This window comes from Methanococcus aeolicus Nankai-3 (assembly GCF_000017185.1).
Taxonomy (GTDB): Archaea; AGJL01; Methanococci; order Methanococcales; family Methanococcaceae; genus Methanofervidicoccus; species Methanofervidicoccus aeolicus.
Window position 1 is genome coordinate 807402 of the sequence record NC_009635.1, and the last position, 230686, is coordinate 1038087.

A 230686-nucleotide genomic window follows, 5' to 3' on the forward strand; every position below is an offset into this window, starting at 1 on the left:
TATATACAACAATAGGCTCACCAACATCTACTTCAACACCTGCATCTCTTCCAATTTTGGTATTGGTAATAACTTCAATGTGCAATTCTCCCATACCACTGATTAAGTGTTCTCCTGTTTCTTCGTTAATTTCCACTCTTACTGTGTTGTCTTCTTTTGCTATTTGTCTTAACACATCAATTAATTTCGGAAGATCTTTTGTGTTTTTAGCTTCTATTGCCACAGTAATAACTGGCTCACTCACATGGGTAATGGATTCAAATGAAGGGTCAAGTATTGTGTTAGGACTACATACTGTTTCTCCCGCACTTGCTTCTTTTAATCCTGTTAAAGCACAAATATTTCCAGCTGAAACGCTTGGAACTTGCACTCTTTCAGCACCCATAAATACAGCAACTTGCTGTGCTCTTGCCTTAGCCTTTATACTCACTAATCTTAATTCATCCCCTTGTTTAATCCTACCACTGAATAACCTACAAGCAGATATTGCACCAGCGTGCTTATCCATGATAATTTTAGTAACTACTCCTGCCATTGGTCCATTAGGATCACAGTTAACCATAGCTTTACCAATTTCTGACTCTAAATCTCCTTTCCAAATGTTTGGAATTCTGTATTTTTGAGCTTCAACTGGGTTTGGTAAATGTGTAACAACCATGTCCAAAAGAACGGCATGAAGTGGAGCTTTTTCAGCAAGTTCTTTTTGATTTTCTGCTTCACAATAGTCGATAATGTCTTTAAAGGTAATTTTTGTTTTTTGCATGTATGGAACTGATATAGCCCAGTTGTGGTATGCTGAACCAAATGCTACACTTCCATCCATAACATTTACAACCCATTTTCCTTTAAATTCCTCAGGAGACATTTTTTCAATTAATTTATTTACATCAGCAATGATTTTCATAAATCTATTTTGGAGCTCCTCAGGAGTTAATTTTAATTCATTTAATAACCTATCTACTTTGTTAATAAATAAAATAGGTTTAACTTTTTCTTTTAATGCCTGTCTCAATACTGTTTCTGTTTGAGGCATAATACCTTCAACAGCACAAACTACAACAACAGCACCATCAATTGCCCTCATTGCTCTTGTAACATCCCCTCCAAAATCAACATGTCCAGGAGTATCGATTAAATTAATTAAATGAGGTTTTCCTTGACATTCATGCACCATTGAAACATTTGCCGCATAAATTGTAATTCCTCTTTCTGCTTCTTCTTCATCAAAATCTAATGCAAGCTGGTCTCCTGCAAGGTCTTTTGATATCATTCCAGCTCCTGCTAAAAGGTTATCTGATAAAGTTGTTTTCCCATGGTCAATGTGGGCACAAATTCCAATATTTCTAATTTGGTCGTGGGTCTCCATCAAGCTCACAACCTGTTCAACCATTTTTGCTCTTCTTCCCATTGGTTTCTCCTCTAATATGATTATTAATAATGGATATATGTTATGTATATATAATATTCTATTTCCACAATATGATATATAATAAAATAAAGTTCATAAAATATGTATTATTATGTAAAATATGAGTAATAATAGACAATAATGTATTTGAATACTATTATTACAATCATATATATATTTTACTAAGATTATCTTGCAGACTGTGCAACTCTTTCTTTTTCTTCTTTTTTCCTTACAGCGAAACTTCTTTGCATATCTGCTTTTGAAGCAAACATAATTTCGTCAGCTAAACACTGTGCAGCTGATTTTTTATTTTTGTGAGCTGAATTTAATGTTCCTATTGCGATGTTTCTTAAAGCTGTATCCAATCTTCTTGATGGCGATACATCCACAGATTGAAGGAATGCAATTCCCCCGTAGGAGATTCTTGTGGTTTCTTCTCTTGGTCCGCCATTTTCTAATGCTTCAACCAATACTTTAACAGGGTTTTCGTTTGTTCTTTTTTCAATTATTTCAAAAGCTTCTTCAACGATACTTAATGTTACTTGTTTTTGACCGGTGTTTTGTTCTGCCCTCATTAAATTATTTACTAATCTTTCTACAATGTTCATTTTTGCTTTTTCGAACATTCTACCTGAGTTTCTTCCTGATGTATGAGGTACAAAAATTGGTTCAAGGTTAATGTAATGTCTTAAACTTGGGTCTTTAACAACAATTTCTGTGGTGTCCCATTTATTAAACAATTTTATTTCCAATGTCTCACCTAATTTTAATTTTAAATAATTTTTCTTTTATGATATTTGTGGGTATATTGAGTTAATTATCTTCTTACTTTTTCTTGTCTTCCTCTAACAAGCTCTCTCATTGAGTTTTTACCTACCATAACAACTCTAAATCTAACTCCTGGGATATCCCCTTTAGCTTGCCCACTTGGACCACCAATTCCTTCAATAACTACCTCATCGTGTTCGTCTATGAAGTTAATAGCATGGTTTCCTGGTGCAAATGCTGTAACAACTCTACCATTTTTAATTAATTGAACTTTAACACATTTTCTAATAGCTGAGTTTGGCTGTTTTGCTTCCAATCCTACTTTCTCAACTACAATTCCTCTTCCCATAGGAGCTCCTCCCAATGGGTCGGATTTTTCTTTTAATTTCAATGCTTTATTTACATATTTATAATGGTGCCATCTGCTTTCTTTTCTTTTTAATACAATTTTTCTTCCAGCAAACTCTCCCTTTGGGGACTTACTTCCTGACACGGTAATCACCTAATATTATTACTTTTTATTCTTTTATTATTAATATAATATTTTAATTATTCAGTTTTTTCAATGATTTCCTTAGGTTCATTGGATTGTTTTTCAGCTGGTTTGTCTGTTGATTGTTTTTCAGCTGGTTTGTCTGTTTTTGGTTTATTGGAGTTGAATTTTTTAGGAGGTCTTGAATCTGAAATTACTTTAATATTTGTTGCATCGGTTAATCTTTTAATTATATCAACAGTTCTATTAATGTTCTTTCCTCTATCTCCCACAATTGATTTCCTTAATTTAGGATGCACTCTAACATATACAACCAAATCATCATTGTATTTTTTAACCCATACATCATCTAATTTTAATGGAGCCAATAAATTCCTTACAAATTGTTTTAAATCTGTGGAATACTCAACAACATCTATTCTTTTTCCGAACTTTTCAGTGGCATTCCTAACATTTTCTCCACCTTTTCCAATTGCAGCCCCTATGTCTCCCTCCTTAACAATGAATATAATTCTTTCATCATCGGAGATGCAATCCATTACCTCGGCATTAGTTATTTTTTCAAATAGTGCCATCTTCATAATGCCGTCCTTATCAAATTTAACCTTCATAGCATCACCATATATAAAATATAAATTTTTTTAATTATTCTTCATCGTCTTCTTCGTCTTCTTCGTTTATTATGTTCAAAATTGTTGAGTTTCCTGGATCCATAACAATAAGTGCAGAAACAGGGAATGGCTTACCACATATTGCCCCTAATTCTAATGATATTGACTCATGTGTATAAACCGGTATATCTGATAATTTAGCATAATAATTAATATCTTCGTTAACATCTTTTATGCAGTTTTCTGCTACTATTATAAGTTTTCCTTCGCCATGTTTTATGTTTTTTAGGACTTTTTTTGTCCCCAATACTACGCTACCGGTATCTACTGCTACCCTTATAGACCTATTTATATCCATTGTTATACCTCTTTCTCATTTATTTCTCCAGAGGGTTTCCCGTGTTTATGGAATGAAATAATATAAAATTATTATAAAATTATAAATATCTTCATTCCTTAGAGAATTCCCAAACTGTGTTTTTAATATTTTATGTTTATAACTCAATTACATAGTTAAAAGGTATTTTTATACTTTATGTATATTATTATATTTAAATTTAAAAATAATTATTAATTATTATAAAACAAAGTTTGAATATTGATATTATAATAAATATTTTAGCTTTTAATCATAACATATTTATGAAAAAGACCAATAATTTACTATAATAAAATAAATTAATAAAAAATATAGTAGTAGATTAATGACAATAATAAATTAATAACAAATATAAAAATTATATATTTCATTAATTATTAATTTTCCTCTTTTTCAACCGTTATCATCAAATCTTTTCCTTCTTCATAATCTCTATCTATATATACATCCACACAGCCAGTTCCCATGGATATAGGTTTTCCAACAATGATATTTTCCACAACTCCGCTTAATTTATCGGAATGTCCTTTTTCAGCCGCAGAATATAAATGTTTTACAGTTTCTTCAAATGCAGCTCTTGCAAGAACTGAGGCTTTTTCACCACTTAATCCATGCCTACCTATTGATTTAACAGATCCGTCAGCAGTCATGATATCTGCTATCACCATTAAATGCCTTATATCAACATTAAGACCTTGCTGGTTTAAAACACCACTTATTTCATTTATAATGGCATTTCTAGCTGCTTCTATGCCCAATACATCTTGAATCTCCACGATATTATTTGAAGTAGTTCTTACCATATCTACTCCATCAATCTCAAATACGGCACTTAAATTTGAACCTTCACTGTGTAGAATATATTCTCCCATTGTATCATCTTTTTTAACGATAACCCGAGGTATATTTGGAACTCCCTTTAAATGAATGGATTTAACTTTTGGAATTCTTTTTCTAAGTGCTTTTAATGATGGTGTTTTTATTATTAATCGAAGAATATTGCCTTCCTGTTCTATTTTTAATTTCATCTTCTTTTTAATAGCTTCCATCACATCATCAGCAGTTATATTTCGTTGCTTCATTGATTCTGGATTTAATACTACATTTATAGCTAGTTTAACCATGTCTATATGTATATCTTGTGCGATATTCTGAACAGTTATGCTTTCAATGTTTTTTGCTACTTCTTCTGCCTTACTTTTATCAAATGCATAGTCTTCTGTTAAATATACCGTCATCGTAGGAGTAGATGGCTCTTTTCTAGCATCTACAATCTCAATCATCCTTGGAAGACCCAGCGTAACATTTAACTCCGCAACACCCGCATAGTGAAATGTTCGCATTGTCATCTGTGTCCCGGGCTCCCCGAGGGATTGGGCTGCCACAACTCCAACTGATTCATTAGGTTCAACAAGTGTTCTTTCATATGATTTAACAGTTTCAGAAATTATATCTCGTATTATATTTTCATCTTCTATTTTTTCACTTATTATTTTATTTATTAATTCTTTTTTTAACAATAATGGCAATATTGTATTTTCTAATTTCTGTTCCAGCATGGTTTTTTCCATTTATTCCACCATTTTAAGGGTATATCTTAAATGTTTAAATTTAAAAAAATAATATTAAATAATATAGATGAAATAATTAAATATGCATATATGTATATGGTGTGTTTGGGAGCTCCACACAACAATTATATGTAAATCCCATATTTTATTTATTCATTCTATTTTATTCATATTTTGACTTAACTTTTGTAAATATTTTGTCTAAATCCACAGATTTTCCATGGTCGGCCTTTGCAGGGTCTACTCCATCATCCCCGTAGGTAAATTGAACAATCATCCCTTTTGAATCTCTTACAGATGTATCATATTCTACTTTTAGGTCTTGAAGAGCATTTACCAATCTTCTTTGCATGTATCCAGATTGTGCCGTCCTAACAGCCTGGTCCACTAATCCTTCTCTTCCCCCCATGGCGTGGAAGAAGTATTCTGTGGGCGTCATACCTGTTTTATAGCAACTCCTAACGAAACCGTGGGATTCTGCGGATAAACTTCCTTTTTCGAAGTGAGGTAGCGTTCTATCTCTGTATCCCCTAAATATTCTTCCTCCCCTAACTGCCTGCTGACCAACACAACCGGCCATCATTGTAATATTCAACAATGAACCTCTTGCACCGGTCCTTGCCATTACTGCTGCATGGTTTGTTTTACTTAAATTTCGTTCAGCAACCTTACCTGCATCATCCCTAGCCTTACCCAATACCTGCATAATATATGCTTCCCTTGATTCTTCTGGGCTTCTTCCAGGCAGTAATTCAAGTGTTCCGTTTTCATATTCTTTAATTATTTCTTCAACTTCTTTTTCTGCTTTATCCAAAGTCGCCTTTATTTCCTCAACAGACTCTTCTGAAATATCTTCATCGTCAATACCAGTTGTAAAACCTTTTATCATCATGGATTTTATGGACATTTTTGTTGAAGTATCAAGGAATATTCTTGCTTGTTCTGAACCAAATTCTTTAACTAGGGTATTTAATATAATTCCTGCCTCAGAACCATATCCATTTTTATCAATAACTCCTTTCAGGAGCTCCCCATTTATTATTACCACATAGGAATCATGAGGGCAGTCTTCTTTTTCACAAATTTCACATTTTTTACAAGTTTTTGCCCTATATTTTAGAGTTAATTCCTTAGGAAGTGTTTTAGAAAATAGTGTTCTTCCGCTGTATAATTCTACTCCATCTTCAATTTTATCAGGAGCTCCCAAATCCATTTCAAGATTGGCACTTCTTAACAATATTGAAGCTTCATCTTTTGTAAAGTAGGAACTTGTTAACACATATGCCCCGGATATGAAATCGTGAATTGCCCCAATAATTGGACCACCATATCTGGGAGAAACAATATGATTTTCTACAAGCATTATTGCCTCAGCCTCTGCTCTAGCCTCTTCTGATTGAGGAACATGTATGTTCATTTCATCTCCATCGAAGTCAGCATTGTAAGGCGGACATACACAAAGATTGTGTCTAAATGTCCTATACGGCAAAACTTTTACCCGGTGTGCCATAATTGACATTCTGTGTAATGAAGGTTGCCTGTTATATAATACAATATCTCCATCAATTAAATGTCTCTCGACAATCATTCCTTCTTCCACTTTTTCCGACCAAAGTTCTTTAACTTTATCAGTTATTTTTATTTTATATTCTTCTTCCTTTCCATCTCTTGTCTTTACTTTTTTGATAAGATAGTTAACACCAGGGTGATTATCTGCACCATTTGCTATGAGCTCCCTTATTTTATCAATATTGTATTTTGTGACCTTCTCAGGAATGGTTAATTCTTTTGCTATTTGCTTTGGAATACCTACTTCATTTATACTTAATCTTGGGTCGGGCGAAATAACGGTCCTTGCTGAGAAATTTACCCTTTTACCTGCAAGATTATGCCTAAATCTACCTTCTTTACCTTTTAACCTTTGAGCAATAGTTCTGAGCGGTCTTCCACTTCTATGTCGTGCGGGAGGTGTTCCAGGTGCTTCATTATCAAAGTAGGTATTTATGTGGTATTGTAATAAATCCCAAAGGTCTTCAATAATTAAGTTAGGAGCTCCTCCCTCAATATTTTCGTCTAACCTCTGGTTAATTCTGATAATATCAACTAATTTATGGGTTAAATCGTCCTCACTTCGTTCCCCACTTTCAAGCGTAATAGAAGGCCTAACTGTAACTGGTGGCACAGGTAGGCTTGTTAAAATCATCCATTCAGGTCTTGCTACTTCTGGATTAACACCTATTAACATACAATCTTCATCAGGTATTTTTTCTAGAATTTCTCTAACTTCTGAAGACATCAGTTGTTTTTGGGTTTTTCCTTCTATCTGCAAATAAGCCGTTGGTTTAGAATATTTTATATCATATTTAGTTTCGCCACAGTACGGGCAGATATCTTTTCCGGCCCCTTCTTTTAACACATCGTCAGCCAATTGCCATTTATCTCCGCCTTCTTCTTCTAAAGTTTCCATTTTTTTAAGGTATTCCATTCTTCTGGTTTCACTTAAAGCCACCTTTCCACAGTGCGGACATACAGCCTTTAGTATTTTGTATATGTCTTTTGCATACCCGATATGGACAGCAGGTTTTGATAACTCAATATGTCCAAAATGACCAGGGCATGTTCCTACCCTTCCCCCGCAGGTTTTACATACAAGACCCGGATCTATTACTCCCAATCTAGTATCCATTAAACCTCCATCTATGGGGTATCCATCATCATCATAAGTATCAGCAGTTACAATTTTCGCTACTGAAATTTTTCGGATATATTCTGGAGATAATAAACCAAATACTATTCCCCCGATTTCTTTTGGAATGTCATATCTATCCATTAAATCACCTTATATTATGGCATAATTATTAAATGTCCTAAATATCTCTAATATACTGATATAGTATGTTCAGAAACTCCTTTGGTTTAGCAATTTTAATTGCTTAACTTTACACCATAATGGATTATTATTTAATAATTTCGTTGTTGTTTATATGATATATGAAGTCTTTTTAGACATTCGAGAACAGACTTGAACATACTATGATTAAAGATTAATAATAATTAAAAAATACACGAAATATAGTTAATCTTCAATAACTGTCCTTTATCCGTCCAAATCATTGAATAAAATCTCTTCGAGATTTTATACAAAAGCATAGCTTTTGTAAACAAAATCCTTTTAGGATTTTGTACAAAATCGAAGATTTTGTAAATAAATTTCTTCATTATTGATAAATATGGAGAGATTTTAGCTTTTAATCTAGAACAGTTTGGTGAAAAATACCGAAGATTGACCATACATAATAAATATTAAGAATATAATTAAAAATATAATTATACTCTATCTTTTAATTCAAGCTTTGGATTTATTCCCATACTTCTAAGCTCATCCAATAATAACTTAAAGGCATAAGGCAACCTTACAGAAGGTATTTTTCTATTATTTTGAACATCCTCTGTTTCGCCACATGCTTGACATCTTTTCATTCCTCTTTTGTGGTCATATATGGCAACTTCACCACAGTTGGAACAAATATGGCATTCATAAGGGTCGGATTCATCAAATAATCGTTCCTTCAATAATAATGCCGTTCCATGCCCGATAAGAACATCCCTTTCCATTTCTCCAAATCTTAAACCTCCTTCTCTTGCCCTACCTTCTGTTGGCTGTCTTGTTAATACCTGTATTGGACCCCTACTTCTTGCATGCATTTTTCCTGCCACAAGATGATGTAATTTCTGGTAGTATGCTATTCCAACAAATATTTCGCATTCAAGTTTTTTTCCAGTTTTTCCATCAAACATTACTTCTTTACCATTGTGTTTGTATCCGCACTTTTCCATGGAGCTCCTTAATTCCCATTCTGGGTCTCCACTAAATATAGTTCCATCTATTCTTTTACAGTTCATAGAACCGACTTTTCCCCCAATCATTTCCAATACCTGACCAATAGTCATCCTTGATGGAATTGCATGGGGATTAATTATTAAATCTGGAACTACTCCATTTTCAGTAAATGGCATGTCTTCTTGGGGAACTATAAGACCTAAAACCCCTTTCTGACCGTGCCTTGAAGCAAATTTATCTCCCAATTCTGGTATTCTTAAATCTCTTACTCTAATTTTTGCCAATCTATTTCCTTCTTTGGTTTCAGACAATATTACGGCATCTACAATGCCCCCTTCTCCATGTCTAATGGTAATAGAGGTATCTCTTCTTTGAGATTTAGACCTTAAAGATATATCTTGCTCCTCCAAAAATCTTGGTGGGGAGGTTTTTCCAATTATTACATCTCCAGATTTTACCTCTGATTCTACCTCTACAATACCATCGTCCCCTAAATTTCTATATGCCTCTTCTGCCCTGTATCCTCTAACCCCTTGCTCAGGGATTTCAAACCTATCTACCTGTCCCCCAGGATGTCTTTTTTCAAAACCTTCATAGCTTCTGAAAAAGCTACTTCTCGCAAGTCCTCTTTCGATTGATGCCTTATTTATGATAAAAGCATCCTCCATGTTGTATCCTTCATAACTCATTACAGCTACAACAAAATTTTGACCTGCTGGTCTTCTGTCAAATCCAAGTATTTCTTGGTGTTTAGTTCTAACAATAGGAACCTGAGGATAATGTAATAAATGTGCCTTTGTATCCATTCTTAATTTCATATTTGCCAATGGCATTCCAAGGGATTGCTTACCCATGGCCGCCGCCATTGTAATCCTTGGAGCAGAGTTATGCTCAGGATATGGGGCAACACCTGCACCTATTCCAAGTATTGATAATGGGTCAATTTCAAGATGAGTGTGATTTTTAGTTAAATCTTTTTCATAGTTTGCAATATATGCATTCTCCTCTTCCTCGGCATCTAAATATTCAATAACCCCCATTTTAACCAATCCTGAAAAATTAAGTTCGCCCTGCTCTACTTTTTTAATGAGTTCTTCGTTTAATTTAGACACTCCATTTTCTACAACAATTAATGGCCTAACGGCCCTACCTGCATCCGTTGAAATGTGTATATCGGAGCTCTCTTCATTGTAAGATATTGAAGTAAAAGGAGATATTTGGCCATTTCGCCTATTATCCCTTAAATATTTTATAAGTTCATCGGGAGACTCCACTGAACCGATTAATTTTCCATTAACATATAAATTTGCATATTTTTCCAAGGTTTTCACCTTTTTAACCTAATAAATTTTATTGAATATGACAATTAATATAATAGTAATAATTATCATTAAATATAATTAAAAATTTAAATATATATTATTTAAAATATAGATTAATAACTATCCTTAGCCGATTTTACATATCCTGATTCTTTTAATAAATCAATTATTTTATCATCTTGTTCCTGTGTAGTGATTTCACACATTACTGCTATGTTTTTAACCAAACCACAGTTTGGACCCTCAGGAGTTTCTGATGGACAAATTTTTCCCCACTGTGTAGCATGTAAATCCCTTGCTTCAAAGTGTGGCTGTGACCTAGATAAAGGAGATACCAATCTTCTAAGTTGCGAAACTGTTGCCAAATAACTTGTTCTATCAAGTAATTGACTAACTCCAGTTCTACCGCCAACCCAGTTTCCTGTTGCCATAGCATGTCTTATTCTTTCAGTTAAAACATCACTTCTAACTGCGGCTTGAATTGATGGAGATTTATTTCTTATTGCCTGTCTCTCTAATTGGTATTTCATATCTTTGTTCAATTGGTTAAATGAATACCTAAAAAGGTCTTCCATAAGGTCCCCTGCTAATTTTAATCTTTTATTTGCATAGTGGTCCTTATCATCTTCAACCCTCAATCCCAAATATAATTCTATGGCATTTTTGGCCATTCTACCTAAATAAATACATTTTTCAAACAAATTTTCCTTTTTAACGCCCATATGTGGCAATAAATAGTTACAAAGTATAGTTTCAGCTCTTTTAAGCCTATATTCTTTTGGCTGACCTGGGGCCACTCTTTTTCCGATATATTCCAGAGCATCTTCTCGGGTTATTACTTGATGTTCCTCTCTTGTTTCTAGTATGTTTGCTATCAACTGCATACTAACAGCAGGGTCTTCCGAAATTATTTTAAATACTGCACTATCATTTTCAGCACCTAATGCTTTTAACAATATCACAAGTGGAATATTTCCAGACATTCCTGGGAAGGACACATTTAATCTTCCATCGTCGTGTTTTTCCACAGCACATAATGCCCTAAATCCATGTCTTGTTGAAAATACTTTTGCAATATAAACTGGTTTTCCTGTTTTTTCTACTTTCTCACACAATATTCTATTTGGAATTAAATCCTCCTGTGCTACAACTGCCTTTTCTGAACCATTAACAATAAAATAGCCCATAGGGTCTCTTGCGTCTTCCCCCATTTTTACCAATTCATCTTCGGACTTACCATTTAAATGACATATAATGGAACCAAGCATGACAGGGAGCTCCCCAATATAGGCCTCAACAGTTTCTCCCTCTTCTACTTCATATTTATTACCTTCTTCATCTTCACCTCCGCCCATTATAGGAGTAATTTCCAAATATAAGGGGGCCGAGTAGGATAAATTTCTAATTCTTGCCTCAACTGGATAAATTTCCTTAACAGAGCCGTCTGCTTCTTTATTTATCGGTTTTCCTACTCTAACTTTTCCAAATTTTACTTTGAATCCTCCTTTTACTTCTGCCTCAATAGGAGCTGCTTCGTCGATAACTTTTTGGATGCTATTTTCCACAAATTTATTATATGAGTTAATATGGTGTTCAACCAAACTATTTTCTTTAAAAAATTCGTCAACAATTATACGGGATTCCATGATTTTCCCCCTTATTTAAAATTATTATAAATATAAATATAAATATGCTTATTAGTATGCTAAATATATAGAACGATAATTAATAATTCAATACAAGAAATAATATAAATATATTAATATATATTGAGAATTAAAATTCTATTGAACAAAAACTATTCTAGTTTTTGTAGCTCTCCACTTCGCTTCGATAATTCTAAAAAAATACTCACTTTTTCCTTCGAAAATGGAAAAATACTTAAATTGTCTTTTTGACTACTAACCTATAATATGTAGCATGTCCCGAGGTTGGGCTATCTCTTGATATTTTAACTACATCGCCAGGTTTTGCCCCAATTTCTTCAATAACGGGGTCAATATCAAATATTTTTGGTAGCTGTTGTATCTTTATATCGTATTTCGCTAATAACTTTTGAACTTCTTCCTTTGAAATAACTTCATGCTTAGGAACCATTTGATTTAATGCTATCTTCACAGTATGCCACCTTAAAGATATATTGTATAATTGAATTGATTAAAATAGAATATAAATAAATGAAATAATAAATAACATAGTAAATATACCATATATATATAAAAATGTTATGCATCATGTAAAATAATTACTACTACTATATATTTTTTTCGATTGTAATGGGGAAATAAATAAATAGGATAAATAATATACAACCAAATATTAGCATATCTATTAATATTATTATTGTATCCTTATCAACATTACATACAAGATATATTATTAATTAAATTGGATTATCTTTTTGTTGTCCTAGTGTTAGTGGAGAGTTATTAAAAGTTGTTCGGAACTCTTTGTAGTGGCATATCCCATAATTTGGGAGATTATGCGCCAGATCATTATATGGTTATTATGGACCATCGGGTAAAAACCTTGATTTTCACCATATTTGAAATTTGACTTTCCGAACACACCATATAGGATACATATACAATATACAATACAATTTATGCGAGAGAGGAAATTATGAAAACCATAGCAGAAATTAATGAAAAAATAAAGAATAATGATGCAGTAGTTGTCAATGCAGAGGAAATGATTAAAATCGTAGAAGACATTGGTTCAAAAAATGCATCAAAAGAGGTAGATATAGTTACAACCGGAACTTTTGGTGCAATGTGTTCTAGTGGAATATTTTTAAACTTTGGACATTCTGACCCACCAATAAAAATGATAAAAACATACTTAAACGGAGTGGAGGCATATTCGGGAGTTGCAGCAGTAGATGCATATTTAGGAGCAACCCAGCCCAATTCTGATGATGATATTGATATAAACTATGGTGGGGCCCATGTAATTGAGGACTTAGTAGCTAAAAAAGAAATAACATTAAAAGCTGAAGGTTATACTACCGATTGCTATCCGAGAAAAAAAGTATCCACCACCATAACAATCGATGATTTGAATCAGGCAATAATGATTAATCCAAGAAACTGTTATCAATCATATGTGGCCGCAACAAACAGTCTGGATGAAAAATTATATACCTACATGGGAACATTACTTCCAGAATTAGGTAATATAAACTATTCTGGAGCTGGACAACTTAATCCACTACAAAATGACTATAACAATACCACCAAATCATACAATACAATCGGCATCGGAACAAAAATATTTTTGGGTGGTGCAGAGGGTTATATCATTGGAGAAGGAACCCAGCACAGCCCAGATACTAAATTTGGAACTATAATGATAAAGGGAGACCTTAAAGAAATGGATAAAAAATACATAAGGGCATCTACAATTCCAAAATATGGCCCATCATTATTTGTAGGAATGGGTGTTCCAATACCTGTATTAAATGAAGAGGTTGCAAAATCTTGTGCCATTAGAGATGAGGATATTGAAATACCAATTTTAGATTATGGAGTTCAAAGAAGAGACCGACCTGTAATAGGTAAAACAAATTACAAGGAATTACGAACTGGTGAAATAACCACCAAATTAAATATCGATGGAGAAATAATTGAAGAAACCATAAAAACAGCATCAGTTTCAAGCTATAAAAAATCAAGGGAAATCGCCGAAGAACTAAAAAAATGGATATTAAAAGGAGATTTCTTATTAACGGAACGGGTAAATCCATTAAGTTATGCCGCCCCTAAACCTATGAAAGCCCAGGCCAAACTTGTTGGAGATATTATAAGCAAACCACCAATTTTAGCAAATCAAAATATATCAATTAATGAAGCTTCAAAAATATTAATTGAAAATGGCATTAATCATCTCCCAATAGTGGATGAAAATAAAAATTTAGTGGGAATAATAACTTCATGGGACATAGCCCGAGCAGTTGCCCAAAATAAAAACTCTATATTGGAGATAATGACTGCCACCGTAATTAGTTCCACAGTTGATGAGCCCATTGATGTATTGGCAAGAAAAATGAGCATATACAATATTTCAGGAGCTCCAATATTGGACAAAAATAAAAAAGTAGTTGGAATGATTACTGCGGAAGACCTTTCAAAATTAGTAGGAATTAGAGCTAAATTATAGTTAATCTTCAATAACTGTCCCTTATCATTTCCAATTTAATGGATTTCTTTGGGTTTAGTAGTTTATTGGGACAGTTTAGTTTAACTACAAAATGATTTAGTGAAATTGTCCGAAGATTAACTATTTAAAATCTTTTGTAGATTTTACAGTCGCATAGCTGTTATGAAAGAAAATTTAGAGATTTAAGAGGTTAAAATATGAAAAAAAGAATATACTACTGGGTGGAAGAGAAATACACCAACCAACCCATCATTTCAGAAGTAATATTGGAAACAAAAGTAATGATGAATATATTAACCGCAAGAATAGAACCAAATGAAAGTTTTTTAATGCTTGAATTAAATGGAAACAGCGAAGACATTAAAGCAGCCATTCAAAGATTATTGAATTATGGAGAAATAGAAGATGTATCCAAATCCATAAAACAAAATGAAGATAAATGTATTGACTGTGGTGCCTGTGTTGTTCATTGTCCAGTTAAAGCCATAAGTGTAGAAGAATATAAAATAATATTTGATTATGACGAATGTATTGGATGTAAAAACTGTGTAAAAGTATGCCCCACTAATGCGGTTGAAGTATTGGACGAATAATAAATTAATAAATTAATTTTTTTATATTTTAAACATTTATTTTTTTTAGATGTTATTTTTTTATTTATATTATTTATATTATGATGATGGCTGATATTATGAAATGTAGTTTATGCAAAACCAACCCAAAAATATATTACCAAAGACATTCAGGATTAAATTTCTGTAAAGAATGCTTTATAAAATATATTTTAAAAAGAGCAAGAAAAACAATAGGTCGAAAAAACATAACTAAGGATATGACTATTATCGTTGGATTAAGCGGTGGAAAAGATAGTTTAGTTATGGCCCATGTTTTGAAGGAGCTCTATAAACCAATACCAAACACAAGAATAATAGGTGTTATGGTTGATGAAGGAATTGAAGGATATCGAAAAGAAGGAATAACTCATGCAATAGAATTTTGTGAAGAATATAATATGGAATATAAAATAGCAACATTCAAAGAAACCGTAGGCTATAATTTAGATGAAATTGTAAAGATAGCAAAAGAAAAAAATGTAAACCTAAATCCATGCACATTTTGCGGAGTAATTAGGCGAAAAATATTAAATAAGGTATCTTTAAATGAAAATGCCGATTATCTTGCAATTGGGCATAATTTAGATGATATAGCACAAGCCGTAATGATGAATTACATTAAGGGGGACATCAATAAATTAGCAATATTAGGAAAAGATGCAGGGAGCTCCCTATTTGTAAAAAGAATGAAACCATTACAAGACATTCCAGAGCATGAAGTATTGCTATTTGCAGATTTAATTGGTTTGAATTATCACAAAGACCCATGTCCATATTCCTCTATATCATATCGGGCGGAAGTATCTGATATAGTTGAAAATCTTGAAAAAAAACACCCTGGAACATCATATTCAATTGTTTCAGGATTTAAAAAACTCATTGAACATATTCCAGTTGAAAAAAATATGAGTATTTGTAAATATTGTGGTGAAGCTGGGAGCTCCGAAATATGTAAATCATGTGCCCTTTTGGAAAATTTAGGAATAAGAGTTTAATTTAATTCTTATTTTATTGTATTTTTATATTATTCATTATTTTCTACTTCTTCTTTTATCTCTTCTTTTTTTGCATTTCTTTCCAATCTTTCCTCAATATATCTAATTTCTCGAATATCTGCATTGGTTATTGGATGAATAGGAACTGCAAAACATTTTATTTCTTTACTTATCGATATTTCATATGTGCCGATTTCTTTTGCCTTATTTATTATTTCCTGTTTATCAAATCCTATAAGTGGCCTAAGTATTGGGAGCTCCACACCTTCACTAATCACAGCAAGATTTTTTAAAGTTTGAGATGCAACCTGTCCCAAATTATCTCCATTCACTATGGCATGACAATTATTTTCTTTTGCATATTTTTCTGCGATTTTTAACATTGTTTTTTTACAGAACACACAGGCATATTTTTCTCGATTTATTTTCTTTAAATTGCTAACTATATTTTTTAATTCCTCTTTATAATCTACAACAATCAATTCAGAATTACAATCATAATCATTTAATACGCCACATAATTTTTTAGTTTTTTCGAGTCCTTCTTCGGATAATTTCATATGTAAAAATACAGCATTGCAGCCCCTTTTAATAATATAATAGGATGCTACGGAACTATCTATCCCATCAGACAATAAAACCAACACTTTTCCCTGTGTTCCAACAGGTATTCCACCAATTCCCCTAATTTTTTTTGTAAATATCATTGCATTATCCATTAACTCAATATTTAACAATATATCTGGATTTTTTAAATCTACTTTTAAATTTATAGGGCTGTCTTCATATCGTAATGCTATGGAGCTCCCAATATGGGCACTTAATTCCATTGAATTCATTTTAAATTTTTTCTTAACTCTCTGGGTTTTTACGGCAAATGTAATAATATCTTTTGTTTTGTTTGTTTCAGTATTAATTTCTTTATCAAATACTTCTATTGCCAATTTTTCAATTTCATTTATATCTAAATTACATTCCAAAATTGGACTGTATGATACAATACCAGATATTTTGCCCAATAATTCTAGAGATTTATCTAAATTATCCTTATTTATGGTCAATAATAATCTTGTATGTAATATATCGACCTCCGAATAAATATTATATTTTTTAAGTGTATTTTTAATATTTTCTTTAAGGGTTTGTTCAAATCTTTTTCTTGTCCCTCTTGCCTTTGTTCCAATCTCGCCATATCTTACTATTACTTTAATAATATTATTATTATCAATATCTTCATTATTATTATTCAATTTTTCACCTGATATATTTTATATATTATATAGGAGTATAGTTATATATAATATATATAAATATAATATATTATCCATATAGCCTGTGAAAATATAAACGAAACCTTTATAAATAAGTGAAAGAATGATTAATATAAAAGAATTGAAAAAACATTGTGACCCATCATATCTAACAATTAGAAATGATAAAATAATAATCAATAATAAAAGATTAGCGAGACTATCAAAGGACAAAATAGAACAAATTGAACAAGAATTCAACATTCCAATAATTTATTCTAGGAAATATGAAGAGATATCTCAAAGAATAGGCAGATATATTTCAAAACACCAAATAATTAGCCCAAAAGACCATATCATAGTTGGTTTAAGTGGTGGAAAAGATAGTTTAGCATTATTGCACTTATTAGAGCCATATAGGCGAAAATATGGGATAAAAATATATGCTATAACAGTGGATTTGAATATTGAAAATAATAGGCCATGGAGTGAAACAAATAAAAACATGGACAAAGTAATAAACCATTGTAAAAATCTGAATATCCCCCACAAAATAATAGGTTATGACCAAGATGTAGTTCAAATGTCTAAAATATTATCGGAGAATACAAAGGGAATAGAATATTCCCCATGTTTTTCATGCTCTGTGGTTAGGCGACATGTATTAACTAACTTTGCCAGAGAGCTCTTTGAAAAAGAAATCCAAAAAGATGAAAAAATAGACGAGAACAAAATAAAAATATGTTTTGGCCATACCTTGGAGGATAATTCAGATACAATATTGGCGAATATCTTAAAGGGGGATGTTATACGAACCCTTGAACCATTGAAACGATTCCACAATTCTGAATTTGACTATGGTAAATTCAAAGTTAAATTGCAGGATTGCATATTAATAAGACCTCTATTGAGTGTATCTGAAAAAGATATACTAAAGGCGCTTAATGAATGTGATTTAGATTATTACCATGACAAGAATGAATGTCCATATAGTAGGGAAAATGGAGACGGCATTAGGAAAAAATGTCATGAAGTTCTTGGAGCCCTTGAAAAAGATGTAAAAAATATAAGGGAGATGGTAATTTCTTCCGCATTAAGCACTATTGAACACTATAAAAAGGAAAAATAAAAATAAGTAATAATTAATATAAAATAAGGTGAAAAAATGGATATATCAAAGATAGATTTAAAAGCAGATGAAAAAGCAGTAACCAAATCAATTTTTAAAGCCACATATGAAATGTGGATGGACAATCTTGAAGTAGATGTTGTAATAGTTGGAGGAGGACCTAGTGGATTAACAGCAGGTAGATACTTAGCAGATGCAGGAGTAAAAGTTTTAATTTTAGAAAGACATCTTTCCTTCGGAGGAGGAACCTGGGGAGGAGGTATGGGTTGCCCATACATCACAGTTCAAAGCCCAGCCGATGAAATATTAAGTGAAGTAGGAATAAAGTTAGAAGAAGGAGAAGATGGATTATTTGTTGCTGATTCCGTAGAAGTTCCGGCAAAACTGGGAACAGGAGCAATTGATGCAGGAGCAAAAGTTTTAACAGGAATTGTAGTTGAGGATGTAATATTAAAAGAAGGGAAAGTTTCAGGTGTGGTAATAAACTCCTATGCCATAAATAAAGCTGGACTTCACATCGACCCATTAACAATAAATGCAAAATATGTTATTGATGCTACTGGACATGACGCATCAGTTGCCTGCACCCTTGCTAGAAAAAACGAAGATTTAGGACTCGTAATTCCAGGAGAGAAATCACTTTGGGCTGACGAGGGTGAAAATGGATTATTGAAATATACAAAAGAATTATTCCCGGGATTATTTGTCTGCGGAATGGCATCAAATGCAACCCATGGCGGATATAGAATGGGAGCTGTATTCGGAGGAATGTATATTTCTGGAAAAATAGTAGCTGACATGATTTTAGAAAAATTGAAAAATGAATAAATTTATTTGCAAATATAAATTATAAATTATTTTTTTATCTCTTTAATTTTTTATATTGTTATATTATTTCATTTTTAATCTGGTATAATCTGATATTATGGACAATTTACAAATTAGAAAAATAAATAAAAAAGAAGATTTAATAAGAGTTTCGGAAATAGAAAAAAATTCTTTTGAATATAGTTATCCATTCTCGTTATTATATTCTTTATATAATTCATTCCCAAATGGATTTATGGTGGCCGAAAATAAAAAAAATAGTTATATCGTTGGATATATCATTGCTACAATAGAGTGGGGAAATGGTCATATAGTATCTATTGCTACGGATTCCAAATATCGGAACAGAGGCGTTGGAGGAATTTTATTGGGTAGTATAGAAAATTATTTATTTAAAAAATATAATGTAAAAAATATAATTCTTGAAGTGAGATTTGACAATACAAATGCACGAAAATTTTATTATAAACGGGGATATTTCGATAAAAGGTTAGTAAAAGATTATTATGATGATGGTTCTGATGCCATATTAATGGTAAAGAAAAATCCAAATATTGTAAATAATGACCCCATAATTGTAAATATGTGGTAATATGAAGAATAATAATAAAAATAACAATAAAATAAAAATAACAATTTACTCTCCTAATTATTATACATATGGGGCCATGGTAATAGGCGGAGCTCTCCAAAAATCCAACACAAAATATAATATAAAATTAATCAAAAATATTGATGATAATAATTTAAAATTACTTTTAAAGTCTGATTTTGTTCTTTTAAGTTTATATTCTACTTCTCAAATTATTGATGAAAATTTAAAAAATATTGTTAATTTTATAAAACGAAAATCAAAAAACACAAAGATATTTGTTGGAGGTCCTGTGTCGGCATATCCTGAAATTATATTGGGGGAGCTCCCTGTTGATGGCGTAATAATTGGGGAAGGAGAATTGATAACACCAAATATAATTGAAGGTAGTAAAGAAGGTCTTGCATATCGAGACATAAATAATAATGAAATTATAATAAATACTCCCAAATTAAAAAAATTGGAAACATTGCATGCCGATTTACTTATACCAAATAATATAGCAAATCAAAGCATAAGGGGGGCAAATGTTTATATTGAAACCCATAGGGGTTGCATAGGAAATTGCACATTTTGTCAAGTGCCTAAATTTTTTGGAAAAGAAATAAGAAGCAAACCATTAGATGAAGTGCTAAATGAAGTAAAACAGTTCAAAAAAAGAGGGGTTAAAAGAATAGCAATAAGTGGGGGGACTGGAAGCCTATATAACTTTAAAAAAGAAGTAAATAAATCTATGTTTATTGAATTATTAGAAGAAGTTTCAAATATAATTGGAGCTAAAAATTTATCTGTTCCAGATATGAGGGTGGATTATGTTGATGAAGATACTTTAAATGCCATTAAAAAATATACTATCGGTTGGGTTTTTTTTGGGCTAGAAAGTGGTAGCGACAATATCTTAAAAAGTATGAAAAAAGGAGTAAGCGTAAAAAAGAATTTAAATTCCATAGAGTTAGCAAAACAGTGCAGCGTTAAAGTAGGTGGTAGTTTTATTGTGGGAGCTCCCAACGAAAAAGAAATTGACCACCTACTTACAAAGGATTTTATTGTTGATGCCGAGCTTGATGATATATTTGTATCCATGGCAGAGCCTATCCCAAAAACAGAGTTATGCAACTTGGTATTGGACACAGATATTAAAAATAATCCGTCGTTTAAACCCCACAACGGACAGTACAAAAAATTAAATTTAACAGAGGGTGAAGCCCGATGTTTTGATTTAATGCTACATTCTGAAAACTGGAAATCTAATCCAAACATGATAACAAAACAACTATATTCTATATTATTAAATGAATCTAAAAAAGATGGAAAAAATATAAGAAACATTACAGAGCTAATATTTAAATATGATAAATATTTAATATAATAAGCTTTATTATTTTTTAGTATTATATTATTTATTTTAAAATATATTTTTCTATTTTTTTATGATAATTTAACTATAATGAATAATAATAAAATAAGTAAATAATTATGTAAAAAATAATTTATAAAAATTTACAAATTTTGGTGAGACAATGAAAAAAAGAGTAGAAGCGAACCCATTTAGAAAAATACCTACAATATTATATGCGGATGAACTATTAGACAAAGCACATAATAGAGCTGAAAAAGTTGCAGGTGAGTTAAGAAAAACCACAAGAGGAGAAAGTTTATATAAATCGAGAATAATCGAAGAGCAAAAAATAAGAGCTACTACGGCCGTTATATCCGACTATTTATCAACCGTTGTAAAAAAAACTCCTTCCGTGGATAATTTAGACCCATTTTATAGGGAAATTCTTGAAATATTAATCGATACAGATGATTTTAAAAAATCTTTGGGGGCCCTAAACTGGGCATCAGATTTCTCCAAAAAATTAGGTTCTATGTATGGTAGAAGGGTACATAAAGCAGGGTCTGCAAGACATACTTCAATAATTAGAAAACAATTTAACGGTAGAATATCTTCTGTTGTAAAGCAAATTTATCCAAATTTAGCATGTATTGCAGTTGCAAGAGAAAAATTAAAGAATCTACCAACTGTTAAAGATATGCCTACGGTAGTTATAGCAGGATACCCCAATGTAGGAAAATCCACATTATTAAGAAAATTAACAAATGCAGAGCCTGAAATAAATGCATATCCATTCACAACAAAAGGATTAAATGTTGGTTATTCGGATTATGGAATACAATTTGTAGATACTCCCGGAGTATTGGATAGACCAATTTATGAGAGAAATGATATAGAGCTACATGCAGTTGTGGCTTTGAACTATCTCGCAGATTTAATTGTTTTTGTGATGGACCCAACAGAATATTGTGGTTATACCATTGAAGAGCAAATCAATTTAACAAACGAAATTGAAAAAACCTTCAAAGTGCCAATAATAATCATAATAAATAAAATAGATATTGAAGGATATGAAGAAAATCTTAAAATAGCAGAACGGGAATTAAGTAGTAAATTCGATATAATACGAGCATCAACTGAAAACGATATAAATATTGATGTAATTAAAAAAGAAATTATGAATAAAATAGATTTATAATTATTCATTATATTATTTAGTATATCCGGTGTATTATTTTTTATATTTTATTATATATTTATCTTTTTTATCGTTATCCTTTTAACTATGTCAGTTATGAACATCCAAACTATGGCATATGCCCAAATGAATACTGCCAACTTCCAACCTATTGGAGTCATAAATATACCATAAACAGCAATAATGGTTGCTATTATTTCTGTCCCAAATGTTCCGGCAAGTAATAATTTGTTTGGATATGGTTTTTTCCAGAAATGGTCTTTTATCCTTGTTACATACAGCGTTGAATGACCTGCAATTATAAGTTTTAAAAATATAAATGTCTGTATCTCGGGTCTGCTTAATGCCAATATAATATCTGCCACATAAAATATTAAAAATGAACTCACAACACCGGCAAAACCCAATACTGTCGATATTAGAAGTATTTTTTTCATATTCCAATTTACTGGTTCTTTCTGTTCTATGACATTATCATGGGCTATTGCCAGTATAGGTATATCATTTAAAATTGCAAGCAATACTATCATTAGGGCAGTTATGGGGTAGAAATTAAATATAATTATTGAAAATACCATAAAGAACAAAATTCTAATGGTTTCCGTTATTCTGTAAATAACATAACTTTCCATTCTTTGAAATATCCTTCTTGCTTCACGGATGGCATCTGTAACAACCAATATTCCAGGAGATAACAATACAATATCAGCGGCAGCTCTTGCGGCGTCTGTGCTTCCTGACACAGCCATACCACAGTTTGCCTTTTTAAGTGCGGGTGCATCATTTATGCCATCTCCTGTCATACCAACAAAATGCCCATTTTTTTGGAGAGTATCCACTATATTATATTTATGCTCTGGAAATACCCCCGAAAATCCATCTGCGTCATCTACAAGCTTTTTAATCTCAGATTCTTTTTTTATCTTTAAAAGCTTATTCATTGATATAATATTATCCCCTATTCCGAGCATTCTTGCTATATTTTTGGCTATGGCTATATGGTCTCCGGTTATCATTTTTATATGGATACCAAGATTTTTTATATTCCTAATAGCAAGTGATACATCTTCTCTTGGCGGGTCATATAATGGAATAATCCCAATAAAGTCCCATTCTTTACCTGTATTTACTGCTACACCCAATGCCCTGTATCCAGATTCTGCAAGTTTATCAACCGTGTCAAAAACTTTTTTCTTTAAATTTTCTTCCAAATTACATAATTCTGCGATTACTTGGGGAGCTCCTTTTGTAGTTCTAAATTTTAAATTGGTTTCAGTGTCGTCCATTACTTCTATTTCGGATTCTGCTCTCTTTATAATTGGATCAAATGGAATATAATTTAATAATTTATATTTTTTTAATTTTTCCTTTAAATTCAATTTTTTTAATTCCTCAAAGATTGCCAAATCAATAGCGTCCGCATCTTCTTCTTTTGATGCTAAGGAAGCATAAAATATTACATCTTCTTTTTTAAAATTATTAAATGGAATTAATTCACCACAGACAAGCTGATTTTTTGTTAAAGTTCCTGTTTTATCGGAGCATAACACATCAACACTCGCAAGCTCTTCAATTGCTACTAATTTTGTTACAACTACCTGTTTTTTTGCTAAATTTAGGGCCCCAATAGCCATAGTAATAGATAAAACAGCAGGCATTGCCACAGGAATTGCTGCCACAGCTAAGACCAGTGCAAATCTTAAAGTTTCAATCAAACTTTCATGCCGATATACTGAAACAATGAATATGACTGAAATCAATGTCACTGCAAGAATTATCAAATAATTTCCAACTGCCATAATCATTTTCTGGAATGAACTTACAGTTTTTGCACCCTCAACTAATTTTACAGTTTTTCCAAAATATGTGTTTATCCCAGTATTCTTAACAACTCCCATTACTTCTCCTTTTTTTACAATCGAACCGGAATAAACAATGTCACCAATTTTTCTTTCATTTGGAAGAGATTCGCCTGTTAATGCAGATTCATCCACTGTAATACATCCTTCCTTAATTATTACCATGTCAGCAGGCATGACATCTCCAATTTTCACTCGTATTATGTCGCCTGGAACAAGTTCCTTTGCTGAAATGATTTTCCAGGAATTGGCCCTAAGAACTTTTGCCTTTAATACCATTTTCTGTTTCAAAACATCTATAACATTTTGTGCCTTATGTTCTTCCCAGAATCCAATAATTCCATTTACTAAAAGAAGTGCCATTATTATTCCAAATTCAGCCCAATCTTTAACAATTGCTGATAAAATTGCTGCTACTTCAATCATCCATGGAATTGGCCCCCAAAAATAAGATAAAAATTTTAATATTGGGTTTATTTTTTTTCCTAAAATTTTATTATATCCATATTGTTTTAATCTATTTTTAGCTTCCTCATCGGATAAACCTATTTCCTTTGAAGTATTTAATGAATTCAACAACTCATTTATATCCTTCTTTTCCTCCATTTTCCCGCCTCACAAATTAAATAAATTTAATTGTTGTTTGTTTTTAATGTTTTATATAATATAACATTAAAAAGTTTATTATAATTTATAAATAATGGTGTGTTCGAAAAGTCAAAATCCGAGGAATTTATTTTGATAAATCAGAAAACTAGCTGATTTAACCGATATTTAATATTATATATATTTGCAGTATTTTTATGTAAAAAGTTCTTGAATATTCCATAATTAAATATTAAAAAATTAAATCATGATTTATATTCTAAAAAAGTTTTTAATTCTTTTTAATATTAAAAATTAATATAAATATATGGATTAAGTTTTATAAAAAAAATAAAAAATAAAGAATTTAATTTAGTTAGATTATTTAATTGGAACAAACATTGAACCTCTTGTAGCTCCCATACCTGGGCTACCGTGTTGAACAACTTTTCTTGATGGAGCAAATTCTCCCAAGAATCTTCCAATTGCTTCTTCAACTAATTTTACTTCGATAAATTCTTTACCATTGTAGATTCCAAAAGGAAGTCCTATCATTTCAGGAGTAATTACGAAATCTCTGCAATGTGTTCTGATTGTTCTTGGGTCTTTACCCCTATTTGCCAATCTTCTTGCTTTTTTGATTTTCATTACTAATTTCCTTTGTTTAGGGGTAATTCCTTTTTTCATGCTTCTTCTCTGTCTAGCTGGAACTATTTCCATGAACTTTTTAATAGGCATTTCTTGGAGCTCCCCTAATGTGAATCCTTTATATTTGAATTCCACTCTTCTTCTTGGTCCTACTTGTTTTCTATTTTGTTTTCTCTTACTTCTAGCAGAACCTTTTCCAGAAAACTTTTTTTGTTTTGCCATGGTTTCACCATAATTATATCAATGTTTTATGCATATTTAAATTAACTTAAATAATTAACTTAATTATCTTTTCCCGGTTCTTCTTGCAGCTATGTGCCCAACTTTTCTACCTGGTGAGGTATGTCTTGATATTGTTGTTGGTTTTCCTGCATGTTGCGTATTTCCCCCTCCAAATGGGTGATCTACGGCGTTCATTGCAACACCTCTAACTCTTGGCCACAACACAGCTTTTGCTTTCATAGCATGGTATTTTTTACCTGCTTTTGTGATAGGTTTTTCTTTTCTACCTCCACCAGCAACTACTCCAATTGTAGCCCTACACATAGGGTTCAATGTTTTCATGTGTCCGGACGGTAATTTAATTATTGTTTTACTTACATCATGAGTTATAACATGAGCATAACAACCACCAGACCTTACTAACTTCCCGCCGTCTCCAGGGATTGTTTCAATATTATATACTGGAATACCTTCTGGAACTTCCCCTAATGGTAAAACATTTCCAGGTTTTATTTCAGCACTTATTCCACATTCGATTGTATCTTTAATCTTCATACCTTCTGGAATTAAAATTAATCTTTCTTCTCCATTGTCATATCTTACTCTTGCAATTGGGGAGCTCCTTCCAGGGTCGTGGAGTATGTCGATTATTGTTCCAATAATTTTATCCTTTCTTTCGGATTCATCGAATTTCCTATATTTTACCGCTCCCTTTCTTTTATGGGTTGGTGAGGTATATCTAGGAGTTCCTTTACCTCTATTTTGGGATTGTAATCGCTTACCCATTATATCACCTAATTAAGTGTATTAATGTGTTTTATGGTATATTTTTTATCTGGTTATTATAATCCATAAATCCAAATATATTAAATATATATTTAATATATTCCTAAATTAGCAGCTACTTCTCCTGCATCGTATTCATCTTTTAACTTGATGTATGCCTTTTTCTTACCTTTTGGAGTAATTAATGTGTTTAAGTCTTTAACTTCTACATCAAATAACTCTTTAACGGCATTTTTTACATCAGTTTTTGTAGCCTTTTTATCAATATAAAATACCAATTTATTTTCCTCTTCAATGAGTTTCATTGTTTTCTCACTGATAATTGGCATTTTAATAACATCGAAAGCATCCACGCCATTCACCTCAATGGATATACTTATATTATTATCGTAGTAATTTTTTGACTATATAATTAAAATCTTTTGTTTATTTCTTCAACAGCTGATTCAGTCCAAAGTGTTAATCTTCCAGAATCTGCACCAGGTGCTATATGCATTACCCCTAAATCATTGGCAGATATTACATCTACTCCAGGAAGATTTTTCGAAGCTTTAACTGCATCACATGCACCACTTACAACAACCAAAACACTTTTTGGTTTTCTGTATTTTCTTCCTCTTAATTTACCAATTCCAGACCTAATTTTTATTCCGTCTTTTGCTCTTTGAACATCCCCATCTAAACCTAAGTTTTTGAATGTCTCCAATACTTCTTTTGTTTTTTTGAGGGATTCGAAATCATCAGATACAATTAATGGAACTGATGGAACAGTCTCAACAACATGTCCTCTGTTTTTTACCATTTCAATGTTGGCTGATGCCGCTATTGCACTAGCTAATGCTTTTAATCTTTCTTTTTTGTTTACTCTTTCATGAAGAATCTTTTCAACTTTTGGAGGGTGACATCTTCTTCCACCAACTGCTTGTGGAACAAAAGCTCCCGCTCCTTGTCCTGTTCTTTGAACTCTTGCTCTACCATGTCCTTTACCGATTGATTTCGCAGAAGTCCTTTTACCTGCCATTAGGTCTACTCCTTTTGGCTGTAATCTTGCAGTAAATGATGATAAGAATGCCCTCTTAATTAAATCAGGTCTGTATTCTGTTTCAAATACCGCAGATAATTCGGTTTCTCCTTTTTCGGAACCGTCCATGTTATAAACTTTAACTTTCATTATAACACCCATCCGTGTTTATTGTGTATTTAACTACATCTATATTATATTGTTATATTTCATTATTGGGCATAAATAATCCAAATATGCCATTTATTTACAATAATTCATATTTGTGATATATGGGTAACATATGATTTATAATCCCATGATATCATAAATTCTTGATTAGTTTCCTTGTTTAGATTCTGTGCTCACATATGTAAGTTCTGGCAATCCAAATTTGTCTTCAGGGTTTCTTATTGCTTCCCTTAATACAACCATTCTTTTTGCAGGTCCTTGAACTGAACCTTTAACTAAAACATAGTTGTTTTTAACAACTCCGTAATTTAAAAATCCTCCTTTTGGAACAATTTCTGAACCATTTTCTCCGATTTTTAATATTCTTTTGTTGTATTCTGTTCTTTGGTGGAATCCTACTTGTCCAGCCATTGGCACAGTCCACATGATTCTTTTTGGTGTCCATGGTCCAATAGAACCTGTATGTCTTCCAACCCCTTTGTTTTGGTGTTTTCCAAACTGAATTTTAATTCCCCATCTTTTAACAGGTCCTTGGAATCCTTTACCTTTTGTGATAGCTACTGTATCAATGAACTCTCCGCCGGTGAAAACATCATTTATTGATAATTTTTTACCAATAATATCCTTAGCATAAGCTATTATATCGGAAATATTCTTTCCACCGATTTTTATTTCAATGATTTCTGGCTTTTTCTTTGGTAAATTTGTATCTTTTGGATTTGTATGAACAATTGCCCTAACTTCTACAATTTTATCAGCTACTTCGTCCAATTTTTCAGTATTTGCTTTTGGTTCCTTAGGTAAATTGATTTTCCTACCTAATTCTTTATCAAATGAATCAGCCCAAACTTCCGTTAATGCCTTTAAACCTTTTGTATCTTTTCCATAAGCTCTGATACCTGCTATTGTGATATCAGGTGCTTCCATCACGGTAACAGGAGTAAATACATCCTGATCAGCATTTGGACTTTTAGGATTATTTTCTTTGTATAAAGCATGAGTTGTTCCTGCCTTATATACTGGGAATGCCAATAATTTAACAGTTTCTCTTTCTGGCCATGACCTAATTTTTGGAACAGGTCTTTTTGCTCTTTTTCTTGGACTAAATGCCAAAGAACCTCTACGAGGTCTGTTTCTTTTCATACCCATGGTATTACCTCCTGAAATGATTTATTGGTTGTAATTTGATATATAATTCCCACGGCCATAACTATAAAATAGGCACGGCCGCAGGTATCAATATACAGATAGTTGTTTAATTTTTATAAATAATTAATTTCAGTAATTGAAATTAAAATATATTAAAAAAAATAAACCTGTCGATAGCATTCGCTTTTTCAGGTTTCGACATAATGCCTTATCATAGTTATGTATTGTAGTATATATACTTAACCATCTCATAATTATTATAGTATATAGTATTTAAATAATATTGCGATAACAATTTTAATAATAACTTAAACAAACAACAAAACAGAAGGGAGCTCCATGGAAAATCAAAATCAAAATTTATTAAAATACTTTGAAGAAAAAGATAAATATAGAGAAAACTCTTTAAAATTATCTCGTGAAATTGTAAGAGAATGCGGAATAACAATAAGACACATACATAAAAAAGATAATAATATATCATTTGACAATTTGATAAATAAATTGGATAAATTAGCCGAATTGGTAAAAAATAACAGCGATTTAAACAAATATATAAATACACCACAACAAGAATTTGTTGAGGCCATTGTATTTTATAATATAACCTATAAAAATAATATATTAAGTTATTCGGATTTTAAAGATACAACTAAAAACATAAATATAAACATAAAGCCAGAAAATTATCTATTGGGTTTATGTGATGTCATTGGAGAATTAAGACGAATGATATTGGAAAATATTAAAAATGACAATATTAAAAATGCTGAAAAATATTATAAATTTATGGAAGAATTATATGATTTTATAATGTTATTTGATTGCTATAATATTGTAGATGGTTTAAGAAGAAAACAGGATGTATCTCGAAGCCTGTTGGAGAAAACTAATGGCGATTTGGTTTATTTTATTGAAAATATAAAATTAAGAGAGATATTAAAAAACAGACAATAAGATAAATAATAAAAAGTGATACAATGAAAAAGGAGCTCCTAACAATATACTTAAAAGGAATATGTATGGGCATTGCAGATATAATTCCAGGAGTTTCTGGTGGCACCATTGCATTAATTACGGGCATATATGATAGATTAATTACGGGAATAAGCAATATTAATATTAAATTCATACCACATATATTAAAAAAAGAATATGGCGAAGCAAAAAAACATATTGATAAAATAGATTTTAAATTATTTATTCCATTGGTTTTAGGTATTGGCACTTCTTTTATGATTATGTCTAATTTAATTCATTATCTATTAGAAAATTATGTTGCCATTACCTATTCATTCTTTTTTGGATTAATATTGGCATCTGCCTTAATATTATTTAAAGAGGTAAAAAAATTATCCATTAAAATTATTCCAATATTTATTGTTGGTTTTTTGTTTGCTTTCTCTGTTGTGGGTTCTGAATATATTCAATTGGGGCATTCTCTACCTATTTTATTTGCTTCCGGAGCTCTGGCAATTTGTGCCATGATATTGCCGGGAATTTCGGGGGCATTTATATTATTATTTTTAAATCAATATAGTTATATAATATCATTAATTAATGGATTGCAAATTACGGAGCTCCTTGTTTTTGGTGCCGGCGGTATTGCGGGATTATTTTCATTTTCTAGATTTTTGTCCTACATATTACATAACCACAGAAGTGCCACAATGTTATTTTTAACGGGTTTAATGCTGGGGGCCCTTAGATTTCCATATCAAAATATAGTTGAAAATATCAATACTGCAAATCCGTTATTCCTTGGAATTTCCTTAATTTGCGGATTTTTAATAGTAATGATTATGGAGGGAGGATTTAATAAAAATAAAATATAAATATAAATATATAATTTTTTATTAAAAAATTATATTAAAATATATATAAATTAATAGATATATTTTCTTAAAAAAATAAAATGGACTGAGCGGGATTTGAACCCGCGGCTTCCGCATAGCCAATGCGGCACTCTCCCAAGCTGAGCTATCAGCCCAATATAATATATACAATATATAGAGTTAAAAAGTAAAAAGTAATATATATAGTTTATGGTGTGGAGCTCCAATACCAACACCAAAATTATAGTTAATCTTCAAAAACTGTCCCTAATCCGTCCCAACGCATTTTATAATATTGTTTTATTTTTGCTAATTTTATGGTTATTTTGCATTTTAATATGAGAGGGGGTTTAGTGAAATTGTCCGAAGATTGACTATATTATAATTATTATTCCATTATCATTTTTTTACCATTATAATCAACTACAACAGTATTTTTAACCACTTTACCATTTACCTCTACTTCGTCCTCTATTTTTCCAATTATTGAAGCAGAAATATTATACTTTTCAGATATTTTTATAATTTCTTCGGCATCTTTTTCATCTACAACAACACAGAACCCAATTCCCATATTAAATGTTTTAAACATTTCCTCGTCTTTCACATTTCCAATATTTTGTATTTCTTTAAATATAGGCAATGGTTCAGGCAAATTATCAATCAAATAAACTATATTTTTGTTTAATCTTATTATTTTTCTAAATCCGCCTCCGGTAATATGTGCCAATCCTTTAACGAAAACCTCGGAATTAATCATTTCCATTACTGGTTTTACATATATTCTTGTAGGAGTTAGGAGCTCCTCGGCAACAGTTTTTCCATATGACAATTTATCATTTATACCCAAACCAGCAATATCGAATAAAACTTTTCTTGCAAGGGATAATCCATTACTGTGTATTCCCGCACTACTAAGCCCAACTATCACATCTCCCTTTTTAATATCTTTACCCAATATCAATTTACCTTTTTCAGCAATGGCAAGAACTGTTCCAGCTATATCAACACCTTTTACCATATCGGGAAGTGAGGCAGTTTCTCCACCAATTATATTTATATTTGATTCTTTTAATCCTTCATTTAATCCTTTTCCAATTTGTTTTGCCATGTCCTCTGTAATGTCCTCAACAGCCATATAATCCACAAGAGCAACAGGCTCGGCCCCAATACAAATAGCATCATTCACATTCATAGCTATCATATCAATAGGCACAGTATCAAATTTATCTGCCATTTCTGCCACTATCATTTTACTACCTACTCCATCGGTACATAGCACAAGATAATAATTCCCAAATTCAATTGCACCAGCATAATGTCCTGCCAATTCCTCGGCCGGTTTTATGTCGTCTGTTCTTTTAAATTTTATTTGTGATACCAATGCCTTTATTATTTTATCTTCTTTGTAAATATCTACTCCTGCATCCTTATATGTTATCATTTTCTCACCAAAATTGTATTTTATAGTAATAGTTCTATTATGCCAAGTGTTCGTTGATTGACTATAATTGCTTAATAATTCTATTTTACTATTAATTTATATTTATTTATTGTTATTGTTGTTTTTATTATTTTTTTTATATTTTTAATTTTTATCAATATTTGCCAAATTTTTCTGCAACTGTTTATTACTTAATAAAACGCTGTCTTTTAAATCCACTCCAATAAATTCTGCAACAGGGTCACATTTTGCCTTTAAAATATAGTATAATTTCTTATGATTTAAATTATATTCTGTCAAACTCTCAAAATTCCCCATTCCCTTAGCAATTATTAAATCAGCTTGTTCAAACTCTTTTAAAAACTCTTCTGAGCATTCTTCTAATATTATACCTATTATATCACTACCTGTGGTAATTACCTTCGCAAATTCATTTATCTTTAAATTTTCAGCATCTTCCATTGTGGCATCATTTAATATCGGTTTTCCTTTTACAGCTACTACAATATCATTTATATCATTTACATATTTTTTTATCATTTTAATCAGTAATATATCAAAAACAATTTCTCCTGCATTATCGCAAATATATAAAACCTTTTTAGCAGATTTTAAATCTTCCAATAATTCTTTTGAACAATCTATTTTTAACTCGCTATTTAATGTATGTTCTATCATTGGAACAATATCTTCACTTATGCTAAATGGTCCAAAATCAATAGAATTTCCTGCGATAGTTGCCAAAACACATTTTTTTAATCTATCTAATTCATTGTCGCTATTTTTTATTTTATTTTCAACATCTTCTATGTAGTTTTGTGCTGTATCATTTGCCGTTTCTTTTAATCTCTTATATGGGTCTTCACAATTACTTATTTTTTTAAAGTGCCTATGAATAACAGTGCCCATCCAAGCTGGAACTGCATTATTATGATATTCTTCATTTATTACAGGCATGCAACCTTTTACTAACCTAAATTGCTCTATCTCGTCATCTGTTACTTCAATTGAAATATCTACAATTTGCCTAATTATACAAGTTGCACATTCTGGTTTAATTTTCAAAAAATCACCTAATTTAGTGTTGTGTGTATTCAAAGCTCATTCATAATACGAAATTATAGTAAGTTCAATAACTGTCCCTTATCCGTCCCATATTATTTAACTAATTTCTTTATTTATTGATATTTCGTAGAGATTAGCTTTAATATGATCTCTAAATTTTCCTCTGAAAAATTTATACGACCTTAAAAATTCCTCCGGAATTTTGGGTCGTAAAAACTCCTTCGGAGTTTTGAGATCGTAAAAATCGCTTTGCGATTTTGAGATGGTTTAATGAAAAAGACCGAAGATTGACCATATAGAAAAAGTATAATAATTATAATATTTATGGAGCTCCGAAAAATTATGATAATTAAAGAATATACTGTATAAATTATATGCATGCGTAATTATCTTAATATTGTCAATGACATAATTCTTCCAACATATATCATGATTAAACAGCCCATTACATTAATAAATATGTTGGTTAAAAATTTAATATGTTCATTATTTTCTATTAAAGAAAATGTCTCATAACTAAATGTAGAAAATGTAGTTAATGCTCCACAAAAACCAGTTATTATTAATAACCTATATTCTGGCGAGATATCAATTACTGTGGAAGAATACATTACAAAACCTACGATAAAGCTTCCAATTAAATTTACAATAAATGTTCCAGTTGGTATCCCGAATTTAGCAGGAATTATGCCACTTATGACATATCTGAGTATTGCACCAATAAATCCACCGATACCAATTATAAGGAGCTCCTTCAAATTTACACCATTAAGTATATATATAAAATAATAATATGTTATTGATAGTCATTATTAAAACGACTAAAACAAGATAATAATACGATAATATAAATGATAATGATTATTTATGGGCTCGTGGTTTAGTCTGGATATGATACTGGACTTCGGATCCAGTGATCGGGGGTTCGAATCCCTCCGAGCTCGTTTTATTTTTTTTATTAATTAAATTAATTTCATAGTTAGATAGGGTTTTTATTATTAATAATGGACATAATTAATTTATCTAAATTAATTAAATAATCTTCATAATTTCCTTCATTAATTATCACATAATCAGACATAGCTATAACTTTACCTATGGAGAAATCCAATTCCCTGTAATCTCTCTCTATGAATTTATCCCATTCAGCCGTATCGTCTTCCCTATTTCTTGAAATTAATCTTTTAAATCGGGTCTTTGGCGAAGAATGAATTGATACAATAATCAAATCATAAAATTTTTTAAAATACTCTACTTCATACAGGCTTCTTATGCCCTCTATAATAATAAAATCATTGGAGTTTTTATTATATTGTTCTTTAATATATTCAATACATGGAACGGCAATTGCCTCATTTCCATATTTTTCCCTTAATCCTATTGCAGTATTTCCCACATTAGTCGGATTTAACTCCAATCCCTTTTTTTTAGTTTCATGTCGTACAATATCGCCCATGGATATTATTGGAATATTATGTTTTTTTGCTATTTCAAATATGGCATTTTTTCCCGAACCAGGCATTCCTGTAATTCCTATTAACTTCATATTATTACCTAATCTACTGTTGATAGTGCATTCATTGTAATTTCTGATGATTTGTTTATTGTATCCATATTTATATCCCTTACATTAATTGCCGATTTAAGCATATAATATCCAACAAGTGTAGCTCCCACAATGACTGCAAATGTCAATAAACCAAACTCCAAACTAATTTGAGCTTTTTTTGAAATTATTTTCTTTATCATAAATCTCCCACCATAATCATATATGAATTATAATTTATCATAAAATAATAGATATATTCGGAGCTCCCTGAAATAATAAAATATCAATTTAACATAATATTTATTATTTGGATTATATATATTATATATTCTTAATTATTACTATTATTACCATTGTTTATTATTAATATTATTTATTGTTAATTATAAAATAATAATAGTTATTATAAATTAATCAGCATTATAGAAAAGCCTCAAAGTTATTAAAATAATTACTCCAATTTTAATTATAGTTAATATTCAATAACTGTCCCTTATCTGCCCTAAATCATTATCATTATCTATTTTAGTAATAATAATTAGCTTCATTAATATACTTAACTGAAATTGTCCGAAGATTGACTATAAGCATTCTTTTATCTACTTTATAAATATATAGATTAACAAAGTAATTCGTCGATTTACTACGAACCATAAATTTGGTGATATATTGATTATTGTGAGAAAATTAAAAAGGAAAAAACAAAAACAAGAAATTGAGATAATGGATTTATCGAATAAAATAAAATATTATGCTATTATGAGACAGGTTGGGCAAAATTTATCCCTCCACAAATGTAAAGAAGAAAACAAAAACAACATAAACCCAATTCAACCTTCAAAAGTGTTAGCCGTTTTGAGAAGCAAAAAAATATATTTAAATAATGACCCCGAATCCCTAACACTTGAAGACTTTTTTAAAAAAAATAATATTTCATATAAACTTATAGAGCTATGCCCATTTTGCTTAATAAAAAATCAATATACGGAACTAAATAATGAATATTATAAATTCCACAATCATAAAATATGTAAAGACTGTGCCATTGATGAGGTAAAATTAGAGGTAGATATTGGCGAAGAATTTATTGAAAAATTATTAAATAAATTTAAAGATGTAAATAAAGTAATAGATATATTTAATATAAAAAATCCGATAAATCACCCAGAATTAACTAAATATGATACCATAACAGGAGGTAAAGAGGACAGAATTAAAAATTATAAAATAGATGAATTAAATATACCAGATGAATTAAAAGAAATTATACGAAAGAAAAAAATCAGGGAGCTCCTACCGGTTCAAACTCTTGCCGTAAATGGCGGACTATTGGATGGAAAAGATTTAGTAATTACTTCGGCAACCTCCTCGGGAAAAACTCTTATAGGGGAGCTCGCAGGAATTAAAAATTTAAAGGAAAATAAAGGAAAATTTTTATTTTTGGTGCCATTGGTGGCTTTGGCAAATCAAAAATATTTGGAATTCTATGAAAAATATAAAAATATATTTTCTGTTAGTTTAAGAGTTGGAATGGGGCGACTATCAGAACATAAACAGGACGAAATTAGCACAGACCCCAATGCAGATATTATTATTGGAACTTATGAAGGTATTGATTATTTGCTTCGTTCTGGAAAATTAAATGATATTGGAACTGTGGTAATTGATGAAGTTCATTCACTAAATATGGAAGAAAGAGGAGCAAGAATTGATGGACTTATTGGTAGATTAAGATATTTAAAAAATATCAATAATAAAAATAGAGATAATAAAAATAATATACAACTAATATATTTATCTGCCACAATAGGAAATTCAAAAGAATTGGCGAATTTTTTAAATGCAAATTTAATAATATATAAGGGAAGACCCGTTCCACTTGAAAGACATTTAATTTTTGCCAAAAATGATTACAATAAAATTAATTTTATAAATGAAGTTGTTAAAAAAGAATTTAACAAAAAATCAAAACAAGGATTTAAAGGACAAAGTTTAATATTTACATACTCACGAAAAAGAGCCGAATATTTGGCAAATTTATTAAATACAAGAGGAATAAAATCAGATTATTATCATGCAGGTATGGAATATAAAAGAAGAAGAGAAGTAGAAAGAAAATTTATGAGTCAAAAAATAATGTGTGTAATTACCACTTCGGCACTTGCCGCAGGTGTAGATTTCCCGGCATCAACGGTAATTCTTGAAAGTTTGGCCATGGGTGGGGATTGGCTAAATCCATCAGAATTTCAACAGATGTGCGGTAGGGCAGGAAGAAAAGGTATGCATAATTTAGGAAAAGTTTATATGATGGTAGAATTGGGTAAAAAATATCATGCCAAAATGGGAAATACTGAGGACGAAATAGCCTTTAAATTATTGAGCTCTGAACCAGAAGATGTTATCGTAGAATACAACGAAGATGAGGAATTAGAACAAATATTAGCAAGTATTTCATTTATTGATAAATACCACAAACCAGCAGAATATACAAAATTAAAAAACATGAAATTAATGGGCAAAAATCATGATCTAAATTATATTGTTGAAACATTGAATAATTATAATATGGTGGAGCTCCACAACAGACACAATAAAAATAAAACAATGAGCACCACAAAATATGGATATAGCACAGCAATATCATTTTTATATCCCAAGGATGCCGAAAAAATCAGGAAAAACCTACGAAAGCCTATTATGGATTTAGTAGGATATATAAATCCATTTGAGAATTTATATATTCCTCCACATATTAAAAATAAAATTTCAAAGGTAATAAATACAAATATACCATCTAAATTTATAGATGGTTATGAAATTATAAAGGAAAATGTTTCAAAAATAACAGACAAAGAATTAAGGGAGAATATATTAATTTGGATAATTGAATTTGATGGCATGATTGAAGAAGATATTATATTATATTTCTCGAAATATATATTAAATCTCAGAGCAAACAAAAAAACACCCGCACAGATTTCAAAAATATTGTATGATAATTACAACATTCAAACTTATTCAGGAGATATATACTCATACCTTGAAAATAGCATTAAGGTATTGGATGCCGTTGAAAGAATTGGAAACATATATAATAAAAAAATAGGGGCTGAGGCAAAAATTTTTAAAGAAAATATTTCAAATCCATATAAAAAGAAAAAGAAAAATGATTAAAACCAAATAATATATATCTTATCTTGTTTTATTTAAGAAGTAATCCAATATTGCTAAACCGCCACCATAACATACAGGTTCTGGATGCAGTGATATATAGAATTGATATTGTGAATCCTTATAATCAAATAATGCCTCATGTTTCCTATATTCAATTTCATTTTTTGGGATATACCAGGTGTATTCATTATTTGTGATTTTTTTAATAGTGCCGTTTGGATAAATTAATTTATCGGTTAATATTATTGTGTAATTATGATTAAGAATTACATATGTAGAATCATTACTTAATGCCCATGCAGGTGGAAGAAATAAGGTCATATTATCAAACCCGCATTTTGACATTATAGTTTCGGCATCATGGAGTTTTTTTGAAGATTCACTTTTTGAACAATTGAATTCATGATATGTATGTTTATAACCATGAAGTTCAATTTTATACCCTCTTTGTTCTAATTGGTGCAAATAATCAACAAATTCTTTATTTTTCCTTAAGTCCCATTTTCCACCACTATATGGGTTTTCAAGATCTGGAATTACAAATAAAATTGTATTGTTGCTACAATTGTATTTGTCGATTATTGATGTAATTTTTTTTAATTTATTAAAATATGCTGGACTTACATCATGAACTAAAATAATTGGTTTTTTAATAGATTTATTTGATATATCGCTTAATGGGTTAGATTTATGGTTGTTATTTATCTCAAAGATAGATATTAGTAATATTAATATAATTGTTAAAAAAACAAAAGAATATAATATTTTTTTATTCATTACTTCCCCCCCATATTTTATATATATCTTTAAAAAAGTTAAAATATATATTACTTATTACAAATAAATTATACATTCCAATTAATAAATATATACCCCTATAAAAAAATGCGCCAGCTGGGATTCGAACCCAGCTTATTGGCTTGGAAGGCCAAAGTGATACCAGACTACACCACTGGCGCAATGTTAACCTATGAAATAATATATAATAAATAACAAATAACAGACATTTAATTGTCTTAATCATAATCGTATAAAAAATGCGCCAGCTGGGATTCGAACCCAGCTTATTGGCTTGGAAGGCCAAAGTGATACCAGACTACACCACTGGCGCATGATATAATATTAAATATATTAAAGTGCGGTCTCCGGGATTCGAACCCGGGTGTCGGCCGTGGCAGGGCCGTATGATACCAGGCTACATCAAAACCGCTTATTATCATTTAACAATCCTTAATTAATTCAATCAATCAATACAAAGGAACTTCTAATATATATACTTTTCGGTTTTATTGTTTATTTCTTTAATCCATTCTATATTATCTCTTAAAATACATCTCGCAACAGATACAAAATCACAATATTTTAACATATTTTTTGCATCATTAATGGAATTTACTGAATTATTTCCAATTATTATCTTATCTTTAAAATTATTCCTTAAATCCATTAAATAATCTAAATCAGCACAATTTTTATTTGGATAAAAACAGTCAATATGCAACCCATCAAAATAATCTTTCACATTGTTTAAATTATTTATCAATTCATTTGAAGAAATAAAATTTGCCCTAATTTTTAAAAAAATTGGAGTGGAGCTCCCATGTAATTGCCCATTTAATTGCCCACTTAATTCATTGTTTATTTTATTTATTATTTTTAAATTATTTTTCAATATTCTATTATTTTCTTTTTTTAGGAGCTCCTGCCCAATTCCTAAATCTGTAATTTCTTTTTGTCTGCAATGACAATTTAATTCAAAAATATCGGAATGTTGCAATATGGTTTTTATTTTATCTATGGATTTATTTATATCCTTAAATCTAACATTCACAGAAACGGGAGCTCCGCTTTCTTTTGCATCCATTATATTTTGTTGTATTATGTTATCGAACTCATCTAAATTGTATAAAAACTCTTTTCTTCCCCGATTTACAATTTTCTCACTGGCAATTTGACTATCTTTGTCCAAATCATATGCCCCAATACAAACTATAGCAAATAGATTTTTGTATTTTTTACAAAATTTTCCATCTGTAATTCCTGCCATTGGGGCAAGGACTATTTTTTTATTTTTACTTATTTTATTCTTTAAATTCAACAAATTATTATTTTTATTATTTTTATTATACATTTTATCAAAATTGTATGGGTGGCGTATATAATAATATAATAATATTATTTGCAATCCATATTTACTCCTAATGTCCGTTGATTTACTATATTGCCTACGGCATATTCTTCATAATTTAATGTATATACCTGAGTAGCCGTTTTTTTGTCCCTTATTAATTCCAATCCAATATCTGCCATATTTGAAGCATCTTCGGCAGTTTTACCAATTCCAATTCCTGCTTTTAAATCAATTCCTGTTGAATTTTTAATATTTTCAAACATCTCTAAAAAATCTTCTTCTGTCATTCCATTACATGGGGCCATAAAATTATCTCCGCCAATAAAGAATCCCATTGCATTATATTTTTTTAGTTCTTTAATCAGTGCTAAATGAACTTCATTAACACTAACATATGTGTCATAAGCATTTTCTAAATCTGTTAGCGTTCCAGTGATGTCATTTATATCAACATGGGCAAGTGTCACAGTATTTTCTATTGAATTATCCAATTCTTCAATATCTAATATTTCAGTCCTATATTTATCTTGGGCACTTCCTTTATTTTGAATTTTTGCAGTTGCAATTTTCTGTGCTTCATAAGGAGTTTCCGCAACCCCAGATGCCATACTAACAGTAAAAGGATATCTATTTTTAATACTATCTTGTATTCTCTTATGTGTCTCCGTGTCAATACCATTGGTAATAGCCATAAGATTGTCAAATCTAGTATAAAATACCAATCCTTTATGAGCTCCAAACTGTAAATTTAAATCACTATATAGTCGTGATTGCAATGCCTGCAAATCACTTTCCCTTCTGGGATTTGGAGTAACTGTCCAAGGTCCATAATTATCTATTTGTATAATCGTTATCTGAATCATGATATCATCATTGTTATTTTAGCAATTGACTTAATCCCATAAATAATAATATATTATAAAAATAATAATTATGGGGCATATATTTAATACTTATTAATTATCCTATATAATATAGATTATATTTTATATTATTTGTTTTTATTTTATTAATGTTGGTATAAAATATATTAATAAAGAATATTATCCACATTCGGGACCATACATTAAAATCTCCGTCCATATCTCGTTTTATATATTTAAGCATATCGTCTTAGATATATTATATAAACAAACGGTGAAATATCATGCATGCCCTAAAATATAGTTAATCTTCAATAACTGTCCTTTATCCACCTTAAATAGTCCGAAGATTGACTATAAATTTTGCAAGGTTTATTTTATCTTCAATTGTTTTCATTATTGTATTTGTATATGCCACAGCAGTATTGGAATCACAGCTATTTACTTTTAATTCAAAATCTTTATTTTTATCAATATTGTCTAAAATCATGGTATTTATATTAATACCTAAATCATTGTAGAATTTACAGACGCCCTCTGCACTTACAGGATATCCTTTTGCCTTCATTAATATTCCAGCTGGACCACTGACAGCACCCTCTCCAATAATGGGAGATACGGCAACTACTGGTTTATTACTTTCAATTATTGTATCTTTAATATCTTTAATACTTAATATGGGAGCTATTGAAGTTATGGGATTCGATGGACCAATTATAATAATATCACTATTTTTAATACATTCTATCGTTTTGCTTGGAGCTCCCGCATAATTAGAATTTTCATAAAAAATATCAACTACGGTAGCATTTCCCCTTCTATTAATCCAAAAGTCATGAAAATCAATAAGATATTTATTATTGTTTTCATTGATTAATATTTTGGTTCTAACGATATCATCGGTCATTGGAAATATATTTGCCTTTATTCCAAATAATTCTTTTTCCATTTTTATTATTTTAGATAATGGATAACCTTTATTTATATAATGCGTTTTATGCATCTTTAAAGCCCTATCTTTATCCCCTATTCTAAGATTTTCCCCAAATGTATTGTTTTCTTTATTTTCAAACTCTTTAATTGTATTATGGGCGATAAATGTATCTCCCTTAACACCATACCAGGTGTCCTCATTTATTTGATTGGATAGCGTATATAATACAGTATCTACATCAGGAGATAAATATAAATCACCTACCATAGTATCTTCGCCAGTATTTACTATTACAGAAATATCTTCTTCTGGCAAAATTTCTTTTAATCCTTGTATTAATTTGGGAGCTCCTGTTCCTCCTGATAAAATACAAACCTTCATAATAACCCCTTATCTATTATCTATAATATTTTTTATATTTTCTCTACCGTTATATTTTTTACATATTTCACTTAATTTTTCGGCATTTTTAAAATAAATATTGTTATTATTCATCTCATCAATAGCATATTTTAAATCATTTAAATTTCTATGGGATAGTTGGATACCACATTTTAACTCCTGTATTTTTTTAGTATTATTTTCCTGTTCTGGATGGTCTAAATCAGGAATTGTAATCATCGGCTTCCCAAAACTAATGGCCTCCATAAGGGTAGAATGTCCGCCATGGCAAACCACAAAAGAACAATTTTTCATTAATAATCCTATGTCCTTGGCCACAGGTATTACTTCAACAGTTTTTGATTTTTTATTATTTATTTTTTTTGCAACTTCATGACTTCCACAAACCATTTTTATTTTTAAATTTTTTTCTTCTGCCAATTTATTTAATTCTTCCAATATTCCAAATCTATATTCAAATCCACCAATGATACTTAATATATAATCGCCCCTGTTTACAACATAATCTTTTAAGTCATATCGTATCAATGGCCCCAGATACATTGAATTTCCTATGTTTTTTAAATTATATTGGCATATTGTATTTGGTGCAGGTAAGTCTGGTATAATAACATTTTTCGCAGATTTGTTAATTGCATTTAATATTTTCATAACTGGATAAACCACTATTTTCTCCTTTTTATGGGTTCCCGTATAATTTTGATTTGTCATTATATAATATGGTATTTTTAATAGTTTTGAAGCTACTATGGTACTATATTTACAGTCCGATATTACTATATCTGGATTATATTTTTTTATTATATTTTTTTCTATTAATATTGCTTTTGCTGGGTTGTATTCGTTATTAAATATGCTTCTTTTAATATCAAATTTTCCATTTTTTCCGGTTAGTTTTATTTCTGGGCATGTTTCAAAAACTTTGTAATTATATTTTTCTATAAATTCCTTACTTTTCCCATATGCAATATATGCCACATCATGCTCCTTAGATATCTCTTGACCCATAGCAATGCATCTTGTTGTATGCCCCAATCCTTCCCCACATACAGAAATTAGTATTTTCATAATTTCACCAATAGATAAATTATGCCCAAATATAGTATGTTCAAAAAGTCCATTCTTTAAATATCCAGAAATACATGGAATTTCGACCACAAAATATAAAGAATATTTATTGTATATTTGTTTTACTGTAAAAAGTTCTTTAACATACTAGAACATATAAAATTTATACATATTTATTTCTCAACATATGCTCTCAAAAACCTATGTGGAATATCATATTTATCTACGGGGATTTTTTTGGACCATAATTGTGTTTTTGCCTCATTTAGAGACTGTTCAACATCGTTATTTGTTAAATATAATTCTTTTGCCTTTTTAAGCACAATTATATTTGTAGACACAATTATACTATTATTAACACTATCATTATTATATTCGATTATATATTTTTTATCATTTCCCATAATTGCAGGAGCTCCCAAATATTTTGACAGTAATAATGCAGACGGATTATTTTTATCTACGATAACACCATAATGTGAGTTTTTGATATTGACTGGAATATAACCAAATTTCTCAATATCATTACCATAGCAATTCGTAATATTGTCAATGTTTGGTTTTTTTATAACGATTATTTTTTTTGGGACTTCCACCACATTATTTCTACTGTATGTTCCAATTAATCGGTTGTTTTTGTATATATGCACAGTATCTTTATTATAATACCTAACAACTTCATTTGGATTAAACACCATTACGCCCACATAAACTGGAATATATTGATTTGAAACTTTTACAACATTAGAAAAATTATGGGCATTTACTAAAACCATTGTTTTATTAGTATTTAATTGTTTTATTACTTTCTCGTTTGTTTCTACCCTATCCATGCCCCAAATTCTAACTACGGTTCCATATTTTTCCAAATCTTTTTCTATATCATAAGAAATAGCTTTATTCCCTCCTACAATTACTATTTTTTTAGGATTTATTGCCGATATAATTTGTTCTACTTCTGGATTTAATTTATCACCATTGGTTTGAAGTATTACTCCATCATTTTCATAGGCATAATTTATGGCCGATAGGCAATCTACCCAATTATCATTTGTGATAACCACAACATCTACTAAGGAAGGTTTTTCTTCCCCTATTGTGATTGCATTTGTCCCATTAATTAAAATTATTAAAAATGATAATATAATATATTTGATTTTTTTCATTATAACCACCCATTTAATTCGTCAGATATTATTAGCTTATTTATCCTTCCGATTTTTACCTTTCTAATTATCCCTCTCTCCACCAAATCCGACACTATCCTTGAAACCTTTGGTTTAGTTAATCCCGTTATCTCCACAATTTCCTTTTGTGTGATTTCTTCCTTACTTTTTATTAAGTTAATTATCATTTTTTCATCCTCTGTCAAGATATTCATAAACATCTGTTCTTTTGTTTTTTCGTAATTATCTAACAGATTTTTAAATTCAATTATTTCTTTTTCTTTTTTCCTAAGCTCTGACCGATATTTTAGTAATTCTTTATTTAGCCCATCAATTTGCTGTTTATATTCTTGCTCTTTCTGTAATTCCTGTTCCTGTTTTTTTTGCAATTTTTGTTCCTGTTCCTGTTCCATTGCATTGATTGCTTTATTCAATTCCTCTATTTTTAGAGTTAATTCACTTATTTTTGAATTTAAGGTTTTATTGGTCGTTTCAATCTTTTCTATGTATGCGTCTTTATTTTTCAATTTATTTTTTAAATCATTATTTGATTTCTCCAAACTGGTTTTTAATTCAGATATTAATACATTTAATTTATTATTTTCATTTTTTAAATTATTTAACTCCTTATTTAATTCAGATATTGATTCATCTTTGAGATTTAATTCATGTGTTGCAATGTTTAATTTATTTTCCAAATCTTTTTCCAGTTCTTTCAGTTTATTATTTGATTTAATTTGTTCGTCATTATATTTTTCTTTAATAATATTTATTTCATCCAATAATTTTTCTTTTTCTTTTAATATTTCCTTTATTGTGTTATTTTTCCGCCTATTTTTATTTTTTTCATAATATATTCCATAAAATGAACCCAGTGTAATCAATATGAGCACACCACATAACATATAATATATGGTATCTAATCTTCCATTTTGAGTTTCTACTATGTTGCTGTTATTTGTATTTGGAGCCAGTATAGCATAGGATACAGTTGAAGTAAAAAACTTATCGGAGCTCCTAAGCTGTTTATTCCATTTTACAAATATCCTTTTTCCATCTGTGTCAATTGTATAATCTTGTGGAGTGATACTTAATAGACCCTCAGCAGGAGACACCACCGAAGCACCCATTGGAAGCTTTATAATCATTGTAAAATCAGAATCCACAGCAGGAACACTAAATGAAAGTAATTTCTTATTTTCTTTATCCCAAACCAAGTCCCCAGTAAACGAAATAATTAGATTTCCTTTTTCACCTTTTTTTATGGGATTTTTAAATTTAATTATTACTTCTGTGGAGCTCCCTGATAATATGCTTGAATAGGTATCCAATTCACTACTTGACTTAACATTTAAATTATTTATTTTATGTGGTATTATGTAGGTAATTTCTTTGATTTCTTCCGTATTATTATTATATATCTCTAAATTTATTGTTGTATTTATTTTATTGTTTGAATCAATATCACAAACTACGACATAATTTTCAAATTTTATGGCACTGGCCGAATTAAATATGCCCAGTGATAGCAACAATAATAATGAAAATAATATTTTAAATTTTTCAAATTTTTTAAACCTGCTCACCATTTTATCACGGATTATATATCCTATACCCTACACATTTTAAAACTGGATGTTTATATAATCAAAATAATATTTAAATATAGCCAATCTTCGAACTTTTTCACACATAGAATACACAGATAAAACTGTGTTATTCAAATACATATAATGTTAAACCTATAATTATTTAATTATTTTGGACTATCATAGGATAGTTTTTGAAGATTGACTAAATATAGTTAATGTGTATGTTAAAGAACATAAATATTTAAAAAAATAAAGAAAATAAAAAAAATCGTAATATATTATTTTATAATTTTGTATTATGCTACATTATGTATTATGTGGTGTATTCTGAGTTTATTTTAACATATTCATGCCCCAAATCACAACCAAACGCCGTATTTTCATAATCTCCCATTTTTAAATCAACTATTATTTTTATTTCCTTACTTTTCATAATATTTTCAGCCACCATTAATTCTTCCGTTCCTTCGTCTGCAATGGGAGCTCCACTATTTACAAGCATAACTTCATTATTGGAATCACCAATTATTATATCTATTTTGTCCATATCAATATCTATCCCACTATATCCCACAGATGCCGCAATTCTTCCCCAATTTGGGTCTTCTCCATATAGTGCAGTTTTTACCAGAAGAGAGCGAACAACTGATTTTGATGCTTTTACTGCATCTTCTTTTGAAGGAGCTCCCTTTACCATTACTTCCATTAATTTTGTAGCCCCTTCCCCATCCTTTACCATTAATTTTGCCATCTCAACACATACAAATTGTAGAGCTTCATCAAATAATTCTTTACATTCATTATTATTACTATAATTTACACCGCTTTCGCCGTTTGCCATTACAAAAACAGTATCATTTGTAGAAGTGTCCCCATCTACAACAGCATTATTAAATGATTCATTTACGGCATTTTGAAGGGATTTTGTTAAATCTTTGTTGGATATATTTATGTCCGTAGTTATAAAACATAACATTGTAGCATGTAGCATATCGGGAGCTATCATTCCTGCACCTTTTGCCACAGCTCCAATTCTCACAGGAGTTCCATTTACTTCAAATTCTACGGCAACAGTTTTTGGAAAGGCATCTGTTGTCATTATGGATTTGGCAATGTTATCATTGTTATTTTCTTTTTTTAGTAATTCATTTGTTTTATGTATTCTATCTTTTATAATGTCCATTGGCATTTTTCTACCAATTACTCCCGTAGATGCAACCAAAACACTATTTTCTGGAATATTTAATAAATTTGCAGTTTCTTTTATCATCTCTTTTGAATCATAATATCCGTTTTTTGTAAAACAATTAGCGTTCCCACTATTTACCACAATTGCCCTTATTTTGCTTCTGTTATTTTCTAAAATTTCCTTTGATAATATTACCGGATGAGCCACAACTTTATTTGTTGTGAAAGTTGCAGAAGTTTCGCATTCTTTTTCTGAATATATGATTCCTACACCATATTTTCCTTCTTTAAGTCCATTAGCGTTAAATCCTTTTGGAGCAACTACTCCATTATCTATTATTTTAAATTTAAGGTCAGATTTCATTTTTTCACCAAATGCAACACATATTATAAGATAAAATAAAATATTCCATCAATATTATCTAATTAAATAATATAAAACTGTTGGCAATACTAAAACACACATCATATAGGACATATTTACTTTTGTTTTTACACATAAAATCCCTAAAAACACCGACACCATATAGACAATTAAATAATATATTAAATAGTTGGAAAAATACCCCAATACAAATATAACTGCACTACAAAATATCAATAAATAAAATGAAATTTTTCCATAATCTACCTTATTCATATATCTTAAAAAATATTTTGCCACAAAACATAGGGCAAAAAATCCAAAACCTGCTATAATTAACATATATATTGCAATATCATAATTTAAATTAATATTTAAATCTTTCATAGCAATTGCCGTTCCACTTCTCCCAGTTCCAATCAATAATAATGCCAAAACTGAAAAAACTTCATTTGATAAGGTTATAGAGCCCTGAGATACTAAAAAATTTTTAATGTCATTTTCTTTTATAATTTTACTTAAAAAGAAATTTATCTGGGCTCCCCCAATAGCCGGTAAAAAAATCCTAAAAAATCCCCCGACCGTTCCAGCAATGGCAGATTTTAAATGAGATAAATCAAATTCTGGAAACGATATAATCTGGTGAGTTAATTTACTAGTTTTTAAGTTTTCGATTAATAATGGAATGGCAAACATTCCAGTAAATAAGGGTGTTAAAATATTTTCTATTGGTGGGCCATTATATAATACAACAAAACCAAGAATGCCAGAAAGCACCATTATAATTATACTCCATATTTTATTACTTGAAAAAATAACCGTAATAATTATCAACAACAATAAAACAAAAGGAATAAATGGTTTAAATAATGCATACAATCCATTTAAATCAAAATTTAATAATAATATCAGAAATAAAAAACATAGTGAGAAAATTATTCCAATAAATCCTCCCATCCCGCACAAAATTATGCCTTCATATCCTTCCCCATTTTTTGTTAAATTATGTAGAGGTATGACGGATACAGCGGTCTCATCGTCGGGAGCTCCGATGAATGCAGAGGGAATATAATTTATAAAATAATGGGTTATAACCATACCGATTAAAAAAGAAGTAAAGCTATTTGTTGGAATAATTGGCAAAAATACAAAAGAAATAGGTAGAATCGTGTTTGGGTGAATTCCGGGAAGTAAACCCGTAAATATTCCGCAAATGCCACCCATAAATAAAAAAGGTATATCTGTTAAATTATTCATTTTTTTATCCTGTTTATTTAGTTTTATTCAATAATATATAACAATATACAAATAATATATAACTACTAAATAACTACCGATAATTAATAATAAATAATTAATTTTTTGAGCACCATTTACATATATTATAACCTAAATCAATTGCATCCTGTTCACAATAAAAATATTTTCTATTTCCATCTTTTATTTTCTTCCCATATGGGCAATTTGGATTTATATGATATAATTTACTACTTTTTGAAGCCCAAATATTTGTCGGATTTGGTGATAAATATATATCTTTTTCATAATTTTCCTTTTTAATTAATTTAAAATCCCCTATATCTTTTAAAACTATGGCGTATATCCCATTATACACACTAATTGTCCCAATAACTTCAATTTTATCCCCTTCTTTTATTGTTGGTGTTGTGCTTTTAATATAGTTTGTTAAGTCGTTATTCACATCATCAAATGCCACTATTCTTAAATCCCCGCCCGTATTATCTCTTATTTTAATATATTTTATTTTTTGAATATGATTATATTCGTCTTTATATACCCCCATAGATTGAATTATTCCATCTATTACTACGAAATCTCCTTCCTTAATTTTTGCAATATCTTTATTTCCTGGTTCTATGTTGTACATATATAATATCCCTGTCCCTAAAACCATACAAATAAACGATATAATCATGATTGTTTTATCATTTATTTTCATAATTTAGCATATATTCTTTATTATATTTATGGATTATTATATGACCATATTAATTTTCCTAATATCGATGAACACATCAAATTTTTTAAAAAGAAAATTATATATACTATATTTATACTATTAAGTAATATAAATTATGAATTAGATATTAAAAAATCCAATAGGTGAAAATGTGAAAAAAATAACTCCGCTAACTGTGGGTCTTATTACCGGATTTTCTGCGGCGATATTACAGGCATTTTTTAAAATAACTGCCCCGCCTGCATACGGGATATGTATTGCCTGCCATACCCGAGATTTGGTAAATTGGATGGTGAATAAAACTGGAATATTGGGAGATACCACATTATTTGTAGCTCCTGTTTTTAAAGATGCTGCCACCGGACTTGTGGCTTCAGAATTTGCTCCTGTTTTAACTGTTGTAGGTATTTTTGTTGGTGCTTTAATTGCTTCAAATGCACACAAAGAGTTTAAATTTAAACAAACTCACAACCCATTGTTAGGTTTTGTTATTGGTATTTTAGTAGTGATATTCGCATTGTTAATGGGTGGTTGTCCAGTTAGGGAATCTCTTAGGGCTGCATACTTTGATATTATAGCCATTATAAGTTTAATCGCCATGTTTATTGGTATTGTAGTAGCTAGTGAAGTATATTTAAAAAAGAAAATTTAGAGTAATAAAATAAATAATAATAATAATAATAATAATTGAAAATAAAAAAAATACTGTGTGGTGGTATTATGTATATTCACGCAATTGGAACTTTATTGTTTGGTATTGTTTTGGGATATTTATTCCAACGGTCAAGAATGTGTTTCGCAGGTGGAATGAGAGATTTTTATCTTGTAAAAGATAGTTATTTATTAAAAGGTCTATTTGGAACAATAGCCGGGGCATTTATTGGATATGCCATATTTAGTGCTATGGGACTTATTAGTGCATTTCCATGGGCATTATCAAAAGGATTATTAGTTCCAATCCCAGGAGACCCAATTGGTGCAAGTGGTAGTGTCATGGGGCATATAATATTGGCATGTATCGGGGGCTTTGGAGTAGGATTTTTATCCATAATTCAAGGTGGCTGTCCTTTAAGAAACTATGTAATGGCAGCAGAAGGGAACAAAACAGCAATTACCTATGTATTGGGTTTAGCAGTTGGTGCAGTAATATTCCATTTATGGGTGGCTCCATTTGTTAAATCATTAGGTTTATAGCCCATATTTATTTATACTATTTTTTTAATTTATTTTTATAACCATTATAATATTTTATTTTTTAGATATTTAATTATAATAAATAATAATTTACAAAAACATGATATACCATGAGTTGAAAATATGGCGTTTAAAACTTTGAAAAAAATAATCTCCAATAACATTAAAGATAAAAATATAAAAGCTCCGAAAAATAAAAACGAAAAAAAAGGAATAATAATATTTAGTAATGTTAAGGAAACCATGAAATCAGAACAGATATTAAAAAAATCCAGATTTAATATTAAAGTTGTAGCTCCCCCAATGGAAATAAGAGAAGGTTGTGATTTAGCCATTGAATATGACTTAATAGATGAATTTGGAATCCAAAATACCCTTGAAAAAAATAAAATTGCACCTACTAAATATATTTCGGCTGAAAATTACTCTCAAAAGCCATTGGAATTGGTAAAAATTAAAAAAATAGACAACTATACTATGGTTAGATGCGGAAATATGAAAATAACCATTGATGAAAAAGGAGATATAGTAAATGTATCAGGGGGAGGATGTCCCGATGTTCCATATTTAACACTTAATTTAAAAGGTAAAAATATTAATAATTTAAAAATAGAAGACAACCCAAAAAATTTAGGTTATTCATTATGTGCATATACATTAAATAAAGCATTTGTGAAAGCCCAAGAGTTGGCGAGGCAATAACATGATAATAGCAGGAACTATGCCAATTAAAGGAATGGATTTAATCAAAGGAGCTCCCAAATTATGCAACAATAAAATAATTATAAATAATAAAGAATTTCCAGTATCTATGGGGACGGGGGCTTTAATAGGAGCATCTTTAAAAACTATGGAATATTTTGGAGTAGAAAATAATATAACAGCAATTACGGCAGGAGACATCGGAGAAGGAGATGGTAGTTTAAAAATATATGACGAATTAAGAGAAATAAATGACGATTTGGCAATAATCCACTACATAAAACCAAAAATAACAAAAATAAAAGAAGTTGATTTTTCCGGTAAAGTAATAGGTGATGCTGGTGGAATGTATGTGGGAAAAGCGGGGGAAATAGGGGATAAATTTTATATGTTTTTTCCAGATGTCGGAGAGCTTTCTTTTTTGGCTGACGAAGAGGCATCCCATCCTGCCTATGTGAGAGGATTTATATCAGAAATTGACGATAAAGAAGTGCCCGAACTTATAAAAAGAGCACATAATCAAAAGATGCCAAAGCACATGGTAGTTAAAGGAAAAACCGACTATATCGTTGAAGATGGCAATATTGTCGATACCGTGGGAGCTCCCTTAATTGAGGCCATGGAATGCATAGGTGGAACAGGCGATAGTTTAACAGGAATTGTATCTTCTTTAATAGCCGTAGGATATAAACCTACAAAGGCGTCATTAATAGGATGCACCATAAACAGAAAATTAGGACAGAAAATAAATGCAAAACCAAATACACAAATTTCCGAAATAATAAATGCAATTCCAGAAGTTTTAAAGGAAATGGACATATAAATTATTAAAATAATTTTTTAATTTTTTATGGGGCTCCGAAAACCATATAGAACCATACAACTAAATTATTAGATTATGGAAAACTTTATATACTAAAATACCTTATCTCATTGTGCATCAAACAAACAGTTGATTAGGGCGGTGGCTTAGACTGGTTATAGTGCTCGGCTGATAACCGAGTGGTCCGGGGTTCGAATCCCCGCCGCCCTACTATTTTTTTAAGTAGATATATTTGTATATGCATATATATTTATTTTATTATATTATTATTTTTAGGTTCCGAACATCACAAAGTGATGTTTGGATTTTGGATAGCACCCTTTTTTAAAGGGTGCGTTCTGAATCCCCGCCGCCCTACTATTTTTTTAAGTAGATATATTTGTATATGCATATATATTTATTTTATTATATTATTATTTTTAGGTTCCGAACATCACAAAGTGATGTTTGGATTTTGGATAGCACCCTTTTTTAAAGGGTGCGTTCTGAATCCCCGCCGCCCTACTATTTTTTTAAGTAGATATATTTGTATATTTATATTTATTTTATGGGAGCTCCACCACCAAATTATTTTTTATGTTAATTTCTTTCTCTGACATTATGGGTATATTTTTTGAACATACTAAACTTTAAATAACTTAACATACTAGGTTTCTGCGAGGTATGTCGTCGATGACATGCCTCAGCGAATGATGACAGTTACCCCCGCGGACTGAAACAATATTTATTTTTGTTTCAGGATGACGACATCAGCACTATCTGACGCAGCTACCAAAACAAAACGATGAATATTATTTTTTTAATTTTATAATTTTATGTGTGATATTATGCTATATATTGTTGGAATAGGTCCGGGAAATAAAGAATATTTTACGGAACAGGCTGAATCTGTTTTAAATTCCGTTGATTCAATTGTATGCTATAAAGGATATGAAAAATTTATAAAAAGATTTAATAAACCAATTTACACATCAGGAATGAAAAAAGAAATAGATAGAGTGGATTATGCACTAAAAGAAGCAAAAAATAAAAATATAGCATTGGTATCAAGTGGAGATGCCACAATATATGGAATGGCTTCACTATCCTATGAATTAAATAATAAAAATAACTATAATGTTGATATAGAGGTAATAAGTGGCTTAACTTCTGCAAGTTTATGCTCTGCAATATTGGGAGCTCCATTAAATCATGACTTCGCCGTTATTAGTTTAAGTGATTTATTAACTCCATTAGACATCATATTAAAAAGAGTTAATAGTTTATTAATGGGAGATTTTGTTATTGCCATATATAATCCACTTAGTAAATCCAGAAAAGAGCCATTTTTAAAGTGCTTTGAAATAATACAAAATCATTCCAAACAAAATAATTTAAATTTGGTTGTAGGAATTGTAAAAAATGCAGGAAGAGATAACGAAGAATATAAAATGACCACAATAAACGATTTAATGGATAATTTAGAGGAATACATGAAATATATTGATATGAATACAACCATAATAGTTGGGAGCTCCAACACAAAAATAATAAACAATAAAATGATTACTCCAAGAGGGTATTTAAATAAATATTTAAAATAATTGGGAGCTCCTTTAATATATAAATATATATTTTTTATTATTATTCTACGGTTATTTCATATCTTACTGTTTTAACCATGCTATCGCTTTCCCATAGGTTATAGTTAAATATTATTGTGGCGTGTCCTTTTTTCAGACCTACGACATTCCAATGATGGGTGCCCCCGCTTCCAACTTTGCCATTATTCGTAGTACTGTAATTATTTGCCGTAATATTAATTATTTCATTATTATCTATGACATAGTCCCACATATACCTGTTGTAGGATTTTCTTCAAGGAATATGGTAAACGATTTAGAAACTTTTATATTTTTATTGTGTGTTGTTTCGTCAATATTATATTCAGTTAAATATATAAATATAGCAATCAAAGCAGGAGCTCCTATCTTCATAATACTGCCAAAAAAGATATTTATATTTTTATTATTTTTAAACTATAAATTTAACATTATTTTTTATCAATTTTATAGTTTAAAATATCTTTTCCAAAATCAAATTTTATTTTTGTACTAATAGCATGTTTTGGACAAACCGAGGAACATGTGCTACACAATATACATTCTGTTGATAATATCCGTTTATTTTCATTTTTATAGTCTAATAATTTTATATCCATTGGGCAATTTTTTTCACATAATCCGCAATCTACACATTTATCTTTATCTATTGACATTTTAATTAAAGAAAATCTTCCTAATATGTTCTGTATCGGCGGAATAGGACATAAATATTTACAAAATGCCCTATTGTCATTAAATGCAAAAGCCAAAATAATTCCCGATAAATAATATAACAATAGCCCCACAACAAACCACAATATTTCTCGTTCTGGATAATTGTATATTGTATATCCTCTGTTCCAGAAATAAAGCACAATACCAAAAGATAGAAATAATACAATATATTTAACAATTCCTAAATTTTTTATTCTTCCTCTTGATTTTTTGTATGGCAATAATTCAAATATCATAACTATCCAACAAGCCCAACCGCAAAATCCCCGTCCAAATATTATTGGACCAAATATTTTTGCAATTAAATAATGAATTGTAGAGCCTGCAAAAATCCCTCCGAATAGATAAAAGAAAAATCCTTCCATTTGCATATTTTCTGTTCTTATAAATCCAACATAAACCAGTAAATAAATACCTATTAAAAATAATATTATTCTTCTTATTGTAGGGATTAATTTTCTGGGAGCTCCGTTTATAAGGAATAGTCCTAATGCAATACTACTGCCAATATATACAAAATTAAATATTAAAAATATGTTTTTTGTTTTAAAATAAGTAAATAATGCATAACCCATAAATACCGCAAATAGGGTTAAAGAACGACCCATATCATTTAATGATAAATTCCATTTATTAGATTTATTATTATCATCATCCATTTTTCCCCCATGATCCTTAATCTTTTATATATTAATGACGAATAGATACATACTATAATATAAAATATTTATTATATATGGTTGGTGATTTTATGAAAATGGTTAAAATATGTTCTCCTGCAACTTCTGCAAATTTAGGTCCTGGTTATGATGTTTTTGGATTAGCACTAAATAATCCTTATGACACAATTACGGTGAGTATAGTAGAAGAAAAAGGAGGAAATGAAACCCTCTCAAATGAAAAAATAACCATATCAATGGAAGGAGAGAAATGCGAAGAGATACCTACGGCAGTAGATGAAAATACTGCGGGAGTTGTAGCAAAAAAAATGATGGAAGATTTCAATATAGATAAAAATATACAAATCCACATAGAAAAAGGAATAAAGCCCGGAAGTGGTTTAGGTAGTAGCTCGGCATCTTGTGCAGGAGTTGCCGTTGCAATAAATGAACTATTTGGTTTGGAGCTCCCAAAATTAGAGTTGGTAAAATATGCATCATTGGGAGAAGCTGTTGCCGCAGGAGCTCCACATGCTGACAATGTTGCACCTGCAATATATGGCGGTTTTACAATGGTGGTAAATCAAGACCCCTTGGAAATAATACATATTCCAGTAGAATTTGAAGTATTGGTGGCACTACCAAATATACAAATATCTACAAAAGAGGCAAGGGAATTAGTTCCAAAAGAAATTCCAATAAAAGATATGGTAAATAATGTAGGAAAAGCCTGTGGAATGATTTATTCATTACATGATAACAATGTAGAATTATTTGGAAAATATATGATGCAGGATGCCGTAGTTGAACCATGTAGGGCTACGCTAATTGATAATTATTCAGAAGTCAAGGAAAAAGTAAAAGATTTAGTATATGGAATTACCATAAGTGGCTCAGGTCCTGCAATAATCTCATTACCTAAAAAAGAATGCGTATTAGAAGTTAAAAAAATATTTAAAGAAACTTGGGATTGTCCAATATACTATACTACGCTGGGGGCTGGGGCATATGTAGTAAAGGAAGAAGAATAACAGACATATAGTTAATATTATTCTTTTATTATATGATTATATTATATTTTTACAACATTCCTAAATATTTGTGGATTTGTGATGTGCATATTACGCTATCACCCAAATGATTACCACAAACCTCCATTATTTTTAAAAGATTTTGCTGAGATGGTGATTTTATATCTTTAAATGGGCTAACTGGTTGAATACATAAAATAATATCGTCCCCAATATCTGATAAATCCTTTGCCACTTGTTCAACTGTTTCAGGTGTTGTATTTTCCATAATTACAACCTTACCATATACATCAGAACCCAAATTATATAATTTTTCAATTGATTTTAATTCATTGTTGTATAATTCATCGTATTTTTTACTGTTAAAATTATTAAAATCAAAATGCTCCTTTAATTTTATGTCTATCGAAGAATAATCAAAATAATTAATTTTATCTGGAAACATTCCGTTGCTTTCTAAATGTGTTTTATGGCCTAAATCATTTAATATATCGGAGTATTCTTTAATTTTATCTGCATATAATAATGGCTCACCACCAGTAAATGAAATAGCAAATAAATCAGGCGTCTTTATTTTATTAATTATTTCAATTAAATTGTTGTTTTCTGCCGTATTTATATATTCTTTAAATATTCCACTCCCGGATACTTCTTCAACTCTGCACGGCATATCATTTTTTGTATATTCATCACAGTAAATACAGTTAAGAGGACAGCCTTTAAATCGAATAAATATATATCTTCGCCCAATAAATTTTCCTTCGCCCATAATCGACGAAAAGACTTCACTAATCAAAATAATCACCGTTTTTATTTTATATTAAAATCATTTTACCGTTATACCATTAATATTTTATTTTTTATGTATTATATCTTATTTACAATATAATTCTTATAATAGATATATTTATATACTATGAAATCAATCTATAATTAACCATAAAATGGTGAATACATACTAAATAAATTATACTACCTTAGGTGAAATAAATATGTTTAATGATAGTCCAAAAAATGTTCCTGTTGAAGAAGGAAAAGAATACGATGTAACAATAGAAGATGTAGGAAGAGGGGGAGACGGAATAGCAAGACTCGAAGGATTTGTTATATTCGTACCTGAAACAGAAAAAGGGGAAACACTTACAATTAGAATCACATCCGTAAAACAAAAATTTGCTTTCGGAGAAAGATTATAATTTAAGTGTATTTTTATTTTTCTTTTTTTTTAGCAAAAATTAATCCATATATATAGATATTTCGTTAATTATTTTAATATAATCCCACATATTTAGTCCAACCATAGAATTATATAGTTTTTTTAAATAACATTATATATGAAAATAATTAAGGCTCGTTATTCAATAAATACGAATGAACGGCCTAACAAAATAAAATATAAGGTGTATATATGAACCTAATGGACGAGACGGTGGAAATATCATCGGAATTAATTAAAATAAATTCAGTAAATCCAGAATTTGGCGGAGTAGGGGAAGAAAAAAAGTCAAAATTCGTATTGGATAAACTAAATGAATATATAAAAAAATATAATATTAAAAATTATTCAATAAAACAATATAATATAAAGGACGATAAAGACATAATACGACCAAATATTGTGGCAAAATTTGATTTTGGAAAAGAAGAGACACTCCATATAATTTCTCATTTAGATATTGTGCCAGAGGGAGATTTAAATTTATGGAGTAATCCACCATATAAGCCAGTAATTAAAGATGGGAAAATTTACGGCAGGGGCAGTGAGGACAACCATAAAGGAATAGTTTCTTCATTATTATTAATGAATATGATTTTTCAAAACTCCAATTTCAACAACAAAAAATTATTTAATCCAAAATATAATTTAAGCCTAATATTTGTATCTGATGAAGAATGTGGAAGCAAATACGGAATACAGCACATACTAAAACGAAAACAAGAGATATTTAAAAAAAATGATTTATTTATTGTTCCAGATTTCGGAGCTCCCGATGGAAATCTTATCGAAATTGCAGAAAAAAATATATTATGGATTAAATTTAAAATCAAAGGAAAACAATGTCATGGAAGCACCCCAAATAATGGGGTTAATGCCGATGTATTGGCCTTTAATTTTGCAAATAATCTTTATAATTATTTATATTCAAAATATAATAAAAAAGACGAATTATTTAATCCTGCCTACTCTACATTCGAACCTACAATATTATCAAATAACATTGAGAATACAAATACAATTCCTGGATTGGTGGAATTAAATTTTGATTGCAGAATATTGCCAGATTACGATATCAACAAAGTCTTAAAAGATATAGATAATTTCATAGATAATTTCATAAATAAAATCCCCGAATATTTAATATTTTACGATAAAGAGGAATTAAAAAATATTACCATTGATTATGAGATATTAAATAAAGAACAATCTCAAAAAACTCCAAAAAACTCCAAATTAGTATTGGAACTGAAAAATGCCATTAAAAAAGTATTGAATAAAGAACCCATATTATGCGGAATGGGCGGAGGAACTGTTGGGGCATTTTTAAGGGCGGAAGGATACAATACAGTAGTTTGGGGAATTGGAGAAGAGACGGCACATCAGCCCAATGAACATATAAAACTTAATGATTTAATAAAAATGGCTAAAATATATTATGAAATTATGGAGGGATTTAAATGAAAATTTATTTCGCAACTGGAAATCAGCACAAAATTAAAGAAGCAAATATTATACTACAAGATTTAAAAAATAAAAATATATCTATCGAACAGATAACGATGCCATATCCTGAAATTCAAGGGACATTGGAAGAAGTTTCGATATTTGGAGCAAAATATATTTATGATACCATAAAAAAACCGATAATTGTAGAGGATAGTGGATTTTTTGTAGATTCACTTAATGGTTTTCCTTCAACATATTCAAAATTTGTGCAAGAAACCATTGGAAATAAAGGAATTTTAAAGCTATTGGAAGATAAAAATAACGAAAAAAATGAAAACAATAGAAGTGCATATTTTAAAACAGTTATTGGATATTGTGATGAAAATGGAATTAAATTATTCCGGGGAATTGTAAAAGGAAAGGTATCTAATGAAATAAAAAGTAAAGGTTATGGATTTGCATATGATAGTATTTTTATCCCCGATGGAGAAAATAGAACATTTGCAGAAATGAAAACAGAGGAAAAAAGCAATATTTCCCATAGAAAAAAAGCATTTGAGGAATTTAAAAAATTTTTAAATGATGTATTTTGAAACTAATTATTTATACTATTTAATATATTAATTTTTTTCCATTTCCAACCGTTATTGGTATAATTTATTTCAAATATATCTCCTTCATTAATTTTATAGCTCCGATAATATTTTAAATCTTTATTATCTAAATAACATAATAATATCCTTATTGCTGTTTTATGGGAAACTGCAATAATTTCTATATTGTTTCCATTTTCAGCATCTTTTTTAAATTTATTGTATATTTTATCCAAAAATTTTACCATATTTTTTGCAACATTTTGGGGAGCTCCTGCTTTTGGCGGAGTATTTTTTGAAGGATTTTCTTCCCATTTTTTATATAATTCTTTATATTTTTCTTTAATATCTTTTCTATTCATTTTTTCCCACTCTCCAAAATCCATTTCAGCTAGTAAATCACATTGATATAGTGGAATATCATTTTCTTTGTTGGAACATATTACCTCTTTAATAATTTCTGCGGTGTGCCTTGCTCGTTTTAATTGACTTGAATATATTTCTTTAATTGGTTTGTCAATAAAAAATTTTGCCATTTGTTTTGTTTGGCTAATTCCTTTTTCAGTTAAATTTGCATCGGTTACGCCAACAAAAATATCATTTCCTGCATCTGTCTCCCCATGCCTCATTAAATAAATTTTAATATTATTTGATATTTCCATAATATCACCGGTGTTTTTATTTTTAGGTGATATTAGTCTAAAAATCTGTGATTTTTAGCATATAATATCGCCCCTTATATTTTGTATATATGTCATATTCTATATTTGATATTCCATATATTATTATCTTTACTTAAAATATGTGTAAATTATAATATACACAATAATAAAATAAAAAAACAGAATAAAATAAAAAATAACAACATAAACAAAAAGAGGGAATTAGTATGAAATCATCATTTAAAATATATGCCATAGGAAACATTAATCAAATTAAAGATAAAACTATATTAAATATATTCAAAGAATATTCTGATGGATTAGCAGGGTTAAAAGAAAAAACTAAAATTTCTTTGCTTTTATGGTTCGATAAAAGTGATACCCCAGAAAAACGAAAAATATTAAAAGTTCATCCGAGAGGAGACACAAAAAAACCAATTCGGGGAGTTTTTTCGACAAGGTCCCCATTTAGACCAAATCCAATAGCTGTATATGAGACAGATATTTTAAAAATAGAGGAAAATAAAATATACATTGATAAAATTGATGCCTTTGAAAATACGCCGATAATAGATATTAAAATAGGTATGGAACAATGAATAATAAAATGATATATCTTTATTTTATATTTCCGCGCACACCACAACAAAGCTTCCATCGTCGTTATTTTTAAGTTTAACTTTCTCATAAATAATATTTTTATAGTTTAGTTTATTTAGCATGTTTAAAACATCATTTAATGAATAAAATTTAGCATTTTTATAAAATTTACTATTGTCTTTTTTGGATTCGTAAAATCTTCCAAATAAACTATCTTTATCAATAAAACCAATAATAAGCCTACCATTTGGCTTCAAAACTCTTTTTATTTCCCCAAGTGCTTTAATGGGATTATTTAAAAAACATATCGTTGTGGTCATTAATATATAATCAAAAAAATTATTGTCAAAAGGGAGCTCCTCGGCAACACCAATATATATTTTTATACCCCTATACTTTGCAATATCTGCCATTGATTTTGAAGGCTCTAACCCATATTTAATACCAAATACTCCTGCAAATCTCCCGGTTCCCACTCCGATTTCTAAACCTATTTCTTTTTCATTTTCTTTTTCCGATTTTGGAATGTATTTTTTTATTGCCTTAACTTCTAATTTATATATCTCTTTATTTTCGTCATACCAGCTATCATATTCTTTGGCATAGTTATCGAATGAAGAAGAATTTAATAAATAATTATTGTTTTGTTCCCCCATAATCCACCAGTTATTTAATCATAAAATAAGATATTAATAGTTATGTTTCTTATATATTCATTATATAATACCATATAAAATGGTGGTATTTTGATTAATGAAATTATTAGAGAATCAAAAGATAAAAACGGCATATTAATAGATGTGGAAATATCCTCCAATGCAAAGAAAAATGAAATAGGCGAAATTAATGAGTGGAGGAAAAGGCTAATTATTAAAATAAAAGCTCTTCCCGTTGATGGGAAGGCGAATAAAGAAATTGCAAAATTTTTCAAAAAAACCTTTGGAAAAGATATAATAATAGTTTCAGGTTTGACCTCCTCTCAAAAAACCATTTGTGTTATTGGTGCTACCAAAGACGAAATAATAGATAAAATATTAAAAAATAATATTTAGTGAATAATTATAAATAAATATAAATAAATATAAATAGGTATTATTAATAGATATTAATAGATATTTAATATAATAATAAATTAAAATTATCCGTGGTAAAATGTACGACTCAATAAATTATAATGTAGAAACATACAGAGTTTGCTCTCCCGAAGAAACTTGGAACAAGATAAAATCATTAACAAAAAATATAAATATTGAAATTTTAGAAAGAATTGACAATTTAGATAGAATTGGAATTCCAGTTTATTCTGCAAAAAGAATTGTAAAAAGCCCCGAAAATGAAAATGATACAAAAGAAAAAATAGTAAAATATCATTATGGTAAAGGAGCTACGGACATTCAAGCAAAGGTTTCGGCAATAATGGAGGCAATTGAAAGATATTCCATGGGATGCCTTAATGAACCCGCTACCAAAAATCCAGAAAATCCAATAGATTTAAAGGAGTTGGTGCTATCCAAAGAATCATATAAAAATATAAATCAAATAAATAATAATATAAATAATATTGAATGGACAGCCTGCCATGACATAATTAACGATGAAATTATCGATATTCCTGTAAATGCCGTATGCCACCCCACAGAGGGAAAGCTTTTTAAAAGTAATACTAATGGAATAGCATCAGGAAACACAAAAGATGAAGCGATTTTCCACGGCACCCTTGAATTAATAGAAAGAGATTCTTGGAGTATAGCCGAAATATACAATAAAACCCACACAAAAATAAACACAGATGGGGCAAAAAATCCAATAATACACGAATTAATGGATAAATTTAAAGATGCCAATATAAATGTAGTTTTAAAGGATTTAACTAGTGATATTGGTATCCCCACAGTTGCCGCCGTATCTGATGAACCTGTTTTAAAAGACCCTGCTTTATTGTGTATTGGAGTAGGTTGCCACATTAATCCAGAAATAGCAGTAATTAGGGCACTTACAGAAGTAATTCAAAGTAGGGCCACCCAAATACAAAATAAGAGAGACGATACAATTAGAGGAGATATTGTACGAAAGGTCCAATATGATAGACTGATAAAAGTCCATAGAAAATGGTATGGGCATAAAGATGAGATAAATATAGAGGAGCTCCCAAATAATGCAAAATTAAATTTAAAAAAGGACCTAAATGTCATTAAAAATAAATTAATTGATACGGGATTCGATAAATTAATTGTTGCTGATTTGAAAAAACCAGAAGTTGGAATTGATGTTGTTAGAATAATAATTCCTAAAATAGAAGTTTATTGTATGGATAGAGATAGAATTTCACCTTGGATAAGAGAAAGAATGAAAAATATTAAAAATTAAAAATTTACAAAATCTAATATTTTGAATTCAAAATCTTCGATTTTGTACAAAATCCTAAAAGGATTTTGAATTCAAAAGCTCTGCTTTTGTTCAATATCCGAAGGATATTGAGATTTTCCACCCTGTGAAAAAAATAAGAATAAAAATAAAATTATAAAATATTAATACGATATATTAACATCTTACTTTAAATGTCCATGTTGTATTATTATTTTCCTCATCATATTCTACTTTTTCAAATGATGCTTTACAATTCCTAATGTCATTAATTACATAAGCATATATTATACAGGGGGCTACTGTAATAGGTATATTTTCCTTATTTAACTCCAAAACACTTTCTCTCAATACTGGATTTATTACTTCCAAAACCGCCAATCCATCATTTTCCGAATAAATTAAATCATCACAAAGTCCCAAATCTTCGATGAATGCTTTTTTTAATGACTCTTCGGATAAATTATTTTTATCGACTATGTTTTGAGAATGAAGATATTCTACAACATATTTTGCCGATAATCTAGAAATTGACCTAGAACTTGGTCCAACTACTTGAAATACTGCTTTATTTACCACATATATCATTCCATTTAATAACGCCCTAGATTTTATAATATCACCACTCATTTGCCATTTATTATCGATACTAGATATAATTATTTTATAATATATATGCTTTATTATATTTTTTAATAATGGCATTTAATAGATTAATAATATCAATTATATATTGTGATGCATATATTTGATAAATTAATATATTTTAAAAATAATAATAAAAAATATGTAAATATTTATATATTACCATATAGTGTATAACCTAGATTATATTCTAGAACTTTTTGCACTAATGGGTATGTAAAATATATATTAGTTTAAATTTCCATTAAAATACTTTAAGATTTTTTTAACCCGTAATGAACATACATTCCGAACAGACTATAAATACTCACAAATTTTTTCAAAAATTAAATTAGTTGGGTCCTCTAATTTTGGCATTTTATTTTTCTTACCAATATTGTCAATTACATATTTTACTATTTTATCTATTGATTTCGTATGTATCATGAGATTTTTTTTCATAAGGTATGTATCTACGCCCAAAATATTTTGAGGGTAGCATGAAACCGTAGGAATCCCCATAACTGCGGATTCCCTATTCATAGTTCCTCCTGCTCCAATCATAGCATCGGCATGATATATTAGAGATATTGCATCAATACTATGGGGCACTACGGCATTTAGTGATTTATATTTTTCTTTCTGGGCATCTGTTCGCGAGAATGCTACAATATTACAATCTATTTTTTTATTTAATTTTTCAATGATTTTTGGAATAATATCTCCATTTCCATTGCAGTATGAAGAATTAGGGCAAGACCTCATTATAATTATTGGCATTTCAGGATTTAGGTTTAATTCATTAACGATATTTTTATTAATTGGAATTATTCCATTTAATCGGGAGTTAATATTTGCAACTTCACATGTTCCATTAAAAGAAATAAAATCCCTTCCCCCCTGTTTCCTTAACATTGTTTTATTTATTCCTTCTGGAACTATTAAATCATTTACCAATGGCATAGTTAATCTATTTTGGGCTTCGGCATACTCATTATCTACTGTAAAAATTGATGGAATGCCAAGTCCAAAGGCTACCCGAGGGAGCTCCACAGAATGTTTTGCAATTGCAACTTTTGGTTTGTTGTCTTTTATTACTTTTGTTAAGCCAATAATTCGTTCTGTGGAATTTATAAGTTTTTCTTCCGTAGTTCCTCCGTGTTTCCCTATTAAAATTGGTTTTGATGTGTAATTATATAAATTAACAATATTTTCTAAATTTTTAAAATCTCTTAGCGTAATAATATATTCAATACCTTCCTTCTCAAATTTATTTATTAATTGTGAAAAGTAATGAACATGAGGGGCATTAGTAAAGTCAATCCATGCATCCATTTAACCACCGATAATTAATAACTGTAAAAATAATAAATTAATAATAAATTAATAAAATATTTAACTCATATTTATTATATATTCGAAAACTATAATCAATCTTCGGTCTTTTTCACTAATCCCTATTAAAAGCTAAAATCTCTACCATATTACAATAAATGAAGAAATTTGTTTACAAAAGCTATGCTTTTGTACAAAATCCTAAAAGGATTTTGTTTAATAATAAGCCGGATAAGGGATAGTTATTGAAGATTAACTATATTTGCAGTGATGATATTTCCACATACCAAATTTTACATAATATACAATAAACTAAATATTTTTGGCTTACTAGAACTACTTTTTGAACACAAAATATGGGAGCTCCGAAGTCATCTTCACCACAATAAATAATATATAAATAATAATAAACACTATATATATTTAGTTATTCTTATTATTCATATTATATTGTAATCATCATTTATTATAAAAAAGAAGGAGAGATATTAATGTTGATTAATATTCTTACTGCTATTATTATTACCAGTATTATTACCAGTATTATTCTCATTGGTACTATCATTTATTATAAAAAAAAGAAGGAGAGATATTAATATGTTTGTTAGAGAAATTGAATTAAAGGGCCACATTATAGACAATAGAATACTACCAAAAGCATTTGATACGATATTAGAGCTTGATGGGGATTATACCGTATTGGAATTTGATATCGGTAAAAGAAAAACCGATATATCATATGCAAAAATGCAAGTTATAGGTAAAAATCAAGAGCACCTGGATAAAATATTGGAGGAGCTCCAAAACATAGGGGCAGAAATTCCGGAAATCGAAGAGGTAAAAGTAAAACCAGCAGAAAAAGACGGAGTATTGCCAAAAGGATTTTACTCAACAACCAATCATCCCACACATATAAAATATAATGGGGAATGGATAGAAGTTAAAAAACCTAAAATGGACGGCATAATTATAGTTTGCCCTGAAACTAAAACAGCCGAAACTAAGGTAATGAGAGATATTAAAAAAGATGATTTAATTGTTGTTGGACATCATGGCATAAGAGTGATACCTCCAGAAAGACCACGGGCAAAAGGAGAATTATTTGAGTTTATGAATTCTGATGTATCGGCTGAAAAACCAAAACAGGCAATTGTGGAAAATATTGCAAAAGAGATGTATCAAATAAGAGAAGAATACAGAAAAACAGGCGAAGGAGGAATAGCAATTGTCGGAGGTCCTGCCATCATACACACAGGAGGAGGAAAAGCAATTGCAAAGCTTATTAAAATGGGATATATTCAAGCACTACTTGCAGGAAATGCCCTTGCTACCCACGATATAGAAAGTGTTCTTTATGGAACTTCGCTTGGCGTAAATATAAAAACAGGAAAACCAGTTTTAGGAGGGCATAAGCACCACTTATATGCCATTAATGAAATAACCAAAGCAGGAGGTATAAAAGAAGCCGTAGAGCAAGGCATACTTAAAGAAGGAATTATGTATGAATGTGTAAAAAATAATGTTCCATTTGTTCTTGCTGGAAGTATTAGGGACGACGGACCACTTCCAGATGTAATTCCAAATATAATTGAGGCCCAAAATAAAATGAGAGAGGCAATATTGGATAAAAAAATGACCATAATGATGGCTACACTATTACATTCAATAGCCACAGGAAATTTAATGCCCTCTTATGTAAAAACCGTTTGTATTGACATTAATTCCGATGCAGTAACAAAATTAATGGATAGAGGAACTTCCCAAGTAATCGGAGTTGTTACAGATATTGGAGCATTTATATCTTTGCTTGTTGATGAATTGGAAAGAATGGAAAATGAAAATACAAAATAAAATAGTAATAATAATATAACAATATCAATAATTGAATAAAAAAATATATAGTGATAAAATGGACGAATTAAATAATTCAAAAATACTATTAAAAAAGGCAGTTGGTACCATATCTAAAATAGAAAAATCCAAACCTATAACTACTGCCACTCCACAATTAATTAATGAAAAATCCTGGAAAGATGCTGAACCAGGAGTTATAAACAGTGGAGAACTTAAAAAAATGATGTATTCTGCAATTGAAGCAGATGATTATTTGGGTAAAACTGCCCCAACCCATAAATTAAATAAGGAACAGGCCGAAGAATTCTGTAAAATATTATTCCAGACTAAAAAACATATTGATAAAATATTAAAAGAATTTGGTTTTGAAATAACTGAGGGAGCTCCCAAGCTAAACGAAAATTCATTGTATATTGTAGGAAATAAAAAAACACTGAAAAATTTAAAGAATATCGAGCCAAATTTAAATATAATATCCACAGAAGGAGTTTTGGAACCAGAGGATATGAAAATTATAAATCCAAAAATTAATGATAAAGCCCTAATTGGAATTGAAAAAAAATGCAATATTGTTAAAAATCAAATTAATGACCTAATAAATAAAGTAAATCCTTCAACTGTTGTTGTTGTAGTGGATAAAAATAATAATGCCGACGAATTAATATATAATAGTGCAAAAAAACATTGGAATGCTATTAAAATAGATATTGAAACTATTTTGGATTAACTATATATATTATACAAATAAATATATAATTTACACAATATATCAATGATATAATATTAAATATAGGGTGGATATATGTCAATTAAAATTAGCGAGATGCTTGGAAAAAAAATATATACTACAAAAGGATTGTATGTTGGAGAAGTTTATGATGCTATGATAAATCTTGAAAAATCTTCAATTGGAGGTATTGTGGTTTCTGATGTGAGTAGAGGATGTATGGGTGATACAATTAGCGAACCTACACGAAAAATAATATTGCCTTATGGAATTGTATATTCAATTGGGAATATTGTATTAATAAAACCACCTACTACGAGAGGAGAGGCTAAAAGCCCAATTATGTAAAAATTATGGGAGTTATTATTGGAGCTCCCTGAATACATCACATATATTTATTTTATGAATGTTTTATATTCTAAATATAATTTTTATTTTGCATAATTTGTATGGATTTTTTTTATTATATTGATAGTTTTTTATTTTATAATTTAATATTAGAGTGAATGAAAAATGTTAAAAATAGGCATAATAGGGTGCGGAACAATAGCTACGATGATAGCAAAAGCCATTAACTACAAAAAAATCAACGGGACTATTGTAGCACTATATGACAAACATAACGATAAATCACAAGATTTAAATAAATTAACTAATGCCAAAATATGCGATAGTATAGATAAGCTTGTAAAAGAAGAATTAGATATAGTAATAGAATGTGCATCAATTAAATCAGTAGAAGAAGTTGCCACCAAATCATTAAATCATAAAAAAAATGTAGTTATTATGAGTGTTGGAGCTTTGGCAGATAAAAATTTATTTTCAAAATTATATAAAATTGCCAACGATAACGAAAAAAAGATATTTGTTCCGTCAGGAGCTATTGCAGGAGTTGATGCTATTAAAACCGCATCAATAGGACGAATAGATGAAGTGAGCTTAATCACTACAAAGCCAGTTTATGGATTGGAAGATGCCTTAAAAAATAAAGGTATAGATACTACAAATATATCAGAACCTACGGTTGTTTTTGAAGGAACTGTGTTTGATGCCATTAAAGAATTCCCTCAAAACATAAATGTATCCGTAGTGTTATCCATTGCCTCAAAAATTCCTGCAAAGGTTAAAATTGTAGCTGACCCGTCGGCAACATCAAATAAACACGAAATAATTGTAAAAGGTTCAATAGGCACAATTAAAACGGTGGTGGAAAATAATCCCTGTAAAGACAACCCCAAAACTTCGGCGTTAGCTGCCTATTCTGTTATTAGATTGTTAAAAGATTTGTCTGAACCAATAATTGTTGGAACATAAAATTTTCCAAAACACATAAAAAAATACATAAAATTATATATTATTTATTTCTATTTTTATTTACAATTAATTATTAGCTGTTAATTATTAGCGAATTTATTTTTATTTGATTTATATATTATATTACTAATATTTACTACCCTCATAATCTGGTGAAATTATGGATACATATGGCTCAACCAACGATATAATTAAAAATTCAATTAAAGACTTAAATCTACCTGAAAAAATTAAAATATTTGATACTACCCTAAGGGATGGAGAACAAACCCCAGGAGTATCTCTAACACCTGATGAAAAGGTAGAAATTGCCATTAATCTAAATAATCTTGGAGTAGATATAATAGAGGCAGGATTTCCAATATCTTCCCCTGGGGAGCAGGAGGCAATTAAAAAAATAACTTCCTTAAATCTAAATGCTGAAATTTGCGGACTTGCAAGAGCTGTTAAAAAAGATATTGATATAGCAGTAGATTGTGGCGTGGATAGCATACATACATTTATAGCAACATCCCCACTACATAGAAAATATAAATTAAAAATGGATAAGGAACAAATAATAAATAAAGCAGTTGAATCAATTGAATATATAAAAGAAAGAGGGCTAAAAGTAGAATTCTCAGCCGAGGACGCCACACGAACAGAATTAGATTATTTGATTGAAGTTTATAAAAATGCCGTAGATGCAGGAGCAGATAGAATAAATGTTCCAGATACCGTTGGAGTAATGATTCCAAGGGCTATGACATATTTAATAAGCGAAATAAAAAAAGAAATAAATGTTCCAATTGCCGTTCATTGCCATAATGATTTTGGGCTTTCTGTGGCTAACTCAGTAGGGGCAGTCGAAGGAGGGGCAGAGCAAATTCACTGCACAATAAACGGATTAGGTGAAAGAGCTGGAAACGCATCTCTTGAAGAAGCCGTAATGTCTTTAAAAATGATTTATGGAATAGAAAGTAATATTAAAACTGAAAAATTAACAGAAATATCTAATTTAGTATCAAATCTTACAGGAATAAAAAACCAACCAAATAAGGCAATAGTTGGAGAAAATTCATTTGCTCATGAAAGTGGAATTCATGCCCATGGAGTTTTAGCTCATGCCCTAACCTACGAACCTATTGACCCAGAAATAGTAGGGCAAAAAAGAAAAATCATACTTGGAAAACATACTGGAACTCATGCAATATTATCCAAGTTAAAGGAACTTAATTATATTGTGGGAGAAAATATTACGGAAGAACAATTTAATGAAATCTCCAAAAGAATAAAAGATGCAGGAGATAAAGGAAAAATGATAACTGACTTAGATGTTGTTGCAATAGTGGATGATATTACAGATAGAACCGCAGAATCAGAAAGAGCTGTTAATTTAGAACAAATAGCCGTAATGACTGGAAATAAAATAATACCTACTGCAAGTGTCTCTTTAATCATGAATAATGAGAGATATACAACTTCAAAAGTAGGAGTTGGACCTGTTGATGCAGCTTTAAAAGCCATTTGTTCCATCACTGGCGAAAAAATAAAAATAAAAGAATATCATATAAATGCCATTACAGGGGGAACTGATGCATTGGCAGAAGTTATTGTTATATTAGAAGGGCAGGGCAGGGAAATTACTGCAAAGGCTGCAAATGAAGACATAGTTAGGGCATCAGTTGAGGCTATTATTAACGGAATAAATAAAATAATGAAATAAATTATATAATATTTGGGAGCTCCCAAAAATGGGAGCTCCTTTATATATTAAATATTAATAATAAAAATATTAAAAATGAAAAAGGCGATAAAATGAAAATAGCAATACCTATGGAAAGCGATAAAATATGTTCCCATTTTGGGAAAAGTCCTTATTTCTTAATTGCTGAGATAGATGATGACAAAAAAGAGATAGTAAATACCCAAATTATAGATAATGTTCCCTGTGATGGTCAAGGTCATGGTAAAGCTATTAATATATTATTAAATGAAAAGCCCGATGCTATATTGTATATAAACATGGGTAATAACAGTATAGAAAATTTATCTAAAAAAAGTATTGAATTATATAAATGTGAAACCGAAGAGATAGATAAAAATATAAAATTATATTTGGAAGGAAAATTAGAAAAAATACAAAATTAAAATAAAATTTAAAAAATAATTACTCTATTTCTATTTTTGGCTTATATCCTACGGTACCCCAGGAATCTGTGGTATTTGTTAGTATTCCTATTATGGAATAATTTCCTGCTTCTGTGCCATTAACATATATATATTGTTCCGGGTCTCCGTAATATATGGTTCCTATCATTGTTTTTGGTTTTAATTCATTATATATAATGTCAGTAGTAGTTTCAGCCCCTACTGTGGCGGTAATATCATTTACATCTTTTAAAAATATCCAATCAATAGAAATTGTTGCATTACTGTTTGTAAATGTATTTATTGAAATTGGATAGTTATTGTCATTATCTCCATTATTAAATGTATTGGTATATTCCATATCCAATGTATCATTTAGTATTGTAAAGGTTAAATTCTGTTCTGAAATCCTTTTTAAACCATATGTGTGGAATTCATTTAGATAATTGTATCCATTGGGAACATAACTCCCACCGCTTCCATTTCTCATATATAGCCAACTGTCACTCCAATTATAACAATCCCAACCAACCCCATTATAGTCAGATTTTGGTTCAAAAAATCCAACTGCCTGAGCATGAACCGGCGTAAAGTTCCCTTTAAACATTAACTCATATCCTGTCCCATATGTTTTATTAGTCCATACACTTGAACCGAGCCCTTGAACGATTAATTTACTATTGTCAATATAATATCCACCGCTAACATTCCAGGTATTGCCATCTATTCTGGTGTTATCGAATGTATCAAATAATATAAATGTATCTTTTGGATTTTGTCTATCTATTTTTGTAGTTGAATTATATATTATTTTTATATTGGGGTTACCATTTGAACCAAATAATTCGTTTCTACTACAATTGACCCATATTATCGATGTATTAGTAGTTCCCTGCTTCCATGTCTGAACCCAGTAAGGGAGTACAATATTATTTTTTCCCTTATTTTTTCCGATTATTCTTATTTCATTTGGCGAATCTGAATTATTCATGTGGCCATAATTAAAATTACTATTATTCAATATTATGTAAAATGTATGATATTCATTATTTGGCATATTATTTACAGTTATTTCTTTTTCATTATTCCATTCATAGTAAAAATTGTTTTTATAAACATAAGGGTCTGGAATTTTGGACAATATAATATCTTTATTTAATTCTATATTTTTATTTGATGATATTGTTATGCCATTTACTTCTTTTGTGTAATCTAAATTAACATCACATTTTACATTAACAATAAGTGGGTCATTAGTGTGCGATATACTAACATTTCCAACCGATATTGTAATATTTTTATCATTTAATTTAGATAATGAATTATTCAATTTTTTTGAAATATTTTTTTCAATGGAGCTCCGAGCCTCCTCCGCACTGTTATAAAATTCACCATTATTCATTATGCCATATGATATATTTACAAATACATCATTTACTATTTTCTCCAAATTTCTATTTGTTGCTGTTTCTATATTGTCCGAATATAATGCAATTTTCTTAATTTCTATTGTGTTTTCGACATCCTCGGTCTTCATATTTATTGTTTGATAAAATACCGTAGAGGTCAAAAACACCAATAAAACCAGCGTTATTGAAGTTTGTGATAAATACATATAATTCATCCCCCGATATATAATTTAACTTTTGATGAAGTAGTATTTTTTGAATAATATACTGGCATCCTTATATTTGTATTATATTTACTTATTGCATCGGAATAATCAATATATCGCTTATTTGAGATATTTATATCATTTTCATCTCCATAAATTACATACCAACCTTCACTTCTATTTAATGTCACAGTGGCAATGATATAATAAGAGGAGCTCCCATTAAAATTTTTACTTAATATTGTGTTATTATCAATTTGTAGTTTATAATTATTTAGTCGTATTGATTCATTTAATAATTGTATTGATTTATTTTTCAGGGCTCCATTTTCCTCATCAAAATAATATAAAAGAACGGCATCTTGCAATACTCCACTACTTGCAAGGAGCTCCATCGTAGAAATTCCTTTATCAAATTGATATTCATTCTGGACTGCACCCATATATACATCATTATGTTCTGTTAATGATACCGTCCAATACCCCATACCAATCATAAGTATTATTGTTCCAATTAATACATCACTATCAAATATCATTGTATCACCACCATTGAAATATTCCTTGGTGAAAATGTAATAGTTTGAAATTGACCTCCATTGCCATTTCCTAAATTAAATTCTACGGGATAATTAGAATGAATTATTCTTATTTCATTTAATCCGTCTTTTAATTCATTATTTATATCCTCATACGAAACCCATGTAGTTTGCATATTTTTACTAAATATTTTACCATTTACCGAAAATACAACATCATAGGCATTATTATATACTTCGGGTTCATGGCCAACATATTGTCTAACAAATACCCAGTCTATATCAATATATCCGTTTTTATCACTTTCAGGTGGTTCATATCCTCCAGTTGATGTATCATACTTTCTAGCCACAAATGAAATTGGCATATCAACATCGGATATATATACTGTTCTTTGATAAATATTATCCTCATCGTCATTAATAATTAAATTTACACTATTTGATCCATTCCTCTGAATTTCATAAGTTTCCCAATTATTATAAAGATTCATCGGAAGTATGCTATAATCCACATTATTGTCATTATCTTTCGAAGATTCAAATCTTAAAAATTCTCCGCCCCAATGATAATTTGAAATTATTTGTCTGTCAAATATGGTAGTTCCATTGTAAAATCCTATCCATTCCTCATATTTTTTATAAAATTTTACGCGAGATTTCATTGCATAATTACTATTATATTTAGTGTTTGAATAGATTTGTATCAAATTATCTGTTCCATTATATGCACTATAATTTAATCTTGTATAATTATATCCTATACCATTTGCATAATTATCTCCATCAAATAAATTCCATGTTCCAAAATCGTTTTCTTCATCAAAATTGGTATTCCACAATGTATTATCAATGTCCAAATTTCCATCGCCATTAATATCTTCTGAAAAATTATCAAATAATTCAAAAACATTTTTTCCATTACTTTTAGATGTTGCCATTGGATTCCCATATAACATATATATTGTAGTATACTCATTTGGAGCTAAATTCATTTTAACCCATGCTATGGTATGTGTCGTATTTATTGTCTGTGGCTCAATCCAATAATTTAATTCATTATCGTTTTTATCCAGAAATCGAATATCTTCACATAGGTTATTCATTTCTCCATCTATTATATATGATTTAGAATCAAATACTATCTTTACAGCATAATCTGTTAAATATGAATTAACATTATTATGTACGGACATTGGAGAAGCATACTTCCAGTTGGAATAAGTCCCAAATCTATTTGTAATATCAATTAAAACACGGGCACGGAAATTCTTTTCTACCTCATCCATGTGAAAATAAATTATATCCCCATTAGAACCATATGCTTTATAACCAATTGGATTTGGTGAATTATTATCCAAAGTAATTAATGGAATATATACAACATCATTAAATACGGTGAAATCATTGCCCAAATTAACATTGAGATTTTTTAGTGAGTTATTAGTTTTTGTTCTATTTGCCACATTTGTATATATTGTAATATTTGATGTGTCAAATGTCGCATTAAAGGCATAATTATTAGTTGTTATTAACTCAATGGTTGCGTTTGCTAATTTTTCATCATACTGGTTGGAATATATTCTAAAATACATTTTTTCCCGATCTTCTGAAAAATTACTATATATATCAAAAGTTTTGATATTATTGTTTTTTAATTTATTTACTATATTATTGATAAAATTATCTCGTTCATAAAAATCCCCTGGAAACGAATATTTTTTTAAATAATAATCCTTCAATAGTGGTGATTTATGTGCTGTATCTATGTCTTTTTTAGATTCAAGAAATGTTAAAAAGTTATGAGTATATGCCATACTACCCACATAAAAAACTGCTAAAAATATAAAGGCCACCATAATTGCTTCATATGTAAAAATATATCCTTTTTTTGATTTAATTTTTGTTATCATAATTTCACCAATTTAGGAGCTCAACATAATCCCCCTAAATTTATTTATTAAATTATCAATATTGCATCAGTTGATAGTTAATGAGGTGTTTTTAACCACATAAAAATCCCCATAGCTTATATTTATGACATTATTTGGCATATTTTTACCGCTGTTCTTTACATCATCCCCTGAAATATTGACCCCGTTGTTTGTGGGATTAAATGTTATATTTTTTTTGCTATTTACTACGATGCTTTTATTTCCAAAATAAATAGTATAATTGTTAACACCTATGGGTTTTAATTCTATTGTTACTATCATATCTTTTGAATAACTAATTAAAGCATAATTTTCAAAACTATCGGCAATTGAATAAACTCTATCAGCTATTTCGGCCTCTTTAAAACTTTCAGTTGTATTGAATACATTATGATATACTAGCGTAGATACCAGCAATAAAAACATAATTGCAAGAATTGCATCTATTGAAATTTGGGCTTTTTTGGAATTTAGATTTTTTAACATAAACATATATATCCCTGTAATTTTATAATAAAACTGTATTATTAAACTTATAAATATATTCCCCCAATAAATTAATTAATAAATTATTTTTTATTAATTTTTTTAATAGATATATTTATATAATTATTTAATAAATAAAAAGATATAACAATGATAATAAACATATTAATAAATCTAATGCAAAAAAATAAATATGGTGAAAATATGGAGCTCCAAGTAAGTGGAACAGTTTGTCCAATACCAGTATTAAAAACAAAAAAAGCACTTGATTCGATGTCAGAAGGAGAAGAATTAATTGTAATCGGAGACTATAAACCAGCTCTTGAAAACATTACAAGATTTGCAGAAGAACATGGTCATACAGTTGTATCTGCCGAAGAAACTGAAAATGGATTTAAAATAATAATAAAAAAGTAAAAAATAATAATATAAAAATAAGGTGATATTTTGAAATTCACTGTAATAATTACATTGGCACCATATGGACAGGAGAAAGCATATTCTGCCCTTAGATTTGCACTTACCTCAATATTGGAAGGTATAGATATAAATATATTTCTTCTCGAAGATGGAATTTATGTTGCAAAAACTAACCAAAATCCAGCAGGAGCTCCCAATTATTTAGAATATTTACAAAATTGCATTGAAGCGGGAGCAGTTGTAAAAGTATGTGGTCCATGCTGTAAAGCCAGAGGATTAGAAGAAAAAGATTTAATTGATGGAGTTAAATTAGCTACAATGCACGATTTAGTGGCATTTACAAAAGAAAGCGATAAAGTAATTACATTTTAAAAAATATTAAAAATTGTAAAAATCAAAGATTTTTACTATTATTTCTTTTTTTGTTATTTATTCTATTTTTATTATCGAACAGCAAAAAATAGACATTTTAAATATTCTAAATTTTTATTTGCCATTGTAATTATATGATCAGGAGATTGTGTCCTATAATCTCCAATTTGCATAATTTCTTTTTTTGCCCTAAGGGAGGACGAAACCACCATATTTTTAAAAGATTCTCTATCGATATGATGGGAACAGGAACAGGATATAAATAATCTTTTTGATAATTTTAATCCTATCGTATTCATTGTGCTGTATGCTTTTAAAGCTGTTTTTATATCTTTTTTAGATTTTGTGAATGTTGGAGGATCTAAAATTACAACATCAAATTTTTCATTGTTGCCAATCATATCTCTCATTACATCAAAGGCATTTCCATTTATAAACTCATAATTTTGTATGTTGTTGAGCTCCATATTTTCCCCTGCTACTTCAATTGCCTTATCGGAAATATCTACACCTACAACGCTTGCCCCTTTTATACCACAATGGACTGAAAAACCACCAGTATAACAACAAATATCTAAAACTTTATCTCCTTTTTTAATATATTTTTCTAAATTTATTCTGTTTTCTCTTTGGTCTAAGAAAAAACCTGTTTTATGCCCCTTTAAATTTACCTTAAATTTTGCATTTCCTTCATTTATTATTGTTTCAATGTTGGATTTATCCCCATATATTTTTGAATTAATTTCTTTACTTCCTTTTTTTGCACTTTGGACATGTAGCGTATTAATATTAGCTATCTCATTTAGGCACTCAAAAATAATGGGAGCATAATTTTCCATAACTGTTGAGGATAATTGCATAGAAGCTAAATCGTTATATTTATCCAATATAATTGAAGGCATTAAATCAGCTTCGGCATATATCATTCTATATGTATCTTTATAATTTAATATGGTTTTACGGTAATTATTGGCTTCTTTTATACGATTATAAAAGAAATCTTTGTCTATTTCCTCATCATTTAGAGTTAGTATTTTAATTGTAGGAGCTCCCGGATTATATAATGCCTTTGCTACAAAATTATTATTATAATTAATTGTTATTATTTGTTCTTTTTCTGGAAAATCCTCTTTATTTATTACAGCATTTTTATAAATAATCCGTGAAAAATTCTTAATTGAAGTATATGCCCTTTTATCTATTTCTATTTTTATCAAAAAATCACCATATTATAATATATAAATTATTGCCCCAAAAATTTAGAGCAACTTCTTTCTATAAATTCATTACAAATTTTTTCGGGAGCTCCATCGCCGATTAATTTATTTTCATCAATTAATATTGCCCTATGACTTATTTCTTTTATAAGTTCTATATGGTGGCTTATTACAACTATGGTAGTTCCAAATTTATTATTTATTTTCTTTAAGTAATTAGAAACCTCCCGCAATGTAATCGGGTCTAAATCTCCAAATGGTTCATCAAGTAATAATATTTTTGGCTTTGATATAATTTGTAAAGCTAATGCCACCCTTACCCGTTCTCCTCCGCTTAATTCCATTGGTGTCTTTTTTAATATTTCTTCATCTAAATCAAGAGCACTTAAAACTTCTTTGGGATGGAAATCATCGACAACAGCAGGGAATAATAGTTTTACAATATCCTCTGATATTCCTAATTTTTCAAGTTTATTTTTCATCTCTGCTTCTGGTAAATCTATAAGCTGATAAATAGCATCTACTGTTTTAGGAGATATATTTAACTCCGCAGATTTTAATTTTGCATTTGATATGGCACCTTCTCCCTTAATTCCTTGCCTGTATTTTAACAGCTGTTCTACTGTTAAGTAATGGGTTAATGAGAATTCTTGGTGCATAATTCCTATTTTTCTTCTTAATTGCACTCTCTCCCAACCATAATCCGTTAAATCAACGCCATCAATGGTAATTGTTCCATTATCGGGGACTTCCAAACCTGCCAGTAATCTTAACAATACAGATTTACCTGTTCCACTTGGACCAATAATTGATAAGATTTCTTGTTCTTTTACGCTAAATGATATATCCTTTAAATTTAGTGTTTCTCCCCCATTAACTACAAAATATCTTTTTGATATGTTATTTACTTCTATTTCGTTGTTATCTTTGGGTGCTCCCATATTTTGCTCTGGTTCAGGCATATCTTTTAAAAACTCATTTATTATTTGGTTGGGAGCTCCCTCCATTTTCACCCTACCATTTTCTAATAATATACATCTATCACATAGATATTCATGTATTTCTGGAAGATGGGAAGTAATAATAATTGTAATATTTAATTTATCATTGATATTTTTTAAAACTTCTAATAAAGCCTGTTTTGAAGCAGGGCATGACATTGTAGCAGGTTCATCAAGTAATAAAACCCCCTCTCCTTTTTCGTATATTTTTGCTATTTGTCTTCCCATTATAAGCCGTTGCTTTTCTCCTCCACTTAATATATTTGAATAGGCATTTTTTTTATGCTCCAATCCAACAAGTTTTAATATTTCTGTTGCAGTTTTTTCGTATTCTTCCCACTCCTCTTCCATAGGGAGCTCCTCATTATATGAGTTAGTTCTTATGGCATATAATTTCCTAATTATATTGTATATGGCAGGTTCGGCCCATAGTGCAAAATTCCTTTGTATGTGTATTGCAGTAATCTCTCGTAAATTTTCTTTTTTACCGCATATTTCAATTTCCCCTTCGTATTCTTTGTCTGTTCCTCTCAATATTTTAATTATTGTAGATTTTCCAGCCCCTGATTTTCCAATTATTCCAACAATTTCTCCTTTTTTAGCTTCAAAACTTATGTTATCGAGCACCTTTTTTTTACCATAATATTTAGATAAATTATTTACTTTAACTGTCATAATCGCACCTTAATTACATATTTAGAAAATATTATTATATATTTAGATAATAATGATAAATGATAATGGTTATAATAATAATGATAATCTTTTTATATATAATTTATAGTCTGTTTGGAGAGTAGGTTCATTAATTAGTCAATATATATCCAAGTATATTAATAAATATTTAATATATACATATCGGTGCAAAAAGTTCTCGAATAGACTATATGGTGTATAGTGAAAATATATAGGGGAGCTCCCAAAAAGCATAACCCATTGTGTGATAAAATGGATAAATTAAACAATTTAAAAACTACATTAAAAGAGTTAGGTATAGAATCTGCAAAAACGATTGAAGAAACCGTAGATTTACAATATCATTATTTAGAAAATCTGCAAAAATCATTAAATAATGACGAATTATTTTTAAAATTAGTAATAATTAATGCCCTTACGAGCTATCAACTTTCAACAACTGGCGAAAACTGGTGGAAGGAATTTTCAGAATATAACTGGGACAATACCATTAAAAATAAAGAGAAAGATAATGGCGATTTATTTGAAAATTATATATTATTTTTAAGTAATTCAAATGGAAATAGACGCATTAACAATGTAAAAATAAAAAGAATTAATAAAATAAAACCATTTTTAAATAATTTACCCATTGCAGATTTGGAAAATTATTATTTAAATATGAATTCATTCAGGGATAATCTGGCAAAGCAATTAAACACAAAAAAGGATTCAAAAACCGTAGTATTTGCTATTAAAATGTTTGGATATGCTTCAAGGATAGTTTTTAAAAGATTTATTCCTTATCCTTTTGAGATTGAGATACCAAAAGACAGCAGGATAGAAAAATACACCAAAAAATTTACAGAACAAAATCCAATTGAATTTTGGAACAATATTTCAAAAGAAACGGAAATTCCTCCTCTTCATATAGATTCTATATTGTGGTCAGCTTTGGGAAATTCAAAAACTGTAAAAATTCGTTTAAAATCGTTGGAAAATAAAGAAATAAGTAAAAAAATAGATAATTTAATAAATATTCAATAATTTATTTATTCATTAATTTCTCAAAGCATTCCATGCATACAACCTTTCCGTCGATTAATCTCCCCTTAATTTCCATAAAATACTCCCCACACTCATCACATTTAAGTGAAGGATATATTTTAGCTTTTTCAGGTTCTGGAATATCCACTTCCTCAATATTTAGGAGCTCCCCATCAAATAAGTTTAATATTTTTTCAGCGCATTTGCCTTTTAATTCATCCATAAGCTTTATTCTTTCTTTGTCTGAAACCTTGCTTAATTTATCCCACATATTATTCATTTCATTAGTTATTTCATCTTTAAATGAAACTCTAATACCTTTTTTATGCTCTCTTGAATAAAATACATAAACGGGCTTTCCATAGTCTTTAAATATTAAATTTCCCTTCCCAAAGGTGCATCCAAGTAAATATTGAATTGCATCAACACTACATGAATTATTATATACAATAGCTACAAGCTCCTCGTCCTCCGATTTTTTATAGTGATTTTGAACATATTTTGCCACCCTATACCCCATAGCTAAACCAGGGCAAAAATGACCATGAAATTCTATTGTATTCTTTAAATCCTCTTTCATATATTCACCATTTTCTTTTTGTTTAGTAAATCGATAGATAGGTTGTTATATACCCCATAATCTCATATTGCCCTTATTTATATGAATTATTATTCTAAAACATTAACAACATCCCCTACCACAATAATTCCAGGCGGTGCAATGTTGTTTTCCTTTGCAATATTTACAATATTTCCAAGATTTCCTTTTATAATTTTCTGGTCTGGTCGTGTTCCATTCATTATTATGGCAACAGGCGTATCAACGGTTCTATTTTGATTTTTTAGGAGCTCCATTACATGATTTTCTAAATTAGTTATTCCCATAAGAATTACAATTGTGTTGGCATTTAACTCACTTAATTTAACCTGTTTTTCGTTTTCCTTTTTATCCTCTGCTTCATGTCCTGTTACAACAGTAAATGAAGTGGCAACTTTTCTATGTGTAAGTGGTATGTCTGAAACCTCCGGAACAGCTATTGAAGAGGTAATTCCAGGAACCATTTCATAATCTATATTGTGTTTTTTTAATTCCAATACCTCTTCACCGCCTCTACCAAATATAAAGGAATCACCGCCTTTTAACCTAACAACAATTTTATTGTTGGCAATGGCATCTTTTGCCTTTTCAACCAATATATTGTTTATTTCTTCTTGTTTGTGGGAGTGTTTTCCCTTTCTTTTTCCAACATAAATTAATTCTGCATCTTCTTTACTGTATTTTAATAAATTTTTACCAACTAAATCATCATATATTATTATATCTGCTTTCTTTATTAAATCCAGTCCTTTTACAGTAATTAGCCCTTCATCTCCGGGACCTGCGCCTACTAAAAATACATTCATTATATCACCAGTCAAATAATAGTAATAATAATATTAATAATAACATATACAATTTATAATATAATCCATATAATATATTATATAAACTACTACATTAAAACCACTGCCAAATTATATTATATATAATATCATATAGTTATCATACAACATACGGTATCATATATTATTACACACCATTAATTATTTAATATTATTATATCTTTTTTATATTTACGGCGAAAACATGATAATAAAAGGAATCGAAAATGCAAAAATTACACAAAACATATTTAATCTAAATTTACCATTTCAAATATTAAATGCCGATTGTATTGCATCAAAAAAACATATAATTCATGCTATTAATCAGGCGACTTCAAAATCCCCGATTACAAATAATATTTGGATGGAAATATTAGTTAGAGCTTCTGCACAACGCCAAATATCCAACGCCATTAAAACCATCGGAACAAAAGGCGAAAATGCCAATATTTGTGTAGTTTGCGATAGTGAGGAAACATTTAATAAAATATTAGAAGTCGTGGGAGGCATACCCAATGATAATATATTGGAGCTCCTAGATTCAAAAATAAATAATATAAAAAAAATATATCACATAAAAGAAAACGAAAACGACAAAGAATATATAATTAAAAGAGTTTGCGAAAAAATAAGTATTATTGAAGTGTCATAATCAAAAATAAAAAAATAAAAAATAGGGCGAAAAAATGATTATTAAAAATATCAATAATTTAACAGAATCTGACCAAAACATAATATTTAACAGAAATAAAACAAATATAGAGGAAGTTTATCCAATCGTTAAAGAAATATTGGACAATGTGAAAAATAACGGAGATAGTGCTTTAAAATACTACACTGAAAAGTTTGATAAAGCAAATATTGATAATTTTAGAATAAGTAACGAGGAAATCGAAGAGGCATACAATTCAATAGATTATAAGATAATAGAGGCATTAGAAAAAGCAAACGAAAGAATAATAGAATTCCACAAAATTCAATTAGATAACTTAAAAGAATGGGATATTGAAAACAACGGCATAAAAACGGGGCAAATAATAAGGCCAATAGAAAAAGCTGGTTGTTATGTCCCAGGAGGTAGGGCTTTTTATCCTTCTACGGTTTTAATGACCGTAACACCTGCAAAAGTGGCAGGAGTGGAGAAAGTAGTTGTAGTCTCACCACCAGATGGAACAAAGGGAGCTCCTGCTACATTGGTGGCATCAGATATAGCCAAAGCTGACGAAATATATAAAGTTGGAGGGGCCCATGCAATAGGAGCTTTGGCTTATGGAACAGAAACAATACCAAAAGTAGATATTATCGTTGGTCCAGGAAATGTATTTGTAACTACGGCCAAAATGATGGTTTATGGAAATACTTCAATAGATTTTCCAGCAGGACCTTCTGAGGTTTTAATTTTATGCGATAATACGGCAAATAGTAAATTTGTGGCTTTGGATTTCATAGCTCAGGCGGAACATGACCCCAACGCATCATGCATAATTACCACCACATCTAAGGAACATGCTGAAAAAATTAAAAATAACATTGTAGAAATCATAAATAATAAAGCTACAAAAAGAACGGAAATAATAAATAAAGCACTAAATAATTGTGCAATAATCTATGGAAGTATGGAAGATTGTATAAACCTATCAAATGAATATGCACCAGAACATTTGGAAATAATTACGGAAAATCCAAGGGAAACACTAAAATATATTAAAAATGCGGGAAGCATCTTTTTGGGAAGTTATGCTCCTGTTCCTGTTGGAGATTATGCAAGTGGAACAAATCATGTTTTACCAACTAGTGGTTGTGCTAAAATGTATTCTGGTTTAAGTGTAGATACATTTATAAAAAAGCCAACGGTGCAAGAATTTACAAAAGAAGGACTAAAAAATATATCCGATATAGCCATAACCATAGCAGAGGCAGAAGGGCTTTACAATCATGCTGAATCCATTAAAAAGAGATTAATTTAATAATTTATTAATAATTTATTATTTTTTCTTTTTTTATATTCTAAATATTTTAAATATTAATATTTATTTAATAATTTCTCAAAACTCCGAAGGAGTTTTTACGATATGCAATAATCAGAGATTATTGAATCCCAGGGGGACCTCAAAATTCCAGAGGAATTTTTACAATAGGACGAATAAGGACGGTTATTGAACTTACTATATTTTAAAAGCGGTGAGTAAATGGCAATATTGTTTAAAGAAGTATGTGATATATTTTATAAAATAGAAAGCACAACAAAAAGATTGGAAAAAATGGAGTATTTTATAGAATTAATTAAAATGGTGGAAAATAAAAAAGCTCCACAAGATTTAAAAAAAATATGTCAAATTGCAGTTGGGAGAGTGTTTGCAGAGCATGAAAATAAAGAATTAGGAATTGGACCCAACATATTAATCGATGCCATAATATCCACGGGAATAAATAAAAAAACGATACAAAACACCATAAACCAGACAGGAGATATAGGAACGGCCCTAGAACAGTTGGGGCATAATATAAAACAGACCTCTTTATTTCAAACACCCCCTACGCTGGAAGAAGTATATACTACATTGAAAAAATTATCGACTATCGAAGGCGGACAATCTCAAAAAAAGAAAATAAGGCATATTTCAAGTATTCTTATAAAATCGTCCCCAATAGAACAAAGATATTTGGCAAGATTAATTTTAGAGGATATGAGAATAGGAATGAGTATTCCAACAATATTGGGGGCTTTTTCAAAATATTACAACCAACCCAAAGAAAATTTGGAAAAAATATATGCCGTAGTTAATGATATTGGGCTATTGGCGGAAAAATTGGCACAACGATGCGATATTTATAATGATGAAGAACTACAATTAAAAATATTTAGGCCAATTAAACCGATGTTAGCTCAACTCATTGGCTCCATAAATGATGCAATTATTGAAATGGGAGCTCCCCAATTTGAAACCAAATACGATGGTGCAAGAGTTCAAATTCATAAAAAAGATAATATAGTAAAAATATACAGCAGGAAATTAGAAGACATAACAAACTCCATACCCGAAATAGTAGAAGAAGTAAAAAATATTGAAGCTCAAAACCTAATTATTGAAGGAGAATGTGTAGCAATGGATAAAAACGGGAGACCTAGACCCTTCCAAGACATACTGCGGAGATTTAGAAGAAAATATAATATAGATTCCATACAAAGTGAAATAAATTTAAAGGTTTATGTATTTGATATTCTTTATTATAACAATAAATCATTGATAGAGTTACCATTAATCGAAAGAAGAAGCATATTAGAGAAAATACTAACCAACAAACATAATAAATTAAATATATCCCACAAACTAACCACCGACAACGAACAGAAAGCCAGAGAATTCTATGAATGGAGTTTAAGCATAGGGCATGAAGGCGTAATGATTAAAAACCCAAATGCAATATATACTCCCGGAAGCAGAGTAAGAACTATGTATAAATTTAAACCAACTTTGGAAAGTTTAGATGTGGTAATTACAAAGGCCAAAATGGGAATGGGAAAAAGAAAAGAATGGTATGGTTCCTTTGAAATTGCCGTAAAAGATTATGAAAATAATTTATACACCATTGGGCATGTTGGAAGTGGATTAACCGAGGAGGAGCTCCACAACCTGACAGAGCAAATAAAAAATATAACAATTGAAGTAATTAATGACGAGGCCATTGTAGAGCCTAAAATAGTTTTAGAAATATCCTATGAGGAAATTCAAGAATCGGATAAATACAAATGTGGTTATGCTCTTAGATTTCCACGAGTGGCAAGAATTAGGACAGATAAATCCATTGAGGACATAAATTCCATTGAGGATATTGAAAGAATATTTGATATTCAAAAAGGAAAAGGAAATTTATAATTAATCTTCAATAATTATATTAGATAAATTCATGAAAAAGACCGAAGATTGACTAAATAATTTTTGGGAGCTCCCATCATATATTTTATTATTTCATTTGCTCCAATATTATGGCAGGACATACTTTTTTTATACCCTCAATTCTTCCAATTTTATTAAATATTATTTCGGACAATTCTCTTCCATCCTTTGCCCATATTTCAGTCATTATCATATGGTCTCCTGTGGTAGTATATACTTTTTTAACTTCTTCATATTTACATAATTCATTTGCCACATGTAAAAAATCCTCGGGAATAGTGTCGAAACCAGTTAATGCAACTACACCATATCCAATTTTATTTGGTTCAACTATCACATTATATCCTTTGATAATTCCACAAGATTCCATTTTTTTTATTCTTTTTCTTATGGAGCTCTCACTAGTATTCAATTCTTTGGCTATTTCCGTAAATGGCTTTCTACCTTCTTCCATTAATATTTTTAATATTTTTGTATCTTTTTCGTCCATAATATCACAATTATTCGTAAATTATATATATGTTATTCGTAGGTATTATAATATCTAATATATAATATATAAATATGGGTGTTAAAATGACAATAGAAGTAATTGTGGATAGGGATAAATGCACAGGTTGCGGTAAATGCTATGCCGTATGCCCAAAAGCTGGAAAAATATTTAAAAAAGACAAAAACGGTAAATATTATGCCTATGACACAAAATTTTGTTTTAAATGCTATGCATGTACTGGAAGATGTCCAGTAAATGCTATAATTGTTAGAAGTAAAGAAGAAGAAAAAAATGAAAATAAAAACAAAGAAAAAATAAAACTATAATTTAGTATTATTTTCTAAGGTTTTTAATAATTCAATTGTATTAAACGAATTGTTAAATGCAAAATCAATAAAATCTTCAACAGAATTAAATAAATTATTATTATCTTTTATTATTTCATTGATTTTATTATATTGTTCTTCTTTTATCATTATATTTCGATATGAAGGATTATTATCCATAATTTCATTTAATATTTTTTTATCTTCCTCAGATTCTTCTATTGTTTTTGATATTATTATTTCTCTATCCAATGAAGAATTTATATTTATTTCACTGGTTATAGAGTCTATTTCATACAATTTATTAATTTTAAGTTGTTCTTCATTTAAAACATCTTTGTAATATATTGGATTTATATATTCATATTCGTTGTTTGTATTATGTGGCATCACATTTTGAGACTCCCTAAAATATACCACTGGTGCTATATATTTTATGTCCATTTTATTCCTCAATAGCCATTCTACAATATATTTTGAGTGCAAATAAATTTGTTCTAAAAAATGAGGCAAATCTGTTTTATTTTTATTTTTTATTTCAAATATGCACAATATACCATCAACTACCCCTACACCATCAAATTCACATTTTATATTGTGCCCTTTTTTATTTACTTCCATAATTACAAAATTTTTATGTAATTTATGCCCCCTCCATATTTTAGATAGATTATTTATCATAGGTTCTTCATAAAGATGCCTTGTATTTATTGGATAATCTCTTAATAATATTATTCTTTTATCATTGCTTGCAAAATCGATTAATCTAACCCCTTTCAAGGGGGGAACTGGAATTTTATTATTTTTGGAATTATTATTCAGTTTAGCATGTTCTTTATGGGGTTTAATTTTATCTTTAAGCTCCTCCAAAGCCCCCACATATTTAAAGGATTCATTGCATACACAACCACTAAGTAATATTTCAAAAGATTCAATTATTTCGTCAATAGAATCAATTTTATAAAATACAGAGTTTTTGGATTTTAAATTATTAAATTCATTATTATCAATATATTTATTTTCTATGTATATATACTCCTTACTTTCTTCATTAATTTTAACAATTAATCCATCATTAGCCTTATATAATATAATTTTATTTTTATTTAACAAATACAATAATATATTTGAAAATAAATTAATTATTTCATTATCATTTACATTCATATATCCTCACCATATGCCCCATATTTAAAAATTTATTATATATTTTAAGTATTATATTTTTTATATACTTATAAAAATCTTTTTAATTTATTTTATTTATACCGATATAATTTGGAGATAATATGAAGTATGAAGTCGTAATAACCTCAAAAAATAGTAAAACTAATGAAAATAACGGAGCTCCCATAGGAGTATATTATAAAAATGATAAAACCGTAGTTGCTCATCTTTATGAAGGTTCTCACACCTACGAAAATTTAAAAAATAACGATTATTTTGTAATAAATATAACTGCCCCATATGAAATAGCAAAATTTGTTTTAGACGATGGAATTAAAGAAGATTATGGACATATAAAAGGAGCTCCCTATTTATTAAATAGCCATAAAATACAGCTTGTAAAAATAGAAAATTACAAAATTACAAAATTAAATGATAAATATGGGGACTCCCATCTTATGATAATTAACGGAAATATTGAATTAGAAAAAGAACTAAATCCTCCAAAAATTGGGCCATACAATCGTGCCAATGGATTAATTGTAGAAATGGCAGTATTATATTCTCGATTAAATATCGTAGATAATGAAACAAAATTAAAACTTAAAAATGAAATGAATTATTATTTTAAAACCATTAAAAAAGTAGGCAGTGAAAAACATATTGAATTAGCCGAAAAAATGTTAAAAGAATAAAAGATAATATGGCATATATATTATTCCCCCAATAATCCACAAACTTTACAGAAATTTTTTAATATTTCTGCCCCATTTTCCGTATGAGATACTTCTGGATGGAATTGAACCCCATAAATTGGTTTTTCTTTGTGTTTCATTGCCTCAACTTCGCAAATATTAGAATAAGCCAATATTTCAAAATTAAGGGGAGCTCCTACAACTTCATCTTTATGAGACGCCCAAGCTGTAAATTCTTTTGGAACATTTTTAAATAAATCATTTTCTTCTTTTACAAATATTTTGGAATGGGCATATTCCTCAGATTCTGCCCTACCTATTTCTCCGCCGTATGCTTTTGCTATTATCTGATGTCCCAAACATATCCCCAATATTGGGAGTTTTGAGTTTAAAGCTATGTCCAAACAATTACTTGCTTTTTCGATATCTGGACCCCCGCTTAATATAATTCCTTTTATTTCTTTATTTTCTTCAATTTCCGCCAATGGTGTGCTGTTTGGAATTATTTTTGAAGGTATTTTTAAATATCTTAAACTTCTGTGAATTCTATGGACATATTGACCGCCATTGTTAAGAATTACAATCATATAATCACCAACTTATATTTGTATTATATTCTGCATATATTCTTATATATTCCTTTTATTTTGTAATTATTTCTATTTTATCTTCTCCAATATAAATTGTGTGCTCTGCCTGACTTACCATTCCGCCACCTCTGTCAATAAGTGTAGGATAACCATAAATACAGCCTGAATTCATAAGGGTTCTAAGTGCCATGGTATGTTTTGGAATTTTTGAAAACCATCTTTCTGCAAATGGCAAATATGCATGATTTTTTTCAATAATTCCCAACAATTTTCGAGCAGATGGAAGCCTAACAGGTCGCGGAGCTATGTATTTGTATATATATTTTTCTTTTCCATCTATTACCTGACCATGCCCATCTGTGGCAAATGGCTCGATTGCTACAATATCCCCAACATCAATTGTATATTTTGTATTTTCTGGCACATTTGGAACGCATATTCCAGAATGTAAATCATATTGCCCCATAACATGCCCTGAAAGGTTGGATATTGGTTTATACCCATAGCTGTTAATTACTTCTTTTATTATTTTTCCCATTTCCCCCACATTCATCGGTGGTTCTACCTCATTTATTACAGTTTTTAAGGCATCTTCCGACGCCTTTACTAAATCCTTGTATGAGTTGGATAAATCAACAGTTTTAGCACCATCTGCAATATATCCATCTACATGAACTCCAACATCAAGCTTTATGATGTCATTTTCAGAAAATACGGATTTATCCCCATAATATGGAGTATAATGTGCTGCAATATCGTTTATAGAAATATTGCATGGAAATGCTATTTCTCCACCTAATTCCTTTGTTCTATTTTCAACATGCTCCGCAACATCATATAATTTGGCATCTTTTTTTATTAATTTAATACCTTCCTCCATAACGATTTTATGAATTTCTCCAGCTTTTTTTAATTTATTATATATTTCTTCATTGGTCATTTTATCATCATTAAAATTAATTGGAGCTCCAAGGAGCTCCTATATTTTTATTTATTATTTTAATTAGTTCTTTTAATAACAATTGTTAGTATATCTTCATCTTCCAACACATGATTAAGTCCCACTCTTTGCCCGGGGTGTTTTGCCGATTTTCCCCAAATTTGAGCATATCTGAAATTCTTTACAAAATCCCGATGCAATCTATTACATACATCTTCTACGGTGGAGTTCTTTAAAACTATTAACGGGTCTTTCATATCAGCCTTTCCACCTTGGGGCCTCAAATAAAGCTTCATAAATCCAAGAGTATTAAAAATCTGGTCTTTTAATTCTTCAATATTAATATTTTTATAACCTGATACTAAAATATGTGCCCTATCTTTTAAAACTTCTTCAATTTTTTCTATATGTTCGGGCTCTGCCAAATCTATTTTATTTACTATCACAAGTGATGGAATATATTCTCTATTTCCACTAACTACATCAATAAACTGGTCTGCTGTGATGTCATCCCTTATTACAAGGTCTGCATTGTGTATTTTGTGTTCGTTAAGTATGGCTTTAATTGTATCTTCGTCTATTTTGGTAAGTGGAATTGTTGTATTGATATTAACTCCGCCCCTGTCCTTTTTTACAATTTTTACATCGGGTGGATTTTGGTCTAATCTTATACCTACATTATATAATTCTCTCTCGATTACCGGAATATGTTCCGGAGAAAATACATCAACAACAATCATGGCCAAATCTACGCTCCTAATTGCTGCTAAAACCTCGCTACCTCTTCCCCTACCAAAAGATGCCCCCGTAATAATTCCCGGTGCATCCAATACTTGAATTTTTGCCCCTTTATATTCCAATAATCCCGGGATAATTGTAAGTGTGGTAAAGGCATAAGCTCCAACTTCTGAATTAGCATTTGTAATGGTATTTAACAGCGTAGATTTTCCCACAGATGGAAATCCAACAAATGCCACTGTGGCATCTCCTGTTTTTCTCACAGCATAAGAGGGCCCGGAGCTCCCTGATTTTGGAGCACTTTGAGCATCTCTTAATTTTGCAAGTTTCGCCTTCAATATCCCAACATGCTTTTGAGTTGCCTTGTTATATTGTGTTTTCTTTAATTCTTCCTCTATATGCCTAATATCTTCCTGAATTCCCATTTAATTTCACCAAATAAATAATTATGTAAATTTTGTATGATTATAATATATAATAATATATACGCACAATATAAAAATTAGATTTATCGGAGTGAGCGAAGCGAACGAAGAGCTACAAAAACCGTTAGGTTTTTGTTCAAATAATGCAATTATATTATGATTAAAAATTGAAAAAAAAGAAATTTTATGAAATTTATATATTATTATATCATTATATGCCACATTATATAAATTATATAATAAATTATTTAGCCATTTCATCCATAGTATCTATTATATCTCCAACTTTTGGATTTACTATAAAATAATGATTCCAAGTTCCTTCCTTCCGCGCCTTAATTATACCCGACTTTTTCAAAATGTTTAAGTGATGAGATATTGTTGGTTGCGGTTTTTTTAACTCATCTATAATGTTACACACACACATACTCTCGTTTTCACTTAATAATTTTAAAATCATTAATCTAGTTGGGTCTGAGAATGCCTTGAACATTTCTGCCATATTTTCGAATTTTGTTTCATTTGCAATCATTTTTATCTCCTTAATTTATTTAATTATTTAATAGTTGTCACAATATGTTATATATTGTCTGAGCTTTTGGAATTCATACCTATATATTATGTTATATTTATAATTAATGTATATCTTAATTAGTATATATAATTATCATCATGCATAATTATTTAACTTTATCAATATCTGCAATGGATATTGATATGTTTTTGGGAGCTCCCGTATCTTTTAAAGATTCGACCACTCCTTTTAGAACATTTTTAATTATGTTGGCCACAAATGGATTCATCGGTATAGTTTTTCCATTGACATTTAATTTAACTCCGCTTTGCATAACACAGGCATTCCATTTTATATTATTTTTAATTACTTCCTCTACAAATAATTTACAGTTAAATCCACAGTGCCCACAATTTAAATTATATGATGGAATAATGCTTTTTTCGGCCACCAATTGCATAATTTCGTCAATATCATATTGATAATCATTTATAGCAAGAATTGTATGGGAATCCACCAATTCTAAACCTTCATCATCTTTTATCATGGCTATTTTTGGGATATTTAGTTCCTTTAATTGTTCTTTAAATCCTTCAATTATAACATATTCGTATTCTAACTCCAATTTAGATAATATCTCGTGAAGACTCATTCCATTATAATAAAATGCAGTTTTATCATCTGTCGATAGAACGGAAACTTCGGCATATTCTTTAAATAAATAAGAATCGGTATCTTTTTTATCTATTTCGGCATTTTCAAAACTATGTTTTATTGTGGCCACCTTAACATTTTTATCCATTAATTTTTTTAGTATTTCGCGGATAATGGTAGTTTTTCCAGATTTTTTAAAACCGATTACACCAATAGCTCTCATAACATCACAGTTTAAATTATAATATAATAATTTGTAGTATTTACAAACCACATTTTAAAAATATTTATTTAATAAAAAAATATAGTATGGTATGTTCAGGGACTTTTACAATGGGATAGAACCCACAATAAATATCCTTTAAATTACATTGAAATTACTATTATTTTTGGATATTTAAAAAACACATATTTTTAGAACATACTATAATTACATAATATTCATTTAATTATTTTAATATATAAAGTTTTTTAATTATATGAAAATAAATGCAAATGCACACATACATAAATAGATGAATACATACATACATTTCACATAAGTGGCTAAATATATAGATATAAATGTAGGTTCGTAGGTATTAATATATGGCAATAGCAAAAAACTAAAAAGGTGTGATTATGATATATATTGTAGGAGTTGGCCCAGGAAGCGAGGATTACCTAACATTAAAGGCGATAAAAACAGTGAAAAATGCTGACATAATTGCTGGAAGCAAAAGGTTATTAAATTTATTTGATATAGCAGATAGTTCAAAATTCGTTTTAACAGTAAATTTAAAAGAAGAATTAAAAGAACTACTTGATAAAAAGGAAAATTATTCTAATATTGTAATATTATCGTCAGGAGACCCCTGTTTTAGTGGATTATTAAAAACTGCACTAAATTATGTGGATAAAAAAGATATAGAGGTAATTTCAGGAATATCCTCAATACAAATTGCAGCATCAAAAATAAAAATATCATGGGAAGATTACACCATATTAACACTTCACGGTAAAGAGGAAAATAGGGAAAATCTGTTAAATCTAATAAAAAATAATAAAAAAGTAATATTTTTACCAAGTAATGTTAAAAAAGATATAAAATATTTATTGGATAATGGAGTAAATCCAAATAAAAAAATATGGATTTGTGAAAGTTTGACCTATCCTAACGAAAAAATAATATATGATAGTTTTGATAATATATTGAATGGTAAAAATGACATATCTTATTTCTCAGTATGCATAGTTGATTAAAAATTTATATCCTGTCATTTTTATTAGAAAAATCCCCTTCTTAATTAATAATAACCATAGTATAACTCAGGTGAAAATATTGAATCCCTGGAAAGTAATATTATATATAATAATTATTGGAGCAATTTCATATACTATGTTTAATCATGGTATGGATAGCCCACAAGAAATTGTTGAAAATAGTCCATATCCTGAATTTATGTTTGTAGATAGTAATGCCACATCAATTGTTATTAGCCACAATTCCGGGAAACATTTTTCCCCATATATATTCTATGGCATAGATGGGATATATTCCAACATACATTCTCCAAATGAAATTGCAATAAAAACCCCGTTCTGGTTTTTAGCATATCTTACACCATATCAGATGAATATGACTACGGGAAATGGATGCATATATATAAATTCGGGATATGTAGGAAAACCAGATACAAAATGGGTAGAATATATGTCCGATAGTAATGCCATTGCATATACTAATGATAGGGTGATATGTATGAGTTCAGAAGGAAAATATACAAAAATGGACATAATATTTCAAAATTACGGCGATATAAATATTGATGCCAATACATTAAATCTTAAAGATGTTAAAGTAATACAATCCAATATTGAAAATAAAGGAGATGTTGCAATTGTGCATTTAACATTAGATGCCCCATTGGAAAAATTTATTTCTAAAAATTAGGCGTGTTTGCATATCAACCATATTAATTATTTATATTTATAATTCGGGTGAAAAAATGGATATTATGCAGTTTGTTCCCGATTTAGGAACTGGTGCAATAGCTGGTGTAGTTATTGGTTGGGGACTAAAAAAAGCCATAAAATTAGTAATAGCCCTTATAAGTCTATATTTTTTAAGTTTGGCATATCTTGCTAACTTGGGTGTCATATCTATTAACAAAGATGCATTACTTGGCATGGTGGGCAATATGGGGAGCTCCGTAATAACTTATGGTAATCAAATGGTAGGTTTGATTCATTCATTATCACTTGGAGCCGGATTTGCTGGTGGACTTGCAATAGGCTTTAAAAAAGGATAATTATTTTTTATTTTTATAATATATTTTATAATATATTAAATATCAAATTTAAATTCCAATTTTAATATTTTTTTATTTTTAGTATGTTAAATATGTCGGTGAATAAACAATGAATGTTAGATTAAGAGATTTTGTAGAAACAGAAATCGGATTTTTTGCAGTGAATACCTATGAGCATCCCAAAGATAGGATATTTGCTTTTTTAAGATATTTAAATTTAAATGCCGTGGATAATGCAATGGAGATAATAAATAAATATGATTTAAATAGGCAGGACATACGAAATAACCAATATATAAAAATAACAGACACCTCAAAAACGCACGATATTTTAAAAGACAATTTTCCAGAATATTTATTTCACGATAAAACAAAAGATATAACACTTCATGCGATTCCAAAAAGCAAAATAATAAAAATACGGACCCCCCAAAATAGACTAAAAGAAATAATCAATAATCCAACAAATGAATTTGAAATAAAATGTAAAAAGATTGCCGAAATTCTAAATAAAAATGGATTGGATTATGGATGTATGGGAGTCTCTGGTTCAACAGTTATAAAATTGAACAATATTAATTCAGATATTGATTTTGTGATATATGGAATGGAAAATCATAAAAAAGCGAGAGGAATTTTAAAATCTATTTTCGATGAGAAACTTAACAAATATTGTGCAAATAATGATAAGGATAACAATAGTGGTAGTAGGAGTAGTAGTGGTAGTAGTAGTATTAAATATAATATTAAACCGCTTTCAGATGAATTTTGGAAAAAGGCATACAATAAAAGGATAAAAGATGGTACCCTATCTTATGAAGAATTTGTATGGCATGAAAAAAGAAAATACAATAGGGGAGCAATAAATGGAACAATGTTTGATTTACTTGCCACGCGGGAATGGAATGAGATTAATATTAATTATGGAGATTATATTTATAAAAATATGGGATTTATTGAGATAGAAGGCACAATAACCAATGATAAATATATGTTGGACAATCCTGCAATATATAATATTGAAAATGTAAAAATAACCAATTTGGAATTAAATAAAAAAATAAATAAAAAAATAAATCCAAATAGCATAAAAGAAATAGCTTCTTTTACCCACACCTACGCAGGTCAGGCATTTGAGGGGGAAACCGTAGTAGTAAGGGGAAAATTGGAAACCGTCAGTAGCAAAAACGAAAATTATAATAGAATTGTTGTAGGGACATCAAGAGAGGCGCTTAACGAATATATTAAATTACTTTAATATGGTTAAATTTTTAGGAGCTCCTTACATTCGATATATCAACTATATTATGTAAAAAGTTCTCGAACACATCATAATTTTTTTAGATTGGACAAACATACAAATTAATATATAAAGTGCCATATTATTAACATATTAAACCAATTAGAGGTAAAAATTAGGTTTTTACCGCCCCTTCGGAATTTGACTTTTAAAATCTCAAAAAATCCATTCAAGATTTTTATATGGGGTCATGGGCAGTAGCAAAATCTAATTTTATAATTCCACTAAAAACATACCATATATAAAAAACGGTGAAATAATGTTTGAAATAAAACACAGAGATGCCATGGGCAGAATCGGAAAATTAAAAATAAATGGAAAAATAATAGAAACTCCAACAATTATGCCTGTTGTTCATCCAAATCCAAAAAAACAGACTGTTTCAATAGAAAAAATTGAAAAATTAGCATCCGTAATTATAACCAATTCATATATTATTAATACCAATCCAGAATTAAAAAAAATAGCAGAAGAAAAAGGAATTCATAATTTAATAGGATTTGATAAGGTAATAGTTACAGATAGTGGTTCATTCCAATTAAGTGTATATGGAGAAATTACCGTTGAACCAGAAGAAATAATTGAATTTCAAGAAAAAATCGGCGTAGATGTTGGAACAATATTGGACATTCCAACAGCACCATATGTACAGAGAGAACAGGCCGAAGAAGAATTAAAAGAAACTCTTAGAAGAGCAGAATTATCTGTAAAGTTAAGAGATGAAAAAAATTATAAATTATTATTAAATGGAACTATTCAAGGTTCTACCTACATGGATTTAAGGCAGGAAAGTGCTAAAAAAATGAAGGAATTGGATTTTGATATATATCCAATTGGGGCTGTTGTTCCATTAATGGAAAATTATGATTATGCTCAAGTTATTGAAATAATATTAAATTCTAAAAAGGAGCTCCCTACAAATAAACCTGTGCATTTGTTTGGTTGCGGACATCCTATGATGTTTGCCCTATCTGTGGCATTAGGATGCGATTTATTTGACAGTGCTGCTTATGCATTATATGCAAAAGATGGACGATATTTAACAGAATCAGGCACCCTTCATTTAGAGGATTTAAAAGATTTAGAAAAATTCCCATGTTCATGTCCTGTATGTATTGAATATACTCCAAAGGAATTGGCAAAAATGGAAAAACGCAAAAGAACTGAATTATTAGCCGAACACAATTTATACATTACATTTGAGGAAATTAACAGAATTAAACAGGCAATTAAAGACGGTAATTTATGGGAGCTTGTAGAGGAAAGATGTAGGGCACATCCAAAATTATTGGAGGCATATAGAAAAGCATTAGAATATAATGAATTTATCGAAGAATTCGACCCCATTACAAAAAAATCTGCCTTCTTTTACGGAGGATATGAAAGTTTATATCGTCCAGAAATTATAAGGCATAAAAAACGATTAGAAAGAATAAAATCAGACAATATATATATTACAACAATATCGAACGATATTAATAGACCATACAGCGAAAATACAAATATGATGGATAGCGATGCACTGGTCCTTATTAAAGATGATTTATTTGGATTAGTGCCTTTATCAATTGATACAGTTTATCCACTGTCCCAATGCGATAATCCAAAGTTATATTGTTATGAAAAAATACATAACAATGAGTTTGTTGAGGAATTTAAACAAAATAACAAAGATAAAATAATGGATATAACTTCATATAATTACTATATAAATCATTATACTTCCAACGCCAACAAAAATAAAGTAGGTAGTGACGCCATCAGAATAAACAATATGATTCAATATCAATATGGATTTAAATTAAATGATGAGGAATTAAAAAAATTAATAATAAAAAGAAGTAAAAAAACAAATAGAATTAGAAATGTCCTTATACCAACAGATGGAAACAACAAAGAAGTATTATTTACACTTCGTTCAAATGATAATTTATTAATTCCTGCAAAAGAGGGGGCAAAATTAATTCATGAAAAATTACCATTTCCAAAATATAGGGTTGTAATTGATAGCGAAGTTGAGGAATTTGCAAGAGATGGAAAATCCGTATTTTCTAAATTTGTAATAAACTGCGATAAGGAATTAAGGCCTTATGAGGAAGTAATTATTGTAAATGAAAATGATGAATTACTTGCCTATGGAACAACATTATTAAATGGTAAAGAATTAGGGGAATTTAATTATGGTGCTGCTGTTAGTGTAAGAAGTGGATTTAAATGATGCAACCGTATATAATATATATCATATAAATCTAATATTACATATTTAATTTTTGTTAATTTTTTGAACTATTGATGCATATTGGCGGGAGATTATGAATCTACTAAAAAATAAAAAAGGTCAAACATCCCTTGAATTTTCAATGGTATTGCTTGTCATAGTATTACTTTCAGTGGTATCCATATATAACTTTTTAAATGATAATTTTGACGAAGAAGATAAAACAATAAATAAAATAGAAGTTGGAGTGACGAAAGCCGTTAGTTTTGTAAATTCAAGAGTTAATGGCACATATGTAAAATATCCAATATCCTATTTAGGTATGTCATATAATGAAAATAAAACCAACATTAGCATATATATAAGAAATGGTAGTTCCGTAAATCTATATACTAAAAATTTTATAAATTCCACAATATATAATGACCAAAATATAAATTATTCAAAATATAAAATAAATATATATTATGTAGATTAATTTTTAAGATTATTTAAATTAGGGGATAATATGGCGTGTATCGACAATTACAGTTATAATATAATATTAAAAGGCTCGTTTAAAGAATGTGCAAAATATATTAAAGATAACTATAAAAGTATCAGGGAGCTCCAAGCAGGCGATGAAGTGATAGAAGGAGTAATGCTAATAGGAAAGCCACCAATACCTGTGGCGTATGAAGAAGACTACATAATATTCCCATATACAAAACCTTGTCATGGTAGCTATGTTTTAAAGGTGCCGTTGGAGGAATATATTGAAAGCGAAACAAAAAATAAAAAAAATAAAAAAGAAGAAGAAAATTCCGATAGCAAAAATAAAAGTATGATATCTAAATTAAAATTTTGGTAGGTGGTATTTTGAGAGTTATGATATTATTGGGCTGTCCTGAGCCCCCCGTATTAATTCCTTCCTGTATTTCCCTTATTAATATGTTAAAAGAGAAAGGTTGCGAAGTTGTAATTTCCGCAAATCCTGCGGCTTTAAAATTGATTGAATCGGCTGATCCTGAAAAATATTATTTAAAGGATGTAGGGGCCCAAAGCATAGATGGAGGATTAAAAAATAAGTTTCCAGTAGATTTAATAATTGGAATGGCACATAATGATGCTGCTGTTAATTATATAATCACATATAAATCAGTATATGATGCAAAAACTGTTGCAATGGTATTTGGAAAAAATATTAACAATGAATTAATAGAGGATTTAATGGATGAAGAAATACCATGTCAAACTGCCAAAGCATTCCACAACCCAACCCCAGTAATTGTAAAATTAAAAAAGATTGTTGAGGAATATGTTTAATGAAAATATAAACATAGAAGAGATAAATCCATTATTTAATGAAATAAAAAAATTATATCGTCAATATTTTGAATATTCCATTAAAAGAAAATGGTTAGAAGTTCCAGCAGATATACAATATAGAGAAATTGGATATGGATATTTAAAAAAAGTAGATGATAGAAATATTGTTTTTAATAATGAAATGGACTATAAAAAATGGGTTTTAAAAAAATCCCCATTTCATTTATATAAATCTTTAACATACACGGAGCTCCCTGAAAAAAAAGGAGGGGCGTCTCAAAAAAGATTGATAAAAAGAGAAATAGCCTTTGATATTGATGTCCATATGACAAAACGATGCACCCACAAAGATGAAGGTTGGATATGTGAGCACTGTTTAGAGGAGGCAAAAAACCAAACCCATATATTAATTGACGAGTTTTTAATACCTGATTTTGGTTTGTCTCCAAAAGATTTAAGAATTGTTTTCTCTGGAAATAGGGGGTACCATATATATCTTAATCCAACAGATGAAGAAATAAAAAACACAATAGAGCATTGGAGTAGATATCAAAGAAGATATTTTATAGAATATATACTCGGAAAAAATTTAAATTTAAATATCGTAGGTAGTGGTTGGAGAAGAAGAATATTAAAACAATTTAAAGAGAAAACCCCCAAATTGGGAACAAAACAATTTGAAAAAAATCCTAATTGGAAGGCCATTATTGATAAAAAAAGTAATGCCAATAAAATAATGGATAGGATAAATTATACTAAAAATAGGTTGGAATTAGATGAAAAAGTAATGGAAGATGATATTAGATTATTGAGAACTATTGGGTCATTGCATGGTTATACTGGTTTTATGGTTAAAGAAATAAAATATCATTCTTTGGAAGTTTTTAATCCATTAAATCATGCGGTTTTTTCTAAATTCCATAAAAAATATGAAAAATATTATGTCGTAAAAATAAATCAAAAATTAGACGATTTAACCATAAATGGGGAAACCTACAACCATAAAAATACAGAAATACCGCCAAGTTATTTATTATTTTTATTTGGGCATAATATAGATATGGAAGTTAAAAATATACAATAAATATAATGTGATAAAATGATATTTATAACGGGAACTGACACAGGAGTAGGAAAAACCTTTGTTTCTAAAATAATCGGAAAACACTTAAAATACAAAGAAAATATAAACACAGGATATTTAAAACCAATAGAATCGGGAGGTATCGAGGATACGGCAACCTTAAAAGAGGCTTTAAATTTAGATGAGAATTTAAATATATTAAATCCAGTGAATTTAAAAAACCCATTATCTCCGAATATTGCCGCTGAAATAGAAAATAAACCAATAGATTTAGTAGAAATAAAAAAATCTTTTGATTTATTAAAAAATAAATATGATTTTTTGATTATTGAAGGTGCTGGGGGGGTGGCAGTTCCAATAAAATACAATAGCTTTTTGATGTCTGATTTGATTGTTTATTTGGGAGCTCCTGCCATAATAGTATCAAGACCTGATTTAGGGACTATAAACCATACCCTTTTAACAATTGAACATTTAAGAAATAAAGGAATATTGGTAAAAGGAGTTATAATAAACTGTATTAATGAGCTGGATACTGTTTTACATTACGAAAAAACTTTTGAAACGATAAATAGATGCGGAAATGTGGAAATTATTGGAATTGTTAAAAATGAAAATGAATATAACATTAATTTTGATAAAATAATTGGATAGAATTTTTTTAGGGAATGTCCTCAATATGTTTGTTATTAGAGCAATAAAAAATATCCTGCAATAATAATAGATGATACCAACGACAATATAAAACCTACTTTTATCATATCCTTTTCACTTAAATGCCCCTCTGCAAAAACTATGGCATTTGGAGGAGTTCCTACTGGGAGCATATATGCACAGGATACGGCAATACCCACAGGTAATGCAATTAATTCTGGACTTATATTCAGTTCCATTGCGGCGGCTACTAAAACAGGCATTAAAACGCTTGCAACTCCCGTATTGCTCATAACATTAGTTAATAGCATGGAAAATACAATTATTCCAAATATAAACATTGAAAGTGGAATGGCATTCATAAAACTTATTAAAATATTTGCAATAAATTCTCCCGTTCCAGTTGTGGATATTATACTACTTAAAGATAGAGCTCCTCCAAAAAGCATCAACACACCCCAATCAGTAGAGTCATCCAAATCCTTCCAATCAATTAGTTTTAAGGAAAACAATAGAATTATACCAATTACGGCAATTATGGAATCCATATAGCTACCTACGCCAATTAAATTTGCAATTTTTCCGCTAATCATCCATAATATGGCAATTGATAAAAATACAATAAATGTTAAAATTGTTTTATTTGTATATTTAAAATCATTATTTAACTTAATCTTATGATTCTTTACATTTGGCTTAAAGTAAAGATATAATATGGCATAAATTACAGGCATTAGGATTAAGCTCACCGGAAATCCCACCTTAAACCACTCCGAAAAACCCATATTTAAAGAACTGCTTGTTATGGCATTGGGGGGGCTACCAATTATGGTTGCAATCCCTCCAATGTTTGCAGAGTATGCAACACCCAAAAGAAGAAATGAATAAATGTTTTTAATCTTGTTTCGTTCATCTTTATCTTTATCATTTAAATCCATACCTTCATAAGATAGTAAACCAAGTGCGAGAGGCAGTATTATCAATGTTGCCGAAGTGTTGCTTATCCACATTGAGAGAACATAGGCCGTTAGCATAATTAAAAAGCTTGCGATTTTAAAATCTCCATTTCCCAATTTAACAATCTTGTAGGCAATTATTTTGTCTATATCGTGCTTTTTTAATGAAGATGCCAAGGCAAATCCTCCCAAAAATAAAAATATAATAGGATGTGCAAATGATTTGAAGGCATCTTTTACATCAAAGATTCCAAAAATAACTGCAAATACTGGAATAAATAATGCCGATACGGACAGTGGAAACGCCTCGGATATCCACAGAATAGATATAAACAATAATATGGATAATCCCTTTTTTACTCCTTCATCTGCGGGGAAGAACATCAATATTAACATCATAAGTAATAAACTGAAAAATAAAACTATGATATTATCTATTTTCTTTAACACTCTGCACCCCTTGTATCAATTATGGTAATTTATGGCGTATAGAATTATAAATCCCCTAAAACTATTTTTGCATACTTCAACATATGATTTATATCTTCCTTATTATTGTATTTAAAAAGTATTTGTTTAGATTTGGCTTCATTATATATTATACTAAAATTTGTTTTTCTAAATTCAATATACTTTTTAAAATAATTTTTAATTAAATAATCTCCTTTTTAGAATAATTGCATCAAAACCACACATTTCGTGGCAACAATAACAATTTATACATTTTTTGGCATCAACTTTAAAATTAGATATTGTTATGGCATTTACCGGGCATACCATTTCACAAATTTTGCATTTTCTACATCTTCTTTTATGTATTTTTGGTTTTTGAACCATAATTGAAAATATTAATTTTATAACTTTTGGTGGCAATATTGACATCATAAAATAAGTATCTGGCTTTTTGAATTTCATTTTAGGTATTTCGTTTATATCTATTGGATTGTCGTTATTGCTGTCGTTGTCATTATTATCCACACATAATATGTTTAATTTAGCACCATTTTTTAAAATATTATTTGTAATTATGTCATTTTCATTATATCCCATATATTGAGAAGCCAATATATCAACTGCAATGGCACTATTTGAGGCAATTACTATCTTTGAGTTTATACTTTTACCGTTGCTTGGTCCATTTCCTTCCATTCCATTAATGCCGTCCATTATAGATATTGTTTTTTTATTTTTTGTTATGACATTGTGGAGCTCCCCGACAAATTTTGCAAAATCATTTTCTTTACTATATATTCCATGTAATTTTGGTTTCATTCCCCCCGGGATACAACCATATAAATTTTTAACTGCTCCTGTGTATTTCATAAGTATATGTGTTTTTAATTTTGGTAAATTTATTATTAAATCACTATCTACTAATGATTTTGGGAGGTGCAATTCATTTCCCATAACTTCTATTTCAACTGTTTCATCACCTTCAAAAGGTAGCCATTTTATATTATGTTTTTCGCAAATTTCTTTTATCCTCGATACTTCAAATGAGTTTTTTGTATTATATCCCGAAGAATCTCCCACAATTATTTTATTTTTATCCACTTCATTATTTAAAAGATATAATATAACCCATTCCAAAAATAGCGGATGTGTAGTTGCATTTCGTTCTGGTGGATAAGGCCCCAACACATTTGGTTTTATTAATATTTTATTATATTCCTTTAAATTTAAATTATTAAAAACTTTATCCAATATTTTATTTTTATTATTTAGTGAACCATAATTTTCTATTTTTGAATAATAAACTTCCATTCTATCCCCGTAAAAAATATTTGTAGTACATTCAAGAACTATTTACGCCTAAATATATGGTATGTTCCAATATTTTTTTTATTATCATTATTATTGCAAATACCATATAGGTACAATAGGATATAAAAGAACATATATTTTGAATACGCCATATTATAGATTTTTATATATTATAGATTTTTATATATTATAGATTTTTATATATTATAGATTATATTATTGAATATTAATTTAATACATTTATCTTTATTTTATTTATTATTTTATCATTTTTTATATTATACCGTGTGATATTATGAAAATCATGAATGGAGTTAATTCTATCGAGGAAATATTAAATAAAATAACAAATGCGAAAAAAGGAAAATCTGGCATAAAACGAATAGATACAATAATACAGAAAATGGATGACCAAAAATACGAATATTAGTATATAGACTTAATAAACAGCTCGAAATAGTAAAAAAATACAATCCATCAGTTAGGCCTGCGATAGATCCGTATGTTTCTTCCGAATTAGGAGTATATAGCGGACTTAACAATATCGAAGACTATGGGGCCCTTATGAATTATCCGGATTGTTGTGTTAAATCATTTGAAACTGCGAGATTTGGAATAGATGCTGAACATCTAAAAGAGGCCGAATTGATAAAAAAAGAAATAAAAAACGAAGTTATAAACGGTAAAATTAATGTAAAGGATAAATGTGCAATAATAATGCCATCAGGATTTATACCATGTAGTTTAAACTGTAAAAATGCCATTGAAAGAAATTTGATTAATATTGTTTCTTATGATGAACAGATCAATATAATTGAATTGGAAAATAAGTTAAGCCAGGAGCTCCCCCACTATCATGGAGCATATGGTGAATATTATGAAAAAATTATATTATTATAAGTAATAATTATTATTATTATTACTATATCTATATCTATTATTTACCGTTTAAAAAATGGTTTAAAATCAATTGCATCTTTTTTACAGCTTGAAACACATTCAAAACATCTTATACATTCCGTTTGGTCTATGTTTTTGGTTAGATTTATCTGAACTGGACATTTTCTTTCGCATAATTTACAATTAACACATTTATTATTTAATTTTAGTTTAAATAATGGTTTTATAGAAAATATCCCAAGTAATGCCCCTATTGGACAGAGATATCTGCAAAATGCCATTGGATATATAAATCCAAGTAATATAACTCCAATAAGGATAATAAACGAAAGCAATGTCCCAGATAAATTTGTTAGAGCTCCGATAGGACATACCGAACAATAAGTATATGTTGCCAAATAGTATGTCAATATGATGAATAATATTAAAATTACATACTTTAAATATATTAATTTATTATGGATATTTTTGGGAACTTCGGGAAGTTTTTTTAACCTGGATAATTTAACTCTCAATTTATAAGTTAAATCAAAAATAAAACCCAATGGACACATCCAACCGCAGAATAGTCTCCCAAAAATTAGTGTAAGTAATGATATTACTATCACCACTGGAACGAAATAAATACTTCCCAGTAATATGAATTGTTCAATGTATCCAAAAATGCACAGACAAAAGAAGCTTGAAAGAAAGACCGATAAAATTACAAATTTTATAAAAAATGCCGACTGAACTATTTTTCTAATAGTTTGTAGTTTATCCATAATATCACTTGAAAAATTCATCTATTTTATCATTGTCAATGTAAAATTTAAATTCCTTTGATTTATATATTCTTTTAGCCCTAGCTTCTTCCAATATTAAATCACTTTCTACCAAATCAGCTTCTTCCAATTTTTTTAAATGGGTATATATCACTGGTCTTGATAGATTTAGTGTTTTTGCCATTTCATAAATATTCATGGGGTTTTTATTCAAAAGATGAATTATTTTAATTCTTGTAATATTAGATAATGCATCTCCCATTTTAACAGTTTTTTCCAAATTCATAAAATCACTAAATTCCTCACTAAATTTCATCCCATTTTTTCTTCAACTCCTTAACTGTTTCCTTTATTTCCACAGTATCCTTTTCTATTTTTGCCAATTCTATATCACTACTTGGTTTTTTAAATATCAAATACGCCAACATTATTATAATAATTACCAAAAGTATTATTACGATATCCCATTCATATCCGAAGAAATGTCCTGTTGCAGTTTGCATAATATCTCCTCCCATGTTATTACTTCCAACACCATAAGGCATAATATCTCCACCTCAATTAAAAACTAAAATTGATATATTAATTAAAAGTTAAATAAATTTCTTAAATTTATTTCTGTGAGTAAGAATCTTATTATTTTATCAATTATGGATTCGGAAGTATTTAAATTATCACTATTGGCGGAGACATTTGTGCTATTTATACTAACAATTCCTTCATCAATCATGCAGTTAATTATTGCCTCTTTAAGGTCTGTTGGAGATAATCCATAAACTTCTTTAATTTCGCCTAATGTGGTATTTTCACTTAATTCATTAATTAATTTTTCTTTTAATTCGTTATTTTTGTAAATTGAATTTTGAACCTCACTATTATTTAAAACCACAGTTCCTTTATCAATTAAGCATTTAAGTATTGCCTCTTTGGACTTTGATGGAGATATACCATAAGTTTTTTTAATGATATCAAATGTGGTATCATCATCTACGGATACCCCCAAATTTCTCTTTAAATCCTCTGGGTTTATATTATACATTTCGCAAATTTGTTTTATGGTGTAGCTCTTTAACCCACTTCCAGATATGTTTATATATTTATCGATTATTTCTTCTGTAATTTGTATATCGCCAGTTAATGTGTTTTCACTATTGATAACTTCGTTTATTTTTAATTTTAAAGAATTAATTAAACAATCCTGACTTATATTATATTCTTCGCATACCTGTTTTAGGGTATAATTTTTCAGCTCACTACTTGGTGTTGGAACATATTTATCAATAACATCCTCGGACATCACTCCTTCACTTGTTGTTAATGTTGGCGGTATGTTTGACGGAGCTCCGCTCATAGTAGGAGCTGGTTCACTGTGGTCACAAATACCATTATTGTTTGTGTCAATGTATTTCCCACACTCTCCTGGAAATGTGCATGATGAATCGGTAATTCCATAAGGGCAGTCATCCCATGCGTAAATTGTACTTAAAGACGACAATATCAAAAACACACTAAAAAAAATAAAAAATAGTTTTTTCATAATCTCACCTGTTAGGGCCTCCTCCCCTCTCCATTGAGCTGCTTAGTATTTGTTCATATTCTTCACTGCTTATGTATTGTGGGGTGTAATTTGCTCCGTAACTATCTAACATTCTAACAAAAGCTCTCATATGGTTTCTTGAACCTTTCATTAGATTCTCATAAACCAATTTTATGTCTTCGTTATCGGTTTTGCTTATCCAATTTTCTAAATCGGCAATATCTAAATCCTCAATAGTTGCCCCAACTATCAACGCATCAACAGCTGACTGACTACCCTTTTCAACTAAATTATTATATAATTCCTCAAATTTTGGATTTGAGAACTTTCCAACTTCTTCACTTTCAACTGGGTCTGGGATATTGTATTTTTCTAATAGATATTTTACTGAATCAGTATGGGTTTGTTCGCTATTAGCAATATTTTTGAATATCTGTAATTTCCACTTATCATATAATGTTAAATAAACATCTCTTGCCAATTTCTCTTCTTCTCTCATTTCAATTAATCCTTCCTTTTCTTCTTCACTTATTGACTGTTGCGGGAGTGCATCAATATTCTCACACATTAAGCTAACATTTACATCCCCATTATTATTTACAATTCCTCCTTGTCCCATGCCCATTTGATTTTGATGGTAATCAACTTGATTATTATTTTGTATTTGATTATCTGGCATCTGAGTATCTGTATTTTGAGATATGCATCCTGCCAAAAGAACTGCGGAAGCAACTAATGATATAACTATTAATTTTAAGATATATTTCATAATATCACCATTAAAATTTAAAAAATAAAAAAGAAATCCGTCAGTGTTGTGCAGTTGTCATGCCCCCGTCCTTCATGTTTTGATGATTGATGTGTGGAGCTCCTGCATTTCCTACTGTGGTATTTTCATATTGATGGTTCATAGGTGCGTTGGTGTTTGCAGGAGTTCCTGCATTTCCAATATTTTGGTGGCTCATAGGAGCTCCCATGTTGCCCATATTATTCATGTTTGCATTCCCCATCATTTTACCATGGCCGCCAGCATGTAATTGCAACCTAATCGTTGCCATCTGTTCTCCTTCTAACTGTAAAACTATTCTGTATGCATCTTGGTATTTATTTTGATTCATTAATTCATTAACTTCATTTAATTTTTCTTCTAATTCAGTGGTGTTTATTCCCTGTTCTTTTAACATTTCAATTTTCATTTCCATGTGTCTTATTCTATTTTGTATTGTCAATTTTACTCTGTCTTCTGGAATGTTCTGAACAGCCACATTAAGCCCCTTATTTCTCAATCTATTTACCACTGCTGAATGATTGTAAGAGTAAACTGGATTTTCGATTACTTCCACTTTGTTAGTTCTTAAATGTAATCTTTCAGGTTCTACTGATAAGTTTGTGCCGTTTGATAATAATACCAAATAATGACCGTCTCTTACTCTTGCCATTGTTTCGTTCAGTGATATATCATCCATTCCATGAGCAACGCAGATTGTTGCATTCCCATAGGCATGAGCAAACTCATTTTGGAATCTCATCGTAATATTTGCGTTTGTGTCGTATCTTGTTTGACCGCCTATTCTTTCAACTGTTAAACTCGCATTTTCCAATGCGACAATATAATCATCAACAACTGCTAAATTTCCACCGATTACTACTACTTTGTCGGGATTAAGTGATTTTATTTCGTCAATTACGCTTTCGTTGTATATTCCCCATGTTGTAGTAACTACTGTTGCATTTAATACATTTGCAACTCCCAAAGCTGCTGTTTGGTCTGCATAATTATCACTTACCAATACGACATCTGTTGCATATACTGCTGATGCCGATAGTGCTATTAGCGATAAAAGCACCATTAATTTTTTTAGCATATTCATCACCTCATAGATTGTAACATTAACATATAATATATTATTGGATATAATTGTTATTATATATACAGTTCTAAGCTCCATGTCTGTACCCTAAACCATAATCTGTGAGCTATCCACAACATCCATCTTCTCAGGTGTCATTACCACAATAACATGATTCAATTGTGCATTTTAAATAATGCTTCCTTGGTCATTAGTGGGATATGCAAAAACTAAGGTAATAACTCCTCATTGCGTCACCATATTGTCACCAATTTACACAACTGATAGTAAAAATAAAAATAATTTAAAATTAATTATTCATTGTCATTATCCTTCCCATCATGCTCCATGCCCTCGCGCTCATTGTGCATTTCATTGTGTATCTCTTGATGGTTATCTTCAGTATCGTTAATTTCTGAGTGTATTTCGGTGTGTATCTCTTGATGCATTTCCTGGTTATCATGGTTTCTATCCATGATTTCATCGCCAATCTCTTTGTGTATCTCTTGATGGTTATCTTCGGTGTCATTGAGCTCATTGTGTGTTTCCTTATGCATTTCATGGTGGTCATCGTCCATCTCGTGAGCTCTAACAACCATTGCCATCTGTTCTCCTTGAAGTTCTACCATTAATTTATAGGCCTCTTCGTATTTGTCCCCATCCATTGCTTCTTCAGTTTCATTCAATATGCTTTCTAACTCTTCTAACTTATCTTCCAGTTCTGATGCATCTATTCCTTGACTTTTCAATAGATCGATTTTCATTTTAAGTGCGGTGATTTTATTTTCCATCATAACTTCTATTTTGTCTTGTGGAACAGCATTAATTTTTACATTAGCTCCTTTCATTTTAAATTTTTCTGCTACTAATGAACCGTTATATAGTGGACTGTCCATCACTTCAACTTCCTCAATTTCAAGGTCTAAATCTTCAGGATCTACCGTTAAATTAACCCCATTTGTAAGTAATACCAAGAGTGGTTTATCCATTCCTTGAAATGTTCCATTCAATGCTATATCGTCTCCATGGTAAACATATACGGTAGTTCCATTTCCAAACATATGCTTAAATTTCAATACAAGGTTTGCATTGGTTTCGTATCTATTTTCCCCAGCAATTCTCTCAACTTCAATTCCTATATTTTCTAATTCTTTTGTGTAGTTTTCAACAACTGCCATCGGACCCCCTACAACAATAACATCATTAGGATTCAATGATCTTATTTCATCTAAAACGCTTTCGTTGAAAATGCCCCACGGTGTCTTTATTACCGTTGCATTAACTGCCTTAGCTACACCTTCCACAGCCACATAATCTGCATGATTGTCACTTACTAAAATAACATCCGTCGCAGATACCATTGGCACTACAATCAGAGTTAGCAATAATATCAGTTTTTTTAGCATATATTTCACCAAGCTTCTTTTACATTCTATTTCTTTAGATTTCCATATATTTAATTCTTTGTTTTATAATTCGTTTATATGTAGTATTTTTACTACACATTACTATATTATGAAACAGGTATATATAGATTATTGAGTTATGTAAAAAATATACACAATTATAAAAATATAATTGTAAAAATAAAGATATGGGCAATCGTAGGACGCACCATATAAATGACTATTGTCAAATGGGCAGAAATTGTAGTTATTTGCAACCATACAGTTAATATTATTTCATATTGTTCCATATGTTTTGACTAAATATGTCCAATATACGATTGACTAAATTAAAATAAAAAATTAATTAAATGTTTTTATTCAATAATTCCTTTACAAGTTCTTTCTTTTTAATGGCGTCATCGCATGATTTTTTAACCTTTTCCTTCATAATCTCAAATTCTTCTGTGCTTGGTTTCATTTTTTCGACTACTTTTTTAACTGGGGTGTATGCAGCCTCCCTAAATTCTGGAATAAGCGGTATTTTTTTACCATCCTCAATTACGAAACTAATATTTCCTTCTTTTACTTCCCCGATTATTTTTGCCCCTGTTTTTTCCATAATTATATCTGCATGTTCCTTTGGTGCAATAATTAATAAACTATCAATAGAAACGCCCAATGGGTCAATATTCAATTTATTCAGCATATCCAAAACCTTTGGATTTATTAAATTATATATTTTATCCTTATCTACTTCCAATGAAACGGTTGCAGTTTTTGAAATTTCGTAGGCATCCCCCCTAAGCCCCCCGTTTGTCACATCAGTCATTACATGGATATATTTTAATAAATTGTTATCAATTAGACTTTTACATGCCTTTAAGAAATCCACATTGAGTGTTTCATAAATTACATCAAACATTCCATAATATAATGCCGTTGTGGATATTGTTCCTCCACCACTTCCTTCGGTCATTAAAATTACATCTCCAACTTCTGCTCTAACTCGCGAGGTTGGTAGATTATCATTTATAACACCGATTGCACCAACTGCACTCACCATTCTATCTCCCAATACCATATCTCCCCCAACTCTTAGTGTACTTCCTGCAACCAATGGAACACCTATTGCCTCAGATACTGCACAAATACCGCCTGTAAAATCAAATATCTTTGACACATCCCCATCATCTGCCAAATGGATATCACTTATAAGTGCAACAGGGTCTGCACCCATTACAAAAACATCTCTAAGGCATGCCCTACAAACATGAAAACCTGCTAAAAAAGGAAAATCGCTTAATCGTGAGTGAGTCCCATCAATTGCCACAACGGTATATTTTGAATCTGCCCTTACAACTCCTCCGTCGTCTTGTTCCCTACTATCTACTATTGTATTTTGGTTTGTGCTCTCTATTATTCTGGCTATTTGCTTGTGTATGAAAAAATCCCCTTCTCCTCGGCTACCTCCGCCCATTTCCCCCATTTTTACATCGGATTCAATGCAATCCAATAAATATTTTAATTTACTATCTTTAATAGATTTATATGAATTTATAGTTTTTACTTCCGATATAACTGCATTTACAAATTCTTTTGCAATATCTTCGCTTATATCTGTTTTTATCTCAGTGATTCTTTTGAATCCATCTTCGATTATTTTATTTTCGGGAATTTTATTATTTAGGCATCTTTTTACATAGCCTTCTATATCCATAATTACACCAAATTGATTAATATATTAATTATTTATATGGTTATATAATTATATATTCATTTATAAAAATAGAATAATGATAAAAATAAAAATATGATATATTGGGAGCTCCTGCTAAAAATCCCAATTATAGTCAATCTTCGGTCGTTTTCATAAATATACCCTAATTAAAAAGGGCAAAATCCGTATTATATTACTAAAAAACGAAGTAAATATGCGTCCTAATTTCTCAAAACTCCGAAGGAATTTTTACGGCAGTATAAATTTTCCATTGGAAAATTTAGAGACTGTAAATCGTTTCCAAAGGAAACGATTGAAATAGGACGAATAAGGACAGTTATTGAAGATTAACTATAAAAGGACATTATAAAAATTGATTTAAACCTATATATTTATTGACTTAATTTTAAAATTGCTTCGGCTATGTCTCCATTACATTCTTCCAATACTTTTTTAGCCTCTTCTTCGGAAACTTCGCACTGATTTACCACCATTTCGATATCTTCCTTAGTAATATCCAATTTAACTTCCTCGTCTTTTATTTGTTCTTTCTGCTCAGCTTTTATGTCGTCTTTTTTGATATTTTTAGCTCTTCCTGTTATGGTATATGTTTTATTTCCCATTACATCCATTACTTGAACTTTTGGTTTTTCAAATACCATTATTTTATCTTCTAATTCCATGGTTATTTTTAATACCTTAATATCTTTGGAATCCATTCCCATATCGCTCATCATTTTTTGCATTTGTCTCATCATTTTTGGATTCATTCTTCCCGGAAACATATTTTCACCTTTTTATTATTTACATAATTTATAGTATGTTCGGGAACAACTTACACTCATTATATTTGCTCCCCTATTTTGTATTTTGTTAGTTAATATAATAAAATACCATAGAATATTTAGAGAATAGACTTGAACATACTAATACCGTAATGAGATATATTATAATTATAATGATTTTAATATAATATGATACATATTATATCAAATATATTAAATTGTATGTATAACATATATGATATATTATATTGAATGATTATTAATTTAATACATACCTATTTATCTTTTATATATTTTATTAATGTCCAAATGTTTATAATATTTTAATATTTATAATAATAAGTTTATTAATGTGATAATTATGCTCCAAAATGTTAATGACAAAACATTAATTAAAAAATCAATATTGGGAATTAAAAAATTAGCAGATGAATTAAACAAAGATGTAAAAATAATGCATGTATGCGGTTCTCATGAACATACAATATGCAAATATGGAATAAGAGATGTATTGCCAAATAATATAACTGTTATACCGGGTCCGGGCTGTCCTGTATGTGTTACAACCCAAAAAGAAATTGATAAGGCCATATATTTAGCAGAAAAAGGATATACTGTTGCCACACTCGGGGACATGTATAGAGTTCCAGGAAGTGAAAAATCATTGATGCAACTTCAATCAGAGGGGGCCGATGTAAAAATAGTATATGGTATAGGGGATGCCGTTAAATTTGCAAAGGAAAATCCAGATAAAAAGGTTGTATTTGTGGCAATAGGATTTGAAACCACTGCACCAACTACGGCTTCGGAGCTCCTTAGTTTAAATAATTACAACAATAATGAAGACAATATAAAAAATAATAAAACCATAGATAATTTCCATATATTGAACTGCCATAGGCAAACTCCACCAGTTATGGACTTCTTATTAAGAGAGGGAACTGTAAATATGGACGGATTTATATGTCCCGGGCATGTTTCAGTTATTACTGGATTAAAACCATATTATGCACCTTGTGAAAAATATAAAGCTCCAATGGTGGTTGCAGGATTTGAACCAATTGATGTTTTAATGTCTATATTTTTAATATTAAAACAGATGATAAATGAGGAGGCAAAAGTAGAAAATGCCTATAAAAGAGGGGTTAGGGAGGAAGGAAATATTGTAGCTCAAAAAATTATAAATAAAGTATTCGAACCTTGCGATGTAGCTTGGAGGGGTTTTCCAGTAATTACCGATGGAGGATTAAAATTAAGAGAAGAATATGAAAAATATGATATACACAATATAGAGGAGCTCCCTGTAATTGAAGAAAAAATAAACAAAGCCTGTATATGTAGTAAAATATTGAGGGGAGAAAAATTACCAACTGACTGTAAATTGTTCGGAGCTCCCTGCAATCCAATGAATCCAATAGGTAGTTGTATGGTTTCAGACGAGGGAACATGCAGAATATTTTATAAATACCATAATAAATTATAATTAATATTGTGATATTTTGTGGTGTGATATTTATGGGATATCTGGGTTTAACCGCACAGGAAGCCGAAGAAAGATTAAAGAAATATGGCTACAATGAATTAGAGGTAAAAAAGAAAATAACATGGTTTAATATATTAGTTAGACAATTTGTTAGTAATTTTTTAGTGTGGGTTCTTATTGTAGCTATGGCCATATCGGCTTATATCGGCGAGATGCTTAATTTTTGGATGATATTATTTTTAATAATTTTTGTTATTATGATGGGATTTGTTCAAGAATATAAGGCTGAAAAGGCCATGGAATCTTTAAAAAAATTCATTCAATATAAAACCCAAGTTATAAGGGACGGTTGGGCATGTGAGATATTTAGTAAAGAAGTAGTTCCGGGGGATATTTTAGTTTTAAAAATGGGCGATAAAATTCCTGCTGATGCAAAAATTATAACAACTTCAGGAGAATTTAAAGTTGATGAGTCAATTTTAACTGGCGAAAGTAATGTTGTAAAAAAATCTAAGGAGGATTTAATTTTTGCTGGAACTCAGGTCGTGCATGGAGCATGTAAATCCACCGTAATTAATACGGGCATGAAAACAGAACTTGGAAAAATTGCGGAGATGGTTGAAAAAGAAGAAGAAAAAACCCCACTTCAAATAAAAATACATAATTTAGGAAAAACTTTATCATTTGTTGCCCTATTGGCCTGTATTCTCATTTTTAGTTTTGGTATTTTTATGGGAGCTCCCATTTATAGTATGTTAATGGTTGCATTGGCTCTTGCAGTGGCTGCTGTTCCTGAGGGACTTCCCCTTGCCCTTACTCTTACATTATCTCTTGGTATGCATAATATGGCAAAGCATAATGCAGTTGTAAGAAAGATGCTTGCAGTTGAAACCCTTGGTTCAGTTACTGTGATTTGCACAGATAAAACAGGAACATTAACAAAAAATGAAATGACTGTTGAGAAAATTTATGTAAATGGCGAATTTTATGACATTGGGACAATTGACAGCGAATCAAAAGAATATATTTTAAAAGAAGGTAAAAAAATAGAGCCCGATGAAGAAAAAAATCTAATTTTATTATTAAAGGCTGTTTCGTTATGCAATAATGCCCAAATAACCAGTCCAATATCTCCTGAAACCATCGAAACTGATATGTTGGGAGACCCTACGGAAGTGGCACTTGCCGTTGTAGGAACAAAAATAGGGTTGTGGAAGCATAATTTAGATGCAGAATATCTGAAAATACATGAAATACCATTTACATCTAAAAGAAAATTAATGACAACCGTTCATCGCATAAATGATAATGAATCAATAGTATTCACAAAGGGAGCTCCCGAAGTAATATTAAATACCTGTAAATTTATTGAAAAAAATAATGAAATTGAAGAGATTGATGGGAGTACTATTGAAGAGATATTAATGACAAACAGCGATTTGGCAGGTTCTTCTTATCGAGTTATTGGAGTAGCATATAAAAAAATTTCTAATTATGATATAGATAATTTAAATGACAATATTATAGAGAAAGATTTAACTTTTTTAGGACTCATAGGAATGATAGACCCCCCCAAAAAAGGAGTATATGAAGCAGTTAAATCATGCAAAAAAGCAGGCATAGAAATTATAATGATAACCGGCGATGGTGAAGAAACTGCAAAAGCAATAGGGGAAAAAATTGGCATATATACTAAAGATGAAGATGAAAATAAAATAAATGATTCAGATATAGTAAAAAATATAATTAAAAAGGGAACTATTGTAGGAACTGAATTGGATAGTTTAAGCGAAGATGAATTTGACATTATTGTTGATGCTGTTAGCATATATGCAAGAGTTGTGCCCGAACAGAAGCTTAAAATTGTAAAGTCATTGAAAAAGAAAGGACATATCGTAGCTATGACCGGCGATGGTGTTAATGATGCTCCTGCTTTAAAGATAGCGGATATAGGCATAGCAATGGGCAAAAAGGGAACAGATGTTGCAAAAGAATCAAGTGATATGATACTTCAAGATGATAATTTTGCCACGATAGTGGAGGCCATTAAGATAGGTAGAAATATTTATGAAAATATAGAAAAATTCACCTGTTATTTAGTATCCCATAATTTTATGCAGGTTATCCTTATAGCCATTGGAATATTTATATTTGGATTTGATTATCTGCCGTTATTGCCATTACATATTTTATTTATAAATGCAGTTGGTGAAGAACTACCTGCCATATCACTTGGAATGAGCCCCGTTAGAAAAGAAATTATGGATAAACCCCCAAGAAAGACACAAAACATACTTAATAAAATGAATTTATATTTAGTTTCCAGTTTAGCCATATTTATGACGGTTGTAGTTTTTGGAGTATTTATTTTCTCCAATCCATTGGAAAATATAGAATATGCAAGAACCATGGCATTTAGTGTAGTGGTTGGAATGATAATATTTAACACATTTAACTTTATATCGCTCGATAAATCCATATTTAAAATAGATTATCCATTAAATAAAATGCTAATTATAGCCATATCATTTATCGCAATAATAACAATAGGTATCTTAAATATTTCTTATTTAAAAGAAATTTTTAAATTTGCATCACTCAATTTAAAAGATTGGATTATATGCATAATAGCATCATTTTCAACAGTTATATTTATGGAATTCATTAAAATACATAACAAATTTAAAAATAGCAATAAATAATGATAGAAGATAAATAATAAATTAAAAGAAAAATTATCTTTGGTGTTCCAACTTAGAATTCAATTTATAAATATCCGATGAATCATTTTTATCTTCATCGATTACTTTAACATCTTTTAAACTTTTCAAACCTTGTTTTTCAGCTGTTTTTTCTATCCCTAATTTATTATTGGTATCCACCATAATCACATAGGCATTTAGTGTAGGGATATTAGACATATAACATGCCACCGACCTATGATGTCCATCAATTAATATATATTTATCTTTTGTTGCCTTTGTTTTAATGACAATTATTGGTTCTGCAAGCCCCATCTTCAACTCATACTCTCGCCCACATAATTCATCAGCATATATCTTTGACTGTGTTGGTTTAAGTTTATCTATTGGTATTATTCCCTCATCCACCCTAATTTTATAACCTAAATTTTCGTAGGTTTTTACTATTTTATTTAATTTTAAAGGGGTGGTTTTCTCGATTTGAGACCTAATTACATCTGTATTAGTGATTATCCCTACCAATTCATTATTATCATTCACAACAGGGAGCTTTGAAAAACCCGTCCTAAACATTATCCTACCAACATCTCGAACTGGTGCATCAGGTCTTGTAATAATCATTTTTTCTCTTTTAGTCATTAGATTTTCTATTTTTTCAGATTTTTCTACATCAAATATATCATGAACTGAAATAATTCCAATCAATTTATTATCTTCGATTACCGGAAAAGTATCATGTGTAGTTTTTTTTATTAAGTCTATTACTTCCCCTGCTGTGTTATTAGGTGTAACAACATCTACGGTTTTTGTCATATATTCTTTTACCTTCACCATGGAGCTCCCCTTAATGATTTATTTGATATATTTTTTATTTTTTATTTTATGGTTTTTTCATATAATATTTCCTTAGTTTTCTTATTTCTAATTTTCAAAATCCTATGAAATGGGATATGTCTTGTTATAGGTCCCTCTTCGTAAATTATGAAAGAATCATTTATTAACATATTCTCCATAGATATAGATTTAGTTAAAGAAATTGATTTGTCTCCCTTTTCTTTATCTCCTGCCCTATGCAGATAGGTTATTTCATAATCCTTTGCGTCATAATCAGGATGCCATAATATTTTATTTATTAGCTCTTTAAGCATAATATCATCCACCTTAACCCCCTAATGCATATGTGTTTATTCCTCATATTTTTTAGTGGAATCCGTCTCATCAATACCCATGGCCTCCAATATTCTTGTTTTAATTGCTTCTTCAACCAAATTTTTAAGTGATTTTTTATCTGAGACTGATTCAAATATTCCGAGGTCTATACTTGTAGCAGCTGATGATTGATGCCCTCCCCCACCAAATGCTGTCCTCATTATTTCACCGATATCTATTCTTAAATCTTTGGTTCTTGCACTAATATGTATCTTATTTTCAGATATTCCAAATACATAAGTTGTAGTTATGCCTTCCATTTTAAGCAAAAAATCCGCAGCTTTTGGTAAAGCATCACGGTTTTTAATATGTCCCACATAAGACAAAGCTATATTATTTTTAATTATATTCCTATTAGTTATTGCTCTTGCAAGAGCCTCCATACTTTCTGTATCCATGTCGGGGTTCTCAATTAAGTCTAGCGTTTTCGGGTCCATCAAATCTTGTAAATATCCCGCAGCATCAAAATCTTTTTTAGATGTTTTTCTTTTAAAATAGTTAGTATCTGTACATATTGCATAATATAATGCAGTTGCCAATTTCTGTTTTGGCACTATGTTCAAATGACTTAAATATTCTGTTAAAATAGTAGCAGTTGCGCCAATATCTGGCCTTATGTCCATATAATTTGCAGTTAAATCTCCATTATTGTGGTGGTCCAATAAAATATCAATTTTATAAGTTGTATCAATAGGTATTATTTTCGAAGAAGATGTATCTACAACGGCAACACCTTCGTAATTACTTATATCAATATTGTCAATAGGCGTTAATTTTACACCCAACAAATTAACCATTGCCTTATTTTCATCAAAACCTATTTTTCCACCATAGGCTATATCTGAACTCACACCCCATTTCATCATTATTGTTTTTAAAGCCATTGCACTAGCTATTGAATCTGGGTCTGGGTTGTTGTGCATAATTATTAAACAGGGGGCTAACTTATTATCATCGGATTTACTGGCATCAATTCCATTGATGACATTATTATCCTTAGAACCAGTACTGTACTTTTCCCCCTTACTTTTGGAGGGGACGATATTGGAAGTTTTAGAATTATATCTCTTTTTAATGTCTTTAACAATTTCTTCTAAATCTATTAATTTTCTTCTTAATTTTGATTTTTCAATTTCCAATAATATCTCATGAGCCGCACAATCCACAGGGTAAATTATTTTATGGACTTCAATACCACTGTATAAATCAGGATATTGCACAATATTTCTGACTATCAAATATGCCTTTGGATTTAGCTTAGAAACTAATTTCGCGATTTTTTTATTTGTTTCTCTTTCATTTGTTAATACTATAACAGTGTCGGCATCTTTAATACCTGCCTTATTTAATATGGTTTCGTCGGTAGCATCGCCCACAATAAAATTAAATTCAGCCTCTTCAACAGATTCAAATACAACTGCATTACTGTCAATTACTGAAATTTTATCTATGGCTTTAGTATTATTCACTACTTTACGACCAAATGTCCCATATCCTATAACAATTATCATAAGTTCCCTCATAGGAATTATTAATATTTATAAATAATTAAGGTATATAGTATGTTCAGAAAGTTTGTTATCTATTAGTTAAAAAGATTAAGATGCATTACAGTATATTCGGAAAGAAGGTTATTTAACTGTCCCAGCATATATAAAATATGTCTGTATTATGGTAAAATATAGTTAATCTTCAATGGCCGTCCTTATCTGTCCCAAACTATTTATTAATCTAATTCAATAACCTAATAATTTGAGTTTATTGTATATCGCCTGAAAAAGACCGAAGATTTACTATAATAATATTTAAATTTATTATATAAACCAGTTATACAAAAAGTTCCCGAACGAACCATATATAATATCAACTTAATATCCATACACAGTAGGATTTGTTAATATAATAAGTTCTTGAACATATATATTATTAACATATATGTATATTATTAATATTGACATCATATTTGAAATATAAATATAAGGAAATTGAATTAAAAATTAATTAAATTCCCCAGAATGGATTGTTCTCTAACTTTCTTTTTAATTCCACATATCTTTCAAATGCCTCTCTTTCGTCCCCCCTTAACTCGCCCATATAATTATGAGATAATATTCTTACCTCTGGTTCAGGGAGCTCCACATACATAATATCATCTTCCCCGATATGTCTCCCAAGAATTACAGTTCCATCAATAGAAATTGGAACCTCCATTCCAACTTTTGCCTCTTTTATATTTTCCTGTTTTTTATCTTTAATTTCTTTAACAGTCCCTAATCTTTTACCCTGTTCATCTACAACAGAACAGCCAACTCTCAGCGTTCCATATACTACCTCCACGCCACAAATGGCGGGTTTTGTTTTATTAAAAATACATCCGGGAATTATTCTCAATATGGCGGGTTTTGTTAATCTATTAAACTCATCTGATTTTAATAATTCTTTCATTTCTTTTGTCCATTCTTCATAATCTTCAACAAGTTTATAAATAATGTCTCCTTCGAATGTTTTTATCTCATATTTTTCTACTTCACTTTTTGCATCTGCCAATAGTTTTGAGTTAAATAATATAATTGCCCCATTTAATGGATTAGTTTGAGCATAAGATGAAGCTTCGATTACATCTTTTTTTGAAACATCTCCAACTTCTGCCTTTTTGATTTTTGCACCTACCTTTCTTAATTCTGTTGCAAGTGCCTCCAATGAACCAAGAGTATCTGCCTTTATAATTATACCTTCTTCGTCTAGTTGTATGGCTGTTTCCTCTATCTCTTCCACAATTTCGGCTTTTGCCTGTTCCACCATATTTTTTGGCACAATTCTTAAAGGGCTACCTGCTATAATATTGTCTAAATCAGGGGCAGATATTTTAAGACCAGTTGCAGCACTAATTTCATTCATTGTTTTAAATTTATCCCTCGGGTCCCTCATTTCATCTAGTGCCTTTGGCTTTAAAAGAGCCTTTATTCTAGAAACCACAATTCCGTCGGGATTTCCTATTACAATGTAGTCCCCCCTTTTTGCCACGCCATCATAAATTATGGCATCCATGGTTTTTCCAAGCCCTCTTTCTTCTTTAACTTCAAGAACTGTTCCTTTGGCATATCCTTCTACATTTAATTTTAAATTTTGTTCCATAAATCTTTGAGCAAGACCGGAAATCATAACAAGTAAATCAGGGATTCCCTCCCCCGTCATTGCAGATATTGGCACAATATTTATGGTTTTTGAAACATCTTTTACTCTGGAAAAAAGGTCGGCTTCAAATCCCCTTTCTGCCAGAGGTGCTATCACATTTTCATACAACTTAATTTCAAATTCTGTTAAAGCATTTGGGTGCTGTTTCTGTTCGTTAAAGTTTGTAATGAATGCCCCATCTACGGAGCTCCACCCCGGCAACCTATCAATTTTATTTGCTGCAACTACAAATGGAGTTTTATTTTGTTTTAATATATTTAGTGCCTCTATTGTTTGGGGCATGAATCCTTCATTTATATCTACAATCAATACTGCAATATCTGCCAGAGCTCCCCCTCTTTTTCTGAGTGAAGTAAATGCTGCATGCCCCGGTGTATCTATAACTAATATTCCGGGAATGGTTAAATTTGCACCCAACATTTTAATTAAATCCTTTGATATTTTCTTTATAATATCTATTGGAATTTCACTTGCCCCGATGTGTTGAGTAATTCCCCCTGCCTCTCTCTGTGTAACCCTCGTTTTTCTAATTTTATCGAGCAAACTTGTTTTTCCATGATCTACATGACCAAGAACACTAACTATTGGACATCTTAATGCCATATCTATCACCGTTTAAAAATAAAAATAAAATAATATCACTATAATCACATAATAACCGTTAAAAATAAAAATAAAATAATATGTTGTTATCTAATAATATATCTAAAATAATATGAGATTTATATTATATATATTTATTTATATCACATTAGAAACTCATTAAAAATATAGGAATTGCTGAAAAAACCATCGCCAATGCAACAATTATCGCAAAAAACTTTTTTTTATCCATTGTTATCCCTCAATCCTAAATAAGATGTTTTGACTAGTTTGTCTTTACTAATATTTAAACTTTTCAGTATCTCAAATAATTCATTAATGGCCTGTTCTTTTTCAGATAAATCATTGACAACCTTTTCAAATTCAACATAGGTTCCAACATTTTCAACTTCGTCGATGGTTATTATTATATCCTGTTCTTCTTTTTGATATATTTCTCTTATTTTAGTTATGGGCTTCACTGGTTTAAATCCAAGTCTTTCAAATATTTTTCGTGCTGTTTCCCCGTCATCTATTTTTATCTCTAATTCTTCCCTTGTTTTTGATATACTATCTATTTTAGCTCCCTTATAAGTAATATTATAATAAGTTTCTTGGCTGTCAAGATTTATTGACTGCCTAATTCTAACGGCTTCATCGGTTTCTTTAAAATCCCTATCTATTCCATTAAAATATGTATCAATTTCTTTCTTTTTTGCGATTTTTTTAAATCCCATTTCAATTATATTATTTATAAAATTTGGAATTTCCATTTTTTCCATTTTTGCCTTTAACTCTACCTCTATCATACTACCACCAATTTTTTAATATCTTCCTTTAAAATATTTTTTAATTCTATTATTTCATTAATTGCAATATTTTCAACTGTAAGCCATATTATTACAATATTATCCCCTTCTTTTTCAAGTGTGGTGGATAATATATTGCCACCCAGATTTGAGATATTTAAAGATATATCTGCCAAAAGCCCAATTCTATCTTTTGCTATTATTTGAACTTTTGTAGTAATTAAACTTATTTTATTTTTTTCAACCAAATATATTCCTTCTTTTGTTAAATATGCTCCGCCAGACCTGCCTTTTTTCGTAGTTAATAACCCCAAATCCCTTAAAACTCGAATATATCTATCTACATTTTTTGGGTGAAGGTTTAATTGTTGAGCTATATCTTTTGTAGTATTGTATTTTAATAATTGTTCCATTATATTTTTAGTAGTTCCTTGGAGCTCCATGTTATCACATATATAATAATATTATAATATATATAATATTATTATCTATTATTTATTATTGAGTATTATTATATTATTTCGTGGTGATAAATTGCTAACTCATGTAGATGAAAACGGCGTAAAAATGGTAGATGTATCCAATAAAAAAGATGTTGGAAGAATATGCACTGCAAAAGGATATATAAAATTAAAACCTTCTACAATAGAAAAAATAAAAGAAAAAGAAGTAATAAAAGGAGATGTATTGACAACGGCACAGGTTGCGGGAGTAATGGCAGTAAAAAATACATCAAATACCATTCCAATGTGCCACCCCTTACCAATTACTTCAATAAAAGTTAATTTTGAATTATATGATGACAAAATTGAGGCAATTGTAACGGTAAAAACAACATATAAAACAGGCATAGAAATGGAAGCTTTATGTGGTGTTAGCACAGCACTATTGACCATCTGGGACATGGTAAAGGCCATAGAAAAAGATGAAGCCGGGCAATATCCTGAAACTGAAATATATGGAATAAAAGTAGTTGAAAAAATTAAAAATGAATAATTATAGTAAGTTCAAGAACTGTCCCTTGTTTGTCCAAATTATTATGAATGGGTATTTTAGTAATAATAATGAGTTAGCTTTATTAATATACCCAACTGAAAAAGACCGAAGATTGACTATACTCCATTATTAAAATACAGATCGAGTAGGATATTTATGTGGAATTTAGAAACCGACAGAGTAATAAAAGAAATAGAAAAATCAAATGGGAAAAATATAGTATTTCATGCACCAGAAGGTTTAAAATTAGCCGTTGAAAAAGAAATAGAAAAAATAAATGATTATTTTAACAGCACTAAAAATTTAATAATGTGGGGAGCTCCATGCTATGGTGCATGTGATTTATGCGACCATGAATTAAAATATAATAATATTGATTTAATAATTCACTATGGGCATGAGGAGCTCCCATATGCAAAACCAGACATACCAACAATTTTCATACATTGCTACTATATTTATGATGAAATTGAACAAAACAATATATTAAATAAAATAGATGAATATTTACAAAATAATCCAAACACCATAATTACAACCACAATACAATTTAAAGAATTGTTAAAAAAATATAATCCAAATATAATTCTTGGTTGTAGGGCAAATATATCCAATAAACCAAAATCAGAATTAGAACAGGGAACAGAGAAAGAAACAGAAAACAGCAAAATATTATATATTGGAACGGGGCGATTTCACCCATTAATGTTATGTTATAAATTTAAAAAATCTGTGAATTTATTTAATCCGACATCCAAAGAGTTTTCTGCCATATCAGAAGAGGAAGTAAATAAATTTATTAAAAAAAGAATTGGGGCCATTTCAAAATTATTAATAAATCCACCTAAAAAAATTGGAGTTGTTTTATCCACTAAAAAAGGGCAAAATAGAATAAATGTATACAATAAAATAATAAATTTATTAAAAGACAATAATATTGAATATATGCCGATTATATTAAATAATGCCTCACCAGATAATTTATTTTATGATGTGTCTGCATATATTATATGTGCCTGTCCTAGAATTGTGTTAGATGATTATTTAAATTACAATAAAACATTATTAACCCCTAAAGAGTTTGAAATGTATATTAAAAAAGATTTTGAATATGTTTTTGACGAAATATTATTTGATGATTTCGAACCCTAGGTTCAATTAACAAAATTATAAAATAATTTTGTCCAATTATAGTCAATCTTCAAAAACTGTCCTATGATAGTCCAAAATAATTAAATAATTATAGGTTTAATATTGTATGTATTATGCATAATACAGTCTTATCTGCGTATCCCCTGTATGAAAAAGTTCGAAGATTGGCTATATATAATAATGATAAAAATAGCAAATTGTAATAAAAATATAAAATCAAAAAATAGTAAAATTAATTTAATTAGTTATTTCTTTTATCTCTTTTCATTCTTCTAATTCTCTTTTTATAGTGGCTCCATCTCATTTGACCTTTCTTTTTCCATCTTCTTGAACTTCTTTTTATAGTATCACACTCGATTAATTTTATCAAATTTATAATATTTTATCATATAATCAATATTAATTATAATCATATAAATTAATTGCTCCATTTACTTTTTTCCACGACAATATAGTCGTCTTTAGTTTTGGGGGCAATTTTTAAGGCATCGTGTTTAAATGAAGTATCCAACTTAGAAATATCATCTTCCCTTAAAACATTTTTAGTGTCAAGAATATAATATTCTTCCTCACTATCAATTTCAAAGCTTTCAAGAACTGTTGAAAACTGTTCAACAATTTCTTCTGCCTGTTTTTGTATTTTTTCAATATCTATCATAAAAACCACATAAATAAATTATAATATACCATAATATATTTATAACTATTTATAATTTTTGTATGGCCGTATTATTTATAACAACCCATACTCTTTTAGTGCTGTTTCTAATTTAAATTTATTTTCTTCTTCCATTTTACATAATGGAAGTCGTAAATCACCAGCAGGCATATTTAATAAATTCATTGCGGTTTTTATTGGCACAGGATTAGTTTCAATAAATAAGGACTTCATAAGATTAAATAATTTATAATGTATTTCACGAGCCTCTTTAAATTTGCCTTCATTAGCATAATTTACCATTTGGACAAATTCATTTGGAACTATGTTGGCAACAACACTAATAACCCCATTACCTCCGAGAGATATTACGGGCAAGGTTAATTCATCATTTCCAGAAAGCACAGATATATCACATGAATTTATAACATCCGATATATGGGATAAATCTGGATTTGCTTCTTTAACAGTTGTAATGTTGCTGTATTCCTCATATAGATATTTTATAGTTTCAGGTTGGAGATTTACAGCTGTTCTAGAAGGAACATTATATAATACTATCGGAATATTTATTGATTCCGCTATTTTAGAGAAATGCTGTTTTAATCCTTCCTGGGTGGGTTTATTATAGTAAGGAGTTATTAATAGCACAGAATCAGCACCAACATCTTCCGCAAATTGAGAAAGTGCAATCGCCTCTTCTGTTGAGTTTGAACCAGCACCAGCTATAACATCCACCTTTCCATCACATACACTAACGGATTTTTCAATAATCTTTTTGTGTTCATCATGGGATAAAGTAGGAGATTCGCCAGTTGTTCCAACTGATACTATGCCATTAACTCCATTATCGATTAAAAAGTTTATGTTTTGTTCTAAACCTTCGTAATCTACTCCCCCATTTTTAAATGGAGTAATAATTGCAGGAAACACTCCTTGCATAAAATCACCAATTAAGACATATACCTACCATACTGATTATGCATCGACTTTTTTCATTTTTTTAGTTACATATCCTGCAACCCTATTTCTAAGTCTTTTGGTAGCTATCTCTGCAACCTCATCTATAACTTTTTTGTTTGTTTCAAAATCTGTGGTTAATCTGTCTTCATATTTTTCTACAAGGTCTTCCCCTGCTCTTTTAATAAATGTTTGTCTAATTCTTCCCAAGTTATCACCTGTATAGGAGCTCCTATTTATTTATTATATAATATATTTACATATTTGTGTTTTATTCAATTTACCGAAAATATATTAACCAACCATATATTGCAATCATTATTTAAATATTTTTCTTTTCACATGCCTTTTTTTGAAGTTCTTTGCTATGCTCCATCAATAAAGTCAATATTTCCAAAGACAAATTTGAGTCAAAATCATATTTATTGCATAATGATTTTATAGTCTCTTTAATATGGTGTTCCCTTTCTTCATCATTTATGGGCATGTTTAATTCGGATTTTAAATTTGCTATTTCTCCCGCAAACTGGGTTCTTTCAGCCATTAATTTAATTAATTGCTCATCTATTTCATTTATTCTATTTCTAATAATATTAAGTCTATCTTTTGGATTTGTCATTATTATCTCCAAAATATTTGTAATCAATAAATATAATAAATAAATGATAAAATATTATTCTATAAAAGATATATATTATAATATATTATTTAAGTATAACTAATAAAAGTATTCTATTATTGTGGATAACTATATAACCTATGAATAATATGTAAAATAAATATATAATATTTTAATATTTCAGGGAGCTCCATATTAATAATATATATGGACATGCGAACACATGCTTAAAGTAGATAATGATGAAAAGAGGGTTGTCTGATTTTATGATGAAACTTACCCGACCTGAATCTACCTTTTTTAAGTTTTTACTATTTTATTTTTTCTAAAACTTTACAACTTAACCAATTTTCATTGATATATTTTTCATAAACTGGCAATCTTTCTTTTAACGAATATCCAAATTCTTCGGTATATTTTTTTAATTCCTCTATTTTTGGCCATGGTGCCTCTGGATTTACAAAATCTTTTGTAATGGGCGACACCCCTCCCCAATCATCAACACCAGCAAATAAAAACAGCTGACCTGTTTCAGAATTTAAATTAGGAGGAACTTGAATAGATATATCTTTTAATATTAATTTTGCCACAATTAGCACTTTTAACATTTTTAAAGGAGTTGGTTCTTCATAATTACTCATAGGAATGCTTTCCTTTGCCCTAAAATTTTGAATAATTACTTCTTGAATATGACCGTATTTTTTATGAATATTGTTAATATCAACTAATGATTGAACAATTTCTTCATTGGTTTCCCCAATACCAACCAATATTCCAGTTGTAAAAGGTATTTTGAGTTTTCCTGCATCTTCAATCATTTTTAATCGTTTCTTTGGTTCTTTTCCGGGGCTATCTTTGTGGGCTATCGTATTATACAGCCTATCGCTAGAATTTTCAAGCATGAGCCCCATGGAAGCATTTACTTCTTTTAATGTTTTTAATTCCTCATAGGATAATATCCCGCAATTTGTATGTGGCAATAGGTCCGTATTAGTTAAACACCAGTCGGAAATATCATATAAATATTCTAAAATATTGTTGTATCCCATTTTCTTTAAATCTTCTTTTATTTTTGGATTTTCGTCTACGGTTTCACCAAAGGTAAATAATGCCTCCCTACAACCATGTTTATTTCCAGTTAATAATATTTCTTTTATTTCCTGTTTATTCATCAGTTTGTAGTTTTCTCTCCTAAATGTGCAATATCCGCAAATGTTTTTGCACCAATTACATATTGGAATAAATACATTTTTTGAGTAAGTGATATATTTTTTGTTATTGGTTTTATTGCCATTACCGATATTTTTATTTCCATTATTATTTATCAGACTTAATTTATCAATTATATCTTGTGGATTTTTTGAATTTAGAAATTCCACCATTTCCGATAGGAAATCCTCAAATCTTTGATTTGGGTATAGAAGCTTCGCTTCTATTTCATTAATATTATTCATGAGCTCCCCCAACAATATCTTTTAATTTAATATTTTTTTCAATTAAAAATTGTTCCATTTCCTCACATATTTTATCAAATATATCGTATCCCCTATAATATACACCAGTTCCAACCTGAACAGCAGAGGCACCAGCCAACATAAACTCTATTGCATCTAATCCCATGGTAATTCCGCCAACTCCAATTATTGGGAGCTCCACCGCAGAATAAATATCATAAACATTTTTTATGGCAATTGGTTTTATTGCCTTTCCAGACATTCCACCAAATTTGTTGCCCAATATTGGTTTTTTGGTTTCTATATCTATTACCATGCCCGGACCAAGTGTATTTATTGCCACAATACCATCGGCCCCAGCATCTTCAACGGATTTAGCTATTTCTTTTATATCCGCTACATTTGGAGTTAATTTAGCCATAACAGGTTGTTTATTTACACAGTCCTTTACAGCAGATACAACCGAATGAGATAAATCTGGATTTTGTCCAATTTGAGCCCCATAAAAACCTCCCGCATGTGGGCAAGATATATTTAATTCGATAACATCTACAAATGGACTTATTGTTTCTGCAACTTTTGAAAATTCATTACTGTCTTTTCCATATATGGAACCTATTATTTTTACGCCCATCTTTTTTAAATCGTCCCTTATTTCTTCAATTTCTCCAACATATTCATTTATTCCGGGATTTGGCAACCCCATGGCATTTAAAAATCCACCTTCTACTTCTACCATTGTAGGATTGTTATGCCCCATTTTCTTTTCTAACCCTATGGATTTCGTGCATACAGCACCAGCCCCATTTTTTCCCATTCTCTTTAAGGCACTTCCTGTCTCCCCCATAATTCCCGCGGCAAGGAATACGGGATTTTTAAAATCAATACCAAATAAATTTGTTTTTAACATTATATCACCATAATTTATTTTTATTATAATTATTTCCTTAATCTATTTTTATAACTATTTTCTTTTTTTCTTCTTTGAATCACTTTATAATATTTTTCATGAGGAACTTTTAAAAACTTTTCCCTTGATTTTTTAATTGTGCCCGATACCCCCAATATGATTATATTTATTGGATTCTTTTTGTATTCATTGATAGATATTAGTGCCGATTTTACAAAATCTACCTCTTCCCTCGTTATTCTCAATAGACCTTTTGGGTGGGTATAGTCAATTAACCAAGGATTACACTTGGAGCTCCCCCATACCCCATAATAATTTATCAAGGAGCTCCTTATTAAATTTACAACTTCGCCACCAGATAGCTCGTTATTGTATATAATTTTAAATGAAATATATCTCTTTTTTTCCCGTATCGTTGGAGGTAATGTTTTAAGCAATTATATCACCGATAAAAATAATAAATATACAAAATATACTTAAATATAACTTAAATATAATTTACATATAGCTATATACTTATACATATAATAATCATACCATCTATTTATAGTCAATCTTCGGACAATTTTCCGTAATGCAAGTGATTAAATAGTATAAAATCTCTCTTATTATGATACAAAACAGAGAAATACCTTTAATCGTTTAGGGCGGATAAGGGACAGTAATTGAACTTACTATATTGTTATTTTATTTTTTCTTATTCTATTTATTGTTATTAATACTATAAACGGTGATTTCGTGATAACAGATTATGCAAAAAAGATATTAAATGAAACCCTATCCTACGATGTCGGATTTGGAGATTTAACCACAGAATTAATTATTCCCGATAGCCACACTTCAAAAGGAATTATAAAAGTTAAAGAAAATGGTGTTGTGGCATGTGGGCTAAATTTTGTAGTAGAATATATAAAAGAACATAATTTAAAGGTAAAAACATTTGTAAATGATGGAGATGTTGTATCAGAAAATACAAATATTTTGGAAATAGAAGGAAATACCAAAAAAATATTGACAATTGAAAGAACAATTTTAAATTTTTTGATGCATTTATCAGGCATAGCCACAAAAACCCATAATGTTGTGGAAATGGTGAAAAAAGTAAATAACAATGTAAAAATTGCCTGCACACGAAAAACTCTTCCGATGTTGTCTCCTTTGGAAAAATATGCCGTATTTGTAGGAGGCGGGGATACTCACAGATTTAGATTAGATGATATGATAATGATAAAAGACAACCACATAGAGGCTGTTGGTATTGAAAATTGTTTTAAAATAGTAAAAAAATTAAGTTTTTCCAAAAAAATAGAAATAGAAGTAGATAATATTGAGCAATTAAAAGAAGTGTTACAATATAAGCCTGATATTGTGCTTTTAGATAATTTTAAACCCGAGGATATTGGCGGAGCTCTTGAAATTATTGAGGAAAATTATAATAAAAATAAATACACCTATAAGCCATTAATCGAAGTTAGTGGAGGAATTAACGATAAAACAGTATTAAATTATGCAAAATATCCTATTGATATAATTTCTATGGGCTGTTTAATTCATTCAGCAATTGCTGTTGATATGGGGCTTGATTTAAATAAAACTAATGATTAAAAATATAATATGGTGTGCTCGGAGCTCCAAACAATACAAAAAATATTAAAAAAATAGAAATATTAAAAATAAATTATTATTTAATTATTTACTTATTACTCTTGTTATTTTATATCTTCCAACAGCTTCGAAGTATTCTACTTCCATACCGCTGTCTATTTCCTCAACATCCTCAGGCATTGGGATTTCTAATGTATCAAATGTTTCTAAATCCATTATTTGAACTAAATCTCCCATAATTGATAAAACTTGTCCTTTTCTTTTGTCAATTAATGGAACATCTGCTCTTGATGAGGTTGGTCCAACATGCTCTTTTTTAACATTTTCGAATAGTCCCATTGCTGTTAATCTTATTTTAGCTCCTCCGTGTTTTCCCGGTTTTGACTTTGTCATATCTACAATTCTACATGGCACTTCATCAATTACGATGTATTGTCCTACTTTTAATGAACCCAATTCTACTGGTTTTGTTCCTGGCATTTAATCACCTAATATATGTTTCGTTTTTTATTGTTTATTGAATTGTTTTATTATTGATTGTCATATATAGTATATAAATATTTACATGAAAAAACTATATCTTTAATATTTTTATTAATATTTATAACTAATTATAAATATTTTGCAATTTCTTTTGCCCAATAATTTATAATAAAACTTGCCCCTGCTCTTTTTATGCCATGTAGTGTTTCTATAATAGCATCAGTCCTATTTATCCAACCATTTATTGAAGCCGCTTCAATCATAGAATATTCTCCACTTACACAGTATGCTCCAATTGGTATATTAAAATTATCATTGGCAATTTTTATAATATCCAAATAAGGAAGTGCAGGTTTTACCAATATTAAATCGGCTCCTTCTTCAATATCTAATTCAATTTCACGAATTGCCTCATTGGAGTTCCTATAATCCATTTGATATGTTTTCCTGTCTTTTATCTCTGATTTTGGAGCACTTTCTGCGGCATCCCTAAATGGACCATAAAATGAGGAAGCATATTTTGCACCGTAGCTCATTATGGGTATATCCGTGTGATTGTTTTCGTCGAGGGCTTTTCGCAGAGCTCCAACCCTACCGTCCATCATATCCGAAGGAGCAATTATATCCACGCCACTATTTGCATAAGATATGGCTATTTTTGAAAGTATGGGTAGCGTTTCATCATTTAAAACTTTATTATTTTTATAATCAATTAAACCACAATGCCCATGTGAAGTATATTCGCATAAACATGTGTCAGCAATAACTAATAAATCATTTCCCAGCTCTGCCTTTATGTTTCTTATGGCTTTTTGGATAACTCCATTTTCATCATATGCTGATGATGCAATTTCATCTTTATATTTTGGTATTCCAAATAATATTACAGCTGGAACCCCTAAATCTGCTATTTCCTTACATTCTTCAACTACGCCCTCTGTGCTAAATCTATATTGATTTGGCATTGAAGTTATTTCTTTTTTTTCACTTCCTTTTAGGGTTTCGTCAATAAATAAAGGCATTATTAAATCATTTTTTATAAGGGTAGTTTCACCGACTAAATCTCTAATTTTTTTGGTGTTTCTTAATCTTCTTGGTCTTTTTATCATGGTATTGCATCTCTATCTATTATTCGCAATAATAATAAAATATATGGTATATTGTAATATATAATATAAAGTATATAATAATATTAATAATAAAATATATTGTTGTAGCATTATATTATAATGATATCATATTAGGCATCATATAATTTATTAAATCTTGGTGGATTAATGAAACAATTTGCAGAAATTATTTCTAATTTATTTCCTTATTGGTTTATAATCTCTATGACATTACTTTTTAAAAATATCGTAGAAATAATATTAATTGGAGCATTGCCTTTTATTGTATGGGTGATTTATGCCAAATTAAAAAATCAACAATGGGATATAGAAGATAGAGCTCCAAGAATTGTGCCATTGATATTATTAATTTGTTATGGATTTTTAATATATCCTTTCATCGACCATGGATATTTAACAATGATATTTTTTATAAATTTAATAATAATATCGACTATTACAGTATTTTGGAAAATAAGTATCCATTGTTATGGGAGCTCCACAATATTAATATTATTGGCACACAAATATTATGGAGATAATACAATTTTTTTTATTGCCTTGGTATTTAATCTATTAATATTAATATCTACGATGTGGGCACGACTATATTTAAATAGACATACAAAATTGCAGGTTGGAATTGGGACATTATTGGGATTAATTATAAATATTGTGTTGATTGGCACCATAACCTGAATAACACATATAAATATTATATTAAATAAAATATAATATATTAAAATATAAAATTAATAATTTGTGAGGGAATAATATGGTAACTTTAAAAACCCCATTATCAAAGGAAATCATTAAAAAATTAAATGTTGGAGATATTGTTTATTTAAATGGTATAATTTACACAGGAAGAGATGAGGCCCATTTAACAATATTAGAAGAAGGCGAAAAACCAGAATCAAAAATAATAGTGGAAAAATTAAAACATGGCGCAATATATCATGCAGGACCAATAATGAAAAAAGAAAATAATAAATGGAAATGTGTGGCAATAGGTCCAACAACTTCCGCTAGAATGAATAATATGGAGGAAGAATTTATAAAAATAACAGATATATCTGTTATAGTTGGAAAGGGGGGCATGAAAGATGAATTATTAGATGCATTTAATGCCCATGGTGTTGTATATCTGGGAGCTCCGGGCGGTTGTGCCGCACTTCTTGCAAATTCAATAGTGGAGGTAAAAGGAGTTTATTATGAGGAGCTAGGTATGCCCGAAGCATTTTGGGAATTAGAAGTTAAAGACTTTGGGCCCCTTATTGTATCAATGGACGCCAACGGAAACAGCATTTATAAAGAAGTAAATAACATAGTTAATAAAAATTTAGAAAAAATGATACAATAAATCAACGGATATTATATTTTATATATGGAATATATAATCATGCATGATTATTATCATAAATGAGATTAAATATTATACATTAGATATTTTTGCAAATGGCGGAGGGATATTATGGAATCTTGGAACTTAAAATATAAAACAAAATGCTACAATTGTGGGAAAATCGTAGACCAAATAATTGAGATATATCCAAATCAGGCATTTGTAAAATGCTCAAATTGTGGTGCAACAAGATACTATATTTTAAAAACTGTTGAAATTGATAAAGGGAATATAATTGAAGAAGAAAAAGATAAAAAAAGAAAGTTCGACAACTGGTTATTGGAAAAAGAAGCTAAATGTTATAATTGCAATACATTATACATACAAGATATATTAATAACTGAATCTGGTATGTATGTAAGATGTAGAAATTGCGGATTTGCAAGATACTACTGGTTCCATATGATGGAAATACCAAATAAATAATTGAACGGTTATTTTTACTTTTTTTACTTTTTATTTTTTTATCCACTCTCACAATATTTTTTTATCCAATTAACAAAAAGGGCAATGAATATATATTATTATCTAAATAATAGTAATCACTATATTATTAAATAGTTGTGTGTGTGCAATACACAAAACCAAAACATTTATATAGAAGTTCAAAGGTATATTACTATATATTACTATAGGTTGGCATATAATCAATTTAAAATGACAACATTTATAATCAATGAAATTCATAATTATAATAAATTTTATACTAATTAATAAAAAAAAGGTGGTATTATGGAATTAATAGTAGCTGAGGCATATCAAGGGGATGTGGGTAAAAGCATAGTCCGTATAGACCCCATAACAATGGAAAAATTAAATTTAAAATCGGGGGATGTAGTAGAAATTGAAGGAAAAACCAAAAGTTATGCAACGGTTTGGAGAGGATATATGGAAGACCAAGGAAAGGGAATAATTAGAATGGACGGAATATTAAGACAAAATACAAAAGCTGGAATTGGGGACAAAGTTAAAATAAAAAAGACAGAAGTAAAAGAGGCAAAAAAAATAACCCTTGCTCCAATGCAGGAAGTTAGATTTGCTGGGGCATTCAATGACCATGTTAAAAGTAGATTAATGGGACAAGTTGTTGGAAAAGGCTCAAAAGTTGTAATAGGGGTACTTGGAACAGCATTTCCATTTATAGTGGTAAATACATCCCCAAAAGGGGCTGTAAAAATTACAGAATTTACAGATTTCGACATAAAAACTGAACCTGTATCAGAAATAAAAGAATCTAAAATACCAGATATAATTTACGACGATATTGGGGGATTAAAAGAAGAAGTTAAAAAAATTAGGGAGATGGTGGAGCTCCCTATGAGATACCCAGAATTATTTGATAAATTAGGTATCGAACCACCAAAAGGAGTTTTACTCGCAGGACCTCCGGGAACAGGTAAAACACTACTTGCAAAAGCCGTAGCTAATGAAGCAGGAGCTAATTTCTATACCATAAATGGTCCGGAAATTATGAGTAAATATGTTGGAGAGACAGAAGAAAATTTAAGAAAGATATTTGAAGATGCTGAGGAAGAAGCTCCAAGTATCATATTCATTGATGAAATTGATAGCGTAGCTCCAAAAAGAGATGAAGCTTCTGGTGAAGTTGAAAGAAGAATGGTAGCTCAGCTCCTTACGCTGATGGATGGATTAGGCGGAAGAGGACAGGTCGTAGTAATTGCAGCCACAAATAGGCCTGACTCATTAGATGGTGCATTAAGAAGACCAGGAAGATTTGATAGAGAATTAACCATTGGTGTTCCAGATAGAAAAGGTAGAAAAGAAATTCTACAAATACATACAAGAAATATGCCACTCGAAAATGTGGATTTAGACTATTTGGCAGATGTTACACATGGTTTTGTTGGTGCTGATTTAGCTTCATTGTGTAAAGAGGCGGCAATGAAAACACTTAGAAGATTACTTCCAGATATTGACTTAGAAAAAGAAGAAATACCTGCGGAAATTCTTGAAAACATTAAAGTAACAATGAAAGACTTTAAAGAAGCTTTAAAAGAAGTTGAACCATCAGCATTAAGAGAAGTTCTTGTTGAAGTTCCAAATGTGAGATGGGAGGACATTGGAGGATTAGATGAGATAAAACAAGACCTCATTGAAGCTGTTGAATGGCCCATAAAAAATAAAGAAGTATTCGAAAAAATGGGAATTCGACCACCTAAGGGAGTATTATTATTCGGTCCGCCTGGAACAGGTAAAACCATGCTTGCAAAAGCCGTAGCTAATGAATCACAAGCTAACTTCATAAGCGTAAAAGGTCCAGAAATATTCTCAAAATGGGTCGGAGAAAGCGAAAAGGCAATCAGAGAAATGTTTAAAAAAGCAAGACAGGCAGCCCCTACTGTGATATTCTTTGATGAAATTGACAGTATTGCTCCAACAAGAGGTTCAGATATGGGAGGAAGTGGAGTTGCTGAAAAAGTTGTAAATCAACTTTTAACAGAACTTGATGGATTAGAAGAACCAAAAGATGTTGTAGTTGTTGCAGCTACAAATAGGCCAGATATGCTTGATTCTGCGTTATTGAGGCCAGGGCGATTGGATAGAATTGTGCTTGTTCCAGTCCCAAATAGTGATGCAAGATACAAAATATTCGAAGTTCATGCCAAAAATATGCCAATAGCCGAAGAAGTAGATTTAAAGAAACTTGCAGAAGAAACAGAAGGATACACAGGAGCTGACATTGAAGCAATATGTAGGGAAGCTGCAATGACAGCACTTAGAGAAAATATAAATGCTGAAAAAGTTGAGTTAAAACACTTTAAGAAGGCAATGAAAAAAATAAGACCATCTGTTAAAGAAGGAGATATGGCAGTTTATGAAAAATTGGCAAAAGAATACAGTGGAAGCTCCGAGGCTGACGAAGAAGAAAACGAAGAAAATTAATTAAATAATTAATTTTTCTATTTTCTATTTTCTATTTTTTGATATTTTTCCATTATTTTTAATTTTTATTCTATGGGTAATTCTATTTTCACGAATATTTATATATTATTATATCCTATTATATATCATGTCAAAAAATAAAATAATAAGGGACCCAATATATAAAGATGTGTTAATCAATAGTGGCGAAATTGATATAATTGACAGCCCAGAAGTTCAAAGATTAAGAAATATAAAGCAAACAGGTTTAACTTGTATTGTTTATCCTAGTGCCAACCATACCAGATTTGAACACTCCATAGGGACTATGTATATTGCAGGAGAAATTTTTAAAAGATTTAAGGATATTGACACCCAATTAATAAGAATTGCAGGACTACTGCATGACATAGGGCATCCCCCATTTTCCCATACTCTTGAAGTAAATGGTTACGACCATGAATACCACACTAAAAAAAAGATTAAAAAAATGAATTTTGAGAATTATACTTCCAATGAAATAATTAATGTTTTATCTTCTAAAAGTATTGAAGGAATGCTACTTAGCGGAGATATTGATGCCGATAGAATTGATTATTTAATGAGGGATAGTTATCATACGGGGGTGGCATATGGTTCAATTGATTACAACAGATTAATTGGTAGCATGATATTATATGGAGATAAAAATAATAGCAATGACCACCATAATAAATTGGCAATATTAGAAAAAGGAAAAATTGCAGTAGAATCTTTACTAATTGCACGATATCAAATGTACCCTACTGTTTATATGCATCCTACTTCAAGAATTTCAGAAACAATGCTAAAACAAGCCACTGTTGAAGCCATAAGTGAAAAATTATTTAAAGTGCATGACCTTTCCATCATGGACGATATTGACTTAATTTCAATTATACGAAATCAGAGAGGGGAAGAATCAAATAAATTAATTAATATGATAGATAGAAGGCAATTATTTAAAAATATAGTCACGCTAAAATATGGGGAGCTCCTTCCAATTGAAAGATGGAGATTAATTAATTTAAGTGATTACAATATACGAAAATTGGAAGGGGAGCTCCTTGATAAATTTGATATTAAAATATTTTTGGATATACCCTCATATCCTAAAATGAATGAGCACAATATTAAAATCGTAATAAATGATAAAATCTATCGTTTAAACCATATATCTCCCCTTGCAAATAGTTTAAAATTAGCATACATAAATTCTTGGGATGTTAGAGTTTATGCATCTCCTGAAATAAATGGAACCATTAACAAAATAACCGATAAAGATATAGAGGAAATTAATAAATATATCTTTGAATTCATTGAAAATAAAACTAAACATGGTGAATTATACCACATAATTGAAGAAAATGAGAAAATAAGAGGAAAAGGTAATTTAATAAATATTATAAAAGAAAAAGGACTGTCTGAAAAAGATGTAATTGAGGAGCTCCAAAAATTAACTTTCTGTGGCCTAATCAATGAAACTGTTGAAAAAATTGGGGGAATATATAGATATGATTATAGTATCAACAATAATCTAAAAAATTAAATTAAAAAGAAATTAAAAGGAACTAATATGAAGGCACGAATAGGAAGACAGGTAAAGCACTTTGAAAACATAGATGTAGATTGTATAACTGCAATATTTTCCAAAAACAATTTATACAGATATACATTACAGATGCAATATAAAGACAGAATAGAACAAAATAACACCATTACAGTTATTCTTAAAAATCCATCTTCGGCAAATGAAAAAATGGCAGATAACACTATACGAAGAGTAGAAGGCTTCGTTCATTGCAATTTTCCAGATGTAAAATATTTAAATATATTGAATATTTTTGCATACCGGGCAACCGATGCAAAAGATGTTAAAAATGCCCTAATAAACAATGGATTAAATTATATTGTAGGAATAGAAAACGATAAATACATAAAATCATTTGTAAAAGAAAGTGATTATATAATTAAAGCATGGGGCGGAAATAGTGGAATTAATAAAAAAGCATATAATCAAAGAATTGAGCAAGTAAATGATTTAATACATAATAATGTTAAAAAAGATGTTCCTATTTATAGAGTAGATGGCAATGGAAAAGGGAGCTCCTTGTATCCATTTCATGCCTGTTTTTGGAGTTATACTATGGGATTAGAAAAATATTAAATATATATGTTATTTCAATGCTGAACCAACATCTTCAAAACCTTGCCTTAATCCTTGCCCTGCTCTTTTTTGTAAATATTTTTGGTTAAATAACATGTAATAAACATTTTCGGCATGTTCCTCTGCTCTTCTTTTTGCAAGCCAGTCTAACTCTTTTCCGTCTTTTGCCTCGTCCTCATGAACAAATACTTCTATTATATGTTTATTTGTCATTAACTGTGCCATCATAAGACCCTGAGATGCCTCATGAGCACAAACTTTATCTTTATCCATTTTTCCGGGCATACCCAATGCCATGGTTATTTCGCATCCCTCTTCCTCTATTAGTTTTTTGCATGCAACTGGTAGGTCTTTCATTCCCGGAACTGTGTATCTTATTATTTTTATTTTATCAGTCATATTGTTTAGCGTTTTAATGGCTACTGATGCCATATCCACCATAGCAAATGTGGTATCGGCTATACCTACTTTAATTGTCATAATTCCACCGAATTATATATTATTTTTAAAATATTATATATTTCATCTATTTTATGTTAAATTATTTTATTTGTTTATTTTATCCATGTAGTAATTTATTAATTCTTCCCCGTTTAAATGTGCCAAACCATGTTCTTCCGCATATTTTTCGGTTTCCGCTCTGCTCATGGCTTTTCCATCGTCCCCCATCATTTCGCAAATTGTGGTAATTGGAGTTAAACCAGCCAATTCTGCAAGAGCTACGGTCATTTCCGTATGTCCTTCCCTATTTTTTAAAAGTCCTTCTGATGCCCTCAACAACACCACATGTCCGGGAGCTCTGAACTCTTTTCCAAAATCATTGTATCTTTTTTCTTTTAGGAGCTCCGCCAATTTTTTTATTGTGAGTGCCCTATCATTATCAGTTATTCCTGTAAATGTGCTCCTATGATTTACAGTTATTGAAAATGAAGATTTTTCATCATATGGTATATCATTAGGATACAATTCTTTTAAAATAGGGAATTTCTCATTTGCACAATCGAACACATCAATCATAAAAGGAATTCCGACAGCTTCACAATATTTTGGGTGTATTGCTGTGCAAATTAATCCTCCCCCGTCTTTTCTCATAGTTCTTATGTGTTCAGGAGTTATAAATTCCGAAGCTACAACCATATCGGCTTCCCCCTCCCTATCATCGCTATCGTAAATTAATATCATTTTTCCATTTTTTAAATCATTTATGGCTTTTTCAATTTTAGCATTTTCACTCATTGTTTAACCTCTTAAAATGAAATTATTTTATAGATGCTCAATAATTTTAATTATAATTTATAATCTAATTTTTACCATATAATTATTTTTTAAAGATAAATATTTTCTCAATTTAATGGGGGCTATTAATTCTATTACATTATTTGGATGCTCAGTTTTTTTTGGATATACGATAGCACCATTTACACAATAATCTTTTATACATATTCTTACAGGTATTAATTTAACGCCATAGTATTTATTATTTTTATAATAAAAATCATCCACTTCTATAGGATTTAACTCGTTTAAATTTATTATATATCCTAATTTAACATTTAAAGTGCCTTCATAAGGTTCAAATCCAAGAATATTTTTAAATTTTTCTTTATATGGGGGAAGAGACATGTAGTGCTTCCCTTCACCTTTTCCTGAAACTACACGGCCAAATAATTTATTTAGCATTTAAATCATCACCAATATTATAGGTATATTTTTTGAATTTATTTTTAAATATAATCTAATTAATATTGGGTTTCATTTAATAAATAAGTTATGATGGAATAAAAAAATAAATACAATAACTACAAAAACATTGAAGTCCCCAATAATATTTAAAAATTAAAAAATAGGTGGTATTTTGATAGGCATAATCGGAGGAACTGGAATATCTACAATATTAAATAAAGGCAGAGAGGAAATAATAAACACAAAATATGGAAATGCAAAGGTATTAATTGATAAAGAAAGCGATGTAGTTTTATTATTTAGGCACGGCATACGCCATAACACCCCACCACACAAAATAAATTATAGGGCCAATATTATGGCACTTAAACAGCTTGGTGTCGATAAAATTTTAGCAATAAATGCCGTAGGTTCATTAAAAGAAGAAATAACTCCGGGAAGTTTTGTAGTGGCAAATGATTTTATAGAATTCACAAAAGAAAGGAAAAGCACATTTTACGATGGAGAAAATGGCGAAGTTGTGCATATTGATGTTTCAGAGCCTTATTGCCCACAAATGACAGAATTAATAAAATGTTTATTGAATAATAGGGGCTACAAATATTGCGAAGGCACCTATGTATGCACAGAAGGGCCAAGATTTGAAACTAAGGCAGAAATAAATTTCTATAAAACAATAGGAGATATTGTGGGCATGACGGCATACCCCGAAGTAGTTCTTGCTAGGGAGCTCCAACTATGCTATGGTTCTATATGCACAGTCTCCAACTATTGCACAGGAATATCTAAAAGTAGATTAACTATATCAGAAGTATATGAAACAATAAATGAAATGGAAAATGAAATATTGAATATTGTGGAGGATATAATAAATTATAAACGGGACCAATGTAGTTATTGTAAAAATATACTAAATGATGCTAAAATGTAATATAATAATTATTTGTGTGAATTACCCCTCCCTTACGGAAGGAGCTCCCTGACTCATAGGGGATACTTGCCCAGAGATTACCTTTATGTAAGGTATAATTCTGAGTAGAGGTCTCCCCTCCACAGGTACAACGGACTCTCCAAGCCCTGACTTTAATATATTTAGGGACGCATTGTAATCCCTATCAATATTCCAACCGCAGTTTGGACAGAAAAAGAGCCTATCATACAATTTTAAACTACTAACTACAAAACCGCAGTTGGAACACTTTTTAGAAGTATATGCAGGATTTACAAGTATTACTTCTCTACCAGCACCTTCCACCTTTTAGCAAATCGGAGATTTGCTAAATCGTAAAAATTTGCGTAGCAAATTTTTAGATGTAGAGAAGCAAATTTATGAATTTTTTCCAAGAACCATCAAGAATATGACGGTTTAAGGTCTTTTGACATTTTTTGTTTTCAACCATTGATTTTATATTTAAATCTTCTAAAACTATTTTATCATAGTTATTTACATAATACCTTGATAGTTTATGTAGAAAATCATTTTTCTGATTGTTTAATTTATCATAAACATTGATAAGTTTTAATTTGGTCTTTTTGTAGTTATTAGAACCCCTAACCTTTCGAGATAAGTTCTTTTGGACTTTCTTTATTTTATCTAAAGTTTTGTCAATAAATTTAGGATTTTCAAATTTGTTCCCGTCTGAATCGATGGCATAACCATCGATTCCTAAATCGATACCTATAACTTTATTAGTTTTAGGTAATGGTTTAGGTTCTTCTTCCACTTGAAAAAAGGCAAACCACTTACCAGTTGGTTCTTTTTTTATAATTATTCCTTTAATTACTCCTTTAATTTTTCTGTGTAGTGTTATAGGAATTTCTCCTATTTTGGATAGTTTAAGTCTTTTGGTTTTATAATCAACCTTGAAACCTGATTGATTGTATTCTATCGTTTTATAGTGATTTTTAGATGATTTAAATCTTAATCTACCTACTTTATGCCCATTCTGTTTTAGTTTTCCTAATGCTTTGAGACTACCCCAAAGTTTATTATTCACAAGTTGAAGGACTTTGGAATGGACTTTTTTAAGTTCAGGATTTTCCTTTTTATGCTCTGTGATTAGTTTTTGAGTGTCTCCCTTGTTTAATTTCGGATTTTTAGTTTTTTGTTCCAAAAGATAATTATAGAGGTATCTACAAATGTTTAGATGCTCTTCTATTGTTTCTTGGAGTCTCTTAGAGGGATATATCCTAAACTTATAAGTTCTCATCATGTGTAATCACAACATCAACATGTTTAAGAAAACTTAGTATATTATCATTTTTATATATTTCTCTTTGGTCTAACTAAATAATATTTACTCACATTTCCGAGCGAAGCGAAAGAAATATATATATATATATATATAAATAAATAAAAACTAAAAGTTATTACCATAATTCATCCTCCCGTAGCGAAGCGGAGGGCTACAAAATCCGAAGGATTTTGTTTAATCCCTTACGGAAGGGGACTTCTTATGGAATAAGTTAAATTATATCCTTTAAATCCTCCTATCAATCTTTTTACCTTAAAGCCCAATAATTTAAAAATAGTTGCCATTGCCTGACTTCTCATTCCTCCCCTTGCACAAAATACCACAATTGTTTTGTTGTTATCAATTTTTATGGCATTTTGGGTTATTCTTTTTATACTTTCCCCGATTATCTCAGAAGCTAAATTCATAGCTTTATCCCTGCCTTCTTGTTTATAGGTTTTTCCTATTGTTTCGTGCTCATCGTCTAAAAAAATAGGCACATTTATAGCATTTGGAATAGTTTTTTTAGCATATTCTCTCGGAGCTCTGGCATCAACAATAACAACATTTGATTTATCCATCTCTTCAAAATCCGATAATGTAATTACTTCGTCAAGGAGCTCCTTGCCAATAGAACCCAAATATTTTTTAATATCGATTGGTTCAAAATAAATTAATTCATCTTTATATTTTAAAGTTGTAGGGAACTCAATAGTTTTTGATTTATTCAATATAAATGAAGCCAATTCTCCACTTATTTTTCCAGCCAATATTTTATTTCCATCAGTTATTAATTTTTTTCCAGTTTTTAACTGTATTGCCAATATTACGGTATTTTTAAATGTCAGTAGTCTTGAAAGTATTTCTTCGTCCATATTATCATTATATTTTATTTTTATTATATTGTGTGTTCAAAAAGTTTTTGTTCTTTTAATGTCCTTATGATAGTTTATCAGTTGGACAAAAACATATATACAAATATCGAGAGCATGCTATTTGGAGTATAAAATATTCTTGAACATGCCATATATTTTTAATTTTTATTTATATTATGTTCAGTTATATTATGTTCAGTTAATTTTTCATTCACAAAATTATTTATTATTTCAACAGATTTTGATAAATCCGTATTATATACATCCAAATCGACGGTTATTTTTTTCAGTGGCCTCATGTAGGCGTCACCATATAATTTTTCCTCAATTAATTTAGCAGAGTTGTAATAGTCCTCCTTTTCCAGAAGTTCAATTATTTCGCCAACAAACTTAATTTTTTCTTCCCTCTTAAACAGTGTTTTAAGCGTCTTGAATTTTTCAAGCAATAATTTTTTCTCTTCTTCATTTTTTGGCAAATAATAACTCAAAAGTCGCTGAATTTGGCACTCATAGGGGCAGTTTATAACCATACAATAATCATAATTCTTTAAATTTGAAAATGGCTCTGGAATATCCAATTTAATATTGCCTCCTATTCTACTACCTTCAAACTCTAATATACAGTATCCTTTTTCCTTTGCCTTTTCAATTTGTTCATTTAATAATTTATCAAATGTCTTTTGGTCATTTTGTTTCAAATGATATAAATCTCCTAAAATACTACCTCTTGTGTTCCCGCATCCTTCTATATCTATTACAGGATGGTAATTTTTTAATTCCTCCAATATTTCGGTTTTTCCACAACCTGTTTTTCCAAATAATCCAAAAATTATCATAATAGCACCATAAAAATTCCTGAATATCTCACAAATGTAAATCGACAGATGCATTAGTAAAACGCATATCAAACAAATCATTCAATATAATATAACAATTAAAAAAATAATTCATATTTATTGAAAATATCCAAATACAGCACATATAGTAAGTTCAATAACTGTCCCTTATTTATCCTAACTATTAATGACCATATGTTAGAAAACACCGGATTTTTATAATATTTTTTATAATATAATATTATGTTATTAAAATGTTATTAAAAAAGTTAATTGATATTAATTTAAATATATAAATAGAAAATGCAAAATTGTAAAATCATATATAATGTTAAAAATAGTTAGATTACATATCCTCTTGCAATTCCAATATATTGATTGCAAATATTTTGCCTTGTTTGGCATAATCATCATGCGGATTTATTTCCAACGCCTTATTGAAACATCCTATTGCTTTATTATACTCCCCCAAATCATTGAATATATCTCCTTTGATATTCCAAATATTGCCTTTTTTTGAACTTGAAATAATATTTAATACCTCATCACAGCAATTTAGGGCATCTTCGTATCTTTCCAAATTTCTGAGTATTTGTAGTTTAATAAAATAAGTATTTTTGTTTTCTGGATTTATATTTAATACCTCATCACAGCAATTTAGGGCATCTTCGTATCTTTTCATCTTTCTAAGAACTCGTATTTTAAGATTTAATATTCCACTATTTTTTGGGTTTCTATTCAATAAAATATTATAACATTCCAGTGCTTCTTCATACCTCCCTAAATTTTCAAGCACAACTCCTTTTTCATCGAAAATCTGTTTAACTCGTGGATTAACTTCTGTTGCTTTGTTAAAACATAACAGTGCTTCTTCATATTTTTCCAATTTACTAAATAGAACTCCCGCATGTTTCCAAACTCGGGCATCTTTTGGATTTATTTCCAACGCCTTATTAAAATAAGTTATTGCTTCTTCATATTTTTCCCATTTTCTAAGTATTACTCCCTTATATATCCAAACTCGGGCATTATTTGGTGTTAATTCTAATGATTTATCGAGACATGTTATTGCTTCTTCATATTTATTTATTTTGCCATATAAAACTCCTTTGTGCATCCAAGCACTGCTATTTTTTGGGTTTAAATTTAGTGCCTTATCAAAACATTCTATTGCATTGGGGTATTTTTTCCATTTTCTAAATGCGATACCTTTATGCTTCCAGGCGTTGCTATTTTTTGGGTTAATGGATATTGCCGTATCTATCGCCCCTATTGCGTCCATATATCTTCTTTGCCCATATAATGTAATTCCTACCTTTATCCATTCTTTTTCCAAATTATCTCCTATTTATTCTTTTATTTTTTATTTTTATTCTTTTATTTCATTTTCAAATTCATCGCATGCCATGCACATATTTTTTAATTTTTGTTGTGCTACGCCCAACGGTAATAACCTCATACCACAATCTGGGTCGATAACTACAAAATTATTTAATTTATCGACCATATTTCCATTTATGCCGTTAAATTTAGAGTTATTTTTTAAAATCTCTACCCCTTCTCCAATAAGGGATTTAATATCATCAACCGATTCAACTGTTTTTAATTTTGTGTTAATACATCCAAATCCTATCTTTTTATTAATATCTTCCAAAACTTCAAGATTTTTCTTATTTGATGCAAATTCAAAATCCAACATATCTACATTAAAATTATGGAGCTCCGAGTATATCCCCGACACGCCACCGCAAACATGCATTGATATAGGTATGTTTAAATCCTCTGTAATTAAATTAATTGCCTTTTTTGCCATGTCCAAATCATACATTCCTGTGGATAATATGGGCTCATCAATTTGTATTGTAGATACCTCATTCTGAATATCTAAGGCTTCTTTTTTTAAGGCAACTGCCAAATCATAGATTAAATTTTCGTCTTTATTATCTGAATAATGATTATTATTTTCTATTCTTATGGAAGATGCTATTGTGCATGGTCCCGTCAACAATCCTTTAATACTTTTATTTTGAGTATTTGGCAGAGATTTCAATATTTTATTTGAGTATTTTATATCATTAAGAGTTATTGGTTTTGTGTGTTCTATTTTGCCTACAACTCTTTTTCCCTCAAATCCATATAAATTACTTACAAATATTTCAACCATATCTCCCCTAGTTTGCCCGTCGCTTAATATATCTATTCCAGCCTCTACCTGCCCATAAATTGACTGTTCTATGGCATATTTAAATTCGTCGAACATTCCTAATTTATCTTTTATTTTATCCATTATATTTTGCGGAGCTCCCTTAACTACGGGATAACTTCCAACTACTGTTTTAATCATAATTCCACCAGATTAACAATTTTATTATTTTTAATTAGTCCAAAATCCGTTATTTTTAAATTGGGAATTACTGAAAGAGATAAAAAAGACATAGATAAAAATAGGTTGTTATTTTCAATTATACTCCAATTTTTTGTCTTATTTTCTATGTCATTTATTTTTTTGTAAATATATTCTCCATCGGCCCCCATAATTCCCCCCATATTTAGTTTTACCTGCTCAATTATTTTCCCATCTTTTACGGCAACAAATCCTCCTCCCATATCCTTTAAATGATTAACGGCAATGGCTATATCTTTTAAATTATTTCCTATAACTATCACATTATGGCTATCGTGGGCATAAGACGAAGCTATTGTTCCAGTTTTTAAATATTTTATAAGTCCTTTTCCTATTTTATTGGTATTTCGATGTCTTTCTAAAACGAATATTCTATTTATTTCGTTATTCTTCAATTTTGTTTTAGCATCGTCTATATTTAACATTATTTCATTAGTTATAAGGGAGCTCCCTATTGGCTCAATTATTCTAACTTTTGAATTGGTTGATATGGGAGCTCCCCCCCCATCAATTCCGTCAATCAAAAAATCATTTTCTGTTTTGTAATTATAATTTATTGATTTATTTATTAAATTATCATTGTTATTTTTATTGTTTTTAATATTATTATTTTTATTATATTTATTTAATTCATTTAAAAATTTACCTTTAATAATTACGGAATTTATTTTAAATTCCTCCAAATCATCAAATATGATTAAATCAGCATAATTATCTGGTTTTATTTCCATATCAAGTCCAAAATAATTTGCTGGATTAATTGTAATCATTTGAATTGCTTCAATGGGGCTTACATATTTAACTGCTTTTTTAAGTGTATTTATTAAATATCCTTCTTTTAAGTCTTTTACAGAAATATCATCACTAACAAGCATTATATTTTTAAATAATTTATTGTATGTGCCTTTTCTTTTTAAAATATCAATTATTTTTAATAAATATATATTTTTTGAAGCTGTCCCCTCTCTAACCATTAATTTTAATCCCAATTGGAGCTTTTCCAGTGCTTCATCTTCTGTTGTGCATTCGTGGTCTGACATTATGCCCATATTAACATAATTAATTAAGTCCTCCCTTGTTAATTGAGGTGCATGTCCATCTATTAGTTTATTATATTTTTTAGCCATATTTATTTTATCAATAATATTTTTATCTTTGTTTATTACTCCAATATAATTCATTACCTCTCCCAATCCCAATATTCTGTAATTATTTTGTTTAAATAATTCCTCAATATCTTTTGAAGTTATTGGAGCTCCATTGGTTTCTAATTCTGTGGCCGGAACACAGGAAGGAACCATACAATAAACATCAAGTAATTTCGCATCATTTAGCATAAATTTAATACCATTGACTCCAACCACATTTGCTATTTCGTGTGGGTCTATTATTACCTTTGATACGCCATATTTTAAGGCATATTTTTCAAATTCTGATGGAGTAATATGAGATGATTCTATATGTATGTGGGCATCAATAAATGTGGGGCATACGAATTTTCCTTTTAAATCAATTATTTTTACTGGAGCTTCGCTTCGAGTATTGAATCGTTGTTTTCGTCTAATTTCCTGTGTGTTCTCGTTTTTATTATATATATTGTCATTATTATGGTTGTTGTAATCAATATAATCCACAAAAGCTATTTTATCCCCATTTATTCCAATACTTCCATTTACTATTGTTCCGTTCCTGACGCCCACAATGTTGGCATTTTTTAATATTATCATAATTACACCAGAAATCTAAAAATCCAAAAAAATAGAAAAGTATTTATATTATATTTTATGCGTGTATATGATTTATCAATATATGTCATTGTGTTTAATCTTCTTCACATTCGTTTATAAATACGCCGTTCAAATATTCTTTTAATTTTTCTTTTCCAACTGTGGAACGGAGCTCATAAATTTTTAATGGGGTAAATGCTTCGTAAATATCCTGTTCTTGTATTCCCATATCTCTTGCTCTGGCATTGCATATTTTTATTGCCACATCATTTAATGAGGCATCAATACTGTCCGCATAATGTAATAACCAACTCTCTATGCTGTCGGGTTTCATGGCCCCATATTCTCCATGATGTGATGCCACAATTTTTATTAATTCCATTGGCACATTTCTTTTATACATTTCTGCCACCATAAGGGTCAGATGCTCCAAATGAAACTCTGATATATGGTCATATTGGTTGTTATTATTGCCATTATTTTTATTATCTTTTATAATATAATTTTGAGGCTTCATTATGTCGTGCAATATCCCCCCCGCAATAATTAAATCCTTATTTAATTGTAAATTATAACTATTTTCAAGAGATTTTGCCATATTTAATGCCAAATCTGTAATTGCCATGGTGTGCTCAATTAATCCTCCTTCATATTTGTGATGCCACCTTATGCTTGCAGGAGATTGTTCAAATGGTATATTGGTATCCTCTACATCCTTATGCGATGGCAAAGGATTGTTTATAAAATCAATAACGATATTTTTTAAATCTTTATCTTCTATTTTTTCTACCAAATTAAATAAATCATCCATATTATATAATTTTCTTGTAGGTGATTGTTCCATAATAATACCTCATTTTTTGTTAATTTTTATATATGTTATTAAATATATAAATAATATACAAATGATAAAAAAATTGGTGATAATAGTATGTTGGAGCTCCATGAAAATCATTTAAAAAAAGTATTCAATTTATGTGGTGCAAACAGGGATTGTGAATATTATCCATGCCATTATGATAATCAAGTTTGTTTATGGTGTTATTGTCCATTTTATCCATGCAATGACGAAGAATTTGGAGAATTAATCACCAGAAAAGACGGAACTACCATATGGAGTTGTATGAATTGTGGGTGGGTGCATCGACCAGAAGTAGCATCAGAAATATTAAAAGAAATATTAAAAATTACAAATGATAAAAATATAGACGATGCCGTTAATATTATGGATAATCATGAATTGATGTTAAAAATAAGGGAAAAAGTTAAAAAGAAATATAAAAAGAATATTAAAGTAAATAAATAATAAAGGGATATTATGATTAGTTTTGATTATTTAACCATTGCATATATTATTAATTTTATTTTATTGTCCATAGCTACCTACACAGACATAAAAACAAGGGAAATTCCCCATATAATTACCATCATAATGTTAATTATTAATTTACCTTTGGGATTTTATTTATTTGGATTTGAGGCAATTTGGGCATTTTTATCAACTTTAATATTATGTTTAATATTGGGTATCGGAATGGGAGGGGGAGATATAAAATTATTTACAGTTTTAGCTCCGATTTTCCTATTTGCTGGAACAATATTGTATATTCCAAAGGCAATATTAATATTAATAGGAATTAGTGCGGGAATATCTGCATTTTATCCTATGCTAAATATATTGAAAAAATATTGGAAAGAAATAATTCCTTCTTCGGCATATTTGGCAATGGTGTTGGGCATTATTATCTATATAATTAGTTTTTACAATGTTCCATATGCAATATTGTTTGTTTGGGGATATATTATATTATCTGTATTCATATCTAGAAAAGTAAGCGGATATAAAGAATTTACAAAAAAGGCAGGATTTTTTGCACCATTGTATTTGATTGGGCTGTATTTGTTAGATTATAATTATTTTGTGAATAATCAGGTATTGTTGCAATTTTTGGTCTATGTTGGGGAATTAAGCCTTATATCAATAGTGATCTATGCCTTAACTGGTGCAGAAATATCCAGTAAAAAATTGGTAAAAGACTTAAAAGAGGGAGACATATTACGGGACATTATCACAATTGAAGGAAATTCTGTAACCGTAGAGGGGGCAAATATCTTAAAAAGATTTAAATTAATGGTAGATGCTGAAATGGGCAAAAATGAAACAGAAAATAAAAAAATATTGATGACAGATGGGGAAGGACTATATAAGGAGGACTTGGAGCTCCTACAAAAATTACATAAAGAAGGAAAAATACCTAATGAATTAAATTTAATTACAACATATCCATTTGTTCCATTTGTATTAGTTGGTTATGTGGTGGTTTTAGTGCTTCATTATTATTTTAATTTATTTTAGATATAAATTTTAAAAATAAGATGGAAATATGATTTTGCTAAAAGACGGGGTAGAATACATACAATACAATTATAAATATGAGAATGAATTGGAGAAAATGGTTTTTGAGCACCACAAAGAAATTTTTGGAGATAATACGCTATTATTTAATAAATCCAAAATAAAAACGGTGGCTAATGTTGGGACTATCCCCGATGCTTTTGTAGTGGATTTAAAAAACAAAAATTGGTATATTGTTGAAGTAGAATTAAAAGACCATGATATATATAGTCATGTAAATTCTCAAATTATGAGATTTTTAGATGCCATTGACAATCCAAATACTAAAAAAGAATTGTCCGATAAATTTTATAATGAAGTTAATAATGAACCATTTAAAGAGGCACTATTTAAAACAAACCATATCAAAGAAGTTTATAAACACATATCAGACATTATAGATACAAATCCATCAATTGTAATAATAATTGATGAAATAACCAATAAAGTTAAAACGGGGCTTAATGGATTATCAAAATACCACGATATAAAGACAATAGAATTTAAAACATTTAAAAGAAAAAACTCTAATTGCTTAGAGGAACATATTCATTTGTTTAATAAACTACATACTTACAATGAAGAACCACCGACCAACAACGGAAACGCCGATAAAAATAATAACAACAATACAGAGGGCAATAATAAATCAAATTACACAGAAGAACACCATTTAAATGGAAAACCCAATAATATTGTTGAATTATACAACGAATTAAAAAAACAGATTTTGAATATTGGAGACGACATAACTATAAAACCATTAAAACACTATATTGCCTGTAAAATATCAAATACTAATTTTGTATATATTGTGGTTAATAAGTCTAAATTAAATTTATCTTTATTAATTCCAAAAGGGAATTTAAATGATGATAAAAAAATAACTGCTGATGTAAGTAATACAGGACATTGGGGTAATGGTGATTATGGTATATCACTAAATAAAAACATGAATTTAGAATATATAATGTCATTAATAAAACAAAGTTATGAATATAATAAAAATAAAAAATTAAAAAAATAAAATGAGATACTTTTTAGAAGATATCGAAGAAAAAGAAGAGGAACTATATAAAAATGTAATCAATGCCTTAAAATTGTTTAAAAACAATTATGAAATTGATGATTTTAAAGTTCCTAAAAAAATTAGAGATATATTAATAAAACAAAACATTTTATTCCTAAATCCACAAAAAGGAACATTAAAACCACAGTCATTTTTGGTATGGAATGCTATTAAGAAAGTGGTTTAAAAAAGTTTAAGAATTAAAAGTATTTTAAAGATATTATTTAAAGAATTTTACAAATGCATATAAATTTGTAAATGGGTGTGGAGGGCAGCCGGGAATATATAAATCCACAGGCAATATTTTATCAACTCCGCCAACTACTTCCTCGTTTTCCCTAAATATTCCTCCCGATATTGCACATGTGCCAACTGCTATAACAAATTTTGGAGAAGGAGTCGCATCATATGTTTTCATGAGTGCGAGCTCCATATTTTTTGTGACTGGTCCTGTGATTACAAGACCATCTGCATGTCTCGGCGATGCCACAAATTTAATACCGAACCTAGATAAGTCATAAACTGGCGTATTCAAAACATTTATATCGGCATCGCAGGCATTGCATCCACCTGCACATACTTCTCTTAAATATACAGATTTTCCAAATAATTTTTTTATACTTTTTAAACTACTTGTATCCGGTTCTTTTAATGTATCTTTTATAATTAAATCTTCCCTTTTTAAGGCAAACATTCTGTAATCTCTTGTAAATATTATAAAATTCTGTTTTATAAACTGACATTTGCCACAGAATAGGCACTTTCCCAAGTCCAAAGTTCTATCATTAAGATTTACTGCACCTGTGGGGCATATAGATGCCACTTTTTGCACATCCTCATCTGCTGCATCCTGATTTAAGACTGGTCTTCCTCGGTATGCTTCGGGAAGCTGTATTTTATCACTGGGAAATTCAACTGTCCTATATCCCTGCGTTATCCGGTTGATAATTATGTTGTTCATATATACACCTCATTAAAGGTCAAAACCACAGTATGATAAGTTAAAACTTTTGTTGCACAGAGGGAAATCATATATTCCTTCATTTCTAACTACCAATTCAAGTGCTGTCCAGTTGTGGAATGATGGGTCTTTTATTTTATATCTAATTATGTTTCCATTCTCATCCGTGATTATACAATGGGAGAGCTCACCTCTCCAAGCTTCTTCCATGGTTATTATAAAGCTGTTAGGTTTTAATACTGTTTTTTCTATTTTTTCTAATTTATCGGCACTGTCATTGATTTGGAAATCTGCGACTTTAAGGAGCTCTATGCAAAATTCTATGGAGTCAAGGGTTTCGTAAAAGTATGTTTTTGCCCTGGAACTAACAGCTCCGTCTTTTCTAGCTACGAGCCCTATACCACGGTTGTAAATATTCTTAGCCTTTGAAAAGCTCTTCCTTACATCATATTTTATTCCCGATGCCCTACCTGCTGGACCTACAAGACCTATTAACTTGGCTGTTTTTGTATCTACTATACCCGTGTAGTCAAATCTTCCAAGAACTTCTGGATTATCTAGCATTAGATTGCCTACATCAATAACTTCTTTTTTAAGCTGTTCAAACCTTTTAATGAGCTCTTTTATGTGGTCATCGCTGAGTTTAAAAGGAGCTCCGAAAGGTCGCACTGAGCTCCTACCAAATCTATTTCCGCATATCAATACAAACATATTTAAAAAGTCCCCCCTGATCCTACCGTAATATGATGCCGTAGGTATATATCCCACATCTCCTGCAAGACCGCCCATCGTTCCGATATGGTTGGCTATCCTTTCTATTTCCAATAATAATCTTCTATAATTATATAGTGGCTCATTTGCTTCATAATTACAATTACTTAACCATTCAATAGCTTCCGAAAAACAGATACTATTGCCAATTACAGTATCTCCTGCTATGGATTCGATAATTAATGGCAATACTTCTTTTTTACAATTTAATATTTGTTTTTCGATGCCTCTATGTTGATATCCATGTTGGATTTCAAGACTTAAAATAGTTTCCCCGATACAGTTAAATCTAAAATGTCCGGGCTCAATAATTCCCGCATGAACTGGACCAACTGCAACTTGATGTATTTCTTCACCGCCCACCTCATAGAATGGATAATTTCCAGGAATAGGTGCTGTGTAATTATTACCAAATACATCGGGAGCTCCCTTATAATTTTTATGGTATCTTACAGATTTAAGCCATGGGTGATTTTTAGGAACAATTCCATATTGTTCTGCTATTTCCCTTTCAAACATTTGAAATTTAATATTATATTGTGAAAGTGATTCAAAGGAGGTTCCCACCATGGTGCTTAATACATATAATTCTGTATCATTTCTCAAAACTGAATATATTTTATATTTATTTTCATTGCTATTATTTTTATTAATATTATAAGAGGGAATTGCAAAATGCTGAACAACATATCCGGTTTCTGTAAATTTTAAAATTTTATCCTTGAATTCCTCAAATGGAATTATAGGTATATCTTCAACATTTACTGCCATTCCATTATCTATTTTTAATAATCCCATTTAATTCACCTTATATAAATTATATAATTATAATTTTATTTTAAGAATGCCTCACAGGGAGCTCCTTTTTAATATTAATTTATAGTCAATCTTCGAACAATTCCTGTAATGCATAGTTAAAGAATATAAAATCTCATATTACGATACAACAACAGAGGAATTTATTTACAAAATCTTCGATTTTGTACAAAATCCTAAAAGGATTTTGTTTACAAAAGCTATGCTTTTGTATAAAATCCTAAAAGGATTTTATTCAATAATTAGGACTGCCATTGAAGATTAACTATTATATTCAAACATTTGAACTATTGTATAAAATTTAATATATAGTCTTGATATGAACTAAACATAATTGCAGTAATTATAAGCGAAATGAATAACATAATTAAACTTGGAGCATACAGCCCAAAGCTTTCTTTCATCGGTTTAATGTTACATTCCTCTGATTCACTATAACATATTTGAATAATTTTTTTAGAGAATCCTACAATTACCAAAATCAATGCAATAATAAATAAAAATCCCACTGCATAGTAATGTCCAGTAAATGCTCCAAATATTATTAATAATTCACTTAGAAACAATCCAAACGGCGGAAATCCTGAAATACCAATTGCCCCAAGCGTAAATGCAAATGCTGTTTTTGGCAACAATTTAAAGAAATTTTTTACTTTGGATATATCTTTTGTGCCATATTGAAGAAGCATATTTCCAGTAGCTAAAAACAGAGCACATTTAATAAGTGAATGATTTATCATGTGGAAAATCGACCCAAGCAATGCTATACCTCCAATTCCAGCCCCCAATACTATAATACCCATGTTTTCAATACTAGAATATGCAAGCAATCTTTTATAATCCTTTTGAGCAGGCATAAATGCAGCAGCCACAAATACAGAGAATAAACCAAGAGCTATCATCATTTTGCCTGTAATTTCTCCCAAATTAAGATATCCTGCAAGAACATTGATTTTATATATGGGTAAGAAAGCACAATTTAACAGAGCTCCCGAAAGTAGTGCCGATGCAGGACTTGGAGCTTCCCCATGAGCATCTGAAAGCCAGATATGCATGGGAGCTAAACCAACTTTTGTTCCATATCCTATGAGTATAAACACAAATCCAACTAAAAACCACAATGGATTTATTGTTCCAGTATATGCCATTAGATTAGAGAATAAAAGCCCAGAAACTTGAATAGGCTGTGTAAACGATTGTAATATAATGAAAGAGCCCAATAATGCAAGTGAAATTCCTACGGAACAGGTAATAATATATTTCCATGTAGCCATGACTGAATCCCTTGTTTTATGCAAAAATATCAGCGGAGCACTTGAAATTGTTGTAGCTTCAATAGCTATCCATGTAAGGATTATATGGTCAGAAATTGCCGTCAAACTCATTGCAGACACAAAGAACAACAGCATAGAACTGTAAATATGTTCTGATTCATAGTTGGAATTTTTAAAGTAGTCTATGGAATAATATGACACCATTAAAAATAATAACGAAATTATACCAAGCACTATTTTTCCAAGTGGTGTGATAAATATATAATTTTTTAACAATATTACTTGGCTAGGTTCAATAAATATATATGCTGTAATAATAACCTGAATTATTGCTGCTATAAATGGAATATATCTTGTAAGCTTTCCCTTTATAAAGTAGGCAATAACCCCAGCTAATGCAGGAATTATAACTACTAATTCATCCATCTTATTCGCCTCTATATCCATACATTTTAATTAAATTATTATAATGATTTTTGCAGTCCGTTATTCTTTTTTGTAGTCTTCGGTAGTGTAAAGTTTGTTAATTTGATTAATAATTATTGTCATAAGCATTACACAAATTAGAATATCCAAAAGTATTCCAAATTCAACTACATATTGCATATTTTTTCCTATCATCAAACCAACAATAGATATGCCATTTTCAAGCATTAAATAAGAAGATACTTGTGTAATTGCCTTTTTCCTAGCCATTAAAAGAAATAGTGCTGGAATTATTGTAGTCATACCGCCAATAAACAATAATTTTTCGGAAATATCGAAATTCAAATATCCTGACCATATAGATGCTATACCTATAACGATTAATCCAAAAAATAACGATGTTTGATATCCAATTAATGGATTGAGCTCTCTTTTAATATTTCCTTTTCTCGTTGCATACATTAAAAAACTCGGTATAAAGAAAGACCGTATTACCAAAGTGCTCAAAGCTATAATAAGTCCGTAGGTAGTTATTTCTCCACCTCCAATAATTATTGTAAGAACGGAAACTAAAAAACTTTGAACCGCTATTGTTTTAACAAGTGAAAATAATCTGTGTGTATTCAAGGTCAACAATACGGTTCCGATTATGGCTGCAATAATTAATTTTTCATAATATAATATTTCAATCATTACCTCACCCCGATAGAGAATATTAGTGCAAGTGTAGCTAAGGCGAATGATGACATTAGGAAAGATGTATTTCTAGGAAGTTTATATCTAACTCTGATAGATTCCATAATTCCTACGGCAAAAGCTATTACAAATATTCCAATTATAAATGCCAAATAATTTAAAGCCCCAATTCCAAAATCCACGGGAAATATTAATCTTGAAAGTATTCCACTAAAGAATAGGAATTTTAAAAATGTTCCTAATTCCATTAATCCCAAATCAGGACCACTATTATCTAATATCATTACTTCGTGAATCATAGTTAATTCTAAATGTGTATCTGGGTCATCTATTGGTTTTCTTGCATTTTCCACAATTAATACCATAAATAATACAATTATTGATATTATGGCAAATATTCCCGCTTGATTCCATAATGTTTGAGCCCCTACACTACCCAACATGTCCAACAGACTGGGAGCTCCTGTAAGTTTTATCACCAATATGAATGTCATAAATAAAGAGCCTTCTGCCAAAAATGACATAAATGCCTCTCTACTAGCGCCCATTCCTTCAAATGAAGAAGCCGTGTTTAATGAGCTAAGAAGTAGAAAGAATCTACTTAAAGCAAATAAATACACCACCATAATAAAATCATATGCAAATGAAATTACTGGTTTTTCTCCTGCGATTGGAAAAAATAGGAGAGCCAATAAATATATGCTGGATATAATTAAGGGTGCAAATCTAAATACCCAGGTTGTGTTTTTACTGTATACCAGTCCTTTTTTTAAGAATCTTATTAAATCATAATATTTTATAAATACAGAAGGTCCTTTTTTACCCGCAGATAATGCCTTTACTTTATCAATCACACCAGGAAACAGCGGAGCAAGTGAAACCGTAAGTAAATAATATATTATAGATTCCATCTTACCACCACATTATTAAATAAATATATGATAGGAGAAGCGATATGATTATAATCACATATCCCATATAATAGTTAAAGTTTCCATCTTTAAGATATCTAATTACCGATAATCCAACTGAAATAGGTTTTATTAATAGTAATTCAAATACTGCCTCAGCCAAGTCTTTACTATGTGAATGATATTTGGCTTCATGTGGGAATATTCCCTTGACAGGTTTTTCATGGGTTTTTATAATTACAAATGGTTTGAAGAATTCCACTATTGGACTAGCATATGATGATGCCGTATATTGCATCTTTGAAGTTGGATTACTGTATCCACAATCCCATGTGTATCCATCAACAATTTTGTTTTTGTAATATATCATTCTCAATACAACGAATAGAGATACCAAAGCTATTAAAATTATATAAACACCTGTTAGATTTGGAAATACCGATAATTGAGAGCATGCTGTAATTCCTGCAAGATTTGAACTATTTGCTATTTTTATAATTGGATTTACGAACAATATCGGAAAAATACCTATAATTATACAAATTAAAGCCAGTAGTATTTGAGGAACGCTCATAACATGTGGAGACGCTTTGGCATTTGCTGATGCCTTTGTTTTAGGAGCTCCTAAAAAAGATATTCCCAATACCTTGGTGAAACATGCCGTTGCAAGGCCTCCAATAAGTACTAATGCAATGATGCCAAATGTAGATGCTATTAATAATCCAACTGAGTCATTAAGTCCATTGAAACCGCCCATATATATTAAAAGCTCACTTACAAATCCATTAAATGGGGGTATTCCCGATATTGCAAGAGAACCTATAAGGAAAACCAAGCTTGTTGTAGGCATTCTCTTCATTAAACCCCCCATCCCTTCCAAAGAGTGTGTTCCTGTGGATTTTATCATCGCACCTGCGCCCATAAATAATAATGATTTAAATAGTGCGTGATTTAGAATGTGGAGGAGAGCTCCTGCAAATCCCAACAAGGCTATGGTTTCGTTATGATAATATTTTCCAATTAATCCAATGCCCAAACCTATCAATATAATACCTATGTTTTCAATACTAGAATATGCAAGCAATCTTTTAATATCGTGTTGGGCAAGGGCATAAGCCACCCCAAGAATTCCAGATAAGATACCTAATATTAACACCATATATCCAATGTAAATATTATTTATTCCAAGAAGCAATATGAGCATTATAATTCCATAAATACCCATTTTAATCATAACACCAGACATTACTGCTGAAACATGACTTGGTGCCACAGGATGTGCATACGGTAGCCATGAGTGAAATGGAAATACTCCTGCTTTTGACGCAAAACCTACAAATCCAAGGAGAAATACTGCTATTTTTAAATAATCTGGCATGTTAGAAAATTGGTCAAAACTGATAGAACCAGTAGCCACATATGCCAGGGCGAATGATGCGAATATAAACATTCCACCTGCATGAGTATATATTAAATAGATATATCCTGATTTTCTAACTTCCTCTTTGAATCCGTCAAACATGACTAATAGGAATGATGAAATGGACATTAATTCCCAAAATAATAAGAAAATAATACTGTTGTTTGAAATTGTAACTCCAACCATTGAGGCTACAAGCACTGCAAAATTTAAATACTGAAATCCTGTTGCTAATTTTCTTTTTTTGTCGTCCATATATCCATAGCTATAAATTGCAGCCATGATAGAAACCAATAGCACGACAGCTGAAAAGAACATTGATATTGGATCTATTTTAAAACTTATTGGAATTATGCTTTCAACCAAATATGTAAGTTCATAAGATTTGTTATTTAATATTACCATAATTGCATTATATGTTCCAAATAATGAGCCCATTGAAATAATCAATATTGAAATTATTTTTGATAATTTGAACCATTTTGAAAATAAAACACCCAATAATCCACCCAATACAATAATTGATATACATATTAACATATTATCTCCAAATGGTAATTGTATAGCATTTAACCCAATAGTCATATTGGTGTTAAATCTAGATTCTGCCATTACAGGAGATATAAATGCCAATAATATGGCCAATATAACAAATATACTTATTGATTTAACCTTTAAATTTAATTTTGGTTTTATAATATCCATCTTAACCACATCTTTTAACTTTGTATGGTTATTCAGGTTATCATACATAATATATAACTGTTTCGAAAGTTAAGAATTATTTAATGTAGTTAAACATAAGTTTAATAAAAAAAAAACTAATAAAAAATTATGATACGATCAGAAATAATTTACACTACCATATCTATGTCGCTGAATACTGTATTTTATTAATATGAACAATATATATTATTAAGAACTTTGGAGAACAAACTTTCTAAACATACCATAAATAAAGATATGGCGTCAAATAAAAAATAAAAATAATTTATTTATTGAATAATGGCAATACTATCGATTAATCCATCAATATTCACAGTTTCTACAATTTCCCCACCACTAAATAAAGCCCTTTTAACATCTTTAACATGTTCTTTTGTTAATAAACCAAATTCAGATTCAAATCCATCTTTTAATATTTTTTCAATGGTTTCATTGTCTGCATTTTTAACGAAATCCATAACTTTTTTAGAATCTTTTTTAAATTCTGGACCTATTTTTGATTTATTTGGTATGATTTCAGATATTTTATGCTCCAATTCTGGTTTTCCATTTATTATTTTTAATTCATTTATATTTAGAGTTCCTTTTATATCTTCTACAACTTTTAATAGTCCCTCATAATCATGGTTGTTGGTGTATATCTCAACGCGTTCCAATGGAGCATTTAAAGGCATTCCTTTATTAGATTTATATCTTCTTATTGAAACTATGGTATTTTTAGCAATTTCTCCATCGTTTTCATTTTCTTGGCTTATGCTGTTTTTATCCACTTTGCACCATGACCCATGTAAGTCATCGATTTTATATATTTCTCCCACAATATCAGAGAAGTGCGGAGTAAATGGTGCCATAAGCTTTAATACGGTTGTAATTACTGTGTATAATGTATATTGGGCATTGAATTTACTAATTTTTGCCTTTTCGCTGTCCTCTTTGTTGTATAATCTGTATTTAACCATTTCAATATAGTTATCGCATAAATCATGCCATACGAATTTTTCAATATCTCCAACTGTGTTAAATTTATAATTTTCCAAATCATTTGATACATTTTCAATTAATCTATTTAATTTACTTAGTATCCACAAATCCACAGGATTATCTACATTTACACAATTACATGGATTAGATATTTCAACATCATTGCCACCAACGATTAATTTAATTTTAGAATCATTTATGCTATTTTTAATGGTTTCAATGGTTTCGTCATCTAAATTCATCTTTGCAAATCTTGAAGCGTTCCAGAATTTTCTTAAAAATCTATATCCGTAATCCACTTCCTTCCATGCAAATGGAACATCATTTCCAATTGTGCTATTTGATGCCCACAATCTAAGTGCATCTGCCCCATAGTCTTTTGTAATTTCAAATGGCTCTACTACATTGCCCCTACTTTTACTCATTTTATGGCCATCTTCACCAAATACCATTCCATTTATTACAATTTCATCCCATGGTTTTTTATCTGTGAGTGCAATTGATTTTATTATGGTATAAAATGCCCATGTTCTTATAATATCATGTCCTTGTGGTCTTAATTGAACGGGGTACCGTTTATTAAAGAATTCATTGTTTGTTTCCCATTCTGTTATTGCCATTGGAGTAATAGAAGAATCCATCCAAGTATCCAATACATCTGTTTCAGGAGTTAAATTTTTATTTCCACATTTACATGTATATGGGCATTCTTTTGTTGGATCAATTGGCAAATCTTCCTCCTTAGCTACAATTACTTCCCCACAATCTTTACAATACCATACTGGAATTGGTGTAGCAAATAATCTTTGTCTGCTTATGCACCAATCCCAACCCATGTCTTTAATCCATTGTAATAATCTTGTTTTCATATGTTCAGGAGTCCATTTAATTTCATTTGTGGCTTTTTCTACCATATCAAGTAATTCCTTTACATTTACAAACCATTGGTCGCCCACAATAATCTCAATTGGAGTTTTACATCTCCAACATACTCCAACATTTTGTTCCAATGGGTCTTGTTTTATTAAATATCCTTCCTCTTTCAAATCATTTATTATTTGTTTTTTTGCGTCCTCGGTGGTCATTCCTGCATATTTTCCACAAATCTCGGACAATTCTCCTTTTTCAGTTATTGCCTCTTTAACTTCCAAATTATGTCTATTTACCCATACAACATCTGTTTTATCTCCGAATGTACATACCATTACAACCCCTGTTCCGAAGTCCATTTCTACATCTTTATCGGGATATACTTTTACTTCATGATTAAATAATGGAACTTTAACTGTTTTTCCAACTACATCTTCATATCTTTTGTCCTCAGGATTTACCACAATACCCACACAAGCCGCCAATAATTCTGGTCTGGATGTGGCTATTTCTAAATATTTATTTTCATCTTCGGCATATGTGAATTTTATATGATTTAAATATGATTTTCTATCTTTATATTCAACTTCGGCAAAGGCAATTGCTGTTTGACATCTTGGACACCAATTTACGGGGTGCTTTCCCCTATAAACTAAATTATCTTTATGCATCTTTACAAATGCCGTCTGGGATTTCTTTACATATTCTGGACTCATTGTTATATATTCCCGATCCCAATCAATAGATATACCGAGGGAATTAATTTGTTCCCTCATTTTTTCAATATTTTCGTCGGTTAATTCAATACATAATTTTCTAAATTCATGCCTATCTATATCTGTTTTTGTTATTCCGTGAATTTCCTCAACCTTTACCTCTGTTGGCAATCCATGGCAGTCCCATCCTTGCGGAAATAACACATCATAATTATTCATTCTTTTAAATCTTGCTATTATGTCCATGTAGGTCCAATTTAAAGCATGCCCTAAATGCATTCTTCCCGTTGGATATGGTGGCGGGGTATCTATAATATAAGGCGGTCTTTTTTCATCATCATCAAATTTATAAATTTTTTGTTCCAACCATTTTTTTTGTATTTCTTTTTCAATGTTTATATCATATTCTTTATTCATTTCCATGATTTCCCTCGTGCTTAGTAATTTTATATAGTTGGCATAAAACTATAAAATTAAGATATGCAATTAATATATAATAATATTAGTATATTACTAAAATATACCATCAAAATATAAAATAATAACTATTATTATATTTTAGAAACATTGTGATTATATAATAATATATAATATTATATATTTAGTTAAATAGATAACCGAAAAGTATATATATGATGAATGTATATGTTAAGATGCGAGTAGAAGAGCAGGGGTTGCCAAGCCTGGCCAACGGCGCTGGACTTAAGATCCAGTCTCATAGGAGTTCGGGGGTTCAAATCCCTTCCCCTGCATATTTTCGAATGAAATAAGAAAATCGTAGAAATTTTCAAAGGAAAATTTCGAGATTTTTTTATAGGCTATAATATTTATTAATTTAAATTTATGATTATAATTTAATATATATTTGATAAAATAGTAAAAATAACAATTTTATAAGAAATAAATAATAAAAAAATAAAAATAGTTAAATGGTCGGGAGCTCCCAAACCCACAATATTATTTAATTCTTTTTAACTCCTATTTTCAAATTATAAACTTCACCGTTTGGTGTTTTTATATTCCATTCTTGAATATTATCACATTCAATAGTAGGCTCAAATGTTCCTCTTACTTCTTTTTCTATGTCTTTTAATGCATCTTCATTAAATTCGATGCCTTCCATTGTTATCTTTATTTTTTCCTCAATGTCTAAATCCATATCTTTTCTCATTGATTGAATTCTTCTTATTACTTCTCGTTTAAGTCCATCTTTTATAATTTCTTCCGTCAATTCTATGTCAATATAAACACTTCCTTTTCGGAGCTCCATACCAACAATGTTATCAGGAATATCTATTTTAAATTCAACATGTTCTGGTTTAATTGTAAATCCATCTATTGTTATTTCTCCCTCTGCCAATTTATCCTTTAATTCTTTTGGATTTTGAGAGTTTAAAATTTTTACAACAGCTGGAACATCACTTTTAAAGGAAGCCCCTAATGTTCTGAAATTTGGTTTTAACGATATATTTCCTTCAAATTCTTTAACTTCTATATTTTTAACATTTCCTTGTTCCTTTATAATATAATGATATTTATTTACAATATCCCCAAGTTCATTTGGTAATATTATTTTTGATATTGGATATCTAAGTGTGTATTTTACCTTATCTCTTCCTTTAAGTATTGCATCTACAATTTCCCTTGCTGTTTCAATACCTTCTTCTACCTCTTTATTTATGTATTCCTCTTCGACCACAATTTTTGTCATGAATATACTTTGTGGCATACCCTCGATTTTCAAGTTTTGATATATTTTTTCGCTTATATGTGGTGCAACTGGTGCCAATATTACGACCAATTTCATTAACACATAATAAAGGGTTTGATATGCTGAAAGTTTGTCAGGGTCTTCTTTTTCCATCCAAGTTCTGTTCCTTATAAGTTTAATATACCATCTACTTAAATCATTTAATATAAAGTCCCTAACTTTCCAAGTATATTCGTGAAGATGCGGAATCTCTAAAACTTCAATTGCTTCTTTTGTTAAGGAGTTTATTTTACTTATTATCCATTTATCCTCATCTCTTAAATAATTGAAATATTCCTCATTTGGACTGAAATCATCAAGAACCATATAATTAACTGCAAATGAATAAGAATTCCAAAGAGTATTAAATACACTTTTTACATCATTCATTTCACCAATTGAAAATCTTAAATCCTCCCATGCCTTATTTGCACTAAGTAAATAAAATCTTAATAAATCAGCTCCAAATTCCTCAACAACATCATCAGGATTTACCACATTTCCAATACTTTTACTCATCTTTTCCCCAGTTTCGTCGAGGGTGAATCCATGCATCATACATTTTTTATATGGGATGTCATCGAATACAATTTCACTAAGGGCATGTTGGGAGTAAAACCATTTTGTAACTTGGTCATTTCCTTCTACAATGAAATCTGCCTTTTTTAATTCTTTTGCATTTATTGAAGCGTAAGGAGCTAATCCAGAGTCATACCAAACATCAAGAACATCCGGAGTTCTTTTCATTTCACAACCGCAATCACATTTCATTATAATTTTATCAACGGTTGGTTTGTGTAAATCGTCATTAATTGGAATATCATTTATCATTTCCTGTTTTAATTCCTCAACACTTCCAATTATTTTATATTTTCCACAGTCCTTATTTTCACAAATCCAAATTGGAAGTGGTATTCCCCAATATCTTTGTCGGCTTATATTCCAATCCCCAACAAATTTAACACCATTTATATATCGAGTTTCTACCCAGTTTGGAACCCAGTCAGTGTTTTTAGCATGTTCTACTATATTATTTTTAATTTTAGAAATATTTAAAAACCATTGTTCTGTGCTTCTGAATAATAACGGGGTTTTACACCTCCAACAGTGCGGGTATGTGTGCTTTTTCTTTCCGGCATTTACTATTAAATTTTTATCAGTTAGGGTAGCAATTATATCTTCATCTGCATCTTTTACAAATACTCCTTTCCATTTTCCCTCTACATATTTTCCTTCGTCATCAATTGGAGAGTAAATTGGTGAATTATATTTTTTACCAACTTCAAAATCCTCCTCCCCAAATCCTGGGGCAGTATGAACTAACCCGGTTCCTCCGTCTAAACTAACATGCTCCCCCAATACTATGGTATGAACTTTTTCTAATTGGAAAAACTCTTTTTGTCTTTCATTTTCTTCCAATAATGCAGGAACATATTTTATTCCCTCTAATTCTTTCCCTTTTACCTTTTTAACTATGTTGTATGACTTAATATTATTTTGTTTTTTTGCCAGTTTAATTACGGCTTCAACTAATGCTTCTGCAATTACCCATGTTTCTTTTCGTTCATTGTCAAATATTACTTCAACAAATCCATAGTCAAATTCGGGATTTACGGCAATTAATAAGTTTGATATTAATGTCCATGGCGTAGTCGTCCAAATTACAAAATATGTATTTGGGTATGAATTATCATCGGCCACTTTAAATTTAACATACACAGAAGGGTCTAAAACATCTTGATATTCTCCCCTTACCTCGTGTTCTGCCAATGAGGTTTCACATCGTGGGCACCAATATCCAACCCTTAAATCTTTTGATAATAATTCTTTTTCGTGGGCTCTTTTTAAACTCCACCAACCAGCTTCAATATAATCATTTTTAATTGGTAGATAGGCATTTTCCCAGTCGAGCCATATTCCTAAATTTTTAAATTGGTTTTCCATTACCTCTTTATTATTTAAGGCGAATTCTTTACATTTTTCAATAAATACATCAGTTCCTACTTTTGTTTCGATGTCCTTCTTTGATTGCAAATTAAATTCATGCTCTACCTTTACCTCAATAGGTAGTCCATGCATATCCCAACCTGCTTTATCAAGCACATTGTAGTTTTGCATTCTTTTAAATCTTAATACGGTATCTTTTATTGTCTTATTCCAAGCTGTTCCCAAATGTATGGACCCAGAACAATATGGCGGACCATCTACAAAATAGTAATCTGGATAATTTTCATTTAATTTTTTTACTTTTTGGTATATCTCATTATTTTCCCAAAATTCTTTTATTTCTTTATCCATCTCTCTAAAATCTACTTTCCCTTTTATCTCTTTCATCAATTCACCTATTAGTATTATTTTTATTTTTGACTATTTGATTTGGATTTAGGTTTGGATTTAGGTTTTGAACCTCTTTTTCTATCATATTTTGGTTTTTTAAATTTATTTGACTTATTTGATTTGGATTTTTCTTTTTCTTCGGCATCTACTTCCATTTTACTTTTATAGTATCCTTTCAATGATGGCATTTTTGGAAAGTCTTCAATAAGGTATTTGTATGGCTCATGCCTTTCACTTATAATTGTAATATGGGCAGGAGGGTGGATTTTCCTTATTTTATCAATTGCTCTTGGGGCATTTTCTTTTATTTTAACCAAACATGCATTTATACATGGTTTCTTAATATCTCCCAATACATATTTTAAAAGTTCATCAGCTGCCTCAGGAACCATAATTTTAGGTTTTCCTTCTATTGTCAATTTAGCATGCCTGTGGATATCTGCCAGTGCATTTTTAATTTTTTCGTAGTTGTCTCCTCTTATGAGTAATAGCACCATATTAATTCACCGTGTTTCGTTGTGATGGATTTACAATCCAGCATTAAATATGTATTTCGTATAGATATTATGGAGCTCCGTAAATAATATAGTAAATCGACGGACATTTGTCATAAACTCCATTATGTATTAACCTTAATTACAGTTTAATTACTATTTAGAACATTATATATCCTTAATTATTTAGAACCTATAAATGACAGTTAATTGTCGATTCACCATATACTCCGTAAATCTATATTATCGTAGTTATATATTATACATCATATACAACACTATCTTTTTTAAATGTTTTTAATTGTTGTATGTTCGGAGCTCCGAAAAATATATCATTGTCGAGCTCTTTTAAAATTTTTTCAACAGTTTGTTTTAGTTTTGGGAGCTCCTCTTTAATAATAAACCATGTAGTTTCATAATCTACTCCAAAGTATTTATGAATTAAAATATTTCTAAATCCGATTATTTTTTCCACGGGATTTCAGAATATTCCTCTCTAATCTCAACGGGCACATATTTTGATGCCTCGCCTATTATTTCTAAATTTCTTGTAATGGCATCCACTAAAAGCTCATTTTTAATAAAATCTTCAAATTCAATATTGTTTATCCATCTTTCTATTTTACTTGCAGAATTTAAGATGTCCCACAAAAATTTTTTAGCATCCCTTTTCAGGTAAAATCTACGATTTTACTACTCTACGCTTCGCTCCGATAGACATATATTAAATCCTCCTCAATAGATTTTTTTAAATAAGGATTTTGTATTGATTTTTTAATTATTAAATCAACCTCAATATTAAGTATTTTTTCTAAATATTCCTTTAAATCAACTATATCTAAGCCGATAGGTTCATAAAATTCAATTAAAATATCTATATCCGAAGTTTCCTTCTGCTCTCCCCTCACATAACTGCCAAATATTCCGATTGTTTTAACTTTATATTTTTCTTTTAGTTCTTTTTTATGTTCTAAAAGTATCTTTTTTATTTCGTTTAATGTTTTCATATTATATCACTTCGGAGCTCCGATAAATCTCAAATAAAAATATTAATTAAATTTTGTTCCCATAGGTATTTAAATATTCTTTAAGTATAAATGGAAAATCTTTTGCCTTAACAAATCTAAGCCCCAACCTTTGAGCCCATTTTTCAATACCTTCATCACTTGCAACAACTGCGGCATCGAGCTCCTTGGCAAGTAATAGTACATCTAAATCTGGGGCACTATCAAGAGTGCCCGTTCTAAGTGCAGTTCTATATTTATTTCTAAAAGATTTTACTGTTTTTGATAGCACCTCATCAGTATGTTCTTTATGTGTAGCATTGGTATCGACATTCTTTGTATTTTTTGTATTATCATTTTGATTAGAATTACACCCTTTTATAGATAAATAGGATACTGATGCGGATTCATACATTGCATTTTCCCCTATTCTCATACCTTTGTTTATTCTCTCCCGTATATCCCTTATATATTCGTACAACAATTCAGCGGGAAGTTTTATTTCATATCTGTTGGGCGTTTTTTTTACAAGCCATGTATCTACTTTTATTATGGTTTCTTTTGGGCAGTTTTCTCTTTTTAAAAACCCAATTAATTCATCATATACACTAGGATAAGGAATATGGCAAGATATTCCAAGATTAACCCGCGAGTCGGCAATTAAATCAAGCATTATTTTAGTTGATTCCGAAATGCCATCAACCCCAAGGGAGCTCCTTACTTCTGTATCAGTAATTGCAGTTGTATCTATACAAAATCTTTGTTTTTGCATCTAATCACCATAAAAAGAAATAAAAAATAAAAATAAGAAATAAAAGCAAATCCTACGGATTTTTTCGAATTCCTAAAATATTTATTTTTGAAGGATAATTCATAATATATTTTGAAATAATATCTTCTTCAATTCTTGCCTCTAATTTCGATATAATTCGCTCTTTATAGTGTTTTGAAAATCCATATGGTAATTTTTCCTTAATTTCGTCAATTGTGTTAAATGGCCGGTATTGTTCTAATAAATTTGCCAACTTTTCAGGAACATATTTATTTAATTCATATTCATTTACAGTCTCCAATATTCTATCTTCAAACCGCTTTAAAATAATATCTTGTATATTATATTTCTTTAAAATATTAATCGTGGTTTCAGGTAACATATCCCCAATATCTTTAAAATTTCCATTAAATATATTTTCTCTTATTTTTGTGCCCGATATTCCTTCGATTCTTTCTATGAATAAGAATTTTGGATTAAACTTAATATTACTATTATTTTTACTATTCCATTTATTATTAAGCTTATAAATGGTATTTGACATTGATGCTATTACATAATTATCTATTTCAAGCTTTTCCCCAAGGAGCTCCCCTGTCTCCATACATTTTATTTTATATGGCTTTACTTTTATATGGTTCTTAGCATTTATACAATTTATAACTTTATCCATTGTTTTTTCTGGAATATATCCCCTTGGGATAATTTCTGCACCAATTGTTTGGAACGCCTTTATAATACATTGCATATATTGACCAGAACCCATAATTCCCATTGGAGGACCTTCTACCACAATATCGGCACCTGCTTCTATTGCCATTTCTGCCCTAATATATCTATTTACAAAATAAGGGATTCCTCTTCCACTTCTTTCAAGCGGTGCAGGTAAAACACTTATAAAAATACCTTGCTCTTTGCCCCTTTTTAAACAATATTTATGTCCATTATGAAGCGGATTATATTCTGTAAAATCGGCTACAATTTTTGTTGGTTTTCGGAGCTCCGAGTTTTCGTCTTTTATTTTATCTACTATTTTCTTAAATTTATCAATATTGGCCCCATCTTCCGAATTTAAATTAGAATTATGGATAATGTCTTTTCTATCTTTTAAAAAATTGATTAATTGAATATCTCCCATAACAACACCGAAAAATAAAATATATTATAGTATTATTGATAATAACATTATTTTTTATTTTATTATCTTATTATCTTATTATTGTATAAGAATATTGTATATTATTAACATATCCAGTAGTGCAAAATAAATCACTAAACCATAATGTTTATATATTATGAATGCATTTGTTATGTTGTGGAAGTATCACGGGCAGGAAAGCTTAGAATACTAAACAAAGTAAATTGCATTGGACCCATGGTCTAGTTGGCTATGACATCGCCCTTACAAGGCGAGGGTCGCCGGTTCGAATCCGGCTGGGTCCATTATTTTTATATGTCATAACATTTATTAATTTAGATATATTATTTTTTATTTTTTTTATTCTCTAGTATTTTCTCGGAGCTCCTACAACCTTAATTATATTTTTTTATTTGTAATTAAATATATTTATAGTATAAATTACAATAATATCCACAATACACAAAATGAGGATTGATATTATGGGACTAATGGATACAATAACAAATATCTTTAAAAAATCCCCAAAAATACATTATGCCAAATCCAAATCGGTCGATGTTTTTGAATTGAATAAAAATCCACATTATGTCGTGGCTTCTGTGGAATTAGGAAACACCACAGTTAAATCCATCATAACTGGAACTAATATGGAAACTGGAACAACATATTTAATGGGCAAATGTGTTAAAATGACCAGAGATGTGAGGGCACCAAAAAAGGGAGAAGAAGTATTTGGTAAAACGCTATGGGGTGTGGAGCTCACAAAAGAGGCAGTTTCTGACATGGTAACAGAGGTATTGTTGGGAGCCCTGAAAGATGCAAATTTAAAAATAGAAGATTTACATTTTGTTGTTAGAAGTACGGGCGTTACGGCGGGATTTGCATCTCCTGATGAAATAACAAATATGATTGTTGCTCTTGCAGATGGTTGTTTAAAGGCAAAAATACCACCTTCAAAGATGGCCCCTGCAATGACTAAAAACCAACTTCCAAAACCATTTGATAAATATAGTTTAATGGATAAAATTATATTTGATGGTGCTGTAACGGGCGTAGTTCCTCCAACAGGAAAAGAATGCGTAGCAAATGAAATGGAAGGAGAATTGGTTACAGCAGGATTAAAAGTTGGAGCAAAATGGACAGAACTTGATTTCAGAAATCCATGTATGAGTATAGATTTTGGAACCACACTTGCGGGAAGAATTACAAATGATAAGTTGCCTTATGCTAATGTTGTTGGTAATTTATGCGGTTTGGCTGGTGCTGTTGCCGATGCCATTGTAAGGGGGAGCGGATTAGTAGATAAAAACAAAGGAGCCGCAATTGACATAATGAAAGAAAAAGGGAAAGTAAATAAAAAAATTGCCGAAAAATATGCCGAAGAAGCTCACAGCTACATAATTGTATCCGAAGTTCCAGAAAATAGAGATAGATTTGGAACAGTTCCAGTAGTTCCAGAAAGTGCTAAAAAGGCAGGCACAACGCTAATAGGCTGTGATGTAGGCGAGAATGGAAGCGATATTCCACAATTAGAAGCAATTGGTAAAAGAATTATGGAAGAAAGTAATATTCCAACATTATTATATACACTTGATATTGTATCCGCAGATATCACAAAAAGATTAGTGGAGTTAGCACATACAAAAAGATTAGTAAATGAAAAAACAGCAATTGGAATAACTGGTAGAGCTGGTATCACTGGAGAAAAACCAAAATTAATAATTGAAAAATTAGGGGAATTAAATATTTGGGATAAGCCAGAAGACCATGTTGTATTTATCGAAGATGGTCTTGCATTGGGTTCCAGTATAATGGCACGATGTATGAATTGTTTAGGAACTCCGAAAAACCCCGTAGGAGGAAATCGGGGAGATAGATGTATATTGGGAGAAAGAAGAAAGTGGCAAAAACAGAAAGGAATGATAAAATAAATAACATAATTATTAAAAAATATTATTAAATTATTTTTTTAATATTTTTACATATATATGTTATGGAGCTCCATGACCCCCAACTATTTTTTTTAAATATCAACCAGTTCATCTTTAATTTCAATACCTTGCTCTTTGAACCATTCGACATATTTTTATCTGGTTTGGCAATATGCATAAAAAGCCAACCTACAAGAAATGAAATTACATTATTAAAATCTTTTTCAGAGCCATTTTCAATTTCGGGTATTTTTTATGGTTTTCACGGTGGGAGCAATTGTATTTTTCCATTTTATTAGCATAATATCGCCAAAAAATAAATATTTATCCCACATATGAAAAATGAGAGCTTCTAAAAATAAAAAAAATATCCATAATAAAACAAAATATAAAATTAAACTATAAAAAAATAAAAAAATAATTTATTTGAAGTATCTTTCCAATATTCCTTTTAACATTTTAGCATGTCTTGCTTCATCTCTACTTGATTCATCAAAGAAATCATGAGCTGGGTCGATATCTAATTCTTTTGCCTTTGTTGCAGCAGCCTTTTTCTCATTGTTTGCCATACATTCTCCATTGTACATCATTTCAATGTTTTCTTTTAAGTTATCTGAAATTACCCCATTCATTTCAGCAAATTTAGCGGCATGCTCAGCTTCTTCAAATGCTATTGTTTTCAATACTTCTGCAACTTCTGGGAGACCTTCTCTCTGAGCTTGTCTTGCCATTGCCAAATACATTCCAACTTCTGCACATTCTCCTTTAAAGTTTGCTTCAACTTCTTTTTCTAAGTCTGTTCCTTTTGTGGTTCCTATTTTGTGTTCGTTTATTAATTCTACCATAAAATCACCTTTGTTATCGTATTGTATATATTTTATATAATTAATTATAATATATTTCGTATTGTGTTTTTATTATTTAATTAGAGAAATAAATACACCCTAAAAATAATAAAGAATAGATATATTATTCTATAGTTTTATTAGTATATTAATTTTCTGCATCTTTTAATTTTGCTGCCAATCTTTTACCCATATTGTAGCAATTTGTTAATTCATCTTCATTTGGAACATAATTTAATTCATATTTGTCCAATACTTCAAATCCACATTTCTGTATATCTTCTGCAAGGATTTCTGTTCCTCCCCCTTGTCCTCCTTTTGAACCAAATACAATAGCTTTTCTTTTCAATCCAGTTCTATTGAATCTTAATCCCTTCAAATAATATACTATATCCCCTAATGATGGATATGGTTCATCATTTATTGTAGGAGCTCCGAACAATACTGCCTTACTATCCAATATACTTTTTACAATTTCACTTCTTTCATCACTATGTAAATAATACATTTCTACATCAATTCCCCCACTAATAAGACCCTCTGCAAAAGCATGAGCCATTTTTTGGGTAGAATAGTGCATAGTATCATATACTATTGTAGCTTTGTCCTTACATACTCCTGTTGCAAAGTTTTGGTATGCACCAATTACTTTCATTGGGTCGGTCCATATTTGACCATGTGAAGGAGCAATCATTTTTATTTTTTCCAATAATCCAAGCTCAATTACTTCATTGAATTTCTTCAATACAAGTTTTGATAATGGAGTAATTAAGTTTGCATAGAATTTTTGGTTGGCATCCATTAATATATTTTCTGGAATTTCGTAATCATATCTTTGTGTAAAGCAAAGATGTTGTCCAAATGCATCATTTGAGAATAATATTCCTTCTTCCCCATATAGCGTAAACATACTGTCGGGCCAGTGTAATAATGGTGCTTCAAGGAATGTTAGCGTTTTTCCACCAATATCGATGCTTTCCAATGATTTAACTACTTTAAATGGTGCATCTTTTAATGAAGGATAATGGTTTATTAATCCTTCAACTGCTACCTCAGTACAGTAAATAGGCGCTTCTGGGAATTTTTTGTGAATTTCAGGTAATGCTCCGGAATGGTCTTTTTCAATGTGGTTTTGAACTATCACATCTATTTTAAATTCTTTTCCTTCTTTTTCACAGGCATCTTTTATTCTTCCCCACATTTGAGCTGATGTCCCCGGATATGTATTATCTATCAATACAGTTTTATCTTCTCCAAATACTATGTATGCATTATAGGTTGTTCCCTTTAATGTATATCCATGGTACATTCTAATGTCCCAATCCATTACACCTACCCAATATACTCCATCTGCTATTTTAAAAGCGTCTGCTTTCATTTTATCACCCTTAATTTACATAGATATTATATTTTTAATAATATATATATATCTGTAGGTTATACTCATAGGTCAGTTTTCATTTTACGATATAATATGTAGTATTATCGAATATAATAAGTTAACCGTGCGTATTTCGTCAATTATATTTTTAATTATACGAAATTCGAACGATTTTACAGAACCCCATAATTATTAAAAATAATTTTATTAAATAATATAAAAAATAAAATAGTAATTTAATAAGATAATAAAACTACATATATTGCAACTACCATATAACTTGTTTAAGGTTTAAACTCTATACCATCTTTTCTACAAACACTTTTACACTCAAAACATCGAATACAATCCTTTTGGTCGATATTTTTAGTTAGCTTTATTTGCATTGGGCATTTCCTTTCGCACAACCTACATTTTACACATTTATCATTTAGTTTTAATTTAAACAGAGATTTTATTGAAAGTATCGATAAAAATGCCCCAACAGGACATATATATTTACAGAAAGCTCGCGGAATAAAAAATGAAACTATTGTAAATGCCACCAATACTGCCAATGAAATTATATTTCCCGATATTCCCAATTCCGGTAAATAGGCATTATACGGACTTAATCGAATATAAATAAATATTACAAATAAAAACAACACCACATATTTTAAATATATTAATTTATTGTGGATGTTTTCTGGGAGCTCCGGAAGTTTTTTTAACTTAAACAATTTAACCCTCAGCATATAGCCGAGCTCGAATAGAAATCCCCATGGACACCACCAGCTACAAAATACTCTTCCAAAAATCAGTGTTAAGACAAGCACTACTATGGATATAACTATATAATTTTTTCCAATAGTTCCCGTAGTAATGAATGTATTTACAATTCCTATAAAAATTAAAAAGAAACTGCCCGATAGAATAAATTTTATAAAAAATGCTGTTTGAGATATTTTTCTTAATATTTGGAGCTTATCCATAGTTTCACCAAAAATATATTTGAAATGTTAGAGGAATTTATTATAAAAAAATTTATTATAAGGAGCTCTGCCCGAAAATCCCACATCTACCGCAAAATTTATTTTTACATTTGTATGGCAAAAGTGCTTTCTTTACGGCATCTAATGCAATATATCCTGCTTCGTGAAGCATGGTATCTTCCAGCTCCTTATCATATTCCATACTTCCCAAACATGGGTAGTTGTGGTGAGCGTTTGCTATCTTGTCCTTTAATTCGTTTATGATTTTTCCTTTAATCCTTTTGGACATATAGTGAGTTTCACCACATGGTGCCGATATAATCACCTTAACATCGTCGTCTATTTTATGTCCATCTGATGATTTAATTTCAACCTGTGGAAATCCTATTTTAAAGTAATTTATAAACTCATTTAAAACTTTTCTATTATGTCTCTTTTTTAAAGCACAAAATGGCTTTGGATTTTCAAAATCCATTCCATTCTTTTCACACATTTCTTTTAAGCTGTTTCTCATAGCTATTGATAAATCAGATGGTGTTTCTGATGGCACAATTAACAATTTGTAATTTTTTTCCGCAAGCATGTTTGGGAGCTCATACAATAAATCCTCATGAAGTTGGGCAACTGCCACATCACCCTCCGGGAGCTCCGGTATGTAATCGGAAGCATCCTCTATAAATTCATCATCATCAATAGCGTCCAAAACCACAGCCTTTACATCGTCTTTATACGACCAATCCCCTCGACAGTTATAACAATCCTCACAGATTCTACAAAAATCTGGTTCATTCAGTAGATTTTTATAAAATTTCTCCATTCTCTGGTTTCCTTTGTGGTATATAAATGTAGCTTTCATAATATCACCTAACAAGTGAGTGAGCTACAAAACCCACAGGATTTAGCTCAAATCACTTTAAAAAAGTTATTTTATATATTTTAATGAGCGTTCAATACATAAAAACATTTTTGACTACCGTTTTAAAAAATAGGACATAATTTTTATTAAAAAATTTGTAATTTTTATTATTCTTATTGTTTTTATTAAATTTTTGGATTATTTTAAATTGTTGGCGAGCTCCCTTACCTTGCCCTCAATCTCATCTCTTACATTCCTATAAAATTCAATGTCTTTATCTGCTGGGTCTTCAATATTCCATGCGATGTGTTTTTTAGCTGGAACAAAAGGGCAGGCACCTAAACATCCCATTGTAACAACAACATCAAAATTTCCAACCTCTCTAACAACCTCGTTTATTGTTTGAGGCTTTTGTTTTGCGTTTAAATTTTTTTCATTTAAAACTTCAATAACTTTTTCATCAACAACATCGGTTTTTTCTAACCCTGCACTATATGCATTTAGTCCATATTTATTTCCAAATGCTTCTGCCATTATACTTCTCCTTTTATTGTGTATGCAAACAAACAGAACCTTCATATTTTACCTCCGGAGCCAAATGGCACCAAAATAATATAAATAATATTTTTTACCATTTTGTCTTATTTGCAATCCAGACAAGTGTTAACATTAACGGAACCTCTACAAGAACACCAACAACCGTTGCAAGTGCAGCTCCACTGTTGAGCCCAAATAATGTTATCGCAACTGCAACTGCAAGCTCAAAGAAGTTACTAGCTCCAATAAGTGCTGATGGAGCAGAGATATTGTGCGGTAAATTCCACTTTTTTGTCCAGTAATATGCCAAACCAAATACAAAGAATGTTTGTATTATTAAAGGTATAGATATCAACAATATATACAAAGGATTGGTTAATATTATTCCCCCCTGGAATGAGAATAAAAGCATCAAAGTCATCAATAAGCTTAATATTGAAGCCTTGTTTAAACTTGGTATAAATGTTTTTTCAAACCATTTTTGTCCCTTATGTGCCAGTAAGTACTTCCTTGATAGATATCCAAAAATCAACGGTATAACTACATACAGGAATACTGAAAGAAACAATGTATCATAAGGAATAGGAATGTTGCTTATTCCCATTAAAAACCCAACTATTGGGACAAATGCAATGAGTATTATTAAATCATTTGTGGCTACCTGCACTAATGTATATAAAGGGTCCCCATCAGTCAGATAACTCCAAACAAACACCATGGCAGTACATGGTGCCACTCCCAAAAGTATTGCCCCAGCAACATATTCCTTAGCCAATTCCAATGGAATAAAACCAAATTTTGAAAAAATCGTTATTAAAAATAATGACGCAAATATATACATTGTGAATGGTTTTATTAACCAATTTATGGCCCAGGTTATCGTCATTCCTTTAATATAATTCTTTTTTACCATCTCCACAGCCCTAAAATCAATCTTTACCATCATTGGATAAATCATTGCCCATATTAATACTGCTATCGGAATGTTAACATTGGCTATCGTAAATTTTGAGAGTGTTTGAGGAATTATTGACAAATAATTGCCTATTAGAATCCCTGCGATTATACACAATGCCACCCATATTGAAAGATACTTTTCAAAAAACCCTAGTCCTTTTTTACCCATATTATCACCACATTTTAAAAAAAATGTAGATATTATTATATTTATACTTTTCGATTAATTAATAAATTGAAATATATTTTAAAAATATCTAAATTTATAAATTAAATGGGAGTATATCTACAACCCGTAAAACATTTTTGACCATTATTTTTAAAAAAATAAGATATAATTTTAGTAGATTAACTATAAATTAATTTAATAATATATATTATTCTATTATTTAACTGGTTCTATTTTAAAATAGCAGGCGTCTGCTCCCTGTGCCATGCATCTTATTTCATCCACCACCACAGTTTTATTTAGTATGCATTCATAGGCACCAGCAAGGACTCCCGCATCAAAATAACATATGGATTCATTGGATTTCAAACCATCGCACAATGCACAGTCATTTACTTTTATAATAACGGGATTTTTACTTTCAATTTTCAATACTCCCAAGTTATTTTTTCTGAAAAATTTTTTCAATTCCATATAATTTTTTGGATTAATATGCCGTCCAAACTCATATCCAATATCGTATAATGTAATTTCAGAGTTTAACTCTTTAATTTTTTTCATCATAATCATAATCATAAGTCGTAATATTTCCAATGGGACATATTCTTTAATATTTCTATTTGTATATTTGCTTTCAATAAATGTGTATTTTTCTTTGTCATATCCCTTTTTTAAATGCTCAACAGTTTCCTTTATGAGCTCATCATCATTTGAAAGATAAATACCTCCTCCCTGTGTCGCGTCATCATCATTCTTCCCCAATATTGTAAGGAAGTCCTCCATATTTTTTGTTTTTAACTCCATTTTCATGTTATCTCTTCAAATACTTTTTTATATATTTATATTTATTACATACAACTTACATATAATGATAATGGTGCGAATAACGGTAAAATACGCTGAAAAAGAGACGAAAAACGGAATAATGAAGAGTTAATAAATTAAAGAAAATAATATTATTTATAATCTGTAAAATTCCTTTGCATTTTTATATGTGGAGCTCCCTATTTTATCATCTTCAACTCCAATTTTTTGCATATATAATTTTGTTCTCGGCAAGGCATAAATATCCGCCTTTAAACTACCCAAATCACTGCTTAGGATGAATTTTTTATTATAATTTTTTATTATTTCCGATGCTTCCATAGGGCTTATTTTCATAGGTTGTTGCACTGTTAAACCAATATAAACATCCCTATCTATTAAATCCACAGTATCCTTATTGATGTGGTCAATCATTACTAAATCATCCTTTATTTTCACTTCATCCAAAATTTTTAAAATTTCAATTAATGCCTCTTTCTTATTCTTTTCAGGAGTATGAACAATTATCGGCATGTTGTAATCCTTTGCTAAATACAACTGCTCTTTTAAAAGGTTTTTCTCATCATCGGTTAAATAATGTAGTCCAGTTTCCCCAATAGCTACAACATTTTCAATATCTAAAAACTCTGGAAGTTTTTTTATAAGGAGCTCCCAGTTTTTAGGATATCCCATAGGATGAGCCCCCACTGCAACCTTAACATCAACTCCTGCCATTTTTCCTCTTTTAGTCTCTAAGTTAATCAACCTATCCCAATGGTCTAAACAAACTTCTGGAACGCTCATTTTATATGGGTCATGGGCACAGGTAATTATTGTTTCAATTCCACATAATGCCATTTTCTCTAAATCCTCAAAACTTCTTACATCCAAATGAGTATGGGCATCTATCATAAAATCACCTTAAATAATTTAAACATGATTAAATAGGATTTTTAAAATAAAAACTTAATGAAAATAATTTAATTAAAATGTAAGAAATACATATAAAAACTAAAAAATAAATTATTTAGTTAAATAATAATAAAACTTCTCATCATCTGCAAGGCAGTGGATTGTTGCCTGCCTAATTCCAAAGTTTGCGCCTATCTTTTTTGCAAACTGCTTTTCCATATCTATAGTTTCGTTTAAAACTTCTACAATATCGCCATCGTTGTTTATGTTTATTGTAGGTTTCTCATTGTAGTATATTATATATTTTTCATACAGGAGCTCCGCATCCTCCATCTGAACCTTTGAAAAATCATTTAACAATTCATTATTGTATTGTTCAATCGAACATAATTTGGCAATTATTGATAGTTTCATTTTATTTGATATTATTTTTACTACATTTTCTTTTAAATGTTCCATTATTTCACCTAAAAGGTAATTACATCTTCATATTCGTTTAAAATATTTTTTAATTCCATATATCTCACTACCTCAACATCATCCAGTATGTCGTCGGTTTCTATTTCCCTTTCCTTTAAACACTCCTCAATACAATATATTTTGCATCCAAAAGCACTTAAATTATTTATCACATCCACAATTGAAGGCATTCCCAATTCCTCTGGTTTTTGCCCAGATTTAGCATTATAAACCCCGTCATGAATTAAAATGACATCGGATTTTTCAATAATTCCGCTGGCAATTTGGGACAGTGCAAACATCATGCCGGCGAAGGAATCTTCACTTCCATAAGGTGGCTTTAATATTATTGTAATAAGTGATTTAACCATTATTTCACCTTGTAAGTGTAATTACTCTATCACTATCTGCTATATATTTTGAAAGGTCGTTGGTTAAACTTCCGATTTTACATCCTTCAATTACATTTTCCTCATAAATTCCCCTTGCATTTGCACATGTGCTACATGCCGCCACGACCATACCTTTATCCATTAACTCTTTAATCGTGGTTCCAAGATTTGGGAATCTTTTTGGGGCTTGTTTATCTATTATTGCAGTGATTCCTTCACCGTAGAAAAACATATTTACTTTATGCCCTTTTTTTAATGCGGATTCTGCCAGTTTTACGGCAAAATTACCGTCCATATTCATCATGGCACCAGATTTTAAAATAATAGTTAATGTTTTCATAAACCCACCTTAAAGAGTAATCACTTGGTTATATTTTTCCATAATCAAATCCACCGCTGTATCGTAATCAATGAGCTCCGTTTCTTCAATAGTTTCAAACCCCCTTGCATGTGCGTCATTCTCCATTGCATATATTTTATAATGGAGCTCCCTAAGTTTGTTCCTCATGTTTGAAGTTGTGGCATAGTATATCCCATCTTCTGCAAGAAGAACTCCATCGTTACCATCTTTTAATTTTTCCATTACTTCAATGGCATTACACTCAAAAGGAGATTTTAAAAGAATAAATAGTGTCATTAAATCACCCTATGAAAAGCTGAACTTTTGCATCCATTGCAAGGTCTATAAATTTTGTGGCTCCAACTATTTCCACTCCATCAATTAAATCTTCTTCTTTTACTCCCATTATACTCATAGAAGTGCTACATGCATAAAGCTTAGCACCTAAATCGATAGTCTGTTGTCGAGATTCCTCAAATCCGCCAATATTCTGCTTTTTCATTTTCTTTTCCATCATCTTTACCCCCAAACTTCCAAATAATCTATATATTCCAGGAAGTTTAGGCTTAGCATTCTTCTTTAATACTTCAAGTCCAAAAAATGTAAAGAAAATATGTACCTCCATCCCCATGGATGCACCTATGGTTCCAAGAATAAAAGCCATCATTGCCTTATCAAAAGTGCCTTCTGAAACCACAAGTGCCATTTTATCGGCCATAATACCACCAAATAGTAAATAAAAAAATATAAAAAAATAAAATAGAAAATAATAATAGATATTAAGACTTTATTTTTTCTTAATTTTGAAGGCTAAAATCCCATTTTCTTCGGTCATTTCAACCAATTCATTTCCTGTTCTATTACACCATGCTGGAACATCTTCTTTTGCCCCAACATCATCAGCTATGAGCTCTAAAATCTCCCCTTCCTTTAACTCCTTCATTTTCTTAGCGAGCTCTACAATGGGCATTGGACATTGTAATCCTCTCGCATCTAATGTAGCCATATTTACACCTTTTAATTAGTATTAAATATCGTTAAAATTTAACCTTTACTGCCCCTGTTGGACATACATCTTCACAAACTCCACAGCCTGTGCATTCATCTTCATGAGCTACAACAACTTTTTCTCCATCAACTTCAAAAACTTCCATAGGGCAGTTTTTTTCACATTCTCCACATTCTTTTGCTCCTTTGCATGTGTCATAGTTAATAGTTACACTTACCATATATTATCACCATATTATAAATTACATCGATATATTTAGTTATTATTCAACTTTTCAACTTTATTATTCAACTTTATTGGGTTCTTCTGGACCGCCTATTTTTGAAGGATGTGGTGCTTTGATTACAAAGAATTCAAGAACCTCACATGTTAAATTTTGAGCAATCATCTTTGTATTGAACGGCAAATGAATTATTGTTCCAGCAGGATATACTTTTGGCTCTTGGTCTTCCAGAGTTAATGTCATCTCTCCCTTTATAACTATTAAATGAACCTTTGAGTTTGTAAAGTGCTTAGGTGTGCCTTCTCCTTTTGGAAATATCATATGGATAATTTGAACATCGTCGGTATTAACTATTTTTTCCACGGTCTTTGAATCCGATTCAGTAGTAAAATTGTATGTTTTTTCTATCATAAAATCACCATAAAATAAAAATAAAAATAAAAAAATAAATTTCGTAGGTAATTCTGTGTGCTTTCAGGTGTAATGAATTTAATATTTAATAATATTTCATTCTTACTGATTTATCATTTTTTCAATGTCTTCATCAACTGTGGATATTGCTCCAATTCCAAAGTTTTCTACAAGAACATTTGCTACATTAGGTGATAAAAATGCCGGTAGCGTTGGACCTAAATATATATTCTTTACACCGAGGTGTAATAATGCCAACAATACAGCAACAGCTTTTTGCTCATACCATGCTACATTATATGCTATTGGTAAGTCATTTATATCCTCTAATTCAAATACTTCTTTCAATTTAAGGGCTATCACAGCTAATGAATAACAGTCATTACATTGTCCTGCATCCAATACTCTTGGAATTCCCCCAATATCCCCTAAATTCAATTTATTGTATCTGTATTTTGCACATCCTGCTGTTAATATAATTGTATCCTCTGGAAGTGCCTTAGCAAATTCTGTGTAATAATTTCTTGAATTATGTCTTCCATCACATCCAGCCATTACAACAAATTTTCTTACTGCTCCAGACTTCACAGCTTCAACAACTTTATCCGCCAATGCAAATACTTGGTTGTGAGCAAATCCTCCAACTATCTTACCAGTTTCAATTTGTTTTGGTGGGGCACATTTTTTAGCCTTTTCGATTACTTCTGAGAAATCTTTGTTTCCATTTTCATCAACTGGAATATATTTTAAACCGGGGTACCCTACAACTCCTGTTGTATATATTCTATCAACATAGCTTTCTGCGGGTGGAACGATACAATTTGTTGTCATTACAATTGGTCCATTGAATGATTCAAACTCGCTTTTTTGTGTATGCCATGCGCCACCATAGTTTCCTACAAAGTGGTCATATTTCTTAAATGCTGGGTAATAATGAGCTGGCAACATTTCACTGTGAGTATATACATCTACACCAGTTCCTTTTGTTTGCTCCAACAACTGTTCCATGTCTTTTAAATCATGTCCACTTATCAATATTGCTGGGTTGTTTCTTACCCCTATTTCAACCTCTGTTATTTCTGGGTGTCCGTATGTTTCTGTATTTGCTTTATCCAGTAAAGCCATTGTATCTACAACATATTTACCACATTCAAGAACAAAAGCTGTCAAGTCATCTCCTGAAAGTGTGTCATCAACTGTTGATGCCATAGCTTTTCTTATAAATTTATGCAATTCTTTATCATCGTATCCCAATACCATGGCATGATGTAAATATGCACTCATACCTTTTACTCCATAGGTCAATAATTCTCTTAAAGACCTTATATCTTCATTTTCTGTTGCCTGAACAGATACATCTAAGGAGTTAGCTTTTGCAATGATTTCCTCATCATTTTCTGGCTTCCAGGTTACACAATCAGGCAAATCAACACTGCATCCACATGAACATGTTGGTGTAGCTTGGTCTCTAAGTGCCAATCCTTCTTTTATTTTTGATATGATATCTTGGTCGTCGAAATTTGCATTTGTAATGGTAGTAAATAATGCATCAACTATGTATTTATCTATTGCATCGTTTGAGTACCCTAAGTTTATCCTAACTACACTCAATCCCTTTACCACATATATTAAAAGGTCCTGGAGATTAGCTACATTATCTTTTTTACCACATACCCCCGCTACGGTACATCCCGTATTTCTTGCTGTTTCTTGACATTGGAAACAGAACATTTTTGTTAATCTTGGAGATAATTCCATTTTTTCACCTTTTTTAATTTCTACTTCTGGTTCTACTGCTAAAACGCCTTTATCCTTAGATACATTACTCCCTATTATTTTATCCACAATTGACTTTACTTTTTGTTGTATATCACTCATTATTTCACCCTAAATTATAATAATATAATATTTCATTTTTTACTTATATCTATTGTTGATACCATTGGCCATCAATTTGATATAATTAGTAATATTATATTTATTATTTTTATTACCCTATTATTCCTATTGTATTAATATATTTATCCTATTATTTATACTATTTTATTAATTTACCATCCAATGAAATTATATATGTATTTATTTCACAATCAAGTCCCTCTAATGCCTTCTGCACTATTTTACGCATTTCAGAACAGCAAGGCACACTCATAATTACTATATCTACTTTTTTTATGTCATTTAATTTAACAATTGTCCTTATTTTTTCAGAATATCCCGAAATATCGTCTAATTTTGGACATCCGATTGCCAAAACTTTCCCCTTTAAGAATTTCTTGTGAAAATTTGCATAGGCAAATGGAACGCAATCTGCCACTATTGCCAATTCGGCATCTTTGAAGTAAGGTGCCATAGGATTTAAAAGGTGAAGCTGAACAGGCCAGTTCATTAATTCAGAATTTACTTCTACGCCCTCCGCTCCGCTTTCAATATTTGCCCCTCTGTTAAAGGTTTTTGCTACGGAGCTCGGGCATGAATGACCTGCATGACTACCACCACATCCACCTTTCTTTTCATCCTCTTTTATCTCAACTTCTTCTTTTATTATATTCAAGGCATCAACAGGACACACATCTAAACAGGAGCCCACTCCATCGCAGTGGATTTCCTTATCCTTATTCACCTTTACCTTCCCCGTCTCCTCGTCAGGAATTAGGATATTTTCCTCGCAGGCGTCAATACACAACCCGCATTTCTCATATCCTATACATTTGTCCTGGATTACTTCAACTTTATATTTGGTTATTTTCATAATATCACTACCATATAATTTATTTTCTAACTTTCACAATATTAAAAGTGTATTTAATAGTATAAAAAGATTTTTGACTGTTTTATGTCAAAAGAAGCTATAAAAATTGTTCTTTTTTATGCATAAATTGATATAATTAGTATTACTATAATTAAAAAAAGTAATATTATTTTAATTCTCTTAACTCCTTTCAATTTATTCAAGGTATAATTTAGTTTATTCAAATTTACGCCCATCTTTTCATAATTTTCAATAATATCTAATGAAATATCCTTTTTAATCAAATCATCCATTGTCTTAGAAGGAGCTCCTTTATTTCTTAGGTTTATAAATATATCTCTTGCCTTTTCTAAATCATAGTCATTTTCTATTAGTTTATTTATAACATCATCTGAAATATGTCTTTTCTTTAAATCTCCTACTGTCTTTCTTATCTTTGTTAAATAATCTACATTATTAGCGTTTTTAGTTATTTTAGATATAGAACTTTGAACTTTTAGATATTCCATTTGGATTATTTTATTTAATTATATAAATTATACTAGATAAAAAAGAAAAAAATAGTCAAAATTCTGTTCCTAATAAATATTTAGAAACTTCTTTAACCTTATTAGTTAAAAAACTATGATTAAATGGATTTTCATCTAATAATATTAAAAGACCTCCATCATCTAATTCTTCAACTTTATAAACTGGTGCAGATAAAATCCTATCCTTCCCAATGTTTTTAACAATCTTTGGAGATAATATCGTTAAGCCAGTTATTATTTTTGGCTTTCCTTCTTTAATAAGTTGTTCGTAAGTGGGAATATATTCATCTTCTAATTCTTCTCCATCGTAATATAAAACCATTAAAGGCGTTGTTTTTAAGTAAAGATTTTTTATAAGGTTAATTAGTTTATTTATTGAATTTACTGGCTGTCTCGATAAAGTGTAGAAAAAGGTTAATTCGAAAGAATTTTTTGAGATTAATAGGTCAAAACTACTATTTTCTACTGTAAAATTACTAATCAGTCCTGTATTGTATTTTGAAATCGATTCACACACATTATTTAAGTTATCAGTATCAATATATATACAATCCGTTCCTACAGAAACAGCATCTAATTCTAAATCCGCCCCCAAATCCTCAATATATTTAATTAGTTTGATAATATCCTGTTTATTCCATTTTTGTTTATTCAATATGTAATCTACACAATCGATAGTCATAATATCGCCATTTTATTATGGTTTATACACTACATACTTAGCTCCAAATTCATTTAATTTTCTAATAACATCATCATTTGGCTGTTCTCTAAAACAATACATCAATTCTTTATCGTGAGTTTTTGAATAATCACTTAATTTTCTTAGTTGTTCTACAAATCTTTGCCATTTTCTGCTTCCATCTTTCACAATATCTTTACCTTTGCATTCAATAATCTTATTTGTGGTTTCAATATCTATTTCAGTCTCATATCCATAGGTCTTCTTATCTAATTTTTTAGACAACTCCACAATCTCATTAACATTACACTTTTCAGCAGCTACCATTGCCTCATACGGAGCTCCTGTATTTCCATTTTTAATACTTTTGAGTAATTCACTATATCCATCCACTTTTCTAAGTTTGCTTAAAGCATTATTTAGTTTTTCTAAGTCGATATCTTTATTTATATATTTATTTATAGCATCATCTGAAATATGTCTTTTCTTTAAATCTCCTATTGTCTTTCTTATCTTTGTTAAATCATTTACATTATTAGCATTTTTAGTTATTTTAGCAATAGAACTTTTAGATATTCCCATCTTAGATAATTTATTTGTTTCATCTACTGCTTTTTTAAGAGCATCGTTTGGTTTGTTGCTGTTTTTGATGATGCTGTTTATTGTGCTTGTTTCTACTCTTTTATCTTTGAGTTTAGATATTCTGTTATCTATCCATCCAAGTTTTTTATCATTTTTAACAGCATCTTTAAACAGCTTGTTAATATTCTCTGGTTCAACTCATTCATCTAAGAGATTAACAGCATTATCTGCAACTGTTTTTGGACTATATCCCTTACTCTCTTTCTTTGCTGACTCTTTGATTTAAAAAAATAGATTAATTAAAAAATGTAATTTATTTGTTATGTTAGATAAAAATAGAATTAAGATTTTAAAAAGATTTATATCCAATCATCGTCCTCTTCCACTTCTGGAGCTACTGAGTTAGTATTAAGGATATATAAATAACACTTCCCTATTTTTTCAATTAATTGTGGCTCTGTTAATATATCTGTTTCGTCCCATATTACTTTCTCTGGAATTTTTATATCTAAATCTTCTTTATACACAAATAACCACGGTAGTTTTGTAAAATTATCTGTTATATCTGATAAGAATTCTTTTGGATTTTTATATTTCTTTTTTTCTAACTTTATTTCATACTCCTCTATTGTATTATGAATACCTCCAAATCCAAATTCTGGCTGAATAAGTTCTATAACTTTTTTAACTGTATCTATAAGTATTTGAGTATTTTGCTTTGCTATTTGTTTTGCTTTTTCTATCGGATACTCATCTTCATAGAAATAGGAACAATACTTACTATAGTCTGTTAAAACTCCAACAATATAGTATTCTTCTCCAAATATATTCTCTACAATTGTTCCTTCAATTGTGGTGCGTATTCCCAAACCCGTATATATATTTGGCAACTTTTCATTTATTTCTTTCTTATAATTTTTAAGTATTTTTTCATATTTTTTAGGATTTTCTTTTGTATAAAAATTAATTAAAAGGTCTGAAGACATGTTATCACCCATTACTTTTATAATTCATCTATATTTTTTACAATTATCTCTTTATCTGAAACAAATGCGACTTTTTCTATATTATATTTTTTAAATATCTCTTTTGCATTTTTTACACTAATTTTAGAGTGTTTTGGAAATACAAGTATTCCTGTTTTACCTGTAGCTTCAATTTTTCTGTTTAATTGATTTGTCCAATCTCTTATATCTTTGTCACTTATTTTTTTACTTGGTTTTATATTTTTACATTCATACACCGCCTTATCCGTTAATGCATCTATTTCTTCCCTATTATGATTCATAGAAAACTTAATAACATTCTCTCCTTTATCTATTAATCTTGATGCTGTTTTTAGTTCAAATGCTATATCGTTTGCCTTTTCGTTATTTTTTGCAATATCTCTTAATACCTTCTGCAACACATATTGACTTGGATTGTCAGGATTTTTTATACTTGAGAGTTTTTCTATATCTTTGAAATCAATTTTTCCTTTAAGGTATTGTAATGCAGATATTTCTTTTAAAGAATATTCTTTCTTAATCAAATCATCTATTATCTTCGCTGGAACTCCTTTATTTCTCAATTCTACAATAGTATCTTTCGCTTTTTCTAAATCATAACCTTTTTCTATTAACTCATTTATAGCATCATCTGAAATATGCCTTTTCTTTAAATTTCCAATGATTTTTCTTTGTTTTGTTAAATCATTTACATTATTAGCATTTTTAGTTATTTTAGCAATAGAACTTTTAGATATTCCCATCTTAGATAATTTATTTGTTTCATCTACTGCTTTTTTAAGAGCATCGTTTGGTTTGTTGCTGTTTTTGATGATGCTGTTTATTGTGCTTGTTTCTACTCTTTTATCTTTGAGTTTAGATATTCTGTTATCTATCCATCCAAGTTTTTTATCATTTTTAACAGCATCTTTAAACAGCTTGTTAATATTCTCTGGCTCAACTCCTTCATCTAATAGATTAACAACATTATCTGCAACTGTTTTTGGATTATATCCTCTGCTTTTTTTCTCTGCTAACTCTTCAATTAAATCCTTATCAAATATATTATTTAAAACATTAGAATCTACAATATCTTTTCCATTATCTGCTTTCTTAGAATAGTCGTATATTTCATTAGCATATTTTAATCCCTTTGAAGATAATTTACTAACTATCTTTCCCGTGGGGTCAAATATCAAAGAAACAACAGTATATGCACCTGAATATTCTGGATGGTTTTCGTCTATATAATTACTAACCATCGTATCTGCAATTATCTCGGTTGCAATTGTTGCTCCTGCAACTGCCCTACTTTGAGACATTGAAAAATCGAAAGAAAAGAATGCATTAACTGGGGATGCTAAAAGAAGAATAGCCAATAGAATAGTAAAGCATTTTTTTAACATAGTTGAGTTCACCCTTTAAATTTGATAACCCCTTAAATTTGATATGTAATATATATGATATAATAATATAAACAAAAAAGAAGTATATATATAACTTACGCTCATGTTCGTATATCGGTTGAAAGTAATATCAATAATCATTATCCGTTTATCACTTAGAAACAAGTTCCGATAATGTTTTTATTTCCTATTATTATAGTAAATATGCATATGCATGAGAATAATAAATATTACCAACTGGAATATACAGATGATGAGCGATAATTTATTTATCTAATAAAAATACATATATTTAAAAAATAACCACTTTATCATATATTTTTCCATCTATTTTATCCACTTTATCATAAAATTTAGAAACATCTTTTGAATTTCCCTCTACAATAAAAATCTCTACTTTTTTATTTTTTCCACAGGATGTAGTAATATAGGACTGATTTATTGATTTTACTATGCCATTATGTTCAAAATATGCCTTGCTCATATCTTCCATTGCCTTTTTTGTCGGAGTATATGCTACCACAATAATACCACTAACCTTACCATCTTTATCTAACTGATTGCTTTCTAAAATATGCTTTCTTGTGGCATCCCTTATTAGTTCGCTTCTACTTGAATATCCTTTCTTTTCAACTACTTCATCTATTTCTTTTAAAAGAAATTTCGGAAATGATAAACTAATTCTTTCTACATTACCCATGGTTTTACCTCTTTATTTTATTATAATCGTATCAAGACATTGATTGTTCGGAGCTCCGAAGAATTACCCAAAATAATAATTTATTAATTAACTAATTAATTAATAATAAATTAAATATTAACTGGTATACCCAAAATATCTTTTTTACCATTTAAAATGTCCTCTGCAATCAGGGCCCCCCCGAGAGCTCCACTTTCACCCTCCAAAATATAAATATTTCCTTTAATATATTCCTTCAATTTATCCACTAAATTATATTCTTTTGTTGTAGCAATTGAACCTGCCAATACGATGTTTTTATCGGGATTTAAAAACATTAAAGAATTAATTTCCATAGCAACACTTAATATTAATGTATCAATTGCCAATTTACATTTTTCATCTGTTTTATAATTTTTTAAAATTTCCTCTTTGGTGTTTTCTACTCCTTTATATTTATCAATAACAACTTTTATTACTCCTGCTGTTGAAAATGCTTCATTTGCCGTAATTTTATTACTATCTATATCTCTTATCATCTCTAAATCAATAGCCCCATGCAATAGCCCGGGAGCTCCGATACAGGCATCAAATCCACCAAATAATTTTTTATCCTTTATCAATAAACTAACGGTATTTGAAGAAATATCGGACAATATGAAGTTATTAAATCCATAGGTTTTGTAGGCACAGTAGGCAATTGATATTTTTTCTGGTGAAGCCATATGAGAGTATAAAGCCCTAAATCTCGCATCAATACATTCAATATTTTTATGAAGTCCGGGAATTACCACTGTGGGAATATTTGAATTTTTAATTTCATCGTACATTTTAGTTCCTCCCCCGACCTTTTCTCCTACGCCCTCTATGTTTATTACTCCCCTATTTTCCACCTTTTCTATTGGAAGTATTTCATTTATACCATCTCCCATTGAATAGCCCATAGCAATTAAATCGATGTCTCTTAAATTTTCGTATTTATTTAATTCTCCTAAAAAAGATTTATTTTTTAATTCTGTTCTACTCATTTTAAAGTATGTAGTAATGGTTTTATCATTGTTTTTTATACATACTTTAATTCCCGATGTTCCGTGGTCTATTCCTACTGTAATCATATAATATTACCCATATTATTTTTATTATTGTTAATTTTTATTATTTTTATTATTAAATATTTGTATATTTATTATATATTATTTATTTCTAAATTCATTTAAAAATCGCGGTATAAATTCCTCGGCATCTTTTAAATTCATAGAAAGATGGTCATATTTTAAATATCCTCTCTCCTTCATTTTATCGGCAACCCAATCATTAAATCGCTTATCTTGAATAACTACGACACCATAATCTTCCTCGGTCCTAATTAATCTACCTATCATTTGAATAATTGTTCTTGACATAATATGAAATGAAGTCATTAAAAAGGCAGTCCAATTTGCGTTATTTACTTTTTTTCTTTTTAATCCGTCTTCTATCATTTTTTGCTCTCTGTTAATTAATGGAGTTGGAACAGGGAACGGAAGGCTATCTATAATTACCATTGTTAATGCCTCCCGTGGAATATCGACACCCTCGGCAAATCTACCCGTTGCAAGTAATATGCCCCCATTTCTTTCAAATTTTTCCTTTAATTCTTTTGCCTCTTTTCCGTCCATTCCAGCCTCATAAATATAAATTTTTTGATTTAATAAATTGTTGTTGTTTAATAAATGAGCATAACAGCTATTTAAATCCTCAAAACTTTTAAAAAGCACCAAACTATTACATTTAGCAGATTTTAACAATTTTAATATATTATTATTTGCCTTATTTCGTTTTTTTTCCTTATTACTATCATATTTCATTTCCTCTCCGTCCCGTAATGCAATTATTTTTCTTCTGTGCTCTGAAAATGGACTATCCAGAGTTAATGTTTGGGAGCTCCCCATACCTGTTTTAAGTGCATGGATTTTTAAGTTTCCCAGCGTAGCGGAACAGTGAATAACTGTTGCTCCATTGTATAGATTTTTAAGATAATTTGATACGGCAACAGGCTCACACAGTAAATTACTATTGCTTCTACTGCCACTATTATTATTACTATTATTATTACTATTATTATTATTATTATTATTATTATTACTATTTCCGCTTTTATATATTACAAAATTGCTATTTATGGTTTTTAAATCCTTTATGCTATCCAAAAACTCCATAAGTGGCATATCGGATACCCTTCTATCAAATATATATTGAAACTCAATAGGCACCAATGCCTTATTATCAATTTTAAAGTCAAGCTCTTTTTTACGGAGCTCCCTGTTTTCCTCAAATAAATTTATTTTATTTTTAATTTTTATTATTTGGTTGTATCCATCAAGAAGAGTTCCCAATATTGCAACATCCTCTTTTAACCCAAATGATGTAATCCTTTCTCCGTCAAATATTAAAGTATTTTTACAATCCGATATATCGGCATATTTTGAAACGAAATTATTTATAATATTCCAAAACTCCTCATTGTAGGATTGATTAAAATATCCCAATCTATTGTAATTCTCATCATATTGTTCATATTCATCATTTAGTCTTTTAATATACTTTTTTATTGTATTTGGAGCATAATTATATGCCATAATTCTTAATCTATTTAAGGCATTATCTGGATTTATGGATATTGTTGCAGAATTTCTTATACTTCCCTCTAATTTATGGGCTTCATCGCAGATTATTATATCAGTATTTCTTTTTACATCAATTTCATCTTTAATATAGTAATATATGCTATTGTTCATTACTATAATATCGGCATCAAGCCCCTGTATTTTTGCCTTTTGATAATCACATATACAAAAAGGACAATAATATTTTGGCTCATCATCATTTAGTTTTATAATCTCCTTTTTAGTTCCACAATTGCAATATGGTTTTTTATTGGGTCTATGGGAGCATTTTTTATTGTATTGGCAATACAGCCTATTTGCCTTATCCTCCTTAGCTTTACAATAGAAATTCCCTTTTCCCATCATAAAAGATACTTTTAAATTATGTTTTAAAGAATTTAAATCCTCAAAAATTCGCTCCTGTTGGTCTATTGTTTCCGTTAATATCATTACTCTTTTTCCCTGTTTTGCAAAATATAAAGAAGGTAATAAGTAGGATAAAGTTTTTCCAACCCCCGTTGGAGCTTCCACAACTAAATTTTTTTTATTGACTATGCTGTAAAATATGCTTTCCATCATTTTCTTTTGTTGTGGTCGCGGTTCATAATATGGAAAATTAGAGGAATAATACTCTTTAAATTCTAAAAAATCCCTGTCCTTTATGTTCATTAAATCACCAATTTATTATGTAGTGTGTTGTATTTGCTGTATGTTGTTTTAGTTTGTTCGGAGCTATAATATATAATATATATGTGTTTTCTGTGATTATCATTAAAAAAACGCAGTAAATTATAGTTAATATTCAATAACCGTCTTTATATATCATAAATAATCCTAAATAGTATATTTACTTAGTTTTTAGCAATATAATATATTTTGGCTTTTTAATTGTATCATATTTATGAAAACGACCGAAGATTGACTATATAAAAAATAATTAAAAAAATATATGGTTTATAAATTATTAGCCTATGGATTCATAGGTAGATATCTAATGTATTATTAAATATACATTTTTTCCGCATATTCCTTTACCATTCTCTCGGAATCGAAATATTTAACAATATCATTTACACAATTACATGCCTTATTCCACCATTCCTCTGTATCATATATATTGGACATAATTTCAAAGTGATTATACATACAATTTGCCTCATATGCATCGTGGATATTTTTACAATCTCCTATAGTATAGCTGTTGTCAGGATACATTTCAGCCCATTCAGCATGCCAACCATCAAGGGTGCTTAAATGTATTGATGCATTCATTGAAGCACTCATTCCAGATGTTCCAGAAGCCTCATTTGGTCTTTTTGGAGTATTCAACCATACATCTGAACCCTGTTTTAACATTTTACTTAATTTTAATTCATATCCTGTTAATATGGCAGTTCCCTTTAAATTCCTTGTTTTTGAAATAATCCAATTAAATGTTATTTGAGAATTTGTATCATTTGGATGTGGTTTTCCTGCCCAAATTACTTGTAATTTTTTATCATCAAGAAGCTTTTTTAATTTATCCTCATCATGCAGTAAAAGGTTTGGTCTTTTATATTCTGTAAATCGCCTTGCCCATACAACAGTCATTATATCTGGGTCCAATATTTTTCCTGTCTGGTCTGCAACTTCTTCAAATAATAGTTCTTTTAATTCCCTTTTTCTGTCTCTTAATTTATCATAATCATAATTTTTTGCAGCATTTCTTATAATTGGGTCTTGCCAGTAGTTTTTGTCTTGGGCATTTGTTATATATGTTATTTCGCATTTATCCTTAATAAAATCCCACATGTTATTTGTCGTTTCATTATGTAATTTTGAAACAGCATTTGCTTTTTTTGACATCCTTAACGCCGCCACAGTTAAATTAAAAGGAGCTCCACCTAATTTTTTAGCAACAGTTATATCTACTCCACTAAAAAATCCCATTTTATTTAATAAATTTATATCATGAACTTCATTTCCTGCTGATACTGGTGTATGGGTAGTAAAAACGAGATGATTTTTAACATAATCCAATCCATATTCTTCAATCATTTTAAACCCTAATGGCAATGATTGTGCCTCATTAATATGGTATATATCAATGTTTTCACATTTTTGCATCACTTTATATCCTGCCACACCTAAAACTATTTCCTGTGCAATATGGGTCAAATTATTGCCATCATATAATTTATGAGATATTGTTCGCGATAAATAATAATTTTCGGGTATATCTGTTGTTAAAAAATATATTGGACAAGTTTCAAAAATATCGCTATTTAATTTATATACTTTTACCCATACTGTGGAACCATATATATTTACAGAAACTTTTAAATCAATATCTTCTAAAAATTCATAATATTTTCTAACATAATGAACATTCATTTGTCCTTCTTTATCCCTTATCTGGTCATAATATCCATAACTCCATAGCATGGATACTCCAACAAGAGGTAGATTTAAATTATATGCGGACCTAAAATGAGAGCCCGCCAAATATCCTAATCCTCCTGCATAATTTTTTAACATTTGGTCAATTCCAAATTCCATACAAAAATATGCTGTATTTTTCATAATTACACCACCTTAACCAGACTATATGCCGAGAACTTGCATCCTCATATCTCTAATCGCCATATTATATTTAATATATTTAATATCTGACCCTAATGGTTATAATATTTATAATAACCATATATTATATTTTTACCGTTATTATAGTCTTGCTGTTATTATTGTTATTGGATTTTTTGCAATCATCATGTGCCCAGCCCCTATCTTTTTACCAACACTCACAGAAATATTCAGGAGCTCCGTGTCATATTTTTTGTTATCCAGTATATTTATTATTTTAACTGCATTATCTATAACAATGGTATTTGACACAATATGTCCTATATTTTTTTCAGACAATATATTAAGAATTTTTTCAATATTTTTTGTGCCTCCAATAAATGCTTTATTAAAATCTAAATTTAATAATATATTTTCTGCGTCTTCATTTATGATTTCACAGTTTTTAATATTAAATCTCTCTAAATTTTTTTTAGTGGTATTTATGGCATTATCTGAACCATCAATAGCATAAACAAACTTACATCTCTTTGCTATTTCAACAGTCATGCCCCCACTACCGCACCCTATGTCTACAACAACATCATTTGGTTTCAATTGTAATTTTCCGATACTAACTGCTCTTATTTCTTCTTTTGTTATGGGGACCCCGTCCATCCTAAAAAAATCATTATCTTTTATCATTTTATATCTACTCATCATCATTAAACAATATTAAAAAAATATATATAGTTTAGAAATATAGTTAAGAATATAGTTAATAACTCATTCAGTAAAATACTATTTTAATAATATTTATAATTATATAATGCATCATATCAAGGTGGATATATGACAGATAATTTAACAGATTTACCAGGAGTAGGTCCTTCAACCGCTGAAAAATTAATAGAAGGCGGATACATAGATTTTATGAAAATTGCCACTGCCACAATAGGTGAACTTGTAGATATCGAAGGAATTAGTGAGAAAGCCGCGGCAAAAATGATAATGGGAGCTCGGGATTTATGCGACTTAGGATTTAAAAGTGGTGTAGATTTATTAAATCAAAGAAAAAGTGTATGGAGGTTATCAACAGGGAGCTCCGAATTAGATGATGTATTGGCAGGAGGATTAGAAAGTCAATCCATAACAGAATTTGCAGGATTATTTGGTTGTGGAAAAACACAGGTGGCACATCAAGCTTGTGTAAATCTCCAATCAAGAGAAAATATTTTCGCAGACGAAGAACATATCTCAGAAGAAGAAATTGAAAATGCAAAAGCCGTATATATTGATACAGAAGGAACTTTTAGACCTGAAAGAATAATACAGATGGCCGAGGCCATGGGGATTGATGGAAATAAAGTTTTAGACAATACATTTGTAGCTAGGGCATATAATTCCGATATGCAGATGCTTTTTGCTGAAAAAGTAGAAGAATTGATAAAAGATGGAGAAAACATTAAATTAGTAATTGTTGATTCATTGACAAGCACATTTAGAAATGAATACACCGGTAGAGGAAAATTATCCGAAAGACAGCAAAAATTAGGTAGGCATATGTCTGTTTTAAATAAATTGGCTGACCTACACAACTGTATTGTAATGATAACAAACCAAGTTTCCGCAAAACCTGATGCCTTCTTTGGAATTCAAGAACAAGCTATTGGAGGAAATATTGTAGGGCATGCCGCAACATTTAGGTTCTTTTTAAGAAAAGGAAAAGGAGATAAAAGAGTTGCTAAATTATATGATTCCCCACATTTACCAGATGCAGAGGCAATATTTAGAATTACAGAAAAAGGTATTCATGATTAAGCGGAGAATAGGAGCTCCCAAAATAAAAATAAAACTAATAAAATAAAAATATAAGAAAGTAATATTATTTCTTTCTTATATCCCTTAAACTTCTTTTTTTAATAAATAACGGTGTTCTTTCAACTTCCAACCCGTCATTAGTTGGATAACATTCCGAAATATAGGCCGAGAATTTTATATCATAATTTATATTTTTTAATTCGTCCAGTAATTCATCCAAAGAATATGGATTTAAATATAAATTGTTATTTTTAATTTCAAATGGCAAATCATTATCTTTTAAAATATCCAATACATCATTTATTTCCTCATTATTTCTAAATACTATTATTCCTTTTAATAATAGTCCTTCCTCTGTAATCATCTCGTAATCTTTTGCTATGTTTTTAGCACGATTAATAAGTCGGTTTTTCATTTGTATGCCGTCCTTTAATGCAGACGGGCAGTAATGAATGATTAATTTATTATTTTTATTATTTTTAAAATGATTTATAGCGTTTTGAGCTGTTTCCTCACTTCCTACAATTGCAGAAGAATATTCATTTTTTTCTTTAAATCCTAATTTTATTAATTTTTCGTAGTTTGTTTCTGAATACTCCAATTCATTGAGATTTAAAAATTTTACTCCAATATTATTTAATTTTTCTGCTAAATTTATTATCTTTAATTCACTATTTGGTATAGCGGGGAGCTCCACTCCAACATCACAAATATATTTCATACATAATTTTAAAATATCTATATCTTTATTAGTTATCTCTTTATTATTTAGGTTTGTAAAATGAATTCTAATTTCATCTAGTCCACTATCTTTTAGGGCTTTTAATTTATTTTCGTCAATATATTTTGGTGTGGTGTATAAATGAGCATGAAAATTATTATTTCCGAATTCATTTTTTAATGCCTTTAAATATTCGCAGGTTCGAGTTATATTTTTTAAGGGAGCTCCCCCAGTAATTCCGACACCTTTACTACCGCATATTTTTGCCTCTTCAATTGCCTCCTCTATCGAACTAATTCTTTTTTCATTGGCATAAATTACATCTTTTTCTTTTCTATTCTCTGAAACTGGGCAGTAAAAACAGTTTTCACCACATAATCCAGTAATAAATAATACTAATTTTTCCCCCTTTATACAATATTGGCATCCTGTTGGGAGTTTTTTAATATTACTAAAAAGATAGGTTTCTAATTCATTTGTTTCCATGTTATTACCTTTATTTATTATCTTTAAAAATATAAATTATTATTAAGTATATTCATTATTGTAAATTTTATATAAATTAGTATAAAAGAATATAAAAAAATAAAAATATAAAATATAATTCTAAGATATAAAAATAATTAATATTTAATTGCTATTTAAATATTCCTCTATTTTTTCAGCAATTGATTCATAAGTCCATTTTAATTTATTTTCATCTCTTTCAAGAAGCGTAGTTCTAAATCCGTTTAATTCAGAGTTAAATGAGGACATAGGAACCACACAAATACCAGAGGATGCCAATAAATTATAAACAAACTTCCTATCGTGTTTATGACCTTTTGAAACATTTTCAATGTATTTTTGTAATTCTTTATTTTCTATTTTTAAACTTTGGCTGTTATTTAATTTGTCCTCCTCAAATACCACAGTAGAATAAAATGCCCCATTAGTTTTATTTATCGTAATTCCATCAATTTTATTTAATTTATTATATGCAAAGTTTGACGCCTTTTCATAGTAATTATTTCGCTCTTTTAAATATTGTTTGAATTTAGGAGCTCCCATTATTTCGGGTATTACCTTTTGAGGTAGCGTAGTGGAGCATACCTCCACCATCTTAAATTTAACTATTCCGTCAATATATCTTTTAAATAATGGGTCTTTATCGTAGTTATATGTCTCCATCCAACCACATCGAGCCCCGGGCCAGGGTAATTCTTTGGATATTCCTTTTAAAGATATTCCGCAAACATCATCAATTACTTCCGATAAATTCGTATGTTTTTTACCATTATAAACTAAATTATGGTATATTTCATCACATAATATAAATAAATCATATTCATTTGCCAAATCAACTATTTCGTCAAGGGTTTTCTTTGAATAAACTGCACCAGTAGGATTTCCAGGGTTTATAATTAATATTCCTGATACTGTGGGGTTGTATTTTACTTTATTTGTCAAATCATCTATATCGGGATTCCAGTTGTCATTTTCGTCCATCCGATACATAAGTGGGTGGCATCGTGAATGTAGCCCTTCTGCGGAGGAGTGGGTAGGATATGCAGGAGATGGCCCTATTACTCTGGATTCCTTTTTTAAAAGTCCGTATATTTTTGTAATTGCTTCACCCAATCCATTAAAAAATAAAATATCCTCGGGTGTGATTTGTGCCCCATTTTTTCTATTGGTTTCATCGGCTATGAATTCCCTGGTTTCCAACAATCCTTTTGTTGGGCAATATCCATAAGAATAATCATCCATTAATGTATTTGCTATTATTTCTTTCATCCATTCTGGAATTTTTTCCCCCTTTATTATTGGGTCCCCAATATTCTCCCAGGTAATATTTATTCCGTGTTTTTCCACCGTTTTAGCAACCTCTGTGATTTCTCTTATTTCGTAGGTTAATTCATTTGCTCCTTCGTGGGTTATATCTGTTCTCATTGTACCTCTCGTGAAAATTAATAAAATAATAAGAATAATAATAAAATATAATTAATATAAAATTTGATAATTAATATAATAATAGAATAAATATATATTTATAGGGCTGTATTTTATTATCTTATTTTTATATATTTTAGATTATTTGCAATTTATCTAATAAAAGACCGTTATAGTATATAATATTTTCCATAACTTAATAATATAGGGCTGTATTTTAAAATATGGCATGTTTTAAAACTATTTTGGCGATGCGAATTATTCATATTTATTAAATAAATGATAACTTTAATATATAAAAATAAATAAAGGCATTATATCATTATATACGATTTTATAGTCAATCTTCGAACTATTTCACAATATACCATATAAATAAAACTGTATTATATAATATGTCTTATCGCACTTAATTATTTGGACAAATACGGAACAGTTTTTGAACTTACTATATTTATGTATTTTTATAATTTAAAAAGGGAAATTATGACAAATTTATCGGAAATTCATTTAAAAAACTTCAAATCATTTAAAAATGTTAAATTAAAAATACCATCTGGATTTACTGCAATATTGGGTCCAAATGGTTCAGGAAAATCAAATATAATTGATGGAATTTGTTTTGTTCTGGGAAAAACTTCTGCAAAATCCCTTAGGGCTGGGCGGTTTAATGAGTTAATTACATACCATAAAAACAAACGGGCAGATTATGCCGAAGTATCTTTGTTTTTTGATAACTCGGACAGAAAAATACCAATAGACTCCGATAAAATTGGAATATCGCGAAAAGTAAAATTAAAAGGGGATAATAATTATTATTTAATCTGGTATGAGGAAAATAAAGATAATAAGAGGGTAGAAAAACGGAAAAAAATCAAAAAATCAACCGTAATAGATATATTTAATAAAATGTCATTATGCGGAGAAGGATTAAATATTATACTCCAAGGAGACCTTATAAGATTAATAGAGATGTCCCCACGGGAAAGGAGAAAAACCATAGATGAGATAAGCGGTATTGCCGAATACGATGAAAAAAAGGAAAAGGCATTGCGAGAATTGGAAAACGCACGAGAATATATTGATAAAATAGATATTAGAGTAAATGAAGTAAGGGCAAATCTTGAAAAACTTAAAAAAGAAAAAGAAGATGCCAAAAAATATGTAAAATTAAGCGAAGAATTAAAATCTGCAAAATATATGCTAACCACTAAAAAAATAACAATATTAAAAGAGGCAATCAAAAATACTAACGAAAATATAACAATTATAAAAGAATTAAAAGATAAATTCAATAATGATATACAAAATATAAACAACAATATAGTAGATTTAAAAAATAAACTTGAAAATATTATATCGGAATTAAAGGAAAAAGGAAATGAGGAAGTCATGGAGCTCCACAAGTCCATAAAGGAATTGGAAGTAAATATAGATAACGATAAAAATCAATTAAATAATGGATTAATTGATTTAAAAAATTCAAAAAATCAAATGGAAACCAAAAAAAATGAATTGTTAGAAACCAAAGGTAAAATAGAGAGCATACGAAAGGAAACTATGGATAAGGAGAAGGAAATAAATGATATAATTAAAACGATAAAACAGTTGGAGGGGGAAAGGAGCTCCCTTAAATCGTCAATGGAAAAAAGTGAAACACATATAAATATATTAAATCAGCAGGAAAGAAAACTTTCAGAGCGATTAAATGGATATCAAAAGGAATTGCATGAATTACGAACAGAAATGAATAAAATAAATAATAAAATAAATAATAAAAATTTTGAAATAAATAAAAATAATGAAATAATAAGGCAATTAAAAGAGGAATTGAATTCAATTAATAAAAATAGCGAAGATACAAAAGAATTATACAAAGAGCTGGAAGATGTGGGAGTAGAATTACAATATTCTAAACAACGATTAAAAAAATTGGATGATGAAAAAAAGGAGCTCCAAAGAAGTAGAGATTTATACTATTCAGAATATGCAAAGGAAAATGCAAAGATTAAGGCATTAAAAGAAATGAAAAAATTCAATGTAAATAGCACAATACAAAATATATTGGATGCAAAACTACCAGGAGTTATAGATATTGCTGGAAATCTTGGAAAAACTAAAAACGAATATAAAACAGCAATAGAAATAGCAGGAGGAGGACGATTAAACAATATTGTTGTTAAAAGAATGGACGATGGAGCACGGGCAATAAACTACCTAAAAAAGAACAATTTGGGAAGGGCCACATTTTTACCATTGGATAGAATAAGAGGATATGAGCCAAAACACATAAAGGGAGACGGTGTAATCGGTAGAGCGGTAGATTTGGTAGAATTTAAAGAGGAATATAGAACATTATTTAACTATATATTTGGGAGCTCCATCATTGTAGAAAATCTAAATATAGCAAAAGAATTATCAAAAATCCATAAAGTGCGGTTTGTATCTCTTGATGGCGATGTAGTGGAGGCTTCTGGTGCTATGGTAGGGGGAAGTGTAAGGAGAACCTCAAATATACAGGTGGATATTGATACCACCAAATTAGAAAAACTTTCAACTAAATTAAAAGAAATAGAATATAAATTAAACGGAAATGGCGAAGACGAAAAAGAAGAGGGAATAAATAAAAAAATAGAAAATTTAAACAGAAAAATAAACGGATATTCAATTAAAAAAATGGAAATAGAAAATAAATTAAAATTAATAAAGGAAAATGAAAATAGAAAGCTCGATATTAGTAAAAATAACAGCAAAAAAATAAAAGAAATGCAATTAATAAATAATAAATTAAATGATGAATTGGATGAATTAGAGATTATACAGGATGAATTAGAAAGCAAAATAAACAAACTTGAAGAAAATATAAATTCAGCAATGTCAACAAGAGAAAGGATATTAAAAGAATTAAAATCTTATGAAGATTCTTCAATGATAAAAAGAATTAGAGAAATTGAAAGCAAAATCGAAAAATTAACAAAAGAAAAGGATACAACCGAAAATGATACTAAAAGAAATGCTGTTCTTATAAAGGAAGTTCTTATTCCGAAAATATCCGAAACTATGGCGAAAATAAAAGAGTTAGAGGAAAAAAACAAATTAATTGAACAGAATATTAAATTCTACAAATCAAATATTGAGAAAACCGTAAAACAATTGAGAGAAAAACAGGACAGATATATAGAATTAACAAAAGATTTAAAGGAATTAACAGAAAAAAAGGAAAAATACGAACAAGAAATAGAAAACAATAATAATACCAAAAGGGAGTTGGAAGAAAAAATAAATAACATAAACAGTGAAATAAACAGTCTTTTAATAGATAAAACAAAATATGAAACGCTTTTGGAAGAGGAAGAGAAAAAATTATATTTATGTGAGAAGGTAGAGGAGCTCCCAGACGAAATATACAATAAATTAAATGAAATGAACGATACAGAGTTAGAGCAACTAACTATAAAATTAGATAATAGCATAAAACGGCTTGAACCGATAAATATGAGGGCAATAGAGGATTATGAATATATTGAACAAAGATACAATGAATTATTTGATAAAAGAAAAGAATATGAACAGGACGAGAAAAAATACATTCAATTAATTGAGGAAGTGGAGAAACGGAAAAAAGAAGTATTTTTAGATGTTTATGAGAAGGTAGCTAAAAATTATGAAGAAATGTATAAAAATATAGGGGGCACTGGAAAATTAAGTTTAGAAAATCCCGATAATCCATTTGAAGGAGGACTATTAATTGATGCTTCACCGCGGGGCAAATCCCTTCAAACCTTAGATGTAATGAGCGGAGGGGAAAAATCACTTACAGCTTTGGCGTTTTTATTTGCCATACAGAGATTAACTCCTGCACCGTTTTATGTTCTTGATGAGGTTGATGCTGCACTAGATACAAAAAATGCAGGATTAATTGGGGAAATGGTTGCAAATGCTTCCAAAGAATCTCAATTTGTAGTTATATCCCATAGAGAACAGATGATAGCCAAAGCTAATACGCTGTATGGTGTTTATATGGAAGATGGATTGAGTAAAATTGTAGGTGTGAAATTATAAATATATGATAATTTAATATTATTAATATATAATTAACACTTTTTTAAAATTTAATTTTTTTAAAAAATATTTACATTTGTTTATTTTCTACAATTCTATTAATTTATTTAAATATATAAAATAAAAAAAAGAAAACTAATATATAATAATAATTCAAAAACAGAAGATATAAAAATTAAAAATTCACGGTGAAAACATATATAAAATCAAAGATTTTATATTTTTTCACTTAAAAAGATAAAGAGCGTGAAAAAATGGCAGTGCATCCTATTGATTTTAGATATGGTTCAAAAGAAATGAAAGAAGTTTGGGAAGAAGAAACAAAACTTCAAAAAATGCTTGAAGTTGAGGCAGCTATTGCAATGGCACAGGGAGAATTAGGTATAATTCCTATGGAAGCTGCTGAGGAAATAAATAGAAAGGCGTCAACAAAATTTGTAAGCCTTGAAAGAGCAAAAGAGATTGAAATGGAAACCAGACACGATATAGTATCAATGGTTAAGGCTTTTGCGGAAGTTTGTGATAATGGTGCAGGAGAATATATCCATTTTGGAGCTACTTCAAATGATATAGTGGATACATCCCAATCACTTCAATTTAAAGATGCTGTAAAAATATTGTTAGAAAAATTAGAGACATTAAAAGGGGAGCTCCTTGCAAAAGCAGAGGAACACAAAACAACAGTATGTATAGGTAGAACACATGGACAGCATGCCATACCTACAACATACGGAATGAAATTCGCATTATGGGCTTCGGAGCTCCAAAGACATATTGACAGATTAAACAGCTGTAAAGATAGATTATGTGTTTCCATGATTACGGGAGCCGTTGGAACTATGGCGGCTCTCGGAGAAAATGGAATGACAATTCATAAAAGAGTAGGGGAGCTCCTTGGTTTAACTCCTGTTTTAATCTCCAATCAAGTAATCCAAAGAGATAGACACGGGGAATTTATGGCAATTCTCGCCTTAATTGCTCAAACACTCAATAAAATAGGTATAACTGTAAGAAGCATGCAAAGAACAGAAATTAAAGAATTGGAAGAAGAATTCGATGCTTCAAAACAAACTGGGAGCTCCACGATGCCACACAAAAGAAATCCTATTACATTTGAGCAAATTTGCGGTTTATCCAGAGTTGTAAAGGCTAATGCACTTGGAGAGTTTGACAACATTCCATTGTGGGAAGAAAGAGATTTAACAAATTCCTCAGCTGAAAGATGTTTATTCCCTGAATCCTGTGTATTGTTAGACCATATATTAAATTTATCAATAAAAGGAATGAGAAAATTAACAGTGAATCTCCAAAATGTTCAAAGAAACCTTGAAGCTACAAACGGGCTTATTATGGCAGAAAGAGCTATGATTACTTTGGCAAATAAAGGAATGGGAAGACAGACCGCCTATGGTGTTGTTAGAGTTTGTGCTATGAAGTCATTTGAGGAAAACAGACATTTAAAAGAAGTGTTAATGGAAGATGCCGAAGTAATGAAGTTTATGAATAAAGAAGAACTTGACAGCTTATTTGATTATTCAACATACATAGGATTAGCCCCTGAAATTGTTGAAAATGTGATTAATGAATTAAAAAATAAATAAAAATAATAAAAAATGATATTATGGACTGGATAAAAGAATATTTACATATTCTCCAATGTCCTTTTTGTGGGGGAGATTTGGGGCTTCAAAATAATAAATTAATTTGTAAAAATTGTAATAAAAAATATCCGATAAAAGATAACATACCAATATTTTTAGAAGATGATATTTTATGAGATGCTTTTTAGCCATTGAATTAACAGATAAATTAAAAGAAAAAATTGGAGAATTACAAAACAATTTTAAAATAAATGGCATTAAGTCGGTAGAAAAAGAAAATTTACATATTACGGTTAAATTTTTAGGAGATATTGATGATGATAAGCTGGAAAAAATAAAACTCGTTGATTTATCTATCAATCCAGTTAACACACCAATTAAAGAAGTGGGAGTATTTCCCAATGAAAATTATATAAAAATTATTTGGGTAGGAGCTCCCAAATTAACAAACACACTAAAAGAAATTGACGAGAAAATTTCAGAACTTGGCTTTAAAAAAGAAAGAAGCTATATTCCCCATATCACAATTGGGAGAGTAAAATTTATTAAAGATAAAAACCATTTAAAAGAAAAAATTGAAAAATATAAAAATATTAAATTTGATAATTTAGAAGTTAAAAATATTGTTTTAATTGGTAGCCAATTAACGGAAAAAGGACCGATTTATACAACAATTAAAAAATGGTAATACAGGAGTGCATTTTAATATATTTAGTTATAATAAGCGATGCCATCTAAAATATTCCAGACGCCTAAATTCTAAAATATCTATGTAATTATCTACAAAGATATTATTATCTAAAACCGGTTTCAACTGTTCAGTTAAGCAAAAATAATTATCATCTATTTTAAAATATTTTCCTTCTGTTTTTATTAAAAATTTTATAGGATTTTCTTTTGCTAATTTTACATATTCCCATTTACTCCATTTTTTAAAATTTTTAGTTTTTTCATGTCGTTCCATATCTAAAGAATTCTCCGGATTATTGTAAAATTCTTTGAAACTTTTGTAAATATCCTCTTCATCACATTTTAAAGATATGTTATTATCTCTTATAAATGATTTTAAAATAGGAATTTTATAGGTTTTCGTCATTCGTGTTTGTTCCACCATATTTAAAAAATCTCCTGCAATATTCTGGACTTCTTTTTCTTCCCCATGGAGCTCCCCAAATTTATCTAAAAAACCTAAATAATTTCTAAATATATTGATTTTACAATTACTCCTGATTTTTTGATATAGATTATCATCCATGTACTTAAACATTTCGACCCTATTTGGTTTACGCCCCAAATGTTTTTTTACTCTTTGATATTCACGATATACTACCTTTAATGTTTCATAATAATCCTCCCCCATATTAACCATCCTCGATTACTTCTTTTAAAATAAGTTTTTTTGAAAATCCCCCTCTTTCTTTGAATTTTTTATTTTTTATTTCTTTAACTTCATTAAGAGAAATCCCATAATATGTCCCAATAGCTTCGCAAACTTCTAAAATATCTGCTAACTCCTCAGAAGATGGATTTTCTTTAAACTCTTCAATTTCTTCTATTAATTTATCATATAATCGGCCCATATATTCGTTATCCTCTGCAATATAAACCATTGGATTATGGCCGCTTTTTTCAATAATTTTTGGAATTTTATCTCTTACAAGTTTGTCATATATGGTTTTTTTCATACTAATTCCCCCTCTTGAAAATTATAATGCTAATCCCAATTTCTATCAAACATATAATTATACAATATTACGGCAAATACTGTAAGATGGCATAGAATATTAGAGAACCTCCGTTTCGAACGCCCAATAATTATTGTTGTTTTAAATTATGATAAAAATCCCTTGAAGCTTCAAAAATCTTTATACACCTATCCCCAAACCTTTCAATATCTTTTAAAAACATTCCAAATTGAATATAATAAGAAATATATTTTGATTCGCATCCTTTTTCTGAAATTTTTTCTAAAATTGTATCTATTGTTTTATGGAGCTCCCCCTCCAACTCATAAATTTTATAGTTTGAAGTATTATTTCTCACCCTGTCCATGGCAAGTTCAAACATTTCTGTGATTATATTGAATAGGAGCTCCACATCATCATATAGTGGTTCATCTATTTTTAAACCATTTGTAATTTCCTCCGCAATATTGGAGATATAATCCCCACATCGTTCTATATTTGCGGCTATTACCGATAATCTCATAGATTGCTCCATAGGTAAATATCTTAAACTATTCATTTTAATAGATACTCCTATTTCCTCCTCCATTCTGTTTAATCTGTAATCTTGGGCTATTACTCCTTTTGCGGTTTCTATATCATTAATTTTTAAAGATTTATATGTTTTATTTAAATTATATAAAACATTGTTTGCCATTTTTCCATATAACTCAATAATATTATTTAGTGGTTTATCCACATCATCATATAAATCAAGTTTTGATAATTTGTCCATATCTACTATGTAAGGATGCTTGATTATATCTTCATCTACTAATGGTTTTATTAATTTTGCCACATATCGCCTACTAATATTTAATTTTTCGGCTATATCGTCCTGTGTTTCTGGTTCTGTTTCAATTATTATTTTTATAATTGCTACTAATGTTGCATCCTTTCCCCTAAGCATTTTATCTCCTATTATATTTTAATTATTTCATTATTTGTATTATTTATTTCATTTATTGTGTCATTTATCTATTATGTTGTTATGTTATTTATATATTTTTAATTTTTATTTTCCTCTGTTGTATGATTTCATTACTTCCTCTTTTAATATGGAAACTATTTTATTTTTATATTCTAAAAATTCGGGACTAGTTCTTTTTCGCGGTCTATCAATATCAATATTTACAATATCTTTTATTTTCCCCGGTCTCGCCGACATAATTATAACTCTATCAGACAAATAAACAGCCTCCTCAACACTATGAGTAATAAAAACAACCGTTTTTTTATCTTTTTCCCATATTTTTAATAACTCATTTTGTAATATTACTCTGGTTTGAGTATCCAGAGCTCCAAAAGGTTCGTCCATCAAAACAATTTTTGGGTCATTTGCAAGAGTTCGAGCTATTGCCACTCTTTGTTGCATACCTCCACTTAATTCATATGGATAAGAATTTTCAAACTCCTCCAAACCTATCAATTTTATAAAATTTTTTGCTATTTTATTTCTTTCCTCTTTTTTCATGCCTTTTATTTCTAATCCTAATGCTACATTGCCCAATACGGTTTTCCACGGCAATAGCGTATATTGCTGAAATACCATTCCCCTTTCTGCGTCTGGTTTTTCTATTTTATTTCCTTCAAGAATTAATGTTCCAGAAGTTGGTTTTTCAAGCCCTGCAATCATTCTTAATAATGTGGATTTTCCGCAACCACTAGGTCCCACAATGGATAAAAACTCATTGCTATTCACAGAAAAATTTACATCTTCAACGGCAACTACTTCCTTTCGTTCGGTAATAAATTTTTTACCAACATTTCGGAGCTCCAACACAGCAGTCATAAAAACACCCAATATATTATTTTATATTATTTTCATATTTCATTATTATTTTATTTTTTATCATTTCATCATTACTTTCCATTTAAAATATTTATCCTCGATATATCTTAATACTTTATCAAGTGTTAAACCAATCAATCCTATTATAATCATAGATGCCACTACAATATCCATTCTACTTAACATATATGCATACATAATCAAATATCCAAGCCCTGCATCACTACCAGGCAACATCTCCGCCGCTACAACACACATCCAAGCTATGCCAGCCCCAATTCTTAAACCTGTTAATATACTTGGAGAAGAAGCCGGTATTATTATTTTTAAAAGTATGTCTTTTTGTTTTGCCCCTAAGGTTTGAGCTGAATCTATTAATATAGTTGGAACTCCTTTCACGCCTGCTATTGTATTTATTAATATCGGAAAAAATGCCCCAATAAATATAATAAACAACATCGAAGTCTCCCCTATTCCAAACCAAGCCAATGCCAATGGAACCCATGCAAGTGGTGGTATAGGTCTTAAAAGTTCTATTCCTGCATCAAAAAAATCCCTAATTGTTGAAAAATACCCCATTGATATACCAATAGGAACTGCAACAAGTCCTGCAATAAGAAATCCAGATACTACTCTTTTTATACTAATTATCGTATTATCCATTAAATTTATTCCCGTTCCAAGTATCGGCTGTTGTGGTGCCAACAATACCGACAAAACAGACTCAACCCTTGGTAAAATGATGGGATTATTTAACCATATTGCAATAATTTCCCAAAATATAATTCCAAGTAGTGGCAAAGATATATTTTTTAAGATTTTCATTAATATCTTCCTCTATATTAATGTGTTGATTATAATTTTTTTTAATATAAATATAAAATAATAATTATAATAAGATAGTATATTATAATATAAGATAATATAAGGTAATATAAGGTAATATAATACTATAATTATATAAAATATTATCTTATAAAACAAAAATAAGAATAAAATAATTAATAATAAAATAAAAATAAAAAATGGACTAAAAGATATGATTATATTGTTAAATAATATCTATCCTTTGGATTTGTATATATCGACAATACAAACATTGTAGTTGCTTTGTCAAGTTCTTTTAATGAATTTCCTTCTATAACATATACCCCATTGCTTTTTGATATTGTAGCCGTGCTGTTGCTTTTTGTTATTTTCACAATCATTGTTATCTTACTGTTTTTAATTTTATCAATTTCAGATTGGTTGGTAAATACAGAGCTATCCACTATCTGCATATTATTTTTTACAAATGAATTGTAAAATTTCAATTTTGAAACCAAATCTATAATTGAAACTCCCCCATCATTTTGCGAAATATTTGGGTCATATTCTATATATATTATTTTATTATTATTGTAATCGTTTTTTATGTCTTCAATATTTGTATTTACTAATTTTGTAGTTAGTGCCTCCCCCACTGTGGTTCGGAGCTCCAACTGAATAGACTGATTATTCACATCGACAAATATTGTATTTTTGTCCCCATAATCATATAGTGTGCTTTTCTTTTCTACACACGCTGCCATACTACCAATTAAAATAATTGATAATATTAATAACGATATTTTTTTTATTCCATTCATTTCATCACACGAATTTTTTAATTATAAAATGATTAATTTATTGTTTATTTATTATATCTACTATTTTTATAAACATCTCATCGTCTATATCTTCCCCGCCTTCTCTGGTGGTTTTTACTTTTTTAACTAAATCCCATATTCTATCTTTTGGAACTTCTAAGCCAAGCTCTTTTAATTTTGATTCGACTGCACTACAACCAGAATGTTTTCCCAATACAATTTCTCGTTTTTGCCCGATTCTTTCCGGCAAAAATGGTTCATAAGTTAGTGGATTTTCAATTACTGCATCAACATGAATTCCGCTTTCATGATAAAATACTTTATCCCCTACTATCGGCTTATTTACTGGTATTTTTATCCCCGAATAGTTTTCAACCATTGTCGATAATTCCTTTATTATTGAGATATTTAAATCAGTTTTTACATCATATAATACATTCATAGTTAATAGGAGCTCCTCCAAAGGTGCATTTCCAGCTCTTTCCCCAATTCCATTTACTGTGGTAGATGCTGCTTTTGCACCACCCAATAGTCCATAAATAGAATTTATTACGGCAAGTCCAAAATCATTATGGCAATGAACTCCAATATGTGCCTTTTTTAAATTATTGCTAAGTTCTGAACATATATATTGTATGGATTGTGGTGTTCCACAGCCCGTAGTATCTGCTATATGAACCCTATCTGCTCCGTGTTCCTCTGCATTTTTATGAATTCTTACAAGGTCCTCAATTGGTGTCCTTGTAGCATCTTCAGCCGAAAAAGCTACAAATAGCCCGTGGTCTTTTGCATATTCCACTGCCTTCATTCCCATCTCTTCTACTTCCTCGATGCTTTTATGAAGTTTATATTTTAAATGAAGAGGAGAAGCTGCTATAAATGTAATAATCCCATCTACATCACAGGATAATGCCTTATCAATATCTCCTTGTAGTGCCCGAGATAACGCCAATATTTCAGCGTTTAGTCCTTCGTTTGCTATTTTTTTTACATTTTCTATTTCTGATTTAGATACGGCTGGAAAACCTGCTTCAATCTGCTTTACCCCCAATTCATCTAATTTTTTAGCAATATCCAATTTTTGTTCCATTGAAAAACAAACTCCCGGAGTTTGCTCCCCATCTCTAAGTGTAGTATCATAAATATAGCAATCCTCCAAATTCAACTTTGGATTATATTGACAAACTTCTTTCCAATTCATGTAATTTCACCAGTAAATAGTATAGTAATAAAATATAATTTATAATAATTTATAATAGTAATATATAATAATATAAATATATATGGCAATAGTAATTATTATTTAACTATAAAACTCTGTTATTTATGGTTGAGCATATAAATTATAAAATAGGGAGCTCCGGAGCTCCCTTATATTTTGGATTTTGACCAACACCATATAATTATAATATGATAAATAAAATATGCCGTGGCATTATTTTATTGATTAACTTCTAAAAAATAAACCCTATCCTTTGCCCTTAATTTTTTAATAATCTCTCCATTTTCAACCACTTTTCCCACAATATTTGTTCCCTCAAACGATTCTCCCGTAGGTCCAAATTTATCGTTGGAGCTCAACCTGATACCAATATATCCCTTATATCTTTTTGCCATGTTTGTAATAGCAATAACTCCTTCGGGACATCCTGTTTCTTCATTTGGTATGTTTTCAGGCAATAGTCCTTTTGCATATTCTTCATTTTTATCAAACATTACCATATCTCCATGTTTGAAATTAATAGGAAGAGAACCAACTTTCTGAGTTGTCAAACCCGTCATTTTTCTGAAATACCATGCGGACACTGGTGCCTTTTCATCATATATTTCTATTTTAATTATTTTATTTTCTGGAATTCCTTTTGTAATTACTTCTTTTGATTTCAATATATCCATTGTATATTTTGGAGTTTGTTCTATAATTATATCGTTGGGGGCTCCCTCCATAGTATGATTAATACCATATTTCTCAAATAATTTCTTTGCTTCCTCGTTGGTTTTTCCTATTACTGTTAATCTCTCAGGAGTGGATATTGTTGTAATAATTCCGCCCTCTGAAAAATCAAGGAGCTCCATTCCTTTTGTAATTTTTCCAACTGCTGTATGAGATAAAGAGGAGGTTCTATTTTCTTTATATACAAATACCTTACCGATACCTTCTCCAATGTTCCTAACTGTTATGGTTCCCCTATCTCTATCTTTAAGATTTTCCTCATCCATTTTTAAGGTCTGCAATCTACAATCTGCTATATATGTGTTTGTATGTTCTGAAGCCTCAATATATCCACTTTCCATAATTGCCAGAACATGCTCAACAGCTTTTGAAGGTCCCTCCAATTCTGCCTCACAATATGTAAATATTTTCCAATCATCTTCTAATTTTGTATTTAAATCTGTTGTCAATAGGTAGTCAATTTTTTCTCTTGACTCCATTATTGGTTCTATGGATATTATTTTATCCTCAGTAGTTAATTTAGGCAATATTCTTTTTCCACCAATTAACTCCCCAATTTTTGGATTTCTCAATCCTTGGGCTTCTGTTGCATCTTTTTTAATAAATATAAGATGTCCTTCTGTTTTATCAAATCCCGAAATACTTAATGCCACATCATATTTTTTAAATTTATATGGTTCCTTTACAACATCCAAATCAATTGTAATGGCCCCAAATGCCACATCCAATGGACTTTTCCACCTTAGGTTTTTACCCTCCAATAATGAATAATTTTTATTCCAAAAATCAACTGATTCATTATTTTCAGTTATTCCTACAATCATAACTCCTTTTGTGGTGGTTATCTTGTATTTTTTTGATTCTTTTTCGGTTTCTTTTTTTATACCTCGTATAATGGCAATATTTGAGTTTTCCAAGTGTGGCTCATTTTCAATTACCTCCTTTAATACATCCCCTGATTTTATATTTCCATTAACTAATACTTTTGCCATGTTATCACGCCCTACTATGATATATTTATATATGAGGATTATATATAAAATAATATAAAATAATAATTAAATGAAATAATAATTATTATATGCTATTATAATTTTAGATTTATAAATAGATATTCTTTTTTAATATTTGGTTATTCGTTATAGAATTATACGATTATAAATTTCATAGTATTATCCAATATTAACTAATATTTATAGTATGTTCGAAAAGCCTTACAGTAAAACTTAGAGGTAAAAACTTTTTGTTTTTACTACTTCGGTAATTAGTAAATCTTTGATTTACTTAACTTTGGTTTGGCAATTTATTTACCCGACCTTTGGTTTAGCTAATCTATGATTAGCTTAACAAATTCCTTTGGAATTTGACTTTTCGAATGCCCTATAATCTCTATTTACATTTAAATTTATTATGGATTATAACATATAAATATAAATTATTAAATTTAAACTATGTGTGATATTATGAATAATGAAGATGTAAAAAAAATAATTGAAAAAAGATTGACCTCTAAAGCTAAAAAAATGCTTAGGGCGAAATCCCACAGTATAACTCCTGTTGTATGGGTTGGAAAAGAAGGAACTGACAAAGTAATATTGGAGGTAAAAAGACAGATTAAAGATAGGGGGCTCATTAAAATAAAAATAAGACATGGAGCATTAGACGCCGAAGACAAAACCGATATTGCTGAAAAAATAGCCAATGAAACCAATTCCGAAATAGTGAGTTTAGTTGGTAATGTGATTACATTATTTAAACCGAGAGAAGGTTGGACAAGATATAATACTACAAAACCTAAAAAAGAATACATTGAACAATTTGAGAAATTTAGAAAAGATAGATTGTTTAAAGGTAGGCGATAAACTTTTTGAACACCCATAAATAGGCAATAGAAAATAATATATATAGGTTATATAGATTATAATAAAGATTGCCCGGTTGAAGGATTTTAATATATGTCGATATATTATTTTATCCTATTTTATCTATCTATAAACACGATTAAGAGTTACAAAAATTAAAAATATAGTTAATCTTCAATCACTGCCCATAATCTGTCCTAAATTATTATATTTTTACCATTATGATAATTGGAGTTTAATAGGCAGATTATACGAAAACGGTCGAAGATTGACTATGGTATAAAAATTTTCATATTATAAAATATATGAAAAATTTAATATACATTATATAAAAGATATCTCAGGAAAGTAAAAAAAATAAAAAACAATTAAAATCTAATAACAATAAGGTGATATTTAATGGTAACTGTATTTGATGTTCCCCCAACAAAATTAATTGAAAATATTGCAGAAAAATTAAAAGAAATGAATATAGAAGAGCCTACATGGGCATCTTTTGTAAAAACAGGAACCCACAAAGAAAGACAGCCAGATAATGACGACTGGTGGTATGTAAGATGTGCAGCATTATTAAGAAAAGTATATACAAACGGACCTGTGGGTATTGAATCTTTAAGAAGTGCCTACGGAGGAAGAAAAAATAAAGGACACAAACCAGAGAAATTCGTAAAAGGTAGTGGTAATGTATTAAGAACTGCTTTAAAAGCATTGGAAAAAGCAGAGTTAATAACAAAAACCCCAGAAGGAAGAGCAATAGCTCCAAAAGGTCAGTCCTTAGCAGATAATGCTGCAAAAGAAGTTATGGATAACATGGTAAAAGAGAATCCTGCCTTATCCAAATACTAATTAACTATTTGTAGTCATATTTGGCTTAAATATAATAAATACACTACCTACCCACATATTTCTTTCCTTAGGTGAGGCTTATGGATATCGAAGAAATAAAAAGGCAGAAAATGATGGAGCTCCAACAGCAACAAGCTCAGGGAGCTCCCAATCCTGAGGAGATTCAGCAGCAACAGGAACAGGAGCGAGCGGCGTATGAAGCTCAAAAAAAGCAAATTATGAAAAAAATCCTTTCAGAAGAAGCTAGACATAGATTGTCCAATATAAAAATGGTTAAACCAGAATTTGCCGAACAAGTAGAAATGCAATTAATACAATTAGCTCAATCTGGTAGATTGCCAATACCTGTATCCGATGAATATTTTAAAACTCTTCTTGATCAACTATATACTATGGGAAGTGCCAAGAAGAAAAGAGATATAAAATTTGTTAGAAAATAAATAAATATATAAATATATAATATTTCGATACAATGAAAGCTTGTGTATTATTTAGCGGTGGAAAAGATAGCTCATTATGTGCCATAATTCTAAAAAATCTTGGTTATGATGTTGAATTAGTAACCATAAATTTTGGAGTTCTTGACTCATATAAATATGCCCAAGAAACTGCCAAAATATTAAACCTACCACATAAAGTGATATGTTTAAAGGATACCCCATTGCTAAATAATTGTAAAAATATAATTTTAAAAGATGGATTTCCATCAAATGGAATTCAATATCTCCATAAACAAGTTCTTGAAATTTTATCGGACTCTTATTCAGTTATTGCCGATGGAGTAAGAAGAGATGATAGGGTTCCAAAACTAACACATGGAGAAGTTCAAAGCCTTGAAATGAGAAAAAATATAGAATATTTATCCCCATTAATGGGATTTGGACATAAAACCATAAAACGATTAATAAATGAGCACTTTATTATTTCTGAAAAGGAAAGTGAGGATTTATTAAAATCCGACTATGAAACAGAAATTAGGGAGCTCCTTAAAATGGAGGGCAAAAATCCATTGGATTATTTTCCTAAACATATTCAATCGAGAGTTATGGGCCTTAAAAACCCATCTTCATTTAATACCAAATAAAATGATAAAAATAAAAAGGTGAGTATTAATGTCATCAATCAAACCAGCTGCTAAAAAATTAAGATTAGCTAAGGCAGGAAAACAGAACAGAAGAGTTCCTATGTTTGTAATTGCAAAAACAGGCGGAAAAGTTAGAACCCATACAAAAATGAGAAATTGGAGAAGAAATACACTTAAAAAATAAATATAATAAATAATTTTTCTTTTTTTTAACATAAATAAAATAAGTGTTGAATTTTTTAAAATATATATTTAATTTATATTTTTTTATTACTAATTTTTTTATTACTATTTTAAAATATTTATAAATTTATATATTATAATTAACTATAATATATATATCATTATCATCATATTAATAATAATAAATATTACAAAACGGGAAGGGGCGATTTTTTGAAAAAATTAATCTATATGGTTTTACTATTCATTACAATAATATTTGCAGGATGCATTGATGAACCATCTCTTGATGATGCAGATGCTGAAAAAATTGTCATAAAATCAGGAGACATACAATATTATAGTTGGAATGATGATTTGAATAATACGAATATTCAATTTAAAATAGAAAGTAACAATCCGATAGATGTATTTGTAATTCCATCAAATGAATTAAAAAATATCAAAAACGATAAAGATTTTAAATATTATGCAGAATTGTCAAGGCAAAATATTTTATCATATAATACTAGGGGTCTTGTTCCATCAAATACCATAATAGTAATTGTAAATAATAGAGATAAAGATGCACAAGTTTCTATTAAATTATTGGTGGTAGAACCGCAAGATAATGAAAACACTTTAAAAACTACCATATTTAAAAACACCAATAATAACAACCAGTTGGCAGAATTGGATTTAAATACTATATATTATACACCGTATCCATTGGCATTTTACAATGTATTTTATGAGCTCGGAGAGCCAGACATAACATACAATATAACCAACAATGGAAAAAATCCAATAATAATAAGATTAACTTCTGAATATCAAGGATATAGTAACAAAGCAATAACAACAGAAATAATAATGCCAAATGAAACAGACGAAATTAATCAAACAATTCCATTAATAAAAGACAGAATAAAACAGATAAAAACAAAAACAAAATTCAATTTGCATTATATAATTGAATATAATGATAATGGGGAATGGAAGACCTACGATGAACAAACTGAAATGATTGATATTTATCCAATGGACACGATGGTATGGGCAATTAAAGATAGTGAAGGAAATGAAGTTCCAATATATGAATATGTTACTGTATTTATAACTCCAAAAGATGACGCAATAATGGAGTTATTAGGGATAGCAAAAGAATATCATCCAGAAAGAAGCTTGGCAGGTTATCAATATTCGGGAGATGATTTAGAAGGTTGGAGAGAATATACAGATTTACAAGTTAAAGCGATATATGATGCATTAAAGTATGGGTATGGTGTAAGTTATGTTAATACTCCAACAGCTTATGGAAAAGATACCGTTCAAAAGGTAAAACTACCAAAAGAAACATTAGCGACAAGTTCTGGAAATTGTATTGATGGAGCAGTTTTATTTGCTTCTGCCATTGAAGCCTTAGGGATGCATCCATATATTATTGTAATTCCAGGGCATGCATTTGTTGCGTGGGATGTCGATGGAAGTGGAAACTATATTGAAGCATTAGAAACTACAATGGTTGGTAATTATGATTTTGAAGATGCTTTAAATCGTGGAAATAAGGAACTTCTGGAAAATTGGGACGCTTTGACTGATGATGACCCTTGGAATGGTCAGTTAATTAATGTAAAAGAAGGTAGAGAACTTGGTATTTTGCCAATGGAATAAATATATTTAATTAAACATTGGTGGTATTATGTCAGAAATATGGGTTCAATTACCAAACAATGAAAAGATATTATTGAAAGTTTCTAGTATTACGTGGAATTTGAAGGTGATATACAATGGTGAAGAGCTATGCAAGATAAACAGTAGAGGAGGAAGTTCAGTTTTCAACATTGGTGAAAACAAGGTTGAATTAGAATATAAAACTTCAATGTTGTGGGGAACTCAAAAAATCATTATAAAATTTAATGGGGAGAAGATTTATGAAAATAAACTAATAATGGGAATGTGAATACGGTTTAAATAAATGAAAGATAATTATTCAATTTTTCAATAATATTTTTTCTTTTTATTTTATTTTTTTAATATTAACTATTTTACCATCTTTATACATTCCAACTATTTTTTGAGTATTTTCAGAACTACAAAATATTATATCCCCTTCATATCCCAAATTCTTTAAATTTTTGGCAGAAGCTGAATTAATTATTTTTGTTTTCCAATCAGATTTAACCAAATTTATTGCAGGAATTAAATTTTCTATATCAATTGTTATGTCATATTTATTGGCATTTTTTAAAATATATTTTGCTATTAATCCAGCACCAATATAATCTTCAATGGCGAACATTCCTTTTCTATGCGATGGTATTATAATTATATTTTTATTTTGTTCATTTGCCACATTAAATACATAATCTGCAACATATTTTGCATTGGTGATAGAACCAATAAATATATTATCCGAAATTATGCTTTTTAAAACTCTTGTTCCGTTAGTCGTTGCCAATAATATCTCTTTATTATTAGTATTATCATTATTATTCAATTGATTTAATATATTATCTTTATTTAATCTTACTTCAAGAGGGGAATTTCCATAATCACAACTTTCAATTTTTTTACCATTTTTCTCCCCAAATTTAATAAATTTATCTTTGTACATTTCATTATCTATATTTTCCACTTCTGTAATGTGGATTTTTTCATGGAGCTCCAACAATACATTTATTGTGGTAGATGCCCTTAGCACATCTATGACAATTACACAATAATCATTATAATTATAATATGCCGAATTATCAGTGGGACTCAAAAAATCATAAGAAATATTTATGTGCATATTACCACCAAAGTAAGCGATACAAAACATAATAATAAAACTAAATATATATTATATTCAAAAGGTTATTATATCAATTGGATTATATTAAGACATATTGAATAATATATTTGATTTAATACTTATTGATTAATTATAAATTTAGTTATAAATTAGACTGTGAAATTATGATATATATACCAGCCATATCATCAATTAATTCTAATATATTTCAACCACTGGGCATAATATTTATAATAATTATAATTGCATTATTGCTTTTATTAGCCATCAATGGAATTTTAGGATATATATTATTAAAGAAAAATAAATTAATATTCCCTAAATTATTTTTATATATCATGGACAATTATTTTTCAATATTGCTTAAATTTTTCTTAATAATTGGAACTGAGGAAACATTTTATAAAATAGGTATTGAATTATACAATAAATATTATGCCGAGGATTACAAAAAGGCAAAAAATAAAGTTATGATATTACCACATTGTCTAAGAGATTTAAAATGCCCTGCAAAACTTGGAAAAGATGGTATTGGATGCGTATTTTGTAAAAAATGCCCATTGGGAGACATAATAAAAGCGGCAAAAGAAAAAAATATTGCCGTATATATTGTCCCAGGCTCAACATTTTTAAAAAGAATATTAAAAGAAAAAAGACCAGATGCCGTTTTTGGTGTTGCCTGTTATTCTGATTTATTTCATGTCATGAATTATCTTTCAAGGAAAGGTATGCCCACACAAGGTCAATTGCTTTTAACAGATGGTTGTATATGCACTACAATAGATGTAAAAGAATTATTAGATGATATAAGTAGAACTGAACAAAATATAAAATAAAATATCAATAACATATTTAATTTTATAATATAACATATAAAAACTAAAAAAATAATAATTCAATAACATATAAAAACTAAAACATACTATTTTATTAAATCATATAAAACAGGTGAAAAATTGTTATCTAAAATAAAGGACACATTAAAAGGAATTACAAAAAAGAAATTAGAGCAAGAAAACGGAACAAAATATATAATGTTTGGTGGAAAAGGAGGAGTAGGTAAAACTACAATGAGTGCAGCAACAGGATTATACTGTGCTGAACAAGGTTTAAAAACTGTAATAGTTTCAACAGACCCTGCTCACTCATTAAAAGATAGCTTTGAGCAAGAATTTGGACATGAACCTACACAGGTAAAAGGAGTAGAAAATTTATATGTTGTAGAAATTGACCCTCAAGAAGCTATGAAAGATTACAAAGAAAAATTAAAAGGACAGATGGACGAAAATCCAATGCTTGGAGATATGCTTGGAGAACAGCTTGAAATGGCATCATTATCTCCTGGAACTGATGAAAGTGCGGCATTTGATGTATTTTTAAAATATATGGATAGCGATGAATTTGATGTTGTTGTATTTGATACGGCCCCTACTGGACACACCCTTAGATTTTTAGGATTACCTGAAATCATGGACAAATATATGTCAAAAATGATTAAATTCAAAAAACAAATGGGCGGAATGATGAAAATGATGAAAAAAATGATGCCATTTGGAGGGGGCGGAGACGATGTGGATTATGACCAGATGCTTAAAGAAATGGAAGAAAGTAAAGCAAGAATATCAAAAGCAAGAGGTATTTTGGCAAATCCAGACAGAACTTCATTTAGATTGGTAGTAATTCCAGAAGAAATGAGTATATTGGAAAGTGAAAGGGCAATGAAATCACTTGAAAAATATAATATTCCAGTTGATTCCGTAATTGTAAATCAGTTGATACCAGAAGATGTTGAATGTGATTTCTGTAAAGCAAGATATGAGTTACAGGCCAAAAGGTTGAAGATGATAGAAGAAAAATTCGGAAACAAAGTAATAGCTAAGGTTGAATTATTGAGAACCGAAGCTAAGGGAGTTGATGTATTAAGGAACATTTCAAAAGTATTGTATGGAGATATCGAGAAAAAAGAAGAAATAAAAAATTAAAATAAAATATATTTATATATTTTATTTATATGTTATTTTTTTATTGGTGGAGCTCCACTAATTATTAAATTTGGCATAATATGTTTGTAGAAAACAACCGAAAGGTTTATATAGTATGACTTCCATCTTAGAGTATGCTCTGAGAAGGAGTGCCTTGAAATACATTGAAGTGGGCCCGTGGCCTAGTCTGGATACGGCACCGGCCTTCTAAGCCGGGGATCGGGGGTTCAAATCCCTCTGGGTCCGTTCAATTAATTTATTTAATTTTTTTTATAATATGCTCCAGTGGTGTAGTCCGGCCAATCATGCAGGCCTTTCGAGCCTGCGACTCGGGTTCAAATCCCGGCTGGAGCATTTATTTTTATAACAATACATTTGTAAATATATATTTATTTATATAATATGGAGCTCCCCAATATTATTTTTTGAAATGACAGTTTTTGAACTTACTATAATTGACCTACGCCAATCAAAATATATAAAAAATGAAAACCATAAAATATATAAAAAATGAAAACCATAAAATAAATATAATTAATTTTCAACAACCATTCTTTATATATTGGATTTTAATTTTTAACAGCAAATATGAAAAAACCGAAAATTGACTATGATATATATTGTGTATATAGTACACATATATTTCTAAACAAAATAAAGATATCCAATGAAAGCCAAAAGATTTTAAGATATCCAAATAATACAAAAGAAATCGAATAAATTTGCTAAGCAAATTTGACATTAAAGTAGGAGAAAAACACAAAAATTATAAATATTATACGGTACTATATTACACATAATATAGTTAATCAATAAAATTTTGGTTTGTTATATATAATATGTTTGGGAGCTCCACTATACACTACTTTTTAGGAGCCCCACTTCAAAGCATTTTTTTATTAAATATAATTTTTATTTTATAACTAAAAGAGGGATAATTATGGTAAAAATTACGGATACCACTCTTAGAGATGCACACCAATCTTTAATCGCTACAAGATTAAGAACCGAAGACATGATACCCATCGCTGAGAAAATGGATGAAGTAGGATTTTATTCCATGGAAGTTTGGGGGGGTGCTACTTTTGATTCCTGTATTAGATATTTAAATGAAGACCCATGGGAAAGATTAAGGGCACTTAGAAAAAGAGTTCAAAAAACACCATTGCAAATGCTTCTTAGAGGGCAAAATTTAGTTGGATACAAACATTATTCAGACGACATAGTAGAAAAATTCATTGAAAAGTCATATGAAAATGGAATAGAGATATTTAGAATATTTGATGCATTAAATGACATAAGAAATTTAGAAGTATCAATTAAGGCTGCAAAAAAATGCGGAGCTCATGTTCAGGGAGCTATATCCTACACAATAAGTCCAGTTCATACCATAGATCAATATATATCACTTGCTAAGAAATTTGAAGAACTTGAATGTGATTCATTATGTATAAAAGATATGGCTGGGCTTTTAAAACCTTATGATGCCAAAATATTAATAAAAAGGTTGAAAAAAGAAATATCTATACCAATCAATTTGCATAGCCATTGTACAAGTGGATTAGCTCCAATGACATACAATGCCGCAATTGAAGCCGGTGTTGATATAGTGGATTGTGCCATTTCTCCATTATCAATGGGAACATCTCAACCACCAACTGAAACATTTGTTTCGGCATTTAAAGGAACAAAATTTGATACGGGATTAGATACTGCTCTTTTAAATAAAATTAGGGAATACTTCGACGAAATTAGAAATAAATACAAATATTTAATAAACCCAATTTCAGAAAGAATCGATTCAAGAGTTTTGGTTTATCAAGTTCCAGGGGGAATGTTGTCAAATCTTGTATCTCAATTAAAGGAACAGGGAGCCCTGGATAAATTCGAAGAAGTTCTTAATGAAATACCACTAGTTAGAAAAGATTTAGGATATCCGCCACTTGTAACCCCATCATCCCAAATCGTAGGGACGCAGGCAGTAATGAATGTTATTACTGGTGAAAGATACAAAGTAATTACAAATGAAGTTTCAAACTATGTAAAAGGACTTTATGGGAAACCGCCTGCAAAAATAGATAGAGACCTTAAAAAAAGAGTTTTAGATAGCGAAGAAAAAGCAATTACCTGCAGACCTGCTGATTTATTAAAACCAGAATATGAAAAAATCAAAGCCGATGCAGAGAGCAAAGGAATTGTGTCAAAAGAAGAGGACATATTAACTTATGCATTATATCCACAAGTTGCCGTTAAGTTTTTAAGAGGGGAGCTCCAAGCCGAACCAATACCTGATGAAAAGGAAGTGGCCAAATTCATGGAAATTCCAACAGAATATATTGTAGAAGTAGATGGAGACGAATTCGAAGTTAAAATCAAACCAAGATATGGAACAGAAATGAAGAAAAAAGAAGATAAAATCACCGCCGACACAGAAGGTGCTTTAACTTCGCCATTTAGAGGAATGATTACCCAAATAAAAGTTAAAGAAGGAGATGAAGTTAAAGAAGGAGATACCTTAATGATATTGGAAGCCATGAAAATGGAAAATCCTGTGGGAGCTCCTGCTGATGGAAAAGTTAAAAAAATAGTTGTTCATGAAGGTCAGTCTGTCAATGTAGGAGACATACTTATGATTATAATATAAAATTATAATATAAAAAAACTAAAAATTAAATTAAAATACCCATATATAATATTAATAAGGGGATAGTATGTTTAAAAAAATATTAATCGCCAACAGAGGAGAAATTGCTGTTAGAATTATTAGAGCATGTCAGGAATTAGACATAAAAACCGTAGCAATTTATTCTGAAGCCGATGAAAATGCATTATATACTTCAATAGCCGATGAATGTTATTGTATCGGCCCTCCACAAGCTTCAAAAAGTTATCTTAATCTTGATATGATAGTCCATGTAGCAAAGAAAACAGGTGCAGAAGCAATTCACCCAGGATATGGTTTTTTATCTGAAAATTTGGAATTTGCCAAAGCATGTGAGAATAATGGAATAGTATTTATTGGACCTCCGTCGGAAGCCATAGATGCCATGGGTAGCAAAATAAATGCTAAAAAAATAATGAAAAATGCCAATGTTCCAGTTCTCCCTGGAAGGGAAGAACCAATTGAAGACCCCGAAGAGGTTGTTGAAATTGCAGAAGAAATTGGCTACCCTGTAATTATTAAAGCCTCCGCAGGTGGTGGAGGTATGGGAATGGCCGTGGCATACAATAAACAAGAATTAAAAGAAGTGGTAGAGTCCACAAAGTCAATAGCTCAAAGTGCATTTGGGGATTCCACTGTATTTATTGAAAAATATTTGGAAAACCCAAGACATATTGAAATCCAAGTATTGGGAGATAAATACGGAAATGTAGTTCATTTGGGAGATAGGGAGTGTTCCATTCAGAGAAGACATCAAAAACTTATTGAAGAAGCTCCATCTCCAATAATGACAGAAGAATTAAGAAAAAAAATGGGGGATGCTGCAATTTCAGCAGCAAAAGCTATAAACTATTATAGTGCCGGAACTGTGGAATTCTTATACGATAATGGAGAATTTTATTTTTTGGAAATGAATACAAGAGTTCAAGTTGAACATCCAATTACAGAAATTATCACAGGAGTAGATATTGTAAAGGAACAAATAAAAATAGCATATGGGGAAAAATTACCGTTCAAACAAGAGGACATTGTAATTAGAGGACATGCTATGGAATGCAGAATAAATGCAGAAGACCCCGTAAATGATTTTGTTCCTACTCCCGGGGTAATTAAACATTATAGGTCCCCAGGAGGCCCGGGAATTAGAATAGATAGTGGCGTCTATGCCGGTGCAGAAATTCCTCCATATTATGATTCATTAATATCTAAATTCATATCCTATGGAAATGATAGAGATGAAGCAATAGCAAGAATGAAAAGAGCATTATCCGAATATATTATTATCGGACTTACCACAAATATACCATTCCATAGGGCAGTTATGGACGAATTAGACTTTAAAAATGGAAATATATCCACCCATTATATTGAAGAACATTCAGAATATTTAAAAGAAAATATAATGAAATATGCCATTGAAGCTAAGGACGAAGAAAAATTATATGCCGATAAAATATTTGGAAAAAACAAACAAGTTGTAGCAATTGCAGGTGGATTAAATGCATATATTTCAAGTGTTGTAGCTTCAAATAAAAATATAGATAAATGCGATGAAAAATATTCAGAAGAGCAAAATTAACAAAACTTTTATTTGTTTTATTTTTCGGAGCTCCCATTATTAAATGCATATTTTTATTAAACATATAATATATAACTTATAAAATATATTTTTTTTAGATTTTTAATATAGATTTTTTATAGTATAACATGCTTTTTTATTATATAATTATTACAAATATTACAAAATATCAAAATATTATAGTCAATCTTCGAACTATTTCACTAAACCATCCTAATCTAAATCTTTATATTGACCAATAAATAAAAAAATTCGTTAATATGTTGGGATGGATAAGGGACAGTTATTGAAGATTAACTATACTTCCACTCATTATAGTATGTTCAAAAAGTATGTTTTTTAAATGTTCAAAAATATACTATATAGTCCCTGCATATATTGTTATATTGTTAAGCGGTTATAAATGGTGATTAATTAATGACAATTATAGATAAAGCTCTGAAATACATCGAAAAAATTGAAAAATCAGACATAAATGCAATTATTCAACTAGATAAAGAAAAAGTATTAAATGAAGCCAAAGAGTTGGAAAACAACGAAAAATTGAAAAATAAGCCACTATATGGTAAAATAATTGCCATCAAATCCAATATAAATGTAAAAGGATATAATATATCTTGTGCTTCAAAAACCCTCGAAAACTATATAAGTGCATATGATGCCACAGTGGTCAAAAAAATAAAATCCCAAGGAGGACTAATAATAGGAATGACCAATATGGATGAATTTGCAAGCGGAAGTAGTGGTGAAACCTCATATTATGGAGCTACAAAAAACCCAAATGCAGAAGGCAAAATTCCAGGGGGTAGTAGTTCAGGAAGTGCCTCTGCTGTTGCAGGGGATTTGTGTGATATGGCATTGGGAAGCGATACAGGAGGAAGTATTAGAAATCCAGCTTCCCACTGTGGAGTAGTTGGTTTTAAGCCATCTTATGGTGTAGTGAGCCGACAAGGATTATGTGATTTAGCAATGAGTTTTGACCAGATTGGACCACTGACAAAAAGTGCCGAAGATGCTTTATTATTAACAAACATAATAAAAGGAAAAGACTTATCCGACAGCACCACAGTAGAAACCCCCAAATTTGAAAAAAATGAAAAACAGGTTAAAAAATACAAAGTGGGAATTGTAAAGGAATTTATGGAAGTTAGCGATGAAAAAATTAGAAATAAAATAGAAGAAGGGATTGAAGTATTTAAAGACATGGGCTGCAAAATTGTAGAATTAAATTATAAATATACCGATTTAGCACTTCCAACATATTATTTAATTAATTATGTGGAATTCTTTTCAGCTACAAGAAAATATGATGGTAGAAGATATGGATATCCAATAGAAGAAGTATGCGGTGAAGAAGTTCTTAGGAGAATTCTAATAGGAAAACATATCAGCGAACAGGAGTTTAGTGGAAAATACTATAAGAAGGCACTATATACAAGGAAATTAATGAAAAACGAAATGTTAAAACTATTTAACGATGTAGATATAATTGTCAGCCCAACTGTTCCAAAATTGCCACATAATATTGGGAAAGAATTGACACCAATGGAAATGTATTCCTACGATGTTTTAACTGTGCCCACAAATATTTGCGGAATCTGTGCAGGAGTAGTTAAATGCGGAAACATAGCAGGTAATCCAGTAGGACTACAAATACAAGGAAAACCATTTGATGATGAAAAAGTGCTTAATGCTATGATAGAATTTGAAAAACAATATTAATTACATATTATGGAATTATTATTTTATTATTTATTTTATTTTAATATTGGGAAAATATGGACGAAAGAGCGGTTTTAGAAGAGTTAAAGAAATATAGAAAAATGGATTTAAAATATGAAGATGGTGCAATTTTGGGGTCTATGTGCACAAAACCACACCCAATCACAAAAAAAATAAGCGATATGTTTTTTGAGACCAATTTAGGAGACCCTGGGCTATTTAGGGGAACAAAAAAATTGGAGGATGAAGTAATAAATAATATTGGAAAATTTTTAAATAATCCAAATCCTTTTGGATATATTATTTCAGGCGGAACTGAGGCAAATATTACGGCAATGAGGGCAATAAACAATATTGCCAAAGCTAAACGGAAAAATCATAAAACAACAGTTATCATGCCAGAAACAGCCCATTTTTCATTTGAAAAAGCCCGGGAAATGATGGATTTAAATCTGATAACCCCTCCACTAACTAAATATTATACAATGGATTTAAAATATATTAATGATTTTATAGAGGATAGGAATAATAAAAATGACATCTCTGTTGACGGAATAGTTGGCATAGCTGGATGTACGGAGCTTGGGGCAATTGATAATATAAAGGAGCTCTCAAAAATAGCCGAACAAAATAATATATTTTTGCATGTTGATGCGGCATTTGGTGGTTTCGTAATACCATTTTTAGATGACAAATATAAATTAGACAATTATTGTTATGAATTTGATTTCTCATTAAATGGTGTTAAATCCATGACAGTAGACCCTCACAAAATGGGATTAGCTCCAATTCCTGCTGGGGGCATATTATTTAGAGATAAATCATTTAAAAAATATTTAGATGTGGAAGCTCCCTATTTAACTGACATACATCAGGCAACGATAATAGGAACAAGAAGTGGAGTTGGAGTTGCATCTACATGGGGAGTTATGAAATTATTTGGGGAAGAAGGATATAAAAATTTAGCTTCTGAATGCATGGATAAAACCCACTATTTAGTAAAAGAAGCTAAAAAATTAGGATTTAAACCAGTTATAGACCCAGTTTTAAATATTGTAGCGTTGGAGGATGATAATCCAGAAGAAACTAGTTTAAAACTTAGAAAAATGGGCTGGTTTATATCTATTTGTAAATGTGTTAAAGCTCTTAGAATAATAGTTATGCCCCATGTTGAAAAAGAACATATTGATAAATTTTTGGGAGCCCTAACCGAAGTTAAAAAAAATTAACACCAAAATTGTATAATTTTTATTCTTTTTATTCTTTTTAATTTATTATGGCTAATCTTCGGTCTTTTTCACTAAACCGTCTCAAAATCGCAAAGCGATTTTTACGATCTCAAAACTCCGAAGGAGTTTTTACGACCCAAAATTCCGGAGGAATTTTTAAGGTCGTATAAATTTTTCAGAGGAAAATTTAGAGATGCTACAGTTAAAACCAAAATTTTCGATTTTGTACAAAATCTCTTCGAGATTTTGTTTAATGATTTAGAGTGGATAAGGGGCAGTTATTGAACTTACTATATAAACTAATTATTAACTGTAATGGATTTAAATTAATAGATTAATTATTATAAAAAAATAAAAAAAGAAATTATAATTTATTCGTTAAAGTATTCGTCAAATTCTCCTGCATCGATAGCTTTTTGAGCATCTCTTGGAGACATACCTTCAACATTTATACCTGTTGAAACACAAGTTCCTATTACTTCTTTTGTAGCATTTTTCAAAGTAAATGATAACATTGAATCTTTTTTCATTTTAGCTATTTTTACAGCTTGTTCCATTGAAAGATTTCCTGCTACAATAGCTTTTGGTTCTGTGGAACCTTTATCCAATCCTAACTCTGTTTTTATAAGAGCTGATGTTGGTGGAATACCCACTTCAATTTCAAAGCTTCTATCATCTGTATTTACAATTACTTTAACTGGAACGCTCATTCCTGCGTAATCTTTTGTTTTTTCGTTTATTTCTTTAACAACATTCATAATGTTGATACCGAGAGGACCTACTGCTGGACCCAATGGAGGACCTGCTGTTGCCTTACCTCCTGTTACTAGCACATCAACTACTTCAGTAGCCATAATTTCACCTGATTATTTTTTTTCGTGTTTTACCTTAATAATTATAATCATATCTTACTACATTATGTAGTATCAATATTTAAAACTTACTATTGATATATTGGGAGCTCCCAAATTTGGGAGCTCCTTTATAATATTTATTGTGTTTTGGATATAATTTTAACCTGTTCAATACCCACAGTTATAGGGATAGGAACTGCAGCATCCATTAACTCCAAGGTTATTTCCTCTTTATGTTTATCTACTCGTATAACTCTTGCCCGCTCTCCCTTAAATGGTCCTGCTACAAGTTCTACGGTATCTCCCTTATCAATCGTTTCGATTATTTTTGTTGGAGTTAATAAATGTTCAAGCTCATCAACTGAGGTTTCCCCCTGAACTATCCCTTTTACTTTAAATGTTTTTCTAATCAAATCTTCGAGAGCCCCCATGTTTGGTGCCTCTACAAGTATGTATCCTTTTAAATCTTCTGTTGCCAATATGGAATATATCTCAATATCTTCCTTTTCAGCTTTTGCAGCTAAAAATTCTGCAACATTTAATTCCTGACCTGTGGTCGTTCTAATAGCATATATCATAATATCACTTAATAATTTATAAAATCAAATAAAAATATATTATATAATGTAAATAAATGTGGGAGCTCCCCATAAAAAAAGAATGAATATATCATTTTAATATTTATATTATAATTTATTTAATCTATATATTGTATATATATGTTATGGTTTTAACATTGCTTTTAAATACATCATGGGTGCATGTATTGCAAATCCCAATGCTCCAAGAAGGCATATTCCAAGGCCCGTAACCTTTGAAACCATTAAAAATTCATCCCTAGAAGGTCTTCTTGTTATCATCATTACTCTTTTACATTGATTTATAAATGCTTTAAATTCCTCCAATTTTGAGAGCATAACAGATTTTGATTTATTATTTTTAATATTTTTACTATTATTGCCATCCTTATTTTTTGCCAATTTATTCACCTATTAAATCTTA

At 29.7% G+C, this 230686-nt stretch carries 232 protein-coding genes, 10 tRNA genes and 2 pseudogenes (2 of these 244 only partly in view); 90 read left to right on the forward strand and 154 right to left on the reverse strand.

What is annotated here, in order from left to right; all coding sequences use genetic code 11:
* From MAEO_RS03920 to MAEO_RS03965, 10 genes are all read right to left on the reverse strand, one after another.
* Window positions 1-1408: the 5' portion of an elongation factor EF-2 gene (locus MAEO_RS03920; RefSeq protein WP_011973498.1), read on the reverse strand. Its footprint begins 776 nt before the window's first position; only the first 1408 of its 2184 coding nucleotides appear in the window; its start codon is at window positions 1406-1408; the stop codon falls past the left edge of the window.
* Between the two features lie 188 nt (window positions 1409-1596).
* Window positions 1597-2163 (reverse strand): 30S ribosomal protein S7, encoded by a 567-nt coding sequence (locus tag MAEO_RS03925; protein WP_011973499.1) that lies wholly within the window; start codon window positions 2161-2163, stop codon window positions 1597-1599.
* A gap of 65 nt (window positions 2164-2228) precedes the next feature.
* Entirely contained in the window at window positions 2229-2672 is a 444-nt protein-coding gene (locus MAEO_RS03930; RefSeq protein ID WP_011973500.1) for a 30S ribosomal protein S12, read from the reverse strand.
* A 56-nt stretch (window positions 2673-2728) separates the two neighbouring features.
* Window positions 2729-3283: a NusA-like transcription termination signal-binding factor gene (locus MAEO_RS03935; protein WP_011973501.1), complete on the reverse strand. Its 555-nt coding sequence runs from the start codon at window positions 3281-3283 to the stop codon at window positions 2729-2731.
* Between the two features lie 34 nt (window positions 3284-3317).
* Window positions 3318-3641, reverse strand: a complete 324-nt coding sequence (locus MAEO_RS03940) for a 50S ribosomal protein L30e (protein ID WP_011973502.1) — start codon at window positions 3639-3641, stop codon at window positions 3318-3320.
* A 398-nt stretch (window positions 3642-4039) separates the two neighbouring features.
* Window positions 4040-5233 carry a DNA-directed RNA polymerase subunit A'' gene (rpoA2, locus tag MAEO_RS03945; RefSeq protein ID WP_011973503.1) on the reverse strand — a complete coding sequence of 398 codons (1194 nt, stop codon included), beginning with the start codon at window positions 5231-5233 and terminating at the stop codon, window positions 4040-4042.
* Window positions 5234-5396: 163 nt separating this feature from the next.
* The gene (locus tag MAEO_RS03950; RefSeq protein ID WP_011973504.1) at window positions 5397-8063 is read right to left on the reverse strand and encodes a DNA-directed RNA polymerase subunit A'; all 2667 of its coding nucleotides are present in this window, start codon (window positions 8061-8063) and stop codon (window positions 5397-5399) included.
* Window positions 8064-8560: 497 nt separating this feature from the next.
* A complete protein-coding gene (gene rpoB, locus MAEO_RS03955; RefSeq protein ID WP_011973505.1) occupies window positions 8561-10396 on the reverse strand; it encodes a DNA-directed RNA polymerase subunit B in 1836 nt (611 codons plus the stop codon).
* 113 nt (window positions 10397-10509) lie between these two features.
* Window positions 10510-12042: a DNA-directed RNA polymerase subunit B'' gene (locus MAEO_RS03960; protein ID WP_011973506.1), complete on the reverse strand. Its 1533-nt coding sequence runs from the start codon at window positions 12040-12042 to the stop codon at window positions 10510-10512.
* Window positions 12043-12277: 235 nt separating this feature from the next.
* Window positions 12278-12514 (reverse strand): DNA-directed RNA polymerase subunit H, encoded by a 237-nt coding sequence (locus MAEO_RS03965; protein WP_011973507.1) that lies wholly within the window; start codon window positions 12512-12514, stop codon window positions 12278-12280.
* 504 nt (window positions 12515-13018) lie between these two features.
* Here MAEO_RS03965 and MAEO_RS03970 point away from each other — a divergent pair.
* From MAEO_RS03970 to MAEO_RS03980, 3 genes are all read left to right on the forward strand, one after another.
* The gene (locus MAEO_RS03970; protein ID WP_011973508.1) at window positions 13019-14554 is read left to right on the forward strand and encodes a homocysteine biosynthesis protein; all 1536 of its coding nucleotides are present in this window, start codon (window positions 13019-13021) and stop codon (window positions 14552-14554) included.
* Window positions 14555-14751: 197 nt separating this feature from the next.
* A complete protein-coding gene (locus MAEO_RS03975) occupies window positions 14752-15147 on the forward strand; it encodes a 4Fe-4S binding protein (RefSeq protein WP_011973509.1) in 396 nt (131 codons plus the stop codon).
* Window positions 15148-15245: 98 nt separating this feature from the next.
* Complete coding sequence (locus MAEO_RS03980; protein WP_048062376.1) at window positions 15246-16163, forward strand: TIGR00269 family protein; 918 nt, start codon at window positions 15246-15248, stop codon at window positions 16161-16163.
* A 29-nt stretch (window positions 16164-16192) separates the two neighbouring features.
* On the opposite strand, the gene thiI is transcribed toward MAEO_RS03980, so the two are convergent.
* Window positions 16193-17413, reverse strand: a complete 1221-nt coding sequence (thiI, locus tag MAEO_RS03985) for a tRNA uracil 4-sulfurtransferase ThiI (protein ID WP_011973511.1) — start codon at window positions 17411-17413, stop codon at window positions 16193-16195.
* Window positions 17414-17537: 124 nt separating this feature from the next.
* Here thiI and MAEO_RS03990 point away from each other — a divergent pair, with 124 nt between their 5' ends.
* From MAEO_RS03990 to MAEO_RS04010, 5 genes are all read left to right on the forward strand, one after another.
* The gene (locus tag MAEO_RS03990; RefSeq protein ID WP_011973512.1) at window positions 17538-18542 is read left to right on the forward strand and encodes a tRNA lysidine(34) synthetase; all 1005 of its coding nucleotides are present in this window, start codon (window positions 17538-17540) and stop codon (window positions 18540-18542) included.
* A gap of 36 nt (window positions 18543-18578) precedes the next feature.
* Window positions 18579-19370, forward strand: coding sequence for a sulfide-dependent adenosine diphosphate thiazole synthase (locus MAEO_RS03995; RefSeq protein ID WP_011973513.1), 792 nt, complete (start codon window positions 18579-18581; stop codon window positions 19368-19370).
* A 97-nt stretch (window positions 19371-19467) separates the two neighbouring features.
* On the forward strand, window positions 19468-19962 hold the full coding sequence (rimI, locus tag MAEO_RS04000) for a ribosomal protein S18-alanine N-acetyltransferase (protein WP_011973514.1): 495 nt from the start codon (window positions 19468-19470) through the stop codon (window positions 19960-19962).
* A 1-nt stretch (window position 19963) separates the two neighbouring features.
* Entirely contained in the window at window positions 19964-21331 is a 1368-nt protein-coding gene (locus tag MAEO_RS04005; RefSeq protein WP_011973515.1) for a methyl-coenzyme M reductase glutamine C-methyltransferase, read from the forward strand.
* Window positions 21332-21482: 151 nt separating this feature from the next.
* Window positions 21483-22499, forward strand: a complete 1017-nt coding sequence (locus tag MAEO_RS04010; protein ID WP_011973516.1) for an NOG1 family protein — start codon at window positions 21483-21485, stop codon at window positions 22497-22499.
* A 50-nt stretch (window positions 22500-22549) separates the two neighbouring features.
* Here MAEO_RS04010 and MAEO_RS04015 read toward each other — a convergent pair whose 3' ends face one another.
* The 6 genes from MAEO_RS04015 to MAEO_RS04040 all read right to left on the reverse strand — a co-directional run bounded on the left by MAEO_RS04015 (window position 22550) and on the right by MAEO_RS04040 (window position 28940).
* On the reverse strand, window positions 22550-24964 hold the full coding sequence (locus MAEO_RS04015; RefSeq protein ID WP_011973517.1) for a plasma-membrane proton-efflux P-type ATPase: 2415 nt from the start codon (window positions 24962-24964) through the stop codon (window positions 22550-22552).
* A 360-nt stretch (window positions 24965-25324) separates the two neighbouring features.
* Window positions 25325-25813: a 30S ribosomal protein S19 gene (locus MAEO_RS04020; RefSeq protein ID WP_011973518.1), complete on the reverse strand. Its 489-nt coding sequence runs from the start codon at window positions 25811-25813 to the stop codon at window positions 25325-25327.
* 63 nt (window positions 25814-25876) lie between these two features.
* The gene (locus MAEO_RS04025) at window positions 25877-26599 is read right to left on the reverse strand and encodes a 50S ribosomal protein L2 (protein ID WP_011973519.1); all 723 of its coding nucleotides are present in this window, start codon (window positions 26597-26599) and stop codon (window positions 25877-25879) included.
* A 92-nt stretch (window positions 26600-26691) separates the two neighbouring features.
* Complete coding sequence (locus tag MAEO_RS04030; RefSeq protein WP_011973520.1) at window positions 26692-26952, reverse strand: 50S ribosomal protein L23; 261 nt, start codon at window positions 26950-26952, stop codon at window positions 26692-26694.
* A gap of 59 nt (window positions 26953-27011) precedes the next feature.
* Window positions 27012-27770 carry a 50S ribosomal protein L4 gene (gene rpl4p, locus MAEO_RS04035; RefSeq protein WP_011973521.1) on the reverse strand — a complete coding sequence of 253 codons (759 nt, stop codon included), beginning with the start codon at window positions 27768-27770 and terminating at the stop codon, window positions 27012-27014.
* 168 nt (window positions 27771-27938) lie between these two features.
* Window positions 27939-28940 (reverse strand): 50S ribosomal protein L3, encoded by a 1002-nt coding sequence (locus tag MAEO_RS04040; protein ID WP_011973522.1) that lies wholly within the window; start codon window positions 28938-28940, stop codon window positions 27939-27941.
* A 339-nt stretch (window positions 28941-29279) separates the two neighbouring features.
* On the opposite strand from MAEO_RS04040, the gene MAEO_RS04045 reads away from it, so the two are divergent.
* Both MAEO_RS04045 and MAEO_RS04050 read left to right on the forward strand, forming a co-directional pair.
* A complete protein-coding gene (locus MAEO_RS04045; protein WP_011973523.1) occupies window positions 29280-29897 on the forward strand; it encodes a translin family protein in 618 nt (205 codons plus the stop codon).
* 23 nt (window positions 29898-29920) lie between these two features.
* Window positions 29921-30775: a DUF368 domain-containing protein gene (locus MAEO_RS04050; protein WP_011973524.1), complete on the forward strand. Its 855-nt coding sequence runs from the start codon at window positions 29921-29923 to the stop codon at window positions 30773-30775.
* An 81-nt stretch (window positions 30776-30856) separates the two neighbouring features.
* Here MAEO_RS04050 and MAEO_RS04055 read toward each other — a convergent pair.
* The 4 genes from MAEO_RS04055 to crcB all read right to left on the reverse strand — a co-directional run bounded on the left by MAEO_RS04055 (window position 30857) and on the right by crcB (window position 34042).
* A tRNA-Ala gene (locus tag MAEO_RS04055) sits at window positions 30857-30930 on the reverse strand.
* 233 nt (window positions 30931-31163) lie between these two features.
* Window positions 31164-32219, reverse strand: coding sequence for a phosphoribosylformylglycinamidine cyclo-ligase (gene purM / locus MAEO_RS04060; RefSeq protein WP_011973525.1), 1056 nt, complete (start codon window positions 32217-32219; stop codon window positions 31164-31166).
* A gap of 144 nt (window positions 32220-32363) precedes the next feature.
* On the reverse strand, window positions 32364-33284 hold the full coding sequence (locus MAEO_RS04065) for a damage-control phosphatase ARMT1 family protein (RefSeq protein ID WP_011973526.1): 921 nt from the start codon (window positions 33282-33284) through the stop codon (window positions 32364-32366).
* 386 nt (window positions 33285-33670) lie between these two features.
* Window positions 33671-34042, reverse strand: a complete 372-nt coding sequence (gene crcB, locus MAEO_RS04070; protein ID WP_011973527.1) for a fluoride efflux transporter CrcB — start codon at window positions 34040-34042, stop codon at window positions 33671-33673.
* 111 nt (window positions 34043-34153) lie between these two features.
* Here crcB and MAEO_RS04075 point away from each other — a divergent pair.
* Window positions 34154-34228, forward strand: a tRNA-Arg gene (locus tag MAEO_RS04075).
* 35 nt (window positions 34229-34263) lie between these two features.
* On the opposite strand, the gene MAEO_RS04080 is transcribed toward MAEO_RS04075, so the two are convergent.
* Window positions 34264-34830: an AAA family ATPase gene (locus MAEO_RS04080; protein ID WP_011973528.1), complete on the reverse strand. Its 567-nt coding sequence runs from the start codon at window positions 34828-34830 to the stop codon at window positions 34264-34266.
* 8 nt (window positions 34831-34838) lie between these two features.
* Window positions 34839-35033 (reverse strand): class III signal peptide-containing protein, encoded by a 195-nt coding sequence (locus MAEO_RS04085; protein ID WP_011973529.1) that lies wholly within the window; start codon window positions 35031-35033, stop codon window positions 34839-34841.
* Between the two features lie 469 nt (window positions 35034-35502).
* On the opposite strand from MAEO_RS04085, the gene MAEO_RS04090 reads away from it, so the two are divergent.
* Window positions 35503-38007: a DUF5814 domain-containing protein gene (locus MAEO_RS04090; RefSeq protein ID WP_048062378.1), complete on the forward strand. Its 2505-nt coding sequence runs from the start codon at window positions 35503-35505 to the stop codon at window positions 38005-38007.
* Between the two features lie 18 nt (window positions 38008-38025).
* Here the strand turns inward: MAEO_RS04090 and MAEO_RS04095 are convergent, their stop codons facing one another.
* From MAEO_RS04095 to MAEO_RS04155, 13 genes are all read right to left on the reverse strand, one after another.
* Window positions 38026-38784 (reverse strand): DUF2334 domain-containing protein, encoded by a 759-nt coding sequence (locus tag MAEO_RS04095; protein WP_011973531.1) that lies wholly within the window; start codon window positions 38782-38784, stop codon window positions 38026-38028.
* 109 nt (window positions 38785-38893) lie between these two features.
* Window positions 38894-38966, reverse strand: a tRNA-Gly gene (locus MAEO_RS04100).
* A gap of 79 nt (window positions 38967-39045) precedes the next feature.
* Window positions 39046-39118 (reverse strand) — tRNA-Gly (locus MAEO_RS04105).
* Between the two features lie 26 nt (window positions 39119-39144).
* A tRNA-Gly gene (locus tag MAEO_RS04110) sits at window positions 39145-39217 on the reverse strand.
* Window positions 39218-39271: 54 nt separating this feature from the next.
* On the reverse strand, window positions 39272-40138 hold the full coding sequence (locus MAEO_RS04115; protein ID WP_083756728.1) for an MJ0144 family RNA dihydrouridine synthase-like protein: 867 nt from the start codon (window positions 40136-40138) through the stop codon (window positions 39272-39274).
* A gap of 44 nt (window positions 40139-40182) precedes the next feature.
* Complete coding sequence (locus tag MAEO_RS04120; protein ID WP_011973533.1) at window positions 40183-41001, reverse strand: GTP cyclohydrolase III; 819 nt, start codon at window positions 40999-41001, stop codon at window positions 40183-40185.
* A 334-nt stretch (window positions 41002-41335) separates the two neighbouring features.
* On the reverse strand, window positions 41336-42316 hold the full coding sequence (cofD, locus tag MAEO_RS04125) for a 2-phospho-L-lactate transferase (protein WP_011973534.1): 981 nt from the start codon (window positions 42314-42316) through the stop codon (window positions 41336-41338).
* Between the two features lie 9 nt (window positions 42317-42325).
* On the reverse strand, window positions 42326-43405 hold the full coding sequence (locus MAEO_RS04130; protein WP_011973535.1) for an MJ1255/VC2487 family glycosyltransferase: 1080 nt from the start codon (window positions 43403-43405) through the stop codon (window positions 42326-42328).
* A 173-nt stretch (window positions 43406-43578) separates the two neighbouring features.
* Entirely contained in the window at window positions 43579-44571 is a 993-nt protein-coding gene (locus MAEO_RS04135) for a cell wall-binding repeat-containing protein (protein WP_011973536.1), read from the reverse strand.
* Window positions 44571-46160 carry a DUF7343 domain-containing protein gene (locus MAEO_RS04140; RefSeq protein WP_011973537.1) on the reverse strand — a complete coding sequence of 530 codons (1590 nt, stop codon included), beginning with the start codon at window positions 46158-46160 and terminating at the stop codon, window positions 44571-44573. Before MAEO_RS04140 ends, MAEO_RS04135 begins: the two co-directional genes overlap by 1 nt.
* A 316-nt stretch (window positions 46161-46476) precedes the next feature.
* Window positions 46477-47715: a bifunctional ornithine acetyltransferase/N-acetylglutamate synthase gene (argJ, locus tag MAEO_RS04145; protein WP_011973538.1), complete on the reverse strand. Its 1239-nt coding sequence runs from the start codon at window positions 47713-47715 to the stop codon at window positions 46477-46479.
* Between the two features lie 54 nt (window positions 47716-47769).
* Window positions 47770-48972, reverse strand: a complete 1203-nt coding sequence (locus MAEO_RS04150) for a tripartite tricarboxylate transporter permease (RefSeq protein WP_011973539.1) — start codon at window positions 48970-48972, stop codon at window positions 47770-47772.
* Window positions 48973-49069: 97 nt separating this feature from the next.
* Window positions 49070-49675 (reverse strand): hypothetical protein, encoded by a 606-nt coding sequence (locus MAEO_RS04155; RefSeq protein ID WP_048062379.1) that lies wholly within the window; start codon window positions 49673-49675, stop codon window positions 49070-49072.
* A 172-nt stretch (window positions 49676-49847) separates the two neighbouring features.
* On the opposite strand from MAEO_RS04155, the gene MAEO_RS04160 reads away from it, so the two are divergent.
* The 6 genes from MAEO_RS04160 (at window position 49848) to cobJ (ending at window position 53998) form a co-directional block, all read left to right on the forward strand.
* A complete protein-coding gene (locus MAEO_RS04160) occupies window positions 49848-50348 on the forward strand; it encodes a YeeE/YedE thiosulfate transporter family protein (protein WP_011973541.1) in 501 nt (166 codons plus the stop codon).
* 65 nt (window positions 50349-50413) lie between these two features.
* A complete protein-coding gene (locus tag MAEO_RS04165) occupies window positions 50414-50890 on the forward strand; it encodes a YeeE/YedE thiosulfate transporter family protein (protein WP_048062486.1) in 477 nt (158 codons plus the stop codon).
* Between the two features lie 123 nt (window positions 50891-51013).
* Window positions 51014-51592 (forward strand): DUF3343 domain-containing protein, encoded by a 579-nt coding sequence (locus MAEO_RS04170; protein ID WP_011973543.1) that lies wholly within the window; start codon window positions 51014-51016, stop codon window positions 51590-51592.
* Window position 51593: 1 nt separating this feature from the next.
* The gene (locus MAEO_RS04175; protein ID WP_011973544.1) at window positions 51594-52415 is read left to right on the forward strand and encodes an NAD(P)H-hydrate dehydratase; all 822 of its coding nucleotides are present in this window, start codon (window positions 51594-51596) and stop codon (window positions 52413-52415) included.
* A gap of 135 nt (window positions 52416-52550) precedes the next feature.
* Window positions 52551-52625, forward strand: a tRNA-Ile gene (locus MAEO_RS04180).
* A gap of 617 nt (window positions 52626-53242) precedes the next feature.
* Complete coding sequence (cobJ, locus tag MAEO_RS04185; RefSeq protein WP_011973545.1) at window positions 53243-53998, forward strand: precorrin-3B C(17)-methyltransferase; 756 nt, start codon at window positions 53243-53245, stop codon at window positions 53996-53998.
* A gap of 40 nt (window positions 53999-54038) precedes the next feature.
* Here cobJ and MAEO_RS07795 read toward each other — a convergent pair whose 3' ends face one another.
* From MAEO_RS07795 to MAEO_RS04190, 3 genes are read right to left on the reverse strand one after another with little or no spacing between them, the layout of a single operon-like run.
* Window positions 54039-54251, reverse strand: a complete 213-nt coding sequence (locus MAEO_RS07795; RefSeq protein ID WP_083756718.1) for a protease inhibitor I42 family protein — start codon at window positions 54249-54251, stop codon at window positions 54039-54041.
* Window positions 54233-54391 (reverse strand): hypothetical protein, encoded by a 159-nt coding sequence (locus MAEO_RS07870; RefSeq protein WP_157196821.1) that lies wholly within the window; start codon window positions 54389-54391, stop codon window positions 54233-54235. The genes MAEO_RS07795 and MAEO_RS07870 overlap by 19 nt, the downstream gene beginning before the upstream one ends.
* Window positions 54392-54447: 56 nt before the next feature.
* A complete protein-coding gene (locus MAEO_RS04190) occupies window positions 54448-55392 on the reverse strand; it encodes a 4Fe-4S binding protein (RefSeq protein WP_011973546.1) in 945 nt (314 codons plus the stop codon).
* A gap of 92 nt (window positions 55393-55484) precedes the next feature.
* On the opposite strand from MAEO_RS04190, the gene MAEO_RS04195 reads away from it, so the two are divergent.
* Window positions 55485-56423, forward strand: coding sequence for a homoserine kinase (locus tag MAEO_RS04195; RefSeq protein ID WP_011973547.1), 939 nt, complete (start codon window positions 55485-55487; stop codon window positions 56421-56423).
* A 49-nt stretch (window positions 56424-56472) separates the two neighbouring features.
* Here the strand turns inward: MAEO_RS04195 and MAEO_RS04200 are convergent, their stop codons facing one another.
* Entirely contained in the window at window positions 56473-57219 is a 747-nt protein-coding gene (locus tag MAEO_RS04200; protein ID WP_011973548.1) for a 7-carboxy-7-deazaguanine synthase QueE, read from the reverse strand.
* 196 nt (window positions 57220-57415) lie between these two features.
* Here MAEO_RS04200 and MAEO_RS04205 point away from each other — a divergent pair, with 196 nt between their 5' ends.
* From MAEO_RS04205 to MAEO_RS04215, 3 genes are all read left to right on the forward strand, one after another.
* Window positions 57416-57619 (forward strand): TRAM domain-containing protein, encoded by a 204-nt coding sequence (locus MAEO_RS04205; RefSeq protein WP_011973549.1) that lies wholly within the window; start codon window positions 57416-57418, stop codon window positions 57617-57619.
* Window positions 57620-57831: 212 nt separating this feature from the next.
* Entirely contained in the window at window positions 57832-59103 is a 1272-nt protein-coding gene (locus tag MAEO_RS04210; protein WP_011973550.1) for a M20 family metallo-hydrolase, read from the forward strand.
* Window positions 59100-59681: an XTP/dITP diphosphatase gene (locus MAEO_RS04215; RefSeq protein WP_011973551.1), complete on the forward strand. Its 582-nt coding sequence runs from the start codon at window positions 59100-59102 to the stop codon at window positions 59679-59681. Before MAEO_RS04210 ends, MAEO_RS04215 begins: the two co-directional genes overlap by 4 nt.
* Before the next feature lie 2 nt (window positions 59682-59683).
* Here the strand turns inward: MAEO_RS04215 and MAEO_RS07750 are convergent, their stop codons facing one another.
* Window positions 59684-60343, reverse strand: coding sequence for a histidine phosphatase family protein (locus tag MAEO_RS07750; protein WP_011973552.1), 660 nt, complete (start codon window positions 60341-60343; stop codon window positions 59684-59686).
* A gap of 227 nt (window positions 60344-60570) precedes the next feature.
* Between MAEO_RS07750 and tsaA the strand changes: the two genes are divergently transcribed.
* Window positions 60571-60942, forward strand: a complete 372-nt coding sequence (gene tsaA / locus MAEO_RS04225) for a tRNA (N6-threonylcarbamoyladenosine(37)-N6)-methyltransferase TrmO (protein ID WP_011973553.1) — start codon at window positions 60571-60573, stop codon at window positions 60940-60942.
* Window positions 60943-60966: 24 nt separating this feature from the next.
* Here tsaA and MAEO_RS04230 read toward each other — a convergent pair whose 3' ends face one another.
* Window positions 60967-61599, reverse strand: a complete 633-nt coding sequence (locus MAEO_RS04230; protein WP_011973554.1) for a class I SAM-dependent methyltransferase — start codon at window positions 61597-61599, stop codon at window positions 60967-60969.
* Between the two features lie 90 nt (window positions 61600-61689).
* On the opposite strand from MAEO_RS04230, the gene MAEO_RS04235 reads away from it, so the two are divergent.
* Window positions 61690-61995, forward strand: a complete 306-nt coding sequence (locus MAEO_RS04235; protein WP_011973555.1) for a DUF167 domain-containing protein — start codon at window positions 61690-61692, stop codon at window positions 61993-61995.
* A 100-nt stretch (window positions 61996-62095) separates the two neighbouring features.
* Complete coding sequence (locus tag MAEO_RS04240; RefSeq protein ID WP_011973556.1) at window positions 62096-63310, forward strand: YcaO-related McrA-glycine thioamidation protein; 1215 nt, start codon at window positions 62096-62098, stop codon at window positions 63308-63310.
* Between the two features lie 174 nt (window positions 63311-63484).
* Here MAEO_RS04240 and MAEO_RS04245 read toward each other — a convergent pair whose 3' ends face one another.
* Together MAEO_RS04245 and MAEO_RS04250 are read right to left on the reverse strand one after the other, a co-directional pair.
* Window positions 63485-63937 (reverse strand): hypothetical protein, encoded by a 453-nt coding sequence (locus MAEO_RS04245; protein ID WP_232202509.1) that lies wholly within the window; start codon window positions 63935-63937, stop codon window positions 63485-63487.
* Between the two features lie 312 nt (window positions 63938-64249).
* Window positions 64250-65266: a DUF354 domain-containing protein gene (locus tag MAEO_RS04250; protein ID WP_011973558.1), complete on the reverse strand. Its 1017-nt coding sequence runs from the start codon at window positions 65264-65266 to the stop codon at window positions 64250-64252.
* A gap of 597 nt (window positions 65267-65863) precedes the next feature.
* On the opposite strand from MAEO_RS04250, the gene MAEO_RS04255 reads away from it, so the two are divergent.
* The 6 genes from MAEO_RS04255 (at window position 65864) to MAEO_RS04280 (ending at window position 71291) form a co-directional block, all read left to right on the forward strand.
* Complete coding sequence (locus MAEO_RS04255; protein ID WP_011973559.1) at window positions 65864-67117, forward strand: ornithine cyclodeaminase; 1254 nt, start codon at window positions 65864-65866, stop codon at window positions 67115-67117.
* Between the two features lie 58 nt (window positions 67118-67175).
* Window positions 67176-67847: a DUF2100 domain-containing protein gene (locus MAEO_RS04260; RefSeq protein ID WP_011973560.1), complete on the forward strand. Its 672-nt coding sequence runs from the start codon at window positions 67176-67178 to the stop codon at window positions 67845-67847.
* A gap of 75 nt (window positions 67848-67922) precedes the next feature.
* Window positions 67923-68195, forward strand: coding sequence for a PRC-barrel domain-containing protein (locus tag MAEO_RS04265; RefSeq protein ID WP_011973561.1), 273 nt, complete (start codon window positions 67923-67925; stop codon window positions 68193-68195).
* 165 nt (window positions 68196-68360) lie between these two features.
* Entirely contained in the window at window positions 68361-69161 is an 801-nt protein-coding gene (locus MAEO_RS04270) for an aspartate dehydrogenase (protein ID WP_011973562.1), read from the forward strand.
* 160 nt (window positions 69162-69321) lie between these two features.
* Entirely contained in the window at window positions 69322-70866 is a 1545-nt protein-coding gene (locus tag MAEO_RS04275; RefSeq protein ID WP_011973563.1) for a 2-isopropylmalate synthase, read from the forward strand.
* Window positions 70867-70958: 92 nt separating this feature from the next.
* The gene (locus MAEO_RS04280) at window positions 70959-71291 is read left to right on the forward strand and encodes a NifB/NifX family molybdenum-iron cluster-binding protein (protein WP_011973564.1); all 333 of its coding nucleotides are present in this window, start codon (window positions 70959-70961) and stop codon (window positions 71289-71291) included.
* A gap of 19 nt (window positions 71292-71310) precedes the next feature.
* Here MAEO_RS04280 and MAEO_RS04285 read toward each other — a convergent pair whose 3' ends face one another.
* From MAEO_RS04285 to MAEO_RS04300, 4 genes are all read right to left on the reverse strand, one after another.
* Window positions 71311-72906, reverse strand: coding sequence for a DUF2341 domain-containing protein (locus tag MAEO_RS04285; protein WP_011973565.1), 1596 nt, complete (start codon window positions 72904-72906; stop codon window positions 71311-71313).
* Window positions 72907-72911: 5 nt separating this feature from the next.
* The gene (locus MAEO_RS04290) at window positions 72912-73445 is read right to left on the reverse strand and encodes a hypothetical protein (RefSeq protein ID WP_011973566.1); all 534 of its coding nucleotides are present in this window, start codon (window positions 73443-73445) and stop codon (window positions 72912-72914) included.
* Window positions 73442-75358: a DUF2341 domain-containing protein gene (locus MAEO_RS04295; protein ID WP_011973567.1), complete on the reverse strand. Its 1917-nt coding sequence runs from the start codon at window positions 75356-75358 to the stop codon at window positions 73442-73444. Before MAEO_RS04295 ends, MAEO_RS04290 begins: the two co-directional genes overlap by 4 nt.
* 66 nt (window positions 75359-75424) lie before the next feature.
* On the reverse strand, window positions 75425-75871 hold the full coding sequence (locus MAEO_RS04300) for a hypothetical protein (RefSeq protein ID WP_011973568.1): 447 nt from the start codon (window positions 75869-75871) through the stop codon (window positions 75425-75427).
* A gap of 198 nt (window positions 75872-76069) precedes the next feature.
* On the opposite strand from MAEO_RS04300, the gene MAEO_RS04305 reads away from it, so the two are divergent.
* Window positions 76070-76282, forward strand: coding sequence for a sulfurtransferase TusA family protein (locus tag MAEO_RS04305; RefSeq protein WP_011973569.1), 213 nt, complete (start codon window positions 76070-76072; stop codon window positions 76280-76282).
* Window positions 76283-76312: 30 nt separating this feature from the next.
* Entirely contained in the window at window positions 76313-76657 is a 345-nt protein-coding gene (locus tag MAEO_RS04310; protein ID WP_011973570.1) for a DsrE/DsrF/TusD sulfur relay family protein, read from the forward strand.
* Between the two features lie 71 nt (window positions 76658-76728).
* Here the strand turns inward: MAEO_RS04310 and MAEO_RS04315 are convergent, their stop codons facing one another.
* Window positions 76729-77871: a class I SAM-dependent rRNA methyltransferase gene (locus tag MAEO_RS04315; protein WP_157196853.1), complete on the reverse strand. Its 1143-nt coding sequence runs from the start codon at window positions 77869-77871 to the stop codon at window positions 76729-76731.
* A gap of 29 nt (window positions 77872-77900) precedes the next feature.
* Window positions 77901-79550 (reverse strand): ATP-binding cassette domain-containing protein, encoded by a 1650-nt coding sequence (locus MAEO_RS04320; protein ID WP_011973572.1) that lies wholly within the window; start codon window positions 79548-79550, stop codon window positions 77901-77903.
* Between the two features lie 273 nt (window positions 79551-79823).
* On the opposite strand from MAEO_RS04320, the gene MAEO_RS04325 reads away from it, so the two are divergent.
* Entirely contained in the window at window positions 79824-80597 is a 774-nt protein-coding gene (locus MAEO_RS04325) for an N-glycosylase/DNA lyase (RefSeq protein WP_011973573.1), read from the forward strand.
* A gap of 1 nt (window position 80598) precedes the next feature.
* On the opposite strand, the gene MAEO_RS04330 is transcribed toward MAEO_RS04325, so the two are convergent.
* The gene (locus MAEO_RS04330) at window positions 80599-81177 is read right to left on the reverse strand and encodes an FmdE family protein (protein ID WP_011973574.1); all 579 of its coding nucleotides are present in this window, start codon (window positions 81175-81177) and stop codon (window positions 80599-80601) included.
* Between the two features lie 89 nt (window positions 81178-81266).
* A complete protein-coding gene (gene cobA, locus MAEO_RS04335; protein ID WP_011973575.1) occupies window positions 81267-82001 on the reverse strand; it encodes a uroporphyrinogen-III C-methyltransferase in 735 nt (244 codons plus the stop codon).
* Between the two features lie 223 nt (window positions 82002-82224).
* Here cobA and cgi121 point away from each other — a divergent pair, with 223 nt between their 5' ends.
* From cgi121 to MAEO_RS04350, 3 genes are all read left to right on the forward strand, one after another.
* Complete coding sequence (gene cgi121 / locus MAEO_RS04340; RefSeq protein ID WP_011973576.1) at window positions 82225-82674, forward strand: KEOPS complex subunit Cgi121; 450 nt, start codon at window positions 82225-82227, stop codon at window positions 82672-82674.
* Window positions 82675-82708: 34 nt separating this feature from the next.
* Complete coding sequence (gene hisD, locus MAEO_RS04345; protein WP_011973577.1) at window positions 82709-83989, forward strand: histidinol dehydrogenase; 1281 nt, start codon at window positions 82709-82711, stop codon at window positions 83987-83989.
* 228 nt (window positions 83990-84217) lie between these two features.
* Window positions 84218-85900: an ATP-dependent DNA ligase gene (locus MAEO_RS04350; RefSeq protein ID WP_048062490.1), complete on the forward strand. Its 1683-nt coding sequence runs from the start codon at window positions 84218-84220 to the stop codon at window positions 85898-85900.
* Between the two features lie 88 nt (window positions 85901-85988).
* On the opposite strand, the gene MAEO_RS04355 is transcribed toward MAEO_RS04350, so the two are convergent.
* Window positions 85989-86411: an Lrp/AsnC family transcriptional regulator gene (locus MAEO_RS04355; protein ID WP_011973579.1), complete on the reverse strand. Its 423-nt coding sequence runs from the start codon at window positions 86409-86411 to the stop codon at window positions 85989-85991.
* An 86-nt stretch (window positions 86412-86497) separates the two neighbouring features.
* On the opposite strand from MAEO_RS04355, the gene MAEO_RS04360 reads away from it, so the two are divergent.
* Window positions 86498-86740, forward strand: coding sequence for a 4Fe-4S dicluster domain-containing protein (locus MAEO_RS04360; RefSeq protein ID WP_011973580.1), 243 nt, complete (start codon window positions 86498-86500; stop codon window positions 86738-86740).
* Here MAEO_RS04360 and MAEO_RS04365 read toward each other — a convergent pair.
* Window positions 86735-87907: a hypothetical protein gene (locus tag MAEO_RS04365; RefSeq protein WP_011973581.1), complete on the reverse strand. Its 1173-nt coding sequence runs from the start codon at window positions 87905-87907 to the stop codon at window positions 86735-86737. The genes MAEO_RS04360 and MAEO_RS04365 overlap by 6 nt on opposite strands.
* 122 nt (window positions 87908-88029) lie before the next feature.
* Here MAEO_RS04365 and MAEO_RS04370 point away from each other — a divergent pair, with 122 nt between their 5' ends.
* Window positions 88030-88602: a DUF447 domain-containing protein gene (locus MAEO_RS04370; protein ID WP_011973582.1), complete on the forward strand. Its 573-nt coding sequence runs from the start codon at window positions 88030-88032 to the stop codon at window positions 88600-88602.
* Window positions 88603-88622: 20 nt separating this feature from the next.
* Here MAEO_RS04370 and MAEO_RS04375 read toward each other — a convergent pair whose 3' ends face one another.
* From MAEO_RS04375 to mobB, 5 genes are all read right to left on the reverse strand, one after another.
* Window positions 88623-89189 (reverse strand): GMP synthase subunit A, encoded by a 567-nt coding sequence (locus MAEO_RS04375; protein ID WP_011973583.1) that lies wholly within the window; start codon window positions 89187-89189, stop codon window positions 88623-88625.
* Between the two features lie 55 nt (window positions 89190-89244).
* Window positions 89245-90132 carry a type II methionyl aminopeptidase gene (gene map / locus MAEO_RS04380; RefSeq protein ID WP_011973584.1) on the reverse strand — a complete coding sequence of 296 codons (888 nt, stop codon included), beginning with the start codon at window positions 90130-90132 and terminating at the stop codon, window positions 89245-89247.
* Window positions 90133-90191: 59 nt separating this feature from the next.
* Window positions 90192-91295 (reverse strand): OBG GTPase family GTP-binding protein, encoded by a 1104-nt coding sequence (locus MAEO_RS04385; RefSeq protein WP_011973585.1) that lies wholly within the window; start codon window positions 91293-91295, stop codon window positions 90192-90194.
* Between the two features lie 244 nt (window positions 91296-91539).
* Entirely contained in the window at window positions 91540-91827 is a 288-nt protein-coding gene (locus MAEO_RS04390) for an ArsR/SmtB family transcription factor (RefSeq protein ID WP_011973586.1), read from the reverse strand.
* A 148-nt stretch (window positions 91828-91975) separates the two neighbouring features.
* Window positions 91976-92686, reverse strand: coding sequence for a molybdopterin-guanine dinucleotide biosynthesis protein B (gene mobB, locus MAEO_RS04395; protein WP_011973587.1), 711 nt, complete (start codon window positions 92684-92686; stop codon window positions 91976-91978).
* 398 nt (window positions 92687-93084) lie between these two features.
* Between mobB and MAEO_RS04400 the strand changes: the two genes are divergently transcribed.
* The 10 genes from MAEO_RS04400 (at window position 93085) to bioD (ending at window position 101318) form a co-directional block, all read left to right on the forward strand.
* Window positions 93085-93705, forward strand: a complete 621-nt coding sequence (locus MAEO_RS04400) for a cobalt-precorrin-7 (C(5))-methyltransferase (protein WP_011973588.1) — start codon at window positions 93085-93087, stop codon at window positions 93703-93705.
* A gap of 79 nt (window positions 93706-93784) precedes the next feature.
* Window positions 93785-94396, forward strand: coding sequence for a hypothetical protein (locus MAEO_RS04405; protein ID WP_011973589.1), 612 nt, complete (start codon window positions 93785-93787; stop codon window positions 94394-94396).
* A 55-nt stretch (window positions 94397-94451) separates the two neighbouring features.
* On the forward strand, window positions 94452-94754 hold the full coding sequence (locus tag MAEO_RS04410) for an FUN14 domain-containing protein (protein ID WP_011973590.1): 303 nt from the start codon (window positions 94452-94454) through the stop codon (window positions 94752-94754).
* Between the two features lie 109 nt (window positions 94755-94863).
* Entirely contained in the window at window positions 94864-96012 is a 1149-nt protein-coding gene (locus MAEO_RS04415; protein ID WP_011973591.1) for a hypothetical protein, read from the forward strand.
* Window positions 96013-96313: 301 nt separating this feature from the next.
* Window positions 96314-98272 (forward strand): tRNA guanosine(15) transglycosylase TgtA, encoded by a 1959-nt coding sequence (gene tgtA, locus MAEO_RS04420; RefSeq protein WP_011973592.1) that lies wholly within the window; start codon window positions 96314-96316, stop codon window positions 98270-98272.
* A 94-nt stretch (window positions 98273-98366) separates the two neighbouring features.
* A complete protein-coding gene (locus tag MAEO_RS04425; RefSeq protein WP_011973593.1) occupies window positions 98367-98750 on the forward strand; it encodes a class III signal peptide-containing protein in 384 nt (127 codons plus the stop codon).
* A 30-nt stretch (window positions 98751-98780) separates the two neighbouring features.
* Window positions 98781-99122: a DUF1894 domain-containing protein gene (locus MAEO_RS04430; protein WP_011973594.1), complete on the forward strand. Its 342-nt coding sequence runs from the start codon at window positions 98781-98783 to the stop codon at window positions 99120-99122.
* An 8-nt stretch (window positions 99123-99130) separates the two neighbouring features.
* Entirely contained in the window at window positions 99131-99577 is a 447-nt protein-coding gene (locus MAEO_RS04435) for a DUF1890 domain-containing protein (protein WP_011973595.1), read from the forward strand.
* Window positions 99570-100664 carry a DNA primase catalytic subunit PriS gene (gene priS / locus MAEO_RS04440; RefSeq protein WP_011973596.1) on the forward strand — a complete coding sequence of 365 codons (1095 nt, stop codon included), beginning with the start codon at window positions 99570-99572 and terminating at the stop codon, window positions 100662-100664. The genes MAEO_RS04435 and priS overlap by 8 nt, the downstream gene beginning before the upstream one ends.
* A 15-nt stretch (window positions 100665-100679) precedes the next feature.
* On the forward strand, window positions 100680-101318 hold the full coding sequence (gene bioD / locus MAEO_RS04445) for a dethiobiotin synthase (protein ID WP_011973597.1): 639 nt from the start codon (window positions 100680-100682) through the stop codon (window positions 101316-101318).
* Window positions 101319-101353: 35 nt separating this feature from the next.
* Here the strand turns inward: bioD and MAEO_RS04450 are convergent, their stop codons facing one another.
* Both MAEO_RS04450 and MAEO_RS04455 read right to left on the reverse strand, forming a co-directional pair.
* Window positions 101354-102724, reverse strand: a complete 1371-nt coding sequence (locus tag MAEO_RS04450; protein WP_011973598.1) for an SLC13 family permease — start codon at window positions 102722-102724, stop codon at window positions 101354-101356.
* Between the two features lie 198 nt (window positions 102725-102922).
* On the reverse strand, window positions 102923-104038 hold the full coding sequence (locus tag MAEO_RS04455; protein ID WP_011973599.1) for a DUF362 domain-containing protein: 1116 nt from the start codon (window positions 104036-104038) through the stop codon (window positions 102923-102925).
* Between the two features lie 295 nt (window positions 104039-104333).
* Between MAEO_RS04455 and MAEO_RS08090 the strand changes: the two genes are divergently transcribed.
* Together MAEO_RS08090 and MAEO_RS04460 are read left to right on the forward strand one after the other, a co-directional pair.
* Window positions 104334-104468: a hypothetical protein gene (locus tag MAEO_RS08090; protein WP_269593221.1), complete on the forward strand. Its 135-nt coding sequence runs from the start codon at window positions 104334-104336 to the stop codon at window positions 104466-104468.
* Window positions 104469-104530: 62 nt separating this feature from the next.
* Window positions 104531-104938: a DUF483 domain-containing protein gene (locus MAEO_RS04460; protein ID WP_232202554.1), complete on the forward strand. Its 408-nt coding sequence runs from the start codon at window positions 104531-104533 to the stop codon at window positions 104936-104938.
* Between the two features lie 41 nt (window positions 104939-104979).
* On the opposite strand, the gene MAEO_RS04465 is transcribed toward MAEO_RS04460, so the two are convergent.
* The 9 genes from MAEO_RS04465 to MAEO_RS04505 all read right to left on the reverse strand — a co-directional run bounded on the left by MAEO_RS04465 (window position 104980) and on the right by MAEO_RS04505 (window position 112979).
* A complete protein-coding gene (locus MAEO_RS04465; RefSeq protein ID WP_011973600.1) occupies window positions 104980-105702 on the reverse strand; it encodes a 4Fe-4S binding protein in 723 nt (240 codons plus the stop codon).
* 4 nt (window positions 105703-105706) lie between these two features.
* Window positions 105707-105988 carry an ArsR/SmtB family transcription factor gene (locus MAEO_RS04470; protein ID WP_011973601.1) on the reverse strand — a complete coding sequence of 94 codons (282 nt, stop codon included), beginning with the start codon at window positions 105986-105988 and terminating at the stop codon, window positions 105707-105709.
* Window positions 105989-106007: 19 nt separating this feature from the next.
* On the reverse strand, window positions 106008-106247 hold the full coding sequence (locus tag MAEO_RS04475) for a hypothetical protein (protein ID WP_011973602.1): 240 nt from the start codon (window positions 106245-106247) through the stop codon (window positions 106008-106010).
* A 41-nt stretch (window positions 106248-106288) separates the two neighbouring features.
* Window positions 106289-107239 carry a hypothetical protein gene (locus tag MAEO_RS04480; RefSeq protein ID WP_011973603.1) on the reverse strand — a complete coding sequence of 317 codons (951 nt, stop codon included), beginning with the start codon at window positions 107237-107239 and terminating at the stop codon, window positions 106289-106291.
* Window positions 107240-107243: 4 nt separating this feature from the next.
* Entirely contained in the window at window positions 107244-108008 is a 765-nt protein-coding gene (locus MAEO_RS04485; RefSeq protein WP_011973604.1) for a DUF2202 domain-containing protein, read from the reverse strand.
* 40 nt (window positions 108009-108048) lie between these two features.
* On the reverse strand, window positions 108049-109104 hold the full coding sequence (locus MAEO_RS04490; protein ID WP_048062380.1) for a cell wall-binding repeat-containing protein: 1056 nt from the start codon (window positions 109102-109104) through the stop codon (window positions 108049-108051).
* Between the two features lie 299 nt (window positions 109105-109403).
* Window positions 109404-110495, reverse strand: coding sequence for a cell wall-binding repeat-containing protein (locus tag MAEO_RS04495; protein WP_011973606.1), 1092 nt, complete (start codon window positions 110493-110495; stop codon window positions 109404-109406).
* A 346-nt stretch (window positions 110496-110841) separates the two neighbouring features.
* Window positions 110842-112194 carry an AIR synthase-related protein gene (locus tag MAEO_RS04500; RefSeq protein WP_011973607.1) on the reverse strand — a complete coding sequence of 451 codons (1353 nt, stop codon included), beginning with the start codon at window positions 112192-112194 and terminating at the stop codon, window positions 110842-110844.
* Window positions 112195-112586: 392 nt separating this feature from the next.
* Window positions 112587-112979 carry a nascent polypeptide-associated complex protein gene (locus MAEO_RS04505; RefSeq protein WP_011973608.1) on the reverse strand — a complete coding sequence of 131 codons (393 nt, stop codon included), beginning with the start codon at window positions 112977-112979 and terminating at the stop codon, window positions 112587-112589.
* Window positions 112980-113340: 361 nt separating this feature from the next.
* Here MAEO_RS04505 and hypD point away from each other — a divergent pair, with 361 nt between their 5' ends.
* Together hypD and MAEO_RS04515 are read left to right on the forward strand one after the other, a co-directional pair.
* On the forward strand, window positions 113341-114462 hold the full coding sequence (gene hypD, locus MAEO_RS04510; protein WP_011973609.1) for a hydrogenase formation protein HypD: 1122 nt from the start codon (window positions 113341-113343) through the stop codon (window positions 114460-114462).
* Window positions 114463-114494: 32 nt separating this feature from the next.
* Window positions 114495-117164, forward strand: a complete 2670-nt coding sequence (locus MAEO_RS04515; protein WP_011973610.1) for a cation-translocating P-type ATPase — start codon at window positions 114495-114497, stop codon at window positions 117162-117164.
* A 33-nt stretch (window positions 117165-117197) separates the two neighbouring features.
* On the opposite strand, the gene MAEO_RS04520 is transcribed toward MAEO_RS04515, so the two are convergent.
* The 6 genes from MAEO_RS04520 to MAEO_RS04545 all read right to left on the reverse strand — a co-directional run bounded on the left by MAEO_RS04520 (window position 117198) and on the right by MAEO_RS04545 (window position 123402).
* Window positions 117198-117998: a CBS domain-containing protein gene (locus MAEO_RS04520; protein ID WP_011973611.1), complete on the reverse strand. Its 801-nt coding sequence runs from the start codon at window positions 117996-117998 to the stop codon at window positions 117198-117200.
* A 41-nt stretch (window positions 117999-118039) separates the two neighbouring features.
* Window positions 118040-118312, reverse strand: coding sequence for an RNA repair domain-containing protein (locus tag MAEO_RS04525; protein WP_011973612.1), 273 nt, complete (start codon window positions 118310-118312; stop codon window positions 118040-118042).
* 36 nt (window positions 118313-118348) lie between these two features.
* Window positions 118349-119884, reverse strand: a complete 1536-nt coding sequence (locus tag MAEO_RS04530; protein ID WP_011973613.1) for a DHH family phosphoesterase — start codon at window positions 119882-119884, stop codon at window positions 118349-118351.
* A gap of 490 nt (window positions 119885-120374) precedes the next feature.
* Window positions 120375-122171 carry a translation initiation factor IF-2 gene (infB, locus tag MAEO_RS04535; protein ID WP_011973614.1) on the reverse strand — a complete coding sequence of 599 codons (1797 nt, stop codon included), beginning with the start codon at window positions 122169-122171 and terminating at the stop codon, window positions 120375-120377.
* Between the two features lie 224 nt (window positions 122172-122395).
* The gene (gene cyaB, locus MAEO_RS04540; RefSeq protein ID WP_011973615.1) at window positions 122396-122959 is read right to left on the reverse strand and encodes a class IV adenylate cyclase; all 564 of its coding nucleotides are present in this window, start codon (window positions 122957-122959) and stop codon (window positions 122396-122398) included.
* Window positions 122956-123402 (reverse strand): ACT domain-containing protein, encoded by a 447-nt coding sequence (locus MAEO_RS04545; RefSeq protein ID WP_011973616.1) that lies wholly within the window; start codon window positions 123400-123402, stop codon window positions 122956-122958. Before MAEO_RS04545 ends, cyaB begins: the two co-directional genes overlap by 4 nt.
* A 91-nt stretch (window positions 123403-123493) precedes the next feature.
* Here MAEO_RS04545 and moaC point away from each other — a divergent pair, with 91 nt between their 5' ends.
* Window positions 123494-123955: a cyclic pyranopterin monophosphate synthase MoaC gene (moaC, locus tag MAEO_RS04550; protein ID WP_011973617.1), complete on the forward strand. Its 462-nt coding sequence runs from the start codon at window positions 123494-123496 to the stop codon at window positions 123953-123955.
* A 156-nt stretch (window positions 123956-124111) separates the two neighbouring features.
* Window positions 124112-125107 (forward strand): diphthamide biosynthesis enzyme Dph2, encoded by a 996-nt coding sequence (gene dph2 / locus MAEO_RS04555; RefSeq protein WP_011973618.1) that lies wholly within the window; start codon window positions 124112-124114, stop codon window positions 125105-125107.
* Between the two features lie 241 nt (window positions 125108-125348).
* Here dph2 and MAEO_RS08095 read toward each other — a convergent pair whose 3' ends face one another.
* The 8 genes from MAEO_RS08095 to MAEO_RS04590 form a co-directional block, all read right to left on the reverse strand.
* Complete coding sequence (locus MAEO_RS08095) at window positions 125349-125477, reverse strand: hypothetical protein (protein WP_011973619.1); 129 nt, start codon at window positions 125475-125477, stop codon at window positions 125349-125351.
* Between the two features lie 48 nt (window positions 125478-125525).
* Entirely contained in the window at window positions 125526-125765 is a 240-nt protein-coding gene (gene gatC / locus MAEO_RS04560) for an Asp-tRNA(Asn) amidotransferase subunit GatC (protein WP_011973620.1), read from the reverse strand.
* 75 nt (window positions 125766-125840) lie between these two features.
* Window positions 125841-126707 carry a 4-hydroxy-tetrahydrodipicolinate synthase gene (dapA, locus tag MAEO_RS04565; protein ID WP_011973621.1) on the reverse strand — a complete coding sequence of 289 codons (867 nt, stop codon included), beginning with the start codon at window positions 126705-126707 and terminating at the stop codon, window positions 125841-125843.
* A 36-nt stretch (window positions 126708-126743) separates the two neighbouring features.
* On the reverse strand, window positions 126744-126935 hold the full coding sequence (locus MAEO_RS04570; protein WP_011973622.1) for a 30S ribosomal protein S17e: 192 nt from the start codon (window positions 126933-126935) through the stop codon (window positions 126744-126746).
* Between the two features lie 112 nt (window positions 126936-127047).
* Complete coding sequence (locus MAEO_RS04575) at window positions 127048-127344, reverse strand: chorismate mutase (RefSeq protein WP_011973623.1); 297 nt, start codon at window positions 127342-127344, stop codon at window positions 127048-127050.
* Between the two features lie 311 nt (window positions 127345-127655).
* Window positions 127656-128726 (reverse strand): 7,8-didemethyl-8-hydroxy-5-deazariboflavin synthase subunit CofG, encoded by a 1071-nt coding sequence (gene cofG, locus MAEO_RS04580; RefSeq protein WP_048062491.1) that lies wholly within the window; start codon window positions 128724-128726, stop codon window positions 127656-127658.
* Window positions 128727-128790: 64 nt separating this feature from the next.
* The gene (locus tag MAEO_RS04585) at window positions 128791-129708 is read right to left on the reverse strand and encodes a dihydroorotate dehydrogenase (RefSeq protein WP_011973625.1); all 918 of its coding nucleotides are present in this window, start codon (window positions 129706-129708) and stop codon (window positions 128791-128793) included.
* Between the two features lie 29 nt (window positions 129709-129737).
* Window positions 129738-130145, reverse strand: coding sequence for an Rpp14/Pop5 family protein (locus MAEO_RS04590; RefSeq protein WP_011973626.1), 408 nt, complete (start codon window positions 130143-130145; stop codon window positions 129738-129740).
* A 301-nt stretch (window positions 130146-130446) separates the two neighbouring features.
* Here MAEO_RS04590 and nadC point away from each other — a divergent pair, with 301 nt between their 5' ends.
* A complete protein-coding gene (gene nadC, locus MAEO_RS04595; RefSeq protein WP_011973627.1) occupies window positions 130447-131313 on the forward strand; it encodes a carboxylating nicotinate-nucleotide diphosphorylase in 867 nt (288 codons plus the stop codon).
* An 84-nt stretch (window positions 131314-131397) separates the two neighbouring features.
* Here nadC and MAEO_RS04600 read toward each other — a convergent pair whose 3' ends face one another.
* Window positions 131398-131793, reverse strand: coding sequence for a translation initiation factor IF-5A (locus MAEO_RS04600; RefSeq protein WP_011973628.1), 396 nt, complete (start codon window positions 131791-131793; stop codon window positions 131398-131400).
* Window positions 131794-131924: 131 nt separating this feature from the next.
* Window positions 131925-132905, reverse strand: a complete 981-nt coding sequence (gene hemB, locus MAEO_RS04605; RefSeq protein ID WP_011973629.1) for a porphobilinogen synthase — start codon at window positions 132903-132905, stop codon at window positions 131925-131927.
* A gap of 168 nt (window positions 132906-133073) precedes the next feature.
* Between hemB and MAEO_RS04610 the strand changes: the two genes are divergently transcribed.
* From MAEO_RS04610 to MAEO_RS04635, 6 genes are all read left to right on the forward strand, one after another.
* Complete coding sequence (locus MAEO_RS04610) at window positions 133074-133604, forward strand: hypothetical protein (protein WP_011973630.1); 531 nt, start codon at window positions 133074-133076, stop codon at window positions 133602-133604.
* Window positions 133605-133680: 76 nt separating this feature from the next.
* A complete protein-coding gene (locus tag MAEO_RS04615; protein WP_011973631.1) occupies window positions 133681-134268 on the forward strand; it encodes a FumA C-terminus/TtdB family hydratase beta subunit in 588 nt (195 codons plus the stop codon).
* Between the two features lie 111 nt (window positions 134269-134379).
* Window positions 134380-134736, forward strand: coding sequence for a hypothetical protein (locus MAEO_RS04620; RefSeq protein ID WP_011973632.1), 357 nt, complete (start codon window positions 134380-134382; stop codon window positions 134734-134736).
* Between the two features lie 306 nt (window positions 134737-135042).
* A complete protein-coding gene (locus tag MAEO_RS04625; protein ID WP_011973633.1) occupies window positions 135043-137214 on the forward strand; it encodes a CDC48 family AAA ATPase in 2172 nt (723 codons plus the stop codon).
* Between the two features lie 127 nt (window positions 137215-137341).
* Window positions 137342-138760, forward strand: coding sequence for an HD domain-containing protein (locus MAEO_RS04630; RefSeq protein WP_011973634.1), 1419 nt, complete (start codon window positions 137342-137344; stop codon window positions 138758-138760).
* Window positions 138761-138787: 27 nt separating this feature from the next.
* Entirely contained in the window at window positions 138788-139378 is a 591-nt protein-coding gene (locus MAEO_RS04635) for a DUF1643 domain-containing protein (RefSeq protein ID WP_011973635.1), read from the forward strand.
* 9 nt (window positions 139379-139387) lie between these two features.
* Here the strand turns inward: MAEO_RS04635 and ribC are convergent, their stop codons facing one another.
* From ribC to ribK, 3 genes are all read right to left on the reverse strand, one after another.
* Window positions 139388-139858 carry a riboflavin synthase gene (ribC, locus tag MAEO_RS04640; protein WP_011973636.1) on the reverse strand — a complete coding sequence of 157 codons (471 nt, stop codon included), beginning with the start codon at window positions 139856-139858 and terminating at the stop codon, window positions 139388-139390.
* A gap of 66 nt (window positions 139859-139924) precedes the next feature.
* On the reverse strand, window positions 139925-140614 hold the full coding sequence (ribB, locus tag MAEO_RS04645) for a 3,4-dihydroxy-2-butanone-4-phosphate synthase (protein ID WP_011973637.1): 690 nt from the start codon (window positions 140612-140614) through the stop codon (window positions 139925-139927).
* Window positions 140615-140671: 57 nt separating this feature from the next.
* Window positions 140672-141058 (reverse strand): CTP-dependent riboflavin kinase, encoded by a 387-nt coding sequence (gene ribK / locus MAEO_RS04650; protein WP_011973638.1) that lies wholly within the window; start codon window positions 141056-141058, stop codon window positions 140672-140674.
* A gap of 175 nt (window positions 141059-141233) precedes the next feature.
* Between ribK and MAEO_RS04655 the strand changes: the two genes are divergently transcribed.
* Complete coding sequence (locus tag MAEO_RS04655; protein ID WP_011973639.1) at window positions 141234-141992, forward strand: MTAP family purine nucleoside phosphorylase; 759 nt, start codon at window positions 141234-141236, stop codon at window positions 141990-141992.
* A 21-nt stretch (window positions 141993-142013) separates the two neighbouring features.
* Here MAEO_RS04655 and MAEO_RS08020 read toward each other — a convergent pair whose 3' ends face one another.
* The 8 genes from MAEO_RS08020 to MAEO_RS04690 form a co-directional block, all read right to left on the reverse strand.
* Window positions 142014-142316, reverse strand: coding sequence for a transposase (locus tag MAEO_RS08020; protein WP_232202512.1), 303 nt, complete (start codon window positions 142314-142316; stop codon window positions 142014-142016).
* A gap of 52 nt (window positions 142317-142368) precedes the next feature.
* The gene (locus tag MAEO_RS04660; protein WP_232202513.1) at window positions 142369-143274 is read right to left on the reverse strand and encodes an RNA-guided endonuclease InsQ/TnpB family protein; all 906 of its coding nucleotides are present in this window, start codon (window positions 143272-143274) and stop codon (window positions 142369-142371) included.
* 224 nt (window positions 143275-143498) lie between these two features.
* Window positions 143499-144170, reverse strand: a complete 672-nt coding sequence (locus tag MAEO_RS04665) for a selenouridine synthase SelU-like subunit (protein WP_011973640.1) — start codon at window positions 144168-144170, stop codon at window positions 143499-143501.
* 158 nt (window positions 144171-144328) lie between these two features.
* Complete coding sequence (locus MAEO_RS04670; protein WP_011973641.1) at window positions 144329-145006, reverse strand: selenouridine synthase SelU-like subunit; 678 nt, start codon at window positions 145004-145006, stop codon at window positions 144329-144331.
* A gap of 346 nt (window positions 145007-145352) precedes the next feature.
* Window positions 145353-146342 carry a tetratricopeptide repeat protein gene (locus tag MAEO_RS04675; RefSeq protein WP_011973642.1) on the reverse strand — a complete coding sequence of 330 codons (990 nt, stop codon included), beginning with the start codon at window positions 146340-146342 and terminating at the stop codon, window positions 145353-145355.
* A gap of 33 nt (window positions 146343-146375) precedes the next feature.
* Window positions 146376-147350 carry a methionine synthase gene (locus MAEO_RS04680; RefSeq protein ID WP_011973643.1) on the reverse strand — a complete coding sequence of 325 codons (975 nt, stop codon included), beginning with the start codon at window positions 147348-147350 and terminating at the stop codon, window positions 146376-146378.
* Window positions 147347-149137, reverse strand: coding sequence for an adenine deaminase (gene ade / locus MAEO_RS04685; RefSeq protein WP_011973644.1), 1791 nt, complete (start codon window positions 149135-149137; stop codon window positions 147347-147349). Before ade ends, MAEO_RS04680 begins: the two co-directional genes overlap by 4 nt.
* Window positions 149138-149231: 94 nt before the next feature.
* Complete coding sequence (locus MAEO_RS04690) at window positions 149232-149981, reverse strand: HDIG domain-containing metalloprotein (RefSeq protein WP_011973645.1); 750 nt, start codon at window positions 149979-149981, stop codon at window positions 149232-149234.
* Between the two features lie 87 nt (window positions 149982-150068).
* Here MAEO_RS04690 and MAEO_RS04695 point away from each other — a divergent pair, with 87 nt between their 5' ends.
* The 4 genes and pseudogenes from MAEO_RS04695 to MAEO_RS04710 all read left to right on the forward strand — a co-directional run.
* A complete protein-coding gene (locus MAEO_RS04695) occupies window positions 150069-150443 on the forward strand; it encodes a cysteine-rich small domain-containing protein (protein ID WP_011973646.1) in 375 nt (124 codons plus the stop codon).
* Between the two features lie 12 nt (window positions 150444-150455).
* Window positions 150456-151493: an A24 family peptidase C-terminal domain-containing protein gene (locus MAEO_RS04700; protein WP_011973647.1), complete on the forward strand. Its 1038-nt coding sequence runs from the start codon at window positions 150456-150458 to the stop codon at window positions 151491-151493.
* A gap of 289 nt (window positions 151494-151782) precedes the next feature.
* On the forward strand, window positions 151783-152559 hold the full coding sequence (locus tag MAEO_RS07755) for a DUF5655 domain-containing protein (RefSeq protein WP_394296025.1): 777 nt from the start codon (window positions 151783-151785) through the stop codon (window positions 152557-152559).
* Window positions 152558-152788, forward strand: a pseudogene (locus tag MAEO_RS04710) (ATP-binding protein); the annotation flags it as partial. The gene MAEO_RS07755 and the pseudogene MAEO_RS04710, both read left to right, overlap by 2 nt.
* A gap of 33 nt (window positions 152789-152821) precedes the next feature.
* Here MAEO_RS04710 and nuoB read toward each other — a convergent pair.
* From nuoB to MAEO_RS04745, 7 genes are all read right to left on the reverse strand, one after another.
* A complete protein-coding gene (nuoB, locus tag MAEO_RS04715; protein WP_011973649.1) occupies window positions 152822-153562 on the reverse strand; it encodes an NADH-quinone oxidoreductase subunit NuoB in 741 nt (246 codons plus the stop codon).
* A 12-nt stretch (window positions 153563-153574) separates the two neighbouring features.
* Window positions 153575-155131: a hydrogenase large subunit gene (locus MAEO_RS04720; RefSeq protein WP_011973650.1), complete on the reverse strand. Its 1557-nt coding sequence runs from the start codon at window positions 155129-155131 to the stop codon at window positions 153575-153577.
* Between the two features lie 305 nt (window positions 155132-155436).
* Window positions 155437-156849, reverse strand: coding sequence for a proton-conducting transporter transmembrane domain-containing protein (locus MAEO_RS04725; RefSeq protein ID WP_011973651.1), 1413 nt, complete (start codon window positions 156847-156849; stop codon window positions 155437-155439).
* A gap of 60 nt (window positions 156850-156909) precedes the next feature.
* Window positions 156910-157542, reverse strand: coding sequence for a hypothetical protein (locus tag MAEO_RS04730; RefSeq protein WP_011973652.1), 633 nt, complete (start codon window positions 157540-157542; stop codon window positions 156910-156912).
* On the reverse strand, window positions 157542-158456 hold the full coding sequence (locus MAEO_RS04735; RefSeq protein ID WP_011973653.1) for a respiratory chain complex I subunit 1 family protein: 915 nt from the start codon (window positions 158454-158456) through the stop codon (window positions 157542-157544). The genes MAEO_RS04730 and MAEO_RS04735 overlap by 1 nt, the downstream gene beginning before the upstream one ends.
* A gap of 1 nt (window position 158457) precedes the next feature.
* Window positions 158458-160581, reverse strand: coding sequence for a proton-conducting transporter transmembrane domain-containing protein (locus MAEO_RS04740; protein ID WP_157196823.1), 2124 nt, complete (start codon window positions 160579-160581; stop codon window positions 158458-158460).
* Window positions 160582-160871: 290 nt separating this feature from the next.
* Window positions 160872-163592: a valine--tRNA ligase gene (locus MAEO_RS04745; RefSeq protein WP_011973655.1), complete on the reverse strand. Its 2721-nt coding sequence runs from the start codon at window positions 163590-163592 to the stop codon at window positions 160872-160874.
* 244 nt (window positions 163593-163836) lie between these two features.
* On the opposite strand from MAEO_RS04745, the gene MAEO_RS04750 reads away from it, so the two are divergent.
* A tRNA-Leu gene (locus MAEO_RS04750) sits at window positions 163837-163921 on the forward strand.
* Window positions 163922-164130: 209 nt separating this feature from the next.
* Here the strand turns inward: MAEO_RS04750 and ileS are convergent.
* From ileS to MAEO_RS04780, 6 genes and pseudogenes are all read right to left on the reverse strand, one after another.
* Complete coding sequence (ileS, locus tag MAEO_RS04755; RefSeq protein ID WP_011973656.1) at window positions 164131-167253, reverse strand: isoleucine--tRNA ligase; 3123 nt, start codon at window positions 167251-167253, stop codon at window positions 164131-164133.
* A gap of 23 nt (window positions 167254-167276) precedes the next feature.
* On the reverse strand, window positions 167277-167753 hold the full coding sequence (locus tag MAEO_RS04760; RefSeq protein WP_011973657.1) for a DUF356 domain-containing protein: 477 nt from the start codon (window positions 167751-167753) through the stop codon (window positions 167277-167279).
* 256 nt (window positions 167754-168009) lie between these two features.
* Window positions 168010-168401 (reverse strand): annotated as a pseudogene (locus MAEO_RS08150) (HepT-like ribonuclease domain-containing protein).
* 47 nt (window positions 168402-168448) lie between these two features.
* Window positions 168449-168757: a nucleotidyltransferase family protein gene (locus MAEO_RS04770; protein ID WP_011973660.1), complete on the reverse strand. Its 309-nt coding sequence runs from the start codon at window positions 168755-168757 to the stop codon at window positions 168449-168451.
* A gap of 46 nt (window positions 168758-168803) precedes the next feature.
* On the reverse strand, window positions 168804-169526 hold the full coding sequence (locus MAEO_RS04775) for an RNA ligase partner protein (RefSeq protein WP_011973661.1): 723 nt from the start codon (window positions 169524-169526) through the stop codon (window positions 168804-168806).
* A gap of 52 nt (window positions 169527-169578) precedes the next feature.
* On the reverse strand, window positions 169579-170664 hold the full coding sequence (locus MAEO_RS04780) for a nucleotidyltransferase family protein (RefSeq protein WP_011973662.1): 1086 nt from the start codon (window positions 170662-170664) through the stop codon (window positions 169579-169581).
* A gap of 231 nt (window positions 170665-170895) precedes the next feature.
* Between MAEO_RS04780 and MAEO_RS04785 the strand changes: the two genes are divergently transcribed.
* Both MAEO_RS04785 and MAEO_RS04790 read left to right on the forward strand, forming a co-directional pair.
* A tRNA-Val gene (locus MAEO_RS04785) sits at window positions 170896-170969 on the forward strand.
* A gap of 177 nt (window positions 170970-171146) precedes the next feature.
* Window positions 171147-172598: a methanogenesis marker 14 protein gene (locus MAEO_RS04790; protein WP_011973663.1), complete on the forward strand. Its 1452-nt coding sequence runs from the start codon at window positions 171147-171149 to the stop codon at window positions 172596-172598.
* Window positions 172599-172623: 25 nt separating this feature from the next.
* Here MAEO_RS04790 and MAEO_RS08035 read toward each other — a convergent pair whose 3' ends face one another.
* The 29 genes from MAEO_RS08035 to cbiT all read right to left on the reverse strand — a co-directional run bounded on the left by MAEO_RS08035 (window position 172624) and on the right by cbiT (window position 196375).
* Window positions 172624-172776, reverse strand: coding sequence for a hypothetical protein (locus MAEO_RS08035; protein WP_232202514.1), 153 nt, complete (start codon window positions 172774-172776; stop codon window positions 172624-172626).
* Window positions 172777-173020: 244 nt separating this feature from the next.
* Window positions 173021-173443, reverse strand: coding sequence for a ferritin-like domain-containing protein (locus MAEO_RS04795; RefSeq protein WP_011973664.1), 423 nt, complete (start codon window positions 173441-173443; stop codon window positions 173021-173023).
* Between the two features lie 148 nt (window positions 173444-173591).
* The gene (locus tag MAEO_RS04800; protein ID WP_011973665.1) at window positions 173592-174821 is read right to left on the reverse strand and encodes an FprA family A-type flavoprotein; all 1230 of its coding nucleotides are present in this window, start codon (window positions 174819-174821) and stop codon (window positions 173592-173594) included.
* A gap of 287 nt (window positions 174822-175108) precedes the next feature.
* Window positions 175109-175798, reverse strand: coding sequence for a 4Fe-4S binding protein (locus MAEO_RS04805; protein WP_011973666.1), 690 nt, complete (start codon window positions 175796-175798; stop codon window positions 175109-175111).
* Between the two features lie 55 nt (window positions 175799-175853).
* Window positions 175854-176654, reverse strand: a complete 801-nt coding sequence (locus tag MAEO_RS04810) for a DUF166 domain-containing protein (protein ID WP_011973667.1) — start codon at window positions 176652-176654, stop codon at window positions 175854-175856.
* 198 nt (window positions 176655-176852) lie between these two features.
* The gene (locus MAEO_RS04815; RefSeq protein WP_011973668.1) at window positions 176853-177233 is read right to left on the reverse strand and encodes an arsenate reductase ArsC; all 381 of its coding nucleotides are present in this window, start codon (window positions 177231-177233) and stop codon (window positions 176853-176855) included.
* A gap of 49 nt (window positions 177234-177282) precedes the next feature.
* Complete coding sequence (gene arsB / locus MAEO_RS04820; protein WP_011973669.1) at window positions 177283-178317, reverse strand: ACR3 family arsenite efflux transporter; 1035 nt, start codon at window positions 178315-178317, stop codon at window positions 177283-177285.
* 216 nt (window positions 178318-178533) lie between these two features.
* Window positions 178534-179127, reverse strand: a complete 594-nt coding sequence (locus tag MAEO_RS04825) for a V4R domain-containing protein (protein WP_011973670.1) — start codon at window positions 179125-179127, stop codon at window positions 178534-178536.
* A gap of 150 nt (window positions 179128-179277) precedes the next feature.
* On the reverse strand, window positions 179278-180033 hold the full coding sequence (locus MAEO_RS04830; protein WP_011973671.1) for a TatD family hydrolase: 756 nt from the start codon (window positions 180031-180033) through the stop codon (window positions 179278-179280).
* Between the two features lie 111 nt (window positions 180034-180144).
* On the reverse strand, window positions 180145-180492 hold the full coding sequence (locus tag MAEO_RS04835) for a hypothetical protein (protein ID WP_011973672.1): 348 nt from the start codon (window positions 180490-180492) through the stop codon (window positions 180145-180147).
* An 8-nt stretch (window positions 180493-180500) separates the two neighbouring features.
* Entirely contained in the window at window positions 180501-180863 is a 363-nt protein-coding gene (locus MAEO_RS04840) for a DsrE family protein (RefSeq protein ID WP_011973673.1), read from the reverse strand.
* 4 nt (window positions 180864-180867) lie between these two features.
* On the reverse strand, window positions 180868-181224 hold the full coding sequence (locus MAEO_RS04845; protein WP_011973674.1) for a DsrE/DsrF/TusD sulfur relay family protein: 357 nt from the start codon (window positions 181222-181224) through the stop codon (window positions 180868-180870).
* Between the two features lie 9 nt (window positions 181225-181233).
* Window positions 181234-181521 carry a sulfurtransferase complex subunit TusB gene (tusB, locus tag MAEO_RS04850; RefSeq protein WP_011973675.1) on the reverse strand — a complete coding sequence of 96 codons (288 nt, stop codon included), beginning with the start codon at window positions 181519-181521 and terminating at the stop codon, window positions 181234-181236.
* A gap of 4 nt (window positions 181522-181525) precedes the next feature.
* Window positions 181526-181942: a DsrE/DsrF/DrsH-like family protein gene (locus MAEO_RS04855; protein ID WP_011973676.1), complete on the reverse strand. Its 417-nt coding sequence runs from the start codon at window positions 181940-181942 to the stop codon at window positions 181526-181528.
* Between the two features lie 69 nt (window positions 181943-182011).
* Window positions 182012-182230 (reverse strand): sulfurtransferase TusA family protein, encoded by a 219-nt coding sequence (locus MAEO_RS04860; RefSeq protein WP_011973677.1) that lies wholly within the window; start codon window positions 182228-182230, stop codon window positions 182012-182014.
* A gap of 31 nt (window positions 182231-182261) precedes the next feature.
* Window positions 182262-182453 carry an indolepyruvate ferredoxin oxidoreductase subunit alpha gene (locus MAEO_RS04865; protein ID WP_011973678.1) on the reverse strand — a complete coding sequence of 64 codons (192 nt, stop codon included), beginning with the start codon at window positions 182451-182453 and terminating at the stop codon, window positions 182262-182264.
* Between the two features lie 63 nt (window positions 182454-182516).
* Window positions 182517-182867, reverse strand: a complete 351-nt coding sequence (locus tag MAEO_RS04870; RefSeq protein ID WP_011973679.1) for a cupin domain-containing protein — start codon at window positions 182865-182867, stop codon at window positions 182517-182519.
* A gap of 102 nt (window positions 182868-182969) precedes the next feature.
* Window positions 182970-184625: a hydroxylamine reductase gene (gene hcp / locus MAEO_RS04875; protein WP_048062498.1), complete on the reverse strand. Its 1656-nt coding sequence runs from the start codon at window positions 184623-184625 to the stop codon at window positions 182970-182972.
* Between the two features lie 280 nt (window positions 184626-184905).
* Window positions 184906-185619 carry an ATP-binding protein gene (locus MAEO_RS04880; protein ID WP_011973681.1) on the reverse strand — a complete coding sequence of 238 codons (714 nt, stop codon included), beginning with the start codon at window positions 185617-185619 and terminating at the stop codon, window positions 184906-184908.
* Between the two features lie 116 nt (window positions 185620-185735).
* Window positions 185736-186128: a hypothetical protein gene (locus MAEO_RS04885; protein ID WP_011973682.1), complete on the reverse strand. Its 393-nt coding sequence runs from the start codon at window positions 186126-186128 to the stop codon at window positions 185736-185738.
* A 55-nt stretch (window positions 186129-186183) separates the two neighbouring features.
* Window positions 186184-186831, reverse strand: coding sequence for a hypothetical protein (locus tag MAEO_RS04890; RefSeq protein ID WP_011973683.1), 648 nt, complete (start codon window positions 186829-186831; stop codon window positions 186184-186186).
* 15 nt (window positions 186832-186846) lie between these two features.
* Window positions 186847-187413, reverse strand: a complete 567-nt coding sequence (locus tag MAEO_RS08040; protein WP_011973684.1) for a hypothetical protein — start codon at window positions 187411-187413, stop codon at window positions 186847-186849.
* A 359-nt stretch (window positions 187414-187772) separates the two neighbouring features.
* A complete protein-coding gene (locus MAEO_RS04900; RefSeq protein WP_011973685.1) occupies window positions 187773-188399 on the reverse strand; it encodes a hypothetical protein in 627 nt (208 codons plus the stop codon).
* Between the two features lie 17 nt (window positions 188400-188416).
* Window positions 188417-189805, reverse strand: a complete 1389-nt coding sequence (locus MAEO_RS08045) for a hypothetical protein (RefSeq protein WP_011973686.1) — start codon at window positions 189803-189805, stop codon at window positions 188417-188419.
* A 292-nt stretch (window positions 189806-190097) separates the two neighbouring features.
* Window positions 190098-190505: a CopG family ribbon-helix-helix protein gene (locus tag MAEO_RS04910; protein WP_011973687.1), complete on the reverse strand. Its 408-nt coding sequence runs from the start codon at window positions 190503-190505 to the stop codon at window positions 190098-190100.
* A gap of 110 nt (window positions 190506-190615) precedes the next feature.
* Window positions 190616-191599 carry a methanogenesis marker 12 protein gene (locus tag MAEO_RS04915; protein ID WP_011973688.1) on the reverse strand — a complete coding sequence of 328 codons (984 nt, stop codon included), beginning with the start codon at window positions 191597-191599 and terminating at the stop codon, window positions 190616-190618.
* A 78-nt stretch (window positions 191600-191677) separates the two neighbouring features.
* Window positions 191678-193798 carry an ATP-dependent DNA helicase gene (locus MAEO_RS04920; RefSeq protein ID WP_011973689.1) on the reverse strand — a complete coding sequence of 707 codons (2121 nt, stop codon included), beginning with the start codon at window positions 193796-193798 and terminating at the stop codon, window positions 191678-191680.
* A gap of 333 nt (window positions 193799-194131) precedes the next feature.
* Window positions 194132-195691 carry an alpha-glucan family phosphorylase gene (gene glgP, locus MAEO_RS04925; protein WP_011973690.1) on the reverse strand — a complete coding sequence of 520 codons (1560 nt, stop codon included), beginning with the start codon at window positions 195689-195691 and terminating at the stop codon, window positions 194132-194134.
* Between the two features lie 141 nt (window positions 195692-195832).
* The gene (cbiT, locus tag MAEO_RS04930; RefSeq protein ID WP_048062383.1) at window positions 195833-196375 is read right to left on the reverse strand and encodes a precorrin-6Y C5,15-methyltransferase (decarboxylating) subunit CbiT; all 543 of its coding nucleotides are present in this window, start codon (window positions 196373-196375) and stop codon (window positions 195833-195835) included.
* A gap of 147 nt (window positions 196376-196522) precedes the next feature.
* Between cbiT and radA the strand changes: the two genes are divergently transcribed.
* The gene (radA, locus tag MAEO_RS04935; protein WP_011973692.1) at window positions 196523-197491 is read left to right on the forward strand and encodes a DNA repair and recombination protein RadA; all 969 of its coding nucleotides are present in this window, start codon (window positions 196523-196525) and stop codon (window positions 197489-197491) included.
* Between the two features lie 64 nt (window positions 197492-197555).
* Here radA and MAEO_RS04940 read toward each other — a convergent pair whose 3' ends face one another.
* Together MAEO_RS04940 and MAEO_RS04945 are read right to left on the reverse strand one after the other, a co-directional pair.
* On the reverse strand, window positions 197556-198698 hold the full coding sequence (locus MAEO_RS04940; RefSeq protein WP_011973693.1) for a radical SAM protein: 1143 nt from the start codon (window positions 198696-198698) through the stop codon (window positions 197556-197558).
* A gap of 144 nt (window positions 198699-198842) precedes the next feature.
* Window positions 198843-200144: a pyridoxal phosphate-dependent aminotransferase gene (locus MAEO_RS04945; RefSeq protein ID WP_011973694.1), complete on the reverse strand. Its 1302-nt coding sequence runs from the start codon at window positions 200142-200144 to the stop codon at window positions 198843-198845.
* Window positions 200145-200630: 486 nt separating this feature from the next.
* On the opposite strand from MAEO_RS04945, the gene smc reads away from it, so the two are divergent.
* The 4 genes from smc to thpR all read left to right on the forward strand — a co-directional run bounded on the left by smc (window position 200631) and on the right by thpR (window position 206495).
* A complete protein-coding gene (gene smc, locus MAEO_RS04950) occupies window positions 200631-204206 on the forward strand; it encodes a chromosome segregation protein SMC (protein WP_011973695.1) in 3576 nt (1191 codons plus the stop codon).
* 254 nt (window positions 204207-204460) lie between these two features.
* Window positions 204461-205807: an adenylosuccinate lyase gene (gene purB / locus MAEO_RS04955; RefSeq protein ID WP_011973696.1), complete on the forward strand. Its 1347-nt coding sequence runs from the start codon at window positions 204461-204463 to the stop codon at window positions 205805-205807.
* Between the two features lie 20 nt (window positions 205808-205827).
* Entirely contained in the window at window positions 205828-205983 is a 156-nt protein-coding gene (locus MAEO_RS07805) for a Trm112 family protein (protein ID WP_083756719.1), read from the forward strand.
* Window positions 205980-206495, forward strand: coding sequence for an RNA 2',3'-cyclic phosphodiesterase (gene thpR, locus MAEO_RS04960; protein WP_011973697.1), 516 nt, complete (start codon window positions 205980-205982; stop codon window positions 206493-206495). Before MAEO_RS07805 ends, thpR begins: the two co-directional genes overlap by 4 nt.
* A 27-nt stretch (window positions 206496-206522) precedes the next feature.
* On the opposite strand, the gene MAEO_RS04965 is transcribed toward thpR, so the two are convergent.
* The 8 genes from MAEO_RS04965 to mmp3 form a co-directional block, all read right to left on the reverse strand.
* Window positions 206523-207167, reverse strand: a complete 645-nt coding sequence (locus tag MAEO_RS04965) for a helicase (RefSeq protein WP_011973698.1) — start codon at window positions 207165-207167, stop codon at window positions 206523-206525.
* Between the two features lies 1 nt (window position 207168).
* On the reverse strand, window positions 207169-207492 hold the full coding sequence (locus tag MAEO_RS04970) for a nucleoside triphosphate pyrophosphohydrolase (protein ID WP_011973699.1): 324 nt from the start codon (window positions 207490-207492) through the stop codon (window positions 207169-207171).
* A gap of 130 nt (window positions 207493-207622) precedes the next feature.
* Window positions 207623-208441: a PhoU domain-containing protein gene (locus MAEO_RS04975; RefSeq protein WP_011973700.1), complete on the reverse strand. Its 819-nt coding sequence runs from the start codon at window positions 208439-208441 to the stop codon at window positions 207623-207625.
* A gap of 105 nt (window positions 208442-208546) precedes the next feature.
* The gene (locus MAEO_RS04980; RefSeq protein ID WP_011973701.1) at window positions 208547-209323 is read right to left on the reverse strand and encodes an ABC transporter ATP-binding protein; all 777 of its coding nucleotides are present in this window, start codon (window positions 209321-209323) and stop codon (window positions 208547-208549) included.
* A 60-nt stretch (window positions 209324-209383) separates the two neighbouring features.
* Complete coding sequence (locus MAEO_RS04985) at window positions 209384-210148, reverse strand: ABC transporter permease (protein WP_011973702.1); 765 nt, start codon at window positions 210146-210148, stop codon at window positions 209384-209386.
* 218 nt (window positions 210149-210366) lie between these two features.
* Complete coding sequence (locus MAEO_RS04990) at window positions 210367-210951, reverse strand: hypothetical protein (protein ID WP_011973703.1); 585 nt, start codon at window positions 210949-210951, stop codon at window positions 210367-210369.
* A gap of 37 nt (window positions 210952-210988) precedes the next feature.
* Entirely contained in the window at window positions 210989-212152 is a 1164-nt protein-coding gene (locus MAEO_RS04995) for a homocitrate synthase family protein (RefSeq protein ID WP_011973704.1), read from the reverse strand.
* A 239-nt stretch (window positions 212153-212391) separates the two neighbouring features.
* Window positions 212392-213897, reverse strand: coding sequence for a methyl-coenzyme M reductase-associated protein Mmp3 (gene mmp3 / locus MAEO_RS05000; protein WP_011973705.1), 1506 nt, complete (start codon window positions 213895-213897; stop codon window positions 212392-212394).
* Window positions 213898-214368: 471 nt separating this feature from the next.
* Between mmp3 and yhbY the strand changes: the two genes are divergently transcribed.
* The 7 genes from yhbY to MAEO_RS05035 all read left to right on the forward strand — a co-directional run bounded on the left by yhbY (window position 214369) and on the right by MAEO_RS05035 (window position 218822).
* On the forward strand, window positions 214369-214767 hold the full coding sequence (yhbY, locus tag MAEO_RS05005; protein ID WP_011973706.1) for a ribosome assembly RNA-binding protein YhbY: 399 nt from the start codon (window positions 214369-214371) through the stop codon (window positions 214765-214767).
* Window positions 214768-215166: 399 nt separating this feature from the next.
* Window positions 215167-215613 (forward strand): 30S ribosomal protein S19e, encoded by a 447-nt coding sequence (locus MAEO_RS05010; protein ID WP_011973707.1) that lies wholly within the window; start codon window positions 215167-215169, stop codon window positions 215611-215613.
* A gap of 80 nt (window positions 215614-215693) precedes the next feature.
* Window positions 215694-216053 (forward strand): DNA-binding protein, encoded by a 360-nt coding sequence (locus tag MAEO_RS05015; RefSeq protein WP_011973708.1) that lies wholly within the window; start codon window positions 215694-215696, stop codon window positions 216051-216053.
* A 32-nt stretch (window positions 216054-216085) separates the two neighbouring features.
* Window positions 216086-216697, forward strand: a complete 612-nt coding sequence (locus MAEO_RS05020) for a DUF7411 family protein (protein WP_011973709.1) — start codon at window positions 216086-216088, stop codon at window positions 216695-216697.
* Window positions 216698-216725: 28 nt separating this feature from the next.
* Window positions 216726-216881 carry a 50S ribosomal protein L39e gene (locus MAEO_RS05025; protein WP_011973710.1) on the forward strand — a complete coding sequence of 52 codons (156 nt, stop codon included), beginning with the start codon at window positions 216726-216728 and terminating at the stop codon, window positions 216879-216881.
* 212 nt (window positions 216882-217093) lie between these two features.
* Window positions 217094-218533: a hypothetical protein gene (locus MAEO_RS05030; RefSeq protein WP_011973711.1), complete on the forward strand. Its 1440-nt coding sequence runs from the start codon at window positions 217094-217096 to the stop codon at window positions 218531-218533.
* Window positions 218534-218561: 28 nt separating this feature from the next.
* On the forward strand, window positions 218562-218822 hold the full coding sequence (locus MAEO_RS05035; RefSeq protein WP_048062384.1) for a hypothetical protein: 261 nt from the start codon (window positions 218562-218564) through the stop codon (window positions 218820-218822).
* A gap of 57 nt (window positions 218823-218879) precedes the next feature.
* Here the strand turns inward: MAEO_RS05035 and comB are convergent, their stop codons facing one another.
* Window positions 218880-219653, reverse strand: a complete 774-nt coding sequence (comB, locus tag MAEO_RS05040) for a 2-phosphosulfolactate phosphatase (protein ID WP_011973712.1) — start codon at window positions 219651-219653, stop codon at window positions 218880-218882.
* A gap of 167 nt (window positions 219654-219820) precedes the next feature.
* Here comB and MAEO_RS05045 point away from each other — a divergent pair, with 167 nt between their 5' ends.
* From MAEO_RS05045 to mfnA, 8 genes are all read left to right on the forward strand, one after another.
* The gene (locus MAEO_RS05045; protein WP_011973713.1) at window positions 219821-220492 is read left to right on the forward strand and encodes a DUF116 domain-containing protein; all 672 of its coding nucleotides are present in this window, start codon (window positions 219821-219823) and stop codon (window positions 220490-220492) included.
* A gap of 120 nt (window positions 220493-220612) precedes the next feature.
* The gene (locus MAEO_RS05050) at window positions 220613-221638 is read left to right on the forward strand and encodes a TRC40/GET3/ArsA family transport-energizing ATPase (protein ID WP_011973714.1); all 1026 of its coding nucleotides are present in this window, start codon (window positions 220613-220615) and stop codon (window positions 221636-221638) included.
* A 171-nt stretch (window positions 221639-221809) separates the two neighbouring features.
* Window positions 221810-221884: transfer RNA gene (locus MAEO_RS05055), tRNA-Arg, on the forward strand.
* A 33-nt stretch (window positions 221885-221917) separates the two neighbouring features.
* Window positions 221918-221992: transfer RNA gene (locus MAEO_RS05060), tRNA-Glu, on the forward strand.
* Between the two features lie 586 nt (window positions 221993-222578).
* Window positions 222579-224282 carry a sodium-extruding oxaloacetate decarboxylase subunit alpha gene (oadA, locus tag MAEO_RS05065; protein ID WP_011973715.1) on the forward strand — a complete coding sequence of 568 codons (1704 nt, stop codon included), beginning with the start codon at window positions 222579-222581 and terminating at the stop codon, window positions 224280-224282.
* A 67-nt stretch (window positions 224283-224349) separates the two neighbouring features.
* On the forward strand, window positions 224350-225879 hold the full coding sequence (locus MAEO_RS05070; RefSeq protein WP_011973716.1) for an acetyl-CoA carboxylase biotin carboxylase subunit: 1530 nt from the start codon (window positions 224350-224352) through the stop codon (window positions 225877-225879).
* A 417-nt stretch (window positions 225880-226296) separates the two neighbouring features.
* Window positions 226297-227601, forward strand: a complete 1305-nt coding sequence (gene gatA / locus MAEO_RS05075) for an Asp-tRNA(Asn)/Glu-tRNA(Gln) amidotransferase subunit GatA (RefSeq protein WP_011973717.1) — start codon at window positions 226297-226299, stop codon at window positions 227599-227601.
* 56 nt (window positions 227602-227657) lie between these two features.
* Window positions 227658-228830, forward strand: coding sequence for a tyrosine decarboxylase MfnA (gene mfnA, locus MAEO_RS05080; RefSeq protein ID WP_011973718.1), 1173 nt, complete (start codon window positions 227658-227660; stop codon window positions 228828-228830).
* Window positions 228831-229201: 371 nt separating this feature from the next.
* Here mfnA and MAEO_RS05085 read toward each other — a convergent pair whose 3' ends face one another.
* From MAEO_RS05085 to ftsZ, 4 genes are all read right to left on the reverse strand, one after another.
* On the reverse strand, window positions 229202-229684 hold the full coding sequence (locus tag MAEO_RS05085) for a 50S ribosomal protein L11 (RefSeq protein WP_011973719.1): 483 nt from the start codon (window positions 229682-229684) through the stop codon (window positions 229202-229204).
* Window positions 229685-229821: 137 nt separating this feature from the next.
* Window positions 229822-230262 carry a transcription elongation factor Spt5 gene (locus MAEO_RS05090; protein ID WP_011973720.1) on the reverse strand — a complete coding sequence of 147 codons (441 nt, stop codon included), beginning with the start codon at window positions 230260-230262 and terminating at the stop codon, window positions 229822-229824.
* 144 nt (window positions 230263-230406) lie between these two features.
* Complete coding sequence (locus MAEO_RS05095; protein ID WP_011973721.1) at window positions 230407-230664, reverse strand: protein translocase SEC61 complex subunit gamma; 258 nt, start codon at window positions 230662-230664, stop codon at window positions 230407-230409.
* A 12-nt stretch (window positions 230665-230676) separates the two neighbouring features.
* Window positions 230677-230686: the end of a cell division protein FtsZ gene (gene ftsZ / locus MAEO_RS05100; protein WP_011973722.1), read on the reverse strand. 1082 nt of this gene lie beyond the right edge of the window; 10 of the gene's 1092 nt are visible here — the last part of the coding sequence; its start codon lies beyond the right edge, outside the window; the stop codon is at window positions 230677-230679.

Excerpts from the sequence above, each read along its gene's own strand:
- MAEO_RS04865 (WP_011973678.1), bottom strand. The coding sequence starts at position 182,453 with ATGGTAAGTGTAACTATTAACTATGACACATGCAAAGGAGCAAAAGAA.
- MAEO_RS04530 (WP_011973613.1), bottom strand. The coding sequence starts at position 119,884 with ATGATAATTGTTATAGGATATGGGACATTTGGTCGTAAAGTAGTGAAT.
- MAEO_RS04900 (WP_011973685.1), bottom strand. The coding sequence starts at position 188,399 with ATGTCTTCAGACCTTTTAATTAATTTTTATACAAAAGAAAATCCTAAA.
- MAEO_RS04215 (WP_011973551.1), top strand. The coding sequence starts at position 59,100 with ATGAAAATTTATTTCGCAACTGGAAATCAGCACAAAATTAAAGAAGCA.
- MAEO_RS04970 (WP_011973699.1), bottom strand. The coding sequence starts at position 207,492 with ATGAAAAAAACCATATATGACAAACTTGTAAGAGATAAAATTCCAAAA.
- MAEO_RS04990 (WP_011973703.1), bottom strand. The coding sequence starts at position 210,951 with ATGAATGGAATAAAAAAAATATCGTTATTAATATTATCAATTATTTTA.
- MAEO_RS04615 (WP_011973631.1), top strand. The coding sequence starts at position 133,681 with ATGGTAACTTTAAAAACCCCATTATCAAAGGAAATCATTAAAAAATTA.
- smc (WP_011973695.1), top strand. The coding sequence starts at position 200,631 with ATGACAAATTTATCGGAAATTCATTTAAAAAACTTCAAATCATTTAAA.
- MAEO_RS04290 (WP_011973566.1), bottom strand. The coding sequence starts at position 73,445 with ATGATATTTGATAGTGATGTATTAATTGGAACAATAATACTTATGATT.
- MAEO_RS04670 (WP_011973641.1), bottom strand. The coding sequence starts at position 145,006 with ATGATAATTTTTGGATTATTTGGAAAAACAGGTTGTGGAAAAACCGAA.
- MAEO_RS04400 (WP_011973588.1), top strand. The coding sequence starts at position 93,085 with ATGATATATATTGTAGGAGTTGGCCCAGGAAGCGAGGATTACCTAACA.
- MAEO_RS04190 (WP_011973546.1), bottom strand. The coding sequence starts at position 55,392 with ATGGATGATGATAATAATAAATCTAATAAATGGAATTTATCATTAAAT.
- MAEO_RS04725 (WP_011973651.1), bottom strand. The coding sequence starts at position 156,849 with ATGGATGAATTAGTAGTTATAATTCCTGCATTAGCTGGGGTTATTGCC.
- ribB (WP_011973637.1), bottom strand. The coding sequence starts at position 140,614 with ATGAGTGAAAATGCTAAAATTGAAAAAGCCATAAATGATTTAAAAAAT.
- MAEO_RS05085 (WP_011973719.1), bottom strand. The coding sequence starts at position 229,684 with ATGGCTACTGAAGTAGTTGATGTGCTAGTAACAGGAGGTAAGGCAACA.
- MAEO_RS04230 (WP_011973554.1), bottom strand. The coding sequence starts at position 61,599 with ATGGGGGAACAAAACAATAATTATTTATTAAATTCTTCTTCATTCGAT.
- MAEO_RS04020 (WP_011973518.1), bottom strand. The coding sequence starts at position 25,813 with ATGGCAAAACAAAAAAAGTTTTCTGGAAAAGGTTCTGCTAGAAGTAAG.
- MAEO_RS04470 (WP_011973601.1), bottom strand. The coding sequence starts at position 105,988 with ATGAATTTGGAAAAAACTGTTAAAATGGGAGATGCATTATCTAATATT.
- MAEO_RS04835 (WP_011973672.1), bottom strand. The coding sequence starts at position 180,492 with ATGGAACATTTAAAAGAAAATGTAGTAAAAATAATATCAAATAAAATG.
- MAEO_RS04015 (WP_011973517.1), bottom strand. The coding sequence starts at position 24,964 with ATGGAGGAAAAGAAGGATATAAATGAGTTGTTGAATTCATTAAATACT.
- MAEO_RS04630 (WP_011973634.1), top strand. The coding sequence starts at position 137,342 with ATGTCAAAAAATAAAATAATAAGGGACCCAATATATAAAGATGTGTTA.
- MAEO_RS04660 (WP_232202513.1), bottom strand. The coding sequence starts at position 143,274 with ATGATGAGAACTTATAAGTTTAGGATATATCCCTCTAAGAGACTCCAA.
- bioD (WP_011973597.1), top strand. The coding sequence starts at position 100,680 with ATGATATTTATAACGGGAACTGACACAGGAGTAGGAAAAACCTTTGTT.
- MAEO_RS04010 (WP_011973516.1), top strand. The coding sequence starts at position 21,483 with ATGAAAAAAAGAGTAGAAGCGAACCCATTTAGAAAAATACCTACAATA.
- cobJ (WP_011973545.1), top strand. The coding sequence starts at position 53,243 with ATGCTATATATTGTTGGAATAGGTCCGGGAAATAAAGAATATTTTACG.
- MAEO_RS04740 (WP_157196823.1), bottom strand. The coding sequence starts at position 160,581 with ATGGATATTATAAAACCAAAATTAAATTTAAAGGTTAAATCAATAAGT.
- mfnA (WP_011973718.1), top strand. The coding sequence starts at position 227,658 with ATGGACGAAAGAGCGGTTTTAGAAGAGTTAAAGAAATATAGAAAAATG.
- MAEO_RS04175 (WP_011973544.1), top strand. The coding sequence starts at position 51,594 with ATGATAATAGCAGGAACTATGCCAATTAAAGGAATGGATTTAATCAAA.
- MAEO_RS05025 (WP_011973710.1), top strand. The coding sequence starts at position 216,726 with ATGTCATCAATCAAACCAGCTGCTAAAAAATTAAGATTAGCTAAGGCA.
- dapA (WP_011973621.1), bottom strand. The coding sequence starts at position 126,707 with ATGCAAGGAGTGTTTCCTGCAATTATTACTCCATTTAAAAATGGGGGA.
- MAEO_RS04845 (WP_011973674.1), bottom strand. The coding sequence starts at position 181,224 with ATGAAAACATTAACTATTATTTTAAAATCTGGTGCCATGATGAATATG.
- MAEO_RS03935 (WP_011973501.1), bottom strand. The coding sequence starts at position 3,283 with ATGAAGGTTAAATTTGATAAGGACGGCATTATGAAGATGGCACTATTT.
- thpR (WP_011973697.1), top strand. The coding sequence starts at position 205,980 with ATGAGATGCTTTTTAGCCATTGAATTAACAGATAAATTAAAAGAAAAA.
- hypD (WP_011973609.1), top strand. The coding sequence starts at position 113,341 with ATGCTCCAAAATGTTAATGACAAAACATTAATTAAAAAATCAATATTG.
- argJ (WP_011973538.1), bottom strand. The coding sequence starts at position 47,715 with ATGAAATCTGACCTTAAATTTAAAATAATAGATAATGGAGTAGTTGCT.
- hemB (WP_011973629.1), bottom strand. The coding sequence starts at position 132,905 with ATGATAAAAAGACCAAGAAGATTAAGAAACACCAAAAAAATTAGAGAT.
- tsaA (WP_011973553.1), top strand. The coding sequence starts at position 60,571 with ATGAAATCATCATTTAAAATATATGCCATAGGAAACATTAATCAAATT.
- rpl4p (WP_011973521.1), bottom strand. The coding sequence starts at position 27,770 with ATGAAAGTTAAAGTTTATAACATGGACGGTTCCGAAAAAGGAGAAACC.
- MAEO_RS04360 (WP_011973580.1), top strand. The coding sequence starts at position 86,498 with ATGACAATAGAAGTAATTGTGGATAGGGATAAATGCACAGGTTGCGGT.
- MAEO_RS04170 (WP_011973543.1), top strand. The coding sequence starts at position 51,014 with ATGGCGTTTAAAACTTTGAAAAAAATAATCTCCAATAACATTAAAGAT.
- MAEO_RS04210 (WP_011973550.1), top strand. The coding sequence starts at position 57,832 with ATGAACCTAATGGACGAGACGGTGGAAATATCATCGGAATTAATTAAA.
- MAEO_RS04375 (WP_011973583.1), bottom strand. The coding sequence starts at position 89,189 with ATGATTGTAATTCTTAACAATGGCGGTCAATATGTCCATAGAATTCAC.
- MAEO_RS04155 (WP_048062379.1), bottom strand. The coding sequence starts at position 49,675 with ATGAAAATAAATGATAAAACAATCATGATTATATCGTTTATTTGTATG.
- MAEO_RS04665 (WP_011973640.1), bottom strand. The coding sequence starts at position 144,170 with ATGGACGAAGAAATACTTTCAAGACTACTGACATTTAAAAATACCGTA.
- MAEO_RS08035 (WP_232202514.1), bottom strand. The coding sequence starts at position 172,776 with ATGCATATTGCCAAACCAGATAAAAATATGTCGAATGGTTCAAAGAGC.
- MAEO_RS04295 (WP_011973567.1), bottom strand. The coding sequence starts at position 75,358 with ATGATAACAAAAATTAAATCAAAAAAAGGATATATTTTTACATATGAA.
- MAEO_RS04760 (WP_011973657.1), bottom strand. The coding sequence starts at position 167,753 with ATGGTGCTATTACTCATAAGAGGAGACAACTACGAAAAAATTAAAAAT.
- MAEO_RS04810 (WP_011973667.1), bottom strand. The coding sequence starts at position 176,654 with ATGAAAGCTACATTTATATACCACAAAGGAAACCAGAGAATGGAGAAA.
- purB (WP_011973696.1), top strand. The coding sequence starts at position 204,461 with ATGGCAGTGCATCCTATTGATTTTAGATATGGTTCAAAAGAAATGAAA.
- MAEO_RS04700 (WP_011973647.1), top strand. The coding sequence starts at position 150,456 with ATGATTAGTTTTGATTATTTAACCATTGCATATATTATTAATTTTATT.
- MAEO_RS07870 (WP_157196821.1), bottom strand. The coding sequence starts at position 54,391 with ATGAAGATAGGAGCTCCTGCTTTGATTGCTATATTTATATATTTAACT.
- gatA (WP_011973717.1), top strand. The coding sequence starts at position 226,297 with ATGACAATTATAGATAAAGCTCTGAAATACATCGAAAAAATTGAAAAA.
- dph2 (WP_011973618.1), top strand. The coding sequence starts at position 124,112 with ATGTGGAATTTAGAAACCGACAGAGTAATAAAAGAAATAGAAAAATCA.
- MAEO_RS04680 (WP_011973643.1), bottom strand. The coding sequence starts at position 147,350 with ATGATTAAAACAGTAGTTGGAAGTTATCCCGTAGTTAAGGGAGCTCCG.
- MAEO_RS03990 (WP_011973512.1), top strand. The coding sequence starts at position 17,538 with ATGATTAATATAAAAGAATTGAAAAAACATTGTGACCCATCATATCTA.
- priS (WP_011973596.1), top strand. The coding sequence starts at position 99,570 with ATGTTTAATGAAAATATAAACATAGAAGAGATAAATCCATTATTTAAT.
- MAEO_RS04860 (WP_011973677.1), bottom strand. The coding sequence starts at position 182,230 with ATGGCTACATTAGATGCGAGAGGATTACAATGTCCAATGCCCATTGTA.
- cbiT (WP_048062383.1), bottom strand. The coding sequence starts at position 196,375 with ATGATAAAAGATAATGATTTTTTTAGGATGGACGGGGTCCCCATAACA.
- MAEO_RS08045 (WP_011973686.1), bottom strand. The coding sequence starts at position 189,805 with ATGTTAAAAAAATGCTTTACTATTCTATTGGCTATTCTTCTTTTAGCA.
- MAEO_RS04330 (WP_011973574.1), bottom strand. The coding sequence starts at position 81,177 with ATGAAAGAGGATTTAAAGAATACAATAGAATTTCATGGTCATTTTTGC.
- MAEO_RS04425 (WP_011973593.1), top strand. The coding sequence starts at position 98,367 with ATGAATCTACTAAAAAATAAAAAAGGTCAAACATCCCTTGAATTTTCA.
- cofG (WP_048062491.1), bottom strand. The coding sequence starts at position 128,726 with ATGGTGGAATTTCTAAATTCAAAAAATCCACAAGATATAATTGATAAA.
- MAEO_RS04490 (WP_048062380.1), bottom strand. The coding sequence starts at position 109,104 with ATGCTAAAAAAATTAATGGTGCTTTTATCGCTAATAGCACTATCGGCA.
- ileS (WP_011973656.1), bottom strand. The coding sequence starts at position 167,253 with ATGAAAGAGATAAAAGGGAAAGTAGATTTTAGAGAGATGGATAAAGAA.
- purM (WP_011973525.1), bottom strand. The coding sequence starts at position 32,219 with ATGATAACATATAAGGATGCAGGAGTAGATATTTACAAAGAAGATAAA.
- MAEO_RS04790 (WP_011973663.1), top strand. The coding sequence starts at position 171,147 with ATGGGACTAATGGATACAATAACAAATATCTTTAAAAAATCCCCAAAA.
- MAEO_RS04120 (WP_011973533.1), bottom strand. The coding sequence starts at position 41,001 with ATGATTCAGATAACGATTATACAAATAGATAATTATGGACCTTGGACA.
- MAEO_RS04025 (WP_011973519.1), bottom strand. The coding sequence starts at position 26,599 with ATGGGTAAGCGATTACAATCCCAAAATAGAGGTAAAGGAACTCCTAGA.
- MAEO_RS04430 (WP_011973594.1), top strand. The coding sequence starts at position 98,781 with ATGGCGTGTATCGACAATTACAGTTATAATATAATATTAAAAGGCTCG.
- MAEO_RS04465 (WP_011973600.1), bottom strand. The coding sequence starts at position 105,702 with ATGGATAAACTACAAACTATTAGAAAAATAGTTCAGTCGGCATTTTTT.
- MAEO_RS04410 (WP_011973590.1), top strand. The coding sequence starts at position 94,452 with ATGGATATTATGCAGTTTGTTCCCGATTTAGGAACTGGTGCAATAGCT.
- ribC (WP_011973636.1), bottom strand. The coding sequence starts at position 139,858 with ATGACAATTAAAGTAGGTATAGCCGATACCACATTTGCTATGGTGGAT.
- MAEO_RS04385 (WP_011973585.1), bottom strand. The coding sequence starts at position 91,295 with ATGGGAATTCAGGAAGATATTAGGCATATAGAGGAAGAATTAAAGAAA.
- radA (WP_011973692.1), top strand. The coding sequence starts at position 196,523 with ATGACAGATAATTTAACAGATTTACCAGGAGTAGGTCCTTCAACCGCT.
- MAEO_RS03970 (WP_011973508.1), top strand. The coding sequence starts at position 13,019 with ATGAAAACCATAGCAGAAATTAATGAAAAAATAAAGAATAATGATGCA.
- MAEO_RS04855 (WP_011973676.1), bottom strand. The coding sequence starts at position 181,942 with ATGGCCGATAAAATGGCACTTGTGGTTTCAGAAGGCACTTTTGATAAG.
- MAEO_RS04045 (WP_011973523.1), top strand. The coding sequence starts at position 29,280 with ATGGAAAATCAAAATCAAAATTTATTAAAATACTTTGAAGAAAAAGAT.
- tusB (WP_011973675.1), bottom strand. The coding sequence starts at position 181,521 with ATGACACTATTTATTCTTTTAAAATCTCCTTTTGAGTGTAATGCCATT.
- MAEO_RS04255 (WP_011973559.1), top strand. The coding sequence starts at position 65,864 with ATGTTTGTTAGAGAAATTGAATTAAAGGGCCACATTATAGACAATAGA.
- MAEO_RS04305 (WP_011973569.1), top strand. The coding sequence starts at position 76,070 with ATGGAGCTCCAAGTAAGTGGAACAGTTTGTCCAATACCAGTATTAAAA.
- MAEO_RS04240 (WP_011973556.1), top strand. The coding sequence starts at position 62,096 with ATGTACGACTCAATAAATTATAATGTAGAAACATACAGAGTTTGCTCT.
- hcp (WP_048062498.1), bottom strand. The coding sequence starts at position 184,625 with ATGGAATTATCTCCAAGATTAACAAAAATGTTCTGTTTCCAATGTCAA.
- MAEO_RS04720 (WP_011973650.1), bottom strand. The coding sequence starts at position 155,131 with ATGGGATTATTAAAAATAGATAATGGAATGGCAGTAAATGTTGAAGAT.
- MAEO_RS04495 (WP_011973606.1), bottom strand. The coding sequence starts at position 110,495 with ATGCTAAAAAAACTGATATTATTGCTAACTCTGATTGTAGTGCCAATG.
- MAEO_RS05070 (WP_011973716.1), top strand. The coding sequence starts at position 224,350 with ATGTTTAAAAAAATATTAATCGCCAACAGAGGAGAAATTGCTGTTAGA.
- nuoB (WP_011973649.1), bottom strand. The coding sequence starts at position 153,562 with ATGAACAACATAATTATCAACCGGATAACGCAGGGATATAGGACAGTT.
- MAEO_RS04840 (WP_011973673.1), bottom strand. The coding sequence starts at position 180,863 with ATGGTTAAATCACTTATTACAATAATATTAAAGCCACCTTATGGAAGT.
- MAEO_RS04455 (WP_011973599.1), bottom strand. The coding sequence starts at position 104,038 with ATGGAAGTTTATTATTCAAAAATAGAAAATTATGGTTCACTAAATAAT.
- MAEO_RS04880 (WP_011973681.1), bottom strand. The coding sequence starts at position 185,619 with ATGAAAATAACCAAATATAAAGTTGAAGTAATCCAGGACAAATGTATA.
- MAEO_RS04140 (WP_011973537.1), bottom strand. The coding sequence starts at position 46,160 with ATGGTGAGCAGGTTTAAAAAATTTGAAAAATTTAAAATATTATTTTCA.
- MAEO_RS04285 (WP_011973565.1), bottom strand. The coding sequence starts at position 72,906 with ATGTATTTATCACAAACTTCAATAACGCTGGTTTTATTGGTGTTTTTG.
- MAEO_RS04390 (WP_011973586.1), bottom strand. The coding sequence starts at position 91,827 with ATGATTGCAAATGAAACAAAATTCGAAAATATGGCAGAAATGTTCAAG.
- MAEO_RS04150 (WP_011973539.1), bottom strand. The coding sequence starts at position 48,972 with ATGAATAATTTAACAGATATACCTTTTTTATTTATGGGTGGCATTTGC.
- ade (WP_011973644.1), bottom strand. The coding sequence starts at position 149,137 with ATGATAATATTAAAAAATGCCAACATTGTGGGCGTCAGGAACGGAACA.
- MAEO_RS04545 (WP_011973616.1), bottom strand. The coding sequence starts at position 123,402 with ATGGAGCTCCAAGGAACTACTAAAAATATAATGGAACAATTATTAAAA.
- MAEO_RS04480 (WP_011973603.1), bottom strand. The coding sequence starts at position 107,239 with ATGAAAAAACTATTTTTTATTTTTTTTAGTGTGTTTTTGATATTGTCG.
- MAEO_RS04915 (WP_011973688.1), bottom strand. The coding sequence starts at position 191,599 with ATGATTACAGTAGGAATAGACCACGGAACATCGGGAATTAAAGTATGT.
- MAEO_RS04890 (WP_011973683.1), bottom strand. The coding sequence starts at position 186,831 with ATGACTATCGATTGTGTAGATTACATATTGAATAAACAAAAATGGAAT.
- MAEO_RS04520 (WP_011973611.1), bottom strand. The coding sequence starts at position 117,998 with ATGGTGAAGGTAAAAGAATATATGACAAAAACCGTAGATGTTGTTACA.
- MAEO_RS04205 (WP_011973549.1), top strand. The coding sequence starts at position 57,416 with ATGTTTAATGATAGTCCAAAAAATGTTCCTGTTGAAGAAGGAAAAGAA.
- MAEO_RS04600 (WP_011973628.1), bottom strand. The coding sequence starts at position 131,793 with ATGCCAGGAACAAAACCAGTAGAATTGGGTTCATTAAAAGTAGGACAA.
- MAEO_RS04525 (WP_011973612.1), bottom strand. The coding sequence starts at position 118,312 with ATGCTTAAAGAGCTAATAAATAAAATATTATGGCATCCTGATTATGAC.
- cobA (WP_011973575.1), bottom strand. The coding sequence starts at position 82,001 with ATGAATGTATTTTTAGTAGGCGCAGGTCCCGGAGATGAAGGGCTAATT.
- mobB (WP_011973587.1), bottom strand. The coding sequence starts at position 92,686 with ATGAGAGCTATTGGTGTAATCGGTTTTAAAAAATCTGGAAAAACTACC.
- MAEO_RS04975 (WP_011973700.1), bottom strand. The coding sequence starts at position 208,441 with ATGCTTAGGGGAAAGGATGCAACATTAGTAGCAATTATAAAAATAATA.
- MAEO_RS04870 (WP_011973679.1), bottom strand. The coding sequence starts at position 182,867 with ATGATAGAAAAAACATACAATTTTACTACTGAATCGGATTCAAAGACC.
- MAEO_RS04995 (WP_011973704.1), bottom strand. The coding sequence starts at position 212,152 with ATGAATTGGAAAGAAGTTTGTCAATATAATCCAAAGTTGAATTTGGAG.
- MAEO_RS04500 (WP_011973607.1), bottom strand. The coding sequence starts at position 112,194 with ATGGATATAGAAGGCTATGTAAAAAGATGCCTAAATAATAAAATTCCC.
- MAEO_RS04885 (WP_011973682.1), bottom strand. The coding sequence starts at position 186,128 with ATGGAATATCTAAAAGTTCAAAGTTCTATATCTAAAATAACTAAAAAC.
- MAEO_RS04005 (WP_011973515.1), top strand. The coding sequence starts at position 19,964 with ATGAAGAATAATAATAAAAATAACAATAAAATAAAAATAACAATTTAC.
- MAEO_RS04080 (WP_011973528.1), bottom strand. The coding sequence starts at position 34,830 with ATGAAGTTAATAGGAATTACAGGAATGCCTGGTTCGGGAAAAAATGCC.
- tgtA (WP_011973592.1), top strand. The coding sequence starts at position 96,314 with ATGTTTGAAATAAAACACAGAGATGCCATGGGCAGAATCGGAAAATTA.
- arsB (WP_011973669.1), bottom strand. The coding sequence starts at position 178,317 with ATGGGTAAAAAAGGACTAGGGTTTTTTGAAAAGTATCTTTCAATATGG.
- MAEO_RS04730 (WP_011973652.1), bottom strand. The coding sequence starts at position 157,542 with ATGATTGAAATATTATATTATGAAAAATTAATTATTGCAGCCATAATC.
- MAEO_RS04745 (WP_011973655.1), bottom strand. The coding sequence starts at position 163,592 with ATGGAAATGAATAAAGAATATGATATAAACATTGAAAAAGAAATACAA.
- MAEO_RS04130 (WP_011973535.1), bottom strand. The coding sequence starts at position 43,405 with ATGAAAATACTAATTTCTGTATGTGGGGAAGGATTGGGGCATACAACA.
- MAEO_RS08040 (WP_011973684.1), bottom strand. The coding sequence starts at position 187,413 with ATGGGAATATCTAAAAGTTCTATTGCTAAAATAACTAAAAATGCTAAT.
- MAEO_RS04370 (WP_011973582.1), top strand. The coding sequence starts at position 88,030 with ATGAAGTATGAAGTCGTAATAACCTCAAAAAATAGTAAAACTAATGAA.
- MAEO_RS04515 (WP_011973610.1), top strand. The coding sequence starts at position 114,495 with ATGGGATATCTGGGTTTAACCGCACAGGAAGCCGAAGAAAGATTAAAG.
- cofD (WP_011973534.1), bottom strand. The coding sequence starts at position 42,316 with ATGAAGGTTTGTATTTTATCAGGAGGAACAGGAGCTCCCAAATTAATA.
- MAEO_RS04620 (WP_011973632.1), top strand. The coding sequence starts at position 134,380 with ATGGAATCTTGGAACTTAAAATATAAAACAAAATGCTACAATTGTGGG.
- comB (WP_011973712.1), bottom strand. The coding sequence starts at position 219,653 with ATGCACATAAATATTTCTTATGATTTTTTGAGTCCCACTGATAATTCG.
- MAEO_RS04265 (WP_011973561.1), top strand. The coding sequence starts at position 67,923 with ATGTCAATTAAAATTAGCGAGATGCTTGGAAAAAAAATATATACTACA.
- MAEO_RS04940 (WP_011973693.1), bottom strand. The coding sequence starts at position 198,698 with ATGGAAACAAATGAATTAGAAACCTATCTTTTTAGTAATATTAAAAAA.
- MAEO_RS08090 (WP_269593221.1), top strand. The coding sequence starts at position 104,334 with ATGAAAATCATGAATGGAGTTAATTCTATCGAGGAAATATTAAATAAA.
- MAEO_RS04815 (WP_011973668.1), bottom strand. The coding sequence starts at position 177,233 with ATGAAGGTTCTGTTTGTTTGCATACACAATAAAAGGAGAAGTATAATG.
- MAEO_RS04690 (WP_011973645.1), bottom strand. The coding sequence starts at position 149,981 with ATGGAACAATCACCTACAAGAAAATTATATAATATGGATGATTTATTT.
- MAEO_RS07805 (WP_083756719.1), top strand. The coding sequence starts at position 205,828 with ATGGACTGGATAAAAGAATATTTACATATTCTCCAATGTCCTTTTTGT.
- MAEO_RS04195 (WP_011973547.1), top strand. The coding sequence starts at position 55,485 with ATGAAAATGGTTAAAATATGTTCTCCTGCAACTTCTGCAAATTTAGGT.
- MAEO_RS04920 (WP_011973689.1), bottom strand. The coding sequence starts at position 193,798 with ATGAACATAAAGGACAGGGATTTTTTAGAATTTAAAGAGTATTATTCC.
- hisD (WP_011973577.1), top strand. The coding sequence starts at position 82,709 with ATGATTATTAAAAATATCAATAATTTAACAGAATCTGACCAAAACATA.
- rpoA2 (WP_011973503.1), bottom strand. The coding sequence starts at position 5,233 with ATGGAAAAAACCATGCTGGAACAGAAATTAGAAAATACAATATTGCCA.
- MAEO_RS04830 (WP_011973671.1), bottom strand. The coding sequence starts at position 180,033 with ATGATAGATGCCCATACTCATTTGGATGTAAGAAGTTTTGAGGATTTA.
- cyaB (WP_011973615.1), bottom strand. The coding sequence starts at position 122,959 with ATGATAGAGGTAGAGTTAAAGGCAAAAATGGAAAAAATGGAAATTCCA.
- MAEO_RS04795 (WP_011973664.1), bottom strand. The coding sequence starts at position 173,443 with ATGGTAGAATTAATAAACGAACACAAAATAGGAACCACAAAAGGAACA.
- mmp3 (WP_011973705.1), bottom strand. The coding sequence starts at position 213,897 with ATGGCAAAAGTATTAGTTAATGGAAATATAAAATCAGGGGATGTATTA.
- MAEO_RS04095 (WP_011973531.1), bottom strand. The coding sequence starts at position 38,784 with ATGAATAAAAAAATATTATATTCTTTTGTTTTTTTAACAATTATATTA.
- MAEO_RS04245 (WP_232202509.1), bottom strand. The coding sequence starts at position 63,937 with ATGAGTGGTGATATTATAAAATCTAGGGCGTTATTAAATGGAATGATA.
- MAEO_RS04415 (WP_011973591.1), top strand. The coding sequence starts at position 94,864 with ATGAATGTTAGATTAAGAGATTTTGTAGAAACAGAAATCGGATTTTTT.
- MAEO_RS04275 (WP_011973563.1), top strand. The coding sequence starts at position 69,322 with ATGGATACATATGGCTCAACCAACGATATAATTAAAAATTCAATTAAA.
- MAEO_RS05020 (WP_011973709.1), top strand. The coding sequence starts at position 216,086 with ATGAAAGCTTGTGTATTATTTAGCGGTGGAAAAGATAGCTCATTATGT.
- MAEO_RS07795 (WP_083756718.1), bottom strand. The coding sequence starts at position 54,251 with ATGTGGGACTATGTCATAGATAATAATGAAATAATTAATATTACGGCA.
- MAEO_RS04325 (WP_011973573.1), top strand. The coding sequence starts at position 79,824 with ATGGATAAATTAAACAATTTAAAAACTACATTAAAAGAGTTAGGTATA.
- MAEO_RS04625 (WP_011973633.1), top strand. The coding sequence starts at position 135,043 with ATGGAATTAATAGTAGCTGAGGCATATCAAGGGGATGTGGGTAAAAGC.
- MAEO_RS04115 (WP_083756728.1), bottom strand. The coding sequence starts at position 40,138 with ATGTATAATAAAAATAATAAAAATAATAATTTGTTGAATTTAAAGAAT.
- MAEO_RS04355 (WP_011973579.1), bottom strand. The coding sequence starts at position 86,411 with ATGGACGAAAAAGATACAAAAATATTAAAAATATTAATGGAAGAAGGT.
- MAEO_RS07750 (WP_011973552.1), bottom strand. The coding sequence starts at position 60,343 with ATGGAAATATCAAATAATATTAAAATTTATTTAATGAGGCATGGGGAG.
- MAEO_RS04040 (WP_011973522.1), bottom strand. The coding sequence starts at position 28,940 with ATGGGTATGAAAAGAAACAGACCTCGTAGAGGTTCTTTGGCATTTAGT.
- MAEO_RS03980 (WP_048062376.1), top strand. The coding sequence starts at position 15,246 with ATGAAATGTAGTTTATGCAAAACCAACCCAAAAATATATTACCAAAGA.
- MAEO_RS03960 (WP_011973506.1), bottom strand. The coding sequence starts at position 12,042 with ATGGAATCCCGTATAATTGTTGACGAATTTTTTAAAGAAAATAGTTTG.
- glgP (WP_011973690.1), bottom strand. The coding sequence starts at position 195,691 with ATGAAAAATACAGCATATTTTTGTATGGAATTTGGAATTGACCAAATG.
- MAEO_RS04780 (WP_011973662.1), bottom strand. The coding sequence starts at position 170,664 with ATGGGAGATATTCAATTAATCAATTTTTTAAAAGATAGAAAAGACATT.
- MAEO_RS04965 (WP_011973698.1), bottom strand. The coding sequence starts at position 207,167 with ATGGGGGAGGATTATTATGAAACATTAAAGGTAGTATATCGTGAATAT.
- MAEO_RS05045 (WP_011973713.1), top strand. The coding sequence starts at position 219,821 with ATGATATATATACCAGCCATATCATCAATTAATTCTAATATATTTCAA.
- MAEO_RS04300 (WP_011973568.1), bottom strand. The coding sequence starts at position 75,871 with ATGTTTATGTTAAAAAATCTAAATTCCAAAAAAGCCCAAATTTCAATA.
- MAEO_RS04280 (WP_011973564.1), top strand. The coding sequence starts at position 70,959 with ATGAAAATAGCAATACCTATGGAAAGCGATAAAATATGTTCCCATTTT.
- MAEO_RS04085 (WP_011973529.1), bottom strand. The coding sequence starts at position 35,033 with ATGATAAAGAAAATAATTTCAAAAAAAGCTCAAATTAGTTTGGAGTTT.
- MAEO_RS04695 (WP_011973646.1), top strand. The coding sequence starts at position 150,069 with ATGTTGGAGCTCCATGAAAATCATTTAAAAAAAGTATTCAATTTATGT.
- MAEO_RS04485 (WP_011973604.1), bottom strand. The coding sequence starts at position 108,008 with ATGAAATATATCTTAAAATTAATAGTTATATCATTAGTTGCTTCCGCA.
- MAEO_RS04770 (WP_011973660.1), bottom strand. The coding sequence starts at position 168,757 with ATGAAAACATTAAACGAAATAAAAAAGATACTTTTAGAACATAAAAAA.
- MAEO_RS04575 (WP_011973623.1), bottom strand. The coding sequence starts at position 127,344 with ATGACAAATCCAAAAGATAGACTTAATATTATTAGAAATAGAATAAAT.
- MAEO_RS05015 (WP_011973708.1), top strand. The coding sequence starts at position 215,694 with ATGGATATCGAAGAAATAAAAAGGCAGAAAATGATGGAGCTCCAACAG.
- gatC (WP_011973620.1), bottom strand. The coding sequence starts at position 125,765 with ATGATAGATATTGAAAAAATACAAAAACAGGCAGAAGAAATTGTTGAA.
- MAEO_RS05090 (WP_011973720.1), bottom strand. The coding sequence starts at position 230,262 with ATGATATATGCTATTAGAACGACCACAGGTCAGGAATTAAATGTTGCA.
- yhbY (WP_011973706.1), top strand. The coding sequence starts at position 214,369 with ATGAATAATGAAGATGTAAAAAAAATAATTGAAAAAAGATTGACCTCT.
- MAEO_RS05035 (WP_048062384.1), top strand. The coding sequence starts at position 218,562 with ATGTCAGAAATATGGGTTCAATTACCAAACAATGAAAAGATATTATTG.
- MAEO_RS04635 (WP_011973635.1), top strand. The coding sequence starts at position 138,788 with ATGAAGGCACGAATAGGAAGACAGGTAAAGCACTTTGAAAACATAGAT.
- MAEO_RS04735 (WP_011973653.1), bottom strand. The coding sequence starts at position 158,456 with ATGGAATCTATAATATATTATTTACTTACGGTTTCACTTGCTCCGCTG.
- MAEO_RS07755 (WP_394296025.1), top strand. The coding sequence starts at position 151,783 with ATGAGATTTTTAGATGCCATTGACAATCCAAATACTAAAAAAGAATTG.
- MAEO_RS04805 (WP_011973666.1), bottom strand. The coding sequence starts at position 175,798 with ATGGATAAGCTCCAAATATTAAGAAAAATATCTCAAACAGCATTTTTT.
- MAEO_RS04260 (WP_011973560.1), top strand. The coding sequence starts at position 67,176 with ATGGACGAATTAAATAATTCAAAAATACTATTAAAAAAGGCAGTTGGT.
- ribK (WP_011973638.1), bottom strand. The coding sequence starts at position 141,058 with ATGCTAAATAAATTATTTGGCCGTGTAGTTTCAGGAAAAGGTGAAGGG.
- MAEO_RS04800 (WP_011973665.1), bottom strand. The coding sequence starts at position 174,821 with ATGAAAGCAGACGCTTTTAAAATAGCAGATGGAGTATATTGGGTAGGT.
- MAEO_RS03995 (WP_011973513.1), top strand. The coding sequence starts at position 18,579 with ATGGATATATCAAAGATAGATTTAAAAGCAGATGAAAAAGCAGTAACC.
- MAEO_RS04610 (WP_011973630.1), top strand. The coding sequence starts at position 133,074 with ATGAAACAATTTGCAGAAATTATTTCTAATTTATTTCCTTATTGGTTT.
- MAEO_RS05010 (WP_011973707.1), top strand. The coding sequence starts at position 215,167 with ATGGTAACTGTATTTGATGTTCCCCCAACAAAATTAATTGAAAATATT.
- MAEO_RS04320 (WP_011973572.1), bottom strand. The coding sequence starts at position 79,550 with ATGACAGTTAAAGTAAATAATTTATCTAAATATTATGGTAAAAAAAAG.
- MAEO_RS04135 (WP_011973536.1), bottom strand. The coding sequence starts at position 44,571 with ATGAAAAAAATCAAATATATTATATTATCATTTTTAATAATTTTAATT.
- MAEO_RS04985 (WP_011973702.1), bottom strand. The coding sequence starts at position 210,148 with ATGAAAATCTTAAAAAATATATCTTTGCCACTACTTGGAATTATATTT.
- MAEO_RS04980 (WP_011973701.1), bottom strand. The coding sequence starts at position 209,323 with ATGACTGCTGTGTTGGAGCTCCGAAATGTTGGTAAAAAATTTATTACC.
- MAEO_RS03950 (WP_011973504.1), bottom strand. The coding sequence starts at position 8,063 with ATGGATAGATATGACATTCCAAAAGAAATCGGGGGAATAGTATTTGGT.
- MAEO_RS03940 (WP_011973502.1), bottom strand. The coding sequence starts at position 3,641 with ATGGATATAAATAGGTCTATAAGGGTAGCAGTAGATACCGGTAGCGTA.
- MAEO_RS04945 (WP_011973694.1), bottom strand. The coding sequence starts at position 200,144 with ATGAGAACAGATATAACCCACGAAGGAGCAAATGAATTAACCTACGAA.
- MAEO_RS04910 (WP_011973687.1), bottom strand. The coding sequence starts at position 190,505 with ATGGGTAATGTAGAAAGAATTAGTTTATCATTTCCGAAATTTCTTTTA.
- MAEO_RS04365 (WP_011973581.1), bottom strand. The coding sequence starts at position 87,907 with ATGAATGTAAATGATAATGAAATAATTAATTTATTTTCAAATATATTA.
- MAEO_RS04270 (WP_011973562.1), top strand. The coding sequence starts at position 68,361 with ATGTTAAAAATAGGCATAATAGGGTGCGGAACAATAGCTACGATGATA.
- cgi121 (WP_011973576.1), top strand. The coding sequence starts at position 82,225 with ATGATAATAAAAGGAATCGAAAATGCAAAAATTACACAAAACATATTT.
- infB (WP_011973614.1), bottom strand. The coding sequence starts at position 122,171 with ATGGCATTAAGATGTCCAATAGTTAGTGTTCTTGGTCATGTAGATCAT.
- MAEO_RS04050 (WP_011973524.1), top strand. The coding sequence starts at position 29,921 with ATGAAAAAGGAGCTCCTAACAATATACTTAAAAGGAATATGTATGGGC.
- MAEO_RS04585 (WP_011973625.1), bottom strand. The coding sequence starts at position 129,708 with ATGTTAAAAACAAATTTATTTGGTATTGATTTTAAAAATCCCGTATTC.
- MAEO_RS04505 (WP_011973608.1), bottom strand. The coding sequence starts at position 112,979 with ATGTTTCCGGGAAGAATGAATCCAAAAATGATGAGACAAATGCAAAAA.
- MAEO_RS04775 (WP_011973661.1), bottom strand. The coding sequence starts at position 169,526 with ATGCAAAAACAAAGATTTTGTATAGATACAACTGCAATTACTGATACA.
- MAEO_RS04250 (WP_011973558.1), bottom strand. The coding sequence starts at position 65,266 with ATGGATGCATGGATTGACTTTACTAATGCCCCTCATGTTCATTACTTT.
- rimI (WP_011973514.1), top strand. The coding sequence starts at position 19,468 with ATGGACAATTTACAAATTAGAAAAATAAATAAAAAAGAAGATTTAATA.
- MAEO_RS04475 (WP_011973602.1), bottom strand. The coding sequence starts at position 106,247 with ATGCCTTATGGTGTTGGAAGTAATAACATGGGAGGAGATATTATGCAA.
- map (WP_011973584.1), bottom strand. The coding sequence starts at position 90,132 with ATGACCAATGAAGAAATATATAATAAATTAAAAAAAGCTGGAGAAATT.
- MAEO_RS04825 (WP_011973670.1), bottom strand. The coding sequence starts at position 179,127 with ATGAAAATGGAGTTAAAAACAAAAAATATGGAGGACTTCCTTACAATA.
- oadA (WP_011973715.1), top strand. The coding sequence starts at position 222,579 with ATGGTAAAAATTACGGATACCACTCTTAGAGATGCACACCAATCTTTA.
- MAEO_RS03975 (WP_011973509.1), top strand. The coding sequence starts at position 14,752 with ATGAAAAAAAGAATATACTACTGGGTGGAAGAGAAATACACCAACCAA.